The sequence below is a fragment of the Rhodospirillales bacterium genome (genome assembly GCA_016710335.1).
Classification (GTDB): domain Bacteria; phylum Pseudomonadota; class Alphaproteobacteria; order Rhodospirillales; family Defluviicoccaceae; genus JADJXQ01.
Genome location: JADJXQ010000002.1, coordinates 1 through 230,686, shown reverse-complemented (window position 1 = coordinate 230,686; position 230,686 = coordinate 1). Strand labels below are relative to the sequence as shown.

The window sequence follows — 230,686 nt, the reverse complement described above, 5'->3', positions numbered from 1 at the left end:
GCACCCACGGGTCGTTTTCGCTGTAGCGGAAGCGCAGGTTGCGGACCTCGATCGAAGCCGGCGGCTGATCCCGCACCAGCCTGATTGCCGGACCGCTCGGCTCGGGCGCGGTCAGCGCGATGTCGGCGAGCCGTTCGGCATGCACCCGCAGCATCTTGAGGTCCACGGCTCGGTTGATGAGTTCGCTCACCCGGCTGAGGAATTGATCCTTGTAGGAGATGAAGGCGATCAACATGCCGACCGTGAAGGTGTTCTCCAGCACCCGGTCGGCGCCGAGCCAGATCACCAGGATCGCCACGCCGCCGACCAGCAGCCGGTTGGCGATGCGGAACAGAAGCCGCAGCTTGCTGACCGTCAGCCCCCGGTTGGTCGTTTCGACGAGCAGGTTCAGCCAGTGGGCGCGGCGCCCCTCCTGTCCGTTGAACAGCTTGATGGTCTTGATGCCGCGCAGGGTTTCGAGAAAGTGGCTGTCCTGGCGCGCGCCCCAGACGATCGCCTCGGCCGACGCGAGGCGGAGCGGGCCGTAGAGCGTCCAGCGCAGCACGCCGTAGAGAGCGGCGCCGGCCAGCACGATCGCGGCCAGCGGCGGGGCGAACATGAACATCACGACGAGCGTGATGCTCGCCATCAAACCATCGAGGATCGCCTCCACCAGGTCCGTGGTGATGGCCGCCAGGATTTTCTGCTGTGATTCGAACCGAGACATCACGTCACCCATGTAGCGGGACTCGTAGTATGAGCCGGGCAGACGGACGAGGTGGGAGAACAGGTTGGTCTGCGCCTGCACGCCGAGGGTGGCGCTGATCATCATCAGCATCCAGCCGCGCATTCCCGCGACCGTGGTGCGCAGGATCAGCAGCATCGCAAAGCCCAGCATCAGGGTCTGCAGCAACGAGCGGTCGGCGGTCACCAGGGCCTGGTCGATCACGAACGCCATGAGCAAGGGGCTGGTGATCGCGAAGACTTCGATGGCGAGGGCGAGGCCGAACAACTGGGCAAGCGAGCGCTTGACGCCGCGCAGGTGGCCGAGCAGCGCCATCACGCGCACCCGCGGGGGCGGCTTGGATTCCTGGAACCCGCCGATCGGCGTCAGCTCGAGGGCCACCCCGGTGAACTGCTTGGAGACCTGCTCCATCGACAGCCGGCGGGCCCCGACGCCTGGATCGTGGATGACGATGCTGCTTCGCCCCGCCGATTTCAAGACCACGAAATGATTGAGATTCCAGTGCAGGATGCAGGGCGTCTTCAGATGCGTCAGTTCGTGGAGCTCGATGCGGAGCGGTCGCGACGCAAGGCCGATGCCGTCGCCGATGCGGATCAGGTCCTTGAGCGTCGCGCCTTTCAGAGACAGGCCGAAGCGGCGGCGCAACTCGGCGAGGTCGAGTGGCTTGCCGACGTAGCCGGCGATCATGGCGAGGCAGGCGAGACCGCATTCGGAGGCCTCGGTCTGCAGGATCATTGGCAGCCGCCGGCGGAGGCCGAGGTTCACCCCGTCGAGGACGCTCATCCGTGCAGCCTGCCGGTGAGCGTAAACAAGGGCTCAAGCACCCACTCGATCAGCCGGCGGCGCTCGATCAGCACGTCCGCTTCCACCTGCATGCCGGGTTGCAGATGGACATCTTCGCCGTACGCGGCGACAGTCTGGCGTTCGAGGCGGACGGCGATGCGGTAGACCGGCTCGGTGCCGCGGCCGAACAGGCTGGTGAGGCCGGAGAGTTGCTGCGGCAGTTCGCTCGGGCTGACGGCAGTGCGCGAAATGTGGGCGACCACCCCCTCGTGGTGGCCGAATTTCTGGTAGGGGAAGGCGTGATAGCGCAGCAGGACGCGCTGGCCCGGACGCACGAAGCCGATCGCCCGGCTGGGGCTGAACAACTGGGCCTCCAACTCGGAGCCGGCGGGTACGATGCTGAGCAACGGAATGCTGATGTTGGTGCGGCCGCCCGCTTCCGCCTGGATGGCGGTGACGGTGCCGGACCGCGGCGCCGGGATGACGATCTCGCGGCGCGCTTCCGCTTCGGCCAGGTCCTGGTCGAGCAGGGAGACGTCGCGGTCGATGGCCGCCAGCTTGGTGCGGTACTGGAGCGGCAGGTCGCGGGCTTCCCCCTTGAGCTGGACCCGCTCGCGGCGGACGGACGAGCGGTAGCGCTCCAGGCGCCGCAATTCGGACGCCTGATCGAGGCGCTCCTCCTCCGCCCGCTGGAGCCGCTCGATCGGAACGATACGTTCCTTATAGAGGGCGCGCTGACGCGCCAGAGCCGCTTCGGCCAGCTTGACCCGCTCGCTCTGGAGAGAAATTTCCGTCTCCAGATGGCTGTGCTCCTCCTCGAGCGCTGCGAGGCGATCGGCCAGATCCTCCTCATGCTGCGTGTAGAGACGATGTTGAAGCTCACGATCGGCAATCAGGCTGGCGCGCCGGCGGATGAGCCCTTCGACGATTTCTTGCCGGGTGGCTCCAAGCGCCTCGCTCTGCAATTCCGACGACAGCACCAGAAGGCGCGCGCCGGCGCGCACCTCGTCGCCCTCCCGCACGTAAAGCTCGGTAATGTTGCCCGCGAGCGGGGCGAACACGCGGACAAGGCCTTGCTGCGGCACCAGCAAGCCGCCGATCCTGGCCTTGCGGGTAAACTCACCGAAAATCAGCAGCAAGAGCACCGCGGCGGCGGCCACCAGCGCGAAAGCGGTGAAAAGGCGGTAGGAGATCTGCGGCGCCATCAGCACCGTCCCCAGCCACCGCGTCTGGCGCTGTTCCAGCACCTCGGGGCGAAACAGCGGCGCCGCTGCGGACGGCGCGGTGGGGCGTGCGACGTCCGTGTGGTGTCGCCCCGCGCCGGGCATGGCGGCTAACCCGCGATCTCGCAGTCACGCACGTCGAACGTCACCTCGATCAGTCTTGAAAGCTTGGGGACGGGCAGCACCTTGCGGATGCGCGGGTCGAAGAAGTCCTTCAACAGCGGCGGCCGCCTGCCCTTGAAATAGAAGGCCGGATCGTCGCGCACATCCTGGCAGGCCGTCAGGTCCAGCTCATCCTTGCGGGTAACGGTCTTGATGATGCAGGGCACGTGCCGGACCCCGGCAGCGTAAAGGGCGCAGGCGCGGTGGTAGCCGTTGTTGAGGAGAAAGCGGTTGTCGGCCTGAATGACGTTGAGGAAGTTGGAGCCGAAGCCGACCACCACACCGAACACGCCGGCGATCGGGCCGAATGAAGTGTAGTCGCGGAGTTGGTCGGGGCGGAGAAATACGGACTCGTGGTATCGGAGGTCAGAAGACGCGGAGATGAAATCGTATCGCCGCGAGCCGACGCGCTGGATCTTGAGCGGCACGGTCGGTGCATCAAGCGGCATGCAGAACCGGAAGAGGGCTTCCGGATCGGGATCCGAGCCGATCTTCGCCGTCAGGCCGTCGACGTATTGGCGGGTTACATGGAGCTGATAGACCACCAGCTTTTCCAACTCGACGACTCCGAAGCGCGTCGGCAGGGTGTCGAACGTGTGGACAAAGCGCGCATCGGCCATGACTTCGTCGGCCAACGGCTGCAGCGCAGGATCCAGATCCGCGCAGGCGGCCTGATCGGCGATACCCGCTTCACGACTCTCCAGCTCATAATAATAGTCGTTAGCCAACCGCCACTCGTCTGCCAGTTTCGCTCGGCTGAGAGCGGCGCCACCGATGACGATCTTGCGGACGTAATCCAAGTATCCGCTGAGCGACGGCTGCCCCAGCAGCCAAATTTCTTCCAAGCCCGTCTCGCCGAAGTTTGCAGACGGCAGTATGGGTTTTTGTTGTTGCACAAGATTTCCCATTTATTTGTTGATTATTAGATCGAACCGTCCAGATGCCTTAGCCTACGATCCCACTGTATTCCTTTTGGGCTTCGCCACCCGTCCTCGCATCGCTGACGTCAGATTCGTCCCGCAGATGAAGCGCCTCCGCGGTTTTCGCGGAGGCGCTCGTAAGCGAGGCCACGTGAGGCGGTCGGCCGCAACATTGCGTCAAGCGGCCTGAATGCTCACACGGCCGGTATTGTCAGAATATCAATGCATCAGGTGTCACCAGCAGCCGTAACCGCCGGATCCACTCTTGCTCTTCGACTTGCTCTTGGACTTGCTCTTGCTCCTGCTCTTGCTGCCGCCTTTGCTGCCGCTCTTGCTGCCGCCGCCGCAAGGACCGCAACCGCCGCGGCCACCATGCCTGCCCCGGTACCCGCCGCCGCCGTAGACGCTCTGCAGCTCGTCCATGATGAGGTCGCGCATGTCTTTCTCCCTTCGATAAGTTCTTTAAAATGTCAGCATTGCTGCACTGACAAGTCAATTTTGTTACACAAAACACTATCAATATCAAATAAAAACGTTGGATCTTGCAATTTCTGCGTCGATGAATGTTTACTCTATTTGCGTGTTTGTTGTGACCCATACCGGTTGTTAATGTTCATTCATGGGTGTCTGCCGGATCGGAAAAAGGTTCTGTATTAAAACCCGAGCGGGTCCGGAGCCTCTTGTTTTTGAGGTTGAGCGTATGTTTCTTCAATGGGAGGTAGGCCAACGTTTTTTTTACGACGTCGTGCACCGCCAACGGGGGCGGATGCTTGGAGAAGCCCGCTCAGCTGACCGGCGCAGGTAGTGCGTGGGTTAATCGTTTGCAGACTCGCAGGACGAATGCTGCGGACCGACCCCCAAGCGGGTCGGTCCGTGGACGGTATGATCGGGTAACGCCTTGTAGCTGAATGAAAAATGCGATGTCAGCGACACGCAGATGTAGATCTACGGCGGCCCTCGGCGCTATAGTGGGCAGCACGGCTGCTCCGGAACGGGGATGGAGAACGCGTGGCGGCACACGTCCGAGCGGAACATGGCGAGTCAAGCGCCGTCGACAGGCGCCGTCCGCTTCCGAGGCGATCGTCGTGAAGCCACCACAAAGGCGGCAGATTTTGAGTTGGATTGCGGAGTGCGTTCCGGGCAGGAGAGATGCGGTCATTACTGCTGATCTACACGTCCGTTCCATGGGGGCAGCGCGGCGATGAGGCGCGAGTCGGATTATTCCGGTCAGGCGGACGAGGGTGAATTCCGGTTCGTCTTCGCGACCTATCGCAAGGCTCTCGGGGTTGTCATCGGGGTCAGCGTCGTCATCAACCTTCTGATGCTGATCACGCCGCTCTATATGATCTATCTGTTTCGCCGCCTTGAGGCCGGCGGAGATCTCGACGGCGTCGCGCACCTCGCAATCATTGCCGTGATTGCGCTTCTGTTCCTTGCAGTGTTGGAGGCGGCGCGCAGCGTCATCCTGATGCAATTGGCCAACTGGCTCGACGCGCGCCTCAGCGAACGCGTGCTCGTGGCCGGCGTCGGGCCGGGCGAAGCGGCGGTCAGGAATGCTCTGGCGCAGGGGCTGGACGATCTGGCGACGATGCGAAGTTTCTTTACCGGCAACGCTATTTCGTCGGTGATGGACGCGCCGTGGGCGCTCTTGTTCGTCGTCGTCATCCTATTCATCCACCCGATGCTCGGCGTCATGGCAGCCATCGGCGCAGCGCTTGTTCTGGCCATCACCAGTCGTCATGAGGCCGGATCTCGGACACTGCGGGAGCTTTCGCGGCACGCCGCCGCGGATGCTCACCGACAGGCGCGGGCGACGCTCCGCAATGTCGATGCGGTCGGCGCCATGGGTATGGCGCCCAACGTGGTGCGGCGCTGGCGCGCCGCACAATCCGAGACGCAGGCGTTGCAAGAGGGCGTAGGTCGCCGCAGCGCTCTCTACGCTGCCGTCCTCAAGTTCGTCCGCTACGTTGTGCAGGTAGGCGCTATCGCCGTCGGCGTGTGGCTTGTGGCGTCCGGCAAGATGTCGATCGTAGCGGCGATCGCGGGCCTCTTCCTGATGAACCGCACCCTCATCACTGCGGAGGCGTTCGCCGAATCTCGACGGCCGCTGCGCGAAGCGCGCGAGGCCTACTCCCGCATCCAGTCCCAGTTGACGCGGCGTAAGGGGCGGTTCAGCCGCACCACGTTGCCAATGGCGCGGCGCGGCTTGCTCGTCACCCGCGTCGGCTACTACCACCCCGGAGGCAGCCAGCCGATCCTTCAGAACATCGGCTTAGAGCTTCAGCCCGGCGACGTGCTGGCCCTCGCGGGTACCATGGGCGCTGGCAAGACGACGCTCTGCCGGCTGCTGGTCGGCGTCCTCAAACCCAGCCGCGGCACCATCGTGTTCGAAGGCTTCAGGCTGGAGCACTGGCAGCCGGAAGCGCTCGGCCGCCTCATCGGCTATCTGCCGGATCATGTGCAGTTGTTCCACGGCAGCATTCACGACAACATCGCCCGGATGGGCGACGCGAAACGCGAGGAGGTGGTCGCGGCTGCAGAATTGGCCCGCGCCCACGAGATGATCGAGCTTCTGCCAGCCGGCTATGACACCGATGTCGGTGAGGACGGTCTGGCCTTGTCCAGCGGGCAGCGGCAGCAGATCGGGTTGGCGCGCGCCGTATTCGGCATGCCGGCGCTGGTCGTCCTCGATGAGCCGGACTCCAATCTCGACAAGGGCAGCCGCAGCGGATTGCGCGACATGATCAACGCGCTGCGTGCGCAAGGGATCATGACCGTCGTCATCAGCCACCGCGAGTCGATCCTGCGGCTCGGCAACAAGGTTGGCGTGCTACGCGACGGCGAGCTCACACTGTGGTCCATGTCAACCCACGCCGGCGGCGATAGCGAGGCCGATCCCGCCGAGACGGCGCGCGTCGTTTCGCCGCAACCGGCGGAGAGCTTCACGCGGTAGATCCATCCGCGCGACTTGCCCCTGTACCGCACGGGTGCGGGGAGCCGTCTGTGGACAGGCCGCGGGGGAGTCGATACAAGCAGACCACCGGCGTGCAATTGCCGGCGGGACCGAAGCGACTTAAATAGAAGCCATGCAGACCGTCAACGACATCCGCACCACCTTCCTTGATTATTTCGCGCGTCACGACCATCGCGTCGTCGCGTCGAGCCCGCTGGTGCCTCGCAACGACCCGACGTTGATGTTCGTCAACGCCGGCATGGTGCAGTTCAAGAACGTGTTCACCGGCGTCGAGAAGCGGGACTACCAGCGCGCCGTCACCTCGCAGAAGTGCGTCCGCGCCGGCGGCAAGCACAACGACCTGGAGAACGTCGGCTATACAGCGCGTCATCATACGTTCTTCGAAATGCTCGGCAATTTCTCGTTCGGCGACTACTTCAAGGACGTGGCCATCGAGCTGGCGTGGAACCTGGTTACGAAGGAGTTCGGGCTGTCCGCCGAGCGGCTGCTGGTCACCGTCTACGCCGACGACGACGAAGCGTTCGATCTATGGAAGCGGATTGCGGGGCTGCCGGAGCGGAAGATCCTCCGCATCGCCACCTCAGACAATTTCTGGGCGATGGGCGACACCGGCCCGTGCGGCCCGTGCTCCGAGATCTTCTACGACCACGGTGATCATATTCAGGGCGGCCCGCCGGGCAGTCCCGACGAAGACGGCGACCGTTTCATCGAGATCTGGAATCTGGTGTTCATGCAATACGAGCAGGTGACGCCGGACCAGCGCATTTCGCTCCCGCGTCCGTCGATCGACACCGGAGCGGGCCTGGAGCGCATCGCCGCGGTGATGCAGGGCACCCACGACAACTACCAGATCGACCTGATGCAGGCGCTCATTCACGCCTCGGCCGAGGCGACCGGGAGTGCCCCCGATGGCCCGCACCGCATGTCGCACCGGGTGATCGCCGATCATCTGCGCGCTACTAGCTTCCTGATCGCTGACGGTGTGATGCCGTCCAACGAAGGCCGTGGTTACGTGCTCCGCCGGATCATGCGCCGAGCGATGCGCCACGCCCACTTGATCGGCTGCGAGGAGCCGCTGATGTGGCGCCTCGTGCCGTCGCTGGTCGGCGCCATGGGCAGCGCGTACCCGGAACTATTGCGCGCCCGCGGGCTGATTACCGAGGTGCTGAAGCTGGAGGAGACGCGCTTCAAGCGCACCCTTGATCGCGGGCTGCGGCTGCTGGACGAGGCGACCCGGTCGTTGCCAACCGGAGGCGTGCTCGACGGCGAGACGGCCTTCAAGCTGTATGACACCTATGGCTTTCCGTTGGACCTCACCCAGGACGCGCTGAAGGCGGACGGACTGCAGGTCGACGCCGCCGGCTTCGAGGCGGCGATGGCTCGTCAGCGGGCTGCTGCCCGTCAGGCGTGGGCCGGGTCTGGCGAGGCGGCGACGGAAGCGGTGTGGTTCGCCATCCACGAGGATGTCGGCGCCACCGAGTTCCTTGGCTACGACACCGAGGCCGCGGAGGCCAGGGTCGTCGCTTTGATCGTCGATGGCCAGCGCGTCGAGATGGCGGAGCCGGGCCGCGACGTGGCGGTGATCTGCAACCAGACGCCGTTCTACGGCGAGTCGGGCGGCCAGGTCGGCGACACCGGCACCATCACTAACGCAGCCGGTGCCCGCGTCGAGGTCTCCGACACGCAGAAAAAGCTCGGTCTGCTTACCGTGCACATCGGTGCGTTGGAAGTGGCGCCGCTACGGGTGGGCGACCAGGTCACGATGGAGGTGGAGCACGAAAGACGCACCGAAATCCGCGGCAATCACTCCGCCACCCATCTATTGCACGCGGCGCTCCGCCGCCGTCTCGGCGATCACGTCACCCAGAAAGGCTCGCTGGTGGCCCGCGACCGGCTGCGCTTCGACATCTCGCACCCCAAGGCTTTGACGCCGGACGAGATCGCCGCGATCGAGGCGGACGTCAACGCCCACATCCGCGCCAATGGCGCCGTCATAACGCGGCTGATGGACCCCGAAAGCGCGGCGGCGGCGGGCGCCATGGCGCTGTTCGGGGAGAAGTACGGCGACGAGGTGCGGGTGGTCACCATGGGGGCGCCGGAGAATGGCGAAGGTGTCAACCACAGTAACGGCAACAACTTCTGCGTCGAGCTATGTGGTGGCACTCACGTGCAGCGGACCGGCGACATCGGGCTGTTCAAGATCGTCTCCGAGAGTGCACTGGCGGCCGGTGTGCGCCGCATCGAGGCGCTGACCGGCGCCGGCGCCCAGGCTTACATCGCCGAGGAAGAGGCGGCGCTGCGGGAGACCGCGGCGTTGCTCAAGTCTTCTCCGCAAGAGGTTCCTGCGCGGGTCGCGGCGCTGATCGAGGAGCGCCGGCGGCTGGAGCGGGAGCTGTCGGAAGCCCGCCGCGCCATGGCAACCGGCGGCGGCGAGGCGATTGCGGAGGTGAGGGATATCTCCGGCATCAAGTTCGCGCCGCGGCTCCTGGAGGGCGTCCCTGCCAAGGACTTGAAGAGCCTCGCTGACGATCTCAAGAAGCAGGTCGGCTCCGGCGTGGTCACCTTGGTGTCGACCAGAGATGGCAAAGCTTCCATCGTCGTCGGCGTGACCGACGATCTGACCGACCGCCTCAATGCCGTCGACCTGGTACGCGTCGGTTCGGCGGCGCTCGGCGGCAAAGGCGGCGGCGGCCGCCCGGACATGGCGCAGGCCGGCGGTCCGGAAGCGGCCAAGGGAGCGGCGGCATTGCAGGCCATCGAACACGCCTTGGCCGGCGCCGTTTGATGTTCGGGAGCGTCAGCTTGAAGTGCAGGCGTTACCCGAGGTAGGAGGGCAGGATCTCCTCTACGGCGGTCGGGATGATTCCGAGTTCCGTCAAGCCCGGTTCGTGGCCGACCGCGACGTTGTCGGTCTTGAGGAGTTCGACCTGGTCCCGCGTCAACGGCGGCGTCGGCAGTTGTCCCAACACCATTCCCTGCAGTTCGGCTACGAAGAACGGCACCGGCACCAGGACGCGGCGTGTGCCCATGGTGTCCAGCATCAATTGCAAGAGCGTGCGGAAACTGTACGTGCGCGGCCCGGCAAGCTCGTACGTCTTGCCCGCCGCGCTGTCGGCATCGAGCGCGACCACGAAGGCGTGCGCCACATCGCCGACGTAAACGGGCTGGAATCGCGTTCGGCCCCCACCGATCAGCGGCAGCGCCGGGGAAAAGCGGGCCATGCCGGCGAACTTATTGAAGAAGTCGTCATCCGGGCCGAACACGATGCTGGGCCGCATGATCGTGGCCTGCGGGAACGCTTCGCGCACCGCCCGTTCTCCGGCAGCCTTGCTCCTCGCATAAGCCGACGGCGATTGCGCACTGGCTCCAAGCGCCGACATCTGCACTAATCGGCCGACGCCGGCCGCGGCCGCAGCTTCGGCGACGTTGCGGGCGCCTTGCTCGTGAACGCGGGTGAAGGTCTGGCGGCCCTTCTCGAACAGGATGCCGACCAGATTGATCGCCGCATCCGCGCCCGCCACCGCCGACTGCACTGACTTAGCGTCGGTGACGTCGGCGGTGACGAAATCCAAACGCCCACTGCCGCCGGCACCGGCTTCGGGCGCCCGACGCCCTTCGCTTCGCCTCGCGACTGTGACGTCCATGCCGGCAACCCGGAGCGTCCGCACCAACTCTTCCGACGAACCCCGAGCCACCGAACACGACGACTCGGCGGCTTGACGGTGACTCGGTTGGTTCGGCAGACCCCGGCTGCTCGGAGTTCGTGTCGGTGATCACCTGTTTATCCTTCTGCGGGTGATTGGAGGCGTCAGCCGCCGACGAGGCGCACCGACGTCAGCCGGATCTCCGGACCGGCCAGTGCCTTGGACACCGGGCAACCGTGCTTCGCCGTCTCCGCCTGCTGCCGCAGGGTCGTCTCGTCGAGCCCGGACGCCGTCACTTCCGTCTCCAACTCGATCCAAGGGATTTCGAAGCCGCCTTCCACCTTTTCAAGGCGAACCTTCGCCGTCGTCGCGACACGCTGCGGCTCGACGCCGGCGGTAGTCAATCCATGAGCGAGCGCCATGGAAAAACAGCCGGCATGGGCAGCGGCGATCAACTCTTCCGGATTGGTCCCGGCACCCTGCTCGAACCGCGAGGTAAACGAGTACTTGCCTTCAAAGGCGCCGCTGCCGAGGGCGACGCTGCCTTCGCCCGCCTTCAGATCACCTTTCCATTCCGCTCTGGCGTTGCTGGTCTTCATAAGAACACTCCCTAACTTTCAGTTGCTATCGGTTGTTAACGCTGGAACCTTGGTCACCGCTCGATCGACTGGAGGCAGTCGCTAGCCACAGCAGCCACAGGAGCCCGGTTCCGAGCAAAATAATCATCAGCGGCGGCACGACGACGCCCACCATCCACATGTCGTCCCGGAACCAGGAAGCGAATGGAGCGAATACCGCGACGTAAACCGCCACCGCCACCGTCAGAACGATCCATAGCAGAAACAAGCGCCGACGCCATCGGCCGGTCGCCCGGTCTATCGAATGTTCGAGCATGTGAGCCTCTGGCGCTGAATTGCGACAACCGACGGCCTTCGCTACCTTCCCCGCATGCCGTAGAACGATTACTTCTTGCCGATCACGCCGCACGCCAACCGCGGCCCGGCGTCGCCGGCTGGATCGGTTTCATAGTCATCGCCGTTCTGGTGGATGACGACGGAAGCGCCGTCGTCGTCGAAAAGAGCGCCATCCAGCTTCAAATTCATAGCGAACATTTCGACCTGTAGATCGCCGGTCGAGGGAACGTGGATGTTGGGCAGGTCGCCCGCGTGCATGCCATGCTCGCTCATGATGCCATGCTTCTTGTTATCCGGGTTGAAATGGCCGCCGGCGCTCTTGAAATCAGGCGGGTCGCATTTGCCGATTTCGTGGATGTGAATGGCGTGCGTTCCCATCGGGAGGTTGACGAGGGCTGCCTCGACGACGACGCCCTGGCCCTGGACCGGTTCGTTCAAGGTGACAGCGCCGACGCTCGCCGTCGGCGTTCATCAGTTCGGTGACGGCGTAACGAGGCGACGGGTCGGCGCTCTTCTTTTGCGCATCCTGGGCCGCCGCCGGGCCGACCAGAATCGCGGAAACGGCGATCAGCGCCGCCGCACTAAGTAGATTGCGCTGCGCGAATGTTGGCATCAGTGGCCTCCCGATTTGACTGATCAATGGGTTGTATAGAAGCGGCATCTGCCGTCCGCCCTAACATAAGTTAGGCCGCAGGATAGGCTAAGCGAGGGAATGGCGCCGCATCGATTTCAGCGCGCCGCGTTGGAGACGAACTTGGTGACCAGATAGGGTTCAATCGCATCGGCGCCGCCCTCGCTGCCGTAGCCCGAATCCTTGACTCCGCCGAACGGCGCTTCCGGCGTCGCCAGGCCGAAGTGATTGATGCTGATCATCCCCGCCTCGACGCTCGCCGCCAACGCCTGCGCCGTCGCGTTGGAGCCGGTGAAGGCGTAGGCGGCGAGGCCGAGGGTCAGGCGGTTGCCCTCGGCGACGGCATCGTCCAGCGTTGCGAAACGATTGACGATGGCGACCGGACCAAACGGCTCCTCGATCATGATCCGGGCGGTCGTTGGGACCTCGGCGAGCACCGTCGGCTGGAAAAAGTAGCCCTTGTTGCCGATGCGTTGGCCGCCGGCGGCGAGGCGGCCGCCGCTTTCGACGGCATCCTTGATCAATGCTTCCAGCGCCGCGATGCGTCTATCGTTGGCGAGCGGCCCCATGCGGACGCCATCGTCGAGGCCGTTGCCGACCTTGATCTTGCCGGCCGCAGCGACAAAACCGTCAAGGAACCGATCGTACACCGAATCTTGGACCATTAGCCGGGTCGGCGCGATGCAGGCCTGACCTGCGTTGAGGTACTTGAGGGAAGCGAGCAGCTTGACGGCCTTGCCGACGTCGGCGTCGTCGCAGACGATCGCCGGGGCGTGACCGCCGAGTTCCATGGTCGAGCGTTTCATGTGCTGGCCGGCCAGCGACGCCAACTGTTTGCCGACCGCGGTCGAGCCGGTAAACGAGATCTTGCGGATCAGCGGGTGCGGAATCAGGTACTCCGAAATCTCCGCCGGCACGCCGTAGACCAGATTGACGACGCCCGGCGGAAGGCCGGCGTCGGCGAAGGCGCGGATGAGAGCTGCTGCGCTCGCCGGCGTCTCCTCCGCCGCCTTGACGATGATCGAGCAGCCAGCCGCCAGCGCCGCGCCCACTTTGCGCACAACCTGGTTGATCGGGAAGTTCCACGGGGTAAACGCCGCGACCGCGCCAACCGGCTGCTTGATGGCCATCTGCACCACTCCTGGCGCGCGGGCCGGGATAACCCAGCCGTAGGTGCGGCGCGATTCCTCCGCGCACCAGTCGATCATGTCAGCGGCTGACATAGTCTCGCCGACCGCCTCGGCGAGCGGCTTACCCTGCTCGCGCGTCAAGATCCAGCCGATGTCGCGGGCGCGCTCGCGCAGCAGGTCGGCAGCGCAGTGCATCACCTTGGATCGTTCGACGGCCGGCGTTGCGCTCCACACCTTGAACGCCTTGTCCGCCGCCGCCAGGGCGTCGTCCAAATCCGGCGTCTCTGCGTGAGCGACGGTGCCGATGGTGTCCTCGGTGGCAGGGTCGACGACGGGCAGGGTGCGTCCGTCGGCACCGTCCCGCCACTGGCCGTCGATCAAGAGTTGTGTGTCCGGATAGTCAGGCATGGTGGCCGCTCTCTCCCCTGGCGCGTTCTCTTCTCTGGTTTCCTGAACGTGGTGTCCGTGCGAGCCGTCGTAAAGCCTGGCAGGCGGCCGCGAGGCATGAATTACAGATCGGCTTAACCCAGTTTAGTTCCCGCGCCGGGTGAACTTGTTAACGTCGAGCTTCCAGGTGACTCTTGTCAGGAGAGAGGCCATGAGCGCGACCGTTGGCGACTTCATTCTCCAGCGCATCTCCGACTGGGGCATCAAGCGCATCTACGGCTATCCTGGCGACGGCATCAACGGCCTGATGGGCGCGATGGCGCGGATGAAGGACACGTTCGACTACATCCGGGTGCGCCACGAGGAAATGTCGGCGTTCATGGCTGGAGCGCACGCGAAATTCACCGGCGAAGTCGGCATGTGCATGGCGACCTCGGGACCCGGCGCCGTGCACCTGCTCAACGGCCTTTACGACGCCAAGATGGATCACATGCCGGTCGTAGCTTTGGTTGGGCAGCAGGCGTCCTCGTCGCTTGGCAGCGACTATCAGCAGGAAGTGGATCTCCAGAGCCTGTTCAAGGACGTCGCTTCCGCCTACGTCGAGACCATCGTCAATCCCGCCCAGGTGCGCCACGTGGTCGACCGGGCGATCCGCATAGCCGCCGCCGAGCGCACGATCACCTGCATCATCGTCCCCAACGACGTGCAGGAGATGGACGCAGTTCCGTCGCCGCCCCACGCCCACGGCAACGTCTACTCCGGCATCGGCCACGCCCGCCGTCATCTGTGTCCGAGCGACGATGATCTGCAGGCTGCCGCGCGAGTGCTGAACGAAGGCGAGAAGGTCGCAATCCTGGTCGGCGCCGGAGCATTGGGGGCGACCGACGAGGTCATCCAGGTGGCCAGTGCCCTTGGTGCAGGCGTCGCCAAGGCGCTCCTCGGCAAGGCGGCGCTGCCCGACGACCTGCCGTTCGTCACCGGCTCCATCGGCCTCCTCGGCACGCGCCCGAGCTACGAGTTGATGGACGGCTGCGACACGTTGCTGATGGTCGGCACCACCTTCCCGTACGTTGAGTTCCTCCCCAAGGAGGGGCAGGCGCGCGCAGTTCAGATCGATATCTCGCCACGCAACTTCGAGATCCGCTATCCCACCGAGGTCAACCTCGTCGGCGACAGCGCATCGACGCTGCGCCGGCTGCTCCCGCTCCTCAAACCGAAGGAGCACGGGAAGTGGCGCAAGTCGGTCGAGGATGGCGTCGCCGAGTGGTGGCGGGAGGTCGATGCCAAGGCGATGGAGCCGGCCAACCCGATCAATCCGCAACGGGTGTTCTCCGAGTTGTCGCGGCTGCTGCCGTCGAACGTCATTCTCTGCGGCGACTCCGGCTCGCACACCAACTGGTATGCCCGCAACATCAAGATCCAGCGCGGCATGATGGGCAGTCTTTCGGGCAAGCTCGCCACCATGGGGAGCGGCGTGCCCTACGCCATTGCCGCCAAGATGGCCTATCCAGACCGGCCGGTTCTGGCTATGGTCGGCGACGGCGCGATGCAGATGAACGGCAGCGCCGAGCTGGTCACCATCAAGCAGTACTGGCGGCGCTGGTCCAACCCCACCTTCATCGTGATGGTGCTGGTCAACCACGACCTCAACCAGGTGACCTGGGAGCAGCGGGCGCTTGCGGGCGATCCCAAGTTCGAGGCCGCCCAGGACGTCATCGATTTTCCGTACGCCGCGTACGGCGAACTGATGGGGTTCAGAGGCATCCGCGTGGAGACGCCGGAGCAGATCGAGGAGGGCTGGAAGCAGGCGTTGGCCGCCGACCGGCCGGTGGTCATCGAATTCCTGACCGACGCCAACGTGCCACCGCTGCCGCCACACATCACCTTCAGTCAGGCCAAGTCGTACCTGACGGCGCTGGTCAAGGGCGACCCGGACCAGAGCGGCATCATCAAGCAAAGCGTCACCCAGATGAGGCATCGGGTTCTGCCGACCAGCGGCCGCTCCGAGGACTCCTAGCGGTGCCGCAGGCGACGCCCGTCGAGCGCCTTGAGGTCAGCGTCTTCGTGGCGCCAACCGACGCGCCGGAAGCGGATCGGCAGCGACCCAGCTGTTGGATGCTCGACTCCGGCTGCTGCGGGATGGCCTGGTCGTTCGGCTTCGAAAAGGAGCACTATGACGTGTCGATGAAGGCCGGGGAGCGGGTGCTGCTGCCGGCGGTGCGGGCGGCGGCAGAGGATTGCCTGATCATTTACGATGGCTATAGCTGCCGCGAGCAGATCGCCCAGGCGAAGACCCGCCGCGCCATCGACCTTGCCGAAGTGCTCGATCTGACGGGACAAAAAGGAGAGCGGCGATGACGGAGCCGATAGGTCGGCGGCGGTGGGCGATCGCGGAGGGCTACATCCCGTCCGGCAGCACCGGTCCGGAAGGACCGATGACGAGCCACGAGACCGCCTGCATCCTCAACGCCAGCGACGCCACGGCCAACGTGGCGATCACCGTCTACTTCACTGACCGGGAGCCGGCGGGCCCGTACCGGCTGCGGGTGGCGGCGCGGCGCACCCTTCACGTCCGCTTCAACGACCTCGAGGACCCGGAACCGGTGCCGCGGGACACCGACTACGCTTCGGTGATCGAGAGCGATCAGCCCATCGTCGTCCAGCACACTCGCCTTGACTCGCGGCAGAGCGAGTTGGCGCTGCTCTCGACGATCGCATATGGCGGAGATTAGACCGCGGGACGGCATGATCTGTCGGATCCGTCTGCGCGGTCGTATCCTCCGTCGAATTATTCGCTGGATGTCGAAGGAGCACTCATGGATGCACCTTTAGCTCATCGGATCGCCATCGTTACCGGCGGAAGCTCAGGCATCGGCGCCGCGTGCGCTCTGGGTCTGGCGGAAGCCGGCGCTACGGTGGCGGTGATTTACCGCAGCGATGCCGGCGGGGGAGAGGAGACCGGCCGCAGGATCCGTGATTCCGGTGGGCGAGCCGCGGTCATCCGCGCCGACGTGAGCGACGAAGACCAAGTGCTCGCCCTGTTCGACGAGGTGCGCGAGCGCTTCGGCACTGTACACATCCTCGTTAACAACGCGGGCATCCAGATCGACGTGCCGTTCATCGACATGTCGCTCCAGGACTGGAGCAGGGTCATCGCCGTCAACCTCACCGGCCAGTTCCTCTGCGCCCGGGAAGCCGCGCGGGAATTCTGCCGGCGTGGAGTTGATGAGTCTGGATCGAGGGCGACCGGCAACATCATCTGCATGAGTTCGGTGCATCAGCAGATACCGTGGGCATGCCGCGCCAATTATGCGGCCTCCAAGGGAGGCGTGCGCATGCTGGTGGAGACCCTTGCCCAGGAGTTGGCGCCGCACCGCATCCGCGTCAATGCCGTCGCACCCGGCGCCATCCGGACCGACATCAACCGCGATGCTTGGGAGACCGAGGACGCGGAGCAACAACTTCTCAAGCTCATCCCCTACGGGCGCATCGGCGACGCCGAGGATGTCGCACGGGCGGTGGTGTGGCTCGCGTCGGACGCGAGCGACTACGTCACCGGCCATTCTCTGGTGGTCGACGGCGGCATGCTCCTCTATCCGGCGTTTCGCGAGGGCGGATGATCGCACGACTGGCGGCCGTCGCCTCCGCCCGCTGGAACTAATCGCTTGCGTCGGAGTTCTCTCGCCAATGGCGGCGATGATCCGCAGTTGAAATCGATACGCGCCCTGACGTGGCGATTTTTAGGAGGAGACTGGAGATGCGTGCACAAGCGACCTTGACGGCAATCGGCTTGGTAACCGGCCTGATGATGGCTTCGTATCCCGTTGGCGCCCAGACGGCGGATAGCCCATGCAAGATAGCGCCGGGCGAGACCCAGGGCGTGACGGCAGACGGCAAACCGTGCTGGGCTGACCGCACGGGAAGCAGCGATTCCAGCGGAGCCGGCCCTGGGACCGGAACGGGAGCCGGGGCAGGTAGCGCCGGCACCGGCGGCGGAACGGGCGCCGGCGGCGGTTCTGGAAGCGGCGGCACGGGCGCCGGCGGTACTGGCGGATCCGGCGGTGCCGCGGGTGATGCTGGCACCGGCGGCGCCGCGGGCAGCGGCGGCGCGGGTGGCGGTGGCAGCGCGGGTGGTGCCGGTTCGGGCGCCGGAGGATCGGGCAGCGGTGGCGCCGGAGCTGGCGGTGGTTCTGGAAGCGGTGGCGCCGGAGGAGCGGGTAGCGGTGGCGCCGGAGCTGGCGGCGGTTCTGGAAGCGGCGGCGCAGGGGCCGGTGGCGGAGCTGGCGGTGGTGCTGGCGGGGCCGGCGGTGGTGGTGCTGGCGGCGGCGGAGCCGGCGGCGGCGGCGGCGGCGGCCAGTAGAACAAGCTCTACAGGATGACTGGAGGTGCGTGCCGGCGGCTGATCGACGGCACGCGCTTTCTCTTGAGCGGAGCCAGTGGGAGGGAGAAGGCATGCCGACTACGATCGGAACCGAAAGTGATGTAGCTGCTTTGTTCAACGACCTTATCAAGCTCGACCACGACGCCATCCAGGCATACGAAGCCGCTATCAACAAACTGGATAATGCTGCATGGAAGCGGGAACTCACCGCGTTCCGCAGCGATCATGTCCGGCATACCGAGGAGTTGGCGGCGGTCGTACGCGATCTTGGGCAGGAGCCGCCTTCCGGCCCTGACATGAAGCAGATGTTGACCGTCGGTAAAGTCGCGCTGGCCGAGGTGTTCGGTGACAAAGCCATTTTGCGGGCCATGAAGACCAACGAGGACGACACCAATACTGCCTACGAGCGCGCTGCCGGACGAAGCGACCTGCCGGCCTCGGCGGTGCCGGTCGTGCGGGCGGCCCTTGCCGATGAACGCCGACACCGTGATTGGATCGAAAAAACAATCGCCGCGGCTTGATCCGTTTCGCCCACCGCCGTCGCACTTGCTAGCGGCGGCACCGGTCGGTCGGCTTGGCGTCGTACCTCATGGGCGGCTGGATCCTCGCCTACGGCTCTGGGCTGCTGTTCACCGCAACTGGTTGAGCGCCGTTCTCCCACTTGGAGGCTGATCATGGCGCGCTCGCCTCGGGTTGTCGTTATTACTGGAGCCTCGGCCGGCGCCGGGCGGGCGGCGGCGCTGACCTTCGCTGGGCAGGGCGACCGGTTGGGCCTGATTGGGCGCAGCAGCCGCGGCCTCGACAGCGCCAGGGAGGAGATAATCGCAGCCGGCGGCACTGCGGTCGCGCACGCCGCCGATGTCTCGGATCCCGAGGCGCTGGCCCGCGCCGCCGACGCCATCGAGGCCGAGTTGGGACCTATCGACGTGTGGGTCAATAACGCCATGGTCACGGTTCTGGGCCCGATCGCTGAGTTGAAGCCGGAGGAGGTACGCCGGGTCATGGAGGTGACATTCCTTGGCGCGGCGTACGGCACGATGATCGCGCTGCGGCGCATGCAGGCGCGGGGCCGCGGCACCATCGTTCAAGTCGGCTCGGCCCTGGCTTACCGGTCGATCCCCCTGCAGGCGCCCTACTGCGCCGCCAAGGCGGCGATCCGCGCCTTTACCGACTCGCTCCGCTCCGAGTTGCTCCATGAGAGAAGCCCCATCCAAATCACCATGGTGCACATGCCCGGGCTAAACACCCCGCAGTTCTCGTGGGCGCGGAACAAGTTCCGCAGGCGCCAGCAGCCGGTTCCGCCGATCTTCCAGCCGGAGGTCGCCGGCCGCGCCGTTGCCTTCGCCGCCGATCACCCGCGCCGCGAATACTGGGTCGGCTTGTCGTCGGTGCAGGCGATCATGGGACAACGTGTGTGGCCGGGGCTGCTCGACCGGATGATGAGCAGCAAGGCCTGGGACGGGCAGTTCCTCGACAAGGAAATCGCGCCGGACCGCCCCGACAACCTGTTCAACCCGGTCGAGGGCCTGCACGCCACCCATGGCCAGTTCGACGACCGCGCAAAGCCGCGGAGCCCGCAGTTCTGGCTGGAGCGGTATAGGCTGATGGAGGTCGGCGCCGCGCTCTTGCTATCGGTTCTGGTAGCCGGCATCGTCGGCCTCCTGCTTTGGCTGTGAGAAGGCGGCCTCAGCGCGTACCCGCGCGGTGACGGCGGACGATCGGCCCGTTTCGAAAGGAGAAGAGCCATGTTCTTTCAACGCATTAAGACCCCCGGCATCGCCCATGTGGCCTACATCATTGCGGACGGTGGGCGCGCGGTCGTCGTCGATCCGCGCCGCGACGTGGACGAGTATCTTGCCGTCCTCAAGGACAACGACCTCAGCCTCGAATACGTCATCGAAACCCACCGTCAGGAAGATTTCGAGATGGGCTCGGCGGCGCTGCGCTCCCTGACGGGCGCCCAAGTCGTGACCGGCGACCATGCCTGTTTCGGCCACAGCGACATCCGCCTCAAGGACGGCGACGAACTGACCATGGCAGGCCTCACCTTCAGGGCCCTCCACACCCCCGGGCACACGCCGGAGAGCGTGTGCTGGGCGGTGTACCACGATGCTTACAAGGACAAGGCGTGGGGCGTACTCACCGGCGACTCGCTGTTCATCGGAGATGCGGGCCGCACCGACTTGCCCGATCCGGACAAGACGGCGGAAAATGCGGGCCTGCTGTACGACGCTCTGCACGCCAAGATTTTGCCGCTGGGCGACCAGGCTTTGGTGCTGCCGGCGCATGGAGCCGGCACGGTCTGCGGTGGCAACGTCGCCAACCGCGATCACGCGACGCTCGGCCTGGAGAAGATCGCCAACTCCGCGTTCACTATGGACAGGGACGCGTTCGTGCGGCACCGCCTCGCCGACCGCATCCCGCGTCCGCCGTACTTTGATCTGATGGAGGAGGTGAATCTGGATGGAGGCCGTCCGGTCGCCCTGCGTGGCACGGACGTCCGGGTGTTGCAGCCGAAGGACTTTGCCGCCGCCTGCGAACGCGCGGCGGTGATCGACACGCGCCTGCCGGAAGCCTTCGCCGGCGGCCACATTCCTCGGTCCTATAGCATTTGGCTGAGCGGGCTCGCGATGTTCGGCGGCTGGGTGGTGAGCGACGACGACGGCATCCTGCTTGTCGTCGACGGGACCGAGGAGTTGGATGCGGCCGTTTCCTACCTGACCCGCCTCGGCCGCGACCGCATCAAAGGTGTCCTCGCCGGCGGCTTCGAGGCGTGGCGCGACGCAGGCCTGCCGGTGGAGCAGTCCGGGACCATCACTCCGAAGCAGCTTGCCGCCGACCGGGGCGATTACGTGGTGCTCGACGTGCGGGAGATCTCAGAGTTCGAGGCAGGCCACATCCCGGACGCGCGCCACATGTACGTCGGCTACCTGGAGAGCAGGCTGGGCGATCTCGGTCTCGACACATCGGACCGGATCGTCGTTACCTGCAGTGTCGGGCACCGCGCGGGCCTCGGCGTCAGCATCCTCAAGCGCCATGGCTACGAGCACGTCTACAACCTCCTCGGCGGCATGACCGCCTGGAAGACGCTCGGCCAAGAGGCCGCGGTTTTGGGCTGAACTTGAAACAGGCTCGCCGGCTTAACCGGCCATGAAGGTCTTTCTTCTTCACCAATCCCGCTGCCGGCTCCGGTAACGTATGGGACGTGCGCAATACCGGCTCGGCGGCAGTTGCCTTCGTCGCGGCGGGCCTTTTGCTCGGCGCGAAGCTCGACCGCCCGAACCTGTGGGACGTTGCCGGCGGCATCGTGCTCGTCCAGGCTACGGGCGGAAGGGTGCTTGAACGGCTACCGGATGGCTGGCGACCATTCGCGGCCTTTGCGCCCGGGGCTGCCTCGGAAGACGATCTCGGACGCGGCCGCTGATCCTGGGCGACCCCGCAGCCGCCGAAGCGGCTGCGGATGTCTTCTCCGGATGAAATTGTGCGGCGTTCGTACTTAACGTTTCGCCGCCACCGACGCCACATCGCGACTTACGTAGTCATGGGTCAACGTCGGGATCAGGGCCGCCAGCTTGCTGGCGAGGCTCTCCTCCTCGGCCTTGATCTCGCTGGCGATGCGGGACACCTCGGCGTCACCGGCGGCGTCGGCTGCGGCCGCAAGCGAGGTGTAGGCGGCCACCTCGAAGTGCTTGAAGCTGTAGTCGGTGATGGCGTTCTTCAGGACCTCGTCGGAGGCCGCCGTTCCCGTCAGCTCCTGGATCTTGCCCATCACCGTCATCGCGGCATCCTTCAGCGACGACGTCTTTTCGCCCCGCTGTTCAAGGCACGCGCCGACCCGCTCGCGCTGGCGCCGCGACGCCGCCACATGCTCCTCGACCCACGCCCGCATTTGCGGATAGTTCTCGAGCCGGCTGAGCTGGTTCTCTATCGACTCGATGGCCTGCTTCTCCATCGCATGCGCGTCGCGCAGCCACGTCATCAAATGCTCTTGACTGGTCGCCATGTTCGTTCCTCACACTGAATGTTCGAGTTCGGCGCAGATACCGGCGGCGCCACGCCACGCTTCGATTATCGGGGAATGCCCGTCCGGGCTAACCGCTGCCCAGGGAGTCACTCGACGCGAAGGTGTCCTTCCCCTCTGCACCAAGCCTGTCCCCCGGCGTTGCGGGATTCGCCGTTGCTTCCGGAGCCAGCCTCTCCGCTGCCGCCATCTCCTCTTGGTCGAAGTCGTCGTAAAAGTCCGGGTCCGGCTGGCTCAGCAACTCCAGCAATGCGTACCGCTCCTCTTCGATCTCCTGGACGGTGCGGAAGCCGAGGCCTCGCAGCACCGGCAGCGGCGGGCACCATCCCTGCACGGCATGCTGAAAAAGGAAAGCCGTCACCAGCGCCGGCAGCACCAGCCAGCGGCGATCGACGGTGGCGCCGAGCGCAACGCCGCTGAAAGCGAGCACCGAGGCGTTAGCCTCCAGGGCGCGCTCGACGTCCCACTCCCTGTCCAACTCATCGAGGCGCTCATCAATTTCATCCGGATGGTCGGCGTAATAAACGATTCGGTCGACCGTCTCGCCGGCGATGCGGCGGTTGATCTCGTCTGCCGTGTGGGCGGCGACCCGCTTCCTGCCGGACATGAACATGCTCATCCCTTCCTCCCATCCCTGATTTCCGCCGAACCGGCGCCGGCAGTGGGCGCGACGGCAGCCGGTGGCTCGTCCGCCGGTTCAGCGAACTACCGCTTCACGAACTTGAAAAACCGACTCGTGCCGCCGCCCTTGGTTTCGTTCTGGTACAGAAAGGCCAGTTTCTGCTCCTCGAACTTTTCGAACAACTCTTCCCATGTGATGATGTCGAGTTCTTCTTTGCCGTCATCGAAGGCAATGCGGATAATGCCGACGTCATCGTCATCATGGGTCGCCTGGACTGCGGCGGGGCGGCCGCCCCGCTCCTCTGCCCAGCGGCGGATGACGTCGTGATCGGTCGTTGTCTTGGACTCCTGAGACATCGGAATTCCTTCACGCTCTTGATGGAGCCTGCGAGTGCTTCTCCGACGCAGGGCAAACGCGCGCCCTTCCTCGTTGGTTCCACGATGATGACTTAATGACGGCCGGCAGCGGGGAACGCCCGAGCCACCGTGCTTTAACATCAACATCAGCCGGAACCTTTAACGGTTCAGGCTGTTACATTCGCGTGCGACACGGCGTGGGCCGCATTACTCTGGTGACGCCGTTGCGAGAGCGGTTCGTCCGAAGCGGGCGGCCGAAGTGAACATCAGCCGGGCTGGGATAGTGTGCCGGCGAAAGCGGGGCGGGAATCGACATGGCATCAAACTATCTGGTCACTGGCGGCGCCGGCTTCATCGGTCGCCACCTTTGCAGGACCCTGCTCGGGAGCGGCGCACAGGTGCGGGTCCTCGATTCTCTCGTCGACCAGGTGCACGGGGTCGATGCGGCTGTTCCTGACGATCTTCCGGAGGCTGTGGAATTCCGCCGCGGCGACATCCGCGACGCCGCTGCCGTACGCGCCGCGCTTGCCGGTGTTGACGGTGTTTTCCATCTGGCGGCTGAAGTCGGCGTCGGTCAAAGCATGTATGAGATCGACCGCTATACGGCGACGAACGACTTTGGGACGGCGGTTCTGTTTCAGCAACTGATCGCGCGCCCGGTCAAGCGGGTGGTGGTCGCATCCTCCATGAGCGTCTATGGCGAAGGGCTTTACGTCACGGCCGAGGGCGATCCTGTGGATGACGCAACGCGTCCGGGGCAGGGCGGCTGGGATCCGGTCGATTCGGACGGTCGGCCGCTTACGCCGGTCGCGACACCGGAAGGCAAGCAGCCCGATCTCGCCTCTGTCTACGCTCTCAACAAGTACGTCCAGGAGCGCATGACCCTGATCGTCGCCAGGGCCTACGGCATGGACGCCTGCGCGCTGCGGCTGTTCAATGTCTATGGTCCGGGCCAAGCGCTTTCAAATCCCTATACCGGAGTGCTGGCGATTTTTGCGTCGCGGCTGCAGAACGGACAGCAGCCGATGGTGTTCGAGGATGGTCGACAGCGCCGCGACTTCGTCCACGTGGAAGACGTGGCGCGCGCCTTCCGCGACGCGATGGAGCGGCCGGAAGCCAATGGCCGGGTCATCAATATCGGCAGCGGCCGGTCCGTGTCGATCCAGGAAACCGCAGAGCGGCTGGCAGCGGTGCTCGGCCGTCGCGACATCCGCCCGTTAATCACCGGCAAGGGCCGCAGCGGCGACATCCGGCACTGCTTCGCCGATATCTCGCGCGCCCGGCAGCTCTTGGACTTCGAGCCGCTCCGAACCTTTGACAATTCCCTGGAGGAGTTCGCAGGGTGGGTCGCCGAGCAGCAGACGGTGGATCGGACCGAGGCTGCCGCCGCGGAATTGAGCAGAAAAGGCCTGGTGGCATGACCCTCGTCAACGCCAGCGGCGAACCTCTGGGCGTGGTGGAGTGGTTTCGCCCCGGCGACGAGGCGCGGGTCGAGGCGGCGCTTGAGCGTATGGCGCGGCTGGGGTTCATCCGCCTGCGCACCCATCTGTCGTGGGCGGACTTTCATGTCGATGACGGCCGCTGGTACGACTGGCTGTTGCCGGCGCTGGGCGCGGCAGTGGAAGTGCTGCCGTGCGTCCACTTCACGCCGCCGAGCCTGTCGCTGACCGGGACCAGCGCCGGCCCGCCGCGTCGTCCGCGGGACTATGCGGACTTCATCGACGAGGTGATCAGCCGGTACGGCCGCTGGTTCGAGTGGGTCGAGCTGTGGAACGAGCCCAACAACCTGAGCGACTGGGATTGGCGGATCGATCCCGACTGGCAGATCTTCAGCGACATGATCGGCGCCGCCGGCCATTGGGCGCGGCGGCGCGGCCGCAAGACCGTTCTCGGCGGACCGTGCCCAACTGACCTCAACTGGCTGCGTCTGATGGCCGAACGTGGCGTTCTGGCGGAAATGGACGCGATCGGCCTGCACGGCTTTCCGGGAACCTGGGAATCCACCGCGACCTCTTGGCGGCCGTGGTCGGAACAGGTGGATTCGGTGCGCGACCTCTTCCGAAATTACGGCCTGCCGGCGGAACTGTGGATCACCGAGGTCGGCTATTCGTCATGGCGCCAGGATCCGGCTCCATGTCTCGACTGGTTCGTGGATGCGATCGGCGCTCCCGTCGACCGTCTCTACTGGTACATGCTGCAAGATATCGATCCGGCGGTGCCGATCCTGGATGGGCTGCAGTTTGACACCCGGCATTACCATTTCGGCCTCTATGACGCTCAGGGCCGTCCCAAGCTGGCCGCGCGCCTCATCGAGAAAGGGGGGGTAGCGGCGCTGAAGCATGTGGCGGCGCAGGGCGATCCGGGGCGCGTCCGGGCTCCGGTCGTTGCCCGGCGCGCTCGGCCTATCCTGATCACCGGTGGCGCCGGCTTCATCGGCTGCAACCTCGCCGACTCGCTTGCAGCCGATGGGCACGATGTGCTGATCTTCGACTCATTGCACCGGTTCGGCGTGGAAGACAACCTGGAGTGGCTGCGGCGGCGTCACCCGAAACGCGTCAGCGTCGCCATCGCCGACGTGCGCGACGGGCTGGCGGTCGACGAAGCCGTCGGGGATGCGGCAGCGGTGTTCCATTTCGCCGCCCAGGTCGCCGTGACCACCAGCATGAACGCGCCGGATGAAGACTTCGAGGTCAACGCTCGCGGCACCCTGAATGTGCTTGAGGCAGCGCGGCGACGCGACCATATGCCTCCGATCATTTTCGCCAGCACCAACAAGGTCTACGGCGATCTTTCCGCTCACGATTTCGAGATCGTCGGCGACCAGTGGTGTCCGGTTGATCCCGATTTGCGAGCGAAAGGCGTTTCGGAGCGTCAGCCGCTGCATCTTTGCACCCCCTACGGCTGCTCGAAGGGTACCGCCGATCAATACGTGCTCGACTACGCCAAGAGCTTCGGCGTTCCGACGGCGGTGCTCCGCATGAGTTGCATTTATGGGCCGCGGCAGTTCGGTACAGAGGATCAGGGTTGGGTCGCCCATTTCCTCATGCGTGCCCGCTCGGGCGAGGCGATCGCCGTTTTCGGCGACGGCCGCCAAGTGCGCGACATCCTCCATGTTTCCGATGCGGTCGCTGCCTACCGCCTCCTGCTCGACAACATCGCAATCCTGAAAGGCCGCGCCTTCAACCTCGGCGGTGGGCCGGCCAACGCCGTCAGCCTGCTCCAGGTCATCGCCGAGATCGAGCGCGTGCTGGGGCGGGATGTGCCATGCCACTTCGATGAGATGCGGCCGGGCGACCAGCGCTGGTATGTCAGCGACACCGCCGCGTTTGCCCAGGCAACCGGCTGGCGCTCGCGGATCGGCTGGCGGAACGGCTTGCGTGATCTGGATCGGGCGCTTGATGCGATGGAAGTGGCGGAGCCGGGAAGGCGGCGCGCGGGGAAGGCCGTGGCATGAGGGTGGCGTTGGTCAATCCGCCATGGTGCTTTGACGGCAGCATCTATTTTGGCTGCCGGGAGGCGCATCTGCCGCTGGAACTGGGCGCGGCCTCCGTGCTGTTAGAGCGCGCGGGACATTCGTCACGCATGTTCGACGGCGCACTGGACGCCATGGATCTTCGCGGCGTGGCGGACGCGGTTGCGGACTACGGTCCCGACCTGACCGTCGTTACGACCGCGCCGACCTACCTGTTCTGGCGCTGCGCTCAGCCGGAGCTTCGGGTTCCGGCTGCGTTCATCAAGGTGCTGGAGGGGCGGGGCGGCTTGACCGTGGCCGTGGGACCGCATGGCTCCGCGACGCCCGGCGCTGCGCTCCGCAAGCTTGGTTGCGACGCGCTGATCCGCGGCGAGTGCGAAGAAGCGATCGTCGATCTGGCGAACGGCGTGGGGCCCGAAGGCGTCTCCGGCTTGGTTTGCCAAGGCGGGAACAACGGGCGGACTGCCGAGTCGCCACGGGCGACGCGGTTTTCAGATCTACCGGCTTTGCGCTGGCCGGAGGCGTGGATCGATCGCCACCACCATCACCACCACCGCTTCGACAGGACGCCCGACGGCCCCGGCGCCGAAGTAGAGGCGTCCCGCGGCTGCCCCTACCATTGCAGCTTCTGCGCCAAGATCGACTTCCGCGACGGTTACCGGCGGCGCGATCTTGCAGCGCTGGCGGAAGAGATCGACGCCCTTGTCGAACAGGGGGTGCGCTACGTTTACTTCATCGACGAAATCTTCCTGCCGTGGCAGGAACTCCTGAGTCTGCTGACGGTGCGCCCGGTGCAGTTCGGCGTTCAAACGCGCCTCGACCTGTGGAAGCCTGAGATGATCGAGCGTCTCGGCGCCGCCGGATGTGTCTCGATCGAAGCCGGCGTCGAAAGCCTCAGCGTGGACGGGCGGGCCGTCCTCGACAAGAACTGCCGCCTCACCACCGAGGAGCTTAGCAGCCGGCTGTTGTTGGCGAAGCGGCACGTGCCATTCGTCCAGGCCAATCTGATCCACGTTGCCGGTGACGACCCCGACGAAATTCGGCGCTGGCGCGAGCGAATGCAGGCGGGCGGCGTGTGGGCCAACGATCCGGTGCCGCTTTATCCCTACCCGAGTTCGCCCGACTATCGGAAGCTGTGGGGCGCGCCCGACGAACAGGCTTGGGAGCGGGCGCACGCCCACTACCTCGGCCAGTTCGGAATCTTCAGCGACATCCAGGAGGCGCGTCCCCGGCCGCTGGAGGAGTTGGAGCGGGAGGCATTGGCGTGACGGCGCGCCTGTTCATGACCACCGACACCGTGGGCGGCGTCTGGCGGTACTCCACGACCTTGGCTGCGCTACTGGCGAGAGGCGGAACGTCGGTTCGTCTCGGGATCATCGGGAATCCGCCGTCTGCCGACCAGTGCGCCGAAGCAGCGGCGATCGTTGGCGTCGACTGGGCACACCTGGGCGTGCCGCTCGACTGGCAAGCCGGCGGCGCCGATGCGCTGGCGCCGGGCAGGCGCGCGATCGCCAAAGCTGCGGCGGCATGGCGCTCCGATGTGGTTCAACTCAACCAGCCGGCCTACGCCGGCGGCGGCTATGCCGCGCCGACCATCGCCGTCGCCCATTCCTGCGTCGAGACGTGGTGGCGGGCGACCCATGGCGTTTCCGCACCGCCGACGTGGGCGTGGCATCGTGACGCGGTCCGTGCCGGGCTCCGCTCCGCCGAAGCGGCGGTGGCGCCCAGCGCCGCGTTCGCGGCGGCGCTGCGGGAGGCGTATCGGCTGGAGACGCCGCTCGACGTTGTCCACAACGGCTCGCCGAAACGCGCAGACGGCGAAAAGGCTCGCTTCGTGTTCGCCGCCGGCCGCTTGTGGGACGACGGCAAGAACTTCGCGGTGCTGGATGAGGCGGCGCCGCTGATCCGCTGGCCGGTGCGCCTGGCGGGCGCGGCGGCGGCGCCGGGTGTGGCGGATCCGTACGGTATCCCCGCGTCGAATGTTGCGGGCACCTGGACGCAGGAAGAATGGCAGAGATGCTCGCCGCGGCTCCGATCTTCGTGTCGCCGTCGCTCTATGAACCGTACGGATTGACGGTGCTCGAGGCGGCGCAGGCAGGTGCGGCGCTTGTCCTTGCCGATATTCCGAGCTTCCGCGAACTGTGGTCAGATGCCGCGCTGTTCTTCAGCGCGCGCAACGCGGCGGCACTGGCGGCCGCGGCCAATCGTCTGATCGACGATCCCGCATTGCGGGCGAGGCTTGGGCTGGCGGCGCGCGAACGGGCCGCCGACTACACCATCGAGCGCACCGTGGAGGGGATGGAGCGCCTTTACCGGCAGGTGACGGAGAGGCGCGTCGGCGCGGTGGCGGTCGCCTGATGCGGCTCGCCTATTTCACCCAGTCGCTGGTGTCCGACTGGAACCACGGCAACGCCCATTTCGTCCGCGGCATCCTCTCCGAGTGGATCGGGCGCGGCTGGGAAGCGGTGGCGTGGGAGCCGGCGGACGGATGGAGCCGGATGCACCTTCGCGAGGAGGCGCCGCACGCGGAGGACGACTTCGCGCGGGACTTTCCGCATCTTCGCTCCCGCATCTACGCGTCGCCGGACGATGTGGACGAAGCGCTCGACGCCGCCGATCTGGTCATCGTCCATGAATGGACCGAACCGGGAGTTGTTCACGCCATCGGCCGGCGGCGGGCCCGCGGCGGCCGCTTCACGCTTTTGTTCCACGACACCCACCACCGCGCCGTGTCCGATCCCGCCGCGATGGCGGCCTATGATCTCTCCGCCTATGACGGCGTGCTGGTATTCGGCGAGGCGCTGCGTGAGGTGTATCTCCGCTACGGCTGGGGTAGGCGGGTGTGGACTTGGCACGAGGCCGCCGATACCCGAATCTTCCGTCCGCCGCCGCGGCGCGAGCCGGAACGCGACCTAGTCTGGATCGGCAACTGGGGCGACGACGAGCGCACGGCGGAGTTGGAAACGTTTCTTTTCGCGCCGGCGGAAGCAGCAGGCGTTTCCCTGGACGTCTATGGCGTACGGTATCCGGACCCAGCGAAAGCGCGCTTGGCGCAGGCTGGTGCGCGCTACCACGGCTGGATCGCCAATGCCCGAGTTCCCGAGGTGTTCGCCCGCCATCGCCTGACGGTGCATGTGCCGCGGCGCTTCTATGTCGCCGCGCTGCCCGGGGTGCCGACCATCCGGGTGTTCGAGGCGCTCGCCTGCGGGATTCCGCTCATCAGCGCGCCGTGGCCGGACCGGGAGGGCCTGTTCCGGGCGGGCGAGGACTTCCTCGTCGCGCGCAACGGCGCGGAAGCGGCGCGGCACATGAAACTCATAGCAAACGATCCCGAAACCGCGCAATCCATTGCTTCCAGGGGTTTACAGCGAATTTGCGCCCGCCACACGTGCGCCCACCGCATCGATGAACTGAAGGTGATCGTCGCGGATCTCGACGCCGCGCCGACCGCGACGAGAAGCTTCGCATGAGGATCGCTTTCTACGGCTCGAGCCTGCTGTCCGCCTATTGGAACGGCGCCGCGACGTACTATCGCGGTCTAATCCGGGCGTTGGCGATGCGCGGCCATGACATGACGTTTTTCGAGCCGCGGGCCTTCGATCGCCAAATTCATGCCGATATGGAGCCGCCGGACTGGTGCCGGGTGGTGGTCTACGAGCCGGACGCCAACGGGCTTGCCGCCGTGCTGAGGGAAGCATGCCGCTTCGACGTCGTCGCCAAGACCAGCGGCGTCGGCGTGCTCGACGACGAGCTGCTTCAGGGGTTGCATCGCTCCATGGCGCCGAACGCACTTTACGTCTTCTGGGATGTGGACGCGCCGGCGACGCAAGCCGAAATCGCCGACGGTCCCGACCACCCGCTGCGGCGGATGCTGCCGCAGCTTGATTTCGTCATGACCTATGGCGGCGGCCCGCCGGTGATGGAGCGCTACCGCCAACTCGGCGCGCGGCGCTGCCACGCCATCTACAACGCGCTCGACCCCGAGACCCACCACCCGGTGCCGCCCGATCCGCGGTTTGCTTCGGATCTGGCGTTCCTCGGCAATCGCTTGCCGGACCGGGAGGCGCGAGTCGATGACTTCTTTTTCGCGGCTGCCGCCGCTGCCGCTGATCGTGCCTTCCTGATCGGCGGCGCCGGCTGGGAAGACAAGGAGGCGCCGCCCAACGTGCGCAAGCTCGGACACATCTCGACCCGCGACCACAACGCCTTCAACGTCACGCCACGCGCGGTTCTCAACGTCTCGCGGGACAGCATGGCGACAACCGGCTATTCGCCCGCGACCCGGGTGTTCGAGGCGGCCGGCGCCGGCGCCTGCCTGATCAGCGACGCCTGGGAGGGAATCGCGCAGTTCCTTACGCCGGAGGAGGAGGTGCTGACCGCCCGCGACGGCCGCGACGTCGCCGACATCCTTCATGCCCTGACGCCCAACCGCGCTGCCCGCATCGGTGCCACCGCCCGCCGCCGGCTGCTGGCCGACCATACCTATGCGCAGCGGGCGGCGGAGGTGGAGGCGCTGCTGCTGCCGGCCCTGGCGACGCCGAAGGTTGCTTAGATGAGCGGCCTCAACCTCGTCGTCATCGGCCTCACCCTGTCGTCGTCGTGGGGGAATGGCCACGCGACGACGTGGCGGGCGCTGCTCCGCGCGCTTGCCCACCGCGGCGCCCGCATCGTCTTTCTGGAACGCGACGTGCCATGGTACCGGGCGCACCGCGACCTGCCCCACCCCGATTTCGCAAGGCTAGAGCTGTATCAGGACGTATCCGATTTGCGAACACGGTTCGCGCAAGCGGTCCGCGAGGCGGATGCAGTGCTGGTCGGCTCCTACGTGCCGGACGGAGTGGCGGTGATCGACTGGGCACGCGACCAGGTTCGTGGCATACTCGCTTTCTATGACATCGACACGCCGGTGACACTGGCCGGGTTGGCGAAGGGAGAGGTGCCCTATCTTGCAACCCGCCAGATCCCCGCGTTCGACGTCTACTTGTCGTTCACCGGCGGCCCGATCCTTGATCACCTGCGCGCCCGCTACGGCGCGCGGCAAGCTCGCGCGCTCTACTGTACCGTGGACGCGGAGCATTATCGGCCGCTTCCGGGGCGCCGACGGTTATGGCGGCTCGGCTACCTCGGCACCTACAGCGACGACCGCCAGGCGATGCTGGAGCGGCTGCTTTTCACCACGGCGCGGCGTATGCCGGAGGGCCAGTTTGTGGTTGCGGGGCCGCAATATCCGGCCGCGGTCGCTTGGCCGGCGAATGTGGAGCGCATCGAACACTGTCCGCCGGCCGATCATCCGGGCTTCTACGCCGGTCAGGACTTTACGCTCAACATCACCCGTGCCGACATGGTGGCCGCTGGCTGGTCGCCCAGCGTCCGCCTGTTCGAGGCTGCCGCGTGCGGTACGCCCATCATCTCCGACCGCTGGCCCGGACTCACCGAGCTGTTCCCCGCCGGCGACGCCATCCTGATCGCCGACACCGCCGAGGACGTGCTGGACTGTCTGGCGATCCCCGACGCCCGACGGCGCTCCATCGCGGACGCGGCGCGGGACATCGTACTGACCCGTCATCGCGCCGAGGTGCGCGCCGAGGAGCTGGAGCAGGCGCTGCGGGAGGCGGGGCGGCATGCCCGCGACAGCGCGGCATGACGCCGTCCGTCAAGCGCCTCGCGGTGATCACCGGCGATCATGCTCTCGCCGACCCCACCAAGCGCGACGGCCGCTATCACGACGAAGATGAGCGTACCCACGAAGCGATGAAGGACGCCTTTCGAAGCCTGTCGGGCTTTACGGCGCGCGTGTTGAGCGAGCACCGGAGCCTGCTCGACGATTTGCGCCGCGATCCACCGGATCTTGCCGTCAACTTCTGCGACACTGGATTCGGCAACATCCCGACCCAGGAACTCCACATCGCCGCTTACCTGGAACTGCTCGGTATCCCCTACACCGGCGCCCCGCCGGCGGCGATGGCGATCTGCTACGACAAGGCGATCGTGCGCGTGATCGCGCAGTCGCTGGGGGTGCCGGTGCCGCGCGAGGCGTATCTGCCTGCGGACGGAGCCTCGGTCGACTTGCCGGACCTGCTGCCGGCGTTGATCAAGCCGAACACCGGCGACGGCAGCGTCGGCATTACCAAGGACGCGGTGGTTCGCACGCGCGCGGAGGCGACAGCCTATCTGCACTGGCTTCGCAGCAGCCTGCCGGGTCGGGACGCGCTCATCCAGGAGTATCTTCCCGGCGCTGAGTACGGCGTCGGTCTGATCGGCAATCCAGAGACCGGGCTCATCATGCTGCCGCCGCTGGAGGTGGATTTCGGGGACTTGCCGGCGGGATTGACGCCGATCCTGTCGTTCGAGTCGAAAGCGGTGCCAGAGTCGCCGTACTGGACGGAGATCAAGTTCAAGCGGGCGGATCTGACGCCGATGCAAGCAGGGCGACTGGAAGGCTGGTGCAAGTGCTTGTTCCGGCGGTTCGCCCTCCGCGACTACGCCCGCTTCGACTTCCGCGTCGGTGTTGAAGGCGAGGCCAAGCTCATGGAGGTCAATCCGAACCCCGCCTGGGCCTACGACGGCAAGCTTGCCCTGATGGCCGGGTTCGCCGGCATTGAATACCGCGACATGCTGCGCCTGATACTGGAGGCCGCCATCGCACGTCTCGCCCGTGGCGCGTAGGGGTCACCTTACACCGGCGGCGTAGAGGTGGACCAAGGCTGCTTCGATAACCGCGGCCATGCCGTCGTCGGCGCCGATGGCTCCCAGGTTGAGGGCGCGGGCTTGCGGCGCGTCCGCGATGGCCTCTTCCACGTCGCGGGTCGCATGCTGACTGCCGCCGGAAAACAGCCCCACGACGGCGACCGGCGGCTTTGACTCCCGCAAGCTGTCCCCAATGACGGGGCGCTGCTCCAGGTACGCTGCCCGGACACTGCGAAAGCACCCCGTCGCGACCACCCTTGCCACCTGCAGATCGGCTGCTTCCGCCGAGGCAGGCTCGCGATCCGACCCATGCGCACACAGGATCAGCGCCAACTCAGACGGCGCGAGCGCCAGGCCGGGTGCGGCGGCCAATCCCTTGGCAACGATGAGGTCGGCGATGCCGGTGGACAAGCCCACCGGCTCGCACTCGTAGACCTTGCGCCCGGCGGCGGCGCTTGGGAAGCCGGCACCGCGAAGCGCCGCCGGCAGCGCGGTGCGGACGGTGTAGCCGTTGGCCATGAACATCGGCACGATGAAGACCGGATCGCCGAGGCCCACGAGGCTCTGCTCGAGCCCGCCGTCACCGAACAGGGCTGCTGCACGGACATCCTTGAAGCCGCGGCGCTGCTGGAGTGTCTGGGCGTGTCGCTCGAGAACCGCGAACGCCTCGCTCCTCCGCGTCGAACCGTGCCCGATCAGGAGGACAGAGCAGCACGCGCGCCAGCCCGCCCTAAAATCGAGCTTGGCAGCATTGTCGTTGTTGAGGTTCGTCATCCTGTGATGGTGATAGGGACGTGGCGCCTGTTTATCAAGTTCAAGAAAGCATGGAAATCGCCTCCCAGATCCGATATCCGGAAGGCATGATTCCTCTCGTTGAACCGCGCCCGCAGGGCCAGGCCGCGTTTCCGCTGATGGCTTCGGGGCACCGTCCGTTCTTTCTCGCCGCGGCCCTCTACGGCACGCTTGCGATCCCCCTGTGGCTGGCCGGCTACCTCGGTTACCTGCCGCTGACACCGGTGTGGCACGGGCATGAGATGGTGTTCGGCTTCGTCGTTGCGGCGGTTACCGGCTTTCTGCTGGCGGCCGTGCCGAAGTGGACCAACGGGCCGCCGATCCTCGGGGCAAGTCTCGTTTTCCTGATCGTGCTGTGGATCCTCGGTCGGATCGGCATGTGGCATCCGGTCACCGCGTATGTGGATCTCCTGTTTCTGCCCGTTTTTGCCGGGTTCATCCTGTGGGACGTCGTCCGCGCCCGTAACACCCGCAATTACCAAGTGCCGGCAATGCTGTTGCTGCTCGCCGCATTCAACGCGCTCTACCATTTCTACGACCCGTCGCTGGCGCTCCGGGTGTCCATCTACGTCATCGCCGCGATGATCGCCCTCATCGGCGGTCGTATCGTGCCGGCGTTCACCCAGAACGCGCTCAGGATGAAGGTGGCGCCGGAGATCACCTGCAGCACTCCGCCTGTGCTCGACCGCCTCGCCGTTCCGGCGGTGCTGCTGGTGGTGGCGGTGGAGTTGGTCTATCCGGCCAGTGCGGCAAGCGGGGCGATGTCGATCGTTGCCGCAGGAATCCTGTTCGCGCGCATGCTCGGCTGGCAGACCCTCAGAACGGCCCGGCTGCCGCTGGTCTGGATCCTCCACGTGGGTTACGCCTGGGTGCCGCTGGGCTTTCTGTTGCACGGCTTGGCGCTGATGGGGGCGCCGCTGGATGCATCCGCGGCGCTGCATGCGCTCAGCGCCGGAGCGGCCGGGGTGATGATCCTGGCGGTAGCGTCCCGCGCCGCGCTCGGTCACTCCGGACGGCCGCTGGAGCCGTCGCCGTGGACCGTCGTCAGCTACTATCTCGTCATCGCCGCCGCCGTTGTCCGGGTCTTCGTCCCCGTTCCCACCGGAATCCTGATCTCAGGGCTTCTGTGGTTCCTCGGCTACGGCTTGTTCGCCGCCGTCTACTGGCCGATCCTGACCCGCCCCCGCGTCGACGGCCTGCCGGGCTGATTGCCGGCGCGGCAACGCCCGCAGATCTTCCGGCGTGTCCACGTCCTGCAGGATGCCGGCGCCGTGCGGAAGGTCGTCCATCGCAACCTCGGCGACGTCTTCCGGGTGTTCTCCGATCAGCGACCGCGCCCCGACGTCGCCGGAGATGGCCCGGATCTCGGCGAAGAACCGGCTTGCGATAATTACCGGGTTGCCGCGCTTGCCGCTCCACGTGGGCACGCAGATGGCGCGGCCTTCATGCGGGTCGAAGGCGGCGATCAGGCGATGGAGAACGCCGGCTTCGACCTCGGGCATGTCGCCGAGGCATACCGCAACCCCGTCCACGTCCGCCGGCAGGGCGGCAAGGCCGCGGTGCAGGGACGTGCTCAACCCCTCCTCGTACTCTGGGTTGTAGACGATCCAAAAGTCGTCGCCGACGCCGCTACGCGCCAGCACCGTCGCGACGCGCTCCTGCTCATGTCCGGTGACGACCACCACCGGCCGCGCGCTCGCTTCCAGCACCTGTCGGAGGACGCCGACGACCATGGGCTCGCCGCCGACCTCGGCGAGCAGCTTGTTGGCGCCGCTCATGCGCACCGAGCGGCCGGCGGCGAGAACGATGGCGGCTATGCGCGGCGTTCGCGCCCGCGCCGCGGAGGGTGTTTCGGCCAGGTCTACGGCTTGCGGCCGGGACAGGGTGCGGCTGCCGGTGTCCTTGAGGAGGCCACCGATGCCCATGCGCATGATGTCCGAGCGGCCCACGGCCACGCCGGCGACGAGCCGCTGCAGCACCCAGTCGAAGCCGTTGAGCTTCGGCGAGCGGGCGCATCCCGGCAGGCCGACGACCGCGATCCTCCCGATGTGCCCGAGCAACAGCAGGTTGCCGGGGTCGACCGGCATTCCAAAATGATCCACCGTTCCCCCCGCCGCCTCGATGGCGGCCGGCACCACATCGCGGCGGTCGACGATCGCCGAGGCGCAGGAGATCAGGACAATGTCCGCGGCGCCCTCCGGCAGCGTCTCCAAGCATGCCGCCAGGTCGGAAGCGCGATGGCCGCACCGCGTCTCCCAAACAGGCGGGCAACCCAGGGCCGCCAGCCGCCCATTTACGGCGACGGCGGTCTTGTCGAGCACTGCCGGTCGGGTGCCTCCCAGATGGGTCTGGATCAACACGGTACGACGCGGCGCGAATGCAGCGACGCGCATCGGCGGCATCCCGCCGTGCGCCACGGCCAGCACCCGGTCCAGCACTTCTGACGATACTGAGAACGGAATGATCTTGATGGTCGCCACCATCTGCCGGGGCTCGACCACGGCGAACGGCGGCAAGGTTGCGACGGTTACCGCCTCGTCGACCAGGTTTAAGCGGTCTATACGCTCTGCGTCCGCTACCAGCATTCCCCGCGCGGCGGCGTGGAGGTTGCAGCGGCCGGTGAACGGGAGGCTCGCCGTCAGTCCGGATCCGGCCACCGCTGCGGCGACCGCGCCGGCCGCCGGGTCTTCATGGACGTCGCCCGGCTCGAGGCGCGCCGCCATCACGCTGGCGCGGCCTGCCGCAGCCAGAGCGGCGACGTCCGCCGCGCCCAGGCGGCGGCCCTTCTTGAAGACGACGCCACCTGCCTCTACGCCGTGGGCGAGGATCGCGCCCTCAGCTTCCGACACATCCGTTTCGCCGAAGATCATGCCCCTCGTCCACCCGTATGGCGATGGTCCCATGTAGTCATCATCGCGGTCAGCGCCTATCATCAATCGTCATCCGAAGCCGCGCGCCAAGTGTCGCGCCATTCGTCCTCAGGAATACCCTCGTGACCACGCGGAACCTCGAACACCTGTTGCGCCCCCGGTCGGTCGCCGTGTTCGGCGCCTCCAACCAGCCGGACTCCATCGGCCACACCGTAATCCGCAACCTCCTCGCCGCGGGCTTCTGCGGGACGATCATGCCGGTCAATCCCCGCTACAAGGCGGTCGCCGGAGTTCTGACCTACCCGGACGTGGCGGGCTTGCCGGAAACCCCGGACCTGGCCATCATCGCCACGCCGCCGGCGACGGTGCCGGGTCTGGTCGCGGACCTCGGCGAGCGTGGAACCCGTGCCGCGGTGGTGCTGACCGCCGGCCTCGAGCGCGAGCGGGACGGGGCCGGCCGGCGTCTCGATCACGCCATGCTCGCAGCGGCACGCCCCTACCTGCTTCGCATCCTGGGGCCGAACGCGACCGGCATCATGATCCCGGGCGTGGGCCTCAACGCCAGCTATGTCCACACGGCTCCCCTCGGCGGCAGCCTCGCCTTCGTTTCCGAAGCCGGGGGTCTGGTGACGGCGGTGCTCGATTATGCGGCGTCGAGCGGAATTGGGTTCTCTCATTTCATCTCGGTCGGCAGCGCCGCCGATGTGGATTTCGGCGACATCCTCGACGTGCTCGGTTCGGAGCCGAATACGTCGGCGATCCTCCTCTACATGGAGTCGCTGCGGAACGCCCGAAAGTTCATGTCGGCAGCGCGGGCGGCGGCGCGCATCAAGCCTGTCCTGGTCGTCAAGGCGAACCGGAGCACCGCCCACCATCCGGCGACGGCTTTCCACGCCACTCGTCTCGCCGAGCCCGATGCCGTGTTCCATGCCGCCATGCGCCGCGCCGGCATCCTCCGGGTCGATACCATCGCCGACTTGTTCGGCGCCGTCGAGACGTTGGGCAGGGCGCGGCCGCTCGTGGGCGAAGGACTGACCATCGTCACCAACGGCCGCAGCCCAGGTGTCGTTGCGACAGACGCTCTGGCCCATGGTGGCGGACGCCTCGCGAAGCTTGCCGACGCGACTAGGGGTCAACTTGCCGAGGTGCTGCCCGACACTTGGGATGGCGAGAACCCCATAGACATGGAGGAGAACGCCTCCCCCGATCGACACGTCGCGGTGCTGGAGATCGTGCTCGACGATCCGGCGACCGATGCGGTGCTGTTCATCCACGAGCCCGTCGCGGTGGTCGACAGCGAGGATGTGGCGAGGGCGCTGGTCGAGGTCGCAGCCCACGCCAGGCGCACCTTCTTGGCGTGCTGGCTGGGGCGGCAGTCGGTAGGGGAGGCGCGGCGCGTCTTCGCAGAGGCTGGGATCGCCACCTACGATTCCCCCGAGGCGGCGGTGCAGGCGTTCCTGCAGATGGTCGGCTACCGGCGCAGTCAGCATGCGTTGATGCAGACGCCCACTTCCGCACCGGATGCATCCGTCGCCGACGGCGCCCGCGCCCGCAGACTGATCGCCGCTGCGTTGGCAGAAGGCAGCCAGACGCAGACTGTGCAAGGGCAGCAGGCCGAAGAGATCCTCGCCTGCTACGGCCTCTGCTTCGGAGACGCCCCGGCGGTGAGTCGGCCGGAGCAGCTGTTTATGGGGGCAGCCACCGATTCCACGTTCGGCCCGGTCATCGTGTTCGGACAGGGTGGCGCGGCGATCGAGGCGATCAACGACTTCTCCGTGGCGCTTCCGCCCCTCAACATGGTTTTGGCGGAACGCCAGGTGTTGCGAACCCGGGTCTCGCGGCTCCTCGTCGAAAGCAGTACGCAATCTGCCGCCACCATGTCCGGCCTGTGCCTGGCTCTGGTGCAGATTGCACAAGCGGTGGCCGACCTGCCGGAAATGGTTGAGCTCGATCTCAATCCTGTGTGGGTCACCGAGTCTGGCGTGGTGGCAGCCGGGGCGCGAATGCGCCTCGCTCCCGCCGCGGTGACGGGGCCGGAGCGACTGGCGATCCGGCCTTATCCGGGCGATCTGGAGGAGCGCGTCACGGTGCTGGGGCGGCCTGTGGTGCTTCGCCCGATCCGGCCCGAGGATGCGCCACAGCACACGGAGCTGTTCAATCGCCTGTCGCCGGAGGACGTCCGCTATCGGTTTTTTACGTTGATGCGCCAGTTGGCGCAGTCGGAACTGGCCCGATTCACCCAGATCGACTACGACCGCGAGATGGCGTTCATTGCCTCCGCAGACGGCCCGGGTGGCCGGCCGGAGACGCTAGGAGTGGTGCGCGCCGTCACCGATCCGGACCGTGTGCGCGCAGAGTTCGCCGTCATCGTCCGTTCCGACCTGAAGGGGCGCGGTCTTGGCCGCATGCTCCTTGAGAAAATGATCCGCTACTGTCGGGCGGCCGGCGTCGGGAGACTGGTGTCCGAGGTGCTGCCGGACAACCGCGGTATGCGGGCGCTTGCGCGCTCACTAGGGTTCCTTGAGTGCGAGTCCGGCGACGAGGATACGATCCAACTGCGCCTCGAGTTGAGCGACCCAGACGCCGGAACGTCTTGACGACAATATTGGTATTGAGGTACTGTTTTGCCGCAATAAGGGCGGCGACGTTATCAGAATCGCCGTGCAGCGGGAGGGTTCGCATGGCGCACAATCTGGCGCAGGCGCTGTTGTCCGAGGACAGACTGGCGCGCTACGCCGACCACGCCGCCATCGTCTGCGACAACCGGGTGATCTCCTACTCTGAACTGGCGGTCATGAGCCGCGTGGCCGGCGACACGCTGCTTCGCCATGCGGGCCGGCCCGGCGTTCGGGTCATCGTCCGCGGGCGGGACACGGAGGTGCTGGTGGCCGTCATCCTCGGCGCCATGATGGCCGGGCTGGTGCCGGTGATCCTGTCGCCGCGAACCACCGAGGACGATCTCCGCTACGTCGCCGACGAAACCGCGGCGGCCCTCCTGGTCGAGGACGACGACCTCGGCATCAGCCCTATACCGCTTCCGCGCCTGTCGATGGCAGGCTTGGCGGCAGACCGGGCGACGGCCTCCGAGGACATCGGCGCCAGCAGTGATCCGGATTCCAAAGAGGCTTTCTGGCTCTACTCCTCCGGCACCACAGGCCGCATGAAGGGAGTGATCCACGCTCATCACGACCTTGCGCCGGTCCTCGTGTTTCACGAGAACTGCCTGAATCTCGGTCCCGAGGTTCGAACCTTCTGCACCTCGCGCATCTCATTCGCCTATGCTATGAGCAACGCGCTCCTGGCGCCGCTGGCGCTCGGCGCGACGGTGGTTCTACATCCCGAGTGGCCGACCGCCGGCAGCACCCTTGCGGCCATCGAAGCGGTGCGTCCGCAAGTGGTGTTTGCGGTGCCGAGCATGTACCGGGCTTGGCTCGATCTGCCGGCGGAGGCGCTCGCGCCGATGGCGTTGGTGCGGCGGTTCGTCTCGGCCGGGGAGCACCTTCCGGTGCCGGTTGCGGAACGCTGGCGGGCGATCACCAGGCAGGCCATCCTCGACTGCCACGGCACCTCGGAGACCTGCTTCCTGGTGTTCGCGTCGTCGCCCGACCGCCCCAAGGCGGGCAGCGTCGGCTTTCCGTGCCCCGGCGTTGAGACCGAGTTGCGGGACGAGGCCGACGGGCCGGCGCCGGCGGGGGCGGCCGGTCGCCTGTTCATCCGCCACCCGTTCCTTGCCCTCGGCTACGGCCCGTTCGCTCCGGCCGAGGTTCAGGCGCGGTTCCAGAATGGCTGGTTCGCCACCGGCGACGTGTTCCGTTGCGACGACGACGGGCACTGGCATCACTACGGCCGCGAAGACGACTGGCTGAAGATCGCCGGGCAGTGGGTCAGCCTGCACGGCGTCGAGGAGGCGGCCGCCGCGTGCGCCGGGGTCGAGCAGGCGGTTGGGGTCACCGCCAACGACGCCAATGGCTTCCTGCGTGTCGCCTTGTTCGTGGTGCCGGCAGCCGACGCCGATGATCGCGCCCTCCCCGAGCGACTGGAGACCTTCCTCAACGAGCGGCTGCCGGCGTTCAAGCGCCCGAAGTGGCTCCGCGTCGTCGACGATCTGCCGCGCACCAGTACCGGCAAGGTCAAGAAGGCCGACCTTCGCCGCATGATCGAGGTCGAGGTCGCGTGAGCCGGATGGCGGCGCGCACCCTGACGGTCGCCTGGGGTGACTGCGACCCGGCCGGCATCGTCTTCTATCCCAACTACTTCCGCTGGATAGACGCGGCCACGTGGGATTTGTTCGAGGCGGTCGGCGGCAGCTGGGACCGGCTGCAGGGTGCCTTCGGACCGTTCCAGATTCCATTGTTGGCCGCCGAGTGCGCCTTCAAGATGCCGTGCCGGCGCGGCGATGCGCTGGTCGTCGAGAGCCGGGTGGTGGCGTGGGAGCGAAAGGTATTTAAGGTGGCGCACGCCATCCGCAACGGCGGCGACACGGCGGTCGAAGGGTTCGAGACCCGCTGTTGGACGATCCCGGACGCTGCCGGGCGACTCCGCTCCGCGCCGATCCCGGCGGACGTGATCGCCCTGTTCACAGACAAATGACATGAAAATCAGGCACGCCGAGGCGCGCAGACCGGGAGGACGACGATGAACAGACGCACTCTGGTTCGAGTACTCGCTGCCATGGCGGCAATCCTTGCCGTCACCGCCGCCGTCATCGACAGGACCGCCGCGGCCGAGGAGGTGGTGCTCCGCGTCCATCACTTCCTGCCGCCGGCATCGACGGCCCAGACCCAGCTCATCGAGCCATGGGCAAAGCGCGTCACCGAGGAGTCGGACGGGCGGATCAAGGTTCAGATCTTCCCCTCCATGCAACTCGGCGGCAAACCGCCGCAACTGTTCGACCAGGTGCGGGACGGGGTGGTCGACGTGGTGTGGACGTTGGCCGGATATACGCCCGGCCGGTTCCCCAAGCTGGAGGTGCTCGAGTTGCCGTTCGTCCCCGGCGCGGCGCGGGCGACCAGCGCCGCGGCACATGCCTATGCCATGGAGTACGCCGAGGACGAACTGTCCGACGTGCATCCGATCCTGGTGCACGTGCATGCGCCCGGCACGTTGCATATGAAGAAAAGGCCCATCCGCAACACCGAGGACATCAAGGGCGCGGTCATCCGGGTGCCCAATCGGCCGGTCAACGCGGCCTTGACCGAGCTGGGCGCCAGCCCGATCGGCATGCCGGTGCCGCAGGTTCCGGAGGCGCTGTCGCGCGGCGTGATCGACGGCGCCGTCCTGCCTTTCGAAGTGACGCGCCCGCTTCGCATCCACGAGCTAACCGACAGCCACACCGAATTCGGCGGAGACCGCGGGCTTTACACGGCGGTCTTCCTATACCTCATGAACAAGGACACATACGAAAAGCTTCCCGACGACCTCAAGCAGGTGATCGACGACAACGCCGGGATCGAGCTGGCGCTGAAGGTCGGTGAAGCCTGGGACAAGGCCGAGGAGCCGGGGCGCAAGGCAGCCGCCGATCTGGGCCACGCGTTCTACGTCATCGATGGGGCAGAACTGGACCGCTGGAAGGCGGCGACCAAGCCGGCGATCGACGAGTGGGTGAAGGAGCGGGCCGCCGCCGGGGACGACGGACAGGCGCTGCTGGATGCGGCGGAGGCGCTCATCGATCAATACTCGCGCTGATCCTCGCGTGGTCGGCGTTGTACAGGAGGGGGAGGGGCCGGCAATGCCGCCGTCGGACGCGCCTACCGCCGATCTCGATCCCTTCGGCCGGTTCCTCCACCGCGCCGCAGTCGTTGTCGCCGGCGTCGGGGGACTTGCATTGCTGTTGATCACCGCGCTGACGATCGCGTCGGTGATCGGGCGGGAGGTGTTCGACGTCCCGATCCCGGGCGACTTCGAGCTGGTGGAGATCGGCTGCGCCATCGCCATTTTCGCCTTCTTTCCATACTGCCAGATGGTGCGCGGCAACGTCATCGTCGATCTGTTCACCACCTGGACCTCGGTCCGCACCCGCGCCGTCCTCGACCTGATCGCCAATCTGGCGTTCATGATGATCGCCGCCGCGCTGACGTGGCGGACGGCGCTCGGCGCCGCCGAACTCATGCGCTATGGCGAGGAAACCATGGTGCTCCGGGTGCCGCTGTGGTGGGGCTGTTCTGCGGGGGCGCTGAGCTTTGGCTTCCTGACGATCGTCTGTGCCTACACGGCGTGGCGGTCTCTCATCCCGGCTTGGCGCGCTCCGCGTCCGGTTGCGGGCGGACAGGGATGACTCCGTGAGCACGTTCGCGATCGGCGTCGTCAGTTTCCCGTTCATGTTGGTGCTGATGGCGCTCCGCATCCCCATCGGCGTCGCCATGATCCTGGTCGGCGGCGGCGGATATATTGTGATCAACGGCCTCGCGCCGCTGCTGCACTACCTCAAGACCAGCCCGTATTTTCTGTTCAACAGCTATTCGCTCTCCGTCATTCCGCTGTTCATCCTGATGGGGCAGTTTGCCTCGCACGCCGGGCTGTCGCGGGCGTTGTTTCAGGCAGCCAACGCCTGGATCGGCCACTTCCGCGGCGGGCTCGCCATGGCCGGCATCGGCGGATGCGCCGGGTTCGGAGCAATCTGCGGATCGTCGCTTGCGACGGCGGCGACAATGGCCAAGGTTGCGCTGCCGGAAATGCAGCGCTTCGGGTACTCGGGCGCACTCTCGACCGGTTCGCTGGCGGCCGGCGGCACCCTCGGTATCCTCATCCCGCCGTCGGTGATCCTGGTCATCTACGCCATCCTCACAGAGCAGAGCATCGCCAAGATGTTCATCGCCGCGCTCGTCCCGGCGGCGATCGCGGTCGCCGGCTTCATGATCGCCATCGCCGTCTACGTCGGCGCCAATCCCGAGGAGGGGCCCGCTGCCGACCGCTCGAGCATGGGAGTGCGGCTGCGCTCGCTGGTCGACATTTGGCCGGTGGCGCTGATCTTCGGCGTCGTCGTCGGCGGCATCTACGGCGGGTTCTTCACGCCGACCGAAGGGGCCGCGGTCGGCGCCTTCGCGACGGGGTTGCTCGCCGTCGCCCGCGGCGCGCTCGGCTGGCGGGATCTGATGACCTGCCTCCGCGCCACCGCCGAAACGACGGCGATGATCTTCCTGGTCCTGCTCGGCGCCGAAATCTATAACGCCTTCCTCGCTCATACGCGCATGCCGATGGATGCCGCGGCGATGATCGTCGAGATGTCGCTGTCGCCGTACTTCGTGATCTGGGTGATCGTGATGCTCTACCTGGTGCTCGGGTGCCTGATGGACAGCATGTCGATGATCCTGCTCACGGTGCCCATTTTCTTCCCAATCGTCACTTCCCTCGACCTCGGTCTTACCGGTGAGGAAAGCGCGATCTGGTTCGGGATCATCGCGCTTATGGTCGTAGAACTCGGCTTGATCACTCCGCCGGTCGGCCTCAACGTGTTTGTCATCAACCAGTTGGCGCCCGGCGTCACTCTCTTGGACTCATTCCGCGGGGTGGTGCCGTTCTTCATGGTCGGCCTGGTGCGCGTAATGCTGCACGTGTTCTTTCCCGGCCTCACCTTGTGGCTGGTGCGTCTCCTTTGGTAGGGCGCGCGAACCGGGGCGGCCCGGCGGTTCCGGCTGCACCGCAAGACCCGGCGCGGGCGCCGAGATCGTGATCGGCGCGCGATTTGCGGTGGGAGGAAGGGTTCCCGCCGTGCGAGGGTTCTATTGCCAAGGGCCAATATAAACCTTCCGCGAACGTCTTGGATAGTTGGTATCGAAACGCTGATCGCCGAGGCTCGGCGTGCGACTTCCGCGTTATTTAATCCCGCTTCATCCGGCCGAAGAAGTAATTTCTTGGAAATCTGATATCTTGTTGCCATATTGCGTGTTAGAACGGATCGCAGCGGGGGCAGGTCCTTATGACGGAGACTCAGGTTATGGATCATGCTTACGTGGCGCCACTTGGGGAGCGCATCCACAGACGCCGTATTGAGCTTGGCTGGAGCCAAGCCGAACTCGCCAAACGGGCTGGCGTCAGCCAGGGCACCATCGCCCAGCTGGAGACGGCCGCAATCACCAGGACGAAGCACCTCGTCGAAATCGCCCACGCCCTCGGCGTCTCATCGGAGTGGCTGGCGAGCGGTCGCGGTGAGATGGATCAGGGCCTGTCGATCGACCGCCAAGCCCTGCACCTCGCCATCGCCGGCGTCTTCGACGCTTGTCAGTCGCTGAGCGATCCCATTGACGGCAAGCGCTTCGCCGACGTGTGCGTTGCTGTCTATGAAGAGCTGCAGAACACTCAGGACGCGACGCTGGATCCGCGTGCGCTGGCCGGTGCGGTGTTTCGCATGACCAGGACGACATGAGGACGCTGCAGGTCGTGATCCGCGGGCGAACGTCTTAATCCCGCACGGCTCCGGGAGCTCCCACTTGCGGCACGACTTGGTCGTGCTGCAAGGGGGGCTCCCGCGACATCACCCCCCAGGATATGACCGTCTGCCTCAGCGCCTGATTGGACGCCTGGACAGCGCCGGATTCAGGGGTAGTCGTGCTGGACGATCGCTTCGGCGCGGCGGCAGAGTTCGCGGCCGTAGTCGGTCCAGGTTCCCTGGCCCCAGTAGCGGTAGCAACTGGTCTCCGCCGACAAAAGATGGAACAGAGCGTTGCGGTAACGGTGCTCGTCGGTGGGCCGTTTCGGCTTCAGGACCTTTTCGTAGAATGCCGAGCTGGCGCGGTCCATGGCGGTCAGCACGTCCTCGTAGCCGCGCACCCAGGAAAGGTCGTTGGTCCAGCTGCCGCCATCCATGTGGAACTGGCGGTCATCGCGCTTGCAGGCTTCAATGACCGCATCGAGCGTCTCGGAGCCGTCGCCGGGTTGCATCCGGTCCCAGATCTTCTTCTGGTGGAGCGGCTGTAGGGTTGGCAGGTCCGCGGGCTCAATGCCGGAGGCGAACAGATGTTCCAGGTATTCGCTGCCGTTCATGATCGGCGTCGCGGAGCCGGATGCTTGCCGCATCACCTCGAAGTACTTGCTCGGAAATTCGTTCATCATGACACCGCCATTCTCGCCATCGGCGATCTGGACCACCAGCTGCGGCGCTTCTGCCGGCAACCTCCCGTCGCGCGAGCGTCTTCGCCTCGTAGTACGGCTGCATCTGCCCGACCAGCTTGGTGTCGGAACCCTGGGTCTTGATCAGGGCGACGATCTCGGCGCTGTCGCCGGCCGAGTTGCGGCAGACCAGGCGGTGGGGCAGGTGCTTGGCCTCCGGGACCTCGCCGGTCTCGGGGCTCTCAACCGTGTGCTCCTGGACCAGAACCCACCGGTAGCCGCACTCCCTCAAGGTCTTTACGAACTCGTAGGCGACTTCCGGGTGGTTCGGCAGCGCCATCTCGGAGGGCGAGAACCCCCGCACCCGCTCCAGTGCCGCGATGCCGAACACGGCTGCGAAATGATGCTGCCAGGCGCGGACGTGCAGCCGGAAATCCTGCACCGGGGTGGACGGCGCCACCGCGTGGCCCCAGGGACAGCCCAACCACTCGACGGCGTGGCGGGTGTCGGGGTCACTGGTCACCGCTTTGAGCGTGTCGATGACCTCGTGTTGGCCCATGTGCCGGAGCCCGTGCAGCAGCGTCCCCGAGTACTCCAGCATGACGCGCGGCTGCGCACCCTCATGGAGGAGTTGCGGGATGAACTCGCCGATGCGCTGGTAGCACCGGGCGAACACCGGCGCGTTGTGGTTGTCGCCCATCCCCTGATGATCCCACATGTGCTTGAGATTGGAGATGATCTCGGCTGTCCCAAGGTCGCTGCCGCCGGCCGGGATCAGCGGCTGATGCATGTGGAGCGCGATGGCGAAGGCGGACTTGACGGCGCCGAAGTCGATGCCGCCCGCGGGTGCGTAAACCGGCGCTTCGGCCCCCCGCCGAACCGCCGCTTCGACAACATCCTCGGAGCCGGCGATATTGGGGAGGCCGTCAACGGTTTCCGGAAGCTCGACGACATCCAGTGGGCGTCGGTCGGCAGCGGTCATGGGGCGCGGTCCTCCTGCGTCAAGGATTGAGGAGCGAAGCGTCGCCGTGAAATAAGACGCTGCCGAACGGTATGTGGGGCGCAATGGCGGGAACGAAAGAGGCGGGCGGTATTGCCGGGTCTTGTACGTCCCGAACTTAGACTCCCAAGTCGACGAAGGCGCCGAACACGCGGGCGGCAGCATTGGTTCCAACCAACTGGTTGCTGCCCTGGTCGACCTTGTACATGCCCAGCATGTTGACGAACAGACCGCTCATCGCCTGGCTGTGGGCGATGGCGTCGGCGACCGCGTTCAACTGCTGCTGGCCTTCCGCCTGGGCGCGGGCGCTGGCTTTTTCCTGTTCGGCGACCAGCTTGATTGTTCTCTCCTGCACCTCCTTGATGACGCCGGAGGCGCGGCGCGCCTGGTGGTCGATGCCGGTCAAGACCCCCTGGTAGCGCTGGATCTGCGCCTTGATCGTGGCTTTGGCGGAGTCGAGGTCGACAAGGGCGCGCTCACGTCCTTCGGCGGTGGCCAGCCCGTCGTAGTACCAGGCGTCGAAGGCGCCGTTGCCTTCGACGGCGAGGGTGCCGCTGTACTGCTTGGCGCCGGCAGTGCCTGGCGCAATGGTGAAGCTGACGTCGCTGCCGTCGGCGCTGTCGAGGCGTATGCCCGTGGACAGGTTGCCGGAGATGTTGGTGGGAGTGTCCGGATAGCTGTCATAACGCCGAAGCAGTTCGCCTTTGTAGTCCGGGCGCCACAGATAGCCGTCATCGTCGACGATGCTGTAGCTGGTGCCCATGTAGCTCTGGCGGACCGGCATGATGGCGCCGTTGACCGAAAGCGGCACCGCCAATTCGCGGGCGCCCGTGTTTCCGAGCAGGTTGGGAGTATCATTGTTGGAATCGGATCGCGAGCGGATCGATCTGAGGTAGGAATCGAAAGTCGATCGATAGCCTTCATGAGTGCTTTCGATGTCGGGATCGAGGCGGGCCTTGTTGACGGTCTGAATGGTTTGGTCGAGCATCGACTGGATGCTTTTCAGGCGGCCAAGCGCACCTGCGACGATGATCCGCGTCTTATCCAGATCGTCGCGGAACGCCTCCCACCTCGGGATATCTCGCTGCACCGCGCCGATCTTGACGGCATAGTCCGAGTTGATCACCGCCGATCGTTCGGCGACACGCCGGTTGAACTGTTTCTGAATCCCGGCGAGCACGGTGGCGCGTTGGAAGTCGAAACCGGAGACGCTGCTCAGGGGTGAAGTCATGCTTGTGCCCGATCCGCCAGCGACCCTCGACTGAATGTCGGCTTAGCATTAGAAAGCAATGCCGGTTAACATAGCGTTGATCCAGTGATCCCCGCGACCCGCTTCGCTGAAGGTTCGATTTTGGCCGGCGCCTGCGCGCGGAGAACGCTGCCGGGGCGGTCGCCGCGGCTTCACGACCGGGATGACGACAGACGGCGAAAGGACCGTGATGAGCGAGATCTATCACGCGCTGGTGCTCAACCTGCACCAGCCGCCAAGCAACCTGGATCATTTGCTCGACAGCGGCGACCGGGCGGCTAATGAGATCCTGCTCGCTTACGATCGCATCCCGCGCGCGCTGTGGCCCTATGAAGATATCGCCCGCGTTCATCTGGCGATGTCCGGCACGCTTCTTGAGTCCTTGGCAAGTCCCGAGTTCCAGCGCCGCACGCGCGGGACCATCGACTGCGGGTCGCTGCTTTGGGCCTTGCAGAATGAGAAGCTGTTCGAGATGCTCGGCGCGCCCTACTACAACCCGGTGCTGCCGCTGGTCCCCGAAGCGGATTGGGATGACCACCTGGAGCGTTGGCGGCAACTCGCCAGCCACGCCTTCCGAAAAGACCATTTCGCGGGCTTCTGGCCGCCCGAAATGGGTTTCTGCATGGAGCTGATCCCGCATCTCAAGGCATTCGGTTATCGCTATGTCATGGTCGACAGCGAATATGTGGACCCGGTCAACCCGATGCCGTGGCAGGACCTGCGCTACCGGCCGCATATCGCGGAATACGATGGCCACCAGATCATCGTCGTGGTGCGCGACCGCGACCTGTCGAACGCTCAGCAGTCGGGCATGGACCATGGCTGGTTTCATCACGAACTGATCGAACGCACCAAGTTTTGCGACTATCCGCCGCTGGTCACTACCGCCACCAACGGCGACACCGGCGGCTGGTTCCTCAACGCCGATTTGGCCGGCAACTTTTGGCAATCGTTCTATCGGGAAGCGATGGAGGCGATCCGCCGCGGCGAGTCCCGCCTGCGGCCGACGTTCATCACTGAATATCTAGACCGTTTTGGCGTCCACGGGCGCGTGACCATCCGCCGCGGCGCCTGGAACACCGACGAGCACCACGGCTGGAACTTTCACCAGTGGCAGGGCTCGCGTCCGCAACGCAGCGCCTTGGCCCGCGTGCACGCCGTCAGCAAGGAGTTCCGGCAGTTGCTCGACCAGGCTTCGGTGAGCCGCGTCACCGATGAGGGGATTAGTCTGCATCTGGATCAGGCGCGCTGGCGGCTGCTGCGGGCCGAAACCAGCTGCTTCTTCTATTGGGGCGAAGCCTGGCTTCACCGCGCCCATGAAGACCTTGACGCCAGCGAACGGCACATGGCCGAAGTCCGCTGGTTGATGCCGTAGAAAGAGGCGTCATGCCGCTCTAATTGGCCTCGGCGGAGGTCCGCAGGCGGTCCGGCGCGAGCGTTGCAGCGGTCACGCCCTGGGCGGCGATGTCTGCGGGAACGGCCGCCCCGGTCGCCAGCGCTGCGGTCATCCTGCCGAGCGCGGCAGAGGTGATGATGCCTGCGCCGCCCTGGCCGGCATACCAGACGAAGTTCGGCTCGTCCGGATCGGGACCGGCAACGGGGACGCCGTCGCGGGCGAAGGTCCGAAGCCCGGCCCAGCGGTGGTGGATGCGCTGGATGTGCATGGTGGTGATGGTTTGAACGCGGTCGGCGGCCACTGCTACGTCCCATTCGTCGGGCTGGGCGTCACATGCCGGTGACGGCGTCTCGTCGCACGGGCTGGCGATGATGCGGCCGGCGTCCGGCTTGAAGTAGAGGTCTTCGTCGACGCCTATGGTGAACGGCCAGCGCCGGCTGTCGATTTCGGACGGCCCATCGAAGCTGATAATCGTGCGCCGCTTCGGCACCAGGCCGATGGCGGCGACTCCGGCCATCGTGGCCACGTCATCCGCCCAGGCGCCGGCGGCGTTGACCACCGTCGTCGCGGTGTAGCGCTCCGCCGTCGTGTCCACCCGCCAGCGCCCGCGGCGGCGTTCCAATCGGCGCACCGTCGCCCCGGTCACCATCAGCCCGCCGAGGCCGCGAAAGCGCCTCAGAAACCCTTGTAACAGGGCGTCCACATCTACGTCCGTCGCATCCGGCTCGTAGAGGGCGCACGCGACGGCCTCGGGTCGGAGGACCGGCACCAGCGCCCGGGCGGTCGCGCCGTCGATCAATGTCGGCGCCTGCGTCTCACCGCCGGCTGCTGCGCGGCGGCGCTCGATCTCGGTGCGCTGGTCCTCGCGCGCGATGTACAGGGCGCCCCGAGGGGTCAGCAGGGGATTGGCGCAGAATCCCGTCGGCGGCGCCTCGAAGAACCGACGGCTGGCGCGGGCGAGGGCGCGGATCACCGGCCCCTTATAGCCTTCCAGGAAGAGGGCGGCGGAACGGCCGGTGGCATGGTAACCGGCCGCCGCTTCCCGCTCGAGCAGAACGACGCGCGCCCGTGGCGCCGCGGCCACGAGCGCATCGGCGACAGAGGCGCCGCCCATGCCGCCGCCGATGATCAGAAAATCGCAGTCCACACGTTCCTCGCGGTAGGATCCGTCACCATCCGTCAACAGGCCGGTTTCGGCAAAACAGTGAGCGTCTCCAAGTCCACCTTGAGGGTGAAATCGTCGAACTGCTGAGTAATTTGATCAGCAATGCCGTCGGCCCGATGGCGGGCGCCCAATTCGAACTCCGGCGTCGGCTCGCGCGAGCGCTCCGGAAAGAAACCGAGGTCGATCATCCACATCGGCACGGGGGGGAGGTTGAGCGCCAAGGCCGCGGACCGCTGTTCTGCCTCGGGCACGGGCTGGATGACCGCGTTGACCAGGTAGGGATTGGCGGCACTGGCGCCGTCGAACAACAGGCGGGCGAAGGTCTGCTCACCCGCTTCGGCGGCGGCAATGAGCGCCCGCATGTGATGCGTCGGGAACAGCGTTCCAGGCGGCAGCGGGATCGCGACCTCCTCCGGATGGGTCAGCACCGCAGTGCCGCCGCTGCCGTCGCCGTTAAGCTTTGCGTGGCCCTCCAGACGTTCCACGAGAGCGCCGTCCTCGATCAACCGGGCATGGAAACGGAAGTCGCGGCCGTCGACGGATTCCCAGCTTGCGAACGTCCATTTGGTGTCGACGTCAGCCTCGTTCTGATAGCTGAGCCGCATATAGGTGGTGTTCTCGACGGTCCAGCCGTCGCAGTCACGGACGGCGCGGTAGAGCATGACGCCCTGCGCTCCCACCAGCGCCGAGGCCTGCGAGGCGGTGGCGAGAGACATCCGGTATGACGCTTGATGGGGAAGCAGTTCGCCGGCGACGGCGGCCCGTCCGCTGCACGTCAACAATGCCACGATCGCCGTCGTCAGGATCAGGCACGACGCGACCGCGGTCGATTTCAGGATCAGTAGGCGGATTGAAGGCAGCAATGGCACGGGAGATGATCCTCGGGCGGGGATTGCCATTATACCGCCATGGGGCCCCGCGCTGTCCACTGCCGCCGGCGGTTGGCGTGACGAATCGCTGGCGTACGTGTTCCCGAACCAATTCCGCCAACCCAGCAACTTGTGTGCAACCGGGAACAAGTTGCCGAGCCTGCTCGCGCATCTCGATCGCGCCGAGTGATCGCGGAAGCAGCGCACAGGTCGGACCGTCATGTATCGGGGCTCGTTGCGGCAGGGTGTGCAGGGTGCGGAGGTTGGCACAGGGGTTGCAAATCCGGAGGACAGATGTACTTTGGTTATATTACTGGTTGCAGAGTGACGGCGCAGAGGAAGGTGAGACAGGTGGGTGGTACTGAGCATGAGCCCCATGACGATCTGGAGATGGTGGCGGGTGGAAGCGACCTGATTTCGCTTTTGTCGGCGCTGGTCAATAGTGTGGAGAACGGCGCGGACGGGAGCGGGGTGGACGCCCTGCTCCGCCACGACGCCGCGGAGCGAGCGCTGGCGGCGGCGGCAGGGGTCGAGCGCAGGCTGGCGCTGCTGAGCGATCAGGTCAGGCGGTTGCAGAAGCTGGTGGTCACGGACGAGTTGACCGGATTGCTGAACCGCCGCGGCTTCGAATCTGAGCTGAACAGGACACTGGCGCTGGCGCGCCGCCACGACGAGACCGGCATGATATTGTATGTCGATCTCGACGGCTTCAAGGCGATCAATGACACGTTCGGCCATGCCGTGGGGGACGAGGTCTTGCGTCATGTGGCGTCGTTGCTGGTGCAGAACATTCGCTCGACCGATGTCATCGGGCGCCTCGGCGGCGACGAGTTCGCGATCATCCTGACCCGCGCGTCGGTGGTCGGCGGACACAGCCGGGCGCGAGTGCTGGAAGCGCTGCTCAACGAGGCGGTGCTGGTCGTTGACGGCCGCACCATCAGCATTGCCGCCAGTTTCGGCGCCTTGCCGTACCGTCCCGGAGATGAGGGCCCCGAGCTGCTCGCCCGCGCCGACGCCAAGATGTATGAGCAGAAGCGTCAACGGCAGCTGCACTCCGAGGGCCGGAAGATCGCCTGATGGGTCGCGGTTCGGCCGTGAGCGGGGACGGAGCGGACAACGTTGGCGTGAAGGGGCAGGAGCATCGCCCGCCACCCGGCGCGAGCGCCATGCCGCGGCGCGACCTTCGCCGCATTACGGCGTGGGAACTGGTGCGCCTCGGTCGGGAGCTCTACGTCGCCGGGCACCTGAACGATGAAGAACTCGCCCTGCTGACGCGTCAACCCGATCTGCACCCTGCCTTCGACCGCACCATTGGGGCGCTGATCGGCGAGCGGGCGGATCCCGACCGGCGGCGTGACGCCATTGCCGCGTGGGAGTCTCGCCTTAGGTTTCATCAGTCCTATCCGGACGACGCAGCGCCGACCAAGCACATCAGCCACGTTCTGACCATCCTGCATGCCGTCAGCGGCGAAGGCGGGACCGACCGTCGTTCGTGACCCGCGAAGCATCGACGACAGGGACATGCGCATCCGGTGCAGCGTCGCCGTCAACCGATTCTGCTTTGCAGACGTGGACAAACCGGTGTATGCGGGGCCTGTAAGCCGACAGCGGAAAGATCATGGAATTTGGCAGTCAGGGGAGCTCGATGGACGGGGCTTTGAATGTGGAGATCACAGTGTCGGGTGAAGCACAAGCGGCCGATACTCAATCCGTCGGGCTTCCTGACTATCTTGTAAAGACCTATGCTTGGGCATACTTGCGTCCTGCCAATATTGTTGTGCTCGACAACCCCTTTGTTGTCAATGCGATACTTTGGGGTAATTTTCGCAGGCTAGTTTGTCTTGCATGTGAGGAGTTCGCCTACGGCCAGCGCATCTTGCAGGCCGCCAGCGTCTATGGCGACCTGTCGGCGCGTTTGGCCGAAACCGTGGGATCAGCCGGCCACCTTGATGTGGTAGACATCGCGCCGGTTCAGGTCGAGCACTGCCGGCGCAAGCTTGCATCCTACCCGCAGGCACGGGTGCGCGTCGCGGATGCTGCGGCGCCGGGCGGAGGGCTGTACGACGGCGTCTGCTGCTTTTTCCTGCTGCACGAGGTTCCTGACGGTCACAAGCGGGCCGTCGTCGACGGCTTGCTGAACAGCGTCCGCCCGGGCGGCAAGATCGTTTTCGTGGACTACCACCAGCCGATCGCGCTTCATCCGATGCGGCCCGTCATGCAGGCGGTGTTCCGCTGGCTGGAACCCTTTGCGAATGGGTTGGTGCGACGCCAGATCGAAGAGTTCGCCAGTGCGCGGGATGAGTTCTCTTGGAGCAAGTCGACATACTTCGGCGGGCTGTACCAGAAGGTCGTCGCGGTTCGCCCGCTCGCGGACCCGGACGTGCGCGCCCCGGCCAGCGCATAGCGCCAAACCGCCGTCAAGTGCGCCGTACGAGCCGCGGGCAGCCGCGGTGACGGCGGTTTCAGTCGGACGGCAGGTCCTTCGGCCGAACGAACGCGGTCAGCTCGGCACATCCTGGCCGCACGTCGTGCCAGCGCGCGACGTCCGCGACCAGCACAGCGAGCGCCCCGGTCGGAAACTTGGCGCCCAACTGTCGTCCTGAGGCTTCATCGGGGCGGTCGACGAGAACTCGGGCCAGAGTCTCCACGCCCGGATTGTGACCGATCAGCATAACCGATTCCAGACTGTCGCTCAGCCTGGTGAGGCGGCGCAGCAGGACCGTCGCTTCGGCCAGATAGATCGCTTTCTCGTAGCGCACCGGCGCGGTGGCAGCGGAATACTTTTCCATGCGGTCAAGGGTCTCGCGGGTGCGTTGCGCCGGCGAGCACAGGATCTGTGCGGGCGCGATCTGCCGGTCGCGCAGATGGCGACCCATGGCCGTGGCGGCCCGTCGCCCGCGTTTGGCGAGAGGACGATCAAAGTCCGTCACCGACTCGTCTTGCCAGCTCGATTTGGCGTGACGCATTAGATAGATCGTTCTCACTATCGCCACCTGCGCCTGTCAGCCCGCCCTGGTGCACAGACCCATTCGAATGATTCAGTCGAATGGGTCATATTTTGCACGAGAATCAAGAGTCGCGTGCAGCAATGGTGCATTCTTTGGATGCACCGCTGCACTAGCGGTGATCATACAGGGACCCCTTCCTCACGTCGCGGTTCGCGGGCACCCAATCGTCGGCGCGCTGCGCAACACGGCATACAATAACCGTTACGCGAGAAATTTGAGACTGCATACAATTTAAAGATGTTTCTAGCAGGAGTGGTATCGCGGTCCCCGAATATTTCGGGTCCCCTAAAGAAAGCGATCCAGGGTCCCAAGGTTTCTGCAGGCTTTTTTTGCAGACGAACGCGAAGGAGCCGAAATATTGCCCTTGTGAACTTGGAGGTAGACATGGATAAATACGAAGCACCCCATGCAGAGTTTGCAAAAGCATACTACCCGTTTGCGGCATCTACAATTTTATGCGTATAATCGTTGCAAAATTCTATAAGAGGTGGCATAGTCCCGCCGTGTTCAATCAAAAAGATGCGATACATAAAGCGGGCCAACAACAAAATGCAAGCATCAACACAAAAACCTATCGGGGCGCATTTAATGATGCACCAGATCTGAATGTCTGGATAGTCTTGTAAAAATAGTTCCACTAAATATTCTATGTACGTCGGTGCTGCAGGGCGTCGTCGCGGTCAGTGGCTCTGCCTTTTCGCGCTTGACGCTTATCGTCCATGTGCAATCGATGCGGGCGGTGGGCCGGCGACACAGGCATGACAAGTCCCGGGTCGGGAGCCTCAGGCGGGCGCCGGGTCTGGGGTTATCGGGTACGCTGAAGACCGCGCGCGGCAGCGCGGCGCGGACGCAACGGAGCGGACAACGCGCTGGTACGCGCTACGCTGACGGACGAACTCAATGGATCCGGCAAACTGGGGCATGAACAACTCGGTATCAGGCGCATGAACAACTCGGTATCACAAGACGTCCTCGTTCCGCTGTTCGCGCCTCAAACCAGGTTGCGAACGCGATTCCACGCGTCGCTCCTGCCGGGCCTCGTCTTTGCGATGGACGTGCTCATCGTGATGGCGGTCGGCGCCGGTTCGTCGTGGGGATATTTGGGATGGGCGCCTGACTTCACGCAGAAACACCTGGTCGTGACGGCTATCGCCGCGGTAGCAGTCGGGGGGCTGTTGTACCAGGCTAAGCTCGGCGACCTTCAGGCCATCGGGGTTTGGCCCAATCGACTGCCGCGTCTGGTCCTGTTGAGCTCCGTGGTGTTCCTGCTGCTCATCGTGTTCGCGTTCGCACTGAAGATTTCGTCGGATTTCTCCCGGTTCTGGTTTTTCGCCACGTGGCTTCTGTCGGTCCCGCTCTGCGTGCTGATGCGGTCCGCCCTCAAGACCATGTGCATGGCCCTGGGCCGCAGCGGGCTCCTCGTCCGGCGCGTCGCCATCGTCGGCGCGGGAAGTCAGGCGGACGAGCTCATCCTGCGCATGCGCAGTCAGACCGATCCCTGGGTGCGCATTGTCGGGGTGTTTGATGACCGCAACACCCGGATCGGCGGTCGTGTTGCCGGCACTGTCATCCTCGGCGACGTCAATGCGATCGAGCGGTTCGTCCGCGGCGGCCAGGTGGACGAGGTCGTCGTCGCCCTCCCGTGGAGTGCGGAGCGGCGTCTTGTCGAGATCGTCGAGCGGCTACGCGACCTGCCGATCAGCATCTTTCTGGGCCCCGACCTGGTGGGCTACCGGTTCGGCAAGCGGCCGGTGGAGTACTGGGGCAAGGCTCATGTGCTGGAGGTCGCGTCGGCGCCGCTGACGAGCTGGAGCGCGGTCGTCAAGTCCATCGAAGACAAAATCCTGGCCGGGATGTCGGTGTTGCTGTTGGCGCCGCTGATGTTGGTGATCGCGCTCGCCATCAAGCTGGACAGTCCCGGCCCGATCCTGTTCCGTCAGAAGCGCTACGGTTTCAAAACGAAATCATAATCGTCAAGAAATTCCGCACCATGCACTGCCGGGCGAATCGTGAAGCACCCTTCACGCAGGCCACCCGTTTCGATCCGCGGGTCACCCGCGTCGGCCGATTTCTTCGGCGCACCAGCCTCGACGAACTCCCGCAGCTGTTCAACGTGGTGGAGGGCAACATGTCGATGGTCGGACCCCGCCCGCATCCCGTGGAGCTCAATGAGAAGTTCGCGCAGCTTATCGGCGGATATCACGGGCGGCATCGGGTAAAACCGGGCATTACCGGCTGGGCGCAGGTCAATGGACATCGCGGCGAGACCGAGACCCTCGACAAGATGCGCACCCGCGTCGAATTCGACGTGTACTACATCGAGAACTGGACGCTCGGTCTCGACATTTGGATTTTGTTCAAGACGGCCTTCGTCGGATGGGTTCACAGAAATGCCTATTGATCCGTCCGGCGATCAGGAGTGGGGGTTACACATCGGGAAGCCGCGAGGCTTCGGAGAGCCCATTTGCAAACGTTTTGGCAAAGGGGTGGTTCTATGGAACGGAAGCGGTTTTCTGCCACGAGTCGGAAAAGAATTCTGGTTACGGGCGGAGCGGGTTTTGTCGGCTCGCACTTGTGCGAGCGTCTCGTCAACGGCGGTGACGACGTTCTCTGCGTCGACAACTTTTACACGGGTACAAAGGACAACATCGCCCATCTCTTTGGTCGGTCCAATTTTGAAGTCCTTCGTCAGGACATTACGTTCCCATTATTCTTGGAGGTGGACCAGATCTACAACCTGGCCTGTCCCGCTTCGCCGATCCACTACCAGTACGATCCGGTGCAGACCACCAAGACCAGCGTCCACGGCGCCATCAACATGCTGGGGTTGGCCAAGCGCACGGGAGCGCGCATCCTGCAGGCCTCGACCAGCGAGGTCTATGGCGACCCCGATGTGCACCCGCAGCCGGAAGACTACCGCGGCAACGTCAACCAGCTCGGCCCGCGGGGCTGCTACGACGAAGGCAAACGCTGCGCCGAGACGCTGTTCCTGGATTATTACCGGCAGCACCGCGTCGACATTCGCATTGCGCGCATCTTCAATACTTACGGGCCGCGAATGCATCCCCAGGATGGCCGCGTCATCTCGAATTTCGCCATGCAGGCGCTGAGCCGGCAGCCGCTGACCGTGCACGGCGACGGCAGCCAGACCCGGTCTTTCTGCTACGTGGACGATCTCGTCGACGGGCTGATGCGGCTGATGAACCGGGATGGGATCCACGACCCCGTCAACCTGGGCAACCCGGTTGAGACGCCGATTCGCGAGCTTGGCGAACGGATCATCGCGCTGACCGGGTCCTCCTCGGCGATCGAAGAGAAACCGATGCCGGTCGACGACCCGGTTCGGCGCTGCCCGGACATCGCCCGCGCCCGCTCGCTGCTCGGGTGGGAGCCGCGGGTGCCGCTGGACGAGGGCTTGCGTCACACGATCGGTTACTTCCTGGTCAAGCTGCTGCCCGTCGAGCTTCTGACCGCAGGGGTCGCCGGCACCGCGCCCATGAGCGCCAATATCCTCCGGCGCTTCGCCGATACCGTCGCGCCGCAATGACGCCGCGGGTTCTCGTCACCGGCGGAGCCGGCTACATCGGCAGCCACGCGTGCAAGGCGCTGGCCTCTGCCGGCTTCCTGCCTGTCGCCTTCGACGACCTGTCGCGTGGCCATGCATCGGCGGTCAAGTGGGGCCCGCTGGTGCATGGCAGCCTCCTGGACGCGGAGGCGCTCGCCGATGTCGTTGCCGTGCATCGCCCGGTCGCCGTCCTGCATTTCGCGGGCCTGGCGTACGTAGGAGAGTCGGTTGAAGACCCGCTCGCCTACTACCGAACAAACGTCTGCGGCAGCATGGTGCTGGTCGACGCCGTGCGAGCGCACGGCGGGCCTCCCATCGTATTCTCCAGCAGCTGCGCGGTGTACGGGGTGTCGGCCGCAGGGGTCATCGACGAACAACACCCGCGCGCGCCCATAAACCCCTATGGACGCAGCAAGAACATGGTGGAATGCCTGCTTCGGGACTGCGAGCCAGCCTACGGCCTGCGCTCGGTGTGCCTCCGCTATTTCAACTGCGCCGGCGCTGACCCGGAAGGGGAACTGGGAGAGGATCACGATCCCGAGCCCCACATCATTCCCCGCATCCTGGCCGCAGCGGCGGGCGAAACCGGAGCCTTCGACATCTACGGCGGCGACTATCCAACGCCGGATGGCACGGCCGTGCGCGATTACGTCCACGTGAGCGATCTGGCGGCAGCACACGTCGCCGCCCTCCGCTATCTGCTCGACGGCGGCGACAGCCTCGCTCTCAACCTGGGGATCGGGCGGGGCTATTCGGTCCGGGAGGTGGTCGGGGCGGGAGAACGGGTCACCGGCCGACGCATCCGGACGCAGGTTCGTGATCGTCGTCCCGGTGACCCACCCATCCTGGTCGCTTCACCGGGCTTGGCGCGCGCCGTGCTCGGATGGCAGGCCCGCTACGACGATCTCGACGACATGATCGCCACCGCCTGGGCTTGGCGTTGCCGGCGATCGGCGGACGCTAGGCGGGCGCCGGCTGCCGACCGGACTTCGTCGAACGTTGCGTAGCCGAACGCCACTGCTCGCCCATCACCAAGCCATGGAACAAGAAACAATGCCGACCGATTCGAGGATGAGAAAGGCAGCCGATGCAATGACCGAAAGATGTGACGACATGATGAACGGCAGCAGCTTTTCCCTCCAAAAGATCGAAGGCCTCGGCGTTGCCGTTAATCCCGGCAACATCGCCGAGTACGTCAAGTACGTCGACTCCCTGGTGACATGGCAGCGCCGCGATCAGATCTTTTACGCGAACTTGCACTCTCTCTACCTCTGCCTGCGGGATCCGGCGGTCAACGAGCTGTTCCGCGGTGCGACGGTGATGATCGACGGCATGCCGATCGTCGCGATGCTGCGGACGATCGGCCTCCGGTTGAGTCGCCATGAGCGGGTAACCTGGGTCGACTTCATCTGGCCGCTGCTGCAGCGCGCCCATGTCCGCGGCTGGCGGGTGTTCTGGGTCGGCAATGAGTCGGCGGATCTGAAGGCCGGGCTTGCGGTCATTCGGTCGCGTCTGCCGGGTCTCGTCATCGACGGAGCGGACGGTTACTTCGACAGCAGCGCGGGCGCTTCGGAAAGCCGAGCGGTCGTGGACAGGATCAACGCCTTCGGGGCCGACGTGTGCATCGTCGGCATGGGAACGCCGCGCCAAGAACGGTGGATCATGGACAACCGCGACAACATCGACGCTCCAGCAGTGCTGGCGGCCGGGGCCTGTATGGAATATCTCGCGGGCGCAGTGGCAACGCCGCCGCGGTGGATGGGGCGTTGGGGGCTGGAGTGGGCGTACCGCCTGATGGAGAACCCCGCCCGGTTCGGGCGGCGCTACCTGATCGAGCCGTGGGCGCTGCTGGCTCTGATCACCTTACGGTGTCTCGGCGTCGGCAAGCACCGCCGTCGGATGGCTCCCCGCCGCCAGGAACCGGCGGCCAACTGAGACGCTTAGGCGACCGTTGCAATCATGATCGTGACCGAGACAGGCCGTCCTCGTCCGCGGCACAGCAGCGTGGACTTGAGCCGGACGGCAGTTCGCGCGTTCGCCGTTGGCGATGGCGCGGCCGGCGATAGCGCCGCAGATGGCGCATGGTACACATCTGCCGCAGTGCAGGCCGACATCGTTCTCTGCGTTTGTACGTGGCGGCGCCCAGCCGGCTTGCGCAGGCTGCTGGCGGCCGCAAGCGAACTTGAGTATGACGGCCGGCTGGCGGTGGTCGTGGTCGACAACGACGCGGCTGCGGAGGGGATTGCCGTATGTCGGGACACGGCAGCCGCCTTCCGTTGGCCGTTGGCCGCCGTGCAGGAAAGCCGGCCCGGGATTTCCTATGCCCGCAACAGCGCCGTCGAACGGGCACTCGAACTGCGGCCGCGGTTCATTGCCATGCTCGACGATGACGAATGGCCGTCCCGCGGTTGGCTTCGTGAGCTGGTCCGGGTTCTGGACACGACCGGCGCCGATGTGGTCGGCGGGCCCGTGATCCCTCGCTTCCCGCCGGCGGCCGGTATCTGGCCGGCACTGGCGGATGTTTACACGGTAAACCTGCGCCGACCGGACGGCGCGCCCTGCACGCTCTACGCAGCGGGAAACTTCATTGCTCGCGCCGATTGCTTCCGCGCGCTGGGACCGGCGCCGTTCGATCCGGGCTTCGCGAGGACGGGCGGCGAGGATCTGGTGTTTTTTTGCCGTCTCGCTCGCCTCGGGTTCCGGATGCATTGGTCGGCGGCGGCCGAAGTCTACGAGACGGTCACCGCGGACCGCATGAGCTTGACCTGGTTGACGCGGCGGCAGCGGCGGCGGGGGAGTCTGAACGTCGTGGTGCAGCGCATGTTCGCGCCCGGCCCGATCGCCGAGGCGATGCGGTTGACGAAAACCGCGGGTTTGTTGTCGCTGGCGTTGGGGTATCGGATCCTTGCGGCTCCGTTCCCGGTCCGGCGCCTCCGCGCCATCCTGCTGCTGCACAAGGCGCTCGGCAAGGTCGCCGGGCACCTGGGGCGGCGGATCACCCAGTACGGCGATTCCTCGCCGGGCGGAAGAAGTGAAGACACATACGGATCTTGAAGAGGGCAGCGAGACCATGAGCCAGCCTTTGTTCAGCGTTGTCATCCCGACCTACAACCGCGCCCACACGGTGGGCACCGCGATTGCATCGTGCCTCGCGCAAACCTGCCGCGATTTCGAGATCATCGTCGTCGACGACGACAAGTCGACGGACGATATAGCGGCCAGCCTTGCCCGCTTCGACGGCGTCCCGATTCGCCTGGTGGGGCGTCATCACGGTCGTGCGGCGGCGGCGCGCAATGCCGGCGTGCGTCTGGCTCACGGCCGCTTCGTCGCCTTCCTGGACGCCGATGACGCGTGGTTGCCCGACAAGCTGGAGCGCTGTCGTCGGCATCTGGCCGCTGCCCCCGGCGATCTGGTGTACAGTCAGACCTACGTGGACCGAGGGGTCGGACGCCTGTGGGTCAAGCCGGCGCGTGGTTTACGCGATGGCGAGGACATCTATGACTATCTGTTCGCCCACAAGGGATGGGTGCACCCCAGTACCGTCGTCGTCGACGCCGATCTGGCGCAGATGAGTCCATTTCGCGAGGATCTGTCATTCGGTGATGACACCCAGTTCGCTATCGACATGTGGCGGCGCGGCGTGCGGATCACGATGATCGAAGCGCCACTGGCCATTTATGAGGATCGTTTCGAGCCGGGTCGTCTGTCGCAAAGCCCGGTTTTCGAAGCCGCGGACACGCCCGAGCATGAGAGCTTCATCGCCTGGATAGAGTCCCAAAGGCCGTACATGTCGGACGGTGCTTATGCAGCCTGTCGCGCGTTCTTTCTGTCGAGGTTCGTGGCCCGCTCCAGCCCTCGCCGGGCGTTGCGGTATATCTTTGAGGGCTATTGCTCGGGCGTAGTCGGCGCCGGCAAGGGGCTGTCGCAGCTTGTGCAAACGTTTGCGCCGTCGCTCTACCGACGTTGCGCCGATGCGGTCGCCCGCCGCGCTGGCACCGTGCCGCCTGCCGCGGTCACCGAGCTCCATGACGCCGGCCGGTTGCTGGAAGCGGGACGCGGGTAAAGACGCCTTCTGTGGCGGCCGGAAAAACTCCAGAAGAAACTGTATGAAATTCGCGCAAAAGTGGTATCATGAAGTTCGTGCAAGCGACGCACGCGGCACCGTCGAACGAGGATCCCATGATCGCGCGGGACAATCAGGGTACCATTGCTGGTGAACTTGACCCGGATCGGGATCGGAACCGGCGGCAAAACCGGCAAAATGGCGGGCCCGGCAACAGTGTTCTGTTCGGCCCGGCTCAGATCATTGCGCTTGCCGAGTCGCTCAGCCGGCGCGCCTCACCCGTGCGGCCGGCGATCTCAAAGGACTTTGCCGCCGCTACCCTGACGGGAACCGCCGAGGCTGAACGCCAAGCGTCGCCTGCGGCGTCAGAGGACCAGGAGAACGGCGCGGCGACAAGTGCTCTTGCGGCCGGCGCCGCCAACGCGGCTTCCGGAGAGGTGGACACGGCGCACCCTGTCGGCCGGTCGGGGGGCATTCCGGAACAGCCGCAGGCCGAGGAGGCGGAACCCGACGTCCGTACCGGATCCAGCGACGACCTCGACGGTCCGCAAGCCGAGCAGGCGGCATGCCCGGACCCGCGCGAGTTCGTCTCGTCTCCGGATATGCGGCCTGCGGCGGAGGAGGAGGCGGAAGCCGCTCCTGCGTCCGGCCCCGACCCCGACGAAGCGTCGGCGATCGGAGATGATGCGGGACTGACATCAGTAACGAACGGCGACGCGCTCGATCTGACCGTTGCCGACGACCTCCCTGTTGATGCGGACGCGCTGGCGCGGCGATCGTTCGTGCTGGAGCCCGAGGAGGGTGCTGAACCCCGACACGAGGAGGCGGCGCCGTCGTCATCGGGCGCGGCGCCGCGCGTGTGGGGCTACGGCCGCCCGGTGCTGGAAGATAGCCGCGGCGCCGTCGGCAGCGGCCGACGCAGTCTGTTCGGCAACAGAAAGGGCAGCACCGGCAGCGGCAGCGCGCTCGACCGGCTCCGCGCCTATCAGAAACTGTTGCAGGCGCGCGCCAGTTCCCGGTCGGCGCCACCGGTGCCCGCCTCGCCCGATCCGGAGTTGCAGGTCACCCGGCAAGGGTCGCGTTCGGCCGACCACCTCGGTTTGCTTGCGGAACCCGCAGTCCCCCCCGAACCTGAAACTGAACTTGAACCGGCTCCGGATTCCGAAGCGCTGCGGGTCGCAGACATCCCGCCGGAGGCCGGCGACCCGGAGGATCAGGAAGAGGTTGCGGCACGCCGGGCCGGGGATGAGGACGGGAGCCGAGTTGCGCCCGATGATCCGATGCTGAACGAAGAACGCCATCCGTCGGCTGAATCGAACCACGAGATCACGAGCCCGAGTCCGAACCTTGTAGGGGGGCCGTCGCTGGACGGAGAACCGCTCGCCGCGCTCGATCACAAGGTCGCGCTCGAACCGGTCATCGTCGAGGACGATCTGGGTGGCAGGGCGGCGAACAGCGATGCTCAAACCGAGCCGGTGGGCCCGTCGACGCAGAGCGACCCAGCATCGGACCCGGTTTTAGTTGTGCCGGAGGTCTCGGCCACTCCGCAATCGCACGCGAGCACGGGCCCGGATGATGCCTCCGATGAAATTCGCGAAGCGTCGGATACTCTGGCCGATGCGGCGGGAGCGAGTCCCGACGGCGGCAGCGGCGCGGGCATGGATCAGGATAACGTCGCCGATGCTTCCGCTCCGAATGATCATGGCGGCACCACAGTCGGCCTCGAAAACCTGGTTGCTGGTGCAGATGCGGCCGCGCCGACGCTGAATGAGAGCGACCAATGCGGCCGTGTAGATCCGGACGTGCGCGAAGATCCGGTTGACGCGGAGATTCGTGCCGGCGCGAACCCGATCGCCCGGCGCGTCTCCGGCAGGCGTGAACCTCACGCCACGATGCGCGCGATCGCGCGTCTGCGATCCTGGCAAGGAGCATTCCAGCGTAGACGCGATGGCGCCGGCCCCGCGAACGCAGAAGCGACAACCGCCGGGGCGGAGCCGATAGACGCCATCGGGATGGACACGGTCCGGCAACAGGTAGAGCCCGTGGTTGAAGGCGCCGAGTCTTTAACCTTGACGGCTATCGGTGCGATCACGGAAGCCGAGAGCGCAGCGTCGCCGGTTTCGCGCCCAAAGCCGCCGCAGCGGCGTCCGCGCGCTACACCGGAGATCGAGAGGGCAGCGAAACCCCGGCCTGAACATGAACCCGCATCCGTTGCGGAGGCGGAGCTTGGACTTGGGGTGCGTAAGCGGGTGCCGGCGCGTGGGACCCGGTCGAACACGGTCACCGCGGCGGCGCGCGGCCACTCTGCGGAGGCAACGCCCCCTGGCGACGACAACAAGCTTGACTCCGTAGGAAAGCGGGGCCGGCGTCATTGGGAACCGGGGGGTCGGCGTTTTGAGGATCATCGCGATCGCCTTCGCGATCGAACCGACATGTCCTACGGCCGCCGTACGTCACGGAACGACGACATGGCGCCCCACCGGTTCGCCGGCGGCGGCGGAGGCGTGGAGGCGCCGTGGATGGATCTCGAAGGGATTTTGCGCTGCATGCGGCGTCGGCGGCTGTTCATCTCGACGATCGTCGGCGTGGTGACGTTGGCCGTGGTGATCGCGGTCCTGGCGGTGACGCCGCGATTTTCGGCGACGGCCAAGGTGAAGGTCGCCGACGCCCGCAGCGCGCAGACCCTCGACCGGCCGCTGGACCCCACCATTCTGTACACCGACGAGGAAGCCATAGAAAGCGAGGTCCAGGTCATCACCTCGCCGCAGATCGCCCATCGGGTCATCGACGAACTCGGGATCCTCGATGACCTGGCACCCAGCGCCGCAGCGGCGCGCGCCGAGCGCGAGGCTGGTCATCGGGTCACGCTCGAGCTTCCACGAGAGACGCTCGGCGCTTAGTCCTCCAATCCCGCATCCGCCACGCCGGAGCCAGCGGGAGCCGGTTCGGCCGCCCAGCGCGCGCAGGCGGTCAAGGCCTTGCTCGACCGGATCGAGGTCTCGCGCGAGGGCCGGTCGCGGGTCATCAGCGTGTCGGTCGAGCATCATGATCCGGTCATGGCGGCGCGCATCGCCAACGCCGTCGCCGACACTTACGTCGCGACCCGTATCGAAGCGCGGGTCGAGGCGGCCACCAAAGCGACCGTCTGGCTGCAGGATCGGCTTGCTGACCTGCGCAGTTCGGTAACGCAATCCGAGACCGCCGTTGAACGCTATCGGCAGAGATCAGGTCTCCTCGAAGGTAACGGCTCAACCATCATTTCGCAGCAGTTGAGCGATTTGAGCGCCCGGCTGGCCGCCGCTCGCGCCCGCCGCGTCGGCCTTGAATCCAAGCTGGAGCGGGTCGAAGCTGCGGGCGAAGGGGGCTGGGTGAACATGCCGGAGGCGCTCGCGCACCCGCTGATCTCCGACCTGCGGGCAGAGGAGTACGGCCTGAACCGCCGCCTGGCGGAGTTGGGCGCCGACATCGGTCCCAACTACTCGCAACGGCGCAAGCTGGAGGCGCAGCTGCAGCGAATCCGGGCCGACATCGCCACCGAGGCGCAACGGGTCGTCGTCGCACTGCGACGCGAAGTGGAAGTGGCGCGGGTCGAGGAAGCGACGGTTGCGGAGGCGCTGGAAGCCTTGACCAGTGCAGTCGGCGACCTCAACATCAACCAGGGTGCGTTGCGTGCGCTCGAGCGGGAGGCGACCGCCAACCAGGCGGTGCTCGAGACGTTTCTGCAGTGGCTCAAGAGAACCGCCGGCGTTCAGCAGCTCCAGGAGGCGGACGCGCAGGTGATCTCCTACGCCGAAACTCCACTTCACCCGTCGTTCCCGAAGAAAAAGCTGTTCGTTGCCCTGGCTTTCATCGGATCGCTGTCGGCCGCGGCCGCCCTGGCGTTGATCATGGAGAGCCTCGACCGCAGTTTCCGAAGCCCGCGGCAGATCGAACGGTTGACCGGCTATCGCGGCTTGCCGGTCATTCCCGCCATCCGGGGCGGGTGGTTCCGCCGAGAGGACCCCCTGAAGTACGTGTTGCGCTACCCCAGGTCATCCTACACGGAAGCGCTCCGCTCCCTGCACGCCGGTCTTGCCGTCGGCGGCGGGCGCGCTCGGCCGCATTCGATCCTGATTGCCTCGGCATATCCCTGCGAAGGCAAGACCACGGTGGCTGCATGTTATGCTCGGGTGCTCGCCAACCAGGGCTTCTCGGTTACCCTCGTTGACGCGGATCTGCGCCACGGCAGGGCCGCTGAACGCTTCGGCCTGAGCTCGTCCGTCGGGCTTGCAGAGGTCTTGGCCGGCGATGCGGAACTCGAGACCGCCATGCAGCGCGATCCGGAGACGTCACTCCGGGTCGTGGTCGCGGGTCAGTGCAGGCAGTCGCCCCAGGAGCTTTTGCACAACGGCATGTTTGCCGCATGCATGGGTCAGCTCAGGACCATGAACGACTTTGTGATCGTCGACTCACCGCCCGTGCTGGCAGTCAGCGACGCGAGCCTGATTGCGCGAAACCTCGATGCGACCGTCTACGTCACTCGCTGGGGAGTTACTTCGAGAGAAGAGGCCAGAACCGGACTGCGGCTTCTTCAGGACGCCGGGGCCAACATCGCCGGCGTCGTTCTCAACGCCACCGACCTCGGCAAGTATGCGGAGTTCGCCTACGGCCGCCCGCACATCTACAAGAAGGCTATGGCGCACTATTACGGAGGGTGAAACTATGGGGGGTCGATTTTACCGAAACGACGGTCGGACCGGCTGCGCCGCGCCCGAGAGCCACCCCAGCCGCTGAGCGGACCGGAGCAGGGCGATGGACAGCGCGACAGCCATGATCCAGTGGAAGCTGCGGTCGATGAACAGGCGTGCTTCCGACATGTTACTGACGGCGAAAGCGACCTGCAGACCGATCACGAACAGCACCAGCGGCGACGGGCGACGGAAATAGAGCCGGATCGGCTCGATCAGCAGCCGCAGCACGACTGCGACGGCCGCGGCGGCGGCGGGCAGGCCCAGTTCCGAAGCGACCTGCAGGAAACCGTTGTGGGCATGTGCAGCCGACCAGGTGGTGCCGAGCAGCGCGGCCTGTGCGTCCACCATCTCCGGGCGCGGGAACCACACGGCGCCATAGCCGAAACCGAGCCAGGGGCGGCGCTCGGTAAGCGCCCATGCGGCGTCCCAGATCTCCGAGCGGCCGGTGAAATCGAGGGATCGACCAAGGACGTCGAACACCGCGCCGGCGTCCACCAAAGTTACCAGCGCATAGGCGAACACTGCGCCGACGATCAGCACACAGAGTGCGACGACACCATGCAGCCGCACCAGGGTGGAGGCGCCGAACATCAATATGACGATCGCCCCTACGGCGCAGGCGACGATGGAAGTCGCCGAGTCGCTCATGATCAATGCTGCGGTAGCGAGCAGGCCGAGACAAAGGCTCCATGCCCGCTGGCGCACGTCCTCAGCAAGCACCCGAACAATAAAAAACAGGGCGGCCGACGCGGCGGTAAAGCCGAAGCCATTCTTGTCGTTCTGCAATCCTTTCCACGCATGTCCGCCGTCGGTGATTTGCAGGCCGACTTCGGGCGCCGCCACGGAAGCGACGATGCCGCCAAGCAGGAGGATGGCGAATGTCCAGGTCAGCACGGTCACCAGCGCCCGTGTCGACAGATGGATGCCGACGGCAATCGCCAACAGCGACGTGCCGACCAGATGCACCGAGCGTTGCAGGGTCAAGGACGGATCGATCGACCACAGGTAGGATGCCGCGGCCCCGGCCGTGACCGCCACCAGCAACGGCCGGTAGCGCAGCAGCCACGCCATCCACTGGATGCCCTGGTGCCGGATCAGTGTGGCTGCTGACCAAGCGTAGATCGCCAGCCACAGCGGCGTTCCGAGGGCGCTGCCGAGTGCCACGATGTCGAGCGCGGCGGTGACGGCTCCGGCGGCGTGCAGCAATGCCGCGATCACCACGATGTTCGTCCCTATGACCGGCGCCGCACGCGGGGCGGTGTCGGGCTCGGCCGCATGTGGCGGCAGGGTGTCGGGCAGCGTCCACACTGCATCCGACCACGTGGCAGGCGAAGCGCGCGCGCTGCCGCGCCTTTGCGCGTCGTCCGGTATCGGCGCCACCGAAGCCGTCATGGCGCGACGCCCCCATCCACGGCGAAGCCGAGAGCCTGTAACTCCGCCGCCGGCGGTAGCATCGAAGTGCCCGTCTCGTTCCTCAGCGTCTCCGATTGCTCGAGCCTGCCCGGCACGATCCCGGCTTCGCAGGCGGCGGGGGCCGCCTCTGCACGGCGGTAGACGCGCACCCGGTCGATGCGAAAGTGGGCAGGAAATTCAGTGCTTTTATCCGGCGCCCCTGCCCACCCGCCGACGGCGAGATTGAGAAGCACGTACATGGGCGTGTGCATGTCCGGCGGGGTCGGCACCACGCTCAGCGGCTTACGGTCGAGGTAGAAGGTGATCGCCGATGGCGACCAATCGACCCCGAAGTCGTGAAACCCGGCGCTGAGGTCGCCGACGCTGTGGGTGCGCTGGTTGGCGGTGGTTGCGCCGGCGTTGCTGTGCACGGTGGTGTGATATGTCGCCGGGTCCTGCCCGAGAGCCTCGAGAACGTCGATCTCCGGCAGCACATCCACCCCTTCCGGCCATGTCTCCACCGACGGCAGCATCCAGAATGCCGGCCACAGCCCCTGGCCGGCCGGGATCTGGGCGCGCACCTCGAAGTAGCCGTACAGCTGAGCGAACGCCTGTTCCGTAGTGATCAGGCCGGATGTGTACTCTTGGCCGCCGATCGCGGACTGCAGGGCTTTGGGCGCCGGCGCCGCCTCGATGCTCAGCACACTATCGGCAACGCGGAACGGCATGACGCCGTGGACCCTCGGGTCGACATAATACTGCAACTCCTCGTTGATAACGATGTCGTTGCCCCACACGTAACTGGTCTTCCAGATCCCACCCGCCTCACTCCACAGGTCGAGATGGTCGAAATCGTCGTGAAAGCTCAAGGTCCAGCAGTCAGCGCTCGACGGCGCAGCGGCAGGAGGTGGCGGCGTGGCTTGGGGCATGGCGTCTCGATGCGCGGGCGGTTCCAGGAACTCGGTCCGGGCCATCCCTAGCAGGAAAAGGTCCGTGTTTCCCTCAATGGCCGGTTGCGGCGGTCTTGGATGCCCTTCAGTCACACATGATTGCGAGGATCGGCACTCGCCGGAGACGACCGATCGGCCGAGCAGGGGCACGGTCTCCTCCGGCGCTCGTTAATGGCCTGGGTTTGCCGCGAAGACCTCGGGACCGGCCGGCGCCCCTCGCTCGGAGCCGGCAGCAATCCGAAATACTCATCGGCGTAGATGCGGGCGGAGCGGTCCATGGACAGGGTGTCGATGACGAAGCGCCTGGGGTCGTATGCCGCCTGACTGGCGAGGAAGCGATCGAGCGCCGGCTCGAAATCGCCGACGCCCGAAAATCGCTCGCCACACTCGGGCGAGAAGTAGGGTACGGACGAGGCGGGCACGTCGGCCGGACCATAATTGAGGCGGACCGGGTCCAGCCACCAGCCAGCATCCCAGGCCAGCACCGGCAGGCCGCAGGACATGGCTTCCTGCACCGCGATGCCCTGGGTTTCGTGTTCGCAGAGGAAGATCAGGGCGCGCGCGCGGTTCAAAAGGTCCCTGTACTGCTCATGGTTGTGCGATCCGTAGTGCAGCACCTGCCACGTCATGCCGCGTCTCTCCAGCGCGTCCACAACTGGCGCCAGCATCGTCCTCCGCATGGCGGGCGGATCCCACAGGAACTTCGCGTAGATCAGGACATCAATGGATTTCGGGTGATCGCGGGTGTCGGGCCACGCCTCGGTATCGACGCCGGCAAACCATTGGAACAGGGTGTCGCCATAGTACGGACGGAACAGGTCGAACGTCCACGGAGAGTTCACCATGTACCGGCTATACCGAGGATCCTCCATCAGCTTCGGTGCTTGACCAGGGTGGTCGAACAACCCCGGTCCTAGAATCGCCGGGTTGGGCAGGTCCCAGCAATGCAGTACGTGAGGCCAGCCGCAGAGGCCGATCGGGTGGCGGGGATGATCGAGGGCGCTGCGGCGATCGTTGATCTGCACGTGATAGCCGGCCCTCTCCAGCGCGGCCACCAACTGCAAAAACGCGCGCTGAACCCCGAGCACTCGTCGCCGGCCGGTCAGGCGCCGATAGCGGTCCTTGATCACGCGACGGATCAAGCGATCTCCGCGGATCCACTTGTCGACTTCCGTCAACTCGAAGAACAGCAGAACCGTGCGATCGGCGTCCGCTACCGCCGCCGCCTTCCGCCGCGCCGCATACCGCTTGTTCAACATCTCTCTGTCTCGCCCCGCGCATCTCCTTGAGAGCGCGCACCCTCGCCAAGTTCCAGCGAACTCATTCAAGTCCTTGACGTCATGTGTCGCGCGGAAGCACAACAAAAGCAACAAAAATGGAAGATTGACAGAAGATCAGGCTTGTTCTCTGTGGATACACCGACCAAGCACGCACAGACTAATCCCCCGGTTGGGTCGTCGGTCTACTGTAGATGTAGGTATAACTGTACCACAACAGGATTACGTTGTGCGCCGATTTGCAGTTCGCCTTGCAGACCTGCCTGCGCAGGTCCGGCTTCCGGGAGCCACGGCAGCGCGTGGCGACTGGTGCAGACTTGGAAGGTCGTCCGTCGAGCGGGTTCAGGCTCTGCGTCGGGCGTAGCGGCGGGCGAAGCGGCCGGCCCTGGTCACGGTGTAGCAGACGGCGTTGGCGCCGAGGCCGGCGATGCCGGTCAAGGAAGCGGGATAAAGCCGAACGGACGCGAACTCGTGGGTGCGCTCGGTCCAGCGCTGTTTCCACGGCATGTCCTCGCCCATGAATTCGTAACCGGTCAAGCCGCGCGCAAAGGTGTCGCGAAGGGTTTCATGGGTGAGGAGGAAACCCGGCGACGCGTCCTCGTAGTGCTCGTCATGACCGATCTTCAGCGCCCAGTAGCGACGAGCGACTTCGGCGCCCAGCTGGACGGCGACAGCGACGCTCCCGATCCGCAACGTCGAGACCCGCAACGCACCGTCGGCAGCCAGCGCCAAACAATAGGAGCGCCAAAATCGTTCGCTGTGCGGGTTCAAACATGCGGCCGTCCCAGCGCGCCCCTTCCATCCGGATCCCTCGATGCGCAGGAAGTCGCGGATGTGCGCTTCGGCTGTTTCCGGCGTCGGCGCCACGATCTCGCAGGCGACCGGCCCGTGGTCCTGTGCGGCGCGAAGCGCCCGCTTGACGCTGCGCCGGCGGCTCTTGGGCCAGGCTGCGACGAATTGATCCCAGCTGCCGGCGACCGGAAGGAACGGCGCGCGCGTGACCTTAGGCGGCGTCGCGAGATAACCGCGGCATCGCGTCAGCAACGATACGGTCGGGGAGTTGATCGGGAGTCTGTCGAGCCGAAGCGGGAGTCCGATGGCGGCCACCGCTGTCATCAGGGCGATGAACGCGTCGTCATCGGCATAGAGGAAGTCGCACGGCTCGTTGACGTGGCAGACGGGTTCGCCGACGAACTCCAGCGTCGGAATGCCGTTCCGCCGGCCGATCGCCAACGGCGCAACGCCGCGCACCGTGGCGCCGTCGCGCACCACCACGATCGCGAGCCGCGCCGCCTCTTCGCTGGCCGACGCACAGGCTTGGATCCAGTCGTATGTGACCATCGGCGCTGCGAGCGGCCCCGCCAGCGCGTTCCAATCAACGCGCAAAGGCGCGAGAGCGCGAGCGTCTTCAATGATCTCGACGGTCATGCGTTGCCTCCCGGCACTGACTCCTGATCGTCACGACGACGCGCGCCGCGCCTGGCGCGCCGCTATCTTGACGGTATTTGGTTGTGTATTATCCCGTATAACGAGTATCTTGGTCAAGGCGGCTGGAGCGAGGATGTTGGGTTGCTGAATCCAGATCAACGATGTGCAAGGTCGCGACATCGGCGCGGAGGCCGCCCCTGATGTTGCTTCGCAATACGATCCTGTTCGTGCTGGGCCAAGGCTTGCCGGCGCTGATCGCGTTCGCGAGCCTCAGCCTCTATACCCGGTTGGTCGATCCCGCCGTTTACGGCGCCTACGCGGTGGCGTTCTCTGCCGCCATGATGGGCGCCGCCGCCCTGTTCGGTTGGATGCGGGCCGGCATTCTGCGCTTCACGTCGGGGGTGGGGCGCTCGCGTCAACTCATGTTCGCAACGGCTCTCTATGGCTACGCCGGACTGGCGGCGGCGGTTCTTGTGCTGGGTGTTGCTTACGACATCTGCATCGGGCGGCCCTTGTACGGGTTCCCGGCAACGCTGCTGGCCCTGTGTCTGGCTGCTCTCGGCGGATCCGAGATCGCGCTGACGTTCGTGCGGACCAGCCTCCGCGGGGGACGCAATCTGTGGATCAACCTGGTGCGGGCCATCGTTCAGGTGGCAGTGTCCCTGACTCTGCTGCTCTACGCCGGATGGCAGGGGATCGCGCTGTTGACCGGGGTGATCGTCGCCCAGGCTCTGTGCATGGCGTTGGTGCTCACGTGTCACTGGCGGGAAATCTGCTTGGGCCGCTGGTCGCCCGTCGGGGCTGCGCGCCTCTGGCGGTTCGGCTGGCCGACCTGCATCAAGTCCATCGCCGGCTTCATCGAGACCATGCTCGACCGCTTTCTGCTCATCGCGATGGTCGATGCGGCTGCCGCCGGCGTCTACGCGGTCGGCTACGACCTGATGTCGCGAAGCCTTTTTCTGCTGTCCGGCGCCGTCAGCATGGCGGGCCTGCCGCTGGTGGTGCGCGCGATCGAACGGGGCGGACTGCATGCCGGCCGCGCCTCGATGTCGCGCTATTGCACCCTACTGCTCGGCTTGATGTTGCCCGCGGTGTGCGGGCTATGGCTTCTGCGCCAGAACATCGGCGCCGTCCTGGTCGGTGAACAGTATCGCACCGGCCTCATCGAAATTTTGGGCCTGATCGTGCTCGCCGCGTTGCTCGGCGAAATGCGCAGCTATTACACGGATTTCGCGTTCGAGGCGGCACGACAGCCGAAAAAGCAGCTTCCCGTGCCGTTGATCGGCGTGGTCGCCACCGTCGGCTTCAACCTGCTCCTCATTCCGCTGTTGGGCATCATGGGCGCGGCCATCGCCGCGGTGCTGTCCCGCACGCTGTCGCTGGTCGCGTCGGTGGTGTTGGTGCGGCGCATCTTTCCGCTGCCGTTTCCAGCAGTCAGTGCCGCGAAAGTCGCGGCCTCCTGCGTCGTCATGTGCCTGACACTGTGGCCGACGCTTCCGTACCTCGGCTGGCACTTCCTGATCGCTCAAGTGTTGCTCGGCGCGGGCGCCTACGGGGCGTGCGTCTACGCCCTCAACATCGACGGCGCTCGGCGACGTCTGCATGCCGTGGCGGCGCGCCATCTGGCGCGACTGCCGCGCCTGCGCCGGATGGGCAGCATCGGTTGAAAAAGCAACGCACATCCGCCGATCATCGCGGCGCCAAGGCGAGCACTGCGAAACGATCCGCATCATGTTTTCCTTGCGATGCAACCCGTATGGGGTACAATTGCGTGGAAATGCGGCACAGTCGGTGACAGCTACGCCGCGTCGCGGCAATAGGTTTTTCTCATGATGATCCAGTCTGCGCCTTCGAGGCCCGTGCCCTCAGCCACGCCAAACCTCGCTGCTGTCCTCGCCATGGCCTTGTCGGCGGCACTGCTGGCGATTCTGTTGTCTGCGACCTTGGATCTGCCGACGCGATTTTCGGGCGAGACTGATGTCGAGACGCCGACGATGCAGGGCGTGCCGGTTACGGCTCGACCGCTCTCCCACACCGGCGCTGGCAAGTACAGGATCGGCAGGCCGCAATGCCGCAACGGCACCGTGACCGGCGCCGACGCCGCAGAACGGTTGATCTGCCTGTAATCCAATCAACTCCGCGACGCGCAGTGCAGGTTCCACGCTGACAAGGCTCGGCCAAGCTGATGCCCCGTTGAAGTGTGTGCGGTACGTTCTCGCGACGGCATCGCGTGGCGCTTGCTGAGGCGGCCGCGCTCGGCTAGGTGTCTCCTCGAGAACGATGTTCCGAGCCAACGGAGAGGTCTTGAGCATGGTCACCACCCGCGTGTTTTTCGTTCGCCACGGGGCCACCGTGCTGTCGGCCGAAGACCGGTTTGCAGGGTCCAGCGATGTCGCGTTATCCGACGAAGGGCGCCGGCAGGCGGGTGGCCTCGCCGCGCGTCTCGCTGGTGAGAGCCTGAACGCTGTGTACACCAGCCCCATGCAGCGCACGGTCGAAACTGCATCCATCGTCGCCGCGCCGCACGACTTGCCGCCGCAAGCCGAAGATGGGCTTCGCGAGATCGACCATGGGCACTGGGAGGGGATGCACCGCTCCGAAGTGGAAGCCCGGTTCCCGGAAGAGTACGCCGCGTGGGAACAGGACCCCTTCACCTTCGCACCGCGCGGCGGCGAGTCGGGACTGCACGTGTTGGCCCGGTCGCTGCCCGTGATCAGGGAGATCGTCGTGCGGCACGCGGGGGAGACGGTGCTGGTGATCTCCCACAAGGCGACCATCCGTCTGCTCATTTCGACCCTGCTCGGCTTCGATGCCCGCGGCTACCGCGACCGCCTCGACCAGCACCCCTGCTGTCTCAACATCATTGATTTCAAGGACCCGGTGCGCGCCAGGCTGATGCTGTTCAACGACGTTTCGCACTACGAGGATGTGCCCGAGCGCATCCTCGGTCACCACCTGTCGAAATGGTGGGACCCGCCCGCCGAGGGCTGAAGGCGGCGGCCCGCTCTAATGGCTGGTGCCGCGCTCATAGGTGATCTTGTTCCAGACGTTGTATTTCCCGACCGGCTTCCGCATCGGGATGCGCTTTACGACTTCGAACGTCGCGGCATCGTAGACGACGATGGCGCCGTCGTCCTCCCAGATGCTGACCAGCGCGTACCGGCCGTCGCGGGTGAACTCCACGTGCGCCGCGGTCTTGCCGGGCGCCGGACGCAGGGTCTTGACGATCTCAAGAGTGCGCTTGTCGATCACGTGGATCGCGTCCCGGTGCGGGCCGAAGAACACGTCGACCCAGGCGTACGGCGAGTTGTCGTGGCTCCGCATGAAAAACCCGGGGCCGAGCGTCTCTATCTCCTTGAGCTTGGTCCAGGTGGACATGTCGATGACACTGACCGCGGCCTGATCGAGGTGCGGCGTGGCGAGCACCGGTGCGCCCCGGTAGTCGAAGGTGATGCCGGAGCCGAGGTGGGGCATGCCGTCGAGCGGGATGACGGCGATCTTGCGGCCGACGATCAGGTTCACCACTTGGCCGTTGTTGGCGTTGCGGGCGGCGCCGATGAGATTGCGGTACTCGGGGTCGAAAAAGAAGTCGTCCAAGGTATCCTTGAGCACGATGCGTCGCACCGGAAACGGACCGGTGTCGAACGTGCCTTCCGTCATCCCCGCCTCGTAGCTGTGGACGAAACCCTGCGGCACAGGTTCCGGATCGTCACGGTAGGGGATTTCCCAGATTTCCGGGATGTCCTTGAGCGCCGCGATGAAGCTCTGCCGCGGCGGTGCGGTGTAGACGGCGCTGACCCGCGACGTCTGCCTCTTGTCGCCCACGACCGGGATGACCTTGACCGGCGCCAGGCCCACGGCGTCCAGGATCACCAGGGTGTGGGGGAGGGTGTTGCCGGCCATGATCCAGCGGCCGTCGGCGGAGACGGCGATGTTGCGGGTGTTCACGCCGACGCGGATCTCGGCGACCGGCACCAGACCCCAGAGGTCATGCTGACTGACCCATCCGTCCCGCGAGGCGAGGTAAACGAAGCGGCCGTCGGGAGAATACTTGGCGCCGCCGTGCAGCGCGAAGCGGGTCGGGAACCGCCAGAGCGGCTCGAAGCGGTCGCCGTCGAGGATGGTGGCGTGGTGGTCGCCGGCCTCGACCACGGTGAACAGGTTCAGCGGGTCAGCATCATGGACCGGTGCGTCGGGCAGTGCGGCGAGAGGGGTGTGGAGAACATGGCTCGCCCGCATGTCCGCCAGGGTCCACTCGGGCGGGACGGGGAGGGGGGTGTAGACCAGGCTCACCAACGCTCCGATCTCGTCCGGGCTCAGGGTCTCGCCGAACGCCGGCATCTGCGTCGCCGGCCGCCCGTTGGTGACCACATTGACCGCTGCGTCCTTCCGCAGCCGGTCGAGATTCTCCGGCAGCAGCGCCGGGCCGGTGCCGCCGAGCCGGTCGCCGCCATGGCATTCGGCGCACTGTTCGGCGTAGATCGCCGCCGCGTCGAGACGATCTCCAGCGCCTGCGGTTGCTGCCGACAGGACAACCAAGAGCAGCGCCAGAAGAAGGGCGAGTGCCGCTCCGTCGCCCGTGAGCCGCTGGTTAACGAGCGAGGACGGCATGACTGCCCTTGCGGTACGGCGTTACCGCCACCCGCGGACTGCCGTCGCTGATGCCGATCTCGGCGTCGGTGAGGTAGCAGCCGGGATCTTCCTGCCAGGCATCGCCGGTGAGTTGCAGGGCGCGCACCCGGGTATTGCCGCCGCAGATGCCGAAATGGGCGCACGCGCCGCAGCGGCCCTTGACCACGCGCGGCGCTCGCTTGAGGCCGGCCATGATCGGATCGGTGGTGTCCTGCCAGATCTCGGAGAACGGCCGGTCGCGGACGTTGCCGAGACTGTAGTGCCACCAGAAGGTGTCGGGGTGGACGTCGCCGACGTTGTCGATGTTGGCCACGTTGACGCCGGACGCGTTGCCGCCCCACTGCGCCAGCTTGGCGCGGAGGTGCTCTACCCGATCCGGGAACCGCGCCTGCGCCCAGTGCAGCAGGTAGACGGCGTCGGCGTCGTTGTTGCCGGTGACGAATTCCTTGTCGCGGCCCGCTTCAATCGAGCGGAGGCACGTTTCGAACAAGAGGTCCATGGCGCACCGCGTGGTCTCGAAGTGAGCGTCGTCGCCGCGGTTCTTGTTGCCGCGGCCGGCGTAGTTGAGGTGCGACAGGTAGAACTTGTCGATCCCGCCGGCCTCGACAAGGGCCAGCAGCGACGGCAGCTGATGGGCGTTGTCCATGGTCAGCGTGAAGCGCACCCCGACCTTGAGGTCGTGGTTGCGGCACAGGCGCACGGCCCGCATCGACGCTTCGAAGGCGCCGTCGGCGCCGCGAAAGGCGTCGTGCGTGGCGCCGATGCCGTCGAGGCTGACGCCGACATAGTCGTACCCGACGGCAGCGATGGCGGCGATGTTGGCTTCGTCGATGAGGGTGCCGTTGGAGGACAGGCCGACATAGAACCCCATGGCCTTGGCCCGGCGCGAAATGTCGAAGATGTCCGGGCGCAGCAGCGGTTCGCCGCCCGACAGGATCAGCACCGGCACCCGGAACGCCTTGAGGTCGTCCATGACGCGGTAGATCTCGCCGGTGCTGAGTTCGCCGGGGAAGTCGATGTCGGCGGAGATGGAGTAGCAGTGCTTGCAGCGAAGGTTGCAGCGCCGGATCAAGTTCCAGATGACCACCGGCCCCGGCGGGTTGCGCCTTGGCCCGAGCGGGGTCGGGGTGAGCAGCTCCTTCATGTATTGGGTCAGACGAAACATCGCAACAGAGCCCTTCAATCCGCGAGCCGGAGGCCCGTCTTCTTGAGGATGCGGGTCGAGTATAGCACGGCGTGGGCGCGGGACCGATCGTCGAGCAGTTCGGCGATCTCCGCCACCCGGCGTTCCACTTCGTCGCGACTCCGGCCATGGACCATGGCGAACAGGTTGTAAGGCCAGAGCGGCAGATGCCGCGGCCGTTGGTAGCAGTGGGAGACGAACGCGAGGGCGCCGACGGCGCTGCCGGCGGCGGCGACCGCATCGTCGGCGACGTCCCACACCGTCATGCCGTTGGCGGTGTAGCCGAGCCGGTAGTGGTTGGGCACGGCGCCGATGCGGCGGATGATGCCGTCTGCCAACATCCGCCGGAGCCGCGCCATGGTCTCTTCCGGCGCGAGCCCGAGGGTTTCGGCCAGGGCGTGGTAGGGGCGGGGGACGAGCGGCAGCCCGCCCTGCATCGCCTTGATCAACCGGCGATCCTCAGCGTCGACGGGCGGTGGCGGCGCGGTCCGGTTCATACCGCGAGCCTCAAGCCGATGTAGAACTCCTCCAGCTTCGGCATGTCGTGAACGCTGAGCCCGGTCTCCTGTGCGATGGCGTCGAGCACCGGGCGGACGCGCTCCGGGTCCGCGGCGGCGACCACGAACCACATGTTGAGGGGGTGGTCGCGGGCGTAGTTGTGGGCGACTTCCGGATGGGCATTGACCAGATCGGCGACCACCTCGAAGCGGTCCTCCGGCACGCTCATCGCCGCAAGCGTGACCGCACCCCCGAGGCGTTCGGCGTCGAACAGTGGCCCGAAGCGGCTGAGCAGGCCGTCCGCGCACATCCGCCGCAGGCGGGCGATCAGGTCCGCCTCCTCCAGGCCCAGAGCCCGCGCGGCCTCCGCGTAGGGGCGTTCGCTGACCGGGAAGGCGTCCGGGTCCTGCAGGGCGTTGACGATGCGGCGGTCGATGTCGTCCATCACGCCGTCTCCTTCGCCTCGCGAACCGAATAGCGGGCGCCGCGCTGCTTGAAGGCGCGGCGGCTGAACAGCACTGCGTGCGGACAATGGGCGAGTTCCGGTTCGGAATTGATCTGGGCGATCTGATCGCACACGACGCGTCTGTCGGTGCCATGGATCATGCAGAACAGATTGTATGGCCAGACGGGCGGCTGGCGCCGGCGGCGATAGCAGAGCGTCACGAACGGAAACTCGGCGAGACGCCGGCCGGCGGCGCCCACGCGATCATCGGGCACGTCCCACACCGCCATGGCGTTTGCGGTGTATCCGAGATCGCGGTGGCGGACGACCATGCCGAACCGCTTGATGACGCCGCCCGCGATCAGACCCTGCAGTCGCGCGATCACCTCCGCTTCGGAGAGGCCGAGGCGCCGGCCGAGTTCGGCGTAGGGTTCCGGCACCAGCGGCAGGCCATCCTCGATGGCGGTCAACAGGCGCCGGTCGGTTACGCTCACGGGCATGGCAGCGGGAAGCCGAGGTCGATGTGAAACGCCTCGATCAGCGGCAGGTCGATGACGGCGAGCCCGGTCCGCGCCTCTATGTCCCGGAGCACCGCGGCAACGGCTTCGGCGCTTGCGGCGGCGACCACGAACCAGAGGTTGAGGTCGTGCTCGCGCTCGTAGTTGTGGTTCACCTCCCCATAGCCGCTGACGATGGCGGCGACCGCATCCAGGCGCTGCGCCGGCACCGCCATGGCGGCAAGGGTGCTGGCGCCGATCGTGTTGGGCGCGACCACGGCGCCGACGCGCGCCAGCGCCCCCTGATCCCGAAGATCCTGTACCAACGACAGGACCTCGTTTTCGCGGAGTCCGAGGGACTCGCCGATGTCCCGAAACGGCCGCGGCGTCAGCGGGAAGTCCCGCTGGTAGCCGTTGATCAGCCGCGTGACGAGATCCGCCGCGGCCATGATCAGAGGCCGATGCGATGGGCGCGGGCAGCGAAAAAGATGCCGCTCGGGGTCTCTGCGGCGATCGAGCTGAGCCGCTCCATGGTCCGTGTATCGTAGACGTCGACCCGGTTCTCGTCCCGCACCGAGATCCACGCCTGCTCGCCACGGGGCGTGAACTCGATATGCATCACCGCCTTGCCGGGGGTGAGAGCGTGGGAGACCTCAATGGCGGCGACGTCGATGACCTGGACGGTGTCGTTCAGCGGATGGGCGAAGGTGACCCAGACCTGACGGCCGTCCGGCCGGGCGACCGCGAACACCGGCTGGCCGTGAACGGGGATGCGCTCCACCTCCTGCCACGTTCGCGGATCGACGACCAACACTTCGTGGCGGCCGACGGCGGGCAGGAACAGCAGGTCGCCGGCCTTGGCCCAGCCTTCCAAGTGCGGCATCTTGTAGACCGGCAGCGGCGCCTCGCCGCGGCCGTAGCCGTCGAGGATGCGGCGCACGCCTGCGTCCAGGCGCCACATGTCGAGCAGCGCCAGCCCGTCCTCGCCGAACAGGCCGGCGATGTAGTAATGGCCGTCGCCGGTGATCAGCGCGTCGTAGGGGAGTGCGCCGACGCCTTCGAAACGCGTGATGCGCGGGTTGTCGGGCTCGCTCATGTCGGCGATCCAGATCTCGCCGGCATCGTAGAGGCTGAACACGAATCTTTGGCCGGGCGCATCGACCAGCCCGACCACCTTGGAGCGGCCCGCGGCGTCGTCGCCGGCCGGAATGTCGGCGACCGGCTCCAGGGTCCCGGAGTCGAAGACCCGCACGCCACCCGGCTCGTAGTTGGCGACGGCGACCAGGGCGCCGTCCTGGGAGATGGCGCCGCCGATGCTGTTGCCGCCTTGGACGATGCGCTTGGCCAGCCGCCCTTCGAGCAGGTCGATCTTGCTCAAGCCGCCGTCGCGCCCGAAGACGAAGGCGAAGCGTCCGTCGCGGGAGAACACCGCGGACGCGTGGGACAGGTCGCCGAGCCCGTCGACGGCAGCCAGCTTGCTTTGCGTCGTCGTCTCCACGATCTGCACCCGCCCGGCGGCGCGCTCCACGATCAGCCCCAGATCGCCGGTGCCGCGCAGCGCGACCTCGGCGAAGGCGAGCGCCGAAGTCGCCGACAGGATCAGCACCATCGCGAGAGTGCGCAACAGGATCACGGCGCCATGCCTTCTGTCGGGAGTCCCTGCTTCAATTGGCGCACGAGCCAGTCGGCCTCTCCCGCGCGAAGCTGCGACCGCCACGGGGGCATCGGCGTGCCGGGAACACCCTCGAGGATGATCTCGGCCAGATCGGCATCGGCGCGCCCGGCCAGAGTATCGGGAAGAAGCGGCGGACCAAGCCCGCCTTTCATGGTCAGACCGTGACAGGACCCGCAGTCGTGCTTGAGGAGATGGAGGAGATCCGATTGGCGCTCCGGCGGCACTGAACCATCGGCCGACGCGGTGGAGGCCACTGGCGCCACGACCAGAACGACACCCGCGACCAGAGCTTCAGCCAACGCCGGCATCGCCGCCAGAACGGGCTTCCGCGGTGTGGTCTCGACCGGAGGCGAGCGTGCCGGCAAGCTCGACCACGCGCCCGACGACGAACAGCACAGGGCTGTCCAGCCGCGCCGCAGCGGCGACGTCTGCGATGTCGCCCAACGTGGCGAACACCGTCCGCTGGCTGCGGCGGCTGCCGTTGCTGATCGCTGCGGCGGGCGTGGTTTCCGGGAGGCCATGGGAGATGAGGCGTACAGCGATGTGCGGCATCTTGGCCATGCCCATGTAGATGACGAGGGTGGTGTCGGGATCGGCGAGACCACGCCAGTCCAGGTCCAGGTCGCTGTCGCCCCGGCAATGGCCGGTCATGAAGCGGACGCCGGTGGCAAGGCCGCGGTGGGTGAGCGGAAAGCCGGCCGCCGTGGCGCAGGCCGACGCCGATGTCACGCCGGGCACCACGTCGTAAGCGACACCGTTGTCGAGGAGGTGCTGCGCCTCTTCGCTTCCACGGCCGAACAGGAACGGATCGCCACCCTTGAGTCGCACGACCTTGCGGCCGGAGCGCGCCAGGCGCACCAGCAGTGCGTTGATTTCCTCCTGGGGCACGGGGTGGGCGTTGGGCTGCTTGCCGACGCTGATGCGGGCGGTGCCTTTGGGGATCAGCGCCATGATGTCGTCGGAGACGAGGCGGTCGTAGACCACCACGTCCGCTTCGTCGAGGAGACGCCGAGCCTTGAGGGTGAGGAGCTCGGGGTCGCCGGGGCCGGCGCCGACCAGGTGGACGATCGGTTTGTCGAGCATGGCGGCCCGTCCTTAGAAGAGGTCCACGATAGCTGGCGGCGGGCAGGGCAGCCGTGACCCGGCTGCCTCCGCTCCGCCCCATGATCAGTATACGTCGTGCTGCGTGTTATATACGTTGAATTTTCCGGTCGGCGTGATCAGGCGCGGGTCCTTGATCACGTGCTTCAGCTCCAGCGTCTTGTCGTCGACGATGACGATCGCCGATGCTTGGTCCTTGGCGTTCCACACCGAGAACCAGACCTCGGTGCCGGCCTTGTTGAACTCCGGCTGCACGACCCGGCGCGTGCCCTCGGTGATCCCCGACCACTCCCCGATGGGCAGAACCTTGTAGGGTTCCTCCAGGTTGTCGAGGTTGAACACGGCCACCGAAGCGGCGATCTCCGCTTCCGGGTTGAGGGGCGTATCGACGTAGAGGTTCCTGGAGTTGGGGTGGGTCTTGATGAACAGCGAGCCGCCGCCTTGGCCTTCAAGCGTCTCGACGACCTTCCATGCCTGGTCCGGATGCCCTTCCGGGTCGGTGCCGATCATGGTGATGGTCTCGTCGCCGAGGTGGCTGGTGGCCCACACCGGCCCATATTCGGGATGCACGAAGTTGGCCCCGCGCCCGGGATGCGGGGTCTTGCCCTCGCTCTTGATGAGGCCGACCAGCTTGCTCTCCTTGGTGTCCACCACTGCGATGGTGTCGCGGGCGTTGGCGGCGACCAGGAAAAAGCGCCCGGAGGAGTCGAAGCCGCCGTCGTGCAGGAAGCGCTCGGCGCCGATGGTGGTGACGTTGAGATTGTTGATGTCGCCGAAATTCACCATCAGGATCTGGCCGGTCTCCTTCACGTTGACCACGAACTCCGGCCTGTAGTGCGAGGCCACGATCGAGGCGACGCGCGGCTCCGGGTGATACTCCTGGGTGTCGACCGTGTAGCCGCGGGTCGAGACGATCTTGAACGGCTCCAGGGTCAGCCCGTCCATGATGACGTACTGGGGCGGCCAATAGGCGCCGGCGATGGCGTACTTGTCCTCCCAGCCCTTCATCTTGGAGCTCTCGACGGAGCGGGCCTCAATGCCGAGCTTGATCTCGGCAACCACGCCCGGCTTCTCCATCCACAGGTCGATCAGCGACACTTTGGCGTCGCGACCGATCACGTAGATATAGCGACCGGAGGCCGAGGTGCGGGAGATGTGGACGGCGTAGCCGGTCTCCAGCACCGCCTCGATCTCGTAGCTGTCGCCGTTGATCAGGGCGACCTCGCCGGCATCGCGGAGCGTCACGGAGAACAGGTTGTCCAGCGGGAGATCGTTCATCTGCTCCTTGGGCCGGTCCTCCGGCTTGACGATGACCTTCCAGCTCTCCTGCATTTCCGGCATGCCCCACTCCGGCGGATCGGCCGGACGGTGGAGGAGATAGCGGGCCATCAGGGTGATCTCGTCCTCGTTAAGGTCGCCGGAGGTGCCCCAGTTCGGCATGCCGGCCGGGGAGCCGTAGGTGATGAACGCCTTGAGGTACTCCTCGCCGCTCTCGCGGGTGATGTCGGTGGTGAGCGGCTTGCCGGTCGCCCCCTTGCGCAGCACGCCGTGGCAGCCGGCACACCGTTCGAAGTAGATCTTGTTGGCGTAGTTGTACTGCTCCTCCGTCATGTTCGGAACGCCTTCCTGATCTCCCGGATAGGCGACCGGCTCGTCCGACAGGATGTTGAGGGAAGGCACGTAGCGATCGCCCGGTTGCGTCTCGTGCTTCTTGAGTTCAGCCGGATCAGGCTGGGCGGCGGCGGCGGAAAAGGCGGTGACGAACATGGCGGTGGTAAGCAGCGTGGACAGGCCGGATCGGATCATAATCCCCTCCCAGGTGACGGATCGTCGTCAACGTATCCGGGGATTTTGCGGTGCACCTTAACCTTCGTCAATCACCGCCACAAATTTTGGGGGTATTAACCGGCGTCAAGGACGGGGGGAGTCGCTTGAGGGAGAATAGAGCATGTTCGACGTCCAACGCACCCCTGAGCGTGCCCTCGGAACGTGAGCATGTGCCTGCCACCGCCCCGCGCCGTTAGGGCCTTGAGAGCGCCATGGCGGCATCGCGCCGGTCTCGGCGTGTTGCGGCTGGGGCTGGCGGTCGGCCTCGCCCTCGCCCTCGCCATCGCCGCGGGGCTCGCGACAACCGCGTCGGCGGCGGAACCCGTGAGCGCGGAACAGCTCATGGCCGTCGCTCCGGAGGCCGACCGGATCGGCGCGTTCGACGGAACGCCGCCGTCGGCGCCGGTGTTCCAGGGGGATCGGCGCATCGGCTACGTGTTCTCGACGCAGGATACGGTCGGCACGGTCGGCTATTCGGGCAAGCCTCTCGATATCCTCGTCGGCATCGATCTCGACGCCGTCATCACCGGGACGCTGTTGACACACCACAATGAGCCGATCCTGGTGATCGGCATCCCGGAGGAACGGCTGCGCGCATACGTGCGCGGGTTCGCCGGCACCGACCTCAAGGTTGCGTTGCGCGGCCCAGGTCCGGGTCAGGACGAGGGCGGCCAGGCCGAAGGGGGCGAGCGGCAGCAGCGGATGCCCGACGCCATCGGTGGCGCCACCGTCTCCAGCGCCGTCATACGCGACGGCATCCTGCGCGCCGGGCGCGCCGTTGCCCGCTCCCGCGGATTGCTCGGCGGCACCGGCGGCGTGCGCCTCGATCGCGAAAGCGTCTCGGCGGCGTCGTGGTCGGAGCTGATTGCCGAAGGCTCGGTGGTGCGGCGGACGGTCACCGCGGGTGAGGTGGCGGAGCGGCTGGACGGTCCGGCAGCGCCGGCGGGCCAGGCCCCGGAGGCCGCGTTCATCGACATCTACGCAGCGCTCGCCTCGCCGCCGCGCATCGGCCAGAACCTCCTCGGCAAGGCGCTGTTCAACCGCCTGACGGCCTCGATGGCGCTGGAAGACCAGCTTCTGTTCATCGCGGCGAACGGCGCCTACTCGTTCAAGGGCACGGAGTACGTGCGCTCCGGAACGTTCGAGCGCATCCAGATCGTCCAGGGCGACACCACCATCCGCCTTCAGAAAGACGGCTACCACAACGTCCAGGAAGTTCAGGCGGCAGGCGCACCGGAGCTTCGCGAAGCGGGAGCCTTCGTGGTGCCGGCGGCGAGCGGCTTCGATCCGCTGAGACCATGGCGGCTCGACCTTGCCGTCAAGCGCGGCCCGCCGGGGGATCGGCAGGTCGGCGCCGTGTTCAGCCTCGACTTCGCGCTCCCGGATCGCTACCGGATCGGCGCCCCCAACACATCAGACGACGCGGCGGCGGGTGCGACCGGCGCCGGGGACGAGCGGCCGCTGTGGCAGAGCTACTGGTTGGAGCGCTGGGGCGACATCGTCGTCGTCACCGCGATCCTTGTCGTGCTGACGGCGATCCTGGTGGGGCAGGACGCGCTGGTCGATCGCTACCGACTGTACCGGACCGTGCGCCTCGCCTTCCTGGCGGTGACGCTGCTATGGATCGGCTGGTACGCCAACGCCCAACTCAGCGTCGTCAACGTCATCACCTTCAGCCAGTCGCTGATCTCCGACTTTCGGTGGGAGTTCTTTCTGCTCGATCCCCTCATCTTTATCCTGTGGAGCTACGTTGCGGTCGCGCTGCTGTTCTGGGGGCGCGGCGTCTTCTGCGGCTGGCTGTGTCCCTTCGGAGCGCTGCAGGAGTTGCTAAGCGAAGCGGCGCGGGCGCTCCGCGTCCCGCAGGTCCGACTGCCGTTCATCCCTCACGAGCGATTGTGGCCGATCAAGTACATAATATTTTTGGGATTGTTTGCGGTGTCGTTGCACTCCATGGAGCTTGCTTTCAAAGGCGCGGAGGTGGAGCCGTTCAAGACCGCGATCCTCATGAAGTTCATGCGGGAATGGCCGTTCGTGCTGTACGCCGTGGCGCTGCTGGTCGCGGGCCTGTTCATCGAGCGGTTCTTCTGCCGCTACCTGTGCCCGCTCGGCGCGGCGCTGGCGATCCCGGCGCGGCTCCGCATGTTCGAGTGGCTCAAGCGTCATCCGCAGTGCGGCCGGGAGTGCAGCATCTGCGAGCAGCGCTGCCCGGTGCAGGCCATCCATCCGTCAGGCGCCATCAATCCCAACGAGTGCATCTACTGCCTCAACTGCCAACAGTTGTACTACGACGAATGGATCTGCCCGCCGCTGGTCGCCCGCCGCAAACGCCGGGAGCGGCGCCAGGCGCTCGCCGGCGGCGCGAGCCAGCCGGCAGCGGAGTGACGTCATGACGGTGCGCAAGCCGACAACCCTCTCGCGCCGCCGCGCCCTGACGGTCATCGCCGGGGGGGCCGCCGCGCTGTGGGCGAGCAACGGCGCGGCCGCCTTGCCGGGGCTGTCGCGCCGGTTCGTATGGCGCGGCACGGCGCTCGGGGCCGAGGCCGAGATCATCCTCTATCACCGCGAACGGGCGGCGGCGGAAGCGGCGGTGCGCGCCGCACAGGCGGAAATCGATCGCCTGGAAGCGGAGTTCAGCCTGTTCCGCGGCGATTCCGCGGTTTGCCGCCTCAACCGCGACGGCCGCCTGGACGCGCCATCCATGGACATGCTGCGCCTCCTCGACGAAAGCCGGCGGTGGAGCGCGCGGAGCGGCGGGGCGTTCGACATCAGCGTCCAGCCGCTGTGGCGACTCTACGCCGAGCACTTCCTCCGTCGCACCGGGGCCGAAGATCCGCCGCCCGCTGCCGTCGCGCGGGCACTCGCCCTCGTCGACTACCGCAAGATTGCCGTCGCGCCCGATCGCGTCACGCTGGCGCCCGGCATGGCTGTGACGTTCAACGGCATCGCCCAGGGCTACATCACCGACCGGGTCGCAGACCTGCTGCGCGACCACGGCTGGACGCACGTGCTGGTCGGGCTGGGCGAGTGGCGAGCGCTGGGGCCGCGTGGCGATAGCGCGCCGTGGACAGTGGGCATTCCGGCGGCGGCGGCTTCAGGCGGTCCAGGAACGATCCCGCTCATCGACGGCGCGCTCGCCACTTCCGCCGGCTCCCGACTGGCTTTCGACGCAACGGGCCGTCGCCAACACCTGCTGTCGCCGGCCACCGGCGCCAGCCCTGCCGTCTACGCGAGCATCACCGTGCAGGCGTCCCGCGCCACCACCGCCGATGCCCTGTCGACGGCGCTCTATGTCGCGCCCCCCGAAGCAGCGACGGCGCTGCTTTCCCGGGTTCCCGGCGCACGAGCATGGCTGACCCTCGCCGACGGCCGCACCATGCAGGCTGGATGATTTTGTTCCGATTGTGCCCGGATTGGTCGCACCTCTGATCAGGCGTCCGGTCGCGAACATATTGATATAAAAGCGTTTGTGTCCGAATCGGCGATGAGAAAGTATGCCGATGTATGCAAATGTACTCCACGATGGGCGTAAACCACTGATTTTGCTTATGTCATCCTCTGGTTGTAGCGTTGAGGAAAAGGCTTGATCACCGTACGGTGTGACCGTACTGTAGAGCCATGAAGATTCGAAGCGTCGCCACCGCGCCCTGAAACGGCTGATCGAGAGCGACGACGACCGGGAAATCCGGCGCGCTGCCGTGCGCAGGGTCCGCAACACGCGCTGATCACGGCGCAGGATATGAGCGGCGTGCAGGGCCCGCCCGGTTGGCGCATCCACCAACTTTCCGACGACCGGGCCGGAACGTGGACCATCTCGGTCTCGGGCAACTGGCGGATCACCTTCGCCCTCGATGACGACGCAATCTACAATCTGGATTTGGAGGATTATCACTGATGAACGAAGCAGTCACAAAAATCGGGATGAGGCCCCCGCATCCGGGCAGCTTCATCCGTGAGGAAATTCTGGACGAACTACGCCTGTCTGTGGCGAAGGCCGCCGAGGTTCTGGGTGTGCGCAGGGCAACGCTTTCGGATCTGGTCAACGAAAAGTCGGCTTTGTCGCCAGAGATGGCCTTGCGGCTAGAAAAGGCCTTTGGCCTCTCCATGGACACTCTGCTGCGCATGCAGGCATGGCACGACAGCCACGCCATGCGCGAGCGGGCAGGCGAAATCGACGTGAAGCGCTACGAGCCCGCCTGACCATCTAATGGGTCGTTTGCCAATGAATATTTGGAAACGGCTCGCGCTCGTAGCCCGCTGTAGTGCTGTGCGGTGCGGCTATTTGGGTATTGGAGCACCTTATAGATTCCGATCTTGCGCTTGCATCTCTTGGTTTTGCCGTGGCCATTGCGACGGCTTCTTTCCAGATCGCGCTGCCAAGGATCGCGAAACAGAGGCGCGGTTGTTTTCTGAAAAGCAGCAGGTCGGTACCGAACTTACAGAAACTATCATGGGCCTTTTTAAGGGCCACGCATCGGAACCAAAACTCCTTCAGGTTTTTCGGCGTGTCCGTCATTGCCTGCACGTGTTCAAATGGAAATCCCGTTTCAACGACCCGCCGCTGCGACTTCCCGCAGGCCCCTTGTCGGGCGGCGCTCGTACCGGCAGAGCAGCAAGGCCCGGTCCCGTGCCCATCACCCCGAAATACCCCGCAAGGATGAAACCTGAGCGCTTCGGGGACTACGCTGGGAGCGCCTTCCCAGACCGCGCATTGCGGTTCCGCCGCGAGCTGAAGCTCGCAAGAGGATCCGACGCTCGTTCGCATGGGGCACATAGGCCCGATCATGGGGATGGTCAACCGCCGGCCACGCCCGCGGCGTTTCCGCTTCTACCGCCTCGTTCGGCGGTGTCTCCTCGCGCACGAGTGGAGACGGCTCGGGCAACCCGGCACGCCGCGCCTCGACACCTAAAACAGCGTCGAGCAAGCGGGCAGAGCGCTTGAGCGTCTGTCACGCGCCAAGCGCCGATGCGGATACCGGACCGTTCTTTGACAACAATGGGCGGAGCGGCTTATGTTATTACAGATGTTATAACAAGAGCCTGAAATCATGTTCGAACTGAAAATCCGCAAGATCGGCAATTCCCTGGGCGCGGTGATCCCGCGCGAGGCGCTCGACCGGCTAGGGCTTAAGGAAGGGGAGCGCGCCTTTCTGACCGAAACCCCGTACGGCTACCGCATCACCCCCTATGACCCCGAGTTCGAGCGCCAGATGCAGCTCGGGGAAAAGGGCATGGCCGCCTACCGTAACACCCTGCGCGCCCTTGCGAAGTAACGGCCCGCATGAGCGGAGACATCGTGTGGATAGACCGCGCCGTCATCATCGCCCTGCACGACCGGCTGCTGGCGGCGCACGGCGGGCTCGCGGGCATCCGCGACGAGGCCTTGCTGGGCTCCGCCTTGGCCCGTCCGCGCCACCTTGCCGCTTACGGCGAGCCGGACCTCTGCGGGCTCGCCGCCGCCTATGCCTATGGCATCGCCCGCAATCATCCGTTCGTGGACGGCAACAAGCGCACCGCCTTCCTGGCCGCGTACGTGTTCTTCGCGCGCAATGGCCGCCGCCTCACCGCGCCGGAGGATGCGGCGACCTGGACGGTGACGGCGCTGGCCGCAGGTGAGCTTGGCGAGGACGCCCTGACGAAATGGATGCGCCAGAACACGCGAGCAGACTGATGACCGGAGGCATGCGCCTCCACGACGTGCGAGGGCGCAGGGCGCGGCGCGCGCTCGTGGGAATTCTCCAGGACGAGCGCCTTGCGCCATGTCGTCGCCGTGCTGGAGAGGCGGGGGTCAGGGGACCGCAGGCGTCGCCGAAGGGATTGCGCCACGGCTTCGGGGTCCGGACCGTCAGCTCAGGCGTGTCGCTCAGCATGATGCAGAAACGGCCGGGCCATGCCCAGTTCTCGACAACGGCCATCCATGCCGACGGCGTGGGGGCCGAGGAGCAGGGGATCATGCCGAGGATGGGGAGTTCTCGGGAGTTTGTGTATCGCGCGCAAGCAGGAGCGGGTAAGGCGCGTCAGATCCCCAATTTGTGGTGGAGGCGGGCGTCGCGGGTTTTGGAGTGGATCAGAAACCAATCGACCAGGCGTTGGGCGAGGTCCTGTTTGCGGTTGGCGTAGGTGCCGTCTTCGACCGCGTCCATGATGTCGCGGATGTCGTCGAGCAGATGCTCGTGGTCGCCCTTGTGGTCGGCATAGTGGTCGTAGCCGTGGGCGCGCATCACCGTTTCTTCCAGGGCGAAGTGGGCGGAGATGCCGGTGTTGACATCGGCGATGATGTCGAGGATCTCGTCCCGGTCGCCGCCGGACTCGAGCTTGGCGATGATGGCGTTGAGCCGGTCGATCAACTCCCGGTGCTCGTAGTCGATCGACGCCACTCCGACCGAGAACTCGTCTCGCCATTCCAATCTCGGAAGCGTGCTGCCGGTGTTGTCGTCCGTCACTGCCTGAAACCTCATTCTATCCTGAATCCGCCGTGGCCGCCGTCGAAGTCGATCGCCAGGCTCTGGCCGGCAGTCAAGGTCACCTCTTTCTCGGTGATGTAGTCGTAGCCCTCCTGCCGGTCGGTGTCCCGCAGCTTGGCGACGATCATATGCCGGCCTGGCGGCAGGACGAAGCGCTCGTAGGCACGGGACGGGCCGTCGTTGGAGAGGCCTGTGGGCTCCACGGTGTCGATGTAGATCGTCTCGCCGTCGGCTTCCAACTCGACCGTCACCGGCAGCCGCTCGCGGCCGCAGACCGTGGCCTTGCGCATGTTGGGCGGCAGCTTCTCCAACTCCTCCGGCGTCAGCCGCCGGCACTCGTCCTTTTTCTGGGCGGCGTGCGCCACGCTGAGCTTGACCAGCGCAAGATCAGGCGGAACGCGCGTGTAGGCGGGCCAGTTCGCGAAGACGCCGATGAAGGCGGCGATCAGCGCGTAGACGACCGCTTGGCCGAGGATCCTCGGGATCATGCTCATTCCGCCGCGGGCTCCCTCACCTCAGGCCGGGTCGGGGCGGCGCGTTCGTTCGCCGGCGGTTCGTGGCTCTCCATATCCTGCAACCGTGCCTGGAAATCCTCGATGGTGCGCTGAAGACGCGGCCAGTCGGTTGGGGCTGCCCAGACGCGGGCCATGCGTTCGCGCGGAACCCGCTCGCGGAGCCGTGGGTCGCGCTTGCCGTCGATGCGCTCATCGGTCCACTGGGTGCCGAGGCGATAATTGCACTCGCCTTCGCGGCAACCGGTAATGACGATGCCGTCGGCAAGGTGGCGGCTGAGGACATAGTCGATGAAGGACGGCGGCAGCATGCCGGTGCAGGGCAGGCTGACGGCCCCGACCGAAGCACTCTTCAGCTTGTCGATGTGAAAGCCGTGGTCGCAGCCGATCACCATCACCCGTGCGGGGCCCGACAGCTTCGACGCGGCCGCGTGAACGCGCTCCCGCACTTCCGCCAGAGGCTGCCAGCCGAGATCGATGCCGGGGATCAACGCGCTCGCCCGGCGGAACGGCGTCGAGGTCGGGCACGATCCGGTGCAGATGCCGCACGAGACGCAAAGTGTGGGGAGGACCACTGCTTCCTGCTCAAACGGCTTGCCGTCCGTGCGCGGCCCCATGGTGATGGCGTTGAACGGGCAGTCGACCGCGCAGCGGGTGCAGCCGTTGCAGTAGTCCAGATTGACGTGTGCGATGGCCCGCTCACGGCGTGGCGGCAGCCACGGCATGGCGAACAGCACGAAAGTGCCGGCCACCGACAGCAGCCACACCGGACCGGCCCCGAGCACATCGATCAGGGGATAGATGGGGAGATAGAACCAGTCGAGATTGACCGGGGACGGAACCTCGGAAAGATTGGCCGGTCCCTGGCTGGTCGCCGGCAAGACGAGCGAGAGGACCGTCAGCGAGGCCAAGGTGCCGATGCCGAGGCCGAGGGGCGGGTTCATGCGCGGCTTCGACACCCGTTGCATGTGAAACCACATGACGAACAGCATCATCAGCGGCACCGCGATATGCATGAACAGCATGAGCGTAAAGAACCGGTCGTCCAGGTGGGTCGGCGCCAGGAAGTTGCGGGCGATCGGCTCGCCGAAGATCGGCAGGTAGTCGAGCCACTCGGTTGTCGCCTCGGCCACGTACTGGGCGAGCTTGTCCCACACCAGCCAATAGCCGGAGATGCCGGCGATGAACGTCATCGAAATGATCGGCACGCCGATGAGCCACGAGAACCAGCGGGCGCCCCGGTAGCGGTCGAAGGCGAACTCGCGGACCATGTGGATGAGAATGATCAGAATCAGTCCGTCTGACGCGTAGCGGTGCAGGCTGCGCATGACGCCCGCCAGGTACCACTGGTCGCGGGTCATGTACTCCACCGACAGGAACGCCTCGGTCAGGCCGGTGTCGAAGAAAATGTAGATGTAGAGGCCGCTGACCGCGACAATCCAGAAGAAATAGAAGCCGAGGGCTCCCAACGAATAGAACGGGTTCCACTCGGTCCCGAAGACACGGTCGAGCAGCCCCTCGATCCACATGAAGGCGTAGCGCAGCGGGGTCCGGATGGCGTTCAAGGCGGCTGATCTCGAAATCGATGTTCAGGCTAGGCGCAATCACGCGCGGTGAAGTTGTCGGCTGCGGATCCAGCCACGCACCGCGCCGCGCACCAGGATGACGGCGATCGCGCCGAGGCTCAAGACGCCACCGCCGATCATCGCGAAGATGGAATAGTCGAAGCGGTATTTGCCGCTGGTGGGATCGTAGATGGTGCAGACGAGACGCACCTGGTTGACGAGGCCGGACCATGAGGTGAGGGTGCTCTGCCGCCCGAAAACGAGCGCCTTCAGAGGCTCCACAAGCTGTTGCGGCTCGAAGCCGGCGCCGTAGACGTGACGGAACACGCGACCTTCGGCATCGAGGATGGTGGTCTGCGACATGTGATCGAAGCCTTGCGGCGCCGCGTAGAACAGGAAACCCAGGTCCTCGGCGAGCCGGTCGATGGCATCGCCGTCGCCGCTCAGGAATTGCCAGGTGTCGCTGTCGAGGCCGTTGCGGCGGGCGAACGCCAGCATGCGGTCGGGGGTGTCGTGACGGGCGTCAAAGCCGACGGTGACGACGCGGAAGCTGTCGGCGCCCAACGCATCCTCGGCAATCACCACCGCGTCCGCCAACGCGCTTGAGGTGACGGGGCAGACATCGGCGCAACTCGTGTAGACCAGGCTGACGATGAGCGGCCGGCCGCGGTAGTCGCTGAGGCGCACCCGCTGGTTCAGGGCGGTGACGAACTCCTGGTCGCGCACGGTGCGGCCGATCGCCGCCTGACTGAACGCGGAGCGCATCGGCGTCGTCGATCGCCGGCGCGGCGCGGGCCACGCCGACGATCATGCCCAGCAGCATCAGGCTGACAACCAGTGTCCGTGCGGCGGCCTTCAACACCAGTCGCTCCTTATGAAGACGGCGCCGACCACGCCGTCTCTCCACGCCGTCCCTCCCGATCGCCACGTCGGCTCCGCTCTCCCCGCGATGACGAAGGGCGGAGCTGCATCGTGACGTCCTCAACCCATCGGCCACACTTCCGAGAGGAACTTCCAGTTGATGTAGTAATACAGGACGAAGGCGGTGAAGAAGATCGCCACCAGCACCAATGTGCCGGGCACCTGGAGTGTGTGCGCGCTGCCGTAGCTCGACACCGCGGCGACCTGGCGTCCCTGGAAGACGACCGGGTTTGTCCGCATCTCGACCTCGCCGCGCTTCTTGCCGAACAGGATCGAGCCCACGACGACGACGATGTACATGATGCCGCCAGCGGACGCGATCACGGCGAAGATGCCGTTGAGCGCCAGCATGGCGAACGCCGCGGGCGGGTAGTCGAAAGCAACGGGAGCATCCGAGAACGTTATGTCCCAGTGCCGCCGGGACACACCGAGGGTGCCGGCGCCCATCATGAACAGCGAGATGCCCATGGCGCCGAGGCCGAACATGTAGGGCTGCCACTTCGCCCATGTGGGCAGGACCAACTCCCGCCGCCAGACCAGCGGGATCAGCAGATAGGTCAACGCCATGAACGCGAGCGTGGTGCCGGTGACCACCGTGGCGTGGAAATGGCCGGTGACGTAAAGGGTGTTGTGCATCAGTAGGTTGAGCTGCTCGGTGCCAAGGACGACGCCCGAGATGCCGCCGAGGAAGCCGAACATGACGATCGACATGACCATGCCGGAGAACGCCGGATTGCCCCACGGCGCGCGGCGCAGCCAGCCAAAGATGCCCTCGGTGACGCCATTGTGCCGTTGCGCCGCCTCGATGGCGCCGGGGACGCTGAGGCCGTGGATCATGCTGCCGAGCACCGCCAGATAGATCGCGTAGCTGGTGTTGAACACCTTGAACTCGGAGCTGAGACCCGGCTCCACCAGCAAATGGTGGGCGGCGGCGAGTTGCAGGAAGAAAATGTAAAGGAGAAACGCGCCGCGGCTCACCTTCTCGGACAGCGGCTTGGCGCCGAGCACGATCGCGGCGATGGCATACCATACGGCGACATGGGCGGCGACGTTGACCTGCTGCGACGAGTGCCCGAGGCCCCACCACACCGTCTTGTACATCAGGGTGTCGATGTGGCTGATGTAGCCGATCGACCACAGCCACGTCGGCACCAGAATGATGGCGCCGGATGCGATGGTGTAGACGGCGATGATCGCGGCCGTCAGGGCGCCGAAGGTGACGAGCGGGATGGAGCCCTGGTAGGTGCGCTCCTGGCGGGCAATGACGAGGGTTCCGAAGAACACGAAGACGGCGACAAGCGCACCGACGGCAAAGATGATCAGCCCCAGGTAGAAGTGGGGCGCCGCCATCATCGGCACGTAGGAGGTGAACATCACGCTCGACCCGCCCTGCAGGACCGCCACGTTGGCCATCAGCGCCCCGACCAGCATCAGGACGAAGGCCGCCCAGGCGATCCTAGGGGTCGCCAGCCGGCAGTTCAGCAGCACGGCCGACGCGAAGTAAAGGAGCGCGACCTCGAAGAACAGAATCCAGAACAGGAGAACGTCGGCGCCGTGCGCAGTGAGCGCCAGGTAGAAAGTCTCGGGGCCCAGCAGATGCACGGCCTGCCAGCGGGTCAGCGCGACCAGAAGGCCGAACAGGCCGCCGATGGCGAGGAACACGACGGCCACGACGGCGTTCGCCTTGATCAGCGTCTCCGCCGGCCCGTGCACCTTGAGGCCCGTCTCGGGGCAGGTACGAAACGACTCGGTCGATGCCATTGCCATGGCTGCTTTCCCTATTCCTCAACCACGTAGATCTTGCCCACCATCTGGTGGTGACCGATGCCGCAGTACTCGTTGCAGACGACCCCGAATTCGCCGGCTTCGTCGGGCGTGATGGTGATGACCATCTCGTACTCGGGGTGGACCTGGATATTGATGTTGGTCGGCTGCAGCGAGAAGCCGTGCAGCCAATCCAGCGACGACAGATGCAGGCGGTAGGACTGGCCCTTCTGCAACTCGAGGATCGGGTACCACTCCCAGAGGCGCCCCAGCATGTAGGCGTCGCCGCCGGCCGCCGGGCGCACCACCGGAATGCCTGTGTCGCCTTCTTCGCGCACCGTGTTCTCCGCCACGAAGGCATCGACACGCTCGGCGTATTGGTCGGGGATGACGCGGTAGGCCTCGTTGGAGAGGTTCTGCGTGCCGTAGATGTGCCAGTACACCATGGTGGCGAACATGATCAGGCCCCACAGGAACGCGATGCTGATCCAGATCAGCTCGATCTTGTGAAGCGGCTCCTTCCACCACAGGCGGACTTCCGGTGAAGTTATCGCCATCCCGGATACTCCCCTGTCAGCGCGCGATCGGGATCTGGACGATGTCCATGATCCCCCAGATCAGGTACACGACCGCCGGCACCGCGACCCCGATGAACAGCAGGAGAAAGTGGTTGTCGAGCAGGCTCTGCATGGCGGGGGTTCGTTCCGAATCCTCATCATGCTTGCCGGCATGGGTCGCTTCACGCTTGTCGTCGGCCATCGCTTCAGTTCCCTCGCTGTCGTGCTTGCTGCTGCCCATGAGGCCGCCGCATCGGCGCGCGACCGGATGCGGCGGCTGCGGCGAAATTCGTTCTTATTGTGAAAAACTTTGGCGGGAGCAGAGCGGCGGGTCATTGACCTTGGTCAAGCAGCGCTCAGCTGCCGGCGACGCGACGCAGGATCGGGAAGGTTACCAGCGCCAGAACGAGGAGAATGGCGAAGAAAACCAGCGTCCGCTGCTCGAAGCGCGCGCCGCGGTAGCGCTCGATCAGGTCGAGCAGCCGGTCCGCGATCAGATACAGAACGACGCCGGCTGCGATGAAGTAGAGGGTCGCCATGCCTTGCCTTGGGGCAGGCTCTAGCGGCTCGCACCCGCAGCGGCCGTGGCGGCGCGGTAGGCGTCGCCGTATTCCGGGCGGTCGGTGCGGGCGAGGATGCCGGTCTTCATGGCGTTGGGACGGAACGGCTGGTCGACGACGTTGCCGTAGAACTCCGGGCGCATCGCGCTCTTCTGGCGCAAGATCATCTCCGGCGACGAACCGAGGTCGTTCTTGCGCCCGAAGATCTCGGTGCAGTCGGAGATCACCTCCACGAACGAGAATCCGCGGTGGGCGATGGCGTCCCTGATCAGGTTCTTGAGCGCCGGCGTCTGCAGGGTCATGCCGCGCCCCACAAGGCCGGCGCCGGCGGCGGCGGCCAGGGCGCAGGCGTCGAACACCGGCTCGGTGTTGCCGGACGGGGTGGTGGTGGTCAGCCGATCGGCGCCGGTGGTCGGCGACACCTGGCCGCCGGTCATGCCGTAGATCTCGTTGTTCAGCATCAGGCAGGTCATGTCGAGGTTGCGGCGGCAGGCGTGGATCAGGTGATTGCCGCCGATCGCGAGACAGTCGCCGTCGCCGGTGATGACGACGACTTCCAGGTCCGGGCGGGCGAGGGCGAGCCCGGTGGCGAACGCCAGCGGCCGGCCGTGGGTGGTGTGGAAGGTGTTGGCGTCGATGTAGGCGCCGGTCCGCCCGGAACAGCCGATGCCGGTGACGACGGCGAGGCGGTCCTTGGCGATGCCGAGTTCGTGCACCGCCCACAGCAGCGCCCGGAGCGCGATGCCGTGGCCGCAGCCGGGGCACATGAAGTGCGGCAGCAGCTCGGTGCGCAGGTAGTCGCGGATGTCGAAGTCCGAGGGCGCTGTCGTTGCAGCGGCGCCGGCGCAGGGCTCCAAGGCGGTGTCGATGGCGTCATCCATGACGGGCCAACTCCTCGATGGCGGACAGGATTGCGTCGGGGTCTATGGGCTCGCCGTCGATGCGATTGATGCGGCCAATGCGGGTGCGGCGGCCGGACAGGCGTTCGACCTCAAGGCAAAGCTGGCCGGCGTTCATCTCGGGCACGAGGATCGCCCGCACACGATCATCGAGCTGGCGGAATTGCGCTTCCGGGAATGGCCACAGAGTGATCGGGCGAAACAGCCCGGCCCTGATACCCCGTTCCTGCGCCTGATCGACCGCGCGGCGGGCGGCGCGTGCGACGATGCCGACCGCGACCACCAGCACCTCTGCGTCTTCGCAGCCCGTGGTCTCGACCGAGTCGACGATGTCGCGATGGCGGTCGATCTTGCCGAGCAGGCGGGTCATGGCGGCGGTGACCTCGGCCGGCTTCTGGGTTGGAAAGCCGCTCGGGCCGTGGGTGAGGCCGGTGGTGTGACTGCGGTAGCCGTCACCGGGACGGGGCATCGCCGGCACGCCGTCCGCGCTCGCGGCGTAGGGCCGGAACGTCTCGGGCGGCTCGCTCGCCCAGGTGCGGTCGACGCGCTGCATGGGGTCGGCGCGGGCGATATCGACGGTCTCGACCAGGTGGGCGATGACTTCGTCCAAGAGCACGATCACCGGGGTGCGGAGCCGCTCCGACAGGTTGAAGGCGCGGATCGTCTGCCGATACGCCTCGGCGACAGAGGCCGGCGTCAGCACCACGATCGGGTGGTCGCCGTGGGTGCCCCAGCGGGCCTGCATGAGGTCGCCCTGGGAGGGCCGGGTCGGCATGCCGGTCGACGGACCGCCGCGCATCACGTTGATCACCACGCAGGGCGCCTCGACCATGGCGGCGTACCCCAGGTTCTCCTGCTTGAGCGAGAAGCCGGGACCGCTGGTCGCTGTCATCGCCTTGACGCCGCCCATGGAGGCCCCGATCACCGCGCCCATGGAGGCGATCTCGTCCTCCATCTGGATGAAGGCGCCGCCGACCTTGGGCAGTTCGACCGCCATGCGTTCGGCGACCTCGGACGACGGCGTGATCGGATAGCCGGCATAGAAGCGGCAGCCCGCCGCTATTGCCGCGACGGCGCAGGCGTGGTTGCCCTGCAGGTTCTGGCGCAGACCATTGGTTTGGGTACTTGCCGGCATCTACGTTACCGCGGCTGGTTCTTGTTCGCGGACGACGCGGATGGCGAAGTCCGGGCATAGCCATTCGCAGAGGCGGCAGGCGGTGCAGGCGGCGGGGACGGCGAGAACCGCGATCTGGGCGTCGTTCAAGGCGAGGCAGCGCTCCGGGCACATCTTTACGCAGATGTCGCAGCTCTTGCACCACGCCTCGGTGATCTCCAGGCGGTATGTGTCTTGCGACTCCGGCGCGACGACGGCGTGCACGACCGCTGCCTCCGCTGTGGGCCGGCGGTCGGCGGTCTCGACCCACTCTCGGCCGGCGAGGAAGGCGCTGCGGTTGGTCTCCACGGTCCTGGCGGGCACCGACTGCGAAAGCACCTCCAGCCAACCGTCGACGGAGAAGGGGAGGGCGGTCGACAGCGCGCCCAGCAGCACGGCGTTGGCGGCGCGGGCGTTGCCGAGGCCGGCCGCCATGTCGGTCGCGTCAAGCGCGAAGCCGTTGCCGACCTGGTCGACGATCTCCGCCGGCGTCTCGGGGCGATAGGCGGAGCGGGCGCCGCGCGAGCGGTTGCGGAACGAGATCGGCGGCACGATCTGTTGCGTGTCGGCGACGAAGGTGCCGCCGTCGCGCCGGAGGTGGTTGAGCCAGCGCAGCCCTTCCGCCCATTCCAGCGCGACCAGGATGTCGACCTCGCCCTTGGGGATCACCGGGGACCACACCTGCGGCCCAAAACGGACGTGGCTGAACACCCCGCCGCCCCGCTTGGCCATGCCGTGCACTTCGCTCTGCTTTACCTGCAGGCCGTGGCGTTGGCAGAGCTGCGCCAGCACCTTGGACACCATGATCACGCCCTGACCGCCGACGCCGACGATCAGCACGTTGGTGGGCGGGGTCGTGTCGGCGCGTGCGTCCATGGATGGCTTTCCGCGTCGGGCCGTTATTGGACTGTCGGCTGGATGCAGTCGGACGGGCAGATCTGGGCGCACAAGGTGCAGCCGATGCACGTGTCCTTGTTGATCCTGACCTTGTGGTGGCCGTCATACATTTCGTCGGTCCACAGCAGCGACGGGCAGCCGAGATTCATGCACATCTGGCAGGCGGTGCAGCCGTCGGCGCGCACCGCCAAGGCCGGTCCCTTGATCTTGACGGGATCGAGCACGCATGGCCGGTCGGCGATGACCACGGCGGGACCACGATAGGCGGCGGCCTCGCGCAGCGCCTGGTAGGCGCCGGCGACATCGTAGGCGTCGACCTTCTTCACCCACTTGACGCCGCAGGCCCGCGCCATCTGCTCGAAGTCGACGCGGTGCGCCACATCGCCCCGCAACGTCCGCCCGGTACCGGGGTGCTGCTGCCCGCCGGTCATCGCGGTGATGTGGTTGTCGAGGATGACGACGGTAATGTTGGCGTCGTTGTATACCGCGTCGATCAACGGCGGAATCCCGGCGTGGAGGAATGTGGAATCGCCGATGGTGGCGAGGATCGGGCGCGTCTCGCCGCCGGCCTTGGCCATGCCGCCCGCCTTTGCCATACCCACAGCGTTGGCGATGGACGAGCCCATGGAGACGCAGGTGTCGACGGAGCGGAGCGGCTCGATCGCCGCGAGCGTGTAGCAGCCGATGTCGCCGGCGACCCGCCCGTTCATCGCCCGGAGGGCCATGTAGCTGGTGGTGTGCGGACAGCCGGAGCACAGCACCGGCGGCCGCGCCGGCGGCGTCACCGCCCATGGCTCGGCCTCCGGTCGCGGCTGCAATATACCCGCCTTTTCGAACCCGGCCCGCACCAGTTCCGGCGACAGCTCGCCGGTCCGCGCGAACAGCGACTTGCCCTCGACCGTGAAGCCGGCCGCCTTGATCTCGGTCTCGATCACCGGCTCCAGCTCCTCGATCACGAACACTCGCTCGTGGGCGCTGCAGAAGTCGCCGATCACGTCCATCGGCAACGGATATGAGACGGAGAGTTTGAGGACGCTCGCCTGCGGCAGCACCTCCTTGACGTAGCTGTAGGGGGTGCCAGCGGTTATGATGCCGATCGAAGCACCGCCGTCGTCGCGGCGGACGAACGGCTCCGCGGCGAAGTGCGCGGCAAGGTCGGCTTCGCGCTGGATCATCTGCGGATGGCGGACGCGGGCGTTGGTGGGGATCATCACGTTCTTGTTGGGGTTCTCGACGAAGCCTCGCGACTCGATCGCGCGGCGAGCACCGGTGGCGACCAGGCTGCGGGTGTGCGACAGCCGCGTCGTGGAGCGGACGATCACCGAGGTGTCGAACTGCTCCGAGATGTCGAAGGCGAGGCGGGTCAGCTCCAGCGCTTCCTGGGCGTCGGCCGGCTCCAGGCACGGCACCTTGGCGAGGCGCGCGAACAGCCGGGTGTCCTGTTCGTTCTGCGATGAGTGGATGCCGGGATCGTCGCAAACGACGATGACAAGGCCGCCGTTGACGCCGATGTAGCTCTGGGACATCAGCGCGTCCGAGGCGACGTTGAGGCCGACGTGCTTCATGGCGGCCAGCGCGCGCACGCCGGCGAAAGAGGCGCCGATGGCGACGTCGAGGGCGACCTTCTCATTGGTCGACCACTGGGCGTGGAGGTCCTGGGCGGGGTAGGTGCTCAGCGTCTCCAGGATCTCGGTCGACGGCGTGCCCGGATAGGCGGCGGCGACGCGCACCCCGGCCTCCCAGGCGCCCTGAGCGATGGCCTCGTTGCCGGTCAACGGCCGCACCGACGGCGTGTTCCAAGCCGCGTCATCAATGGTGTTCAGATGCGTTTCCAAGGCGTTTCCATCCCTCAATGCCGGCGCAGCGTTGTCGCCATCGTTCGGCTCGTTGATGCTTCGGGCGCGCATCCTAGCAGAACAATCGGCATCCGTTCATCGAAAACCGGATCCGCGGCTCTGCGCCGCGAATTTGCGCCCTTGGCGATCCCGCATTCGGCCTTTGCAAAATACCCCATTTGTAGTACGTTCTTCGCATCAGGGCGGCAGGGAGGCGTGACATGCTTCGCGACCGAGGCCAAGTGGTCCGCCAGGCGGCCCACCCCGTCGAGCCCGCGGCGTTCGACCGCACCAGGAGCAGGCACACCATCCGCAGCGATTTGGCCCTGATCGCCGATGAGCATGCCGTCCTGTCGTGGCAATGCCGGATCCTGCTCGAGGCCGTGGAAAACGGCCGACCGCTAGGGACGCTCAGGCGCTATATCCAGGGCCTGCTGGACGCCGCCCGCAATCACTTCCGCAGCGAAGAGCGGGTGATGCGCGCGACCCGATTTGCCGATGCGGATGACCATGGCGCCGACCACGAGCGCTTGCTGCGCGATGCCGCCGGAGTACTGCGCCGGGTCGATGTAGATCCCCTGGCTGTCGACTGGACGCGTGTCTGCGACGACCTCGGCCGGCAGTTGTCGGAGCACCAATCGCGGCAGGATCGCGAACTCGAGGGCCATATCAGACGGCTTCGCGCGTAGGTCGATCGCCACCGGACGAGCCGTGCTGTGACTGTGCGCACAGACACGGCGTCGTGATTGCGCCATAATGATGGGCATGAAAACGGTGCTCAGGTTCGCGTTACATGTTGGCGTGTTGGCCGTGTGGCTGATGCTTACGGTGGTTCCGGCGCGGGCGGAACCGCCGTCCGAGTACGACATTCTGCGAGATCTCGGCCTCACCCTTGGCGACCGCAGTGCGATCCGCGAAGGGGAGGTGCGCACTGTCGATTTGCCGCGGCTTCGCGACGACGAACTGGCGGTCGCCGTCGTCGCCTTCCTGCCGGCGCGGCTGTCGACCATGGCTGAAGCGGTCGTCGAATTGGACGATCCAGGGAGGCGGACGAACGGCACGCTGGTGTCGGTAAATGTGCCGATCGACAGCACGGACTGGCAGGGGGTTGCGCTTACGCCGCCCGAGGCCGAGGAAGCCGCGCGGCTGTTGCAGTCTGCACCCGACTCCGCGTTCAATCTGTCGGTGGACGAGATCGCGCGCTTGAGCGCGGCTGCCGGCTACGGTGAGACCGCCCAAGGCCGAGAGCGCGGCCGAGAGAGCGTGTCCGAAGCTTGGCGCGCCATTCTGATGGATCGGCTCCGCGCGTACGCGAACGAGGGCCTCTCCGGCGTCGCGCCGTACGCGGGCGGCAGCGGCGTCAGGTCGCCGGCGACGGCGCTGCGCGACGCATTCGATCAGATCAAGCCGGTTCTTGCGGGGTACTTCCCGGCCTTCGTGAAAGCGGTGGAGGGTTTCCCCGAAGCGGTTCCCGGCATCGATCATCGTTTTTTCTGGAAGAAGGAAATGGTGGACGGGCGCTCGGCGTTTAGTCTTCGGCACGACGTGGTCGACTGCGGACCGGCCTCGTGCCTCATCGGGCGACGCGTGTTCTTTGTGAGCCACACCTATGACGGCATGCAGGACATCGTCCTGCTGCTGCCGGTTCGGGAGGGCACGATGATGTTTCGCTTCATGCGCACCTATACCCAACGCGTCGCCGGTCCCTTCAACGGTTTCGAAAGACGGGTGGGCCAGACGATGATGAGCAAGTCGTTGATCGAGGATGTCGAGGACTTGCGGGCACGGCGGGTTCAGCCGGTCGCGGCCGCCCGTTGACCCGCCGGCGGCGCCGGCGCTGGGTATGGGGCCAGGGTACATGAGCGTCCGCGCCATCCTGCCGACGGCCGATCCCGCGTCCGGCTTCTGGGCGGCCAGCCGCGACAACGGTCTTGATGCGCACCTTGCATGGGCGGCGGCTAGTTGGGCGTTGGCCAGGGTATTCCGGCTCAAGCCCGCAGAGGTTCGCTTCTACCTCGACAGCGACGCTGGCCGGCTGCTGGCCGAGGACCTGATGTTCATCGACGGCGACCCTACGTCGGCGGACGCCATCGAGGCGCTGATCTGGGCGCGGCTGGATCATCTCGGGTGGCGACGCTGGTATGCGGCGGCCATCGCCCAGGTTCGCGGCGGCACCGGCGGCGCCGCCGCCGGGGCGTGACAGCGGGCGGGGCTGGCCGCCGGGAGGAATCGAGCTTGCTCTACGAGGTGAGGGCGCCGACGTCCGCCGTGCCCAGCGCCACGTCGATGACGTGGGTCGCCCCGTCGTCGAAGAGGGCTACTCCGTCGGCCCCGTGCTCCAGAGGGCGCCCGTCGATGCGGATGGAGGCGACGCCGCAACTCATCCCGTGCGGGTTGTCGACCGTGATCTCGTAGCGGGCCGAATGGTAGCGGAAGGTCATCTTGAAGCCCGGCCAAGCGGCGGGGATGCAGGGGTCGATCTTCAGGGTCGTTCCCTGGAGCCGAAAGCCCAGAATGGCCTCGATGCCGGCGCGGTACATCCATGCTGCCGAGCCGGTGTACCAGCTCCAGCCGCCGCGGCCGACGTGGGGCAACTCGCCATAGACGTCGCCCGCCAATGCGTAGGGCTCCGCCTTGTAGCGCTGGACGCCGAGGCGAGTCTTGGCGTGGTTGATGGGGTTGATGAGATTGAACAATTCGACGGCGCGGTCGCCGTGGCCGAGCGCCGCGTGGGCCATCAGCGCCCACACGGCGGCATGGGTGTATTGGCCGCCGTTCTCCCGGATGCCCGGAAGGTAGCCCTTGATGTAGCCGGGATCCTCCGTCATCCGGTCGAACGGCGGGGTCAGCAACAGGATGAGGCCGTCGACCTCCCTGACCAGGTATTCATCGACCGCCTCCATGGCACGGGCGGCGCGCGCCGGGTCAGCGGCGCCGGAGAGAACGCCCCAGCTTTGGGAGAGGGAATCGATCCGGCACTCCTGGGCATTCGCGGTGCCGAGCGGCGTGCCATCGTCGAAGAAGGCGCGCCGGTACCAGTCCCCGTCCCAACCTTCGCGCTCCACGGCCTCACGCAGGTCGACCGCATGGCTCCGCCAGCGCAGGGCCCGCGCTGTCTCACCCCGCGCCTCGGCGATCGGGGCGAAGCGATTGAGGGCGGCGTACAGGAACCATCCCATCCACACGCTCTCGCCCTTGCCTCGATGACCGACGCGGTTCATGCCGTCGTTCCAGTCGCCCGTTCCCATCAGCGGCAGGCCGTGCCGACCGACGCCCAAGCGGGCATCGAGGGCGCGAGCGCAATGCTCGTATAGTGACGCCGATTGCGCCGATGTCCGCGGCTCGAAATACGCGTCGTGCTGTTCCAGTGGCAGGGGCGGGCCTTCGATGAACGGCACGTCGACGTCGAGCACCGCATCGTCGCCGCTGACCGTGACGTAATGGGCCGCGGCGACCGCCAGCCAGATCAGGTCGTCGGAGATGTGGGTGCGCACGCCGCGGCCCGTCGGCGGATGCCACCAATGCTGGACATCGCCCTCGACGAACTGCCGCGACGCCGCCAGCAGCAGTTGTTCGCGCGCCACATCGGGCTTGGCCACCGCCAACGCCATGGTGTCCTGGAGCTGGTCGCGGAACCCATAGGCGCCGCCGGCTTGGTAAAACGCCGCCCGCGCCCATACCCGGCAGCTCAGGGTCTGGTACAAGAGCCAGCTGTTCAGCAGCAGATCCATCGATCGCTCGGGGGTCTTGACCCGGAGCGTCCCGACCACGTCGTCCCATTGGCGCCGAACGTCGCTAAGCAGGTCGTCGGGATCCTCGGCGCGATAGCGCTGAACCAGCGCTCGAGCCTCCTCGACGCTCCGCCCTTGCCCCAGCATGATGACCAGGTCCACGCTTTCATCCGGCGCCAGATCGAAGGTGGCCTGCATGGCAGCGCACGGGTCGATGCCGGCGCCGAGGCGCTTTGACAACTCGGCGCTGCGCGCCAGAGCCGCCGGCCGCTCCAGGCTGCCGTTGCGGCCGATGAACTCGGTGCGATCGCCGGTCCAGGCGTCCTGACGCCCGCCCATGTCGAAGAACGCCACGTTGCTGGCGAACTCGTCGTTCCACGGATTGCGGGCAAAGACGGCGCGGGTGGCCGCATCAAGCGACGTGATGATGAACGGAGCGCCTGCCGCCCGCGCCGGCCCCAGCACCCATTCGACGTACGCGGTCACGGCGAGGGTCCGCGGTCGGCGTGAGCGGTTTGTGAGGATCAGGCGCGATATCTTGACCGGGTCGCGTCGCGGGACGAACTGTACCAGGGTCGAGGCGATGTCGTGGCTGGTATGCTCGAAGCGGCTGTACCCTTGCCCGTGGCGGCACACATAGGGGGCATCTTCACGGATCGGCAAGGGGGTCGGGCACCACAGCTCGCCGGTTTCTTCGTCCCGGATGTAGACTGCCTCGCCGGCCGGATCGGAAACCGGGTCGTTGGACCACGGGGAGAGCTGGTTCTCCCGGCTGTTGCCGCACCACGTGTAGCCGCAGCCGTTTTCGGAAACGACGAAGCCGAAGGTGGGGTTGGCGATGACGTTGATCCACGGCGCCGGCGTGTGCTGGCGTGCGCCCATGACGGTGACGTATTCCTGGCCGGCTTCCGTGAAGCCGCCGAGCCCGTTGAAGAACTCCAGCGCCGGGCGGGGCGTCGGGGTCTCCTCCGCCGGCGGCAGCGGCGGCAAGACGTGGGCCGCGACCGGGACCGGGTCCCGGATCAGCAGGCGCACCACCTGCTCCGCGAGGGTGCCGGCGCCCGATTGCAGGACAACCCGCGCCGTCGACAGCAGCAGGCGCAGATCGTCTTCGTCGAGTTGCGAATTCTTGAGGAGAAAGACGCCGCGCGCCTCGGGGTTCGAACCGCCGCCGGCCGCCTGACTGGCGCGACCCAGAGCCTCGATGGTGTCCTGGGTGTGTTGCTGATAGGAGTGCGCCTGCTCATTGAGGAACACCAGGTCGACGATAAGGTCCTTCATCCGCCAGTAGCGCTGGGCGCGCAGAAGCTGGCGGGCGATGTCGTAGGATTCGCCTTCGTCGAGGCGGAGGAGAACGATGGGCCGGTCGCCGGAGATGCCGTGCGCCCATAGCGACCGCTTCCCGCGCCGGTTGCCCTGCAGCACCTCCCGCGGGGCGCGCAGCAGTGGGTCGATGTAGATGAGGCGCGTGGCCAGGCGCTGGAACAAATGCGCCTCGTTGCGGGTGATGCCGAGATGGTGCAACTGCACCTGTGCGCGGGTCCACGCCTGCGCCGACGTGCGCTCGAACAGAGCCTCGTCGCGATAGCGGTCGGCGACCGACAGAAGCTCGTCGCGGCTGCGGGCCATGATGGTCACGAAGCAGATGCGGGCGCTGGCGCCGGGCGCCAGCTGGAAGCGCCTGCGCAGGCTGAAGATGGGATCGAGCACCGGGCCCAAGCTGTTGGAGAGGCTCTGGGCGTCGTAGATGGCGCTGGGCTTGCGGATGTCGCGGCCGCGGCCGAGGAACTGGGCCCGATCCGTCTCGTACTGCACTCCGCTCCTGACGTTGCTGGCGATGGCCAAATGGGCCGCCCACACCTCGGGATCGTCGGCGGCGCGCGAACGGCGGGTGGCTACCAACGCCTCCATGCCGGGCACGAACTCCGTCTGCACGAACAGGTTGGAGAACGCCGGATGGGCGGCGTCGGCAGCCTGGGTCGCCAGCACGATCTCGGCGTAGGAGGTGACTTCCAGCTCGCGGTTTCGCGCGCCGGAGTTGCTGATGGTGAGCTGCCGGACCTCGACGCCATCCTCGGCGGCGACCACCACTTCCAGCGTGCTGACGATTGAGCCGTCCCGCCGGCGGATCTCGGCGCGCTCTTCGGAATAGTTGACCTCGTAGGCGTCCGGCTCGGCGCAACTCGGCTGGTAACCCGCCGACCACACCGCGCCGCTTTGGGTATCCTTGATATAGATGTAGCTGCCCCAGCAATCGCGGGTGGAGTCTTCCCGCCAGCGCGTCACCGCAAGACCCTGCCAGCGGCTGTAGCCCGAACCGGCCACCGTCAGCATGACGGAGTACGCGCCGTTGGACAGCAGATGGGCGCGCGGCGTCGGCGTGTGCGGGGTCTCGAAGTGGCGAAGCGCCTCCGGCACGCTGCTCTGCACCTTGAGTCGGACGCCGGCCTGTGCCCCGCGGAGGGCGGCGACGGTAAACGCCCGCGGCATCCGCTCCTGCAACAGCAGTTCGGCGGCGCGGATGATCGGCTCGGCATGGAAGCGGGCGCGCATCCGCCAACCGCCAAGAACGTTGGCGAGCGCCACCACTGTCATTCCCTGGTGATGCGCCATGTAGGCGCGGATGACGACGTGGTCGCTGCCCTTTGGCAGCCGGCTGGGGGTGAAGTCGACGGCTTCGTAGAACCCGAAGGCGCCGCGGGCGCCAAGGCTGGCCAGCGTCGCGTAATTGCGTGCAGCGGCCGCAGGATCGACCATTGCCGCCAGTCCGGTGGCATACGGTGCGATCACCAGATCTTCGGACAGCCCGCGTTTCAGGCCAAGACCCGGCACGCCGAAGTTCGAGTACTGGTAGGTGAAGTGCAGGTCTCGAACGTTGTAGGCCGATTCCGAGATTCCCCAGGGAATGCCTTTCTCCCGTCCGTAATTCATCTGGTGTTGAACTACGTATTGCGCCGTCTGCGAGAGAATGCTGCCATCCGGAACCGCCATCACCAGTTCCGGCATCAGGTACTCGAACATCGAAGCCGACCAAGAGACAAGCGCCGCGCCGCTGTCGACCGGCGTCATCGGCCGTCCCAGCCGGAACCAGTGGGAGGGCGGGACCTCGTCGCGGGCGACCGCCACCAGGCTGGCCAGGCGGGCCTCGGAGGCCAGAAGATCGTAGGTGCTGACGTCGAGGACGTTGTCTGCGGGCCGGTAGCCGATGGCGAACAGCTTCTGCGTTCTGTTGTAAAGAAAATCGAAACGCAAAGCCTTGCCGAAGGCGTCGGCCCAGTCGGCCATGGCCAGAAGCCGGGCCGCCAACCGCTCCTCTCGCGCTTCGTCGTCACGCCGGTGACTTGCGATCACCCCGCACATCGCCTCCGCCCATGCCACAATTTCGCTGTGATCGATGGCGACCCGCTCGGCATCGAGGGCGCGGACGGTATCCAAGAGCGCCTCGGCAAGACGCGCCAGCTCTTGCCAACCCGCTGTGGCGTCCGCAGGCTCCGCTGCCGTACGGCCGGACGCGATCGGGGTGCCGCTCAAGCGCTCGTCGAGGTCCTCGATCTGCTTGCTCAGTTCGTGGACCGGTACGATCCCGCCGCGGCGGTCGCCGTCCTGTTCGCCGACGATCTCGCGGAGCACGTGGAGCGTATCCCGCACACCGTCCCGCGCCACCGCTCCGTTCGCCGGCGCATCGACCAGTTCCAGACACGCCTGTCGCACCACGATCAAATGCCCGGCAAGGTTGCCGCTATCCACCGTGGAGACATAACGCGGCTCCAGTGCTTCCAAGGTCCGGGTCTCGTACCAGTTGTACAGGTGACCCCGGTACTTCTGCAGCTTGTCCATGCTCGCGGTCGTGGCCTCCAGCCGCTCGACCAGATCGACGGCGCCGATCCACCCGAAATCGCGGGCGGCGACGGCCGACAGCAGGTAGAGGCCGACGTTGGTGGGCGAGGTGCGGTGCGCGATCTCCGGGCGCGGGTCCTCCTGGAAGTTGTCGGGCGGCAGGAAGTTGTCTTCGGCGGTAACGAAGCGCTCGAAAAAGCGCCAGGTGCGGCGGGCAGTGGAGCGAAGCATCCACGCGTCCTCGGCCGTCATCGCCGCGCGCGGGTCGGCCCGGCGCGGCAGGCTGATCCAGCGCGCCACCGCCGGCGATGCCAGCCACACCAGCGCGACGGGCACCGCCACCACCAGACCAGACGGCGCAACGGCGCCGACTATCGCCGCGGCGGCAACGGCAATGACGGGAGCGCTCGCCATGCGCCGGTAGAAGCTTGCGAGCTTCAGGTCGAAGGCGGATTGCGCCTGGGCTGCGGTCGTCCACTCGAGCAGGTTTCGGCGGCTCGTCAGGCGCCAGAGGGTGCGGATGATGGCATCGCTCATCAGCCACGCTTGGTGAGCAAGGAACACGAATGCCAGCCCGGCCTGCGCGAGGCCGAGCTTCAGGTCCTGCCGGAACCCGCTCAATGAGATGCGTTGCGCCACCTTCGGTCCCCGCGAGCTGAGATGACCGACCAGCGGCACCAGGCACGGCACCAGGATGACGAACAGGACGAAGGCCGTCGCCAACGACGGCAACGGCGCCGGCAGGCACCAGGACGTCACCAGAAGCACCAACGCCGCCGGCGCAACCAGGCTGCGGCGGAGATTGTCGATCATCTTCCAGCGGCCGATCAGCGGGATCGGCTTGCGGCCGCGCCGGTAGCCGGCCGGCCCGCGCCCGAAGATCCACGGCAGCAGCTGCCAGTCGCCGCGCACCCACCGGTGTCGGCGGGCGGCGTGAACTTCGTAGTGCTCGGGGAACGCCTCGAGCAGTTCGATGTCGGAAACCAGGGCGACCCGTGCCGCGATGCCTTCGAACAGGTCGTGCGACAGCAGCGCGTTCTCCGGGACCCGCCCGGCCAGGGCCTCCTCGAAGGTGTCCGCCTCGTAAAGCCCCTTGCCGGTAAAGATGCCTTCGTCGAAAAAGTCCTGGTAGACGTCCGACACCGCAAATTCGTAGGCGTCGATGCCGCGCGGACCCGAATAGATCTGCTGATGAAGGCTTCCGGCGCCGGAGTCCTCCAACGTCGGCACCACGCGCGGCTGAAGGATGGCGTAGCCGTCGCGGACCCGGCCGAGTTCCGCATCGTAGACCGGCTGGTTGAGGGGATGGGCGATCGTGCCGATCAGGCGGCGCGCCGTGCCCCGCGGCAGCCGGGTGTCGGCGTCCAGCGTGATGACGTAGCGCACCCCGGCGGGCGCGGTCGCCGGCTCGCCGTCAATGTCCATGAAGGTGGTGTCGATGGCGCCGCGCAGCAGGCGGTTCAACTCGTGCAGCTTGCCGCGCTTGCGCTCCCAACCCATCCAGCAGCGCTGGTTGTCGTTCCAAACCCGGTGGCGATGGAACAGAAAGAACCGCGGGCCGCCGTTGGGCGCGGGCGGGTGCCGCCGGTTGAGATCGGCGAGCGCCTGGCGGGCCGCGGCCAGAAGTTGAAGGTCTTCGGGCGTCTGCTCGACCTCCGCGTCGCGCCAGTCGGACAGCAGCGCGAAATACACCTCGCCGTCGTCGTTGGCGAGGTAATGGGTTTCCAGCTGCTCCATATGCTCGGCGACGGCGTCCTCACCGGTCAGTAGAACCGGCACGACGACCATGCATCGCTGGTGCTCGGCGATGCCTTCCTTCAGCTCCAGCCGTGGCAGGCGCCGTGGCTTGAGGATTGCGGCGACAAGGCGATTGACGAGCGCCACGGCAGGTTCGGTCGCCGGAAGCAACGCCAACAGGCACAGCAACACGAGGACGGGAACCGGGACAATGCCGGCCGGAACGGACAGCATGAAGGCGGCCAGGAAGAGGATCGTCAGGACGGCAATGCTGCCGAGGAACACCGGCGCGGCGGCCGCACGGAAACGACGCCGCAGTCGTGGGCCGATCGGAAGGCTCGCCCCCAACTCCCGCTCGAAGACGACACGCCCTGCACCGATCAGATGATAACCGGGAACGCCGGCCGGCGTCCCCGGTTCGGCCGCCGCCGAGCGCCGCACGACCTCTTGCGCAACCTCAAGCTCGCTGCGGTCGGAGGCGAGCGCCAGTTCCTCCACGCTGTGGCGATAGGCGTCGCGTGTCGGAAAATCCATCGCCGCAACGTTGGTGCCGTTGCGTAGAGCCGCCTCGACAAGGCTTATCCCTTCGATCAGTTCGGCCCAGTCTACCGACGACATCAGCCGCATGCTGGTGATCACGTTGCGGATGATGAGCTGGCCGGCGACCTGCTGCTGGTGCTCGAACTGGACGATCTCGTCGATGGAGCGGCCCTGATCGGCAAGACGTTCGCTCACCCGGGCCAGCAGCGGCGTCTCCTCGGGATCACGATCGCGCAAACGCTGCGACGCCTGGGCGATGAAGGTGCTCCACAGCGGCGAACGGTTCCACTGGTCCAACAACTCCATCGGGTCGACCGGTGGGTCCTCATCGGCGATCAGGGCGTCGGCAAGGGTGTCCGCCGCCGCCCGCGCCACCCTCCGCTGCACCACCCGATCGGCCAGGCGACGAAGGTTCTCGACCAGGACCAGCCGGAGCGAGATTGCGATCGCCCACAGCTCGCCCAGGGTCAGAGGCTGGATTTCCTGATAGGCGTTGACGAAGCGCGACAGGGTGCTGGGCTCGAACAGGCTGTCGGTGTGCTCCACATATCCCCAAGCCATGGCGAAGACGCGGGGGTGATCAGCGAACGGACCCACCGCCAGTTTCGGCAACTTGCGATAGAAGCCAGCGGGGAGATCCTCCCTGATCTCTCGGAGTTGATCCTCGATGATGTGGAAATTGTCGATCAGCCATTCGGCGGCGGGCGATATAGGCTCGCCTGCCGCGGCCGCCGACGAAAGGGTGTCATAGGCGCGCCGCAACGCTTCACCGTTCCGATGTAGGCGCTTAAGAACCGGTGCGCCCCGCCGCGGCTTCGGCGACACGACGTGGGACGCGGCCAGTGGGTGGGCGTATTGCGCCAGTCGCTCGGCGCTGAATAGAATTCCGCGAATCGGCGGAGGCAGGTCTTCGGTGTCGGGAAGCGGCTGAGGCGAGTATTTATCCATGAGACTCAGGGGTCCGCGGGCGCTGCCGGTGAGAAAGAGAGCGGCCTATGCCGAAGCAAGCGGCCCACCGGCGATCGACGCCGCCGGGCCGCTATAAGTAAACGTCGGCCTCGCCGCGATCAATCCGCGATCAATCAACCTGTCTCACGGTTTCGCCGGTACCTCAGGCGTCTCAGGCATTCGCCGCCTGCACCGCCCGCACCGGCCCCCGCGCCCCGGCGTTGCCCCGCGGCGCCACGTCAGCCGGATACTCGCTCTTGAGTTGATGGAACAGGGCCAGCGACTGCACCACTACCTCGTCAATGGTGCAGTAGCGATAGGATGGCAGGCGGCCGGTGAAGTATACATCCACTGCGGTTTCGGCGAGATCCCGATAGCGCTGGAACAGGGCACGACTGTCGTCCCCTGCTACGGGATAGCCCGCCTTGTCCTCGGGCCGCTCCGGAACCACCTCGGCGGCATCGAATTGGCGCGCCGGCGCGCGATGCGGCGCCGTACCATTCTTTTCGGCCGGCCAATATGGCAGCCTGCCATAACAGTAATCGAAGTAGTCGTCGAGCGAGCCCGTGTAGATCAGCCGGCGGAACGGCACCAGGTCCCGCACCTCCTTGTAGTCGACCTTCAGCATGATCTTGACGTTGGGCGACGCCAGCATGGTCTCGAACATCCGCGTGTAGCCCTCCGACGGCACCAGCATCGAGCCCCCCTCGCCGGCACCCTCCGCGGCTTCGCCGCCATCGGGTCCATCTGAGCAGTACCGCTCCCACTCGGCGAAGCGCGAAAGGTAGTTGATGACCCGCCTGTCGCCGGTCTGCAGCACATGCCGGCCGTAGGGCGCGATCACGTTGCCCGCCTTGTCGAAACGATCATAGGCGTTACCGCCGATGTGGGGCCGCCGGTCGATCAGCAGGATACGATTATCCCCCTCGTTGGCCAGCCGCTCCGCAAGCACGCTTCCCGCAAAACCTGCACCGACTATAAGAGCATCGAACATGGCATCATTCCTTCACCCGCAACAGTCGCGTCAAACCGCGCCTGAAGCTTCGCTTCCATGGGACGAAATGCGCAACAGCGCTTCAACCTAGGCGTTGTGCAACTGCACTTTCATGTCATCAGGCACATCATGACACCGAGCATATGAAGCTGCATCAAGCAAATAACACGCCATGGTGCCGGTGGTTCCGCCCAGCCGGTGGCGCATCGGGCCGCGGACCCCCATATCGCCGGGATCAAGGGCAACGGGACAGGCTCATGTCACTCGTAAACGTGGTGCTGAACGTGTTGTGGGTGGTGACCGGAGGCGTCTGGATGGCGGCCGGCTGGCTGATCGCGGCCGTGGTCATGGCGCTCACCATCATCGGCATTCCGTGGACCCGCGCCGCCATCGACATTGCCCGCTACACCCTGCTGCCGTTCGGCTTCCGCGCGGTGCCGCGGGACAAGGTGGCGGGCCGCGAGGACCTCGGTACCGGCGCCCTTGGCTGGGTCGGCAACCTGATCTGGTTGTTGCTCGCCGGGTGGTGGCTGGCGATCGGCCACCTGGTCACCGCGGTGGTCCTTGCGCTGACCATCATCGGCTTGCCGTTCGCCTGGGCGCACCTGAAGCTCGCATGGCTTTCGCTGTGGCCGATCGGCAAGGCCATTGTGCCCGTCGAGGACCTCGACGCCCTGGAGACACTGCGGCGGTGACGGCGGACGCGTGTACAGAGCCGCATTGAGCAGATGTTGCGCCGGGGTTATATCTCGGTCCATGAACAGCTTCATCTCCCTGGCGTTGGCGTTTTTCCTCGCTGCCTGTGGCGCGACGGAGCCGTACGTCTACAGGCCCGATGAGTTCAACCGCAATCGGCCGACCTTCAACGTTGCGCCGGTCGATCTGGCCGAGGTCGGCGTCTGCTACAACAGCATGACGACGACCCCGGACAGGGTTCAGGCGCTGGCCGAGGAGCAGTGTCAAGCCTTCGGAAAGCGCGCCCACATCGCGGACGACATCCTGGCCTCGTGTCCACTGCTGACGCCCGCGGGCGCCATGTTCCGTTGCGTGAAGTAGCATCGACCACGGTGCGGGCGGAAGTTCGATGATCTGGACCATCGTTGTCGTCACGGTCGGCGCCTATGCTGCGGTGGTCGGGGGCATGTTCGCCCTTCAGCGCAATCTGCTTTACGTGCCGGACACGGCCAACACGACGCCGGCGGCCAGCGGCGCGCCGGAGTTGTCGGTCGTGACGATGGAGACCACGGATGGTTTGGCGCTCAACTCCTGGTTCCGGCCGGCGACGGCGGCGGGGCGGCCGACCATTGTGTATTTCCAGGGTAACGCAGGCCATCTCGGGTACCGCGGGATGCGCATGCGTCCGTACTTGGACGCCGGCTTCGGGGTGTTCATGGTCGGGTATCGTGGCTACGGCGGCAATCCCGGGCGACCGACCGAGCTTGGGCTGTACACGGATGCCCGGGCCGCCCTCGCGTTTCTCGACGCCCGAGGAGTGCCGGCGGCGGATGTCGCGCTCTACGGCGAATCGCTCGGTTCGGCTGTCGCGGTGCACCTGGCGCGGGAAAGAGCCGATGCGGGCGAACCCGTGGCCGCGGTGGTGCTGGAGGCGCCGCTGTCCTCGGCCATGGACGTTGGTGCGCATCACTATCCGATCTTGCCGGTGCGCCTCCTCCTCAAGGATCGCTTCGACTCCGCAACCAAAATCGCCGGCATTCAAACGCCGCTGTTGATCGTCCACGGGACGCGCGATCGGGTCGTGCCTCGGCGCTTCGGCGAAATTCTGTTCGACGCCGCCGCCGAGCCCAAGGAGGCGGTATGGATCGCCGATGCCGGCCACGACGATCTCGACCGGTTCGGCATCCAGCACGTGGTGATCCGCTTTCTCGGCGACCGGGTTCGTCAAGCTTTGTAACGGCTTCAGTGTGATGGCTTTAAGTGGGGCCAGATGTGAAGCGGCGCACGGTCCCTTGACTTACCCGTAATACGTGTGGCATTTTAGCGAAACCTGACTGAACGCCTAACCGGGTTCGGCGACACTGGAGGTTTTCGCATGATGGGCAGCGTGTCGAGACCTGCGATGGGATCAACGGCGCGGCGCTATCGCCCTCGTCGGCGCCGCCCGGCTGATCGGGCGGGATGGAGAGGCACACTTCCCGCTGTGGATCACCTCTCGGGCGTCAAGCGCGGTGAGCGTTGGCGCCGCGGCGGCGGCATACGAACTGGCGACGGCGGCTGCGGCAGTCGGCTATCACCCGCCACGGTTCCAGATCCTGCTGTAACGCTGATCCTGCTGCACGATAAGGCGGACCCGGCGGCTTCGCCGCCGAAGCCTCAGGTGAAGGCCTTGAAAGCAATGGTGGTGAAGGTGTCCTTCACGCCCGCGAGGGTCTGCAGCTTCTCGTTGACGAAGTGGCCGATGTCTGCGCCATCCTCCAGGTAACACTTCAGCATCAGATCGTACTGACCGGATATGGAATAGACTTCGGAGACTCCTTCCGCCAACTCCACCGCCTCCTCGGCAACCTCGTAGCTCTTGCCGAGCTCGCACTTCACCTGGACGAAGATGGTCTGCATCGTCGATCCCGCGCCCGGCCTCAATCGCGAAGCTTGGGGACGCGCCGGAGAAATGCCGGGACGTGGCTTCCCATGCCGACGACCGCTTCACCGTCCGATCCGCCCGCATCCGATTTCTGGCGCTTCGAGCGACCGTTGCGCTCTCGGTCGGGGGCGGCTGGCACTTTGTTACCTTGCCGCTGCGGGGAAGGTGACGCCGCGCGCGCCGTTTCCGTCCGCGGCTGTTCCGTCTTGGCGGGGCGCCCGTGTGCTGGTCGTGGGGGTGCCGGCCGCGCCGCGCGCGGCTTCAGGGCCTTCGGCGCCGCGCGTTCGCGTCGGCCACGGCGGCGTCGGCCGTCGCGCTCCTCTTCCGCAAGGTCTCCGACCTCGATACCTTCGAGAGTCAAGCGGTCGATCGGTTTGCCGATCAGCGTTTCGATGCCGGCCACGTACTTGCCGTCTTCGGGGGTCGCGACGGTGAAGGCCCGGCCTGGGCGCCCGGCCCTGCCGGTGCGTCCGATGCGGTGAATGTAGTCTTCCGGGTTGCGGGGCACGTCGAAGTTGATAACCGCGTCCACGCCGGCGATGTCGAGGCCGCGCGCGGCCACGTCGCTGCACACCAGGAGCGGCAGGCCGCCGCCCTTGAAGCGGGCGAGGACCTCGGTACGCGCCGATTGCGCCATGTCCCCGTGCAGCATCTGGGCGTCGTAGCCGTGGCGCTGCAACGATCGTTGCAATATGCCGATATCGCGCTTGCGGTTACAGAAGATGAGCGCGTTGCCGATGTCCTTGGAATCGATCAGCCGGCGCAGCGCCGCCCGCTTGTTCTTGGGCACCAGCCCTTCCTTGCCGGCGATCACCACCAAGCCATGCGCCACCGTCTCCGCCGGCGTCGATGACGGCGACGTCATGATCTCCTTCGGATTGATCAGAAATGCGCTGGCAAGCCGGCGGATTTCTGCCGGCATGGTGGCGGAGAAGAGCAAGGTCTGGCGTTTGCGGGACACCAGCGACAGAATGCGTTCGACATCGGGGATGAACCCCATGTCCAGCATGCGATCGGCCTCGTCGATCACCAGGATCTTGACGTCGTTCATCAACAGATAGCCGCGGTCGAACATGTCGAGCAGGCGCCCGGGCGTCGCGATGAGAACGTCGACCCCCCGTTCGAGGACCCGGACCTGATCCCCCATCGACTCGCCGCCTATGATCAACGCCTTGTTCAGCTTGTGATATTTGCCGTAGGTGTCGAAGTTGTCGGCAACCTGCGCCGCCAACTCGCGGGTCGGCTCCAGGATCAGCGATCGCGGCATGCGCGCCTTGGCGCGGCCGGCCGCCAGAATGTCGATCATCGGCAGGGTGAACGAAGCGGTCTTGCCCGTTCCGGTCTGAGCGCTGCCGAAGATGTCGCGTCCAGCGAACACCGTCGGGATCGCCTGCTCTTGAATAGGCGTAGGCTGCGCGTAGCCGGCGTCAGCAACGGCGCGAAGAACGTCCTGGCTGAGACCGAGTTCGGAGAAACCCGTCGCGTGCGATGTGTGGATGCCGGCCTCGGCTACGATACCAAGCGAAAGTGCTTGAGCACTTTATGCGATGCCGCTTGTTCAAAGTCAACGGCGGTGGCGGTCGCCGACGAAAAATGCGCGCGGCGACCTTGGACCTCGGCAGTGTTTCGTCTACGCTCGCAAGGCGTCGCCGCTGACAAAAAGAAGGCGTCGCCGGTCAAACAGAAAGGCGTCGTCGCCGGTCAAGAAGAACGGCAGCGCTGCCGGTCAAGGAGTGCGTCCATGTTGATCAATTCCGACGAGTCGTGCCTGTTGATCGTCGACATTCAGTCCCGCCTGCTGCCGGTCATGGCCGATCCGGACGCGGTCGTCGGAAATACGCGGCTCTTAATGCGCGCCGCCGGCCGGTTGGGCGTCCCGGTCCTGGCCTCCGAGCAGTACCCGCGCGGCATCGGGCACACCGTGTCGCCGGTGGCGGAACTGCTGCCGGACAACAGCGTGGTGGAGAAGATGCATTTCTCCTGCCTCCGGGAGGATTTCTTCGCAGACAGGCTGGAGGCGCTCGGACGTCGGCAGGCGGTGGTTGCGGGCATCGAGGCGCACGTGTGCGTGCTGCAGACGGCGGATGATCTGGTCTCCGCGGGCTACGACGTTTTTGTGGTCGCCGATGCCACGTCGTCGCGGACCCACGCCAACCATCAAGCGGCGCTCGCCCGCCTCGAAGCCGCCGGCGCGCATCTCGTCACCACCGAGATGGTGGTGTTCGAATGGATGGCGAAAGCGGGGACTCCGGAGTTCCGGGAACTGGTGGCGCTCATCAAGTAGACGCTGCGGCAACGTTGTCAACAACAAGGGGAGAGAGCACATGCCGGGTCTGATCCTGCCCTACCGGCAGATCCTGCCGCAGATTGCCGACACTGCGTTCATCGCTCCGACTGCGGCGGTGGTCGGCGACGTCGTCATCGGCGCCGAAACCAACGTGTGGTTCGGCTGCGTCATCCGCGGCGACGTCAACGAAATCCGCATTGGCGAGCGCACCAACATCCAGGACGGCACCATAATTCATGTCACGCGCCAGAAGTACGGGACGTACATCGGCTGCGACGTGACCATCGGCCACATGGCGCTGCTCCACGCCTGCACCCTGGAAGACACCTGTTTCATCGGCATGCAGGCAACCGTGATGGATGCATGCGTCGTGGAAGGCGGAGCAATGGTGGCGGCCGGGGCGCTGGTCACCCCCGGCAAGCGCATTCGCAGGGGGCAGTTGTGGGCGGGGCGGCCGGCCAAGCATCTTCGCGATCTGAGCGCCGAGGAATGGGAGGGCATGGCGTCGACCGCTCCCCATTACGTCCGCCTCGGACAGGAATATCTGGCGGCGGAGGGTGTTGGCCGGCGGCGCGCCGATGCCTGATGCGGTCACGGCCCAGGCGGACCGGGATGCGCCGCTGGACGATGCCTTGCTGGCCGAATTGCTGGAAGGGCGCCGCCGCGCCGTCTCGCGGGCCATGTCGGTGGCGGAATCGACGCAGCCGGCTGCGCGGCGATTCGTAGCCGAGGTGCACCGCCGCGCCGGTCGCGCCCACATCGTGGGCATCACCGGCGTGCCGGGCGCCGGCAAGTCGACACTGGTGCGGTCCCTTGCTCAGCACGTGCGAACCACCGGCCGAACCGTCGGAATCGTCGCCATTGATCCGTCCAGCCCGTTTTCGGGCGGCGCCATCCTCGGCGACCGCATCCGCATGAGCGAGTTGGCCGGCGACCGTGGCGTTTTCATCCGGTCGCTGGCGACGCGCGGTTCGCTTGGCGGATTGTCCCGCGCCGCCCTCGATGTGGCGGACGTGTTCGACGCCGCCGGTTTCGATCTGGTGCTGGTGGAGACGGTCGGCGTCGGTCAGGATGAGGTCGACGTGGTTCAGGCCGCTCATACCGTTGTGGTCGTCTCGGCGCCCGGGCTCGGCGACGAGGTGCAGGCCATCAAGGCAGGTGTCCTGGAGATCGCCGACATCCACGTCGTCAGCAAGGCCGACCGGCCCGACGCCGACAAGGCGGTGACAGAACTCAAGACCATGCTGCACCTCGGCGGCGTCGGCCGCCTCGACTCCGGCTGGAAGATTCCGGTGCTGCCGACCAGCGCCCAGAACCGCGACGGCATCGAGCGGCTGGTCGAGGTGATAGACGCCCACCGCCGCCACCTTTATGACAGCGGCGAAATGGAAGCGCGCCGGCGGCAGATGTTGGAGATGCGCATCCTCAAGGCCGCCGAGGACATCGTGCGCGAGGAACTTGTCGTCAAGCGGCGGAACATGCTCGACGCGCTGGTGGCCCGCTCTCTGGCGGGCGAAATGGACCCCTACGCCGCCGCCGGCCAATTGCTGGCTCGCCTCGGCAGCTGACGCGACGAGGCGCCGACGCCGGCAGCGCGGGGTGATGGCGGATTGACGGCTTGCGCGTCGCTGATCCGTCCTGCGGGGCGCGTCGGTCAGCCGATCTCCGGAATCGACGAGTCGCTGTACGGCGTTGCCAGCACCACCAGTTCCGACAGGCCGACGTTGCCGGTGGAGCCGGACACGGCGTCGATCTCGACGCGGAGGCTTGTGGTGGCGATTGGTTCGAAACTTACCGGCGTCGGCGCGCCATCGTTGGCGAGTTCGCCGGTGGCGATCCGGGTGCCGTCTTCGAAAACCAGGGACGCCGCCAGCACCTGATCGTCGGCATTGGGACGATCGTGCAGGATAGCCTTCTCCACGACCATGGTTTCGTCCCACGCCAAGTCGATCCACGAACCGGCGCCGCCGCCGACCGTCGCCCACTCGTGGGTGTAGTTGCCCGGCCATCCGTCGGCCATGCCGTCGACCGCCTTGGACGCCAGTTGATATGTCGACGCATTCTCCGACGACGCGCTGACGGTGGCCTCGCCGGCAACGTTGGCGGCGGCAACCGTCAGCAGAAGGGGCGCCGCTTCCCCGCGGACGATGATTTCGGCGAGGCCGGCGCTGGAGGTGTAGGGCGACACCGAGTCGATCGTGACCTTCAGGCTCGACGCTCGGATCGGCGCGAAGTCGGCGACTTCGGTCGCCGTGCCATCGTTGTCGAAGCCGGAGACCGGGATGGTGGTCCCGTCGCTGAAGTGGAGCGTCGCCGACGTGATGTAATCGTCCAAGTTCGGCCGGTCGAACAGGGTGACGTCCTCGATCAGCATGTCCTGGTCCCAGGTGAGCTGGAGCCACTCGCCGGCGCCGCCGTTGAACGATGCCCACTCGTTCGTGTAGTCCCCGGGCCACCCGTCGACCACACCGTCGATTGCTTTGGAGGCCAGTTGCTGGGTGGCCGGCGTCTCCGAAGAGGCCGTCGCCGTCGCCAGTCCCGCAATGTTGGGCGTTACAACGGGCGCCTCCTTGCCGCTCACCACGAACTCCGACAGACCCACGTTGCCGGTCGAGGCGGACACGCCGTCGATGGTCAGGCGCAGGCTGTCCGTGGTGATCGGGCTGAAACCGAAGATGGTGGCGGCGCCGTCGTTGACGAGTGCGCCGATTTCGATGTCGGTGCCGTCGCCGAAAGTCAAGGTCGCGGACGTGATCTGGTCGTCGGGGTTGGGACGGTCGAACAGCGTGACCCCTTCGATGACCATGGGACTATCCCACGACAGCTCGATCCAGGCGCCCACGCCGCCGCCGGCGGTCGCCCACTCTTTGGTGTAGTCACCGGGCCATCCGTCGGCGATGCCGTCGATCGTCTTCACCGCCAACTGGTGGGTCGACGGCGACTCCGATGACGCCGTGACCTCCGCAAGGCTGGCGATGTTGGTGCCGCCGCCGCTCGGAAGCGTCGTCACCAAGAGCGAGTCCGCTGCGCTCACGTACTGGCCGTCGCTGACCCGAAGCTCGAACCGGAGAACTTCCTCTGCACCGACCTCCGGCGCAACGAACGTCGGCCTCGCCGATCCGGCGTTGTTGAGGGTGACGGCCGGGCCGGACGCCTGGACCCAGGCATACTGCAGGCCGGCGCCTTCCGGATCGAACGATCGGCCGGCATCCAGGGTCACCGTTGCGCCCGGAACGACGGTGAGGTCCTGGCCGGCTTCGACGTGGGGCGGGGTGTTGGAGCCGCGGGTCTCCTCCACCCAGAAGAACTCGTCCTTGTGGACGAAGGACTGCAGGTAGCCATTGGGGTCCTCGCCGCCCTGGGAGGCATGCGAGACGATCGCCTTGGCCTTGAGGTTCTGCAGGAAGGCCGCGTCTTGCAGATGTTCGTCGACGTTGATGCTGGCCCGATCGGCCCAGTGCAACGCCTGCAACAGGTGCATGTTGGGCGGCTCCGGCGTGAGCGCCTCGGGATCGGGCTCGGCCCATCCGGAATCGGTCTCTCCCTCCACGTGCACCAGCGTCTTGTGCATCGCCGGGTAGTAGCCCGGAGCTTCGGGTTCGAGCGCGTCGAGCGCCTCGTTCAGGAAGACATAGGTCAGCTTGTGATCGGGATGGGTGTCTTCGAAAGCCGTCGTGAAGATCTGGTCCGGCCGGTACGTGTCGAGTACGTGCTTCAGATCCGCCACGATGTTGGGCGCGTTGTAATTCGCCGGCGTCCCGAAGACGTGGCTGTGGTAGTCGGTCCCGCCCAGACCCCGGGCGCCGTAGGTGGTGGAGTAACCGTTGAAGTAGGTGTAGACGGAATTGGGATCCTGATAATTGTCGTGGATCTCGCGCAGCGCCGCGTCCGGGTAGCCGAGAAAGATCAGCTTCTGTTCCGCAACACCGAGACGGGCCTGTCCGCTGACCGCCTCGTCCTGACGCTCGAGACCGTGCGCCTTGCCGGCGATGTCGCCGTTGGTCATGTACACCACGACCACGTCGTCGCCGCGCAGGACGGCGCCGTGAATGATCCCCGCAGAGGTGATGAGATCGTCGTCGGGGTGGGGTGCAACGACGAGAATCGTCTGTTTAGCCGAGATGCCCGTAGACATGGCGATTGTTCCTCCGCGCCGAATCCGTTCGCCGGACCATTGTGTTTTTCCGGGCGGAGCTACTACCAGCGTTCAAGAGGAAAATCAATCACCTTAAAATGATAGATGCTTACCGCAAATGGAGCATTAGTTCTACCCGAAGTTTCCAGGCTTCTTCCGGCGGCTGGGCAGGGCACCGGGCTTCCTTGGGTGCGTGCGGCGCGGGGTGATGACGGGTTACGCTTCGCTGACCCGTCCTGCGGGGCAGGCGGGTGGCGGAGGGGGAGTCAGGCCGTTGCGCGGAGGTATGTGCCTGGCGCGTCATCCAGGATGTCGAGGCCGCCGGCGCCAGGCTGGCGGGCCGGCACCCGCGGGTGCTTGCCAAGGCGCTTGATCCACGCGTCCCAGTGAGGCCACCACGATCCGGGACGTTGCGCGGCGCCGGCCAGCCAGTGCTCCGGTTGGGAGGGCAGGTGGCGGGCCGAAGTCCAGTGGCAATATCTATTGGCGGCCGGAGGATTGACGATCCCGGTGACATGGCCGGATGCGGCCAGCGTGAAGCGGGCAGGAGTCGGCCACTGCCGCGCACCCTTGAAGACCGATTGCCACGGCGCGATATGGTCCTCCCGCGCCGCGACGAAGTAGGCGGGGACGGTGATGCACCGGAGATCGACAGGCTCGCCGCGAATGGTGATTCCGCCGGGCTCGATGAGTTGGTTTTTGCGGAACAGGGTATCGAGATAGAAGCAATGCAGCGCCGGCGGCATGCGGGTGGTATCGGCGTTCCAGCGCAACAGGTCGGCCGGGAACGTGTCGTGGCCGAGGAGGTAGTTATTGACGACGAACGACCAGATCAGGTCATTCTCCTTCAGCAGGCTGACCATGGTGGAGAGGCTCGTGGCGTCGGCATGGCCAATCCCGTTGCGCATGTCGGCCAGCCAGTCGATGGCAGCTTGATCGATGTAACCGCCGAGCGGTCCGGGCTCCGCATAATCGAGCATCGTTGCGAGGAAGGTGGCGCTGCCGACCCGCGTATCGCCGCGCGCCGCAAGGTATGCGATGGCGGCCGCCAGCAAGGTGCCGCCCAGACAGTAACCGACGGTGTTGATGCCGGTCTCGCCGGTGGCCTTGTGGATGGCGTCGAGCGCGGCCACCGGCCCGTGCAGCACGTAGTCCTCGAATCCCACGTCTTCGAGGTGTTCGTCGGGGTTGGCCCAGGAGATGGCGAACACGGTGTGCCCGCGCCCGGTCGCCCAGCGCACCCAGGACAGGTCGTCGCCGAGATCGACAAGGTAATACTTGTTGCTCCACGGCGGGACGAACAGCAACGGCGCGCGCGTGACGGTTGCGGTGCGCGGCGCGTACTGAATGACCTCCATCACGGCATTGCGATAGATGACCTTGCCGGGGGTGGCGGCAACCGTTTCGCCAGGAAGGAACGCCCGCGTCGTGGTAACCACCGCGTTGAACCCGACCGAGGTCAGATCGGTAAGCAGATGCCGCAGACCGTTCAGCAGATTTTCGCCGCCGGTGGCGATGGTCGCCCGAATCACTTCCGGATTGGTGGCTGCGAAATTGCTGGGCGACAGCGCGTTGATGAACTGCCGGGTATAGAAGTCCACCGTCTCCCGGGTGTGCGCATCGAGGCCGTCCAGGTCATGGAAAGTGCGCAAAAGCCAGCGGGAGGTCAGGAGATAGGATTGCAGAATGTAGCTGAAGACGTGGCTGTCCTCCCACGCCAGGTCTCGGAAGCGGAAGTCTCTCTCGTTCGGCCGCACCATCGGCCCCACCGACCCGCCCATCATCCTGAGCGCGGTGTTCTGCCAGAGCGCCATGAAATCCTGCCACAGGGATTGCTGCGCCCGGACCATCCGCGTCGGATGGGATGACATTGAGGCGGCCAGTTCCAGGAAAGAACTTGCGACGCCGAGCGGGTCCATCAGACTCGCTTGACGGGCATCGCCGCCGTTGACGGACAACCACTCCATCAACAAGCGGCGTGTCTGCTCACCGACTTCTGCGAGGGAGCGCGACAATCCGGGAACATCGGTCGCGCCGGACGTGGTGCCTTGTTGATCGGGCATCATGCAATCCATTATGATCGGACGCAGCAAACCAGGGTTGTCGCCCTTGGCGACAATACACGCTGCACCGCCTGCCAGCACGACGAACAAGGCGGGGTTCGACCCGCTCAAGCGTTTGTCTCTATGATAAGGGGGCCGATTGCAGCGGGCAATCCGGAACTGGCGAGGCGGGCGCGCCAGGGGAACGATACGGCACTCCGAACGGCGGAGTCGGGGGAAGAATCGTAATGAGGCGACGATGACGGGCACAAGCGACGAAAGGCCAGGGCGGCGATGGATCGGGCGCGGCGTCGTCAGCGGCCTTTAGCGGGTGTTGTCGCGTCGGGGGCGCTGGTCGGCTGCTCTTCGACGCCCGATTCGACCGCGGATCAAGGGCCGATTCGCCCGTCTTCGGCCGAGGGCGCAGCGCCTGGCCGCGGACAGGGACAGGCGCAGGCAACCTACGCCCCGCCGGGCGAAGTGCCGGGCGCCGGCAAGCCGTTCCCCAATCTGGCCGACGTTCCGGAGCGGCCGGCGGTGAGCACGGCGGAGCAACGTGCGAAGTTGGAGCAGGCGCTGGTTGCGGATCGGGCGCGCCGCCGGTACTCGGGAGACGTCATCGTCCTGCAGGGACCGGTTCTAGAGACGCCCGCGCCGACCGCCATGCCGCCTCCGCCGCCGTCGCTTGCCGATGCGGGGTCGGCAGCGGCGCCGGCGGGAAGCACGGGCATGACGCTGCCGTCCACATCGGCCTCCGCGCCGTCTATGGATGACACGGCGATAGCGGCTGTACCGGCGACGCCGTCGCTGGCTCCGGCCGAGGCGCCGCCGCCCGCTCCCACGTTGCCTGCGGTTGAAGCGCCGACGAGCGGTGCTCAGCGATCGGCCGAGTCGGCGCTTCCATCGCCGGCTGAACAGTTCCTCAGGGCAGCCCGGGAAACGTCGGAGGAGGCTACGGCATCCATTGAGGTGGCAGAGCCGATGGCATCGGTTTCATTTGTCGACGGCGGCTCCCGGCTCGCGGAAGGCGAGGAGGACACCTTGCGCGACATAGCGGCCCGCTACGGCCGTACCGGCGGATCCGTGCGGGTGATCGGGCGCGGCGGCCCGGGAGGCCAAACGGGAGCGCGTGTCCGCGCCGATGCGGTTGCCGGGGCGTTGGCTCGTCTCGGAGTGCCGGAAGCCAGCATTGCGATCAGCGCCGAGGATGTCGCCGCGTCGGCCGCAGGCGGCGAGGGCGCAGGCGGCCGCGCAGACATCTATCTCGCACCGTAGATTGTGCGGATTTTAGAGAGGAAAACCAATGCCCAGTGAGTTCCATGCCATTCGGCGGCTGCCCCCGTACGTGTTCGCGGAAGTGAACGCCATGAAGGCGCGGGCGCGCGCGGCCGGCGATGACATCATCGATTTCCGGCATGGGCAATCCGGATTTCGCGACGCCGGCGCACATCGTCGACAAGCTTTCGGAAACCGTGCGGGATCCGCGAACCCACCGCTACTCCGAATCCCGTGGGATCAAGGGTCTACGCCGGGCGATCGCCGCGTATTACGCCCGCCGCTTCGACGTCGCCATCGATCCGGACACGGAGGCAGTGGTCACCATCGGCTCCAAGGAAGGGCTCGCCAATCTCGCCGGCGCCATCACCGCGCCGGGCGACGTGATCCTGACCCCGAACCCGAGTTATCCGATCCACCAGTTCGGGTTCATCATCGCCGGCGCCGCGGTGCGCAGCATCCCCGTCGCTCCGGACGACGAATTCCTCAGGGCGCTCGACCGGGCGGTCAAGCACAGCGTGCCGCGGCCGACGGCAGTGGTGCTCAACTATCCCAACAATCCGACGACCCAGTGCGCGAGCCTGGAGTTCTACAAGGACGTCGTAGCCTTCTGCCGCGAGCACGGCATCTGGTTGCTGTCGGATTTGGCCTACGCCGAGATCTACTTCGACGGCGGTCCGCCGCCGTCGATGCTGCAGATTCCCGGAGCCAAGGACATCGCGGTCGAGTTCACCTCGATGAGCAAGACGTACTCGATGCCGGGCTGGCGCATCGGCTTCGCCTGCGGCAACGCCAAGCTGATCGCGGCGCTGGCCCGCGTCAAATCCTACGTCGACTACGGCGCGTTCACGCCGATCCAAGTGGCCGCCACCGCCGCTCTCAATGGCCCGCAGGAGTGTGTGGCGGAGATGCGCGAGCACTACCGGAGCCGCCGCGATATTCTGATCGCCGGGTTGCACAACGCCGGTTGGGACGTGCCGTCACCGTCCGCCACCATGTTCGCATGGGCGCCGCTGCCGCCGGCATTCCGGCATCTCGGCTCCCTGGAGTTCTCCAAGCTCTTGATGCAGGAGGCCAAGGTGGCGGTGTCGCCGGGCCTCGGCTTCGGCGAGCACGGAGATGGCCACGTGCGCTTCGCTTTCGTCGAGAATGCCCATCGTATCCGCCAAGCGGTTCGCAACATCAAGGCTTTCCTCAACCGTCACCACAACGTGGCCGCACCGGAAACGGGCGTCCTCACGCCGACCGGGTGACTGGAAGTAGCAGGACCATCGTGACGCATGCACCTTTGAAAGTCGGGATAGCCGGTCTCGGCACCGTCGGCACCGGCACCGTCAAGCTGTTGCAGGCCAACGCGGAGTTGCTCGCCGTTCGCTGCGGCCGCGACATCGTGGTCGCCGCCGTCGCCGACCCGGATCGCCGCGAGCGTGGCTTCGCCACGGTCCCGCAAGCCTGGTACGACGACGCCCTGCAGATGGTGAGCGATGCCGACCTCGACCTCGTGGTCGAACTGATCGGCGGCGCCGACGGGATCGGCCGCGCCGTCGTCGAGCAGGCCATCGCGGCCGGGCGCCACGTGGTCACCGCCAACAAGGCTTTGATCGCCCATCACGGCACGACGCTCGCCACGGCAGCGGAAGCGGCGGGCGTCGTGCTCGCCTGCGAAGCCGCAGTGGCCGGCGGCATCCCCATCGTCAAGACGCTCCGCGAGGGGCTGGTCGGCAATCGCCGCACCCGCGTCTACGGCATCCTCAATGGCACCTGCAACTACATCCTGACGGCGATGCGCGACACGGGCCGCGAGTTCGAGACGGTCCTGGCGGAGGCCCAGGCGCTCGGCTACGCCGAGGCCGACCCCTCGTTCGACGTCGACGGCGTGGACGCCGCCCACAAGCTCGCGATTTTGGCCGGGCTGGCGTTCGGCTGCGCCGTCGATTTCGAGGCGGTGCATGTGGAAGGCATCCGTCATATCACGGCGATGGACATCGCCTTCGCCGACGAACTCGGCTACCGCATCAAGCTTCTCGGCATCGCGGGGCTCTCCGAGCGCGGCGTCGAACGGCGTGTGCATCCGTGCATGGTGGCCGCCAGTGCGCCGATCGCCACCGTGGAAGGGGTGTTCAACGCCGTGGTTGCCGACGGCGACTTCGTCGACACCATCATGCAGGAGGGACGGGGGGCCGGCGAGCGGCCGACCGCGTCCGCCGTCGTCGCCGACATCGCCGACATCGCCCGCGGCCACAGGATCCCCACCTTCGGCGTCCCGGCGTCCCGGCTGGCGGCCTTGCCGGCGGTTCCAATGGGCCGGCATCGCGGCCCCTACTACGTGCGGCTCATGGTGGTGGATCAGCCGGGCGTGTTCGCCGATGTTGCCGCTATACTCCGCGACCACGAGGTCTCGATGGAGTCCGTCCTGCAGCGGTCGCGCTCGCCGGGCGAAGCGGTGCCGGTGGTCATGACCACTCATGACACGGAGGAGGCGGCGATGGTGGCCTGCCTGCAGGCGATCGGCCGGCTGGAGGCGAGCGTCGAGCCGCCGCGCATGATTCGCATCGAGCCGCTGTAAGCGGCGCTCGCCCCGAAGGCTGAATGCGGAAGGAAATGCGCTTCAATGCCCGCAGGCTACAGGGCGTTCGGGTTGCCGGCTTTACACGGCCGCCGCTTCATAGCGTAACTTTGGCGGCCGGTACGTTTTCCCATCGTGACGGCCGCAACATTTGATACCTCCCGGCCGAAAGACGAACATGCAGCATACCGCGATCGCCGCGAAGGAGGATGTCGGAACGGAGACCCGGGCCTTCCTCGGCGTCGAGCGGTCGGTGACCGGGAAACGCTGGCGGGTGCGGGCGACCGATGAACGCCTGGCCGTAGGTCTCGCGCAGCGGCTCGATGTTCCAGAGGCGGTCGGTCGCATTCTGGCGGCGCGCGGCATCGGTTTCGGCGAGGCGGAGGCGTTCTTGCGCCCGACCCTGCGCGACCTTTTGCCCGACCCCAGCCGCCTTGCCGGCATGGATGCCGCTGCCCGGCGCATCGCCGACGCCGTCGCAGGCGGTGAGTCGGTCGCGGTGTTTGCGGACTACGACGTCGATGGCGCCACGTCCGCGGCCCTGTTGCACCGCTTCTTCGCCTCTGTCGGTCGGGATCTCACGATCTACGTTCCGGATCGTCTCAATGAAGGCTACGGCCCCACTGCCGAGGCGCTTCTGGCGCTGCACCGGGGGGGCGCGTCGCTCGTGGTGACCGTCGATTGCGGCATCACCGCCTTCGAGGCGCTGGACGCCGCTGCTGCCGCCGGCCTGGACGTCATCGTCGCCGATCATCACGCCGCCGAGGGCCACCTGCCGCCGGCGGTGGCGGTCGTCAATCCCAACCGGCTCGACGATACCAGCGGCTTGCGGTACCTGGCGGCGATCGGCGTCACCTTCCTGCTCGTCGTCGCCGTCAACCGGGTGCTGCGCGAGCGCGGCTACTATGTCGACCGTCCTGAGCCCGATCTCCGCCAGTGGCTGGATCTGGTCGCCCTCGGTAGCGTCTGCGACTGCGTGCCGCTGGTTGGGATCAATCGCGCTTTCGTCGCCCAGGGCCTGAAGGTGATGGCCCAGTGGAACAACGCGGGGCTCTACGCCCTGGCGCAGCTTGTCAATCTGGATACGCCGCCGGGAGCGCACCACGCCGGCTTCATCTTCGGTCCGCGGATCAATGCCGGCGGCCGGGTGGGCAAGCCGGCCTGGGGGCGCGGCTGCTGGCGTGTGACGACGGGGCGCTCGCCACCGCCATGGCGCAGCGCCTGGACCAGGCCAATCGGGCGCGACAGGAGATCGAGGCTGCGGTTCTGCAAGACGCCATGGCCCGCATCGTCGCCGCGGGCCAAGATCGCGACGGGTCACCCGTCGTCGTGGTCGCAGGGGAGGGATGGCATCCCGGAGTTATCGGCATCGTAGCCAGCCGGCTGGTGGAGCGGCTGGCGCGCCCTGTCTGCGTCGTCGCCCTTGGCAAGGGAGTCGGCACCGGTTCTGGGCGCTCGGTTCCAGGCGCCGACCTGGGCGCCGCCGTTATCGCCGCACGCCAAGCGGGTCTGCTCGTGCGCGGCGGCGGTCATCCGATGGCCGCCGGCTTTTCGGTGCCGGTCGATCAGATCGAAGCGCTGCGAGCGTTCCTCTCCGATCGACTGGCGACGGCGGTCGATGCGGCAAACCGCGCGCCGGCGCTCGGGGTCGATGGCGCCATCAGCGTCGGCGGCGCCTCGCCATCCCTGGTATCGATCCTCGCCCGCGTCGGTCCGTTCGGCATCGGCAACCCGGAGCCGCGCTTCGTCATTCCCGGCGCCCGTCTCGCCCATGTCTCCGTCGTCGGCGCCGATCACGTCCGTTGTGTGCTGACCGACCCCGGCGGCGCACGCCTTGACGCGATCGCGTTCCGCGTTGCTGGTGAGCCGCTGGGCCGGGCGCTGTCCCAGGGCGACGGAGGCTTGATGCATGTCGCCGGCCGGCTGCGCTTGAACACCTGGAACGGGTGCGCAAAGTCCCAGTTGCTGATCGACGATGTGGCACCGGTGGCGTCGTAGGAACTTTCCTGATAGCCATCAAGCACCTCATGCTGAGCCTGTCGAAGCTGAGCCCTGTCTCAGCATGAGAGCCGGCCGGCAGCTCGCCTTTGACGCCTCGATCGGAAGGAATACGGGTGGATCAGACGCCCGCGCTCATCGATCGCAGGCCCTCGTAAAGGCGGTCCACGTCCGCCTTGCGGCACAGCTCCGTCCCCAGGGTCATGACCGCCGCGGCGCCCGCCGCCACCGCCAGGGTGAAGGCGTCCTCGGGCGTCCGCCCTTCCGAGAGGCCGTGGGTCAGGGCGCCGACGAAGGTGTCGCCGGCGCCGACGGCGCTCTTCACTTCCACCTTCGGGCTCGGCAGGCGCAGCTTGCCTTCTTTCCGCACCAGCAGCGCGCCATCCTCGCCGAGGGTGAGCGCGACGATCTGCGCCTTGCCGTCGTTGACCAACTGCATCGCCAGTTCTTCCTGCTGCTCTTCGGTAAACGCCCTTCGACCCAAGAGGTTCTCCAGCTCGCGCTGGCTCGGCTTGACCACGTACACGCCTTCCTCGAGCGCTTCGTAAAGGGCGCGGCCCGATGTATCGAGGATCAGCTTGGCGCCCCGCTTGTTGGCGGCGGCGGCGACCCGAGCATAAAAATCATTGGGGACGCCGCGCGCGAGACTCCCGGTTGCCACCACGAACTCGGCGTCGGTCTCCGTCACCATGTCCAGGAACGCCTTCCATTCGTCCTCCTTGACCTCCGGCCCCGGCGGCGTCACCCGGTACTCGAGGCCGCTTGCCCGCTCGTAGACGGTCGCGCTGAGGCGGGTATGGCCGGCGATCTTGATGGTTCTGCGGCTAAGGCCGATTTCATCCAGCAATTCGGTCAACAGGGTGCCGGTCAGGCCGCCGCGAGTGATCACGGCCCAGCTCTCGCCGCCGAGCAGTGAAATGGCCCGTGACACGTTGATGCCGCCGCCGCCGGCGTAAAGCTTGCCGGCGCTCGCCCGCAGCTTCTTGTGGGGCACCATCTCCTCAACTTCCCAGACGATGTCGACGGAGGGATTGATCGTCAGCGTTACGACTCGCCGCATGGTGGCTCTCCCTGAAAGGCGAATTAGTGGCGCTGCCGGCTTGTCTGAATCTCAGCGTACAGCCGGTCGACGTCCGGTTTCCGGCAAAGCTCCGCGCCCGGCGTCAGCAGCGCCGCTGCGCCGCAGGCAACAGCCAGGGCGAAGGCATCCTCCAGCGGCCGCCCCTCGGCCAGCCCTAACGTTAGTCCGGCGACGAAACTGCTTCCCGCACCGACCGCACTCCGCCTTTCTACCTCGGGGCTCGCCAGGCGAAGAACGCCGTCCTTCCAGACCAGAAGCGCACCCTCCGCACCCAGAGTCAGGGCGACCATATCGGCGCGACCCTCCTCAATGATCTGCTGCACTACGTTGACCTGCTTCTCGGGCGTCGGCGCCTTGCGCCCGACCAGGTGCTCCAGTTCCCGCAGGTTCGGCTTGACCAGGTATACGCCGGCCTTGAGTCCCTCAACGAGGGCGCGCCCGGAGGTGTCGAGGATCATTTTGACGCCCCGATCCCGGGCGATCGTCGCGATGCGCGCGTAGAAATCATCCGGAGCGCCCCGCGGCAGACTGCCGGCGCACACCAGGTACTCGCAGCGGATATCGGCGATGCAGTCGAGCACCGCCTGCCACTCGCTTTCGCTCACGTCCGGACCCGGCGGGATGATGCGGTATTCTTCCTGGGTGGAGCGTTCGGACATGGTGGCGGCGAGGCGGGTGTGTCCGCGGATTGTGATGACCTGGCGGTCGATGGCGTAATCGTCGAGCAGTTCGGTCAGTAGCGAGCCCGTGATCCCGCCCCTCGGGAAAATGGCGGTGCTGTCGCCGCCCAGCGTGGCGATGACGCGCGAGATATTAATGCCGCCGCCGCCCGGATGGACCGAGCCGCCGCCGGAGCGCAATTTTCGCGTCGGCACGATGTCCTCGACGTCCCACGTGATGTCGACCGTCGGGTTGAGCGTCAGGGTCACGATCTGCGGCATGCTATGCTCCCTGAAAGGAAACCGGGGCGGGCAGGGGAGCAGGCTGATGACCGGTAATCATGGGCCCCCTGCGCGCCGTCGGCTCGGCGCTAGTGCAGCGGTGCATTCAAAGAATGCACCGCTGCATGCAACGTCTTGACTCTCGCGCACACTACAACCCATTCGACCGAATCCCTCGAATGGGTATGTGCACTACTCCGTCAGCAATTTTCTGACCTTGTTTAGGCGCAAGCGCGACACCTCCGGCATGCCCGACCCGAGCAACGGACGCAGATAAAACAGGAAGTGCTCGGTGACGTTGTTGCCCTCGGCGTTGATGAAGTTCTCGGGCATGACCTTGGTCTTGCCGGCAATTTCCTCCAGGGCACGAAGGTGATACTCGACGGAGTAAAAACCGGTGCGATGGATGGTGACCGAGCCGGTGTGGTGCCCGGTCGAGTCGCCGTAGCGGGCGTACTGCGCGGCTTTCTCTCCCACTTCCCTGGCTTCCCGCCGGTCCACGTCGGAGACCACGCCGAGGAACGAACGCTGCAGATAGCCGAAGGTGTCGGCCCGCACCCGGCTGATGTTGGTGTTGGCCTTGATGTGGTCGGAGAGCAGGTCGCCCAACGCGCCGGAGCCGGAAAGCTGGACGTTGCCGTGGGCGTCCCGCTCCACCTTCTTGGCAAGCTGGGAGATGATCGGCTGGTCGCTGGCGTCATGGACGCCTTCCGAGATGGCGACCATGCAGCGCCCGTGCTTATTGTAGACGTTCTGTACGTCGCGGACGAACTGATCGAGACTGAACACCCGCTCCGGCACGTAGATGAGGTGCGGGCCGTCGTCCGTATACTTGCGCCCGAGTGCGGCCGCGGCGGTCAGGAAGCCGGCGTGACGCCCCATCACCACGGCGATGTAGACGCCCGGCAACGCCTTGTTGTCGAGGTTGGCGCCCGCGAAGGCGAGGGCGACGAACCGCGCCGCCGACGGGTAACCCGGCGTGTGGTCGTTGACCATCAGGTCGTTATCGATGGTCTTCGGGATGTGGATGCAGTTGAGGTCGTACTTGGCGGCTACCGCCTCATCGCGGACGATGCGGAGCGTGTCGGAGGAGTCATTGCCGCCAATGTAGAAGAACGTGCGGATGTCGTGGGCCTGGCAGACCTTGAAGATCTCGCGGCAATAGGACGGATCAGGCTTGTCGCGGGTCGAGCCAAGAGCCGCCGCCGGGGTGTCGCCGACCATCTCCAGGTTGTGGGTGGTCTCCCGCGTCAAATCGATGAAGTCTTCATTGATGATGCCGCGCACCCCGTGATAGGCGCCATAGACGCGCTCGATGTCCGGGCACTTGCGGGACTCGATGACGGCGCCGACCAGGGATTCGTTGATCACCGCCGTGGGACCGCCCCCTTGGGCGATCAGGACTTTGCCTGAGAACATGGTGCGAGATATCTCCTCTTGTTTCCCCTGGGATCCGACTCGGGACTTTCGTCATGGCGGTGGCGGCATCGCCCCCGGCCGTCGGGCGGAGACCGGCGCGCGGGCGGACCGTGCGCAAGCCGGCCGGAAGCTAGCACGGCGCCAAAGCTCGCGGAAGTCGAAACCGGCGCAGCGGCGGATGCGCGGCAGGCCCGTCGCCGCGGTCCGCCGCTAACAGCCGCGCCCGTGTCGGCGGCGGCATTTCTGCTCCGCCGTCGCCAAGCTTGATTTTGCCGCCGCGTATGGCTACGTGGAGGCGGCCGCGACCCCATCGTCTAGAGGCCTAGGACACCACCCTTTCAAGGTGGCGACACGGGTTCGAATCCCGTTGGGGTCGCCAGGCGCCTTGTGTCCACCGGTTGGCCTTCGCCCAGTCATGCAACGCCAATCTGGCGTGGTTCGCGCTGCGCGACCGCGCCTCACCTCCGCTCTCCAGGATCTGCGGTAGGCCTAACCGTGACGGCAGTCGTCCACGGTTCGGGCGATGCCGTTCCAGATCATCGACTCCGGGACCAGGAACGGCTTGTGTTCAATGCTGTAACTGAGACGCCGGGTCTCGGGTTCGAACGTGTAGGCGATGACGATGGTGCCGACCGGCGTGGCCGTCGTGCCGGTTCCGGTCGCTGCGTCCGGCGGGTCGAACACCGTTCCGTGCTCGTCGCGGCCGACGGCCTTGATGCGCTCCCACGTCTCCGGGCTGACATCGTCGAAGGTGCGGGTTTCCGGCATGATCCGTCGCCATCAATGACAGTTCTGTGTACAAGCATCCGCCGCCGTCGGCCGCCGGTCAAGCCTCGCCCTCGCCCTGAAGACCCGGCGCTTCCGGTCAACTCACAACGCCATCTCTCCGGCGACAGGGGCGCGCTTCAGTCCGATCGGTTTTCAGTTTTCAACGCGGATCGGCAATCAGGACTGCAGCCATTTCTCGAGGGCGCCTTCTTGCGGCAAGCCGCCGGCATGGACGACTTTGCCGTCGATGACGATTCCGGGCGTCGAGGCGACGCCGAATCGCGCGATTTCGGCATAGTCGGTCACCTTCTCGACCGTGACGTCGATGCCGAGCCTCGATGCGGCATCCCTGACCATCGCTTCGGCGGCCTCGCAGCGCTTGCAGCCGGGGCCGAGCACTTTAACGTCCTTCACTGCGTGTGTTCCTTTGCCTGGTCTCAGTGGAAAAGCATGTTGAAGAGGAAACCGACGGCGAGGATGCCCGTGCCGACGACGCCGACGAACACGGCGATCAGGCGGAGGGTCAGAACCTTGCGCAGGATGATCATTTCCGGCAGCGACAGGGCGATCACGGACATCATGAATGCGAGCGTCGTGCCGAGGGCGGCTCCCTTGCCGAGCAGCGCCTCGACGATCGGGATGACTCCGGCCGCGTTGGTGTACATGGGAATGCCGAGGGCGACCGCCGACGGCACCGACCACCAGGCATCCGCCCCAAGGATCCGGGCCATCAGCTCGGCCGGAACGTAGCCGTGGATCACTGCGCCGACGGCGATACCGGCGATGACCCAGATCCAGACCCTGCCGACGATGTCCTTGACCGCCTCGATGCCAAGCCTGATCCGGTCGTCGACGGCCAGTCGTTCGTCTGGAACGAACGTCCCACCGCCGGCATGGATCTGCTTGACCCAGTCCTGCAGCCAGCCTTCGAGCTTGAGTCGGCCGATGACCCAGCCGGCGACGATGGCGAGGCCGAGCCCGAAGCCCAGATAGGTGAGGGCGACCTTCCAACCGACCAGGCCGAACAGGAGCCCGAGCGCAACCTCGTTCACCATCGGCGCGGCGATGATAAACGAAAAGGTCACCCCGAGAGGGACGCCGGCCGAAACGAAACCGATGAACAGCGGAACCGCGGAGCACGAGCAGAACGGCGTCAGGATGCCGAGACCGGCTGCCATCACGTTGGCGACGCCCTCGCGCTTGCCGGCGAGGAGGGCCCGCGTTTTTTCGGGCGAGAAGTAGCTGCGCACGACGCCCATGGCGAAGACAATGAGCGTCAGCAACATCAGCACCTTGGGCGTATCGTAGAAAAAGAAGGCGAGCGCCTCGCCAAGATGGCTCGTGCGATCCACGGGCATCAGCGAAACCAGCCACTCCGACACCCGAACGAGCTGGCTGTAGGCAAGCCCCCACGCGACGAGAGCGAGAGCAAGGCCCGCGAACCATTTCCATAGAGGAGGGCGGTTCTGCTCGTAAGGGCGGGCGGCAATCGCCTCGATGCTCATGCTGCTACCTTGTCGTTTGTCTCCGCCGCTGCCATGACGGCATCGATGATGCGCTCCACGCTCGGAGGCAGATCGGGATTGCGACGATAGCGGACCCATTGGGCATCCCGCCGATCGACGATCAGTCCGGCGGCCTTGAGCGCACCCATGTGCCGGGACATCCGAGACTGGGTTGCGTTCAGGCGGCTCATCAACTCGCACGCGCAATGCTCGCCGCCGTCCCAGATGATCTGCATGGCGCCGAGCCGCGTCGGCTCGGACAGCGCCGACAGTATCCGTGGGAGGTCCATGACCGGTCGCCTGTAATCGTTGCGCATATGCGGAAGGACGCATAAGCGGTATACCGAAAGGCCGATCATGTCAACCCGATGAGTACGGCGAGAGGGGATGTTCAGCCGCCCGTCGGCGGGTTTGGCGATCCGGGCCCATGTGCCTCACCCGGACACGAAGATCCATCTCGCCGGCATCTGTTTCGGTGCAGATGGGGACGGCGTGCGTTCGGGCGCTTCCCGGCCACGGCGCCGGGCAATGGCCGCAACTGGGACCGGGCTTCGGGCAGCCGCGCGGCGCCGGCCGCGAGCGGTGGCCGTTCGTGGAAAGAATGGTATGATGAACAGGCCGCAGGAAGCCGGTTGGCGGGACGCGCGAGATCGGAGGAGACGGCGATGCCGTCAGCACGAGAGACCGACGCGCCCCGGGAGGCGTTGGGATCCCGACGTCGCGGCCGCCGTGGCCGGCGCGTTGGACAATCGATGGGTTCGGGAGGACTGTACGAATGAAGGGTTTCGTCGACGATATCGAGAAGCTCACCGAGGAAAATGATGATTTCCGCCGGGTTCTCTACACCGGGCACAATCTCCAGCTCGTTCTGATGGCGATCCAGCCCGGCGACGAGATCGGCGAGGAGGTCCATGACGACCGCGACCAGTTCTTCCGTATCGAGGCGGGCGAGGGAGAGATCTGGATCGACGGGGCCCGCCACAAGGTGAAGGCCGACGACGGCGTCATCGTGCCGCAGGGCGCACGGCACAACGTCGTGAGCACCGGCACGGAGCCGCTCCGGCTCTACACGATCTACGGCCCGCCCGAACATGTCGACGGCACGATCCACAGCACCTGCAAAGAGGCCAACGCGGCGCACGAGCACTTCGACGGAAAAACGACGGAGTAACCACCCGCTCCCAAGACGCCCCTGGTGCGCCCGATCCGCCCGGCACGAGAGGCGCGGCCCCTCCGCGCCAGCGGCGAGCGCGGAGACCAGCCCGGCGGTGGCGACCACCCGCTGTCGGACACGGCCGTCCACCCGCCACCTCAGCCCTTATCGGCATCATTCGTTCGAGTATGAAGAGTAAGCAAGGATCAGGCCTTCCGCCTGCCGCTCGATGCCGTGGCGACCATGCTGAGCGGGATGTTCGACCGCGCGGCGCTGGCGGGGGCGGCCGGGCGCCCGGCGCGCGACCATGTGGCCGTCATCGAGGCCGTGCTTCATGGCCTGTCGATCACAGACTGAGTCGTCCTCGTCAGGTACCTGGTCGCAAATCCTGGAGCCGCTCCAAAACCGGAGAGACCATCCGGTACCTACGCCGGACTTGCGTCGTGATCGTGATAATCATGTAGAAATGGTTGTGGTATCGCCCTGGATGCGGCGCCGTTCCGGGCATTCTCGGATGAAAGGCCTCGTGTCATTTTCCCGCCATATCCACTATCCTGCGCCTGTCCGCCCAGGGGCGAGAGCGGAGCCGGAGTGGAAATGCAGAACAACCGGTTGTTGATCTGCGACGATGAGGCGGCTTTCGGGCGCTTCGTCAACAACGTCGCTGAAGAGCTCGGCTACAAGGTCTGCGTGACGACCGATGGGCGCGCGTTCATCGAGGCGTATGATAGCTTCGATCCTACAATAATCATCCTCGACATGATCATGCCGGGCATGGACGGCAACGAACTGGTGCTCTGGCTTGCGGAGCAGAGCTGCGCGGCGCGTCTGATCATCATCACTGGCTACACTCCGGACTACGCGGCCCACGCCAAGGTGCTGGCGGAGTACAAGGGCCTCAGACCAGTGACAACGTTGCACAAGCCGATCGAAATCGGCGAGCTCCGAGCCGCACTGGCGCCAGGATCCGTCTAGACCCAGCTCGCCAAAGAATCAGGCGCGGTCCTGCGCACGAGAGGGTAGCATGGGCGAATTCAGACGCTTCGCTTTGCTCGTCTTCGTCATCATCGGTCCGTTGCTGATTGCCGGTGCTTCTGGCGGGCGCGCGGCGCAGGCCGAAACCGAAGAAGTGGTCGCCGCCGTCGCCCGTGACTTCTACCCCGAGTACGCCACTGAAGCGGACGGCCGTCCGGGCGGCTTCGCCATCGACATGATGAATGCCGTGGCGAAACGAGCCGGCCTGAGCATCACCTTTCGCGTATTCGAAACCTGGGCCGATCTCATCGCGGCGTTGGAGCGTGGTGACGCCGATGTCGTTCCCGCGGTGTCGGTCACCCCGGCGCGCGAAGAGCGCATGCTGTTCACGCGCCCGGTGGTGACGTCGACCTCCTCCCTGTTTGTCCGACAGGATACCGGCGACATTCGCGGCCTGGACGATCTCGCGGGCCGCAGGGTGGGCGTGATCAGAGGCGGGGTGTCGGCGGAAATCCTGAGCGAGCGGGAGACGAGAGCGCGTATCGTGCCGTATGCCCGTCTGCAGGACATGCTGTTCGCCCTGATGTCGGGCGAAATCGACGCCCTCGTCTCGTTCGAGAGCTCGATGTGGAAGGTGAGCGAGAGGGCGCGCCTCGCCGACTGGATCAAGGTCGTGGGTGGTCCCATGACCGGGGTGAAACGCGCCATCGCCGTGCGGCAGGACCTGCCCGCTCTGCGCGACCGGCTGGATGCGGCCGTTGCCGATTTTCTCGGCTCGGCGGCGTACAGGGAGCTCTCCTCCCGGTGGTATGCCGCACCGCCCCCCTTCTGGAACCCCGTGCGCACGACTTGGCTCGCCGGAGCGTCGGTGGCCTTGCTGCTGCTGGGGATGCTCGTTTGGCAGACACGTTCCATGGCCGCTCAGGATCGCGCTTTCGACGAGAGCGTCGGCGGCCAGGGCATGCTTGGGCGTCCGCTCGCTGTCGACGCCAGGATCGGGGCAGTCATCGCGCGGGGATGCGGGCTCGCGGCACTCGCGCTCGGCCTCGCTGTCCTGCTCGGCTGGGCCTTCGATGTCGGAGCGCTGAAGAACGTGCTGCGCGGACTGGTCGCCATGCAGCCGTGGACCGCCACGGCCATCGCCCTCGCCGGCGGAGCATTGCTGGCGGCCACCGCTTCGGGCCGGACCGCGGTTGCGGTCTCCCTGGCTCTGGCCGGCATGGTCTTGATCATCGGCCTGCAGACGCTTCTGCAATACGCGACAGGACTAGACCTCAGCGCCGACCGGTGGCTCTTCTCGAGCGCCGTCACCAACCAGACCGGCATTCCGCACCCGGGACGGCTCGCCGAGGCCACGTCGGTTGCCTTTACGTTGCTCGGTACGATGCTTCTGCTCGCTCGCGTCAGGAGAGCCTGGGCGCGAAGGGTTGTCTCCATCATCGGCGCAGTCGGGCTGCTCTTCATGGCCGCGCCACTTCTAGGCTACCTCATCGGCGCCGGCAGCCTGCAGTCCGTCGCCCTCTTCACGCCCGTCGCCGTGCACGCGGCGCTCGGTCTTGTCGTGCTTTTCCTGGGCGCCTTGGCCATGCGTCCGGGCGCGGGCTGGATCGCGGCGCTCTTCGGCAACACTCCGGGCGCGACCACAGCGCGCATGCTGCTGCCGATTGTCGTCATCGGCCCGGTGCTGCTCACGATCCTGTTCGAGGCCGGCAGGAAAGCCGGTGCGTATGGGCCGGAATTCCGGCTGGCGCTCACCACGCTGGCGACCATTGCGCTTCTTGCGGCCGGCGTATTGTGGAGCGCCGTGCGCGTGGATCGCCTGCATCGCGCCCGACTGGCCGCGGTGGAGGCGCTCAGGGATAGGGAAGCCCGCTATCGCACCGCCGGCGAGGCCATCCGCTATGGCGTTTGGGTGTGCAATCCTGCAGGTGGCGTGGAATTCGTCAGCCAGACATTTCTCAACCTCATCGGCAAGACGCTGGACGAGGTGAAACCGCGAGGATGGTTGGACCGGCTGCCACCCGAAGACATCAAACCTGCCCTGCACGCCTGGCATCAATGCGTCCGCGCCGGTTCCGAGTGGACTTGGGAGCACCGCGTCAAAGGCCGGGACGGTGTCTGGCGCACCATCCTCAGCCTGGGGCGGCCGGTTCGTGATGACCGGGACCGGATTACCTCTTGGGTCGGTTTCAACCTCGACATTTCCGAACGCAAGCAGGCGGAGGATGCTCTGCGCGAGAGCGAGGCGCGCTTTCGCGGCACGTTCGAGAACGCCGCCGTCGGGATCGCCAATGTCGGAACGGACGGCGCCTGGCTGCGGGTCAATCAGCGCCTCTGTGACATCCTCGGGTACAGCCGCGGAGAGCTTCTGCAAAAGACCCTTCAGGAGTTGACGCACCCCAAGGACCTTCCGATCACTCTTGACCGGTTCACCGCCCTGATACGCGGAGAGATCGATACATACCACCTGGAGAAGCGATATCTTCACAAGGATGGTCACGCCGTTTGGGTCGACCTGACGTCCGCGGTCCAACGCGACCATGACGGCAATCCGGCATACTGCATCGCCATCATCGAGGACATCGGCGCCCGCAAGCGCGCGGAGGAAGCAGTGCGCGAGAGCGAAATTCGCATGCGCGCGCTGTTGGACGCGAGCCAGGACGAGATCCTGCTCGTCTCGACGCAGGGCGAGGTTCTCGCCATCAACCGGACTGCGGAGCGCAGGTTGGCCAAGAGGACGGGCGGGTCCAATCCGGTCGGCGCTCACCTCGATGGGCTCCTCCCGCAGGATCAGGTGGAGCAGAGGATGGCCCTTGTCCGGCAGGTCGCCGCGACCGCCACGCTCGTCCATTGGGAGGCGCAGATCCGCTCACGCTGGTTCGAGTTCTGGTTCTATCCCGCCCTTCGGCCCGACGAGCCCGTCTCGGAGGTGGCCATCTATGCGCGGGAGATCACTGAGCAGAAAAGATCGCAGGCGGACCTGAGCAAGCTGTTTCAAGCGATTCAGCAAAGCCCGATGTCGGTCGTCATCACTGATCGGAACGGCACTGTCGAATATGTTAACCCGGAGTTTACCAAGGTCACCGGCTACACGCTGGCGGAAACCGTCGGTCAGAATTCGCGCATTCTCAAGTCCGGACACACGCCGCCTGAGCAATATGCGGAACTATGGAACACGATTTGCGCCGGCGACGTGTGGCGCGGCGAGTTGCTCAACAGAAAGAAGAGCGGCGAGCTGTTTTGGGAGCTCGCATCGATCGCGCCGGTCAAGGATGGAGACAGGATCACCAACTTCGTCGCCGTGAAGGAAGACATTACCGAGCGCCGGGAGGTGGAGGAGCAGCTCCGCCAGTCGCAGAAGATGCAGGCCGTGGGCCAGCTCACCGGCGGCATCGCGCACGATTTCAACAATCTGCTCGCCATCGTCATCGGCAACCTGCAGCTCTTGGAAGAGCGCGTGGGCGACGATGCCAAGACGAGGGAATATCTCCATGATGCGCTTTGGTCGGCAAAGCGCGGCGGCGAGCTGACCCACCGCTTGCTGGCCTTTGCGAGGAAGCAGCCGCTCAAGCCGGTGGTCATCGACCTTAACGAGGTCGTCAGGGGCACGACTGACCTGTTGCGCCGGACGCTGGGTGGGAACGTCTGCATCAAGGAATCCTTGGCTGCCGATCTGTGGAAGACTTTCGCCGACCGCGGAGAACTGGAAAACGCGCTGGTCAATCTCGCGGTGAATTCACGGGACGCGATGCGGAGCGCGGGCACGCTCACGCTGGAGACGCGCAATGCCGTCCTCGACGCGGACTATGCCAGGCAGTACGAGGAGGTGACGCCCGGCGAGTACGTGCTGCTCGCCGTTGCCGACACCGGCGCCGGCATGTCGTCCGAAATTGTGCAGCGGGTGTTCGAGCCGTTCTTCACGACCAAGGAGGTGGGGCAGGGTAGCGGCCTCGGGCTGAGCATGGTCTACGGCTTCGTCAAACAGACCGGCGGACACGTCAGCATCTACAGCCGGGTCGGGCAAGGGACCTGCGTGAAGCTCTACCTGCCGCGGGCGGCATCCTCGCCGGCGGGGCGGGAAGAAACATCCCCGGACGTGTTTCTGGCGGACCTGGGGACCAAGATCGTTCTGGTCGTGGAGGACGAGGCAAGGCTACGCAGGGTGGCGGTGAAGATGCTCGACCGATTGGGGCTGCAGAGTCTGCAGGCGGCATCCGCGAAGGACGCCCTGGAGCTTCTCGCCAGCACCCATGCCGATGTCCTGTTCACCGACATCGAGCTCCCGGGAGGCATCAATGGAATAGAACTGGCGGACGCCGCGCATCGCTTGTACCCGAAGCTCAAGGTGCTGTTCACCACCGGCTATGCCAGGGAGACGACCCTGCATGGGCGGGGCTCCCATGAAAGTGCGCCCTGGCTTCTGAAGCCGTATTCGCACCAGGATCTTGCTCGCGGATTGAAGGCTGTGCTCGCACCCGCCGTGCATTGAGCGACGACGTCGACCAGCGCATGCATTGCTCAGCCGATGCAATGCTCAGCCGACGATGCCGTCGATCGCGCGCGGACACGCGTTGTTGAAGGCCGGCTGGGACTTTGCGCCGATGGCCGAGCTCCTCGAACTTCCCGGGGCGACCGATAGGGCGCCGTTACCTCATTGCTTCTTGCTATTCTTGCAGAGTGTCCGCTACAAACGGGTTTAATCAATAACGCGGGAAAATACTGATGCTGGTGGGACGCACAAGGGCGCTAAGTTTTTGTTTGGTGTATTTGTGCTTGGCGGCGGCGACGGTCGCTGTCGGCGCGGGCCGCGCCTCGGGTGCCGAGCCAGCGACGACAGCGCTCGACTTTCCTCGACCGCTGTCGCCCGACCTGCCGCACGACGTCGATGTCGACGCTCTTCACAAGCTGGATCGCGACGGTCAGGTCCCGGAAGCGCAGCGATTGTTCGATATCTTTGCCTGGCAGGCATTTATCGCGCTGAACTGGCCGGCGAACAGCGACGGCGCCCCCGATCGCGAAAAGACCATCGCCGACGCCGAGGCGCCGCGGGTGTGGATGGGCTGGCGAACCAACGACAGCATCTATCTGCCCGATGGCGGCAAACCGGCGCCCTGGGATGCCGCCAAGGAGCATGCCGAGCGGGAATTGGTGCTGTGGCGCTACTCGAAAATGATCGACGAGAGCGATTCGCCGACCAACGAACTGCATGAGAGCATGCAGGCCTTCACCGGACCGCTCGTCGACCAGAACGGCGTGTTCGTTCGCTATCAATCCTTGGTCAACAAGCCGCAGTTCGACTACATCGTCACCAACGAACTCTACAACCAGGAGGGCCAGATCGCCTTCGTGGCGGAAAAGGGCCAGGAGATCGAGTTCCCGGCCAACAAGACGGGTTATGATCCGAAACCCGGTAGCATGGGCGTCAAACTGGCCTGGAAGCAGCTGGGGCCCGACGACATGCCGGAGCGATTCTTCACGCAAGAGGCCTTCGTCGTCAGCACGTCCTTCGACAAGGACGGCAATCCGGTCCGGACGCGCTCGAAGCAGCTGATGGGCTTGGTCGGCATGCACGTGACGGCGCTGACCCAGTCGGCCCCGAACTGGATCTGGGCGACCTTCGAGCATGTCGACAACGTCATCGCCGACGACCTCGAATTCGGAACCACGTTGGCCGGCAATCGCGAGCGGGTGCGGCCCATCTTCAACAATCCGGATCAGCCGACCAAGCTCGTCAACGTTCTGCCGCCGAAGAACGCCCTACCGGACGCGAGTGGCCAGTTCACCGAGTGGGACGAAAAAAAGACGACCAACCCGGTTCAGCTCACCCGGGTCGTCCCGGTTGCGCCGGCGACAGCGGCGCTCAATCGCTCCGTTCAGAACCAGCTCGAAGCGGCGGGCTCGGTGTTCCGGTATTACGAGCTCATCGGAACCCAGTGGCCGATCCAGCCGGGTTTCCCGGCCTTTGGCGGCGGCGCCGGAAGTGCCCCCGAGAGCATTCACTACAAGGTTCCGGGTCGGGTTGTGCCGGTCTACAACATCAACACGACGATGGAGTCGTACTTCCAGAAGGGCGAGCAGGACGCCGGCCCGCTGGAGGAAGACGACCGACTGCCGTTCGGGTTCTGGGCCGATCAACCGACCGAACAGGTGACGCCCGACCGGACGCGGGTGTTCGGCACCGAGAGCTGCGTCGGTTGCCATTTCTCCGCCGGGGCGGCGATGGCGTTCAAGCGCGACGAGAACGGCAAGCCGATCCGTGACGCCAACGGTCTCCTCGAGCCGATCTACGGTAAGAACGGCAGCTTCGGTCAGACCGGCAACGCCCACTATGTTTGGCAACTTCAGCTCAAGGCGCGATCCAAGCAGGGTTCGAGCAGACCCTGACCGGCGGGTCGGCCGCAGAGCCGACTCTGGACTACGGCAGCGGGCAACGGTCTAGACATCAGGGGAGGCGGTCGGCGATGGACATTCCATTCGTAACGGTTCGCGATTTCACACCCAACCACGGCCACTGGACGCCGATCGGCGGCATCTCCTCGGTCGCGCGTAGCGGCAACGTTTTCAACCTGGCGCTCGAAGGCGGAGGACGAAGCCTTCAGGTCTCTTTTCTGTCGGCGACCTGCTTTCGCGTCCGCTTCAGCCCGGAGGCGAAACCCGACTACACGATCGAGGGGTCGCCCGCCGTGGTCACCCGCGACCTGGGCCCGGTCAAGCTCAAGGTCGTCGAGAATTCCAGTGCGCGGCTGGTGGTCGACACCGGGGCGATGCGGGTCGACATCGACCTGCAGCCCTATCGAATTCGCGTCTATCGCGACGGTCAGCTGATCTCGGCGGACGAACCCAGCTACAACCTCGTTTACATTCCTGATGCGAAGGTCGTCGCCAACTTCAAGACCCGGCCGGTCAGCGCAAAATACTGTGGCTTCGGAGAAAAGGCAGGTGCGCAGGTTCTCAAAAACCTGTTCACGATGACCCAGTTCAACTACGACAACTTCTCCTACATTAATGCGCCGCTGCCGCCAGGCAATGACCCGGGCCCGCTCAATCCCAGCGAGGCGCTGTACGCATCGATTCCATTCATGTTGGAGATCAATCCTGCCCCGACGGGGGATTTTGCCGGTGCGCCATACTGTTACGGTCTGTTCTTTGACAATGGCGCGCAGTCTTTCTTCAACGTCGGTTCGAATGATTATTCAAACATGGACGGAAAGCTCTACTTCGGAGCCCTGTTCAACGACCTCGACTACTATTTCATGCTCGGCGGCGCGGTGGTCGACGTCCTCGACCAGTACACCACCCTGACAGGGCGAGGACCGATGCCACCCAAGTATGTGTTCGGGTTTCACCAGGGCGGCTACGGCTACTACGACCGGGCCCACCTGGAGGCGGTGGCCGACGCCTACCGATCGAACCGGATTCCGTGCGACGGCCTTCATATCGACGTCGACTTCCAGAACAACTACCGCACCTTCACCCACAGCGAGATGAAGTTCCCGAACGCGGCCGAGATGATGGATGGTCTCCACCAGAAAGGCTTCAAGTGCTCGACCAACATCACCCCGTTGGTCACTAAAAACGAACTCGATGAAAACGGCCGCCTCGCGCCGTATGCCCAGCGCCAGGCGCTGATGCAGGCGGGGGCGCTGATCTTCAATACGTATGCGGGTCAGGGCCCCAACCGGAACCTGTTCGTCGGCCGCGTCAATTACGGCGAGAACAACGGCTCCAATCCCTACCAGTATCCCCCGTTAAAGCCCAATGCCCAGGGCATGACGCCGCTCGGCGCCAGCGGCAACTATCCCGACCTGGGTCGTGCCGACGTCCGCGATGTCTGGGGCCAGCAGTATGCGCATCTGATCAACGACCTCGGCATGGACATGATCTGGCAGGACATGATGTGCCCGGCGTTGGACGGCAACGTGTTCCGCTACGGGACGTTTCCGCTCGACCTGATGATCAACAACGACGTCACCTACGTCCCGAACGGTGTCGACCACAACCTCTACGGCCTGTTTCTGCTGATGGCCACATGGAACGGCCTGAACAAGCTTCGCGCGGACCGCCGCAATTTTATCATCGCCCGCGGCGGATACGCCGGGATGCATCGTTACGCGGCGCTGTGGACCGGGGATTCCGCTTCGAGTTGGGATTTCCTGGCGATCAACGTGCCGGAAGTGCTCAACATCGGCCTGTCGGGCGTGCCGATCTCCGGCTGCGACATCGGCGGGTTCGCCAACGGCAGCGGAAGTACCAGCGGCTTCTACGTCGAGAACGGCCAAGTCAAGGGCGGCATAACCAATTACGAACTGCTGACCCGCTGGATGCAGGTCGGCTCCTTCCTGCCATGGTATCGGAACCACTACAACGGCTACACCAAGGAGTTTCAGGAGCCTTACCGTTACGGCGAGCCGGTGCCGACCAATTGCCGAAAGTACGTGGAGTTGCGCTACCGGATGCTGCAGATCTATTACGACGCCATGTACGAGTGGACGCAAACCGGCATGCCGATCGCGCGCGCCCTGTTCCTGAACGACCCGGGCGATCCGGCGGTCTACGACCACCTCGCCGATCAGTTCTTCGTCGGCAAGAATTTCCTGGTGGCGCCGATTCTGTTCCAGGCGATCACCGCCTCGCCGCCGAGGGCGGCCGCTCGCGACATCTATCTACCGGCCGGCAGCGAATGGTACGGGTTCGCCGACAACCAGGCCCCGCTTTCGGCGGCGGTCGCGGGCGGCACCACGGTCATCGACTACCACGCAGACCTCGATCTGGTGCCGATCTATGTCCGCGCCGGCGCCATCTTGCCGATGCGCTCGGTGGTCGAGCAGTACGTCGGTGAGTTGAAAGAGAACCCGCTCGACATCACCGTCTATCCCGGGCCGGATGACGACTACCTGCTCTACCAGGACGACGGGCTCACGACAGAGGCCGAGACGGCGGGGGCTTATCGCACCACCCGGATCGGCCATCGCACCGTCTCCGGCGGGAGAAGCGTGCGGCTGGAACGCTTGGTCGACGCCTATACTCCCCCGGAGTCCTACTACACGATCCGATTTCTGGCGACGGCGCGGCCGAACTCGGTCACCCTCGGCTCGAACGCCTTGCCCGACGCCCACTCTGCGTCCGGGTTGGCGGCGGCGACAAGCGATGTCTACTTCTGGGATGCGGGTCTCGAGACCACCGTGGTCAAGGTCTTCGACACCCTAAAGGACGTGACGGTCACGGTACGAACCTGACACCCGACGAGGGCGGCGGACCATGCTCCGCCGCGGACAGCGAGGCTTCGTCAAGGGAGAGACGAGATGAGCGAAAGAGCGTTTTCACACGTCGCGCCGCGGATCACTTTCACCAACGACTTCCACGAACTGCTCTACGGCGACCTGCGACCGGGAGCAGAGTTGGTTGTCCGATACGATCCGAAGCGGATCGTTCCCGACGGGGAGCCCTACCGCTTCGGCGACCCCAACTCCCCGATCGTCGCCCACGCCGCTTTTTGCGCTGGCGAGGCGCCGACCTCGAAAACCCTCGTCTCGCCGAACGGTGTGCAAGACCACCCGTACGTCGAGTCCACCGGCAGGGGGTCGATGCTGCAGGCGAGTTTCCTCATTCCCGAGAGTGCCGGAGAGGTCGTTCTCTGGTTCTCCTACGCCAGTCCACGCAGCGGCATGCATTACGATTCGGACGAAGGACGCAACTTCCGCTTCGGCTTTGTCGCTGAGCAAATCAAGCTGCTCTCCACCGACGTGGTCAGCGATCCGCAGACGCCCTACAGCGGCTTCTCCGTGCGCGTCGCCGCAGTGTCGGCGGTCGAACGCGTGAGCGTCCGCTTCCGGGTGGTCGGCGACCCGCAGTTCGGCAAGCAGGACCTCGATCTTGGCAAGACCGGCGACACCGAACCGCTGGGGTGGCCGATCTGGCAGCTGTCCAGCGTCGCGGTGCCGTACCGGGCCGTCATTCATTTCAAGCTGTTCTATTGGATCGCCGGCACGCGCTACAAGGACGACAACCACAACCAGTACTACCTGGCGCCTCAACCTGCCGCCGAAAAGACTCCGCCGCCGCCCCAGGAGTTGGCGGATGCTGCGAATGCGTGGACGATGTAGTTGACTAAGAGGCCCAAGATCCCAACGCAAACCCCTTGACGGCGGTTGCGCCGGCCCCCATGATCTTGTTACGTTCTTTTCCATCGTCAGGCTGACCGGAGGGCGATAACGGCAGCGCCGCTGAGATCGCAATGCCACTAGGGGTTGATTCATTTAGTTTCAATGGGTTACACCCGGTTCTGCATACATCCGCATACATCGGAATACATTCCGACGTGTGGTTTTGACACAAAATCATTGGTATCAAGGGGATAGGCGCGAAACCGGCGTACAAATGCGTACTCAAGCGGGGTATTTCGGGCCAGAATCACGCAGGGTGCGCCACAGGCTCAACACGGAGAGATTGCAACCTGTGGCGCCCGTCCGCGTCGGCGCTGCTACCGGTGCGGCGCCCGTCGATGCCCGGATCGGACCGGGCCCCCCGCCGGCGCCGGAGACGCCGGCATGGCTGACCAAAACCTACACCACCAGCAGCGCCATGGCGGTGGCTATGGTGCCGATGAGGGCGAGGCCGTAGAGGACCAGGGACACCGGGCCCTCGGCGCGCAGCCCGAAGTCGTGGGCGCAGACCTTGAGGCGGTGGGCGGCGTGCCACAGCATCAGGACAATGATTCCGAACAGCGCGAGGCGGACCAGCCAGTTGCTGACGAAGCCATGCATGTTCTCGTAGAGGAACGCGTCGTCGAACAGCCCCAGCGGGCCCAGGCCGGTGACCAGGACCATGACGGGCATGATGAACGCCACCACCGTGCCGCCGGCGGCGAACAGGAACCAGAAGACGGCCTTGTTGGATCTGCCCTTCGCGTGCGCCATCTCAGGCTACTCCCGCCAAAATCAACACGAATAGCGAGACCACCGCCAGCACCGCATAGTGCCCGCCGACCAGCACCTTGTCCTCGACGAAATGGTCGCCGCGCTGGATGCGCATCGCCTGCGGCACCGCCTTGAACCACGCCATGGTGTGGATCACCGAGAACACGAAGATGACCACGTGCAGGATGATCCCGAGCGGGCTCGCGAGGAAGTCGACGAAGCCGTCCCACGCCTCCCAGCCCTCGCCGAGGCGGAACAGGCCAATGATCAGGATCAGTGCGTAGATCGCCACGAACAGCGAGCTGATCTCGTGCAGCATGTAGGTCTTGAAGCGCTGGTGGGTCATGAACCAGGAGGTCTTGGACATCTCCCGGCGATAAGGCTTGCGGCTCATTTCTTGTCTCCCCCGCTCTTGTCTCCCCGGGTCTTGTCCCCGCGCGACACCATGCCCGTGAGGTAATCGATGGCGCTGGTGAACTTGGTCTGCTGGATGGCGCCGGCCGGCTCCACGTCCTTGGGGCACACCACCGAGCACGCGCCGACGAAGCTGCAGGTCCAGATGCCGTCGTGTGACGCGACCACGTCCTCCCGGGCCTTGCGGCCGACATCGCGGGAATCGGCGTTGTAGCGGTGGGCGAGGGCGAGGGCGGCGGGGCCGATGAACGTGTCGTCAAGCCCGTACTGCGGGCACGCCGAATAGCAGCACAAGCAGTTGATGCACATGGTGTACTGCTTGTAGGTCTTGAGTTGGGCCGGCGTCTGCAGGTACTCGCCCTGATCGATCGTGCGGGCTTCCTTCGGGATCAGGTACGGCTTGACGCTCTCCAGCTTCTCGATGAAGTCGTCCTGAACGATGACCAGATCGCGCTCGATCGGGAAGTTGGCAAGCGGCTCGACCCGGATCTTGTCTCCGAAGTCGCGGACGAACTTCTTGCAGGACAGCATCGGCTCGCCGTTGATGACCATGCCGCAACTGCCGCACACGAACATGTGGCACGACCAGCGGTAGCTGAGGGTGCGGTCCAACTCGTCCTTGATGTAGTTGAGGGCGTCGAGCACTACCCAGTGCTCCTCGCACGGCACCACGTAGCTCTGGAAGAACGGCTCGGAGTCCTGCTCCGGCCGGTAGCGCAGGACTTCCACCGTGATGTTTCGGGTTTCCATCAGACCACCTGCCCTTCTGCCCCGGCGCCGTAGATGCGTTCGGCCGGTTGCGATCTCGTGATCACCACGTCCAAATAGTCGATGCGCGGATCGCCGTCGGGATTGTAATGCGCCATCGAATGCTTGAGGTAGTTGACGTCGTCGCGCTTGTCGTAGTCGAGGCGCTGGTGGGCGCCGCGCGACTCCTTTCGCTCCAGCGCCGAGACGGCGACCGCCTGCGACACTTCCAGCATGCACCCGAGCTCCAACGTCTGCAAAAGGTCGGTGTTGAACACGCTCGACGTGTCCTCCAGCTTGACGTCCTTGTAGCGGCCGCGGAGCTCGGTAACCTTGTCGCAAGTGGCCTTGAGTTCGGCCTCGGTGCGGTAGATGCCGCAGCCTTCCTCCATGGTGATGTTGAGCTCCTTTCGAAGCTGCGGGACGCTGTCCTTGCCTTTCCGCTGGAACAGTGAGCGGACCCGGCTCTCCGCGTCGTTGGCTTGCGCCTCGATCGCCTTGCCGTTGCCGCCCTTGCCCTCGGACTTGACGAACTCGACGGCGTGGCGGGCAGCGCGGGCGCCGAACACCAGCAACTCGCCGAGCGAGTTGGAGCCGAGGCGATTGGCGCCGTTGATGCTCACGCAGGCGCATTCGCCGGCGGCGTACAGCCCGGCCATCGGCGCCGCGCCGTCGATGTTGGTGTGGATGCCGCCCATCATGTAGTGCACCACGGGGCGCACCGGCACCAGTTCGTACACAGGATCGGCGCCGGCGTAGAGGCGCGATAGCTCGCGAATAAGGGGCAGGCGCTCGTTGATTTTTTTCTCCCCCAGGTGGCGCATGTCCAGGTGCATCACGTCGCCCCACGGGCTCGGAATCGTGCGGCCCTTCTTCTGCTCGTGCCAGAACGCCTGGCTCAGCCGATCACGCGGTCCCAGTTCCATCGCCTTGAGGCGCGGCCACGGGTCCGGCGGGCCAAGCCCGTAGTCCTGGAGGAACCGGTAGCCGTCCTTGTTGACCAGGATGCCGCCTTCGCCGCGGCAGCCCTCGGTCAACAGAATGCCGGTGGCCGGCAGCCCGGTCGGGTGGTACTGGACGAACTCCATGTCCTTCAGCGGCACTCCGGCGCGGTACGCCATGGCCATGCCGTCGCCGGTCTTGATGGCGCCGTTGGTGGTGAACTTGAAGATCTTGCCGGCGCCGCCGGAGCAGACGATCACCGCCTTGGCGCGAATCAGGCTGATCTCGCCGGAGCGGATTTCCATCGCCAACACGCCCGAGACGCGGCCGTCGTCCACCATCAGGTCGGTGACGTAGTACTCGTCGAGGCGCTTGATGCCGGGGTACTTGAGCGAGGTCTGGAACAGGGTGTGAAGCATGTGGAAGCCGGTCTTGTCGGCGGCGAACCACGTGCGCATGATCTTCATGCCGCCGAACGGCCGCACCGCCACCTTGCCGCTGTCTTCGCGACTCCACGGGCAGCCCCAGTGCTCGAGCAACGTCAGTTCCTTGGGAATCTCGTTGACGAACAGGTCGACCGCGTCCTGATCGGTCAGCCAGTCGCCGCCGCCGACGGTGTCGTTGAAGTGGTATTCTAGGCTGTCGTTGTCCTTGATCACCCCGGCCGCGCCGCCTTCGGCCGCGCAGGTATGGCTCCGCATCGGATAGACCTTGGAGACCAGCAGCACCTTCACCTTGGGGTCCATCTCGGCCACCTCGATGGCCGCCCGCAGGCCGGCCCCGCCGGCCCCGACGATGGCGATATCCGTTTCGATCACGTTCATTGGGTTCTCCCGTTACGCCCCCTTGCGGATCGCAAGCCCTGCCGTGAGGCGGGCGGCGCCCCAAAATTTGCGCCCCGTTATACGACATTTGGAGGCTGGGCAAACAAGATTGAAGGGGAGAGGCGAGCGCGTTTCCCGCTACCCGCCTGCCCAGGTGCGTGCGCCGGACCTTCAACGAGCGAAGTACGCCGTCATCCGATCACGATCGCCGGTGCGCCGGCACAACCGGCGCGGCAGGCAACTCGCCCCGCAGCCATCCGGATCAACGTTCTGGCGACGATCTCCGGCGGCGTCTACCTTCGCTCGATGACCCTGCGTCCGCGCCGTCCGAACGCCCTCCTGGCTCGCCTGGCAAGCCACGTCATGGACCTCCTGCGCCTCTCCGCGCCGGTTGTGGTGGCGCGATCGGGCGTCATGGTGATGGCGCTGGTCGACACCATCATGGTCGGCCGCTACGCGGCGGAGGAGTTGGCGTACCTTGGCATCGGTCTTGCGCCGATCATGCCGCTGCTGCTGTCGACGCTGGGGCTGGTGATGGGCACGCTGGTGGTGACCGCTGCGGCGTTCGGGCGGGACCGTCCGGAGGAGTGCGGGATGGTGTGGCGGCGGTCGCTGCCCTATGCCCTCTGCCTCGGCGGCGGCGTCGCCGTGATCTGCGCCTTCGGGGAGACGCTGTTGAGCCTCCTCGGCCAGAGCCCCGAACTTGCCCGGGCCGGCGGACGTGTGGTGCAGGTGCTGGGCCTCGGCATCGCGCCGCAGCTTCTGTTCGTGACCACCACGTTCTTTCTGGAGGGCATCCGCCGGCCGCTGCCGGGCATGGTGGCGATGCTCGCCGCAAACGTGCTCAACGTCGCCCTCAACTGGGTGCTCGTCTACGGCCATTTCGGCGTCCCGCCGATGGGCGCACTCGGTTCGGCGTGGGCGACGACGGGGGTGCGCCTGGCGCTCGGTGTCGGCCTCGTCGCCTACGTCTGGATGATGGCGGACCACGACCGCTTCGGCGTGCGCCGACAGCCCATCGGCGGCTGGCGAAGCTGGGCGCGGCAGCGGCGCATCGGCTACGCCAGTGGCGTCAGCATCGGCGTCGAGGCGCTGTCGTTCTCAGCCATGAACGTGTTCGCCGGCTGGCTCGGACCCTACCCGCTCGCCGCCTTCGCGATCGCCATGAACTTGCTGGCGATGCTGTACATGGCCGCCGTCGGCATCGGCTCCGCCACCGCGGTGCGGGTCGGCGCGGCGCACGGGCGCGGCGATGCGGCCGGCGTCGCCTGGGCGGGATGGACCGGGCTCGGCCTCGGCACCGTCGCGATGACGTTGTTCGCGCTCGGCATCGCCATGGTCCCCGAGAGCATCGCCGCCCTCTACACCAACGACCGGACGCTGATCGGCGTCGCCACGCCGGTGGTGACGCTGGTGGCTTGGGTGCTGATCGTCGACGGCGGCCAGGGGGTCATGGCCAACGCCTTGCGCGGCCGCGGCGAGACGTGGGTGGCGACCGCCCTCTATGTCGTCAGCTACCTTGTCGTGATGATCCCGCTGGCGTGGCTGCTGGCGTTCCCGCTGGCCCGCGGCGTGATCGGCCTGTTCGAAGGCGTCTTCATCGCCAGCGTACTGTCGCTCGCCCTGCAGGCCGGGCGTTTCTACGGGTTGAGCCGGCGCGACCACACGTTTTTGTTGAGCGGCGCCGACCGGTGAACTACTGTGTCGGGCAGGCTTCGGCGGACGATGGCCATGGCAGGAGGCAAGAGCGAAAGCGAATGGGCGACCTTCGTCGCCTGGTGCAAGCAGCGGCGGCTAAAGGCGCTGCCGGCGCATCCATGGACGGTCGCCGCCTATGCCCGCTGGTGCGAGGCCCGGCATGGCTTCCCGGTTGTCGCCAGGCGCATCCGCGCCATCGCCCGCGCCCACGTCCTGTCGTGCGCGCCGCCGCCGGATCGCGATCCGCTGGTGGCGCGAACCCTCATGCTGATCGAGCGCCGCGACCAAACCCGCCCGCAGCGCGCGTCGCTGTTCAGCGACTCAGGCGACGCTTCGCCTTCTGAAGCCTCCCACGAAGAGGCCGACGACCATGTGCGACCTTCCGCCATCAGGCGGTGGCGCGCTATGCGGGCCATCCCCCGTCTGGTGCGCCGTCGCCCGACCGGGTCGTGACTGAACACGCCCGCAGCCTTCAACGCACTCCTCTTGCTCGTTCGAGGCCAGCCGTTTAGGATCGGGTCACCTATTGTGCGCTGCAGCATCAAGCGCCGCTCTACAACACGCTGAGGAAGAGGAAAACGCCATGAGCATACGGGACGACCTGCAGGGCTATTATTTCGAGGACCTCAAGGAGGGGATGTCGGCAACGTTCGGGAAGACGGTGACCGACGCCATCATCGAGTCCTTCGCCGGCGTCTCCGGGGACACCAACCCGGTGCACTTGAACGACGATTTTGCCAAGGAAACCATGTTCAAGCAGCGCATCGCCCACGGCATGTTCGGCGCCGGCCTGATCTCCGCCGTGTTCGGAACCAAGCTGCCGGGCCCCGGCTGCATCTACGTCAGCCAGACCCTCAAGTTCAAGGCGCCGGTCAAGGTCGGCGACACGGTCAACGCCACCGTGACCATCAAGAAACTGCTGCCGCAAAAGAAGTTCGTCGAGTTCGACACGGTCTGCACTGTGGCCGGCAAGCCGGTGATCGAGGGCGAAGCGCTGATCATGGTGCCGTCCCGCGGCTGACGCCGGGACAGGTCATGCGCCTGTTCCGCCACTACGAGAATCTGCCGGACGGGGTGCGCGGCGCCGCGGTCGCGATCGGCAACTTCGATGGCGTCCACCGTGGCCACCACGCGGTGATCGGCGAGGCCGGCCGCACCGCGCGCTCGCTTGGCGTGCCGTGGGCGGTGCTCACCTTCGAGCCCCATCCGCGGAGCGTGTTCCAGCCGGATGCGACGCCGTTCCGGCTGACGCCGTTTCACCTGAAGGCGCGGCTGATTGAGGCGCTGGGGGTCGACGAATTGATCGTCGTGCACTTCGATGCGGCGTTCGCGGCCCTGACGCCGCGCGAGTTCGTCCACACCGTGCTGATCGACGGACTGGCGGCGCGCTCGGTGGTATGCGGGCACAACTTCGCCTTCGGCCGCGGCCGCGCCGGCACACCGGACCTGCTGCTCCATCTCGGCGGCGAGTTCGGGTTCGATTTCACCTGCGTCCAGGAGATCCGGGACGACGGCGGCCGGACATTGTCGTCGACCCGGGTGCGGGACAGCCTCAAGCGAGGCGACCTCGCCGACGCCACCCGGGTGCTCGGCCGGGCGTTTACGATCGAGGGGCGGGTGACCGAGGGCGACCGACGCGGCCGCACCATTGGCTTCCCGACCGCCAATCTGGCTTTGGGCGAGGTGCTGCGGCCGGCGCTCGGGGTCTACGCGGTGCGCGCCGGCATCGAAGATGAAGGCGGGGTGGTGTGGCGCGACGCCGTCGCCAACCTCGGCTACCGCCCGACGTTCGGGGGAACCGATGTTCTCCTGGAGGCGCATCTGTTCGACTTCGACGGCGATCTCTATGGCCGCCATCTGCGCGTCGCTTTGATCGAGAGGCTTCGCGCGGAACAAACCTTTGACGGCATCGACGCTTTGAAGGCACAAATCAGCGCCGACTGTGTCCACGCCCGCCGCGTGTTGTCGACCGCCCATCCGGCGGCGATCCAGTCGACAACCGGACGGTAGGACTGGCGTTGTCGGGTAGCAGGAGGGAGGGGGCATCCGCCGCCTCGAACTTTAGCTTAGATGCTCGTGTAAGCGGAGAAAGACGCGTGGATTACAAGACGACGGTGTTCCTGCCGCGCACCGGCTTTCCCATGAAGGCCGGGCTGCCGAAGCGCGAGCCGGAGATCCTCAGTCGCTGGGAAGCGATGGATCTCTACCGCCGTCTGCGGGATGCGTCCCGCGGCCGCGAAAAGTTCATCCTCCACGACGGCCCGCCCTACGCCAACGGCCACCTCCACATCGGCCACGCCCTCAACAAGATCCTCAAGGATGTGATCAACCGCTCGCAACAGATGCTGGGCCTGGACGCCAACTACGTGCCCGGATGGGACTGCCACGGCCTGCCCATCGAGTGGAAGATCGAGGAAAGGTACCGCGCCGCCGGCAAGGACAAGGACGAGGTGCCGATCATCCAGTTCCGCCAGGAATGCCGGGAATTTGCCGCCGGGTGGATCGACGTGCAGCGCGACGAGTTCAAGCGCCTGGGCGTGATCGGCGACTGGGCGCGGCCTTATTCGACCATGGCCCACGAGGCCGAGGCTCAGATCGTCCGCGAACTCGGCAAGTTCCTGATGAACGGCGGCCTCTACAAGGGTTCCAAGCCCGTCCTCTGGTCCGTGGTCGAGCGCACCGCCCTCGCCGATGCCGAGGTCGAATACCACGACCACCGCTCGACCACGATCTTCGTCCGCTTCCCGGTGATGCGCGGAAGCCTGCCGTCCTTGCAGGGCGCTTCGATCGTGATCTGGACCACGACACCGTGGACCATTCCCGGCAACCGCGCCGTTGCCTATGGGGAGGGCGTCGACTACGTGGTGATCGAGGTCACCGAGGCGGGCGAGGGGAGTGCGGCGGCGGCCGGCGATCGCATCGTGCTGGCGGAATCGCTGGTGCCGGACGTGGCGGCCGCGGCCCGGATCGGCGCCCATCGCGTGGTCGGCCGGCTGAAGGGCAGCGAACTGGCCGGAACCATCCTCCGCCATCCGCTGCACGGGTCCGGCTACGGCTTCGACGTTCCGATGCTGGCGGCGGATTTCGTCGACGTGGACACCGGCTCCGGCTTCGTCCACTGCGCCCCGGGTCACGGCGCGGAGGACTGGGAGCTTTGCATCCGCAACGGCATCGCGGTTCCGGATACGGTCGGCGCCGACGGCGCCTTCCTCGGCCACGTGCCCCTGTTCGCCGGCCGCCACGTCATGACCGGCGACGGCAAGGATGGCGACGCCAATGGCGCGGTGGTGGCGGCGCTCCGCGACGCCGGCGCATTGCTGGCAACCAGCCCGCTCGTTCACAGCTATCCCCATTCCTGGCGCTCCAAGGCGCCGCTGATCTTCCGCAACACCCCCCAGTGGTTCATCAGCATGGAGACCAACGGGCTCCGCGACGTGGCGCTGAAGGCCATCGACGCGACGCGCTTCGTGCCGCCCTCGGGCCAGAAGCGGCTCCGCGGCATGATCGAGAGCCGCCCCGACTGGTGCGTCTCCCGCCAGCGTGCCTGGGGTGTGCCGATCACCGTGTTCGTCAACCGCGCCACCGGAGAGCCGCTCCGCGACGAGCGAGTGTTCCAGCGGGTGGTCGCGGCGGTGGAGGCGGAAGGCGCAGACGCATGGCTGACGTCGCCGCAGGAGCGCTTCCTCGCCCCCGAGCACGACCCGGCCGACTACGAGCAGGTGACTGACATCCTGGAGGTCTGGTTCGATTCCGGCTCCACCCACGCCTACGTGCTGGAGGCCCGCGACGAGCTTCGTTGGCCGGCGTCGCTCTATCTCGAGGGCTCTGACCAGCACCGCGGCTGGTTCCATTCGTCACTCCTGGAATCCTGCGGCACCCGCGGCAGGGCGCCCTACGATGCGGTGCTCACACATGGCTTCGTGATGGCCGAGGACGGGCAGAAGATGTCCAAGTCGCTCGGCAACATCGTCGCGCCGCAGGAGGTGATGAACCAGCACGGCGCCGACATCCTCAGGCTCTGGGTGGTTGGCTCCGACTATTCCGAGGATCTTCGCATCGGCGCAGACATCCTCAAGCAGCACGCCGACATCTACCGGCGGCTGCGCAACACGCTTCGATTCCTGCTCGGCAACCTCAACGGCTTCGACGCCCGCGAACGCGTCGAACGGCGCGACATGCCGGAGTTGGAGCGCTGGGTCCTGCACCGCCTTTGGGAGCTGGACCGGCAGGTGCGTCACGCCTGCGACGCTTTCGAATTCCACGCTCTGTTCGCCGAGCTCCACACCTTCTGCGCGGTGGACCTGTCGGCGTTCTATTTCGACGTCCGCAAGGACAGCCTTTATTGCGATGCGTTGATGACATCGCGGCGGCGCGCCGTGCGCACCGTCCTCGACGCCCTGTTCGACCACCTGACCGCCTGGCTGGCGCCGTTCATCTGCTTCACCGCCGAGGAGGCGTGGCTGACCCGCCACCCGGGGGCCGACGAGAGCGTCCACCTTCGCCTGTTCCCGGACGTGCCGGCGGATTGGCGCGACGATGCCCTGGCCGACAAGTGGGCGCGGCTCCGCGAAGTGCGGCGGGTGGTGACCGGGGCCCTCGAGCGGAAGCGCGCCGACAAGACCATCGGCTCCAGCCTGCAGGCGGCGCCGACCGTTTTCGCCGACGACCGCTGGTCGAGCCCGCTCGCGGCAATCAGCCGGGACGATCTCGCCGACGTCTGCATCACGTCCGGCATCGACGTCCGCCCCATCGCTGAGGCGCCGGCCGAGGCGAACCTGTTCGCCCTCGCCGAGGTGCCCGGCATCGCGGTCGCGTTCGCGCCGGCAGCGGGCGACAAGTGCGAGCGCTGCTGGAAGGTTTTGGAGGAGGTGGGCCGCCGGTCCGCCCATCCCGGCCAGTCAGCGTATCCCAATGTGTGCCTTCGCTGTGCCGATGCGGTCGAGCAGCACCTCGCCGCCGCTGAATAGCGACGGCCAAGACGCCGCTATGCCTTCGTCGCGCCGGTTGTGGGCGGGGCTGGCGATTGCGCTCACCGTGGCGGTGCTGGATCAGGCCAGCAAGTGGTGGATTCTCGAACGGGTCATGCAGCCGCCGCGCCGCATCGAGGTGACGCCGTTCTTCAATCTGGTGATGGGCTGGAACCGGGGCATCAGCTTCGGCCTGTTCAACACCGACTCGCCCTGGAATGCCTGGGTGCTGAGCGCCGTCGCCATCGTCATCGTCGCGGTGCTGCTCGTCTGGCTCTACCGCGGTCCGCGTCTGTTCGTCGCCGCGGCCATCGGATTGATCGTCGGCGGAGCGGTCGGCAACGTCATCGACCGCCTGCGATTCCAGGCCGTCGCCGACTTCCTCCAGCTCCATCTGGAATCCTGGGGATGCCCGCTGGGCTGGTCCTGGTGCTACTGGCCGGCGTTCAACATCGCCGACTCGGCGATCACCGTCGGCGCCGTCATAATCGTCGCCGACGCCCTGTTCACGCGCACGCAGAACGATTAGACTGACCGTCATTGGTGTGCATGAGGCATTCGCGATGCAATCAAGCGTTCTTGTCCAGTGCGAGGTGGTAAGCGCATGAAGATTCGGTTCGCGACGCTCGTTTTCGCCGGCGCCGTGGCGGCAACGGCCGGCGCCTGCAGCAACTCCCAGGAGATGCTCGGGCTCGGCAAACGCTCGCCCGACGAGTTCGCGGTGTACTCCCGGGCCCCGCTCAGCATGCCGCCGGGCTACGGGCTGCGTCCGCCGGAGCCGGGCAGCGATCGTCCGTCGCCCGGTTCGCCCGGCGATCAGGCCCGGCAGGCGATGCTGAGCGGCCGCAGCGCTTCTTCCGGATACGGCGGCGCCTATGCCGGCGGCTCGGCCCCGACGCCGTTGCCCGGCGCGTCCACCGGGACGGAAACGATGCTGGCCAGGACCGGCGCCCTCGACGCCGACCCCGGCATCCGCGCCGTCGTCAATGCCGAGACCAGCATCCTCGCGGAGGAGGACCAGAGCTTCACCGAACGCCTGATGTTCTGGAGCAAGCCGACCGCCTACGGCAGCGTTGTCGATCCTCTGGAGGAAAAGCAGCGCATCAGCGAAAACCAGGCCCTCGGCAAATCCGTCACCGCCGGCACCACCCCGGTCATAGAGCGCAAGCGCCGCGCGCTCTTGGAAGGGATCTTCGATTAAAGGTACGGGGTCGTGTAAAGGTACGGGGTCGTGCCGTTGCTCGGGGGCCGAGTCGGGCGCCGACTGAGAACGTCTTCTCAAAGAGGCGGAGCCGGCGAAGCGATCCAGGCCGGCGCCTGTTCCTCGATCGCCACGCATGTGCAGAGCAGATGCTCCCGATGACCGCCGTTCCGCTCGGTGCGCCGGTCGGGTTGCGCCGATCCCGGGCGCGACACATGTAACGGGAGCGGCCACCACGGCATCAGGTGACATGCGATGAATGTTGCAGAGCGATCCCGCAGCCGTGCACGGCGGCTGATCATGGTTCTGTTATCCGGCTGGCTCGTTGCCGCCGCATGGCCGGGTCCGGCCGCCGCCAAGGTCTTCAACCCGGAGACGTTCACGCTCGCGAACGGTATGCAGGTGGTGGTGGTCCCCAACCATCGCGCCCCCGTCGTTACGCACATGGTCTGGTATCGGGTTGGCTCTGCCGACGAACCGCCGCGCGAATCAGGTATCGCCCACTTCCTCGAGCACCTGATGTTCAAGGGTACCGAGAAATCCCCTGCAGGCGAGTTCTCACAGTTCGTCGCCCGCAACGGCGGCCGGGAGAACGCGTTCACCTCGATGGATTACACTGCCTACTACCAGACGATCGCCCGCGACCGCCTGGAAGACGTCATGGCGCTGGAGGCCGATCGCATGCAGGGCCTCGCTATTACCGAGGAACAGGTGGCGACGGAGCGCCAAGTGATCCTGGAGGAACGGCGTCAGCGCGTGGATAACGAACCGGCGGCGCTGCTCGACGAGCAGGCCGACGCGGTCCTGTTCATCAACCATCCGTACCGGCGCCCGGTCATCGGGTGGGCGCACGAGGTGGAGGGTATCGATTACGACAGCGTGCTGGCGTTCTACCGGCGCTGGTACCGGCCTGAGAACGCGATCCTGGTGGTGGGCGGCGACATTACCGCAGAGGCGCTGCGGCCGCTGGCGGAGCGGACCTACGGCGCCATTCCGCGATCGGAGACGGAGAGAACGCACGCCATGGACGTCGAGCCGCCGCACCACGCGGCAGCGCGGCTGACGATGCGGGATGAGCGGGTAGGGCAGCCGGTATGGCGGCGGATGTACTTGGCGCCGAGCTATCTCACGGGCGCCAGCGAACATGCCTACCCGCTGCAGGTTCTGTCCTACATTCTTGGCGAGAACGCCACCAGCCGGCTTTACAGGCAACTCGTCGTCGACGCGCAGGTCGCGGTGGCGGCCGGCACCCGATACGACGCCACCGCCCGCGGGCCGTCCCAGTTCGCCCTCTACGCGTCGCCGCGCCCCGGTGTGTCCATGGAGGACCTGGAAGCGCAAATCGACGCAGTGCTGGCCGGTGTGGTGGACGAAGGGGTTACCGACCAGGAGGTTGCGGCCGCCCGCGAGCGTTTGGTCGCAGACGCCACTTACGTGCGGGATTCGCTCACCGCCGGCGCCCGTATTATTGGCGAGGCGCTCGCCGTTGGTCTGCAGGTGGAAGACGTGGAGCGCTGGCCGGAGCGGATCGCCGCCGTAACGCCGGAGCAGGTGCACGCGGCGGCCCGTTACGTTCTCGACATTCGCCGTTCCGTCACCGCGCTGCTGCTGCCGGAAGCGGAGCCACAGGCGCAGGCGGAACCACAGGCGCAGGCTTTATGACCGCAAAGCTCTTTCGAGGGCAGGCGCGGCGCGGCGCGTTCGTCCTGTTGCTGATCGCGCTGCTGACCACAGGGGCGTCGCCGGCCGGCGCTGTCGAGGTGCAGCGGGTCGTCGCCGGTGGCGTCGAGGCCTGGCTGGTGGAGGATGACTCGATCCCGATCATCAGCGTGGACATCGCCTTCCGCGGCGGCGCGGCGCTCGACCCTGAAGGCAAGGCCGGTCTCGCCCGGTTCACGATGGCGCTGCTGGACGAAGGTGCCGGAGACCTTGATTCGCAAGCGTTCCAGGCGCGCCTCGAGGCTCTGGCGGTCGAGCTGAGCTTCTACGCGGGACGCGACACGGTCGGCGCGGAGATGCGCACGCTGACCGAGAACCGGTACGCCGCTTTCGACCTGTTGCGCTTGGCGTTGACCGAGCCGCGCTTTGATGCAGAGCCGGTGGCGCGGGTGCGGAACCAGATCGAGGCGCATCTACGGCAATCGGCCGAGGATCCGGGTGACCTTGCCGGCCGGCGACTGTTTGCGGCGCTATACCCGGAACACCCCTACGGCCGGCCGGCCGATGGGACGCTGGAGACGATCGCCGCGATCACCGCCGACGACCTGCGCGGCTTTGCCGCCCGGCGCCTCGCCCGCAGCAATCTGGTGATCGGGGTGGTGGGCGATATCAGCGCCGGAGACTTGGCCGCCGTGCTGGAAACCACTTTTGCCGGCCTGCCGGAACAGGCCGCCCCGGACACGGTGTCCGAGGTGGCGCCGAAACCAGGCGGCAACGTCATCGTCATCGACCAGGCGGTGCCCCAGAGTGTGATCCTGTTCGGGCAGCAGGGGGTGCAGCGCAACGACCCGGAGTTCTACGCCGCCACCGTCCTCAACCACATTCTCGGCGGCGGCAGCTTTACGTCTCGGCTATACGAGGAGGTTCGGGAATCGCGAGGGCTGGCGTACTCCGTCTCCACGCAGCTTTACCCGCTCGACCACAGCGGGCTCCTCAGCGGCTCTGCCGCCACCGCCAACGCCCGCGTTGCCGAAACCGTTTCCATCGTGCGCGAAGAATGGCGGCGCATGGCCCAGAATGGCGTCACCGAGGCCGAGCTGAACGACGCCAAGACCTACCTCACCGGCTCGTTCCCGCTCCGTTTCACAAACTCGGCGAGCATCGCCGGGATGCTGGTGGGCATGCAGTTGTACGACCTTGGCATCGACTACATCGACCACCGCAACGACCTGATCGAGGCCGTCACTCTCGACGACGTCAACCGCCTCGCCGGAACCCTCCTTGCCCCCGACCGGCTCCTGTTCGTGATCGCCGGCCAACCCGCCGGCCTCCCAGCCACCAACGGGGGGGGGGGGGGGGGGGGGGGGCCCCCCCCGGGCCGGGGGGCCGGGGGGGGGGGGGCCCGGGGCCGGGCGGGGGGCCCCCCCCCCCCGGCGCGGCCGGCCGGGCCGGGGCCCCCCGCGCCCCGGGCCGCGGGGGGCCCGGGGGCCGGCCCGGGCCCCCGCCGGGGGCCGCCCCCGGGCGCCCGCCCGCCCCCGCCCCCCCCCCCCCGCGGCGCCGCCCCCCCCCGCCCCCCCCCCCCGGGGCCGGGCGGGGCGCGCCCCCGGGCCCCCCCCCCGGGGGCCCCCCCCCCCCCCCCCCCCGGGGGGGGCCGCCGCCCCCCCCCCGCCCGCGCCCGCCGCCCCCCCCCGCCCCGGCCCCCCCCCCCCCCCCCCCCCCCCGGCCCCGCCCCCCCGCCGCGCCCCCGCGCCCCGGGGCCGCGCCCCGGCGCCCCCCCCCCCCCCGGGCGCCCCCCCCCCCCCCCCCCGGCCCCCCGGCCGCCCCCCCCCCCCCCCCGCCCCCCCCCCCCCCCCCCCCCCCCGGGGGGGCGCCGCCCCCCCCCCCGCCCCCCCCCCGGCGCGCCCCCCCCCCCCCCCCGCCCCCCGCCCCACCCCCCGGCGCCCCCCCGGGGCCGCCCCCCGGGGGGCCCCCCCCCGCCCCCCCCCCCCCCCCCCCCCCCGCCCGGGGCCCCCCGCCCCCCCGGGCGCGGGGTAGTGCCTCCTTGCGCGTCGTCCGCGCTCGCGCTCTACAAGTGGCTCTTTTGCTCCGTCTTGGGTTCCGCCAGGCGTTCGATCAGGTTGGCGAAGCGCTGAACGAACGCCGCGATGAAGCCGCGGACGCGATCGTCGGTCACGTTGCCGCCTTCGTCGATCAGATCCGGAGATTTGAAGGTAATATACACTTCCCCCGGCATGACGATTCCGTTGAGGATCGACAGGATTTGCCGCAGGTGTTGCTGAGCCAGCGCCGTTCCGATATTGCCGGGCGACGTGCCGGCCATTGCGATGGTCTTGTCGCGCCAGACGTTCTGGTCCGCCGGCTTCGATCCCCAGTCTATGGCGTTCTTCAGAACCGCCGGGATTGATCGGTTGTATTCCGGCGTCACAAAGCATACGGCGTCCGCTGCATTGATTTCAGAAACGAACCGTTGCACCGACGCCGGCCGTTCCTTCTCCAAGTCCGCGTTGTAGAAAGGCAAGTCATCCATCTTAACCCAGTCGAAGCGCAACGACGCGGGCGCATTGTTTTCGATGGCGCGCGCCAGGCGCACATTCAGCGAGTGCTTTCGGTTACTCCCGACCAACATCGCAACATCATATTGAGCCAACGCTCTCTCCCCTCAAAATCCCGTAATCATGGTCACGCGTGGCGCATGATACATCTACTGCCGCACGCCCTCTATGGACAGGGTCAGGTCGACGGTCCGGGATGCCGGGCCGAGGTCGTAGTCGATATCGAAGTCGGCGAGGGTGATCGTCGTGGTGCCGAGGAAACCGGCCCGGTAGCCGCCCCACGGGTCCTTGCCCTGTCCGATCTCCTCCGTCTGGATCTCGACCGGCTTGGTAACGCCGTTGAGGGTCAGGTCGCCCTTGATCACCGCCGTCTTGTCTCCGGTCGGTTCGATCGAGGTGCTGACGAAGGTGGCCTTCGGGTGCTCCTCTACGTTTAGGAAATCTTTGCTTCGCAGGTGCTTGTCCCGCTCAGCGTTGTTGGTGTCGATGCTCGCCGTGTCGATCTCGACCCGGACGCTGGAGTTGGCCGGCTGCTCGGGATCGAGCGAGAACTGCCCCTCGAAGTCGTTGAAGCGGCCGTACATCCAGCTATAGCCCAGGTGCTTGATGCGGAACTCGACGAACGCGTGCTGCTTCATGGTGTCGATGATGTAGGTGTCGGCGGCGCGCGCGGCGGGAACCGACGCCCATGCGGTCGCAGCGACGACCAGGGCAGTGGCAAGCAAGCGAAGCTTCATGACGATCTCCTCTTCTCGGATCTGTAAGATGTCACGCTGGATGGCGACGTACGCTCTGTTCGGCCCGCCCGCAGCATCCTAATAAGTGTTTCATCGCGATCAAGGACGTGATGCTTTAAGGCCGCCATGGTGTGCAGCCCGGCCAGAGCGATCAGCGCAATGGCGACCCAGTAGTGCACCGCGCCCGCCGTGTCGGCTTGGCGCGGCAGGTCGTGGATGACGGCCGGGATCGCGACAACGCCGAACACGTCCACGGGGTCGCCCTTGGCGGTGACGATGAGATAGCCGCTGATCGCTGTGACGAACACGCCGAGATACATCAGCCCATGGGCCACCGAGGCGCCCGCCGCCTCCCAGCGCCGCACCCCGGCCGCCGGTTCGGGCACCCCGTCCCACCACCGCCAGAGGAGTCGCACCGCCATCGCCACCGCCGTCAGCACGCCGAACGCCTTGTGCAGATCCGGCGCGCGATTGTACCAGGGGTGGTAGTAGGTCAGGTCCACCATCCACAGGCCGGACACGAACAGCGCCACGATGGCCACCGCCAGCACCCAATGGGTGACGATGCCGATCAGACCATACGCGTTTCTGCTGTTGCGCCACTTCATCCGCGGCAGCGGATCAAAAGTTCGTGATCTCGGCTCATCACGTCAACTGGCGCGGGTGTCCGCGGGTGGAGTCGCCGTCCGCGGCGCGCCTGCTGAACTCGTCCCAGCGCACATCGAACGCCCGCGACAACCCGTAGCCGATGCCGAGCCCGATCAGCACCGCAGGCACGCCGACCAGGATCGCCTTGCCGACGATGGCCGCAGCGCCGGCCTTCGCCAGCGGCGCAGCGCGGGATGCCGCCGCCGGAATGTGGTAGCCCTGAAATGCCGCTCCCATCTTGTTCTCCTGTCTGCTGCCCCACCGATCCTGGTGCTCATCAAGACGTAGGCCGCAGGCGCCACGTTTCAATGGCTTTGGCCGACGGCTCCCCGGCGCTCACGGCGGCCGTCGAGCCGCCGGCGGATGATCCCATGACGCCGCGCGGTGATCGGGTGGCGCCAGACCACCGCCACCGCCGCAAGCTTGAGCATCGTCGGCAGCAGGGCGTAGATCAACGCCAGCGCCAGCAAGGCGCTCTCGGGATTGTCGACGCCGGCGCGGAAGCCGAGCGCCTGCAATGCCGGAAACGCCAGACCCACGGCGGCGCCCAGCGCAAGCTTGGTGGCCATGCTCCAGATGGCGAAGAACAGCCCGGCGCGCTCTCGCCCGGTGCGCAACGTGTCGAGATCCACCACGTCCGCCTGCATGGCCGGCGGCAGCGCCAGGTCCGCGCCGAGCGCCATGCCGGTGACGATGCAGACCACGGAGAACGCGGCAATGTCGCCGGCCGCCAGGAACGGCACCCAGACGAACGCCGCGCACGCCATGACCATTGCGCCGCACCAGGTGCGGTGCTTGCCGAAGCGCCGACTGAGGCCGAGCCACATCGGGATGGCGGCGATGCCGGCGACGAAGTACGCGAGGATCAGCAGGTTCCGCGCCAGCGGCGAAGCCTGCAGGACGTGATCCAGGTATAATGGAAACAACACGGCCGGCAGCCCGTTGGCTAGTCCGTTGATGAACCAGGCCGACACCAGGCGGACGAACGGCTTGTTGTGGTACATCGACGCCAATGCCCGGAGCCGCGGCGTGGCGGCAACCGGCGCCGCTTCCCTGGGCGGCTCCGGAACGCGCCACAGCAGCAGCGCCAGAGCCGGCCCGCCGATGGCGATGGCGAGCCAGGCGACCGCGGCGAGTTCTTCCCCTTCTGCCGCCCCGAGAGCGAGCGCCGCCGCGGGCACGCCGGCGGCAACGACGATGCCCAGGATCATCGCCGCCTCGCGGGCGCCGGCGATGCGGGCGCGGCCGTGGTAGTCGCCGGTCAACTGGGCGCCCCACGCCGTATAGGGGATGGCGACCAGCGTCCAGCCGAGATACAGCGCCGCCGCCCACACGGCGAGATAGCCGACCGTCACTGTCTCCGGCGGCTCGAACATCTGCACCAGGGCCACCGCGGCCAGCACCGCGCCGATCACGATCCACGGCTTGCGCCGGCCGCCGGGCAGCCGCAGCCGGTCGCTGGCGATGCCGATCAGCGGGTCTGTAACGACGTCGAGGATGCGGGCCGCCAGCAGCACCAGCCCGGTCGCAGCCAGCCCCAGGCCGAGCGTCTCGGCGTAGAAGGTCGGCAGGTACACGTAGACGGGGATGGTCGGCATCGCCAGCGCCACCGCCGGCAGCGCGTAAAACAGCAGCATCGATCGATCGACGTGCCGCTCGGAGCCGCCGCCGGCAGCCGCCATCAGCCGGCGCGGATCTGCAGTTGCGCAACGTCGATGGTGCCGGACCGGAACCCCACCTCGCAATAGGCCAGATAGAACGTCCACATGCGCCGGAAGCGCTCGTTGAAGCCGAGCGCCGCGATGCAGAGCCACTCCCTGTCGAACGCCCGGCGCCAGTGCGCCAGGGTCTCCGCGTACGACGGCCCGAACGTGAAGTGGTCGGTGACCGCTAGACCGGCGCGCTCGATCTGGCGCTTCAGGACGCTTGGCGACGGCAGCATCCCTCCCGGGAAAATGTAGGTCTGGATGAAGTCGGCGGCGCGCCGGTAGTCCTCGAAGCGATCCTCGGCGATGGTGATGATCTGCATCCCGGCGATGCCGCCGGGCGCCAGCCGGTCGCGAAGCGTGATGAAAAACTGCGGCCAGTGCTGTTCGCCGACCGCCTCGAACATCTCGATCGACGCGATGCGGTCGAACCGCCCATGGACATCGCGATAATCCTGGAGTCGCACCTCGATCAGGTCAGCAAGGCCGGCCTCGCGCACCCTGTTCTGTGCATGAGCCTGCTGCTCGCGGGACAGGGTGATGGCGGTGACCCGGCAACCGTAGTTCCGCGCCGCGAACACCGCGAAGCCCCCCCAGCCGCAGCCGATTTCCAGCACATGGTGATCCGCCTGAAGGTCGAGCGCCTCCGCCAGCCGGCGATACTTGCGGGCTTGCGCCTGCTCCAGGCTCAAGCCGCTCTCGTCGAACAGGGCGGCGGAATACGTCATGCCCGGATCCAGCCACACCTCGAAGAAGTCGTTGCCGAGGTCGTAATGGTAGGCGATGTTGCGCCGACTTCCGCGCCGAGAATTGCCGCGCAACAGGTGACGAAAGCGACGCGCCCAGTGCGCCCCGGCGAAGCCCATCGCCGCGCTCTGCAGGGCCTGTTCATTGGCCTGGGCGAGGGCGAGCAGGGCGTTCAGGTCCGGCGTGTCGCAATCGCCGTCCATGTAGGCTTCGGCGAATGCCACTTCGCCGCCCGTCAAAAGCTTGCGGATGGCGCGTGCATGACGCACGGTCAGCGCCGCCCGCGGCCCGTCGCTCGCTCCGCTGATAGTGTAGCGGGCGCCGTTGGGCAGCCGAAGGTGCAGGTGCCCGATCTCCAGGCGTCGCGCGACGCGCACCAGCAGCGCCGACCACAGGCTTTCAGCCGTCCACGCCGCGGCCCAGGCGCGGCGGTCCGAGCCGTGATGTTCCCTCACGTCGACCATTGGCGTTCCTTCCCTACTGTCCCGAGGGCCCTACTGTCCCAAGGGCTTGACGACAGTGACGGTCTCCACGGGCGGCTCCGGGCGGCGGACCATGCGCATGCCCTTGAGCCACAACCTCAAGGCTTCCCAATGGATTCCGGCAATGACCTTCAACGTCATCAGCGGATAGCGGACGAACGCGGCGGCGAGGGCGCGATCGCTGAAAGGCATGCGGCGGCCGCTGAGCCACGCGTTCAACAGCGGCCCGTCCTCGTCGTCCTGGTTGATGACCACCGCGAGGGTGTCGTCCGGCGGCTTCAGGCTGAACCGGTAGCGACCAGCCACCCGGTTGAACGGCGAGACGTAGAATTCCTTCGCGCAAGCCTGGTGGACCGAGCGCGTCCCACGCGGCTCGACCGGGATCAAGTAGCAATGATGCTGTCCGAAGGTGTTGCGTACCTCGTAGATCACCGCCTCCAGCACCCCGTCGCGGGCGTAGCAGAAATAGATGCTGAGCGGATTGAACACGTAGCCGAGCACCCGCGGAAAGCAGAGCAGGCGAATGGCGCCGCCTTCGAGGCTGATCCCGGCCCGCGCCAACTGCGCCTCGGCCCAGTCGCGGAGCCCGGTGTTGTTCCCAGCGCCGTGGTCGGACTCGAAAAAGCTGAACAGGTTGAAGCGATTGCAGGAGAAAAGCCGGTTCCGCCGGTCGAGTTCCGGCAGCTCGTCAAGATCCACGAAGATGGAGAACACGCGATAGCGCAGGCGATGGCGACGCGGCCTCAGTCGCTGATGCAGAACGTCGCCGAAATAGAGCGCCGAGGCGATGGTCATCAGGCAGCCACCCGCGCGTCCGCGGATCCCAGAAAATGAATCCGGTCCGACTCTCCCGGTACGAGCCACGGCCGCGGCACGCCGCTGATTCGTTCCGCAACCGCAAGTCCGGCCTGCAAGCCGTCCTCGTGGAACCCGTAACCGCAATAGCTACCGCAAAACCACGTCCGGCGCACGCCCTGGATGTCGCCGAGTTGCCGCTGCGCTTGAAGGGCGCGATGATCGAACGCCGGATGCTCATACGTGAACGATTTGATCGTCTTGTCCGAGTCCGGCTGTCGATAGGGGTTCAGGGTCACGAAAAGCGGGTTTTCCGGATCCAGCGACTGCAGCCGGTTCATCCAATAGGTCACCGACACCTTCGCCGTGCCGTCGGCGCCCCGCCCGCTCATGTAGTTCCAACTCGACCATGCGCCGCGGCGGCGCGGCATCAAGGTCGCGTCCCGGTGCAGTACGGCCACGTTGGTGGTGTAGGGGAAGGACCCCAGCACGGCGCGCTCGCGGCCGTCAGCGTCGCCCAGCATGGCCAGCGCCTGATCGGCGTGGGCTGCGATCACCACATGGTCGTAACGCTCGTAGCCATCCCCGCTAGTGGCTACGGTCACCCCTCGGCCGTCGCGGCGGATGTCGCGAACGCGAGCGCCAAGCCGGATGCGATCGACGAAGGGCGCGGTCAGGCGCCGGACATATTCGCGGCTGCCGCCGGTGACCGTCCGCCACTCCGGCCGCCCGCGCAGTTCCAGCAGCCGGTGGTTCTTGCAAAAGTTCAGGAACGCGGCCGCCGGGTAGTTGCGCATGTCGGCGGCCGGCGTCGACCAGATCGCGGCGCCCATCGGCAACAGGTGGTCATGAACGAAATTGTGCGAATAGGCCCGATCGTCGATGTATTGCCCGAGCGTCAACGCGTCGGCCCCGCACGACCGCAAGAACGCCGGCGCTTCCCGATAGAAGCGGACAATATCGCGAAGCATTCGCCAGAACCGCGGCCGCAGCACGTTGCGTTTCTGCGCGAACAGGGCGGCGCTGCCGTATTCCAGCGCCCCGTCGTCGATGGAGGCGCCAAACGACATGTCGCTCGGCTTGGTAGGGACGCCGAGGTGGGCGAACAGGGCCACCAGGTTGGGATAGTTCGACGGGTTGTAAACGATGAACCCGGTATCGACCGCCACCGGACCTGCCGGTCCCGGAGCATCGACCGTGTTGCTGTGCCCGCCGATGCGATCATCGGCCTCGTAGACGGTGACGTCGCAACTCTGATGGAGCAACCAGGCGGCTGACAGACCGGATATTCCGGTCCCAATTACCGCGACACGGGCCGGCGCCGTCGCATATGGGTCTATAATATTCATTCTTGATCTCCTCTTTGCACCGGTTACGGCGGCGCCGCGGCCATGGATCAACCGGGCACGCCGCCACGGCCTGATCCGACGCCGGCGAAAGCGCGTAAGTCTCTTCAGTGAACCGGCAAACAGACTAACGGGGGACGGTCCCATGGGCTCCAGGATCTTGACGATGGTCGCGGCCATGGCGCTCGGCGCAACCGGGTCAGCCTCGGCATCGGCAACCGACTCGCTACATTTTGCCTCTCTCAGCGATCCGGCCGCCGAGTCCCAAGCGCTCGACCCCCGCGACCTTTATGGCAGCGAGTTGCTGTTCGGCGTGTATCGGGACGGCACGCGGGTCGGGGAGCACCGCGTGTCATTCGGAGAAGACGGAAACGCGATCGTCGTGGACGTGCGTTTCAACGTGAACGTGCGGTTCCTCGGCTTCAGCGCCTATCGCTACGTCTACACGGCGACCGAGCGGTGGCAGGACGGGCGTCTTGTCGCACTCGCAGCGGAGACCGACGACAACGGCGACATCAGTCGCGTGAGCGCGGTCGAGGTCGGCGATCGCTTGCACATCCGCGGTCCGGCCGGCGGCGTCGAGGCGGCGGCGGGAACGTTCGCGACGAACCATTGGAATCCCGGCGTGCTGACCGAGGACACGGTCATCAACACCATAACCGGCCGACTGAGCCAAGTCCGCATCGTCGAGCGCGGCACCGAGGAGGTTCGCGTCAACGGCGCCGTCGTCGCTGCCCGGCGCTTCGTCTACACCGGCGATCTCGACAACGAGGTCTGGTACGACCGCGACGGCCGCTGGGTGAAAATGCGCTTCCGCGCCGAGGACGGCTCGACCATCGAGTACGTCTGCGAGCACCGTGGTCAGAAAAGGAACCAGTCATGAGCCAGATCGCCTGGTGCACGGGCGCCGGCAAGGGCATCGGCCGCGCCACCAGTCGCCTTCTCGCCGAGCGTGGCTGGACCGTCGTTGCGAGCGCACGGACCCGGTCGGATCTGGACTCGCTGGCGTCCGAAACGGCCTCCTTGTCCGGAAACGTCGTGCCTTATCCGCTCGACGTCACCGATCCCGAGGCCGTGGCTGCGGCCGCGGCGGAGATCGAGGAGAGCGTTGGGAAGATCGACCGCGCCCTGTTCATCGCCGGGAACCATGTCCCAATAGCGGCCAAGGATTTTGCGGTCGATCCGTTCCGCATGCTGGTCGAAGTCAATCTGATGGGGGTCGTCCATGGCCTTGCCGCGGTCCTGCCGCGGTTCATCGAACGCCGCCACGGACACGTCGCCGTAGTCGCCTCCGTCTCCGGATATTGTGGACTGCCCGGCGCGGCAGCCTACGGGGCCACCAAGGCGGCGCTGATCAACATGTGCGAAGCGCTGAAGCCAGAGCTGGATCAGTTCGCGGTGCGCCTCACCCTGATCAATCCCGGCTTCGTCAAAACCCCGCTCACCGACCAGAACGACTTCAAGATGCCGTTTCTGATGGAGGTGGACGACGCCGCCCGGCGCATCGTCGACGGCCTCGACGCCCGCGGCTTCGAAGTGACGTTCCCGCGGCGCTTCACCTATGCCCTCAAGCTGCTCCGCATGCTGCCGTACCCCCTCCAGTTCGCCGCCACCCGCCGCCTGGTCCGGTCCTAGTGCGCAGACCCATCCGGATGGTACATCTGACTGGGTCGGATCGTGCACTGGAATCAGTTAGTTGCGCGCAGCGACTGTGCATTCTTTGAATGCACCGCTGCACTAGTGCTTTTCAACCTCGCGCTTGCGCCGGTGCGCCCGGGCGCGCCCAAACCCTTTAGGAGCACCAGATGACAGCACCCATCCTCGTCTTCGGCGCGACCGGTGGCATCGGCGAGGCGCTGACGCGTCGACTCATCGCCGCGAATCAGCCGGTGTTCCTCAGCGCCCGCGACCAACAGCGGCTGGCCGCGCTGGCCGGCGAGGTCGGAGCGCCGCACGCGGCCGCCGACATCTTGGACGAAGCAGCGCTGGGTTCCGTGGTCCAGCGGGCAGCGGAGGAGGGCGCCCTCGGCGGCCTCGCCTTTTGCGTCGGGTCGATCGTCGTGAAGCCGTTGCATAACGCGTCCGCGGCGGACTTCCTGGAGGCTTTCCGCTTGAACGTGCTCGGTCCGGCGCTTGCTGTGAAGGCCGCCGGCGCGTCCCTGAAGCAAGGGCGCGGGTCCGTGGTCCTATTTTCGTCGGTGGCGGTCGGCCAGGGCTTCACCCATCACTCGGTCATCTCCGCCGCCAAGGGCGGCGTTGAGGGCCTGGTGCGTGCGCTCGCGGCGGAGTTGGCGCCGGAGGTCCGGGTAAATGCGGTCGCGCCAAGCCTGACCCGGACGCCGCTCGCCGCCCCGTTCACCCGCAGCGACGCCATGGCCCGTGGCATCGCCCAACTGCACGCACTGGCGCGTCTCGGCGAGGCGGACGACATCGCCGCCGCCGCAGCGTTCCTGCTGAGCCCCGACAGCGGCTGGGTCACCGGTCAGGTCATCGGCGTCGACGGCGGCCGCAGCCGGGTCCGCACCAAAGGCTAGCCGTCCACGGGTAGCCGATGGCTGTTGATCGGGCGCCGAACGACCCTATCTGCTTCAAGGCCACGCGCCAGTGTCCGGCGCTCCACCGGCATACATCCGCATACATCCCGATCCGCCGAAACGGACACAAATCCTTTTGAAACAATGGTTTACGGGCGAAAGCCTGGGCGAAACCGGCGCCAATTCCGATAGAAACGGGCAGAAACAGACAGTTACCGCCAGGAACTGCCTCAGCGCTGCAACTCGACGGCGTACGTCTCCAGGGGCGGGACGTCGTCGATCAGCCCGCTGTCCTTGAGGAACGCTGCGAAGCGCTGGTAGCGGCCGTGGTCGAGGGCAGCCGGACGCAGGGCGAAGCGGGGCAGAGTGTCGCGCCAGGCGCGCCGGTTGAGGTCGTCGTCGAGGTCGGGATGGGCGGCGATGAACGCCTGCCAACTGTCGTTCGGATGGTTGATCACCGCCTGCACGGCGCGCTCGAGGGCGGCGACGAAGCGGGCGATGCGGGGGTCGAGGAGGCGGTCCCGGTGGACCTCCACGATCAGTTCGTCATAGGCCGGAACGCCGTGCTCTTCCGGAAAGAACGCCCGGCCGGGACGGCCGACGATGTCCATCTGGTTGAGCTCGAAGTTGCGGTAGGCGCCGATGACCGCGTCGACCTGTCCGGCGATCAGCGCCGGCGACAGCGAGAAGTTGACGTTGACTAGGCCCACGGCGTCGAGATCGAGGCCGTGGTGGCGCAGCATGGCGCCGAGGATCGCATCCTCGAAGCCGCCCACGGAGAACCCGACCTTGCGACCCTTGAGATCAGGGATCGCCTGCACCGGTCCGTCCGCCAGAACCACCAGGGCGCTGAGCGGGGTGGCGACGAGGGTGGCGACGCGCACCAGCGGCAAGCCCGCGGCGGCCTGGAAATGGAGCTGCGGCTGATAGGAGACGCAGAGGTCGGCGCGACCGGCGGCGACAAGCTTCGGCGGATCGTTGGGATCGGCCGGCGCAAGCACCTCCACATCCAGGCCGACGTCGCGGAAGTACCCCCGCTCGCGGGCGACCACGATGGGCGCATGATCGGGGTTTACGAACCAGTCTAGCAGCAACGTCAGCTTGTCCGCCGCACGGGCATGGTATGGCTGCAACATCAAGATAGTGACGGCGAGCACTGCAGCGATACACGAAGACGGAGTCATGGGCGGGCCTCAGGTTCGGGTGGGATCGGTGTCCGCTTGCCAGGGCAGTGCCCGGCGCAGCAGGGCGTCCATGGTGAAGTACAATGCCACCGCCATCGCCGCGAGGGTGAGGAGTGCGGCAAACATCACGTCCACCTGCATGCGGGCGTTGGCGTGCAGCATCAGGTAGCCGAGGCCGGCGCTTGATCCGACCCATTCGCCAACCACCGCGCCGATCGGGGCGACAGCGGTAGCGACACGCAGCCCGGAGGCCAGCGCCGGCAGCGCCGCCGGCAACCGCACGTGGCGGAGTGTCGCCCAGCGGTCGGCACCCATGGCGGCGGCGAGATCGAGCCAGCCGGGATCGGTCCGCCTGAGCCCGTCATGGAAGGCGCTGGTCACCGGAAAGTAGATGATCAGCGTCGCCATCGCCACCTTGGAGGCGATGCCGTAGCCGAACCACAGTACCAGCAGCGGCGCCAGCGCGAACACCGGCACCGCCTGGCTCACCACCAGCACCGGCAGCAACCAGCGCCGCGCAGGCCGGAAATAGGCCATGACGATGGCGCTCGCGCACCCGAGCGTCGCGCCGACGACGAGGCCGAGCAAGATTTCGGCGAACGTCAACAGCGCATGGCCCGCGATGACGGCACGGTGGTCGATCCACGCCGCCGCGACGCTGACGGGTCCGGGCAGGATGTAGGGCGGAAGATCCATGACCACGACCACCGCCTGCCAGATCAGGCACAGCCCGACCGCCAGCACCAGCCACCTCGCGACGGCGCTCACCGCAACGCCCCCCGTCATCGACGCCGTCCGGTCATCGGTGCGCAGCGGCCAGGCGGGCCAGCAACTCGCCCTGAAGCCCCAGCACCACCGGATCGTCGACCGCCCGCGGCGGCGCCACCTCCGGCTCCGGCTCGATGGGCGCGCCGAGGCGGGCGGGGAGGCCGGCCAGTACGTGGATGACATGGCCAAGGCGCAGCGCTTCCAGCGGATCGTGGGTCACCAGCAACACCGTGCGCCCGCCGAGCAGGCGCGCCGCCAGGTCCTGCAGGCGGATGCGGGTGATGGCGTCGACGGCGGAGAACGGCTCGTCCATCAGCACCACCGGGCGGTCCTCCATCAGGGTGCGTGCCAGCGCCGCCCGCTGGCGCATGCCGCCGGACAGGGTGTCGGGCCGGGCGCCGGCGCTGGTTCCGAGACCGACCGCGTCGAGCAGCGCCGACGCCCGGTCGCGGCCGTCGGACCTGTCCTGGCCGGTTCGCGCGTCGCCGCGGAGGCGTTCGCCGAGGCGCACGTTCTCCAGCACCGTCAGCCACGGCAGCAGCAGATCCCGCTGCGCCATGTAGGCCGCCCGTCCGGCAAGATCGCCGCCGTCGGAGCAGGTGACCCGGCCGGCGCCCCCGTTGCCGCGCTCGAGGCCCAGCATGAGCCGCAACAGCGAGGTCTTGCCGATGCCGCTGGGGCCGAGCAGGCAAGTCCAGCGCCCGGCCGGGAGGCTCAGCGCCAGGTCCTCGAACAGCACCATGCCGCCGTACGCAAGGCAGCCGCCACTCATGGTCACGGCGAAAGGCGGCTTGGAGCGACGTTCGAGCATGACGACACGCGTCCCTACGCCGGTACGAACCGGATCAGGTTCCTGGGGTCGTCTCCCGCCATGACATCCAGCCATGGATCCCGGGCGCGTTGGTCCGGAACGGAGACCTCTCAGCCGGTGCGCCGGCTCCCCCCGGTGTTGGAGGTTCGCGGTTTATGAACGAGCCTGAAGGCGGGCGCAAGGCGGACGCGCCATGCTGATCTTCGGCTTGCGGTGCCGGTGGCTGCGCGCCCATGTTCAGGAGCGGTTGCTGCATCGCAGCGAAGGACGGGAGGAAGGGCAGTGGACAGAGACAGACGACGCTTGGCCGGGGCCTTGCTCATCGCTTGCGGAACCGCCGCCGCCGGCGGTTGGTGGCCGGTGTGGCGAGCGGCGCGGGCGGAGCAGGCGACCGCGGAGGCGCTGCCCATTGCGCGCGTCATCGTGCAGGGGGCCGACGGGGAGGCCGGCTTCAATGTCGAAATCGCGTCCACACCGGAGACGCGAACGCGGGGCCTGCAGCACCGCCGGTCCCTTGCCGCCGGCGCCGGGATGTTGTTCCTGTTCGGTAAAACCCAGCCGGTCGCCATGTGGATGAAGGATACCTATATTCCGCTCGACATGCTGTTCATTGCCGCTGATGGCCGCATCGTCGCCATCGCCGAGAACACGCAGCCGCAGTCGCTGGCATTGATTCGGGCGCCGGAGGCGGTAGCAGCGGTGCTGGAACTGAATGCCGGGACGGCGCGTCAGCAGGACATCGCTGTCGGCGACCACGTGGTCTTCGCTGCGACGCGCCGGTTCTCGCAGTAGCATCCCCCAGTCCACACGATTGGTCGCAGTGCTGCAAGCCTCGGTAGTAGACACAAAACTTTCTCGTTGCACCGGCGGTGGGAGAAGCTTACATATGGGCTGATGCTGCACTGCGAAATAAACCGGATCGGATCACGCGGTGCCGATCGAGCCGCGGTTCATGCGGAGGCTGAAAAGCGAGCCGAATGTGCGCCGACGGCAAAAAAGGCGGAGACCGGGTAACGGTCGTGACGTGGGGTGGGACGTCTTCTGCAACGAGCAGGGCTCAGGAGACTTCCATGTCGACGGTCAAATTCACTGATGAAGAAATGGCGCAGTTCGTCGCCTGCTTCGAGCGTTGCCCGACGTGGGCCCGCTGGGGGCGGAGCGAGGGTGCGCAGGGAGACGTTCTGGAGATCACCGTCGCCGGCCGCCGCCCGGCAACGCTGCGCCTGACCAAATCCCACACCCGCGGCTATCTCGCCATCGGCTTCGACGGCTGGGGCCTCACCGTCTGCGACGACTTCTCGGAGATGCTCGGCATCCTCTCCGGCTTTGGCTTCGACGCCGCGACCTTGAACCTGGATGCCGTCGCCGCGTAGGCTACTGCACAGGCCCATCCGAGCGGTACAGTCGAATGGTCGAATGGCACTGGTTTTAGATAGCTGCGCGCAGCGACGGCGTATTCCTTGAACGCGCCGCTGCACTGCCGTCGACGGCGGTCAGTCCGCGTAGATCTGTGCTGCGAATGCTGTGCGGCGGCGAGGGTGGATGTAGAATGAATTCAGATCGCCGAGCCGCCCACGAACAAGCCGGTTACTGACGAAGGCATACCGCTCATAGCCCAGGTCAAACAGCAACTTTGCATCCACCTCTGGGCGGTTGTTCTCCATCAACACGATCGGCTTATCTCGTTCTATTGTCTCGTAGCCACCGGCGATGACCTTGGCTTCCGAACCTTGAACATCGATCTTGAGGAATCCCGTTCGCAGCCGGAAGTCGTCCAACCTTCTGACGTTGCAATGGAGGGTGCGCACTTCGAAGTGCCTCGGGTCAAAGCCCCACAGGTTCTCGCAGTTCAGCGACGACTCTACTTCGGCGTAGTGTAAGGAGGCGAGACCATCAAACGGTGCAGTCTTATAGTGCGGAACAAATAATTCGAAAGTACCCGGTTGGTCGGAAAGACCATAGGGCTCTACGACAATAGCGCGATCTCCGGCGAACATCTTCTGAAGCGCTGGAACCAGAATGGGATTTGGCTCGAATGCCACAATCGGCATGTTCGGCTGGAACAGGCGCGCCGCCCGGACAGTGTTACCGCGATTGGCGCCAATATCGACATAGGCGGCATCGTCGGCGCTCAAATAGTAACGAAGTGCATTGAAGTCACGTTCAGTGGGCCGCTGGAGCACCCGGTTGATCGCACGCTTCACGTCCGGCTTGAACCCGCAATGGCCCTGAACCTCTGCAAAAGCTCTTGCGATATACGCATCAACGTGCACCCATGCCTCCCCAGCGGTTTCGAAACCCGTAAAAATACTTGCGGACTTGAGAGATAAAGTCAATGTTGCGGAGGCAGCCAGGTTCGGGGAGTGGCGCAGTCTGGTAGCGCATCTGCTTTGGGAGCAGAGGGTCGCTGGTTCGAATCCAGTCTCCCCGACCATCAAAGGCGTGTTTCCGAAGAGACTTAAGAGGAATTACTCAGGCCTCGCGGTCAGCGCCGGCAAGGGCGACGAGCCAGGTCGCGATCGTCACCGCCTGCTCCGGCGGCACGCCGGCCGCCAGCACGTCCGGGTGCAGCGACACGATGGCGCCGGTGCGGAGCGAGATGGCCGCGAGCTCGTCGGCGGCGCTGCCGATCGCCTTGACCGGCTCCGCGATCGCGCCGCCGGCGGTTTTGCCGACCCAATCCCAGAAGCTCATGTTGGCGTTTCCTCCGTTTTCCTTGCACAAAACTATAGCAATTTGCTATATTCCATTCATGGACATCACCTACCGCAAGCCGGCCGCCAAGATCCTGCGCAGGATGCAGCCGAAGCGGGCGCAGATGATCCGTGACGACCTGGCCCTGTTCGCCGCCGATCCGAAGCGGACCGACGTGGATGTTGTCGATCTGACCAACCGCCCCGGCTTCCGGCTGCGCAGCGGCGACTGGCGGGTCATCTTCGAGCTGACCGAAGATCGCCTGGTCGTGTTGCGGATTTCGCCCCGCGGCCAAGTGTACAAGGACTGAAAGATGAACACCCGGACCAAGCCGCAGATCATCTACCATGACGGCGAGCCCGCCTTCGCCGTGATCCCGTGGGAGGAATACCGCCGCCTGGCGCCCGAAGCGCCCGTCGACGAGGGCGATATGAGCGACGAGGAGCTCTTCGATCGCGCCAAGGCCGCCGACGAAGAGGAGTTTCCGGCCGCGGTGGTCGACCGGCTTCTCGCCGGCGTCCATCCGCTGAAGGTGTTCCGCAAGCACCGCGGGTTGACCCAGCAGCAGCTCGCCGCCCGCGCCGGCGTCGGCACGCTCTACATATCGCAGATCGAGACCCGCCACCGCACCGGCTCCGTCGAGACGCTGCGCCGCCTGGCCGGCGCCCTCGGCCTCGATATCGACGACCTGGTCGAGGATCGGCCCGCCGAACCGGACGACGATAGCCGATAGCGCCGCGTCTCCTCCTGGCTCGGCTCGTGGTCGCTGCTGAGGAGCGCGTCGGCGGCGGTGCTGATGGCCTTGACCGGCTCCGCGGTCGCGGATTCGGCGGTCTTGCCGGCCCGATGCCGGAAACTCATCGTGCGCACTCCTCGCTCCTGGTCACTTCGTCCAGGCACTGGCGGAGCAGCCGCGCCGAGCGGGCGCAGATCTCGACGCCGCTTGCTGGCGGGGCACGTCCGAGCGCATCCGGGCCGTGCTCCTCGACGACGCGCGTCAGCCAGTTCCATGCCGCTTGGCCTCCGCCAGCAGCTCCTCGGCCTGCTCGCGGGACATGCGACGCTCCTGCACGAAACCGTCCAGGCACTGCTCCAGACGCATCACGGGGCTCCTACGGCGGCCGAGAGGCGGATCATGGCGCGGCTCATGGCTTGATGCACATGGCGAACAGGTCCGCCGTCTCCACCTCGTCGTCGGCGGCGCGCAGCAAATCGGCGGCGGAGGCGTAGGCGGTCCCGCCGCCCTCCTCGACGCGGCCCGGCGCCGGCACGTCCCAGTCGCCGCCGGCGCGCAGCATGGCGTCCGCCTCGGCGATCACCGCCGCCATTTCGGCGTCCTCGGGGCTCGCGGCCTGGGCGGCGCGGGCGTCGTCGGGCGTGGCGGGCCGCGGCGGCGGCGCCTCGGCCGGCGCCAGGCGGTCGACTATCGCGTCGGCGGCCTGGCCCGTCCGGGGCTTGGCAGGCGGCTGCGGCGGACCTACATTTTCCGGGGTGGCGGGTTGAGCCGGTACTCGCTCCGGGCGTTGGCCGACAGGCGAACCCTCTCGCGGGGTTCCAGCATCAGGCGTATCGGTGCCGCCACCCCCCCTTCTTCTACGCACCCACATCGTCCGGAAGCCGAGCACCTTCTTGCCGCCGCGGATTTCTTCGACGTAGAAGACCTCATCGCCGAGCCGTTTGGTGTACTGGATCGCCGGGAGCCCCTGGCGGGTCTGCGTACGGGTGACCGTGTCCGGCGCATCGACAATTTCCGGAATGCGGGCGACGTCTTCCGACGTGATCGCTCGTTGTCCACGAGGCGCCTCGGTCCCGGGCCTGCCATGCTCCTTGAAGGCGTGGCGGAGCAAGTCCTGGTCGATCACCCGCTGATGCCCGGCAATGTCGATCCCGAGATCGGCGACGCGTGCCGCATTGGCGTCGCTCACCCGCCCCATCCACAGGTGCATGTCGTTGCCGCGCCCCGACAAGGCGGCGCGCACGAAACGCACGATGGAACCGACAACGTCGTTGCGGTCGACCGCGACATCTTGCTGATTGCGCGGCGGCGGTAGCTCGACACCGTCTGCCGCGGAGCGCCCCGCAGTCGAGGCTACTTCTTCCGCTGGTCCTCCGCCGCCAGGGGTTCCGCCGCGGCCTCCTCTTCGGCCTCCAGCTCCGCGAAGCGGCGGTGCGCCTCCTGCTTCTGCTGCCGCAGCGAGTCGATTTCGGATTGCGTCAAACGACGGGTAGGCAGCCAGTCCTCTGGCTTCGGCATCGGTCAGGCCCTCCAGTTCGTACCCGAAACGCTCCCGCCACCAAGCCGGCAGCTCCGGGAATTTGCCGCGCAGGCGCGCCAGCATCGCCGGCGACGGCGCCAGGCGGGCGGAGTCGCGGCTGGCCGACAGGGTCGTCGCCAGGATCACCCGGCCGCCGTGCGCCTCGATGTGGCCGCGCAGGTCGGCGAGGGTGCCGCCCATGGTCACATGGTCGTCGACGAGCAGATAGTCTCGGCCCGGCTCGACGCGCCCGTTGAACTGGGTCCGCGCGACCAGCCGCTGATCGCGGCCGAGCCCGGTGCGCCCGGACACCACCTGCACCATGTCGGTGTCGACGTCGAGCCCCAGGCGCCGCCCGAGGACCTGGGCGTACGCGTCCGGGATGATGTTGCCGGCGCCGCCGCCCCGCGCTTCCGCCTTGATCGGCGCGACGATGATCGGGCGCCGGCCGGCGAGCCGGACGCGGATCGCCTCGATCACGTCGTCCCGGACCATGTCGCGCACCAGGCGGAAAGCCGCGTCGGCGTCGCCCGCCTTGGCGGCCTTCCAGTCGGGGTGGCGCTTGATCGGCGCGCCGCGCCGGCCCTTGCCGCCGGCCTCCGCGTGGTGCACGGCGATCTCGGCGAGGTCGTCGGACCACTCGGCCGGCCGCGGCGGCGGCGGCGCCTCTGCCGGCGCCGCCGCTTCCGGGTCCGCGGGGAATAATGCGGGCTCCTCCGGCGCTACCGCTTCGGCGGCCGCTCCGGCTTCGCCGTCGGCAGCGGCTGCCGGCCGTCCTTCACCGCCGCGTCCAACTCCGCCAGCATCAGCCCCGAGGTCCAGGCCTTCTTGAATTCCTCTGCGGACAGACTCAAGAAAGCCTCCGACAACGCTGTCCACCGGCTCTCCGGCATGGACCGCGCGGGCGGCGGCGTTGAGGGCGTCGCTGATGGGGCCCCTGCGGTGGGCGAGGGCGGTGATGATGGCCTGGATCTTTTCATCGTCGGTGAGCCTTGCCAGGTTGGTTTCCGGCGACAGGATATTCCCGGCGCTCTCGATGGTCGCCCCCCGTTCGGTGAGGGTGCGGAACGTCGCCTTGTCGCGCCGGATCGCCTTGAGCGCGCGGTCCAGCACCTGCGCCCGCTCGGCGTAGAGCGCCTCGGCGAACATCTCGTCGCCGAAAAGGGTCGCCTCGGTCGTCGTCTCGAAGCCGGCGTCACTCTGGTGGCCGAAGCCCGAGTAGAGCATCTCACATGCGGCCGGCCATCCGACTGTTGTGATTGAGATCCCGGCGATTTTGGGAGCAGAGGGTCGCTCGTTCGAATCCAGTCTCCCCGACCACCGTCCGCGGCGAAGCGCCGGAGGGGTAGTGTGGCTCGTCCATCGGCTCTTGGCGACGCGTCGCTTGACCCGGTGGCGGAACTGGCCAATATCGTTATCATGACCGACGCTCCCGCTGCTCCCGCTCTTCGCCATCCCGAAAAGGCCCACCGCCCGGATCAGCCGAGCCCGCGCAAGCCGACTTGGATCCGTGTCAAGGCGCCGACCTCCCCCGGCTACGGCGACGTCCGCCGGCTGATGCGCGAGCACGGCCTCAACACTGTTTGCGAAGAGGCGGCGTGCCCCAACATCGGCGAGTGCTGGTCGCGGAAGCACGCCACCGTGATGATCCTCGGCGACATCTGCACCCGCGCCTGCGCCTTCTGCAACGTCGCCACCGGCAAACCGCGCACCGTGGATCCCCTGGAGCCGGAGAACCTGGCCCTGACGGTGACGACCATGGGGCTTCGCCACGTCGTCATCACCTCCGTCGATCGCGACGATCTGCCGGACGGTGGCGCGTTCCAGTTCGTCCGCTGCATCGAGCGGATCCGCGCCACCTCGCCGGCGACCACCATCGAGGTGCTGACCCCCGACTTTCGGCATAAGGCCGGCGCCGCCGAGGCGGTGGTGGCGGCGGCGCCCGACGTCTTCAACCACAACCTTGAGACCGTGCCGCGCCTCTACCCGAGCATTCGCCCGGGCGCCCGGTACGCCCACTCGCTGAAGGTGCTCGGCGACGTGAAGCGCCTGAGTCCGGCGCTGTTCACCAAGTCGGGGATCATGGTCGGGCTCGGCGAAACGCGGCACGAGGTGCTGCAGGTCATGGACGATTTGCGGGCCGCCGACGTGGATTTTCTGACCATCGGCCAATATCTGCAGCCGACGCCGAAGCATGCCGCGATCGATCGATTCGTGACCCCCGCCGAGTTCGAGGAGTACAAGGAAATCGGTGCCGCCAAGGGCTTCCTGTTGGTGGCGTCATCGCCGCTGACGCGCTCCTCCCACCACGCCGACCGGGATTTCGAGACGTTGCGGCAGGCGCGCAGCGCCGCCCGCGCCGGCTCGAGCGACGACTGACCCGATCGTCCCGCGGACATGCCGACCCACGCGGAGCGCAAGCCTGTCCCCTACACGCCGGAACAGATCTTCGATCTTGTCGTCGATGTGGAGCGGTACCCCGAGTTCCTGCCGTGGTGCGCAGCGGCACGCGTCCGCCAGTGCAACGGGTCCGGTGAATTCGTTGCCGACCTGGTGATCGGCTACAAGATGTTTCGCGAGCGCTTCACATCGCACGTCTCCGCCGAACGCCCTTACCGCATCGACGTCTCCTACTCGGAGGGTCCATTCCGTTACCTCAACAATCACTGGGTCCTCGAGCCGCGGGACGGCGGCGGCTGCATCATCGACTTTTACGTCGACTTCGAGTTCCGATCCCGCGCCCTGCAGGGCATCATCCGCCGCCTGTTCAATGAGGCGGTACGGCGCATGGTCAACGCCTTCGAGAAGCGCGCCCAGGCTCTTTATGGGCCCGGCGGCCACAAGCCGACTTCGTAACCGGCTCCCCCCGAAGCCTCTCAGTCCAGAAGTCGCACCAGCAGCCGGAGCGACGCCTCCAAAGCAGCCGCGCGGACCGTGTCGCGATCGCCCGCGAACTGGTGGCACTCGTGCATCGTCAGCTGGCCGGAGCGCGCCGCGGCAATGTGGACGAGCCCCACCGGCTTGGCATCGCTGCCGCCGCCGGGGCCTGCGATGCCGGTGACGGCGATGGCCGCCTGAACCGGCGCCCGCCGCAGCGTTCCCTCCGCCATTTCTCGCGCGACCTCTTCGCTGACCGCGCCCATTTTCTCCAACACCGGCGCCGGCACACCGAGCATCTCGATCTTGGCCTGGTTGGTGTAGGTGACGAAGCCGCGTTCTACGACCGCTGACGATCCCGTCATGGCAGTGAGGCAGGCGGCAATCAAGCCTCCGGTGCAGGACTCGGCGGTGGCCAGCATGATCCCGTGGATGCGGCAACGTACCAGGACCGCGTCGGCCAACTGCAGTTGCGAGGGAGTGAACACGGCGCACTACTCCATAAAGCGCTGCGGGATGATGCCGGGATACGCCGCGCGTCACCGCCTGATCCCTCGGACTGTCAACCGGGCGAGCGGCAACGCTGCCGACAACCCGCTGGTTTCCGGCGGATCGGGAACAGGACGATGCTGCCGCACGTTAATATCACAATGGCGAGATAAGACACGGAGATCTCGGCGAACGCTTCGGGTTTGTGATTCATGCCGGGCCTTGCTATTACTGCGCCGCAACATGAGCGGCGCCGCGCCACGCTGGGGATGATCAGGTCGCCTTCGTCGCGACAGCCGGCAACGCAAGCCGAAAATCGCTTCGGGATATGGGAAGGGCGAATGATCGAGACTGCGCATCCCCGAGCCCGCCCGCGTCGGCGGCCGGCGGTTACAGTCGTGCACGCAGTGGCGACCGCTGTCGTTATCACCGGCTGTGTGGTCCTGTTGCGCGGCGACATGGCCGACTTGCCGCCTTGGTCGATGGACCCGCACCTGCGGCATGCCGTCGCCAGCGGCGATGCATCCGAACTCGCGGCCGCTCTGGACGCCGCGTTGCGCCAACTGGACGCGGCGCGGGATTCTGGCGACCGGGCGCGTCACGAGCGCGATCGCCTGCGGCATGAGCTCGTAACCATCGAGCAGCGGTTGCGCCGTCTGCGCAACGCGACGGGGAGCACCTCAGGATCGGGGCGCGTTGTCGAAGCCGAGATTGAAGTCGACGAACGTGGCGACATGCCCATTGCCGACGCCGGTGCCCGTGGCCAGGACCGCATCGGTCGTATCGCCAGCATCCTGGCTGACCTTGAAGCCCGCTTCTTCGCCTTGGAGCTATCGCGGCAGCGGATCGTGCAGCGGATCCAGAGTGGCGCCCTGATCCAGGTTGGTGCCCTGGAGGAGGCGATCGCCCAGACCGGCCTCGACGTTGAAGCTCTTTTGTCCGCCGCTGCGGACGGGATGGCAGGGTTGGGGGCCTCTGCTGAAGAGAGGGGCAGGGGAGGCCCGTTTATCGCCGATCGTGGCCGGTTAATGGGTGACGGGGCGGACTCGGACACGGCGTACGCGCGGCTCGATGCGAAGTTGCGGCATTGGGAAGCGCTCCGGTCGCTGATCCGGCAACTGCCGCTGGCGGCGCCCCTAGACTCGTACGCCATCAACAGCGAGTTCGGGCGGCGGCGTGATCCGGTCAACGGACGTAGAGCCATCCATCAAGGCGTCGACTTGACTGCCCCACGCAAGTCGCCGGTCCTTGCACCGGCTCCGGGTACAGTGGTGTTCGCCGGATGGAACGGCGGCTATGGGCGATTCGTCGAGATCGACCACGGCTTCGGGTTGACCACGGCCTATGCCCATCTTGACCGCATCGCTGTCGAAACCGGACGGAAGGTGGCGCTCGGGGAAAAGGTCGGCTCGCTCGGCAACAGCGGCCGCAGCACCGGAGCTCACCTGCACTACGAAGTGCGCCACCGAGGCGAACCGATGGACCCGATGGCGTTCATCCGTGCCGGCCGCACCGTGCTCCAGGAACAGGCGGCGGCGGCCATGGATGGTCGCTTCGGACTGCCGATCAGGCGCCCAGCATCACCGCAGTAACTCATGGCGCCCCTGCTGCGCGTCTTTTTCCTGCCGGGGGCCGGCCGTCGTTACAGTGCCAGAGCTTCCTCTTCCCAAGATCCACGGACGAAGCTCTCCACGGTGAAGGACCCGTCATCCGCCCACTGCACGCTCAGCACCTTGGCCCCGCGCCATACCTCGAGCCCGTACGGGAGATCTGGCTTGCTGCGTTGCCGCTCCAGGGCGTGCCGGTAACCTGGCGAGGATGCCTGCTCAGGGGACAACTCGTTGAACGGCGTCCAGTGGTTGAACAGCCACGGGCCCAGTTGCAGGGAAGTGAGCCGCATGGTGTCGCGTTGCACTTCCAGCCGGCCACGATCGTGAATCAGTGGCAGCAGGTGATCTCGGATCGCAAGCGCCCTGTCGTCACCGGAGGATACAAGTCTCACGCTCATGCGCGCTTGTATCACAAGTGCCCGCCTCGAAGTATCCAACCACGGAACGGCCGTTGAAGATTCCGAGATTGTGAGGATCGCCGAGGGACCTCCCAGCTCTATGGACTGACCTCCCAGGAGAAGACGGTGACCGCCGCCGTCTCGATCGCGGGCCGGTTGCCGCCCCGCGTCGTCGGCAGCATGTCCTGCAGCGTGGCGATCGCCTGGCCGCGGACCGGCAATTGCTTCTGCGCCAGATTGGTCAGGTCGGACGGCGGCGCCTGCGGCTCCGCCGCAACCGCAATGAAGACGAAGTGCTCGAGCCCGATCGTCGACAACGTGACACCGAGTTCGAGTTCGACGTGCTCGCCGTGACGAAGGCGGTTGGATCGCCCGTCGAACGGAAACCATGGCTCGATCCCGTAGCGGCTGTCGACGAACAGGACGGTCAGGTCCACGACCTGCTGACCCTTGTTCGCGATGCGGGTCACGAGGACGTCGCCGTCGTTCAGGCGCGGCGGCACGTGATTGAGACGGAACGGCTCCCGGGAGCCGTCGCTGCGGCGCACTTCCGGCGAAATCTCCAGGTTTCCGGCGAGCTCGTTACCGCCGAGCGCGCGGGCGAGATTGAACAACGTGGTGACTCGAGCGACGGTCTCCAGGCTTTCCCTGAGCTCCTTGCGGAAAACCGCGATCTCCTCCGGGTCCGGCTGCGCGGCTTCGGGAATGGCGATGGACGGCGTTTGCCCTCGAACGACGGGGCCGGTGGCGTCGCCGCCGCTCGTCGGCGTTCGGTCGATGGCGCCCGACGGCGGCAGGAACCACAGTCGCCCGTCCGCGACGAGCAGGCGGAGGTTGGGCGAGCCCTGCCAATCGACCTGCATGAGATCTAGGCCATCATCTTCGTTTTCCAGCCGCTCAAGCTCTTGCCGTGCGGTTTCGCGGGCCGCCGTCGCCTCTTCCGGGGCTAGGGCGTAGCTCAGCTCGTTCCGCACCTGGACGTCGACGACCCGGGCCTGCGCCTGCTCGGGAACCTCATAGACGGCTTCAAGCCCCTCATAGGCGATCGGCACCAGTGTGCTGCGGGTGGGGCCCGCGTCCGCGACCCGCGCGTATCCCAGCAAGGTTTCCCGACCGGTTTCGGCGGCCACCGGCAGGACAGCAACGATCATGCCCGGGAAGATCTGGTGCAGGCGGCCTGCGCTCAACCGCAAGCGGCCGGGCCGCTCCTGCTCGACCGGCCATTGCCGCACCGCTTCCCCCCCACCACCCCCCAGCGCGACGCGATCGAGATCGTCGGGACGTCCTTCCAGCAGCGGTGTCGGCGCGTGGCGGTTCATCGCCCGGTAATTGCTGAAGATCTGCTGAGCGACCTGGCGATAGGTCGCGTTGGGATGGGCCGCGATGATGCTGGCGAGGTTGTAGGAAAACAGCCCGTACCACGGTCGCTCGCCGTCGGCGCCGCTTGCGCCGAAACGCATTTCCGGCGTGGTCTCGGTCGTTTGCGCCGCATAGAAGGCGACGAAGCCGCCGCGCTCCGCTTCACCAGCGACCCCGGCGAGTGGATCGGCCTCAGCCTGAGCGCCTCGCGACGCCGAACCGTCCGCTTGCGCTCGCATCAGCACGTCGTGGGGGATGCCGAGCGCTTCCGGCGTGATCAGGCGCTCCCTCTCATCGACCGGCGCACCCCGGACCATGGTTCCCGAAAAGCAACTGTCGGCGACGAACCAGACGAAGGCGCCACGGTTCTGGATCGATTTGAGCCGCGGGCCGAGCTCGTCATCGACGATGGCGTTCTCGACGCCCCCCCTCTGCCCGTTCCATCCCTCGACATCAGTGGGCAGAAACAGTTCGTCCAGGCCGTCCGTCTCGTCGTCGTCCTGATTATCCGGCTGCTGCGAGCCGTGACCCGCCAGGTGGATCATGACGAAGTCACCGTCTTTCACAGTGCGGCCGAGGCGATCCAGCTCCTCCAGGATCGCCGCCCGGGTCGGGCGGGAGTCGGCGCCGGCGCTGTCGGAGAGCACGCGGATGTTTGCGGCCGGCATGCCGCGATCGATCAACACAGTCTGCATCAGGATCACGTCATTGGCCGGACCGGCCAGCTTCCAACGCTCCTCCAAATGCTCGTAGCGGCTCGCCCCGACGAGGAGCGCGTAACTATTCGTTGTGTCGGTTGCATGGACCAGGCGAGTCAGGATCAAGACAGCGGATACCCCATACAGCGCCGCCATCAAGATGCGAGCTGCTGAGGAGGAACTTCTAGTGCCCATCTTCCGATGCCCCTCCCGCTACAACCCGCCGCCCGTTGCCAAGGATATTTCGAATCTTGACCCGAAGAATAACATGCGGCATAGTTTTATTCAAAATGAGAATGAATATCAGCGTAATCGGCTCGGCTGAAGCGCTGGGGGGAGTGGTGTGATGGATAACGTCCGGAACGAGAGACGATGCGATTCGCGCCGCGTCACGAAGGGCGCTGCTGCACGCATTATGTATGCCGCGGTCCTGGTCGGCGCGGCACTCGCGGTGGTCACCCTCGGACAAAAAGCCGAAGCCGCGAACCTCTGGAGGGATATCCTCGATTTCGCGGTCGGGGCAGAACCGAATGAAGTCGGCGTCGCAGCCGAGACGCCGAACGTCGAGCCGCAGGGACCCGAGGCGATCGCGGCCGATCCCGCGGGCGACGGTCTCTACCTGCTCGACACCGTCAATCGCCGGATCTATCAGTTGAGCGCGGACGGTCAGGTTCGAAGTGTCATCGACATCGACGCCGTGACGCAGGCGGTCGACCTGGCGATTGTCGACGACGTGTTCTATGTTCTTGACGCGGCCGTGAAACGGGTGAACGCCTACCGGCCATCCGGCGAAATCGTGGAAACCTACGAGGTTCCTGAGGGGATCGCCCTGGGCGGCTCTGTCAGGCTTTCGATCGGTGGCCTCGGTGACATCAGGCTTTCGGTGGGCGGCGTCGAGGCGCGGCTGCGGCCGGGTGAACGGGAACGTGGCGCCCCGTCCGAGGCACTGACAACCCGCACCGGCGACAACCTCTTGGAAAGCACATTCCTGCGAGAGAGTGATCGTGGCGCTCGCCTCATGCTGGAGGCGGGCGGCGACGAACGCCTTCGAGGCGGCGCCAACAGCATCGACATTGAAACCGATGGATATCTTGCTGCTGCGGAGTTGCTGGGGGTCGACGCTCAAGGCCACTATTATCTGCTCGTTGAAGATCTGGCGGAAGGGGCGGGCGCCTTCGACGTCCGCACCGTGGTTCGCAAGTATTCACCCAGCGGCGAGCTTGTTGGGACGGCGCGGGTTCCGCTCGAAACGACGGACGTTCTTCCCAATCGCTTCGTGACTGTCACCGCGGACGGCAATTTGTACTTCCTCCAACCGCAGGCGTCATCCGTCAAGCTGCTACGGCTGGAGTTCGCCGACGCGGCGGGCGAAAGGGCTCGCGGCGACGCCGGCAGCGTTCCGACGGAGCGGGAAGACTTGGCGGTCGTGCCGGAGGGCTTCGAGGAGACCGTGCGCGGCGCCTATCCCGATCAGGAACGGCCGCGAGGCCAGATCACCCGCGACGAGATCATCAGAAACGCAGAAAGCTACCTCAATGCGGCGTGGGTGCTCGATCGTCCGAATTACGAAGCGCCTGGCGTCGCCAACAGATGCGCACCCTCTGACGGACAAAAGTGGCAGCGGCCCGACCGGCAGAACGGACGCGCGGCAGATCGGATGACCTCCGTTCCGTACAAGTGGGGCGGATACGACTCCTTGAATGGGTTCCTCGGCAAGCTGGAACAAGGCTACCTCGCCGGCGACGTCTGCACCTGCCGCAATGCGGACCTGGGGTACTGCATCACCGGCGAGTCGGCCGGCGTTGATTGCTCGGGCTTCGTGTCGCGTTCGCTCGGCGAGTCTTATTACACGACTTCCAGCATGAGCAAAATTACCAAGCAACTTGCCGATTGGCGCGATCTTCGTCCCGGCGACATTCTTAACCGGGCCGGACGTCATGTCCGACTGGTGACCGGCATCTCGACCGAGGGCCCGTTGATCATCGAGACAATCGAGGCATCGAAAGCGAACGGCTCTGTTCATCGCGCCAGCTATCGAACGTCGGCTCTTCGCAATTACAAGCCGTTGCGCTACATCGGCGTGGTAGATTGAGGCGCTGAGCCGACATGATTATGCGAGACTTTATCACCCGCTTATGCTAGCCTTGACCCTCGATTGAGGCTTCTTATGCAGTGCTGGAAAGCACGCAGCGGTAGAGCGGGCTAGCAGAAAGCTAGAGACAGAAGCGCCCATTATATCGTTCACGGTAAAGCGCCAGCCAATCGCGGGACGGAAGCAGGGGTAATGGGGCATGATCGAAGAAGCCGATCAGCGCCTGCAGCAGTGGCTTCAGGAGGTCGCGCCGGCGACGCCTGTCTCTCTGGCGCGGCCCGCGCCGGCGACTGACGCTGCCGTCATCCACCTTCATCTCCTGACGATCGCGCCGGGCAGTCAGGTTTCGACCTCGCGGCGCGTGCTGCTCACCGTCATGTTGCGGTATCTGGTGACCGTCTCGGGAGCCGACGTCGGCGAGGCGCACCGCCTTCTCGGGGTCCTGCTTGCGGCGGCGGCGCAAAAGCCGGACTGCGAAATCGACTTGACGCCCTTTCCGTGGACTTTCTGGACCGCTCTCGGTCTGGCGCCGCAACCCTCGTTCGTCTTGTGCGAGCCGCTGGAATTCCGACGCGAGCCTGCGCCGATGCCTCTGGTGAAGCATTTCCAGCCGTCGTTCTCCGAGCTTCAGCCTTTGAGTGGGATCGTCGTCGGCCCCGGCGACGTGCCGGTGCCGGGGGCGGTGATCCGCGTTCCCGGAACAAGGACCGCAGCCACCACGGATTATCGGGGTCGCTTCCGGTTGGCGGGGGTCCCTGTCCGTCCGGCTGTCGCGAAGCTGCAGGTCAGGGCGAAGAACCAGGACTTCGTGGTTCAACTCCGCAAGGACGAGCCGTACCCGGAATGTCTCGTCATCCACTATCAGCCAGGTGAGGTCTGACCATGCCCTTTTATTCGGCGCCAGGAGTCTACGTCGAGGAGGTCCCGGGCGGGGCCAGGCCCATTCAGCCGATCGGCATGGGCACCGCCGGCTTCGTCGGGCTCAGCCCAAAGCACGATGCTTTCCTGAATGAAGTCAGAGCGATCAACAACTGGTCCGAGTTTCTCCGCGCCTATGTCGCCGATGACAGCGAAAGCACGCCCCTTGCCCAGGCCGTATTCGGCTTTTTCGAGAATCGCGGTCAGCGCTGCTTCGTTTGCAACATCGGGACCAACAAATCCATCGCCGGCGACGCGCGTACGCGATCGGGGCTGTCCGGGTTCGAAGCGAACGATGAAATCCGCATCGTCGCCGCTCCCGGATTTTGCGACCCGGTATCGCACGACGCCCTCCTGTCCCATTGCGAGAAGATGCAAGATCGTTTTGGCATCCTCGATTGCCCGCAGGATGTCGATGATATCTCCAGACTTACCAAAGTCGCGGAGGTGTCATCGCCACGCCGGGAGGAGGGCGAGCCGAAGCCGCGTGCTGCCGGTCCCGCCGGCGGACTGGCGCCGCGGCAGTCGGATCTTGGCTACGGAGCCTTTTACTTTCCCTGGATCGAAACGCGCGATCCGCTGTCCGGCAAGATCGTCAGCGTGCCGCCGTCGGGTCACATTGCCGGCGTCTATGCCCGCTCGGACGCGATGCGCGGCGTTCACAAAGCCCCGGCCAATGAGACCATCAGCGGCGCCGTCGGGCTGCGGTATCAACTGACACAGGAAGAGAACGGCCTGCTGAATTCGAGCCGCGTCAACTGTATCCGCAGCTTCAGCAGCCAGGGCATTCGGATCTGGGGAGCACGAACGGTCGCCGATCCGGCCAGCAATTCACGTTACGTCAACGTTCGCCGCACCCTGATACGGATACGCGAGTCAATCCAGAGGGGTACGAACTGGATCACGTTCGAGCCAAACGAACCGACCCTGTGGATGGCGATCTGCCGGGACATTCGCAATTTCTTGATGCTGCTGTGGAATGAGGGCGCCCTTGTCGGCGCCACGCCGGAGCAAGCTTTCTTCGTCAAATGCGACGAAGAGACGAACCCCAGGAATCGATCGAGGCCGGATACGTGGTGACGCTGATCGGCGTTGCCATCGCCAGACCGGCGGAGTTCGTGGTCTTCAGGATCAGTCAGTGGGCCGGCGGCGCGAAGTCCGACGAACAGTCGACTGAAAAGAAGAGCGAAGGAGCCGAATGATGCCGGAAACCAAACCGCTCGTCGATTTTCGATTCAAGGTGCAGTTGGGCGATGGCGATGCCGCTTTCTTCAACCGGATCTCGGCGATGAGCGTCAGCATCGAGTCGATACTCTATCGCGAAGGCGGCGGGGAGCCTCACGTTCGGAAGCTGCCGGGTCGCACGGCCTATGGCGACGTGGAGTTCGAGTACGGCGTCGGTATCTCCGAGAACATGTGGGATTGGCTGATGCAGACAGCCGGCGGGCAGTGCGAACGTCGAAATCTGACCGTGATCATGCTGAAGCCCGACGGCAGCCCCGGCTATTCGCTGAACTTGAACAACTCCTGGGTCCGTGAGTGTCGATTTGCGGCGCTCGATGCCTTGAGCAACCGGGTCCTCATCCAGACCATGGTCGTCGCGGTCGAAAGCTTGACGAAGGGCTGATCCTTTGCGTTCGTTGCTGAAGTCCGCGTTGCAAACCCTCGCGCGGGCGCTGCCCCGCTGGCTGGTGTTGTTGTCGGTTGACGGAGGAGTCCGTCCTCGCGGGGGCAAGGCAACAGGAGCATCCCGAACGCCGCACGCCTTCGACGGCCATGAAGAGGACCCGCAGTCCGGCAGTGCGGCGGGACCTCCCGAGGCGTGGCTCGCGCTGGCGCGGCAGTTCGCGCCGCAGTTGCTGGAACCGCGGGATCAGACGTCGGCGGAGGTCGTCCATTTTGCCTACCAGTCCGCGGATGATGGCGAAGATCCGCACTCGGGCAGTGCGGAAACGGCCCAGCCGATGGCGTCGCGGCAGGGCGATGCGGAGAGGATGGGAGCCGACGTTTCCCCCGAACCCTCGCAGGTTCGCACCGGGCGCAGAGACACCAGGCAAGGTACGCGGCGTGTAGTCAACCCGACTGCACCGAGCCGGCTTTCGCATTCGACGTCGGATCAGGCGCCGCAACGCTCGGCCCGTTCTCCGCGCGTCGATATCGGCATTGAGGAGAGCACCGGGCACTGCCGGCCTTCGCCATCGGAACTAGCGGCGCCGGCTGCGAACGCAAGCGCGCCGTCGCACCGCGGCATTCGCCCGCTGGCCGCGTTGCGAGCGCGTGAGGAACCGCAGCCTGACGTTCGGACGCCACGTTCGCAAGGCGCCGTGCCCGCAGCTTCGACCGCTGCCGGCGGCGCGGACACCGCCGATGTGAAAAACAGTGCGTCCGCCGACGCCCATCGCCGCTCGCGCCTCGACGGGGACCTCCACGACTCTGGAGAGGCGGCCGCCGCGACAGTGCGGCAGCGGACCGTCCATGAAGGGGATGATCGGCCGCTGTGGCGTCGCCGCTCAGTCCTTCATGGTTCTGAAGCGACGGCTGCGGGCGCCACCGAGGGCGATCTCGCGTCGCCGTCAACGGGTGTGGTCGGTCTGAAGCCTGCGAGCGCGCCGGAGCCGGTCGCATGGTACGCATTCGCGCCGGATCGGCTGCAGAGGGCCGCGGTACCACCGAGCGCGAGGGAGTTCTCCTCACCTCATGCGACTGCGACCGCGAATGCAGCGGCGGAAACGACTGGCGCTTGGCCCAGCCTGCACGACGAGCAGCCGCCTTCTCCTTCGGCGGCGGAAGCGAAATGGCCGGAGTTGTTGCCGGATGCCTGGGACGCGGGCGCACGGCATTGGATGGCGGCGCCGGCTCGCCGTAACGATGTGGACGGGCGCTGGCGGGAACACCTGGCACGCGAACATGAGGGGATCCGATGGAACGCGTAGCGTTCATTGTGGAAGAGACCGGCGAACGGATCCCGTGCATGCTGAATCCGGAGAGCGTCGTGCTTCGCCGCCGTGCGGGCTTGAGCCCCCGACGGATCTCGGAAGGCCCGGTGGTCACCGCGGACAGACCGAACGACCCGCTGGTGTTCACCGGCGGTGGCTGCACCGAGCTTACGCTCAATCTCTTGTTCGATACCACGCTGCCATCGCCGACACCGCTCCCCGAGGACGTACGAGCGCTGACGGCGCCGCTGTGGCGGGCGGCGCAAGGCGCTTCCGGCGGCGCCGGCGGTGGCCGTGCGCCGGCGCTGCGATTCTTCTGGGGCAAATGGAACATGCTGGGGGCGATTAGCGCCCTCGCCGAGCGCCTCGAGTACTTCACGGCATCGGGCCAAGCACGTCGGTCGTGGTTGCGTTTGCGGCTCCTCGAACTGGCCGAGGACACGGCGGGCGCCGGGCACCAGCTTGCTTCCGGTCTCGAGCCGGGAGTGCCGGCGGAGTCGGCTGCCCCTCTCCGGTCGCCAACGGGTTGGGCGCCTTCCGTCCTTACCGAGACCGGCGGCGAAGGGCGGCGGGGCGTCGCCGATGAACTCGCGGGCGCGCGTTCGGCCCCCTCCGACTACCTTGCGGAACTGCTGCAAGCGGATGTCCCGCTCGACGCGTTGGGCCGGCCGCCATGGATATAGTCACCCTCTTTCCCGAGATGCGCATCGAGGTGGCTGGGGTGCCGTTGCCGCAGGCCAGGATGGCGGCGCTTGTCGATCTCGTCGTTCGGCAGCAGGTCTCGGCGCCAAGCCAGTGCATCCTTTCCTTCCTGGATACGGACGGGAGCCTCGGCGCGCAAGCGGCGATCAAGCCAGGCGACTCCCTGGACGTGTTCATAAGCGACCGCCTGCTGTTCACCGGCGAAGCGACAGGGATCGCCTGCATATACAGCGCCGCCGGCGAACCGAAGGTGGAGGTTCGCGGCTACGACCGGCTGCACCGATTGCGGAAGTCCCAACCGGTGCGGGCGCACGTCCAGGTCACGACCGCGGAATTGGCGCGGGAGCTCGTGTCGGAGGCCGGATTCTCGCTGCGCGCTTCGCACGACGGGCCTCTTCTCAGTACGTTCCAGCATCGTCAGTCCGATTTCGAGCTGCTGCTGGATGTGGCCCGGCGCGCCGGCCTCTATTTCTTTGCCCGCCAAGACGAGGTGGCGCTGTTCAGCGGCGCCGGAAACGGCGAGGCCGCCGTGCCTCTGCGCCTCGGGAACTCGCTTTTGGAAACGCGCGTCGATCTCAATGGCGATCCGGCCTGTAGCAGCGTCAGCGTCGCTGGCTGGAGCCCGCTTCGGGCGGTCGTTCACAGCGCCACCGTCTCCGGCGCCCGCGTTCCCCATCGCGGTTTTGGGCAGCTGGACGTCGGCGCCGTCGGCGGCGAACACGAGGCGCACATCGCGGACCAGGTGCTCGACAGCGACACCGCCGCCGAAGCTTTGGCGCAATCGGTCATGGATCGCCGTGGTGCAGCGATCGCAACCTTATGGGGCGTCGCGGAGGGCCGGCCCGAGTTGATGCCGGGCGCGCTGATCGAAGTGCAGGGTCTGCCGCCGCACCTTGCCGACCGATATGTTCTGACGTCGGCGGTCCACAGCGTCACTCGCCAATCCGGCTACACCGTCGAAGTGGACACGTCGCCGCCTCTGCCGCAACCGCAACGTCACGAGGCAACCGCGACGCTCGGCCACGTATCGCGGGTGGACGACCCCGACCACTTCGGGCGTGTCCGGGTGACCTTGCCAAGCCTGGGCGACCTGGAGACCGACTGGCTTCAGGTCGTGGTTCCCGCCGCCGGTCCCGACAAGGGCCTGATCTCATTGCCCGACGTCGAAGACAAGGTGCTTGTCCTTTTCCTCGGCGGCGAACCGACGCAGGGCTTGGTGCTGGGCGGCCTGTACGGCCAGGAAAAGCCTTACGACGCCGGCGTCGACAGCGGTCGCACATCTCGCTTCTCGTTCCGCACCGGGAAAGGACAATACATCCGCCTGGATCAGGGCGAAGACGCGATCACGGTCGAAAATGCCGAAGGCGCGCGGCTGGAGATTCGCAAGTCCGAGATTCAGTTGCGCGCCACCGAGAAGATGATCATCGAAGCGCCGAACGGATCGATCGTCATCAAGGCGCAGAAAATTGACTTCGAGCGAGGCTAGCATGATCTGGCTGACCGAGGACGCCGTGCTGTGCTGCGATCACGAGGCGGGCCTTGTGCGCATCGTCGGGACGCAGGATCTCGTCACCGTGGCAGGCCGCGCCGTGCTGGTGCAATCCAACCCCGAGAGCCGGCCGATCGTTGGCTGCCCGAATGTCGGTCCGACCATCAAGCCATGCCTGCAGACCCTCAAGGTCGAAAAGGGCTACTCTGCATTCGTTCGCATAGACGGCAAGGCGGTTTGCCTCGACACCGTCTCCGGCCTCACGGACGGCACGCCGCCGGGCACTATCAAGTACTCGGTGCGGTCGCCCGGTCAGGCTCTGGTCGGGGCAGACGGGTGAGGCGCGAAACCGAACGCGGTTGGCGCTTCCTTGTTCCGGATATCGAAGCGCCGACCACCGCTGCCGGGCTGGCGGTCTCGGCAAGGGGCGGCGTCGACATGATCGAGGGAGAGGCCGGCGTCCGCCAAGCGCTTCTGCTTCTGTTGATGACCGTGCCGGGTGAGCGACTCATGAGGCCGGACTACGGCTGCAATCTGCGGCATCTGTGTTTCTGGCAGAACGACGCGACGACGGCGGGACTGGTGATTCATTACGTCCGGCAAGCTTTGGCGAGGTGGGAGCCGCGGATCGAAATCGTGCGGCTCGACGCGGTCCGCAACGAGGCTGAGCCTTCGCGGCTGGACATTCTGCTGGATTACCGCCTGCGCGAGACCCAGCGCATGGAGACGTTCGCGCTATCGCTCGATCTGATGTCGCCGGAGGGACCATGATCGGGTCGCCGCCCAAACTGGACGATCGCACGTTCCGTCAGCTTGTCGACGTCGCCGTTGCCCGGATTCGGCAGGAATGCCCCGAATGGACGGATTTTCGCGCCGGTGATCCGGGAATAGTCATCCTTGAGGCGTTCGCCTACCTCACCGGCGTCATGCTGAACCGGCTGAACCGGCTTCCTGAAAAGGCGTACATCGAGTTTCTCAGGCTGATGGGGGTTCGGCTGCAGCCGCCGTTCGCCGCCTCGGTCACCCTGCACTTCAGTCTCGCCGTCCCCGTCGCGCGCCCCGTCAACATCCCGCGGGGAACCCGGGTTACGACCGGCCGCTCGCAGGGATCCGCCGAGCCGCCGACTTTCTCAACGATGCGCGACGTGACCATCAAGCCCGGCGAAACCAGCGTCGACGTGGTCGGGTACCATGGGCAGCTCGTAAGCTGGGAGGCGGCAGGCCAGGGAACTGGCTTGCCGAGACACTATGTTCGGGTCGCGCGGCCTCCGATCGTCGCGCCGACCGGGGACGAACTCGACTTGGTGGTCGGGGTCGAAGCGCTCGAGAACGAAGTGGATCCGGCGGATCGAGCGGTTCAGGTTGGCTCAAAGACGTTTCGAATCTGGCGGGAAGTCGAGAACTTCGCCAACAGGGCGCCGCACGAGGCGGTCTATGTTGCGGATCGCCTCTCCGGGCTCATCATGTTTGCGCCGGACCTGCAGCTGCACGGCGGCGGTGACGATGCAGCAGACGTCATCGCCCTCGGCGCGGTGCCGGGCGCCGGAAGGCAAATCGTCGTCAGCTACCTGACCGGCGGCGGCGTCGACGGGAATGTCGCCGCCGGGAGCTTGACTGTCCTGCGCGATCCCTTCAACGGACTTCAGGTGACCAACCTGGAACCCGCGACCGGCGGGCGCGCCGGCGAAACGCTAGAAAACGCGATGATCCGCGGCCCGAAGGAGCTTCATTCCCTTCAGCGCGCCGTCACCGCCCAGGACTATGAGCTGGTGGCGCAACGGGTCTCCGGCGCCATCGATCGGGCCAATGCGTTTACAGAGGCGATGCTGTGGAAGCATGCGCGGCCGGGCTCGGTCCTGGTTCTACTGGTGCCTCACGTCCCGCTGGCCGCTCGCGACAACGGCCGCGTCGGCGCCGATCAGCTGGTTGCGCATCAGAAGGAAGACGACCGCGCCCGCGTTCTTTCTGCCCTGGATGAGCGGTGCACCCTGGGGACGCTGTGCCGGGTCAACTGGACCCGCTACAAGAGCGTACAGATCGAAACCCGCATCGTCGTTGCCCGGGAGGAGAACAAGGCGGCGGTTCGCGATCGGGTCTTGGCGCGCTTGTACCAGCGGATCAATCCGTGTCCGTCGCCGCCGGGTTGGAGCGGCTGGCGATACGGAGAGGCGCTCCGGGACTGGCACGTCTACGAACTCATTCGGTCGGAACCGGGCGTCCAGTACGTGGACTCGATCCGGCTCTCTGTGGAGTCGGCGCCGGAGAAGCATGTCTACGCCCTCGCCTCCGACGCCTTCCAACCGCGCACCTTCTACGCCGCGACGGAGCACCTGTTGTTCCGCACGAGCAACGGCGGCGACGGATGGGAGTTGATCAACGAGTTCCCGGGTGAGACCGTCACCGTTCTGCGCTGCTCGACGCGGGAGAGCGGCAGCGGCCCGCATCGCGCGGGTCTGGTCGTCGTCGCGACGAAGATGGCGCCACCGGAAGAGCGTTCGCGCGTGCACGTCACCACAGACTGCGGCGAAACCTGGCGCATGCTGGGACAGATGGATTTCGCGATCGAAGACGTCGCGCTGCTGTTTCGCGATGGCGAGCCGATCCTTCTTCTCGCCACCGACGCCGGGCTGTTCGAGATCACTCTTCGGGACGATGCCGTGCCGTTGCAGATCCTGGTAGATCCTGCCAATCAGGGACTTGGATTTCGCGTCATCGCCATCTCGACAGACGTCTCCGGGATCACCCGCGTCGCGGTGGCGACCTGCGGCGACAAGGGCGTCTGGCTGTCCCACCAGGGCGGCCGCCGCGAGACGTTTCACAAGATCGGTCTGGAGGGCGAAATGGTTCGCCGGCTTGCGGTACAGCATGACGGGCCGCATGCCTACTTGTGGGCCGGAATCTACGAAGCGGGCGAGGGCGCCGGCAAAGGCTGCTTCCGCTATCGTCTGACGGCGTCGTCCGACCTGGTCCTGGGCTGGGAGCCGTTCGGCACGCGATGGCAGGGCGGCAGCTGTCGATCGTTGACGTTTCACGGACGGACGGTGGTCGCGGGGACACGGCTTGCCGGCGTCGTCTGGCTGGATCCCACGACCGCAGACCCGGCCTGGAACGTGCCGGAGATCGGCTGCGGCCTGCCGTTGCGCACTGCCAGCGGTTTGCACCCGATCGACGCCGTTGCCGGAACCGCTGATGGCTCACTGGTGCTGGCTTCCGGCATCGAGGGAATCTACCGTGCCGCACGCCCCGACGGCCGGTACGAAAAATGCTCCCGCAAGACTTACGAAGACCGCGTGACGATTCCGGCCACATGGCTGTTCTGTTCCGGCTGTCACGATGTCCAGGTGTTGAGCGAAGATGAGACGAACTGAGATCGAAGACCTCTTGCCGGAGGTGTTTCGAAGGACAAGCCGCGATGGCAATCCTCTGCGGGCGCTGCTGAGCGTGATGGAAGAGATGCACGCGCCGTCGGAAGTCGCCTTCGAGAACATCGACAGCGTGCTCAACCCCTATCGCTGCCCCGACGAATTCGTCGTGTACCTCGCCCACTGGGTGGACTTGGCCCGCATTCTCGTCGGCGACGACGGCGCCGGCGGGGGGGGCAGGAAAGGGATCTCGAGCGGAGCCGGCAATCTTCGCGAACTGATCATGATCGCCTCCTACCTGTCGCAGTGGCGCGGCACCCGGCGCGGGCTGGTGCGGTTTCTCGAGACGGCGACCGGCATCACCGGTTTTCGCATCGAGGAAGACATACCCGACCTCGAGGGGCGATCGCGAACCTTCCATATCCGGGTGACGGTGCCGCCTGCAGCGGCGATCCACGAGACCCTGATCAGACGCATCGTGGACGCCGACAAACCGGCCTACGTCAGTTTCGACTTGGTTTTCGAAGAAGCGGCACAGGATCAGGGAGAACCGCGCGGGAGCGGAGTATAGAGAAGTATGCCGTCAACCGAAATCGGCCGATGGCATTTACTTACTCTATTGTATAATGATTTAAAGCACGACCACGCGGTAAAATCGCCCGCACCGTGCTCAAGTGCAACTTTGACCGAGGAGGATCGCCATGGTACTGCCGATCATAGGCTTGATATTCGGTGCACTGCTCATTCTGGACGGGATCTTCGGATGGGGCCTGGTTCGCGTGGTACCGGGCGCGCCCGGCTCCAAGAACAGGACGTACGTCCGTATCTCGGAAGCAATAGTCGGCGTCATCTTCATCGTCTTGGCGGTGATCGAGCTGTCCGCTTGAGGTGACGGCTTCGCGAGGGTACGGACTTGGGACAAGAGTCTGACGACGCAAACGAAGCGTGCCGGTGCCCGGCGGAATACGGACACCGGCGCTGCAACGATGAACACGACGGAGGGCTTGGATGGCGGCAATAGCGACGATCACGGCGTCACAGACGGCGCTGAAGCTGGATAGCGCGGGGCGCGGCGAACATCACTTCACGGTGACGAACGTGACCGACCGGCGCATCCAATTCGGGTTCCGGGTCATCGCCGATTCCGGACCGCCGGGTGCTGTTTTCGGGGAAGGCGACGACCTCAAGGATCGGACGCTCGGGCCGAACGAGACCACCAAGCTGGTGGTGCATATCGCGGTTCCGAACAATACGCCGAGGGGCCAGTATCCGCTCCGCCTGCGTGCGTACGACACGACCCGGCCCGGGGACCTCTACACCGACGGTCCGACGGAGATGCTGGAAGTGTCCGGCGGCAAGGTCGAGGAGCCGGACCGGAAGATCCCGTGGATGGTGATCGCCGTCGTCGCCGCCGTGATCGTCATCGGCGGGGCGGTTGGGGCGTATTTCTTCCTTCGCGACGGGGGAGACGCGATGATCGCCGTTCCTGACGTCACGACTAAACCGTTCGATCAGGCGAACGCGGCGATGACGGAAAAGGGTTTCGCCGTGTCCCGGGAGAACGTGGAGAGCAAGCAAGCTGCAGGGACCGTCGTCGGAACTCGTCCTCCCGCTGGCCAGGAGTTGGAGAATGGGGGCACCGTCACGCTTTTGGTGTCCACCGGAAGCCAGACGTTCAACCGTCCGATGTACAAGGGACACCGGCTGGACTGGTGTTTGAAATGGGGGCAGCATTGCGGCGCGCCGGCGTCAACGGCGTGGTGCCGGACCGAGGGTTTCCAGGGCGCGAGCGCCAACGTGAAAGCCGACGACATCGGAAGTCCCAACGCACCGACGTTCGTCATGGGCGACGACAAACTGTGCACCGACCGCGTCTGCGACGGCTTCGAATCGATTACCTGCAGCAATAGCGTGCAGCCGGACGCCGTGCGTGTGAACTTCTTGGCAGAAATTCTCCGGGACAACAGCGCCCTCAGGAGCAGGATACTGATTCCCAGGCCGCAATGACCTCGACAAGGTGCTCCAAGTGAAGAGCCCAAAGCGCTTTTTTGTTCTGCTTGCGGTGCTGGCGGCGCTATGCATCGCCGGCGTCGGCGGCAGCCTGTTTGGTGGCAGCGATGCCGGCGATCGCGATGTCGGCAGCCTTGCAAAGAGCTTGGAAGCGTCGATCGGAAGCTGGTTCGTCAGTCCGGTAGACACGCGCGACCTGAGCGCCGGAAGCAACTGCAATCTACAGAACGACAACCTCACGATCGCCGCCGGGGGTGCGTGCGCCGTGAGCATCGGACGCTCCGAGACCGTCCGGCGGCGCCTTGATGTGGCACTGCAGACGCCGGGACTCGTCCAGGCCCGGCTCCAGCCGGCGACGCCACCGGCCGACGACAAGCCGCGGCCGGTGGCGGGCGAGATCATTTTGCGCAACCCGTCCTCGACGAGCGCCAGGACGAACCAACAGGAAGCGTCGTTCCCGGTCTACGGCGAAGGCGGGGTGCTCCACTTCAGCAACTGCCAAGCCGGGCGTTCGACGATGCCGGTTTGCGTATTGCGTCTCCGCTGATTCGCGTCATGCGCTCCCACGATCGACCCGGAGCGCCTTCACGACGGACGTGATCGAACCGAACAAGAAGAAGATCGCCCAGATCACCGCCAGGATGGCGGCGATCAGCGCCCCCACCGCGTCGGTAATGCTGACCAGAATGATCGGCACGAAGCCGTGCAGGAAGCTGACGACGACAGTCGCGAGCAGCGATGTCAGGATGATGAGGACGAGACCCTTGCTTTCCAGAAATCGTTGCTGTGCGAGGACCAGACACACGGCGAATGCAAGTTTCAGGAACAGAGTGAAGGCGAGCAAGACTGCGGCGCCGCCCCGGTCGAAGAAGCCCCAGATCGCCATGTAGGCGATGGTGCCGAAGGGCGCCGCCACGAACAGCCCGACCATGGTCAGCAGCATCTGGATCGCGATGAAGATCAGGACGATGGCGGCGATGGCCATCAGCAGCGCGAAGATGAACGTGGCAAGGCCCTGGACTCTCCCATGTACCCGCGCCGGTACGAACAGCGACACGCCCATCAAGCCCACCGTGAACAGGATCAGGCCGTCGATCAGAGCGAGATAAGGGATCCCCAGCCCCGGCGGAGCGTCTCCACGGCTTCCGCTGTTGAGGTCCGCCATCGTCTTATTGACGTCGACGGCGGGATCGATCGCGGCAATCGACTTTCGCATTTGGGCGGGGTTTGGTTCAACCGCGCCGATGCCGAAAGACGCGCCGATTTCGACGAGAACCGCCACAAATATGAGCGCGACCGCAAGTAAGAACAGCGGTTTTCGAAGTTCATCCATCTCTTTACCTCTCACAGGCCGTTACCGATGAGTATGAACGGCGCCCAATAGTACGGATGCTTGAGACGGTCGACGATATGATGATCCGTTTCTTGTTCCGACAGGCGCATCGCGCCGCGGTCTAGATCCGCCAGTACCTGCGGGTCGCTTTCGATGAGTTCGATCTGGGCCCGCTGCAACGCTTCTGCCTTGCCGATGTCGCGGTCTTGCAGGTGGCGATAGAAGGCGTTCATCAACGCCTGGGTGCCGCCGTCATCGACCTTCCAGAGCGATGCGACCGAGGCGGCCGCGCCGCTTTTCTGCATCAGCCAGCCGAAGCCGAGGATCTCGACGCCGCTTCCGCCACCGACGGCCGTTTCGCACGAGCTGAGCACCATCATCTCGACATCGGTCAGGGACCAGCCCTTGAGTTCCTCCAGCCTGAGGACGCCGCCATCGCCGAACACGATGAACGAGTTCATCGGCGAGCCCGGCAGGAACTCCGCGTGTGTGGCGAGGTGCACGACGGAGTGCTGATTGGCGTACCGCCTTACCGCTCCGGCGGAGAACGCCACATCGGCGAGCCTCGTCATTTCGGGAACGAGACCGGCAAGGTTTTCGATCTCGGCGTTCGCCCCGGGAAGGCCGGTGAAGGGCCAGCTCTTGTCACCGACGACAACCACCCGATCCGTGGCGCCGAACGCGCCCGCGAGGACGCGCATCGGGCCGGATGGTGGCGCCTGCGCGAAGTTGGTAAGACCCAGGGCAGAGACGTAGTTTATTGCGAAGCGCTCCGCCAGCCACCGCCCCTGCCGGTCCTGCAACGCACCCAATGGCACATATCGAAGCTGCCCGTCGGGGATATAGACGATGTGCGTCGTTTCCAACTCGGCGAAGACGGGCTCGAAGCGCTCGATCAGCCATCCGTACAGCGTTTGAGCGTGCTTCGACGCGTCGCCGGATCGGCCGGCAAGAGCCGAACGCAGGTTCAGGATCTCGCGATCGAGAACATCGCGCGACACATCGACCGAGTGGCGAAACGGTCCGCCGAACTTCGTCGTCAGCAACACCTCCATCCGGTCCTCGAGGACGATCGGGTAGAGAGCAACGGCGTGCGGCGGCAGCCTCTTGCGGATCGTCTGCAGTTGTGCAGGGTCGACCGTCTCGCCGGAGGCCTCGGTGCTTCTTTCCGACATCAGATCCCGGACCTCGGGGCTTTCGATGAACTGGTGGAAATCGTCCATGAGCGCGTCGGACTTCTCGATCAGTTCGTCGTAGCGCGCGTCATCCGCCCCCGAACGCAACAGGTCATGCAGGACGAGAAGATCGACGATGAGTTGCTCCAGCCGCTGCTCCTCGTCCGTCAGATCGACACCATCCGAGGCCGCCTCGCTGGACCGGACGATGTGCAGGAAGTCGTCCAGTTCCTGAATCTTCAAGAGGTCCAGCACCGCCTGCGCTTCGGGGAGCCGCTCCTGACGGAGGAGGAGGTCGGCCAGGCGCCGGTAGGTGTCCGAGATCTCGCGGGCGTACGACGCTTGCTGTTCGCGCTGCAGTCGGCGCAGCCCGGTCCGGATCTTCTCCGTCACGTTGACGGACTGCTTGTAAAAGACGATCGCGACTTCTGGGCGCTGTTCCGCCTCCATGACGGACCCGATGTTGCTCAAGATCTCGAGCTCAGCGGCGGAAAGACCGACGGCCCTCGCCTTCGCCAGCGCGAGAAAGTAGAATTGTAGCGCGTCCTGATACTGACCGAGTACTTCGTGTGCCTTGCCGATACTGTCCAGCGTGTTGGCGAGCCCAACTGTGTTTCCGAGGGATTCGAATGTGGTGGCGGCTTCGCGCAGAAGCGGAAGCCCCTCGGCCGGCTTTCCCGTCGCGGCGTAAAGGTATCCCAGATTGTTGAGTGTCTCGGCTTCGCCCAATCTGTCTCCCACTTGGTGCCGGATTGCCAGCGCCTCCCTGTAGAGTTCCTGTGCCTGCCGATTTTCGCCTTGCCGCTGATGCAGGAAGGCGATGTTGTGCAGCGTCGTGGCAAAGCCGTCCCGGTCGCGATCGCGCCGCAGTTCGAGCGCCGACCGATAATGCTCGCGCGCTTGATCGGCTTGGCCCAACGCGGCATAGACCAAGCCCAACTTGTTCTCGACGGAAGCTATCTCCAAAGGCTCCGGCTCGGACAAGGACGCCAGGATAGATTTTGACTGCTGATAGTGGTCGATGGCGTCGGCGTACAACGCCTGTTCGTAGCGTAGCATCGCGATATTGGAGAGCGTCCGCGCCTCGCCCTGCGGGCTGCCAGTTTGGCGGCGAAGGGCGAGGGACTGGCGGTAGAGACGATCCGCCGCCTCGAAGTCGCCCAACCCGAAATGGAGCGTACCCATGCTGTTCAGGATCGCGCCACGATCCGAGGCGTCCGCTTCTTCGTCGAACAGATCCAGGGCCTGACGATATGCGGCGATGGCGCCCTTCTTGTCGCCGTCCGCTTCCAGCTTCAGAGCTTTCTGTAGCGCTTGCCGTTTCGCCAGAACCGCTGCGGCCCGCTCGCGGAGTTGCGATGCTTCGTCTGGCGGACTCTCAAGCTCCGGCGAACCGCTCGGCTTCGACGAGCCCATCGGCATTTGGGCCGGCTGCAGAGCCAGGCTTGGCGACGGAGGAGGGGGCCCGCTGAGGGTCAGCAGAAAGGCCAAGCCGCAAGCCGACCTCGCCAGCCCCAGGCGCCGCAACAGAATCAGCAGGCCACCAACACCCGTCATTGACTTTGCTTGCGATTACGCTGAGTCATTTCGCTGCTTCACCGAGTGGTCGGCAGTGCAGGCCTATTGCAGCCGGAGATCGATCAGAGCCGCCTCACGCTGCAGCCGTTCCGCCTCCTGCTCGAGTTGTGCCGCCTGGGTCTCCAGTGCCTGCTGCTCCCGCTCCAGTTGCTCCAGGCGCGCCTGCAGATCGTCCTCGGCCGGATCCTGGCTGCCGACGACGCGGAAAACAGTTCGCGGCGGCTCTTCCGTGTCCGGCTGCGTGATGACGGGCGCCGGCGAGAGGACCCGCGGGTGCGGCGACGGGCGCGGCTCGTAACGCCGCTGCCCGGCGGCGGTCCGCATCGTCTCCGGTCGGACCATGGCGGCGCGGAGTTGGGCACGTTCGGGCACTGCTCCGGTGTCCGTCGAAAAAGTTCTGGATTGGGACGGCGCAGATAGCATTCGTGCTTGTGTCTGCGCGCTGGGCTGATTGGCGAGTTGTTGGCGCTCCCTCTCGATCTCTTCGGCCCTGGCGTAGAGTTGCTGCGCCTGTCTGGATGCCGCGGCCGCGCGCTGCTCCAACTGCGCCTTTCTCTGCATCAGGGATCCCGTCGAGCCGTAGCTCGTCGGCGCGTCGGGGGAAGTTGTTGGTGGCTGCTGCGGAACGCACGAGACCGCCAGGAACGTTCCGAAAATGAAGACCGGGTAATGGTGTCTCACGTTCGCCTCCTCTGCTGAGGTCCGGCGTCCCGCCACGCTGTCTTTTTCTTGTCGGGGCTCCGATTCTACGCCGGATCAATGTCAATGCAGGGTCTGCTCCGTTGCGCAAGTCAGGATGCCGGCCCTCGACCTCTTAATCTATGAACCATGTCACAGAGCGCCGGCAGTCGCTCGGCACCGCGTCTCGGCGAGCAGGCGCCTGCATCGTTCGCTCTCCCATCAAGCTCCAGGCGCTAGCGTCCGAACCAAGGCTGAAACAGCGTGTCTGACGGCGCCTCGCCGCCTCGTGGCAGTTCCCGCTCGGCGGCCGGCGCAGGCGGCATGGCGCCGACCGCTGCCGCGCCGGCGGCATTCAGTCCCGCCGCGACGCTGAACACGGTCAGCGAGTTCAGCAGATAGAAAACTGCCCTGATCGCAAGGATCTTGATTGTGGTGTCGAACAACAGGACGACGCCGAACAGCAAGCTGAGGGCCAACCCCGTCCAGGCGCCGGGAAAACCGAGTTCGCGAACGAGCGTTCCCGTGATCATCGTCACTGACGCGCCCGCGACGAGTGGCGTCAGCATCGGCTTCGATCGCAGAAAATCTTCCATCGGCTCACCCCTGCTCGGATTGTCTGTTCTCTCGCTGCCCGTTTTCCCGCTGATCCTAACCCGCAGTTTAGGATCATCCGGGTGCCTACTCAACTGGGTCTGAAGGTGTGCTATGCAAATCAAGGCGATTACATACAAACAACATCCTCGCAAGTGCAGGGGCCTCCGGCGAACCCGCGTGGTTCATGAAGGCCCGCGGCGCCTGATGGCCGCATCATAAGGCCGGACACACGACCGCACCGCGACACATGTCCCAAACCAACAGAGATCGCGCTGGTCCTCCCGCCATGCCTCTTCTGCGCTACCTGCACTGACGACGGCGTAGCTCCCGCCAGTCCGAGCGGGCGGCTGACGCAGAAACGTCATCAACCAATCATGTCGACATCATCGGCTGGTCATCGTCCCGACCTAAGGGTGGGCCGCAATCCGTCCCGCTCCAGGCTCGTTACGCAGGCCTTCGGGGGCCCGATTGCACTTGGCGAGGGACTCCGCAGGGAAAGCGGGCACGCCGTAGCACCCAGTAGACAGATTACCCGATAGACAGATCAAGAGCAGGGCAACAACCGCGATGGACGAGGGAGCAGATAAATGGCAATCGAATTGACGCGTATCGGCGCGTACCGTTCCGGCGTGTTCGATCAGGGTGCGGCCGAGATTTCGGCGTTCGATCCGGTAACCCAGCGGCTGTTCGTGGTCAACGGCGCCGAAGAGGATGCTGCGGGCAACTCCAGGCTGCCCGGCGTCGACGTGCTCGACCTGTCCGACCCGGCCGCGCCCGAACTGTTGTTCTCGCTCGACTTCTCTGGCCGGGCGGCCACCAGCGTGGCGGTCGCCAACGGCATGCTCGCGGTCGCGCTCCCTCAGGATCCGGTGACCGATGCCGGCGAGGTCGCCTTCTTCCCGACCTCGGTCGGCGTCCAAGGCTTCAGCCTCGGGCGTGTGACGGTGGGCGCCCTGCCCGACATGCTGACTTTTGCGCCCGATGGCCAGCGGATCCTGGTCGCAAACGAAGGCGAACCCGACGAAGGCGTCGATCCCGAAGGCTCGATCTCGATCATCGATCTTAGCAGCGGCGTGATCGGTGCGACCGCCCGTTCGGTCGATTTCTCGGCCTTTACCGGCCTCGAAGAGACACTGCGCGCCAAGGACGTGCGCATCTTTCCCGGCAAGACCGCAGCCGAGGACTTCGAGCCCGAGTATATCGCGATCAGCCCCGACGGCAGCACCGCCTTCGTCACGTTGCAGGAGAACAACGCGTTTGCGGTCGTCGACATCGCCGCCGGCGCGGTGCTGGACATCGTGCCCCTCGGCCACAAGAATCACGGCAGCGCCCAGCCGACGGTCACCACATTCGATCTGACCGACCAGTTGCCGCTGCTCGGTATCACGCCGCACGGCCAGGAGATCGACCTCGGCGGGCTGTCGGGGTTGTTCTACGACGGGATGACCACAAGCGGTCTCTACCGCTTCTATACACTGCCCGACCGAGGGCCGAATGCCGCCACTTCGGACCTGAATGGGGACGGCAGCGCCGACCGGCCGTTCGTCCTGCCGGAATATCAGGCGCGGATCGTCGAGGTCCTGGTCGATCCAGCCTCGGGTGAGGCGCGGATCGGCGACCAGTTGCCGCTCAGCCGGGAAAACCCGTTGCAGAACGGCAGCTTCTTGCCGATCACCGGCATCTCCAACAACAGTGAAGACGAGCCGCCGGTGAACCTGCACGGCCAGCCGCTGCCGTTTGATCCGTTCGGCGGAGACTTCGAGGGCATCGCCGTCGAAACGGCCGATCACAGCTACTGGATGGTCGATGAGTACCGCCCCGCAATCTATCACTTCAGTGCCGGCGGCGTCTTGATCGACCGCTTCGTGCCAGAGGGCACGGCGGCCGCGGTCGGCGCCGCGGAAGGCACCTATGGCAGCGAGACCCTGCCCGAGGAGTACGCGAACCGCCGGCCCAACCGCGGCTTCGAGGCGGTCGCGATCGACGAGGACGAAGGCATCGTCTTCGCCTGGATCCAGACGCCGCTCGCCAATCCGGATCGGGCCACCTCCGATGCCTCGGACGTGATCCGCATCCTGGGCATCGACATCGAGACCGGCGCGCCGGTCAAGGAGTTCGTCCAGCTTCTTGAGGCGCCGGGGTTCCGCGATGGCAATGTCGACAAGATCGGTGATGCGGTCTTTGCCGGCAATGGCCGGTTCTTCGTCAACGAGCGCGACGACAGCCTCGAGGCCTTCGGCAAGAAGTTCGTGTTCGAGATCGACACCAGCTTTGCCACCAACGTCCTCGGCATGACCTTCGATGGCGACAGGACCCTTGAGCAGTTGACGGCCGAAGATTTCGCAACGCTCGGCATCACGCCGGTCGCCAAGACCAAGGTGCTCAACCTGCCGTCGATCGGCTACGACGGGGTGGACAAGTCGGAAGGCCTCGCCCTGCTGCCCGACGGCCGGCTGGCGGTGCTCAACGACAACGACTTCGGCCTGCTCGATCAGCCGGCGCCCGGCGACGGAACGGTGGCGCTCAGTCCCGACCGGACGAAGTCGGTTCTCGGCCTCATCGCCTTCGACGGCCAGAGCAACGGTCTCGACGCGAGCGACAGCGACGACGCGATCGCCATTCAGAACTGGCCGGTTTTCGGGATGTACATGCCGGATGCGGTCACCAGCTTCGCAGCCAAGGGCCAGACCTTCTATGTCACCGCCAATGAGGGCGATGCCCGCGACGAAGTCGAACGGATTGGCGATCTCGCGCTCGATCCGGAAGCGTTCCCGGACGCCGCGGCGTTGCAGGAAGACGAAAATCTGGGCCGGCTCGAAGTCTCGACGATCGACGGCGATCCGGATGGCGATGGCGACTTCGATCAGCTGTTCAGCTACGGCGCCCGCTCATTCTCCATCTGGGATGCCTTCGGCAATCTCGTGTTCGATTCCGGCGATCAGATCGAACAGATCACCGCCGAGCGCTTTCCGGAGTTCTTCAACGCCTCCAACGACGGCAATGAGTTCGATAGCCGCAGCGATAACAAGGGACCGGAGCCGGAGGGCGTGACGGTGGCCCAACTTGGCGATCAGACCTACGCCTTTATCGGCCTGGAGCGGATCGGCGGGGTGATGGTCTACGACGTCTCCGATCCGCATGCCCCGACCTTCGTCGACTACGTCAACGACAGGGATTTCGCCGGCGATCCGGAGAACGATGCCGCGGGCGACCTCGGCCCGGAGGGTTTGACAGTGATCACAGCCGACGAGTCGCCGAACGGCGCCCCCCTTCTGGTGGTCACCAACGAGGTGAGCGGCTCGACGAGCATCTATCAGATCGACCTCCTCGCCTAGCCGAGACCGATCGTCCAGCCACCGCCCGGGGTACCGTTACCGCAGTACGATACCCCGGGCACCCGCCGCAGACCTCACGCCTCCTGTATGGTTGACATGCCAGATCGAGTTACGGTGTCTTCATCTGCGAACCGCCCTGACATGCGAGTACATAAACCCGGCCACGGCGACGCATGTAAAAAACATATCATGTAAATTCCATACACGGGTCATCCTAAACCCTCTATAGTTTCTTGTAGACCGAAGCGTCAAAGCCGCCTTGTATTGAATTTTTGTACGGTGCGCTGAGGACAAGGCTGCTGGATACTTCTGGCCATCGTGCACGGCGGTCTGGGCTGCGCGACGTAGTTTGCCGCAGCGAGGCGAGATGTGCGTCAACATCAGGAGGGAGTGGTGGCGTTGAAACTGCAGCTTCTGCACGCTTCGGACCTCGAGGGTAGCGTCGACGCCATCGGCCTCGCCCCGAACTTCGCGGCAATCGTCGATTTCCTGGAAGACGACGGCAGCGTCGACGCCTCGTTGACGATCTCCGCCGGCGACAACTGGATATCCGGGCCCTTCTACAGCGCGGCCGGCGACAGTTCGCTGCGGGCGCCCCTCAACGACGCCTACAACCGGCTGTTCAGCACGACTGCTCCGGAGACCTTCGCGGATCTGCGCGAAGCGGCCGGCAGGGTCGACATCACCTTGATGAACATCATCGGCTTCGATGCGTCGGCACTTGGCAACCATGAGTTCGACCTCGGCACGCGCGAGATCAGCGATATCATCGCCGCCGACTTCCGCGGCGCCGGGCTTGCCGACGACCGCTGGGCCGGCGCCCAGTTCCCGTACCTCGGCGCAAACCTCGACTTCGCCGCCGACCCCAACCTGGGACGCCTATTCACCGATGCGGTGCTGCCGAACACCGCGTTCGCCTCCGGGCCGGAGCAATCGCTCGTGGGCGCCGCGGCGCCGAAGATCGCGCCCTCGACGACCATCGCGCTCGACGGCGAGTTGATCGGCGTAGTCGGCGCGACCACGCCGCTCCTCGGCCAGATCTCCTCGCCCGGCGCGACGACGGTGAAGGACCCGGGAGCCGGCACAAACGACATGGCGGCACTGGCGAGCATTCTGCAGCAGGCGATCGACGCGCTGAAGGCCGAGGGTATCAACAAGATCATCCTGACCACCCACCTTCAGCAACTGGCGCTTGAGAAGACGCTGGTCCCGCTCCTGAGCGGCGTCGACATCTCGATCGCGGTCGGTTCCGACAGCATCCTTGCCAACCCGGACGATTCGCTCAACCCGGGTGACGTGGCGGTGGACGGCTATCCGCTCGTGACTACCGACAAGGACGGCGATCCGGCGGTCATCGTCTCCACCGGCGGCGAATACTCGTACGTCGGCCGCCTGGTCGTCACCTTCAACGACGACGGCCTGCTTGTCGATGCGGCGGGCGCCCCGATCGACGCAGTCACCGATCTCGATCTTGCCGTGAACGGGCCGATTGCCACCACCGAAGAGAACGTTGCCGCACTGTGGGGAAGCCTCGATGGGGGCTTTGCCGAGGGCAGCAAGGGGGCCGAGGTGAAAACGCTGGTCGATGCCGTCGCCATCGTCGTCAACGATCAGGACGGCAACGTTTTCGGCCATTCTGACGTGTTCCTTGAAGGCCGGCGCACCGCCGTCCGCACCGAGGAAACCAACCTGGGTAATCTTTCGGCGGACGCGAACAAGGCTACGGCGCAAGCAGCCGACGCCACCGTCCTCGTCTCGATCAAGAACGGCGGCGGCATTCGCAACGCGATCGGCACGATCGTCGAGGAGCCGGAAGGCTCCGGCAACTACGTGACCGCGCCGACCGCGGCCAACCCCGAAGCCGGCAAGCAGGCGGGGCAGATCTCCCAACTCGACATCGCCGATTCGCTGCGCTTCAACAACGCGCTGACCCTGCAGACACTCACCGCCGAGCAGTTGCTCGCGGTCCTCGAGCATGGCGTAGCCGCCACAGCACCGGGAGCTACGCCAGGACAGTTCCCGCAGGTGAGCGGCGTCGAGTTCAGCTTCGATCCCGACCTGCCGGCAGGAGATCGTATCAAGTCCGCAGACATCGTCGACGACGCGGGGACAACTCTTGATGTCCTCGCGCGGGGCGGCGAGCTGGTCGGCGATGCGGCGCGGCCGATCCGGGTGGTGACGCTGAACTTCCTCGCCGATGGCGGAGATGGCTATCCGTTCAAGACCTTAGCCGACGCCGACCCGGCCTTTGCCGACCGGGTCGACCTAAAGCCGATCGATCCGGCGGCCGTGCGCACCGGTGCGGCGACCTTCTCCGAAGACGGCACCGAACAGGACGCCTTGGCCGAGTTCCTTGTGGCCCGCTTTCCGGCCGATGACGACCCGGCGACACCGGCATTCGCCGCCGCAGAAACCCCTGCTACGGAAGACACGCGCATCCAGGACCTGAACATTCGCTCCGACTCGATAGCAAAGGAGATAGTCGTGGGATTCATCACCGAAGAAGCGTCGATGGTCAACGGCCTCAACGGCTACACCGTTCAGCCGCTGTTCACCGTCGGCGAGACACTGGAGAGCAAGGGCGTATTCAACGGCCTTGCCGGCCCGTACACCCCGATCGGCATCCTCGACGGCATTGGCGGCTACAAGCTGGACGACGATACCGTCCGCGTCTTCGTCAACCATGAGGTTCGCCCCGAACAGGGCGCGATCTACACGGTCAACAACGGCCTCAGCAACGCCGACCCGCTCGAGTTGACCGGCGCCCGGATCAGCTACTTCGACCTGAGCACGACCGACTTCTCGATCGAGGACGCGGGCCTCGCCTACAACCGCATTTTCGGCATCGACGGCAGTCTGGTCCGCGATGCAGCCGAACTCGATACCGATCCGTCCGACAGCGATGGCGCTGCCGGCCTCAACCGCTTTTGCTCGGCGACTCTGTTTGAAGCCGAGTCGTTCGGTCCCGGCATGGGTCTTGTCGATAACGTCTACTTCGGTCCGCAGGAAGACGATAACGGCGTCTTCTGGGCGCTCGATGTGGAGAACGGCGACCTCTGGGCGGCGCCGGCGCTGGGCCGCGGCGCCTGGGAAAACCTCACTCAGATCGACACCGGCACCACGGACACGGTCGCCTTCCTGCTCGGCGACGACGACTATCCCGCCAACCTGCTCTATCTCTACGTTGGCGAGAAGGGCGGCTTCGGCGATGACAGCTTCCTTGACCGAAACGGCCTCAAGAAGGGCAAACTATTCGCCTGGGTGCCCGACGCCAATCTGGACGGCAATGCCACCAACGACATCAACACCGCCCAGTTCAACCAGCCCGGCCAGGAAGTCGCCGGCACGTTCGTGGCGCTGCAAAACTTCGATCTGAGCCGAGCCGGCGAGGAAGGCTATGACGCCTTCGGCTGGGCCTTGCAGCAGACGCTGCGCGCAGAAGCGGAAACCCACGGCGCGATGTTCTTCTCCCGGATCGAAGACCTGGCCACCAACCCCGCCGATGCCACCGAGGCGACGTTCGCCGCGACCGGCACCGATTTCTCAGGCATCACCCGCGGTGGCGTGCCGGAGACCTCGGGCACCTTCACGGAGATCGCCGACTTCACAGGGACGGTCTACACCACGCAGATCGATCTGAGCGATCCAAGCGCACCCACCGGCAGCCTGGCGATCCTTTATCGCGGTGATGCCGATGCCGCCAATCCGGCCAACGCCATTCTACGCAGCCCGGACAACCTGGAATGGGCCAACAACGGCTTCATCTACGTCCAGGAAGACCAAGCCGCGGTCGACTTCGGCGACTCCGCCGACCCGCAGGAAGCCTCGATCATCAAGCTCGATCCGTCGCTGGAACAGGGCGAGGACGGATATGCGATCCGTGTTGGGCAGATTGACCGCTCGGCAGTGGTCCCAGCCGGCACCACCGACTCTGACCCGGACACGGTCGGCCGTTGGGAAACCTCCGGTATCGTCGATGTCTCGACGCTGTTCGACAAGGAAGCCTTCCTGTTCGACGTGGAGGCCCATTCGCTCAGCGGTGGCGTGATCGCCGAGCAAGGCTTGGTCGAAGGCGGTCAGCTTTCCCTGCTGATGCCGGTGGTCGGGATGCTGATCGCCTAGCACGGCCCGCGCATCGGACCACACCGGATGACCGATACCGTCGTAGGCCGGGATCAGCTTTTTGATGCCAAGTGGTCGCGGGGGATGGGTCGCACCGTCGAGAGCATCGACAGGTCATCGGCCAAAATTTGCGCTGCGATGGAGCAGCAGACTGCAGCGACGCAGGAAATCAGCCACAGCGTCTGCGAAAGCAGCGCAGCGGCACGCGAGGTTGCGGAGTTGATTACCGAAGTGTCGCAGGATGCTCCCAGAACCGCCGCCAAGCCATCGACATTCAGCAGAAGTCGGGGCAGGTGGCGGGCAGCGTCGGCGGCCTGGCGATGGACATCTTGCGGGTCGAGCCGCTCCACCCCCACCGACGTCGTGCAGGCGGCGAGCAGCGAGAGCGCAAGTGCCACGACCAACGAGACGGCGAGCGCTCCGCCTTGATCATTCCGAGGCTGTGATCACCGAACAACGGAGACGGTTGTTTGCCGCTACCCGCGACGGAAGAGCGTTGTACGGACATGCGAACCGCGTCACCTGGACTGCCCGACCGCACTTTAGCCTCAACTTTTCGGCTTGAGCTCGACGCCAACTGCTTCGATGAAGTCAATTTCGACCAAATCGCCCACCTCCAGCGTTTGGAGCTTGCGCTGGTTCTCCGGGTTCTTCACATCAAGAGTCACAACCGAGCCATCGGCTCCCTTCAGCGTGACCCGATTATTGGCAAGATCAATGGCGGTGACCTCTGAGACCACCCGCGTCGCCTCGGCGAAAACGCGGCCGGGCGTCTCTCCGGGTTGCGAGCGGGCCGCTGCTATCTCCCGTGTTACACCGAGCGGCGCAGAACCGGACGGCATCGCCCGGACGCTGACCCTTTGATAGGCGCCAAGGATGACGACGTCTCCCTTCTTCAGGCGAGCAAGATCGACGCCTGCCGGTGCTTTCACGGTCTGGGTCCCGCCGTCAGCCCCACGCAGGGTCACACTGCGTGTCTTGGTGTCAATAGACTCAATCGTTGCTTCGGCCTCGGCGTAGGCTTCACCAACGACCGTCTCCGGTTGCGCACTCGCAGGCACCGCCGCCGGCCCGGATGCGGTGTTCCCGCTGTCACTGCCGCAACCGGTCAATCCTATGACCAGCGTCCCAAGTAGCAGTGGCGCCACGGCAAAACTGAAAAAACGATTCATTCTATTTTCCCTTTCTTTGTCGGAACGACGAACAACATGCACAAAAAATTGTGAGGAAGCCGCGTCGGATCTCATTTGATACTGCATTCGGCATGGGCGTTGTAAAAGGACGCTCTTCGAACATCAACGATCTGCGGGAGCCCGGGACGGCGCGTGTCGAGGAATTTCTGCCACCTGCTGGACGAACTGAAGACCGAGATTCTGGCTGAACTCGGCGCGCGGCGAAGATCCCGGACGGATCTCGGATCACAGTCTAGACTGACCGCTGTTATAGGTTCTAACGTCAACGACGCTCGCCCGCCGCGGGATGAACGCGGGCGTTCTGCACGCGGTGGACCGCGAACGCAGTCTGTCGCAGGGTGAACACAGAGGAACACAGAGAATGGGCTGGCGACTGATTCCTGACCCGGAAATCCCTGGCAGCGCTGGCGATAATTCCTTCGGTTCAAGGCGTTGGGACCGGCAGTTGCGCTGCTGGTTTTTCATGCTGATCTTTGCGGCCTTCCTCGGCCCTCTTCAGGCTTGTTCAACGCCCATACGTCTTCCGGCGGTCCCGAAAGAGCAGCAGGCCGCAGCGGTCGTCGACGGCATGACCGGGATTCGATATTGGCAGAAAGAAGATCTGGCGCGAATGCAGCAGGATGCCCGCGAGGCTTACGTGCGTGAGGCGGAGATGTTCGCCGCTGCCGGCAACAACGGGCCGCTGCCACCGGCCAATTTCCTCGCCATCTCCGGCGGCGGCGAGGATGGCGCCTTCGGCGCCGGGTTGCTGGTGGGGTGGACCGCCGCCGGCACTCGGCCGGAGTTCAAGCTCGTCACCGGCATCAGCACGGGGGCGCTGACTGCCCCGTTCGCCTTCCTGGGACCCGCATACGACAATCAGTTGAAGGCAGTCTACACGACCATCGCTGCAGAGGACGTTCTTGAAGAACGGAGCCGGTTGGCGGCTCTCTTCAATGATGCGCTGGCCGACAACGCGCCGCTCCGCCGCCTGGTCGCGAAATATGTCACTCAGGACATGCTGAAGGCGATCGCCGCCGAACATGCCAAAGGCCGGCTCCTCTTCATCGGCACGACGAACCTCGATGCCCGGCGGCCCGTGATCTGGAACATCGGCAAGATCGCGGCTAGCGGCAGCCCCGAGGCGATGGAGCTGATCCACGATATTCTCGTCGCGTCGACCGCCATACCAGGGGCGTTTCCGCCGACGATGATCGACGTCAAGGTCGATGATGCTCCCTATCAGGAAATGCATGTCGATGGCGGAGCCAGCGCCCAGGTCTTTGTCTACCCGCCCGCCCTGCAGGTCGCGCAGATCGCAAAGCTGGCCGGAGTCACCCGGGAACGACGGGCGTTTATCATCCGCAACAGCCGCCTTGACCCGGATTGGGCCGATACGGAGCGCCGCACCCTAAGCATCGCGCAACGGGCGGTCTCGTCGCTGATCCAGAATCAGGGGGTCGGTGACCTCTACCGTATCTATGCGACGACGGAGCGGGACGGCGTCGACTTCAACCTCGCCTTCATTCCCATGTCCTTCGACGTGCCGCTCACCGAACCGTTCGAGCAGCACTACATGAACGAACTCTTCAACGTCGGCTACGAGCTTGCTCGGGAAGGGTATCCTTGGGCCAAGGCGCCGCCCGGATACTGACGAACTGAATGAAACGGACTGAATTCATGTTGTGAATTGCATCCGTTGTTGTCGTCCATTGTGGTCGTCGGGACGGCGTTGATGTTCCCCGGGGTTGCCTTTGCCGTTGATCCCGGTTTCGGCGTCGGCGGAGTAGGGGCCGGCGTTACGCCCGGACGGGGTGTCGGGGCACCCGGGGTCGCGCCGGGTGTCGGCACGAGCGCCAAGGGGACGATAAGATGAGCCATCAGGAATCGCCCCTTGCGCGCGATTTTGTTCTATCATGCCGAACCGCTGCATGGCGGTGAAAAGGGCAGGAGGAACCATGATCAAGCTCAAGGCGGATGAGGCGGACCGCATCCTCATCATCGAGATGTCGGGGATGATCAGCGAAGCCGATATCGACGGCGCAATCGAGTCCTTGCATGTACAGTTTCCCGCGGTCGGTGTGCATCTGCGCGGCGGCGCGGGCCGCGGCTTCAGCATGCTGGTGGACTGGCGGGATCTCGAAGCCTGGGAGAAGGGGGCCAAGACGCTCGGATTGCTGACCGCCAAGACGATCGGCGATTCGGTTCGCAAGGTTGCGGTCGTCTCCGGGCCGCAATTTGCCGATGAGCAGCCGCGCCTTGCCGACATTGCCCCGGGCGCGAAATTGCGCTTCTTTCCGCCCGAGCGCCGCGACGACGCGCTGGCATGGTTGCGGGGACAGTGATCGTACCCATTTCCTGGCCCCGGCTTGCTACGTTCTTCCTAATGCAGCAATGGTGCATTCAAAGAACGCGCCATTGTTGCACGTAGTCTCTTGATTATCGTGAAAACTACAAGTCGTTCGATTGAATCATCCCAATGGTCTGTGCACTAGTGTACTGTTTCTAAAGTGTCGACTAATATCCTTGCGCGATGCACGATGCGGGGAGGATCAGTCGAATGGCGCGTCCGATCAAGCGGATCACGGCGGAGCCGGAGGTGGTTGGGGAGCTCGAACGCAGATCGCGGGCGACAAGCATTGAGGCACGGGCGAAGGAGCGCGCGTCGATCGTTCTCCTCAGGCTCGAAGGCCTTGGCGTTGTGGAGGTCGCCGCGCGGCTGGGCACGACGCCCACGCGCGTATCGACATGGACGAAGCGTTTCGAGACCAAGGGGCTTTCGGGCCTCGAGGACGAGCCGGGGCGCGGTCGCAAGCCGTCGATCCCGCCCGAGAAGATCAAGCGCGTCCTGACCGAGGCCACCCGGCCGCCTGCGCCGCGCAAGCGCTGGAGCGTGCGCTCCATGAGCCGCCACGCGGGCGTCTCGCCCTCCACGGTTCAGCGGGTCTGGTCGAAGAACGCCTTGAAGCCTCACGTGACCAGGACCTTCAAGCTCTCCAACGACCCGAGCTTCGAGGAGAAGTTCTGGGACGTGATCGGGCTCTACCTCAACCCGCCGGAGAAGGCGCTCGTGCTGTGCTGCGACGAGAAGAGCCAGTGCCAAGCCCTGGAGCGCACGCAACTCGGGCTGCCGCTCGCGCCCAAGCGTCCGGCCACCATGACCCACGACTACAGGCGCCATGGCGTGATCACGCTGTTCGCCGCGCTCGACGCGCTGGTCGGAAAGCTCATCGCGCGCACCGAGGCGCGCCATACCCACGTCGAGTGGCTCAGGTTCCTCAAGCAGATCGACCGCGAGACGCCCAAGGACCTCGATCTCCATCTGATCGTCGACAACTACGCCACCCACAAGCACGCAAAGGTGAAGGCCTGGCTGGCCAGGTACCCGCGCTTTCACGTGCACTTCACGCCCACGTCCTCGTCGTGGCTCAATCTGGTCGAGCGCTTCTTCGCCGACCTTACCGGAGACGTCATCCGTGCCGGGAGCTTCACCTCGGTGAAAGAGTTGGTCGCCGACATCAAGGCCTATCTCGCCCAACGCAACGCCGATCCACGCCCCTACACGTGGAAAGCCGAGGGAGCCGCCATCCTCGAAAAGATCCAGCGCGCCCGCGCCGCCTTGAACCGCGCCGAGCCTGCACTGTAGGATTATTGGTCGCCATTTCAGAGTCGGGTCACTAGCTGACGACGTGGTAGCCGCCGTCGATATAGATCGTATCGCCGGTAATGAGCTTGGCATAGTCGCTGGCGAGGAAGGCTGTGGCCATGCCGACGTCCTCGATGGTGACAAGCAGCCGGCTGGGGGCCCGTGAGGCCGCTCTTTCCATAAGTTCGTCGAAACGGTTGATACCCGAAGCGGCGCGCGTCTGGATCGGGCCCGGCGATATCGAATGGACCCGGATTTTTTTCGGCCCGAGCTCGGCGGAAATGTAACGTGCGGACGCCTCCAGGGCCGCCTTGACCGGTCCCATGACGTTGTAGTTCTCGACCACCTTCTCGGCGCCATAGTAGCTCATCGTGAACAGAGTGCCGCCGTCCTTCATCTGGGGCTCGGCCAGCCTCGCCATGCGAATGAACGAGTGGCACGAGATGTCCATCGCCATCAGGAAGCCTTCGCGAGAGCAGTCTGTGACGCGGCCATGGAGATCCTCGCGCGGAGCGAAAGCGATCGAGTGAAGGGCGATGTCGAGCTTGCCCCACTTCTGCGCGATCGCCTCGAACACCGCCTCCAGCTGTCCTTCGATTCGCACGTCGCAGGGCAGGTAGAGCGCCGCCTCGAGGTGCTCGGCGAGCGCCTGAGTGTACGACTTCGACTTCTCGTTGAGGTAGGTGATCGCCACCTCTGCGCCAAGCGCGCGGAACGCCAGTGCACAGCCATAGGCGATCGACTGGTTGTTGGCTATGCCGATGACCAGCGCCTTCTTGCCGACAAGCGGACCTTCCGAGCCTTCGACGTGTTTCCTCAGATCAGCAAAAAAGGCCTCTGTTGCCGTCAGGTCACCCATCTCATCATCTCCATTCTGCGGGCCCTCAACCAGCGCGTCATACGTTCTTCAGCTCCCGGCATTAAGCAGACGCGCCGTGTGAATGGCGATCATTCGCTCCTCGTCGGTGGGGATCACCCATGCCGATACCGGGCTTTCAGGGTTGGTGATGCACGCGCCGCCGGCGTTGTTCGCAGCCGGATCGAGATGAATCCCGAGCCACTCCGCGCGGCGGCAGACACGTTCTCGAATTTCGGCTGCGTGCTCACCGATGCCGGCGGTGAACACCAGGGCGTCGATCCCCTCGAGCACCGCCGCGAGCGCCCCAAGGTTCTTGGCGATGTGGTAAACGAAGAGGTCGACGGCCTCCGCCGCCTTCGGGTCGTCGCTCGCCAATAAGTCGCGCATGTCGTTGCTGATGCCGGATACGCCGAGAAGCCCCGACTCGGTGTAAAGGAGCTTTTCAATCGCCCTGGCATCCATGCCAAGAGCTTCCAGCAGATAGAGCATGACGCCGGGGTCGAGGGCGCCCGGCCGCGTTCCCATCGGCAGGCCGTCGAGGCCGCTGAAGCCGAGCGTGCTTTCGATGCTCTTGCCGTCGCGCAGCGCACACATACTGGCGCCGCTTCCCAAATGCGCAACGACAACCCGCGACACATTGGGAGCGTAGTCCGGCAGTACCCGCGCAATGTACTCGTAAGAGAGCCCGTGGAAGCCGTAGCGGCGGACCCCTTGCTCGAAGAGGCCCCGTGGAAGCGCAAACAGCTGAGCCACCTTCGGCTGCGTGTTATGGAAGCTGTTATCGAAGCAGGCGACCTGCGGCAGTGCCGGGTGAAATTCGGCGAGCGCCTTGATTGCGGCCAGGTTGTGGGGAAGATGCAACGGGAAGAACGCGACGAGCTTCTCGATCTCGGCAATGGCTCGTTCGTCCAGCCGGGTCGGGCCGGCGTAAGCAGCCCCGCCGAACACGACCCTGTGTCCGGCTGCCGCCACCTGGACGTTCGTAGCGTGCTCTTCTATCCAGCCGATGATGTAGTCGATCGCCTCACTGTGAGTGATTGCGCTGGGCCACCGATGCTCCCCCATAACCTCGCCAACTGCATTCTTGCAAGCGAAGCGTGGTTCGGTGCGGAGGCCTTCGACTTGGCCTTTGCCGAGAAACGAAAGCTCTGCGTTGCCGTCGTCTACATAACCAGCAAACTTGATGCTGGAGGAGCCGGCGTTGATGACGAGAAGGCCCGGTTCCATCATGGTTACTCCGCCACCTTGCCCATGACGAGGCTTCGGCGCTGGTCCTCGGCCATCAGCACCGAGAGGGCGCACGATGCCAGTCGGGTGCGGGCGCTGTCAGCGCGGCTCGTGAGCACGACGGGAACGCGCGCGCCGACGATAATGCCGGCCGCCTCGGCATCGGCCATGAACGTGAGCTGCTTGGCCAGCATGTTGCCCGCCTCAAGGTCAGGGACAACGAGGATATCGGCCCGACCGGCGACCGGCGAGACGATTCCCTTGGTCCGGGCCGCTTCCTCATCGATGGCGTTGTCGAAGGCCAGCGGCCCATCGAGAACACCTCCCTTGATCTGACCGCGCTCGGCCATCTTGCACAGCGCCGCGGCATCGAGCGTCGCCGGCATGTCGGGATTGACGGTCTCGACCGCGGCAAGGATCGCCACCTTCGGCTCGTCGAGCCCGAGGGCGCGAGCAAGGTCAATGGCGTTTTGGCAGATATCGCGTTTTGTTCTCAGGTCAGGGTTGATGTTGATGGCGGCGTCGGTGAGGATGATCGCTCGTTCATAGGTCGCGACCGCGAGGCAAAAACAGTGGCTGAGCCGCCGCTCGGTGCGCAATCCTGCTTCACGGTCGAGAACCGCGCGCAGAAGCTCGTCGGTGTGCAGGCTGCCCTTCATCAGATTGGCGACCTCGCCGCTGCGCACCAGTTGCACGGCCAGCACGGCGGCGTGATGGCTGTGTTCGGCGGGAACGATGCGAAAGGGCGTGATGTCGACATTTGCCGCCACCGCCGTGGCGCGAATCTTGGCTTCCGGGCCGACCAAGACCGGCTCGATGAGATCGCGCTCCGCCGCTTCGATCGCGCCCACCAAAGCGTCTTCGCTGCATGGATGAACGACGGCGGTGCGCATCGGCTCCAGCCCCTCGCAACGGGCGATCAGCTCGAGGTAGCGGTCCTCCCGCCTCAGCTGAACGATGGGCAGCTCGCGCAAGGGTGTGCGGATCTTTTCGGTGGGGGCCACCACCTCCGCCGTGGCGCGGAGGATATCCCCACCGTCGGCGCTGCAGTGGCAATCAAGCACGACTGTGCCGGTATCGGCGTGCTTCTCCCTGACGGTGACGACGGCGGTGGCGCGGATCCCTGTTGTCGCCGGTGCCAGGAACTCAAGCTTGACCGCGCGGATCGTCGAGCCAAGCCCCGGCAGGCGGGTGCCGAACACTGTGGAGACGAGCGCCGCCGCCCACATGCTCCCGGCGCCGGTACTCTCAAGAGCGCCTGCGATCGCTTTCCCCTCGGGAGCCATCAGGTTCTGGTTGCCGGTGATGGCTGCCCAGGTTTCGATATCTTCATGTTGCAGCGCCTGGGTCAGGCTCGCGGTGTCGCCGACCTGGATCTCGTCGAACGTCCTGTTCTCCAGCATGTCGTTCATCGAATGCACCTTCCCCGTGCCCGCGCCGACGCATCGTCGCGCGTGTGTCAAGTGCTGGAGCGGCTCGCGCTCGCCTCGTGGCCGCCAGGCGCGCCCGTGCGCGGCCTGACCGTGGGGTCCAAAGCGTTAAGCCGGTCCCGCAGCGGATTTTGACATGTCCAATTGAAACTTTACGGGCCCCCGGGCGCTCTTGCCCATGGCATCGGTAAAGACGCCGTTGACCGGTGCGCTCTTGCTATAGGGGCTGGTCAGGATTGCTACGTGCCCGCCCGGCAACGCCACCGTCTCGATCACATCGGTAGCATCAAGAAATCTGTTGCCGGCGGTGGCGCATGGCGGAGTGACCAGATCGTCCTTCGTTGCGTAGTTCTGGTACCACTTGACCCCGAGCCCGGCGAGGTCGCGGATGTTGAGCGGTTTGCCGAACAACTTGACCGGCAGGGTGCCGTCCTCGGTGATCGGTTGCTGGAAGCTGATAGAACTCATGTCGGCGGTCGCCGGCGGCAGATGGACCCGTTCCTTGCGCAGCCAGCGGTATAGTGCGGCCGGTGTCTTGCCGGGATTGCCCTTGGTCGCGCTCTGCAGTTTCGCCAGATTGAGCACGGTGATCAGCGGGGTCTCCCGGTCGATGGCGACGAAGCGCATCCCGAGCGACAACAGGTAGCCGTTGGCGACCATGTTGCCGTTGGGCATCGGCGACAGGACGAAGTTGCTGTGCAGTTGCGGCATCCCGCTGATCGCCTTGGAATGGGTCCCGTCGACCGGGGTCACGTTGGAGATCAGGGTGTCGCAAACGCCTGTCAGGGTCCCGGAAAGAAGATTCTTCAAGCAGATGTAGCCGCCCTGGCAGGTGCCGTTCAGGGTTGTCTTCTGGCCATGCCGCTCGACCAGCTTGCGGCAGAGATCCGCCGTCTGCGAGCAGTCGTCTTCTGGGGTCATCGTCTGCACCGCTTCGGTTTCCCAGATGTCTTTGACCACCCGCACGTAGGTCGGGATGCCGTCGTTGGCGAAAGCATGGGCGTAGCTTTTGTTCTCGAGCGGCAGAAACGCCAGGATGTTGACGCCCAACATATAGGGCGGAACGAGAAGCATCGGCTTCAGGTCACTGCGCACCGTGACCCCCTGTTTGTTGGGGAGCACTTGGTACATCAGGAACGACGGCGTCTCGGCGATGAGTTCGTAGCCCGGCGTGTTGAAATGGAAGCCGAACTCGTCTTTGATCTTTTCGATCTGCACGTTGAAGTCGGCGACCGCCGACATCACGTCGCCCTGTCGCCGAATGTATTGTTCGAGGGTCTCGCCCTCGCTGTCGAGAAAGGTGTTGTTGGTTGCCTTCAAGATGTCCTCGACCTGATCCCATAGGAACTTCGACAACTGTTCCTGGTCGGCCATAATGCCCCGGCTGAACAGTGACTGGCTGTGCTGAGCCACCTGGAACAGTTCGCTCCAGCTGAGTGGATTCTTCGCCGCCGCGTTGAAGGCAATGTCGGCGGCGATCATGAAGCTGTCCTCGACCTCCGCCCGTTCACGTTCGAGTGCCCGGTTCAACGAAATCACATAATGCCACCAGCTGCTTGCCAGTTCCTGCGCGCTCACGGCCAGCGTGCCCATGGTCTGGTTCTCCTCGTCTGGCAAACATGGATCGCCCTCGGGCTCACCGCATCTACCGATCTTAGTCCGCATTCCGCACAGGGTACAGCCAGTCGGGGGACGACCGGCCGCAGGCACCGAGGCAGTTACGGAGGGTGACGAGGCGCCCCTATTCGTTAGCCCGAACCGGCTCGCTCGTGGGGACAGATCCGATTAGCCGCAGTTAAGTCTGGTGGGGCGCAGTCGGCCGATCCGGTATTTCGCTGACGGACTCGTGCATAGCGCCCCCCAGCTTCGGTGGTGCTGGACACAGGACTATCCGAACCGAAATCACGCCCGGTCGTTCGAGCAGAGCGATCAGTGGCACGGCTGTCAGTTCTTGGGAGAAGTCTATGGGCCGGGAGCGAGACCTAATGAAAGGGAGGGCCAAGATCGCCGCCACTTTTTGAACCGATGTCTCAACCCGCGATCAGACGCTGGCCACGGCATCCCCTCTCCCGCTATTTGCGCTCGGTTGCCGGCCCGAGCGTTGGCTCCTTCTCTGCCGTTGCTTCAGTCTGAGGGTCGCGGGCGGAGGAGCGCTCGCATCCGGTTTCGGCGAGGTCCTGTTCGGATGCATTGAAGTCGGGTGAGCCGGGCGGCGAGTGTTTCGCAGTCTAGTTTTCTTCAACGCGGCGGCGGCGAATCTGATCATGCAACCCACCCTCGTCGCGGCGGGGCGGATCCATCTCTTGCCCGCCGGAGTTCGCCTCCGCGAGGATACGCACGAATGCATCTGCGTCCACGTTGCCGCCGGAGCAGATCACCGCAACCGTCCGGCCGCGGACCTCGACAGCGCCAAACAGGGCTGCGGCGAGCGCCACTGCGCCGCTCGGCTCCACCACCAGCTTGAAATGGTGGAACGCCGCCGCCACGGCGGCGGCCGTTTGCAGATCATCGACCGCCAGACCGCGGCCGATCAGGCGCCGGTTGATGGCGAAGGTCAGCGCCCCCGGCTCCGCCGCCTGGAGCGCGTCGCACAGCGTCCGGCCGCCGGGGAGAATGCCTACGCGGTGACCTGCGGCCAGCGAGCGCGCCGTATCGTTGAACCCCGCGGGCTCGACCGGCATCACCGAGGTTGTCGGCGACTTCACTGCGAAGGCAATGGCGATTCCGGCGGTGAGGCCGCCGCCGCTGCACGGCGCCAGCACCACATCCAACTCCGCCCCGAGGCGCGCGGCCTGAGCCGCGACCTCGATCCCGACCGTGCCCTGGCCCGCGATCACATCCGGATCGTCATAAGGCCGCACCAGCACCGCGCCCCGCTCAGCGGCCAGACGTTCGGCGATCGCCTCGCGGCTTTGGGTCTCGCGGTCGTAAAGCACCACCTCGGCGCCCCGGTTACGCGTGCCGGCGATCTTCGCCGCCGGCGCATCGGCGGGCATGACGATCAGCGCCGGCACGCCCACCAGCGCCGCCGCTGCGGCGACGCCCTGAGCGTGATTGCCGGAGGAGTAGCCGACGACGCCGCGGCGTCTTTCTGCGTGCGTGAGCCGGCAGATGCGGTTGAAGGCGCCTCGCAGCTTGAACGATCCGGTACGCTGCAATGACTCGGCCTTGACCAGGAGGCGCCCGCCGAGCCGGTCGTTGAGCGTATCCGATTCGAGGAGTGGCGTCTCGACGACCACTCCCACGAGCCGCCGTGCTGCGTCTTCGATGTCGGCGATGTCCGGGAGCCGACGATCTGACTCCATATGCGGCGGTTGCGCTTGCCCGCCCGTCGTCATCGGCCGAGCAGCGCCGGAAGGTCGGCGAGCGACCCGATCTCCGCCTCGGGTGCGCCCGGGAGCTGTTCCGGGGGGGCGCCCAGCCGGTTGATCCAGACGACACGGAAGCCGAAGTTGGCGGCACCGGTGGCGTCCCAGGCGTTGGAGGAGAGAAAGCAGATGCGCTCCGCCGGCGTCCGCATGCGGTCGACGGCAAGCTGATAGACGCTCGGATGGGGCTTGTAGATCTTGACCTCGTCGGCCGACATGATCGGCCCGAGCAGGCTTTCAAAGCTGCTCCGCCGCACCGCCGCGACCAGCATGCTAGGCGAGCCGTTTGAGAGGATGCCGGTCTTCACGCCGGCAGCCTTCAGGATGCGCAGTACATCGGCTGCCTCCGGGTAAGCGTCGAGCACGAAATACAGCTCCATCAGCCGTGTGCGTAGCGCATTGTCGACGATGTTGAGGGCAAGCAGGGCGTAGTCCAAGGCTTGGCCGGTCACATGCCAGAAATCCACATAGTCTCCGCGCAGGCTTCGGAGCCACGTGTACTCGATCTGCTTGGTGCGCCAGATCGTCGCCAGCCGGTCAACCCGTTCGCCCAGTACGTCACGGCAACGCTCCGCCGCCGCCGACAGATCGAACAACGTGCCATACGCGTCGAAGACGCAGACCTCGACATCCGTCAGTGTCTTCGCTGCAACGTCAGCTGGCATGGTAACCCTCCCGGGCGGCCTCTGCATGGACCGCTTCTGCTGTGCTTGGAGATTCTGCTTCCATTCAGCGCTGCAGGTCGCCTTCTAGCGAGATCGGCGTGTCGGGGCCGTTCAGCAGTCTGCGGTAAACCTGCAGGTGTTCAAGGGTGCGCTGGACGTAGTTGCGGGTCTCGCCGAACGGGATCAGCTCGACCCAGTCCACGGCCCGGTCGACGCTGACGCGCGGATCGCCGTAATCCTGCACCCACTGATTCGAACGGGTGGGTCCGGCATTGTAGGCGGCCAGCGACAAAACGTAAGAGCCGTCGAAGCGGTCCAGCATGCGGCTCATGTAGGCCTGACCCAGGATCAGATTGTACTGCGGGTCGAGGCTCAAACGGGTTTCCGAAAATGGCAGATCCAGCTTCTGGGCGACCACCTTGGCGGTCGCCGGCATCAATTGCATGAGGCCGCGGGCGCCGGCGTGACTGATCGCGTCCGACCTGTAGGCGCTTTCCTGGCGGATGATGGCGAGCACCAGCGGCGGCTCGACGTCGTGAGGGACGCCGCTGAGCACCCGCGGCACCGGCACGGCAGGATAGCCCTGTTCGATCAGCATGTTCTCGAGGCGTACCGCCCGCTTCGCGATAGCGATGGCCACGTCCGGCCGCCCGCTCTCGGTGGCGAGTCCGGCCGCCATCGCCGTCCAACCGCCGGAGTCGTTCAGATCGGCAAGGTGGTCGAGGAACGGCCACAGCCGCGACTGCTCGCCGATGGCCGCGAGAATGCGCACCGCTCGTGTCACCTCATGCTGCGCGAACGCCTCGGCCTCTTCCGCGCTCGGCTCGGGGCTGCGCGGCAGTTGCAGCGCGGCGCCGGGCTTCAGTCGCTGCGCCGCAAGCTGCCCATAGAACGTGGTTGGATGCCGGGCGGCTTTGGCCAGCCATTCCTTGGCCGCTTGGTTGTTGTTGCGGGCCTCGGCGGCGCGAGCCGTCCAGTAGGCGGCGCGGGCGCTGCTGATCGGATAGTTGACGCCGTCGTACATGGTCGCGAAGTGGGTGTACGCCCGCTTGGCATCTTGCAGGTAGCGAAGCGCGATCCATCCCGCCAGCCACTCGCCCTCGGCGAAAGCCATGCCGCTGGTCGCTCCGTGCTGGGAGGCGATGGTGTAGGCCTGTTGCTCGAGGCCCTCGGCCAGGGCACGCCGCGCCAGGATGTTGCGTTCGATCCAGAAGCGGTCCGGGTCGGCGCCTGTGATCGGGCCGTAGTCACGAAGCAGGGCACGGGCGTCGACGTCACGCTCCTTCTTGCGCCGCCAGCGCAGGCGTTCGTAAACCAGTCCGGGATCATTGCGGAGATGCGCTGGCACCGCGTTGACAGCGCCGTCAACGCCGTTGTCCATCTCGCGCAGCCGCAACCGCGCCACCGCCAGCGCCCGCTGGCCCGGATCGACCTTGGGAAGCAGCCGCAGGGCCTCCGGCTCGCGCCCGCGCCACAACAGAAAGTCGAGGCGAGCGCGATAGTCTTCCGGCGACAACAAGTGGCCCAAAAAGGTCAGGAACTCTTCCTCTTCCTTGGCGCCGAACGAGGCGTTCAGCCAGCCTTTGCGGGCGACCTCATTGGCTTCAACGTCATCGCCGATCGCGAGCAGGGCAAGCGCCAAGCGAATGCTGCCGTTGGCGGTGTCGGGCGTATGCTCGCCGAACCACGCGCGCACGGACTCGTACGGCTCCGCGGGCGAAATTGATTCTTCGGCGCGCCGGCGCAAGACGCGCTGGGGCCATTCCGGATGCTCCGCGAGGAAACGGGAGATGTCCGCAAAGCTCGCCTCGGTGTCGTGGCGAGCGTAATCGAACCAGGTGATCAATGTTCTGAGGACCGGATCGCGGGCGCGTTGGGAGAGACGACGGGCTTCCTCCCAGTCGCCGCGATCGACGGCCTGGAAGGCGGCCCGCGCGGTGGCGATCTCCGGCGTCCCCGGACCTCCTAGCCGACCGTCGGCCGCCTGGGCTGAAGAGTCCGAAGCCAACGTGATCACCACCAGGCAGAACAGAACGCGGAGGACCGAGATCAACGACACCGATGCCACCATTTGTTGAGCGTGCCACATCCAGACTAGTCGCGGTTTCGGCGCAACACCTGCGCAAGCCGATCCGCCTGGGCGGTTGATCCGGCATTCTAGGAAGTTGCCCGATCTCGGGCAACTTCCTGCACGGGGTCAACTGCAAGGGCCTGCACGGCGTGCGCTGCAACCCTTCGCACAGGGCCCTCGCACGGGGGTCTCGCACGTGGCCCTCGCACGGTGAATTGCAAAGCCGGTGCGAGCGGGCTATCGTCCGGCTGTGCCGCCCGCCTTGCCGCCTCTCATGGGTGGGCGAATGTGTCGAACGGCCAGAAGGAGAAACATCATGTTCCAGGGATCGTTCGTCGCCCTGATCACGCCGTTCGAGAACGGCGCCGTCGACGAGAGCGCCTACCGCGATCTGATCGAATGGCACGTGGAGCAGGGCACCGACGGCATCGTGCCCTGCGGAACCACGGGCGAGTCGCCGTCCCTGTCCCACGAAGAGCACAAGCGGGTCGTCGAGTTGTGTATCGAGACGGTCGCCGGCCGCCTGCCGGTCATCGCCGGCACCGGCTCCAACTCGACCACGGAGGCCATCGACCTCACCCGTCACGCCAAGGAAGCCGGCGCCGACGCGGCGCTGGTGGTGACGCCCTACTACAACAAGCCAACCCAGGAAGGCTTGTTCCAGCACTACAAGGCGATCCAAGACGCCGTCGCCATTCCGATCATCATCTACAACATTCCGGGCCGCTGCGTGATCGATATGAGCGTTGCGACGATGGCGCGCCTTGCCGAGCTTCCCAACATCGTCGGCGTCAAGGACGCCACCCAGGATCTCGCCCGCCCGATCCGCACCCGGCTGGCAATTGGCTCGGAGTTCTGTCAGCTGTCCGGCGAGGACGGCACGACGTTGCCGTTCCTGGCGGGCGGCGGCCACGGCTGCATCTCGGTCACCGCCAATGTCGCGCCGGCGCTGTGCGCCGAGATGCACCGCGCCTGGCGAGCCGGCGACCTGGGGGAGGCGGCGACGCTGAGCGACCGCCTGATGCCGCTGCACGATGCGTTGTTCTGCGAAACCAGCCCGTCGCCGGTCAAGTACGCCGTCAGTCTGCTCGGCAAGTGCGCCGCCGACGTGCGGCTGCCGCTTGTCGGTATCGGCGAGGCCAGCAAGCAGAAGGTTCAGGGAGCGATGCGGTCGGCCGGCGTCCTCAACTGATGCCGCGCCCGTTCACTCGGAACCGCACTTCTGTAAGCACTCGATGACGCAAAAAAAGAAGGGGCTCACCGCCGGCAACATCGTCGCCCAGAACCGCCGGGCGCGCCACGAGTACGCCATCGAGGACACCGTCGAAGCCGGCATCATACTCGCCGGCACCGAGGTCAAGTCGCTGCGGCACGGCCGCGCCTCGATCGTCGAGGCCTATGCGGAACCGCGCGGGCGGGAACTCTACCTCGTCAATGCCCACATCCCGGAGTACGACGCCGCCCGGCACTTTGGGCACCAGCCGAAGCGCCCCCGCAAGCTGCTGCTGCACCGTCGCGAGATCGAGCGTCTGCTCGGCGCCGTGCGCCGCAAGGGCATGACCCTGGTGCCGCTCGCCATACATTTCAACGATCGCGGCCTCGCCAAAGTGCAATTGGCAGTCGCCCAGGGCAAGCGCAAGTACGACAAGCGCGCCACCGAAAAAGACCGCGAATGGGGACGCCAGAAACAGCGGCTGCTGCGGGGGCGGTGAGGGGGGCGCTTCCTCAGCGGCGCTTCTTCAGCAGTCGGGCTGCCGGATGCAGGCGTGCAGGGCGGCGCGGGTGGCGGGACCGTAAGCGCCGTCCAGTGGGCCGGCGTAGCGGCCCCGTGACCTGAGGTAAGCCTGGACGCGGCGCACCTCGGCAGGATCGCTCAGTTCCAGCGCCCGCTCCGTGTCCGCGATCGCCCGCGCGCTCTCTCCCTGGCGGCGATAGGCCATGGCGCGCCGGTTGAACGCGGCGGCGTCCCGTGGCCTCAGAATGATCGCCTTGCTGAAGTCGTCGGTGGCACGGCCGTAGGCGCCCTCCTGCAGGTAGATGCCGCCGCGCAAATTAAGGGTCGCTGCCAAGTCGTCGCCGGCGAGGCGGCCGGAGGCGACGGCGCGGGTGCAGTGAAAGAGGGCCAGGGTCAGATTGCCTTGACTCCGCAGTTCGGAACACCGTGCGGCGTCTGCAGCGGCGCTCGCCGCGCCCGCACCTTCGTCTGCAGCAGCGGCCGGCGCCGCCCGCCCGTCAGCCAGCAGCACCGGCAGCAAAACGACGACGAGGCAGGTGACGCGGGTGCGGATGTTCGTTCACCGTTTCGCAAATTGGCCATTGCCGAACAGGATCGAGCGCGTGGCCTCGTCCATATCGCGGTTGAGCTCGGGGCCCGGCTCAGGAACCGCGAGGCCGCGCTGCACCGCCGGCCGGGCGTCGATAGCCTCGAACCAGCGCTTCAGGTTGGGATGATCCTCCAGGTTCTGCCTCTGCCGGCGCCACGGGCGGATCCATGGGTAGCATGCGATATCAGCGATCGAA

At 66.0% G+C, this 230,686-nt stretch carries 198 protein-coding genes, 2 tRNA genes, 7 pseudogenes and 1 riboswitch (1 of these 208 cut by a window edge); of the genes and pseudogenes, 111 read left to right on the top strand and 96 right to left on the bottom strand.

The features are described from left to right. The 4 genes from IPM60_04305 to IPM60_04290 form a co-directional block, all read right to left on the bottom strand. Window positions 1-1,507, bottom strand: the 5' portion of a protein-coding gene (locus IPM60_04305) for a peptidase domain-containing ABC transporter (protein MBK8907136.1). The gene continues 662 nt to the left of window position 1, outside the view; 1,507 of the gene's 2,169 nt are visible here — the first part of the coding sequence; the start codon lies at window positions 1,505-1,507; its stop codon lies off the left edge, out of view. Further along, complete coding sequence (locus IPM60_04300) at window positions 1,504-2,835, bottom strand: HlyD family efflux transporter periplasmic adaptor subunit (protein MBK8907135.1); 1,332 nt, start codon at window positions 2,833-2,835, stop codon at window positions 1,504-1,506. The genes IPM60_04305 and IPM60_04300 overlap by 4 nt, the downstream gene beginning before the upstream one ends. A gap of 5 nt (window positions 2,836-2,840) precedes the next feature. Continuing rightward, a complete protein-coding gene (locus IPM60_04295) occupies window positions 2,841-3,770 on the bottom strand; it encodes a hypothetical protein (protein MBK8907134.1) in 930 nt (309 codons plus the stop codon). 276 nt (window positions 3,771-4,046) lie between these two features. Next, window positions 4,047-4,250, bottom strand: coding sequence for a hypothetical protein (locus IPM60_04290; protein ID MBK8907133.1), 204 nt, complete (start codon window positions 4,248-4,250; stop codon window positions 4,047-4,049). Window positions 4,251-5,013: 763 nt separating this feature from the next. Between IPM60_04290 and IPM60_04285 the strand changes: the two genes are divergently transcribed. Together IPM60_04285 and alaS are read left to right on the top strand one after the other, a co-directional pair. Continuing rightward, window positions 5,014-6,765, top strand: coding sequence for an ATP-binding cassette domain-containing protein (locus IPM60_04285; GenBank protein ID MBK8907132.1), 1,752 nt, complete (start codon window positions 5,014-5,016; stop codon window positions 6,763-6,765). A 133-nt stretch (window positions 6,766-6,898) separates the two neighbouring features. Then, the gene (alaS, locus tag IPM60_04280) at window positions 6,899-9,571 is read left to right on the top strand and encodes an alanine--tRNA ligase (GenBank protein MBK8907131.1); all 2,673 of its coding nucleotides are present in this window, start codon (window positions 6,899-6,901) and stop codon (window positions 9,569-9,571) included. Window positions 9,572-9,602: 31 nt separating this feature from the next. On the opposite strand, the gene IPM60_04275 is transcribed toward alaS, so the two are convergent. The 5 genes from IPM60_04275 to IPM60_04255 form a co-directional block, all read right to left on the bottom strand. Continuing rightward, a complete protein-coding gene (locus tag IPM60_04275; GenBank protein ID MBK8907130.1) occupies window positions 9,603-10,430 on the bottom strand; it encodes a complex I NDUFA9 subunit family protein in 828 nt (275 codons plus the stop codon). A 164-nt stretch (window positions 10,431-10,594) separates the two neighbouring features. Continuing rightward, complete coding sequence (locus IPM60_04270; GenBank protein MBK8907129.1) at window positions 10,595-11,029, bottom strand: OsmC family peroxiredoxin; 435 nt, start codon at window positions 11,027-11,029, stop codon at window positions 10,595-10,597. Between the two features lie 25 nt (window positions 11,030-11,054). Next, entirely contained in the window at window positions 11,055-11,324 is a 270-nt protein-coding gene (locus IPM60_04265) for a hypothetical protein (GenBank protein ID MBK8907128.1), read from the bottom strand. Between the two features lie 68 nt (window positions 11,325-11,392). Further along, window positions 11,393-11,782: a superoxide dismutase family protein gene (locus tag IPM60_04260; protein ID MBK8907127.1), complete on the bottom strand. Its 390-nt coding sequence runs from the start codon at window positions 11,780-11,782 to the stop codon at window positions 11,393-11,395. Between the two features lie 291 nt (window positions 11,783-12,073). Further along, window positions 12,074-13,513: an NAD-dependent succinate-semialdehyde dehydrogenase gene (locus IPM60_04255; GenBank protein ID MBK8907126.1), complete on the bottom strand. Its 1,440-nt coding sequence runs from the start codon at window positions 13,511-13,513 to the stop codon at window positions 12,074-12,076. Between the two features lie 190 nt (window positions 13,514-13,703). Between IPM60_04255 and IPM60_04250 the strand changes: the two genes are divergently transcribed. From IPM60_04250 to IPM60_04210, 9 genes are all read left to right on the top strand, one after another. Next, window positions 13,704-15,509: a thiamine pyrophosphate-requiring protein gene (locus IPM60_04250; GenBank protein MBK8907125.1), complete on the top strand. Its 1,806-nt coding sequence runs from the start codon at window positions 13,704-13,706 to the stop codon at window positions 15,507-15,509. A 2-nt stretch (window positions 15,510-15,511) separates the two neighbouring features. Continuing rightward, on the top strand, window positions 15,512-15,850 hold the full coding sequence (locus IPM60_04245; protein MBK8907124.1) for a hypothetical protein: 339 nt from the start codon (window positions 15,512-15,514) through the stop codon (window positions 15,848-15,850). Continuing rightward, window positions 15,847-16,224 carry a sensory rhodopsin transducer gene (locus IPM60_04240; GenBank protein MBK8907123.1) on the top strand — a complete coding sequence of 126 codons (378 nt, stop codon included), beginning with the start codon at window positions 15,847-15,849 and terminating at the stop codon, window positions 16,222-16,224. The genes IPM60_04245 and IPM60_04240 overlap by 4 nt, the downstream gene beginning before the upstream one ends. 84 nt (window positions 16,225-16,308) lie before the next feature. Next, on the top strand, window positions 16,309-17,112 hold the full coding sequence (locus IPM60_04235; protein MBK8907122.1) for a glucose 1-dehydrogenase: 804 nt from the start codon (window positions 16,309-16,311) through the stop codon (window positions 17,110-17,112). A 450-nt stretch (window positions 17,113-17,562) separates the two neighbouring features. Further along, a complete protein-coding gene (locus IPM60_04230; protein MBK8907121.1) occupies window positions 17,563-17,871 on the top strand; it encodes a hypothetical protein in 309 nt (102 codons plus the stop codon). A 73-nt stretch (window positions 17,872-17,944) separates the two neighbouring features. Continuing rightward, a complete protein-coding gene (locus IPM60_04225) occupies window positions 17,945-18,394 on the top strand; it encodes a ferritin-like domain-containing protein (protein MBK8907120.1) in 450 nt (149 codons plus the stop codon). 153 nt (window positions 18,395-18,547) lie between these two features. Beyond that, a complete protein-coding gene (locus IPM60_04220; GenBank protein MBK8907119.1) occupies window positions 18,548-19,549 on the top strand; it encodes an SDR family oxidoreductase in 1,002 nt (333 codons plus the stop codon). A gap of 69 nt (window positions 19,550-19,618) precedes the next feature. Further along, the gene (locus tag IPM60_04215) at window positions 19,619-20,992 is read left to right on the top strand and encodes an MBL fold metallo-hydrolase (protein MBK8907118.1); all 1,374 of its coding nucleotides are present in this window, start codon (window positions 19,619-19,621) and stop codon (window positions 20,990-20,992) included. Window positions 20,993-21,078: 86 nt separating this feature from the next. Further along, window positions 21,079-21,297: a hypothetical protein gene (locus IPM60_04210; protein MBK8907117.1), complete on the top strand. Its 219-nt coding sequence runs from the start codon at window positions 21,079-21,081 to the stop codon at window positions 21,295-21,297. Between the two features lie 72 nt (window positions 21,298-21,369). Here the strand turns inward: IPM60_04210 and IPM60_04205 are convergent, their stop codons facing one another. From IPM60_04205 to IPM60_04195, 3 genes are all read right to left on the bottom strand, one after another. Beyond that, the gene (locus tag IPM60_04205) at window positions 21,370-21,876 is read right to left on the bottom strand and encodes a DUF892 family protein (GenBank protein MBK8907116.1); all 507 of its coding nucleotides are present in this window, start codon (window positions 21,874-21,876) and stop codon (window positions 21,370-21,372) included. 88 nt (window positions 21,877-21,964) lie between these two features. Continuing rightward, window positions 21,965-22,513, bottom strand: coding sequence for a hypothetical protein (locus IPM60_04200; protein ID MBK8907115.1), 549 nt, complete (start codon window positions 22,511-22,513; stop codon window positions 21,965-21,967). An 86-nt stretch (window positions 22,514-22,599) separates the two neighbouring features. After that, window positions 22,600-22,872, bottom strand: a complete 273-nt coding sequence (locus IPM60_04195) for a hypothetical protein (protein MBK8907114.1) — start codon at window positions 22,870-22,872, stop codon at window positions 22,600-22,602. 314 nt (window positions 22,873-23,186) lie between these two features. Here IPM60_04195 and IPM60_04190 point away from each other — a divergent pair, with 314 nt between their 5' ends. The 9 genes from IPM60_04190 (at window position 23,187) to IPM60_04150 (ending at window position 33,010) form a co-directional block, all read left to right on the top strand. Next, window positions 23,187-24,293: an SDR family NAD(P)-dependent oxidoreductase gene (locus tag IPM60_04190; GenBank protein ID MBK8907113.1), complete on the top strand. Its 1,107-nt coding sequence runs from the start codon at window positions 23,187-23,189 to the stop codon at window positions 24,291-24,293. Window positions 24,294-25,063: 770 nt separating this feature from the next. Continuing rightward, complete coding sequence (locus tag IPM60_04185; protein MBK8907112.1) at window positions 25,064-26,326, top strand: NAD-dependent epimerase/dehydratase family protein; 1,263 nt, start codon at window positions 25,064-25,066, stop codon at window positions 26,324-26,326. Beyond that, window positions 26,323-27,612: a TIGR04295 family B12-binding domain-containing radical SAM protein gene (locus IPM60_04180; protein MBK8907111.1), complete on the top strand. Its 1,290-nt coding sequence runs from the start codon at window positions 26,323-26,325 to the stop codon at window positions 27,610-27,612. The genes IPM60_04185 and IPM60_04180 overlap by 4 nt, the downstream gene beginning before the upstream one ends. After that, the gene (locus IPM60_04175) at window positions 27,609-28,418 is read left to right on the top strand and encodes a glycosyltransferase (protein MBK8907110.1); all 810 of its coding nucleotides are present in this window, start codon (window positions 27,609-27,611) and stop codon (window positions 28,416-28,418) included. Before IPM60_04180 ends, IPM60_04175 begins: the two co-directional genes overlap by 4 nt. Next, window positions 28,361-28,702, top strand: a complete 342-nt coding sequence (locus IPM60_04170; protein MBK8907109.1) for a glycosyltransferase — start codon at window positions 28,361-28,363, stop codon at window positions 28,700-28,702. The genes IPM60_04175 and IPM60_04170 overlap by 58 nt, the downstream gene beginning before the upstream one ends. Continuing rightward, entirely contained in the window at window positions 28,702-29,814 is a 1,113-nt protein-coding gene (locus IPM60_04165) for a glycosyltransferase (GenBank protein ID MBK8907108.1), read from the top strand. The genes IPM60_04170 and IPM60_04165 overlap by 1 nt, the downstream gene beginning before the upstream one ends. Beyond that, the gene (locus IPM60_04160) at window positions 29,811-30,896 is read left to right on the top strand and encodes a glycosyltransferase (protein ID MBK8907107.1); all 1,086 of its coding nucleotides are present in this window, start codon (window positions 29,811-29,813) and stop codon (window positions 30,894-30,896) included. The genes IPM60_04165 and IPM60_04160 overlap by 4 nt, the downstream gene beginning before the upstream one ends. Then, the gene (locus IPM60_04155; GenBank protein MBK8907106.1) at window positions 30,897-31,988 is read left to right on the top strand and encodes a glycosyltransferase; all 1,092 of its coding nucleotides are present in this window, start codon (window positions 30,897-30,899) and stop codon (window positions 31,986-31,988) included. Further along, window positions 31,985-33,010, top strand: a complete 1,026-nt coding sequence (locus IPM60_04150) for a D-alanine--D-alanine ligase (protein MBK8907105.1) — start codon at window positions 31,985-31,987, stop codon at window positions 33,008-33,010. Before IPM60_04155 ends, IPM60_04150 begins: the two co-directional genes overlap by 4 nt. A 3-nt stretch (window positions 33,011-33,013) precedes the next feature. Here IPM60_04150 and IPM60_04145 read toward each other — a convergent pair whose 3' ends face one another. Further along, the gene (locus IPM60_04145; protein MBK8907104.1) at window positions 33,014-33,805 is read right to left on the bottom strand and encodes a hypothetical protein; all 792 of its coding nucleotides are present in this window, start codon (window positions 33,803-33,805) and stop codon (window positions 33,014-33,016) included. Between the two features lie 50 nt (window positions 33,806-33,855). On the opposite strand from IPM60_04145, the gene IPM60_04140 reads away from it, so the two are divergent. Next, window positions 33,856-35,031 carry an NnrS family protein gene (locus tag IPM60_04140; GenBank protein MBK8907103.1) on the top strand — a complete coding sequence of 392 codons (1,176 nt, stop codon included), beginning with the start codon at window positions 33,856-33,858 and terminating at the stop codon, window positions 35,029-35,031. On the opposite strand, the gene IPM60_04135 is transcribed toward IPM60_04140, so the two are convergent. Further along, window positions 34,939-36,693 carry a molybdopterin-binding/glycosyltransferase family 2 protein gene (locus tag IPM60_04135; protein MBK8907102.1) on the bottom strand — a complete coding sequence of 585 codons (1,755 nt, stop codon included), beginning with the start codon at window positions 36,691-36,693 and terminating at the stop codon, window positions 34,939-34,941. The genes IPM60_04140 and IPM60_04135 overlap by 93 nt on opposite strands. Before the next feature lie 122 nt (window positions 36,694-36,815). Here IPM60_04135 and IPM60_04130 point away from each other — a divergent pair, with 122 nt between their 5' ends. From IPM60_04130 to IPM60_04100, 7 genes are all read left to right on the top strand, one after another. Further along, window positions 36,816-39,290, top strand: a complete 2,475-nt coding sequence (locus IPM60_04130) for a GNAT family N-acetyltransferase (GenBank protein ID MBK8907101.1) — start codon at window positions 36,816-36,818, stop codon at window positions 39,288-39,290. Between the two features lie 83 nt (window positions 39,291-39,373). Further along, window positions 39,374-40,870: an AMP-binding protein gene (locus IPM60_04125; protein MBK8907100.1), complete on the top strand. Its 1,497-nt coding sequence runs from the start codon at window positions 39,374-39,376 to the stop codon at window positions 40,868-40,870. Between the two features lie 5 nt (window positions 40,871-40,875). After that, window positions 40,876-41,283 carry an acyl-CoA thioesterase gene (locus tag IPM60_04120; GenBank protein MBK8907099.1) on the top strand — a complete coding sequence of 136 codons (408 nt, stop codon included), beginning with the start codon at window positions 40,876-40,878 and terminating at the stop codon, window positions 41,281-41,283. A gap of 45 nt (window positions 41,284-41,328) precedes the next feature. Continuing rightward, complete coding sequence (locus tag IPM60_04115) at window positions 41,329-42,378, top strand: TRAP transporter substrate-binding protein (GenBank protein ID MBK8907098.1); 1,050 nt, start codon at window positions 41,329-41,331, stop codon at window positions 42,376-42,378. A gap of 43 nt (window positions 42,379-42,421) precedes the next feature. After that, a complete protein-coding gene (locus tag IPM60_04110) occupies window positions 42,422-42,967 on the top strand; it encodes a TRAP transporter small permease (GenBank protein MBK8907097.1) in 546 nt (181 codons plus the stop codon). 4 nt (window positions 42,968-42,971) lie between these two features. Beyond that, a complete protein-coding gene (locus tag IPM60_04105; protein ID MBK8907096.1) occupies window positions 42,972-44,291 on the top strand; it encodes a TRAP transporter large permease in 1,320 nt (439 codons plus the stop codon). Window positions 44,292-44,608: 317 nt separating this feature from the next. Then, window positions 44,609-45,055, top strand: coding sequence for a helix-turn-helix transcriptional regulator (locus tag IPM60_04100; GenBank protein ID MBK8907095.1), 447 nt, complete (start codon window positions 44,609-44,611; stop codon window positions 45,053-45,055). A gap of 170 nt (window positions 45,056-45,225) precedes the next feature. On the opposite strand, the pseudogene IPM60_04095 reads toward IPM60_04100, so the two are convergent. Further along, window positions 45,226-46,720 (bottom strand): annotated as a pseudogene (locus tag IPM60_04095) (glycosyl hydrolase family 57). Window positions 46,721-46,856: 136 nt separating this feature from the next. Next, on the bottom strand, window positions 46,857-47,969 hold the full coding sequence (locus IPM60_04090; protein MBK8907094.1) for a hypothetical protein: 1,113 nt from the start codon (window positions 47,967-47,969) through the stop codon (window positions 46,857-46,859). Window positions 47,970-48,177: 208 nt separating this feature from the next. Between IPM60_04090 and IPM60_04085 the strand changes: the two genes are divergently transcribed. After that, window positions 48,178-49,362 carry a glycoside hydrolase family 57 gene (locus IPM60_04085; GenBank protein MBK8907093.1) on the top strand — a complete coding sequence of 395 codons (1,185 nt, stop codon included), beginning with the start codon at window positions 48,178-48,180 and terminating at the stop codon, window positions 49,360-49,362. Window positions 49,363-49,381: 19 nt separating this feature from the next. Here the strand turns inward: IPM60_04085 and IPM60_04080 are convergent, their stop codons facing one another. Next, window positions 49,382-50,497, bottom strand: coding sequence for an FAD-binding oxidoreductase (locus IPM60_04080; protein ID MBK8907092.1), 1,116 nt, complete (start codon window positions 50,495-50,497; stop codon window positions 49,382-49,384). A 65-nt stretch (window positions 50,498-50,562) separates the two neighbouring features. After that, entirely contained in the window at window positions 50,563-51,417 is an 855-nt protein-coding gene (locus tag IPM60_04075; protein MBK8907091.1) for a DUF1849 family protein, read from the bottom strand. 351 nt (window positions 51,418-51,768) lie between these two features. On the opposite strand from IPM60_04075, the gene IPM60_04070 reads away from it, so the two are divergent. The 3 genes from IPM60_04070 to IPM60_04060 all read left to right on the top strand — a co-directional run bounded on the left by IPM60_04070 (window position 51,769) and on the right by IPM60_04060 (window position 53,821). Continuing rightward, complete coding sequence (locus IPM60_04070; protein ID MBK8907090.1) at window positions 51,769-52,494, top strand: GGDEF domain-containing protein; 726 nt, start codon at window positions 51,769-51,771, stop codon at window positions 52,492-52,494. Then, window positions 52,494-52,913: a hypothetical protein gene (locus IPM60_04065; protein MBK8907089.1), complete on the top strand. Its 420-nt coding sequence runs from the start codon at window positions 52,494-52,496 to the stop codon at window positions 52,911-52,913. The genes IPM60_04070 and IPM60_04065 overlap by 1 nt, the downstream gene beginning before the upstream one ends. Before the next feature lie 149 nt (window positions 52,914-53,062). Next, window positions 53,063-53,821, top strand: coding sequence for a class I SAM-dependent methyltransferase (locus IPM60_04060; protein ID MBK8907088.1), 759 nt, complete (start codon window positions 53,063-53,065; stop codon window positions 53,819-53,821). A 58-nt stretch (window positions 53,822-53,879) separates the two neighbouring features. On the opposite strand, the gene IPM60_04055 is transcribed toward IPM60_04060, so the two are convergent. Then, entirely contained in the window at window positions 53,880-54,401 is a 522-nt protein-coding gene (locus IPM60_04055; GenBank protein MBK8907087.1) for a histidine phosphatase family protein, read from the bottom strand. A 968-nt stretch (window positions 54,402-55,369) separates the two neighbouring features. Between IPM60_04055 and IPM60_04050 the strand changes: the two are divergent. From IPM60_04050 to IPM60_04010, 9 genes and pseudogenes are all read left to right on the top strand, one after another. Next, a pseudogene (locus tag IPM60_04050) lies at window positions 55,370-56,137 on the top strand (hypothetical protein). A gap of 141 nt (window positions 56,138-56,278) precedes the next feature. Continuing rightward, window positions 56,279-56,826, top strand: a pseudogene (locus IPM60_04045) (exopolysaccharide biosynthesis polyprenyl glycosylphosphotransferase). 93 nt (window positions 56,827-56,919) lie between these two features. Then, window positions 56,920-57,972: an SDR family oxidoreductase gene (locus IPM60_04040; GenBank protein ID MBK8907086.1), complete on the top strand. Its 1,053-nt coding sequence runs from the start codon at window positions 56,920-56,922 to the stop codon at window positions 57,970-57,972. Continuing rightward, a complete protein-coding gene (gene galE, locus IPM60_04035; GenBank protein MBK8907085.1) occupies window positions 57,969-58,997 on the top strand; it encodes a UDP-glucose 4-epimerase GalE in 1,029 nt (342 codons plus the stop codon). Before IPM60_04040 ends, galE begins: the two co-directional genes overlap by 4 nt. An 85-nt stretch (window positions 58,998-59,082) precedes the next feature. Further along, window positions 59,083-59,925, top strand: a complete 843-nt coding sequence (locus IPM60_04030) for a WecB/TagA/CpsF family glycosyltransferase (GenBank protein ID MBK8907084.1) — start codon at window positions 59,083-59,085, stop codon at window positions 59,923-59,925. A 75-nt stretch (window positions 59,926-60,000) separates the two neighbouring features. Further along, window positions 60,001-61,044, top strand: a complete 1,044-nt coding sequence (locus IPM60_04025; protein ID MBK8907083.1) for a glycosyltransferase — start codon at window positions 60,001-60,003, stop codon at window positions 61,042-61,044. Continuing rightward, window positions 61,022-62,053, top strand: a complete 1,032-nt coding sequence (locus IPM60_04020) for a glycosyltransferase family 2 protein (protein MBK8907082.1) — start codon at window positions 61,022-61,024, stop codon at window positions 62,051-62,053. Before IPM60_04025 ends, IPM60_04020 begins: the two co-directional genes overlap by 23 nt. Window positions 62,054-62,121: 68 nt before the next feature. Continuing rightward, window positions 62,122-64,953 (top strand): hypothetical protein, encoded by a 2,832-nt coding sequence (locus tag IPM60_04015; protein ID MBK8907081.1) that lies wholly within the window; start codon window positions 62,122-62,124, stop codon window positions 64,951-64,953. Window positions 64,954-65,031: 78 nt separating this feature from the next. Further along, a complete protein-coding gene (locus IPM60_04010) occupies window positions 65,032-66,750 on the top strand; it encodes a polysaccharide biosynthesis tyrosine autokinase (GenBank protein ID MBK8907080.1) in 1,719 nt (572 codons plus the stop codon). Window positions 66,751-66,768: 18 nt separating this feature from the next. Here the strand turns inward: IPM60_04010 and IPM60_04005 are convergent, their stop codons facing one another. The 4 genes from IPM60_04005 to IPM60_03990 form a co-directional block, all read right to left on the bottom strand. Continuing rightward, the gene (locus IPM60_04005) at window positions 66,769-68,175 is read right to left on the bottom strand and encodes an O-antigen ligase family protein (GenBank protein MBK8907079.1); all 1,407 of its coding nucleotides are present in this window, start codon (window positions 68,173-68,175) and stop codon (window positions 66,769-66,771) included. Further along, complete coding sequence (locus IPM60_04000; GenBank protein ID MBK8907078.1) at window positions 68,172-69,104, bottom strand: glycoside hydrolase family 16 protein; 933 nt, start codon at window positions 69,102-69,104, stop codon at window positions 68,172-68,174. The genes IPM60_04005 and IPM60_04000 overlap by 4 nt, the downstream gene beginning before the upstream one ends. A 110-nt stretch (window positions 69,105-69,214) precedes the next feature. After that, window positions 69,215-70,384 (bottom strand): glycosyltransferase, encoded by a 1,170-nt coding sequence (locus tag IPM60_03995; GenBank protein MBK8907077.1) that lies wholly within the window; start codon window positions 70,382-70,384, stop codon window positions 69,215-69,217. A gap of 360 nt (window positions 70,385-70,744) precedes the next feature. Beyond that, window positions 70,745-71,830 carry a GNAT family N-acetyltransferase gene (locus tag IPM60_03990; protein MBK8907076.1) on the bottom strand — a complete coding sequence of 362 codons (1,086 nt, stop codon included), beginning with the start codon at window positions 71,828-71,830 and terminating at the stop codon, window positions 70,745-70,747. Window positions 71,831-72,030: 200 nt separating this feature from the next. Here IPM60_03990 and IPM60_03985 point away from each other — a divergent pair, with 200 nt between their 5' ends. The 3 genes from IPM60_03985 to IPM60_03975 all read left to right on the top strand — a co-directional run bounded on the left by IPM60_03985 (window position 72,031) and on the right by IPM60_03975 (window position 74,821). Beyond that, window positions 72,031-73,497, top strand: coding sequence for a lipopolysaccharide biosynthesis protein (locus IPM60_03985; GenBank protein ID MBK8907075.1), 1,467 nt, complete (start codon window positions 72,031-72,033; stop codon window positions 73,495-73,497). A 231-nt stretch (window positions 73,498-73,728) separates the two neighbouring features. Continuing rightward, a complete protein-coding gene (locus tag IPM60_03980) occupies window positions 73,729-73,956 on the top strand; it encodes a hypothetical protein (GenBank protein MBK8907074.1) in 228 nt (75 codons plus the stop codon). A gap of 184 nt (window positions 73,957-74,140) precedes the next feature. After that, the gene (locus tag IPM60_03975; protein ID MBK8907073.1) at window positions 74,141-74,821 is read left to right on the top strand and encodes a histidine phosphatase family protein; all 681 of its coding nucleotides are present in this window, start codon (window positions 74,141-74,143) and stop codon (window positions 74,819-74,821) included. 15 nt (window positions 74,822-74,836) lie between these two features. Here the strand turns inward: IPM60_03975 and IPM60_03970 are convergent, their stop codons facing one another. From IPM60_03970 to IPM60_03925, 10 genes are all read right to left on the bottom strand, one after another. Then, window positions 74,837-76,441 (bottom strand): c-type cytochrome, encoded by a 1,605-nt coding sequence (locus IPM60_03970; protein ID MBK8907072.1) that lies wholly within the window; start codon window positions 76,439-76,441, stop codon window positions 74,837-74,839. After that, window positions 76,422-77,627, bottom strand: coding sequence for a heme d1 biosynthesis radical SAM protein NirJ (nirJ, locus tag IPM60_03965; protein MBK8907071.1), 1,206 nt, complete (start codon window positions 77,625-77,627; stop codon window positions 76,422-76,424). The genes IPM60_03970 and nirJ overlap by 20 nt, the downstream gene beginning before the upstream one ends. 14 nt (window positions 77,628-77,641) lie before the next feature. Further along, entirely contained in the window at window positions 77,642-78,142 is a 501-nt protein-coding gene (locus IPM60_03960) for an AsnC family transcriptional regulator (GenBank protein MBK8907070.1), read from the bottom strand. Continuing rightward, the gene (locus IPM60_03955) at window positions 78,139-78,588 is read right to left on the bottom strand and encodes an AsnC family transcriptional regulator (GenBank protein MBK8907069.1); all 450 of its coding nucleotides are present in this window, start codon (window positions 78,586-78,588) and stop codon (window positions 78,139-78,141) included. The genes IPM60_03960 and IPM60_03955 overlap by 4 nt, the downstream gene beginning before the upstream one ends. Continuing rightward, window positions 78,588-79,088 carry an AsnC family transcriptional regulator gene (locus IPM60_03950; GenBank protein ID MBK8907068.1) on the bottom strand — a complete coding sequence of 167 codons (501 nt, stop codon included), beginning with the start codon at window positions 79,086-79,088 and terminating at the stop codon, window positions 78,588-78,590. Before IPM60_03950 ends, IPM60_03955 begins: the two co-directional genes overlap by 1 nt. Next, the gene (locus IPM60_03945) at window positions 79,079-79,534 is read right to left on the bottom strand and encodes an Lrp/AsnC family transcriptional regulator (GenBank protein MBK8907067.1); all 456 of its coding nucleotides are present in this window, start codon (window positions 79,532-79,534) and stop codon (window positions 79,079-79,081) included. Before IPM60_03945 ends, IPM60_03950 begins: the two co-directional genes overlap by 10 nt. Before the next feature lie 2 nt (window positions 79,535-79,536). Further along, a complete protein-coding gene (locus tag IPM60_03940) occupies window positions 79,537-80,694 on the bottom strand; it encodes a protein nirF (GenBank protein MBK8907066.1) in 1,158 nt (385 codons plus the stop codon). 20 nt (window positions 80,695-80,714) lie between these two features. Further along, window positions 80,715-81,068, bottom strand: coding sequence for a cytochrome c (locus tag IPM60_03935; protein ID MBK8907065.1), 354 nt, complete (start codon window positions 81,066-81,068; stop codon window positions 80,715-80,717). Next, the gene (cobA, locus tag IPM60_03930; protein MBK8907064.1) at window positions 81,052-81,843 is read right to left on the bottom strand and encodes a uroporphyrinogen-III C-methyltransferase; all 792 of its coding nucleotides are present in this window, start codon (window positions 81,841-81,843) and stop codon (window positions 81,052-81,054) included. Before cobA ends, IPM60_03935 begins: the two co-directional genes overlap by 17 nt. 84 nt (window positions 81,844-81,927) lie before the next feature. Then, complete coding sequence (locus IPM60_03925) at window positions 81,928-83,667, bottom strand: c-type cytochrome (GenBank protein ID MBK8907063.1); 1,740 nt, start codon at window positions 83,665-83,667, stop codon at window positions 81,928-81,930. A gap of 222 nt (window positions 83,668-83,889) precedes the next feature. Between IPM60_03925 and IPM60_03920 the strand changes: the two genes are divergently transcribed. The 4 genes from IPM60_03920 to IPM60_03905 all read left to right on the top strand — a co-directional run bounded on the left by IPM60_03920 (window position 83,890) and on the right by IPM60_03905 (window position 87,885). After that, the gene (locus tag IPM60_03920; GenBank protein MBK8907062.1) at window positions 83,890-86,070 is read left to right on the top strand and encodes a regulatory protein NosR; all 2,181 of its coding nucleotides are present in this window, start codon (window positions 83,890-83,892) and stop codon (window positions 86,068-86,070) included. Between the two features lie 4 nt (window positions 86,071-86,074). Then, on the top strand, window positions 86,075-87,076 hold the full coding sequence (locus tag IPM60_03915) for an FAD:protein FMN transferase (protein MBK8907061.1): 1,002 nt from the start codon (window positions 86,075-86,077) through the stop codon (window positions 87,074-87,076). A 348-nt stretch (window positions 87,077-87,424) separates the two neighbouring features. Continuing rightward, window positions 87,425-87,580: a type II toxin-antitoxin system RelE/ParE family toxin gene (locus tag IPM60_03910; GenBank protein ID MBK8907060.1), complete on the top strand. Its 156-nt coding sequence runs from the start codon at window positions 87,425-87,427 to the stop codon at window positions 87,578-87,580. Further along, window positions 87,580-87,885: a HigA family addiction module antidote protein gene (locus IPM60_03905; protein ID MBK8907059.1), complete on the top strand. Its 306-nt coding sequence runs from the start codon at window positions 87,580-87,582 to the stop codon at window positions 87,883-87,885. Before IPM60_03910 ends, IPM60_03905 begins: the two co-directional genes overlap by 1 nt. Window positions 87,886-87,889: 4 nt before the next feature. Here IPM60_03905 and IPM60_03900 read toward each other — a convergent pair whose 3' ends face one another. After that, window positions 87,890-88,201, bottom strand: coding sequence for a hypothetical protein (locus IPM60_03900; protein ID MBK8907058.1), 312 nt, complete (start codon window positions 88,199-88,201; stop codon window positions 87,890-87,892). 532 nt (window positions 88,202-88,733) lie between these two features. Here IPM60_03900 and IPM60_03895 point away from each other — a divergent pair. Together IPM60_03895 and IPM60_03890 are read left to right on the top strand one after the other, a co-directional pair. Next, a complete protein-coding gene (locus IPM60_03895; protein ID MBK8907057.1) occupies window positions 88,734-88,958 on the top strand; it encodes an AbrB/MazE/SpoVT family DNA-binding domain-containing protein in 225 nt (74 codons plus the stop codon). Between the two features lie 8 nt (window positions 88,959-88,966). Further along, window positions 88,967-89,356 carry a type II toxin-antitoxin system death-on-curing family toxin gene (locus IPM60_03890; GenBank protein MBK8907056.1) on the top strand — a complete coding sequence of 130 codons (390 nt, stop codon included), beginning with the start codon at window positions 88,967-88,969 and terminating at the stop codon, window positions 89,354-89,356. 346 nt (window positions 89,357-89,702) lie between these two features. On the opposite strand, the gene IPM60_03885 is transcribed toward IPM60_03890, so the two are convergent. The 12 genes from IPM60_03885 to iorA all read right to left on the bottom strand — a co-directional run bounded on the left by IPM60_03885 (window position 89,703) and on the right by iorA (window position 100,884). Then, window positions 89,703-90,143, bottom strand: a complete 441-nt coding sequence (locus tag IPM60_03885; protein MBK8907055.1) for a hemerythrin family protein — start codon at window positions 90,141-90,143, stop codon at window positions 89,703-89,705. Beyond that, window positions 90,140-90,643: a hypothetical protein gene (locus IPM60_03880; protein MBK8907054.1), complete on the bottom strand. Its 504-nt coding sequence runs from the start codon at window positions 90,641-90,643 to the stop codon at window positions 90,140-90,142. Before IPM60_03880 ends, IPM60_03885 begins: the two co-directional genes overlap by 4 nt. Further along, entirely contained in the window at window positions 90,640-92,226 is a 1,587-nt protein-coding gene (locus IPM60_03875; protein ID MBK8907053.1) for a cytochrome b N-terminal domain-containing protein, read from the bottom strand. The genes IPM60_03880 and IPM60_03875 overlap by 4 nt, the downstream gene beginning before the upstream one ends. A 39-nt stretch (window positions 92,227-92,265) precedes the next feature. Continuing rightward, window positions 92,266-92,991: an SCO family protein gene (locus tag IPM60_03870; GenBank protein MBK8907052.1), complete on the bottom strand. Its 726-nt coding sequence runs from the start codon at window positions 92,989-92,991 to the stop codon at window positions 92,266-92,268. 216 nt (window positions 92,992-93,207) lie between these two features. After that, window positions 93,208-94,908, bottom strand: a complete 1,701-nt coding sequence (locus IPM60_03865) for a cbb3-type cytochrome c oxidase subunit I (GenBank protein ID MBK8907051.1) — start codon at window positions 94,906-94,908, stop codon at window positions 93,208-93,210. 17 nt (window positions 94,909-94,925) lie between these two features. Then, entirely contained in the window at window positions 94,926-95,468 is a 543-nt protein-coding gene (locus tag IPM60_03860) for a cytochrome C oxidase subunit II (protein MBK8907050.1), read from the bottom strand. A 16-nt stretch (window positions 95,469-95,484) separates the two neighbouring features. Then, window positions 95,485-95,670, bottom strand: coding sequence for a hypothetical protein (locus IPM60_03855; protein MBK8907049.1), 186 nt, complete (start codon window positions 95,668-95,670; stop codon window positions 95,485-95,487). A gap of 154 nt (window positions 95,671-95,824) precedes the next feature. Further along, window positions 95,825-96,007, bottom strand: a complete 183-nt coding sequence (locus tag IPM60_03850; GenBank protein ID MBK8907048.1) for a hypothetical protein — start codon at window positions 96,005-96,007, stop codon at window positions 95,825-95,827. 20 nt (window positions 96,008-96,027) lie between these two features. Further along, window positions 96,028-96,909, bottom strand: a complete 882-nt coding sequence (locus tag IPM60_03845; protein ID MBK8907047.1) for a 2-oxoacid:ferredoxin oxidoreductase subunit beta — start codon at window positions 96,907-96,909, stop codon at window positions 96,028-96,030. Further along, complete coding sequence (locus IPM60_03840) at window positions 96,902-98,062, bottom strand: 2-oxoacid:acceptor oxidoreductase subunit alpha (GenBank protein MBK8907046.1); 1,161 nt, start codon at window positions 98,060-98,062, stop codon at window positions 96,902-96,904. The genes IPM60_03845 and IPM60_03840 overlap by 8 nt, the downstream gene beginning before the upstream one ends. After that, a complete protein-coding gene (locus tag IPM60_03835; protein ID MBK8907045.1) occupies window positions 98,063-98,956 on the bottom strand; it encodes a 2-oxoacid:acceptor oxidoreductase family protein in 894 nt (297 codons plus the stop codon). It lies immediately after the preceding gene. A 23-nt stretch (window positions 98,957-98,979) separates the two neighbouring features. Continuing rightward, window positions 98,980-100,884: an indolepyruvate ferredoxin oxidoreductase subunit alpha gene (iorA, locus tag IPM60_03830; protein MBK8907044.1), complete on the bottom strand. Its 1,905-nt coding sequence runs from the start codon at window positions 100,882-100,884 to the stop codon at window positions 98,980-98,982. Between the two features lie 149 nt (window positions 100,885-101,033). On the opposite strand from iorA, the gene IPM60_03825 reads away from it, so the two are divergent. From IPM60_03825 to IPM60_03815, 3 genes are all read left to right on the top strand, one after another. Next, complete coding sequence (locus tag IPM60_03825; protein MBK8907043.1) at window positions 101,034-101,501, top strand: hemerythrin family protein; 468 nt, start codon at window positions 101,034-101,036, stop codon at window positions 101,499-101,501. 67 nt (window positions 101,502-101,568) lie between these two features. Continuing rightward, window positions 101,569-102,630, top strand: a complete 1,062-nt coding sequence (locus IPM60_03820; protein MBK8907042.1) for a hypothetical protein — start codon at window positions 101,569-101,571, stop codon at window positions 102,628-102,630. A gap of 40 nt (window positions 102,631-102,670) precedes the next feature. After that, window positions 102,671-103,012 carry a hypothetical protein gene (locus IPM60_03815; GenBank protein MBK8907041.1) on the top strand — a complete coding sequence of 114 codons (342 nt, stop codon included), beginning with the start codon at window positions 102,671-102,673 and terminating at the stop codon, window positions 103,010-103,012. 40 nt (window positions 103,013-103,052) lie between these two features. Here IPM60_03815 and IPM60_03810 read toward each other — a convergent pair whose 3' ends face one another. Further along, on the bottom strand, window positions 103,053-111,605 hold the full coding sequence (locus tag IPM60_03810) for a hypothetical protein (protein ID MBK8907040.1): 8,553 nt from the start codon (window positions 111,603-111,605) through the stop codon (window positions 103,053-103,055). A 172-nt stretch (window positions 111,606-111,777) separates the two neighbouring features. Further along, window positions 111,778-112,599, bottom strand: a complete 822-nt coding sequence (locus IPM60_03805) for an NAD(P)-binding protein (GenBank protein MBK8907039.1) — start codon at window positions 112,597-112,599, stop codon at window positions 111,778-111,780. Between the two features lie 257 nt (window positions 112,600-112,856). On the opposite strand from IPM60_03805, the gene IPM60_03800 reads away from it, so the two are divergent. The 3 genes from IPM60_03800 (at window position 112,857) to IPM60_03790 (ending at window position 114,511) form a co-directional block, all read left to right on the top strand. Further along, a complete protein-coding gene (locus tag IPM60_03800) occupies window positions 112,857-113,294 on the top strand; it encodes a YccF domain-containing protein (protein MBK8907038.1) in 438 nt (145 codons plus the stop codon). Between the two features lie 61 nt (window positions 113,295-113,355). Then, window positions 113,356-113,655, top strand: a complete 300-nt coding sequence (locus tag IPM60_03795; GenBank protein ID MBK8907037.1) for a hypothetical protein — start codon at window positions 113,356-113,358, stop codon at window positions 113,653-113,655. Window positions 113,656-113,683: 28 nt separating this feature from the next. Then, window positions 113,684-114,511: an alpha/beta hydrolase gene (locus tag IPM60_03790; protein ID MBK8907036.1), complete on the top strand. Its 828-nt coding sequence runs from the start codon at window positions 113,684-113,686 to the stop codon at window positions 114,509-114,511. 419 nt (window positions 114,512-114,930) lie between these two features. Here IPM60_03790 and IPM60_03785 read toward each other — a convergent pair whose 3' ends face one another. Together IPM60_03785 and IPM60_03780 are read right to left on the bottom strand one after the other, a co-directional pair. Beyond that, window positions 114,931-115,173, bottom strand: a complete 243-nt coding sequence (locus IPM60_03785; GenBank protein ID MBK8907035.1) for an Lrp/AsnC ligand binding domain-containing protein — start codon at window positions 115,171-115,173, stop codon at window positions 114,931-114,933. A 20-nt stretch (window positions 115,174-115,193) separates the two neighbouring features. Next, a complete protein-coding gene (locus IPM60_03780) occupies window positions 115,194-116,696 on the bottom strand; it encodes a DEAD/DEAH box helicase (protein MBK8907034.1) in 1,503 nt (500 codons plus the stop codon). A 243-nt stretch (window positions 116,697-116,939) separates the two neighbouring features. Here IPM60_03780 and IPM60_03775 point away from each other — a divergent pair, with 243 nt between their 5' ends. The 3 genes from IPM60_03775 to meaB are packed head-to-tail and all read left to right on the top strand — an operon-like array spanning window position 116,940 to window position 119,053. Then, a complete protein-coding gene (locus IPM60_03775) occupies window positions 116,940-117,482 on the top strand; it encodes a hydrolase (GenBank protein MBK8907033.1) in 543 nt (180 codons plus the stop codon). 40 nt (window positions 117,483-117,522) lie between these two features. Continuing rightward, a complete protein-coding gene (locus IPM60_03770; protein ID MBK8907032.1) occupies window positions 117,523-118,071 on the top strand; it encodes a gamma carbonic anhydrase family protein in 549 nt (182 codons plus the stop codon). Beyond that, window positions 118,064-119,053, top strand: a complete 990-nt coding sequence (gene meaB / locus IPM60_03765) for a methylmalonyl Co-A mutase-associated GTPase MeaB (GenBank protein MBK8907031.1) — start codon at window positions 118,064-118,066, stop codon at window positions 119,051-119,053. Before IPM60_03770 ends, meaB begins: the two co-directional genes overlap by 8 nt. Window positions 119,054-119,139: 86 nt before the next feature. Here the strand turns inward: meaB and IPM60_03760 are convergent, their stop codons facing one another. Beyond that, window positions 119,140-121,620, bottom strand: coding sequence for a PIG-L family deacetylase (locus tag IPM60_03760; protein ID MBK8907030.1), 2,481 nt, complete (start codon window positions 121,618-121,620; stop codon window positions 119,140-119,142). Between the two features lie 266 nt (window positions 121,621-121,886). Further along, window positions 121,887-123,683 (bottom strand): class I poly(R)-hydroxyalkanoic acid synthase, encoded by a 1,797-nt coding sequence (gene phaC / locus IPM60_03755; protein ID MBK8907029.1) that lies wholly within the window; start codon window positions 123,681-123,683, stop codon window positions 121,887-121,889. A gap of 273 nt (window positions 123,684-123,956) precedes the next feature. Between phaC and IPM60_03750 the strand changes: the two genes are divergently transcribed. The 4 genes and pseudogenes from IPM60_03750 to recJ all read left to right on the top strand — a co-directional run bounded on the left by IPM60_03750 (window position 123,957) and on the right by recJ (window position 129,501). Further along, a complete protein-coding gene (locus IPM60_03750) occupies window positions 123,957-124,937 on the top strand; it encodes a hypothetical protein (GenBank protein MBK8907028.1) in 981 nt (326 codons plus the stop codon). 28 nt (window positions 124,938-124,965) lie between these two features. Next, window positions 124,966-126,190 (top strand): annotated as a pseudogene (locus tag IPM60_03745) (LL-diaminopimelate aminotransferase). A 20-nt stretch (window positions 126,191-126,210) separates the two neighbouring features. Next, entirely contained in the window at window positions 126,211-127,503 is a 1,293-nt protein-coding gene (locus IPM60_03740) for a homoserine dehydrogenase (GenBank protein MBK8907027.1), read from the top strand. Window positions 127,504-127,681: 178 nt separating this feature from the next. Next, window positions 127,682-129,501: pseudogene (gene recJ / locus IPM60_03735) on the top strand (single-stranded-DNA-specific exonuclease RecJ). Window positions 129,502-129,622: 121 nt separating this feature from the next. Here the strand turns inward: recJ and IPM60_03730 are convergent. From IPM60_03730 to IPM60_03720, 3 genes are all read right to left on the bottom strand, one after another. Then, the gene (locus tag IPM60_03730; GenBank protein MBK8907026.1) at window positions 129,623-130,561 is read right to left on the bottom strand and encodes a 1-phosphofructokinase family hexose kinase; all 939 of its coding nucleotides are present in this window, start codon (window positions 130,559-130,561) and stop codon (window positions 129,623-129,625) included. 23 nt (window positions 130,562-130,584) lie between these two features. Beyond that, window positions 130,585-131,523, bottom strand: a complete 939-nt coding sequence (locus IPM60_03725; GenBank protein MBK8907025.1) for a 1-phosphofructokinase family hexose kinase — start codon at window positions 131,521-131,523, stop codon at window positions 130,585-130,587. 192 nt (window positions 131,524-131,715) lie between these two features. Next, window positions 131,716-132,942: a 6-phosphofructokinase gene (locus IPM60_03720; GenBank protein MBK8907024.1), complete on the bottom strand. Its 1,227-nt coding sequence runs from the start codon at window positions 132,940-132,942 to the stop codon at window positions 131,716-131,718. 303 nt (window positions 132,943-133,245) lie between these two features. Here IPM60_03720 and IPM60_03715 point away from each other — a divergent pair. Beyond that, window positions 133,246-133,321: transfer RNA gene (locus IPM60_03715), tRNA-Glu, on the top strand. A 110-nt stretch (window positions 133,322-133,431) separates the two neighbouring features. On the opposite strand, the gene IPM60_03710 is transcribed toward IPM60_03715, so the two are convergent. The 4 genes from IPM60_03710 to IPM60_03695 form a co-directional block, all read right to left on the bottom strand. Next, a complete protein-coding gene (locus tag IPM60_03710) occupies window positions 133,432-133,710 on the bottom strand; it encodes a hypothetical protein (protein MBK8907023.1) in 279 nt (92 codons plus the stop codon). A gap of 177 nt (window positions 133,711-133,887) precedes the next feature. Then, complete coding sequence (locus tag IPM60_03705) at window positions 133,888-134,124, bottom strand: thioredoxin family protein (GenBank protein MBK8907022.1); 237 nt, start codon at window positions 134,122-134,124, stop codon at window positions 133,888-133,890. Window positions 134,125-134,147: 23 nt separating this feature from the next. Next, window positions 134,148-135,215 (bottom strand): permease, encoded by a 1,068-nt coding sequence (locus tag IPM60_03700; GenBank protein ID MBK8907021.1) that lies wholly within the window; start codon window positions 135,213-135,215, stop codon window positions 134,148-134,150. Further along, complete coding sequence (locus IPM60_03695) at window positions 135,212-135,505, bottom strand: metalloregulator ArsR/SmtB family transcription factor (GenBank protein MBK8907020.1); 294 nt, start codon at window positions 135,503-135,505, stop codon at window positions 135,212-135,214. Before IPM60_03695 ends, IPM60_03700 begins: the two co-directional genes overlap by 4 nt. Before the next feature lie 485 nt (window positions 135,506-135,990). Between IPM60_03695 and IPM60_03690 the strand changes: the two genes are divergently transcribed. Continuing rightward, complete coding sequence (locus IPM60_03690) at window positions 135,991-136,386, top strand: cupin domain-containing protein (GenBank protein MBK8907019.1); 396 nt, start codon at window positions 135,991-135,993, stop codon at window positions 136,384-136,386. A gap of 156 nt (window positions 136,387-136,542) precedes the next feature. On the opposite strand, the gene IPM60_03685 is transcribed toward IPM60_03690, so the two are convergent. Beyond that, entirely contained in the window at window positions 136,543-136,704 is a 162-nt protein-coding gene (locus IPM60_03685; protein MBK8907018.1) for a hypothetical protein, read from the bottom strand. 255 nt (window positions 136,705-136,959) lie between these two features. Between IPM60_03685 and IPM60_03680 the strand changes: the two genes are divergently transcribed. The 5 genes from IPM60_03680 to IPM60_03660 all read left to right on the top strand — a co-directional run bounded on the left by IPM60_03680 (window position 136,960) and on the right by IPM60_03660 (window position 147,446). Further along, the gene (locus IPM60_03680) at window positions 136,960-137,343 is read left to right on the top strand and encodes a response regulator (GenBank protein ID MBK8907017.1); all 384 of its coding nucleotides are present in this window, start codon (window positions 136,960-136,962) and stop codon (window positions 137,341-137,343) included. A 49-nt stretch (window positions 137,344-137,392) separates the two neighbouring features. Next, window positions 137,393-141,832: a PAS domain S-box protein gene (locus IPM60_03675; protein MBK8907016.1), complete on the top strand. Its 4,440-nt coding sequence runs from the start codon at window positions 137,393-137,395 to the stop codon at window positions 141,830-141,832. A 269-nt stretch (window positions 141,833-142,101) separates the two neighbouring features. Beyond that, window positions 142,102-143,727 (top strand): hypothetical protein, encoded by a 1,626-nt coding sequence (locus tag IPM60_03670; GenBank protein ID MBK8907015.1) that lies wholly within the window; start codon window positions 142,102-142,104, stop codon window positions 143,725-143,727. 77 nt (window positions 143,728-143,804) lie between these two features. Beyond that, on the top strand, window positions 143,805-146,579 hold the full coding sequence (locus IPM60_03665) for a DUF4968 domain-containing protein (protein MBK8907014.1): 2,775 nt from the start codon (window positions 143,805-143,807) through the stop codon (window positions 146,577-146,579). Between the two features lie 66 nt (window positions 146,580-146,645). Then, on the top strand, window positions 146,646-147,446 hold the full coding sequence (locus IPM60_03660; GenBank protein ID MBK8907013.1) for a hypothetical protein: 801 nt from the start codon (window positions 146,646-146,648) through the stop codon (window positions 147,444-147,446). Between the two features lie 459 nt (window positions 147,447-147,905). On the opposite strand, the gene IPM60_03655 is transcribed toward IPM60_03660, so the two are convergent. From IPM60_03655 to frdA, 4 genes are read right to left on the bottom strand one after another with little or no spacing between them, the layout of a single operon-like run. After that, window positions 147,906-148,259 carry a fumarate reductase subunit D gene (locus IPM60_03655; protein MBK8907012.1) on the bottom strand — a complete coding sequence of 118 codons (354 nt, stop codon included), beginning with the start codon at window positions 148,257-148,259 and terminating at the stop codon, window positions 147,906-147,908. Between the two features lies 1 nt (window position 148,260). Then, window positions 148,261-148,653 carry a fumarate reductase subunit C gene (locus tag IPM60_03650; GenBank protein MBK8907011.1) on the bottom strand — a complete coding sequence of 131 codons (393 nt, stop codon included), beginning with the start codon at window positions 148,651-148,653 and terminating at the stop codon, window positions 148,261-148,263. Then, window positions 148,650-149,426: a succinate dehydrogenase/fumarate reductase iron-sulfur subunit gene (locus IPM60_03645; protein MBK8907010.1), complete on the bottom strand. Its 777-nt coding sequence runs from the start codon at window positions 149,424-149,426 to the stop codon at window positions 148,650-148,652. Before IPM60_03645 ends, IPM60_03650 begins: the two co-directional genes overlap by 4 nt. Further along, on the bottom strand, window positions 149,423-151,186 hold the full coding sequence (gene frdA, locus IPM60_03640) for a fumarate reductase (quinol) flavoprotein subunit (GenBank protein ID MBK8907009.1): 1,764 nt from the start codon (window positions 151,184-151,186) through the stop codon (window positions 149,423-149,425). Before frdA ends, IPM60_03645 begins: the two co-directional genes overlap by 4 nt. Before the next feature lie 306 nt (window positions 151,187-151,492). Here frdA and IPM60_03635 point away from each other — a divergent pair, with 306 nt between their 5' ends. From IPM60_03635 to IPM60_03595, 9 genes and pseudogenes are all read left to right on the top strand, one after another. Further along, window positions 151,493-152,881 (top strand): MATE family efflux transporter, encoded by a 1,389-nt coding sequence (locus IPM60_03635; GenBank protein MBK8907008.1) that lies wholly within the window; start codon window positions 151,493-151,495, stop codon window positions 152,879-152,881. A gap of 30 nt (window positions 152,882-152,911) precedes the next feature. Further along, complete coding sequence (locus IPM60_03630) at window positions 152,912-153,337, top strand: hypothetical protein (protein ID MBK8907007.1); 426 nt, start codon at window positions 152,912-152,914, stop codon at window positions 153,335-153,337. Window positions 153,338-153,467: 130 nt separating this feature from the next. Then, window positions 153,468-153,905, top strand: a complete 438-nt coding sequence (locus IPM60_03625) for a MaoC family dehydratase (protein MBK8907006.1) — start codon at window positions 153,468-153,470, stop codon at window positions 153,903-153,905. Between the two features lie 14 nt (window positions 153,906-153,919). Beyond that, window positions 153,920-154,894: a bifunctional riboflavin kinase/FAD synthetase gene (locus tag IPM60_03620; GenBank protein MBK8907005.1), complete on the top strand. Its 975-nt coding sequence runs from the start codon at window positions 153,920-153,922 to the stop codon at window positions 154,892-154,894. Window positions 154,895-154,980: 86 nt separating this feature from the next. After that, the gene (locus IPM60_03615) at window positions 154,981-157,851 is read left to right on the top strand and encodes an isoleucine--tRNA ligase (protein MBK8907004.1); all 2,871 of its coding nucleotides are present in this window, start codon (window positions 154,981-154,983) and stop codon (window positions 157,849-157,851) included. Between the two features lie 19 nt (window positions 157,852-157,870). Beyond that, on the top strand, window positions 157,871-158,380 hold the full coding sequence (gene lspA / locus IPM60_03610; GenBank protein ID MBK8907003.1) for a signal peptidase II: 510 nt from the start codon (window positions 157,871-157,873) through the stop codon (window positions 158,378-158,380). 75 nt (window positions 158,381-158,455) lie between these two features. Continuing rightward, window positions 158,456-159,052, top strand: a complete 597-nt coding sequence (locus IPM60_03605; GenBank protein ID MBK8907002.1) for a DUF3035 domain-containing protein — start codon at window positions 158,456-158,458, stop codon at window positions 159,050-159,052. A gap of 255 nt (window positions 159,053-159,307) precedes the next feature. After that, the gene (locus IPM60_03600; protein MBK8907001.1) at window positions 159,308-160,714 is read left to right on the top strand and encodes an insulinase family protein; all 1,407 of its coding nucleotides are present in this window, start codon (window positions 159,308-159,310) and stop codon (window positions 160,712-160,714) included. Then, window positions 160,711-162,042: pseudogene (locus IPM60_03595) on the top strand (insulinase family protein). Before IPM60_03600 ends, IPM60_03595 begins: the two are co-directional and overlap by 4 nt. 734 nt (window positions 162,043-162,776) lie before the next feature. On the opposite strand, the gene IPM60_03590 reads toward IPM60_03595, so the two are convergent. From IPM60_03590 to IPM60_03555, 8 genes are all read right to left on the bottom strand, one after another. Continuing rightward, window positions 162,777-163,358 carry an NAD(P)H-dependent oxidoreductase gene (locus IPM60_03590; protein MBK8907000.1) on the bottom strand — a complete coding sequence of 194 codons (582 nt, stop codon included), beginning with the start codon at window positions 163,356-163,358 and terminating at the stop codon, window positions 162,777-162,779. A gap of 54 nt (window positions 163,359-163,412) precedes the next feature. Further along, entirely contained in the window at window positions 163,413-164,000 is a 588-nt protein-coding gene (locus tag IPM60_03585; protein ID MBK8906999.1) for a YceI family protein, read from the bottom strand. After that, window positions 163,997-164,608 carry a cytochrome b gene (locus tag IPM60_03580; GenBank protein MBK8906998.1) on the bottom strand — a complete coding sequence of 204 codons (612 nt, stop codon included), beginning with the start codon at window positions 164,606-164,608 and terminating at the stop codon, window positions 163,997-163,999. The genes IPM60_03585 and IPM60_03580 overlap by 4 nt, the downstream gene beginning before the upstream one ends. A gap of 37 nt (window positions 164,609-164,645) precedes the next feature. Next, window positions 164,646-164,885 carry a hypothetical protein gene (locus tag IPM60_03575; GenBank protein ID MBK8906997.1) on the bottom strand — a complete coding sequence of 80 codons (240 nt, stop codon included), beginning with the start codon at window positions 164,883-164,885 and terminating at the stop codon, window positions 164,646-164,648. 68 nt (window positions 164,886-164,953) lie between these two features. Continuing rightward, window positions 164,954-166,330, bottom strand: coding sequence for an MFS transporter (locus IPM60_03570; protein MBK8906996.1), 1,377 nt, complete (start codon window positions 166,328-166,330; stop codon window positions 164,954-164,956). Continuing rightward, a complete protein-coding gene (locus IPM60_03565) occupies window positions 166,330-167,565 on the bottom strand; it encodes a class I SAM-dependent methyltransferase (GenBank protein MBK8906995.1) in 1,236 nt (411 codons plus the stop codon). The genes IPM60_03570 and IPM60_03565 overlap by 1 nt, the downstream gene beginning before the upstream one ends. Before the next feature lie 30 nt (window positions 167,566-167,595). Next, complete coding sequence (locus IPM60_03560; protein ID MBK8906994.1) at window positions 167,596-168,378, bottom strand: DUF1365 domain-containing protein; 783 nt, start codon at window positions 168,376-168,378, stop codon at window positions 167,596-167,598. Next, window positions 168,378-169,727 (bottom strand): FAD-dependent oxidoreductase, encoded by a 1,350-nt coding sequence (locus IPM60_03555; GenBank protein MBK8906993.1) that lies wholly within the window; start codon window positions 169,725-169,727, stop codon window positions 168,378-168,380. The genes IPM60_03560 and IPM60_03555 overlap by 1 nt, the downstream gene beginning before the upstream one ends. Window positions 169,728-169,869: 142 nt before the next feature. Between IPM60_03555 and IPM60_03550 the strand changes: the two genes are divergently transcribed. From IPM60_03550 to IPM60_03540, 3 genes are all read left to right on the top strand, one after another. Further along, a complete protein-coding gene (locus IPM60_03550; protein MBK8906992.1) occupies window positions 169,870-170,607 on the top strand; it encodes a hypothetical protein in 738 nt (245 codons plus the stop codon). Continuing rightward, window positions 170,604-171,359, top strand: a complete 756-nt coding sequence (locus tag IPM60_03545) for an SDR family NAD(P)-dependent oxidoreductase (protein MBK8906991.1) — start codon at window positions 170,604-170,606, stop codon at window positions 171,357-171,359. Before IPM60_03550 ends, IPM60_03545 begins: the two co-directional genes overlap by 4 nt. Before the next feature lie 170 nt (window positions 171,360-171,529). After that, window positions 171,530-172,258, top strand: coding sequence for an SDR family oxidoreductase (locus IPM60_03540; GenBank protein MBK8906990.1), 729 nt, complete (start codon window positions 171,530-171,532; stop codon window positions 172,256-172,258). A gap of 230 nt (window positions 172,259-172,488) precedes the next feature. Here the strand turns inward: IPM60_03540 and IPM60_03535 are convergent, their stop codons facing one another. The 3 genes from IPM60_03535 to IPM60_03525 all read right to left on the bottom strand — a co-directional run bounded on the left by IPM60_03535 (window position 172,489) and on the right by IPM60_03525 (window position 175,021). Continuing rightward, entirely contained in the window at window positions 172,489-173,442 is a 954-nt protein-coding gene (locus IPM60_03535; protein MBK8906989.1) for an ABC transporter substrate-binding protein, read from the bottom strand. A gap of 9 nt (window positions 173,443-173,451) precedes the next feature. After that, window positions 173,452-174,228 (bottom strand): ABC transporter permease, encoded by a 777-nt coding sequence (locus IPM60_03530; protein ID MBK8906988.1) that lies wholly within the window; start codon window positions 174,226-174,228, stop codon window positions 173,452-173,454. Between the two features lie 13 nt (window positions 174,229-174,241). Beyond that, on the bottom strand, window positions 174,242-175,021 hold the full coding sequence (locus IPM60_03525) for an ABC transporter ATP-binding protein (GenBank protein ID MBK8906987.1): 780 nt from the start codon (window positions 175,019-175,021) through the stop codon (window positions 174,242-174,244). Then, a riboswitch (TPP riboswitch) is annotated at window positions 175,015-175,164 on the bottom strand. It overlaps the preceding gene by 7 nt. Before the next feature lie 160 nt (window positions 175,165-175,324). Here IPM60_03525 and IPM60_03520 point away from each other — a divergent pair. Beyond that, window positions 175,325-175,813 (top strand): DUF192 domain-containing protein, encoded by a 489-nt coding sequence (locus IPM60_03520; protein ID MBK8906986.1) that lies wholly within the window; start codon window positions 175,325-175,327, stop codon window positions 175,811-175,813. A gap of 278 nt (window positions 175,814-176,091) precedes the next feature. After that, on the top strand, window positions 176,092-176,394 hold the full coding sequence (locus tag IPM60_03515; protein MBK8906985.1) for a hypothetical protein: 303 nt from the start codon (window positions 176,092-176,094) through the stop codon (window positions 176,392-176,394). Window positions 176,395-176,514: 120 nt separating this feature from the next. Here the strand turns inward: IPM60_03515 and IPM60_03510 are convergent, their stop codons facing one another. Beyond that, window positions 176,515-177,294, bottom strand: a complete 780-nt coding sequence (locus IPM60_03510; GenBank protein ID MBK8906984.1) for an FkbM family methyltransferase — start codon at window positions 177,292-177,294, stop codon at window positions 176,515-176,517. Window positions 177,295-177,378: 84 nt separating this feature from the next. Between IPM60_03510 and IPM60_03505 the strand changes: the two genes are divergently transcribed. Next, a tRNA-Pro gene (locus IPM60_03505) sits at window positions 177,379-177,455 on the top strand. Window positions 177,456-177,493: 38 nt separating this feature from the next. Here IPM60_03505 and IPM60_03500 read toward each other — a convergent pair. Beyond that, window positions 177,494-177,715: a hypothetical protein gene (locus IPM60_03500; GenBank protein MBK8906983.1), complete on the bottom strand. Its 222-nt coding sequence runs from the start codon at window positions 177,713-177,715 to the stop codon at window positions 177,494-177,496. Between the two features lie 58 nt (window positions 177,716-177,773). Between IPM60_03500 and IPM60_03495 the strand changes: the two genes are divergently transcribed. Together IPM60_03495 and IPM60_03490 are read left to right on the top strand one after the other, a co-directional pair. Next, entirely contained in the window at window positions 177,774-178,025 is a 252-nt protein-coding gene (locus tag IPM60_03495; GenBank protein ID MBK8906982.1) for a type II toxin-antitoxin system RelE/ParE family toxin, read from the top strand. 3 nt (window positions 178,026-178,028) lie between these two features. Then, window positions 178,029-178,448 (top strand): helix-turn-helix transcriptional regulator, encoded by a 420-nt coding sequence (locus tag IPM60_03490; protein ID MBK8906981.1) that lies wholly within the window; start codon window positions 178,029-178,031, stop codon window positions 178,446-178,448. A gap of 412 nt (window positions 178,449-178,860) precedes the next feature. On the opposite strand, the gene IPM60_03485 is transcribed toward IPM60_03490, so the two are convergent. Further along, window positions 178,861-181,197, bottom strand: coding sequence for a hypothetical protein (locus IPM60_03485; protein MBK8906980.1), 2,337 nt, complete (start codon window positions 181,195-181,197; stop codon window positions 178,861-178,863). A gap of 192 nt (window positions 181,198-181,389) precedes the next feature. On the opposite strand from IPM60_03485, the gene lipA reads away from it, so the two are divergent. Beyond that, window positions 181,390-182,349, top strand: coding sequence for a lipoyl synthase (lipA, locus tag IPM60_03480; GenBank protein MBK8906979.1), 960 nt, complete (start codon window positions 181,390-181,392; stop codon window positions 182,347-182,349). Between the two features lie 18 nt (window positions 182,350-182,367). Next, window positions 182,368-182,826, top strand: a complete 459-nt coding sequence (locus tag IPM60_03475; protein ID MBK8906978.1) for a type II toxin-antitoxin system RatA family toxin — start codon at window positions 182,368-182,370, stop codon at window positions 182,824-182,826. A 20-nt stretch (window positions 182,827-182,846) separates the two neighbouring features. On the opposite strand, the gene IPM60_03470 is transcribed toward IPM60_03475, so the two are convergent. Further along, entirely contained in the window at window positions 182,847-183,335 is a 489-nt protein-coding gene (locus IPM60_03470) for a CinA family protein (GenBank protein MBK8906977.1), read from the bottom strand. A gap of 342 nt (window positions 183,336-183,677) precedes the next feature. On the opposite strand from IPM60_03470, the gene IPM60_03465 reads away from it, so the two are divergent. Next, on the top strand, window positions 183,678-184,928 hold the full coding sequence (locus IPM60_03465; GenBank protein ID MBK8906976.1) for a M23 family metallopeptidase: 1,251 nt from the start codon (window positions 183,678-183,680) through the stop codon (window positions 184,926-184,928). Between the two features lie 50 nt (window positions 184,929-184,978). Here the strand turns inward: IPM60_03465 and IPM60_03460 are convergent, their stop codons facing one another. Both IPM60_03460 and IPM60_03455 read right to left on the bottom strand, forming a co-directional pair. Further along, a complete protein-coding gene (locus IPM60_03460; protein ID MBK8906975.1) occupies window positions 184,979-185,344 on the bottom strand; it encodes a hypothetical protein in 366 nt (121 codons plus the stop codon). A gap of 98 nt (window positions 185,345-185,442) precedes the next feature. Next, window positions 185,443-187,527, bottom strand: a complete 2,085-nt coding sequence (locus IPM60_03455; GenBank protein ID MBK8906974.1) for a caspase family protein — start codon at window positions 187,525-187,527, stop codon at window positions 185,443-185,445. Window positions 187,528-187,747: 220 nt separating this feature from the next. On the opposite strand from IPM60_03455, the gene IPM60_03450 reads away from it, so the two are divergent. The 14 genes and pseudogenes from IPM60_03450 to IPM60_03385 all read left to right on the top strand — a co-directional run bounded on the left by IPM60_03450 (window position 187,748) and on the right by IPM60_03385 (window position 201,457). Continuing rightward, the gene (locus IPM60_03450; GenBank protein ID MBK8906973.1) at window positions 187,748-189,493 is read left to right on the top strand and encodes a hypothetical protein; all 1,746 of its coding nucleotides are present in this window, start codon (window positions 187,748-187,750) and stop codon (window positions 189,491-189,493) included. A gap of 199 nt (window positions 189,494-189,692) precedes the next feature. After that, window positions 189,693-190,373, top strand: coding sequence for a carboxypeptidase regulatory-like domain-containing protein (locus IPM60_03445; protein ID MBK8906972.1), 681 nt, complete (start codon window positions 189,693-189,695; stop codon window positions 190,371-190,373). Between the two features lie 2 nt (window positions 190,374-190,375). After that, a pseudogene (locus IPM60_03440) lies at window positions 190,376-191,613 on the top strand (phage tail sheath family protein). After that, window positions 191,613-192,038 (top strand): phage tail protein, encoded by a 426-nt coding sequence (locus IPM60_03435; protein ID MBK8906971.1) that lies wholly within the window; start codon window positions 191,613-191,615, stop codon window positions 192,036-192,038. The pseudogene IPM60_03440 and the gene IPM60_03435 overlap by 1 nt, the downstream one beginning before the upstream one ends. A gap of 28 nt (window positions 192,039-192,066) precedes the next feature. After that, window positions 192,067-193,344: a hypothetical protein gene (locus IPM60_03430; protein ID MBK8906970.1), complete on the top strand. Its 1,278-nt coding sequence runs from the start codon at window positions 192,067-192,069 to the stop codon at window positions 193,342-193,344. Continuing rightward, window positions 193,332-194,030, top strand: coding sequence for a hypothetical protein (locus IPM60_03425; GenBank protein MBK8906969.1), 699 nt, complete (start codon window positions 193,332-193,334; stop codon window positions 194,028-194,030). The genes IPM60_03430 and IPM60_03425 overlap by 13 nt, the downstream gene beginning before the upstream one ends. After that, complete coding sequence (locus IPM60_03420) at window positions 194,021-195,535, top strand: phage baseplate assembly protein V (protein ID MBK8906968.1); 1,515 nt, start codon at window positions 194,021-194,023, stop codon at window positions 195,533-195,535. The genes IPM60_03425 and IPM60_03420 overlap by 10 nt, the downstream gene beginning before the upstream one ends. Before the next feature lies 1 nt (window position 195,536). After that, window positions 195,537-195,878, top strand: coding sequence for a hypothetical protein (locus IPM60_03415; protein ID MBK8906967.1), 342 nt, complete (start codon window positions 195,537-195,539; stop codon window positions 195,876-195,878). Window positions 195,879-195,976: 98 nt separating this feature from the next. Next, a complete protein-coding gene (locus IPM60_03410; protein ID MBK8906966.1) occupies window positions 195,977-196,309 on the top strand; it encodes a GPW/gp25 family protein in 333 nt (110 codons plus the stop codon). After that, window positions 196,306-198,906, top strand: a complete 2,601-nt coding sequence (locus IPM60_03405; protein MBK8906965.1) for a baseplate J/gp47 family protein — start codon at window positions 196,306-196,308, stop codon at window positions 198,904-198,906. The genes IPM60_03410 and IPM60_03405 overlap by 4 nt, the downstream gene beginning before the upstream one ends. After that, window positions 198,893-199,471: a hypothetical protein gene (locus IPM60_03400; GenBank protein MBK8906964.1), complete on the top strand. Its 579-nt coding sequence runs from the start codon at window positions 198,893-198,895 to the stop codon at window positions 199,469-199,471. The genes IPM60_03405 and IPM60_03400 overlap by 14 nt, the downstream gene beginning before the upstream one ends. Window positions 199,472-199,601: 130 nt before the next feature. Next, entirely contained in the window at window positions 199,602-199,787 is a 186-nt protein-coding gene (locus IPM60_03395; protein ID MBK8906963.1) for a hypothetical protein, read from the top strand. 121 nt (window positions 199,788-199,908) lie between these two features. After that, entirely contained in the window at window positions 199,909-200,907 is a 999-nt protein-coding gene (locus IPM60_03390; GenBank protein MBK8906962.1) for a PASTA domain-containing protein, read from the top strand. A 19-nt stretch (window positions 200,908-200,926) separates the two neighbouring features. Next, entirely contained in the window at window positions 200,927-201,457 is a 531-nt protein-coding gene (locus IPM60_03385) for a hypothetical protein (GenBank protein MBK8906961.1), read from the top strand. Between the two features lie 6 nt (window positions 201,458-201,463). Here IPM60_03385 and IPM60_03380 read toward each other — a convergent pair whose 3' ends face one another. The 4 genes from IPM60_03380 to IPM60_03365 form a co-directional block, all read right to left on the bottom strand. Further along, a complete protein-coding gene (locus IPM60_03380; protein ID MBK8906960.1) occupies window positions 201,464-202,243 on the bottom strand; it encodes a hypothetical protein in 780 nt (259 codons plus the stop codon). A gap of 11 nt (window positions 202,244-202,254) precedes the next feature. Further along, a complete protein-coding gene (locus IPM60_03375; protein ID MBK8906959.1) occupies window positions 202,255-204,975 on the bottom strand; it encodes a CHAT domain-containing protein in 2,721 nt (906 codons plus the stop codon). A gap of 63 nt (window positions 204,976-205,038) precedes the next feature. Continuing rightward, window positions 205,039-205,677 (bottom strand): hypothetical protein, encoded by a 639-nt coding sequence (locus IPM60_03370; GenBank protein MBK8906958.1) that lies wholly within the window; start codon window positions 205,675-205,677, stop codon window positions 205,039-205,041. A gap of 233 nt (window positions 205,678-205,910) precedes the next feature. Then, on the bottom strand, window positions 205,911-206,270 hold the full coding sequence (locus tag IPM60_03365) for a hypothetical protein (protein MBK8906957.1): 360 nt from the start codon (window positions 206,268-206,270) through the stop codon (window positions 205,911-205,913). Between the two features lie 588 nt (window positions 206,271-206,858). Here IPM60_03365 and IPM60_03360 point away from each other — a divergent pair. Together IPM60_03360 and IPM60_03355 are read left to right on the top strand one after the other, a co-directional pair. Continuing rightward, on the top strand, window positions 206,859-209,606 hold the full coding sequence (locus IPM60_03360) for a choice-of-anchor I family protein (protein MBK8906956.1): 2,748 nt from the start codon (window positions 206,859-206,861) through the stop codon (window positions 209,604-209,606). Between the two features lie 369 nt (window positions 209,607-209,975). Further along, a complete protein-coding gene (locus tag IPM60_03355; protein MBK8906955.1) occupies window positions 209,976-213,728 on the top strand; it encodes a 5'-nucleotidase C-terminal domain-containing protein in 3,753 nt (1,250 codons plus the stop codon). 53 nt (window positions 213,729-213,781) lie between these two features. On the opposite strand, the gene IPM60_03350 is transcribed toward IPM60_03355, so the two are convergent. Together IPM60_03350 and IPM60_03345 are read right to left on the bottom strand one after the other, a co-directional pair. Then, window positions 213,782-214,132: a hypothetical protein gene (locus IPM60_03350; GenBank protein ID MBK8906954.1), complete on the bottom strand. Its 351-nt coding sequence runs from the start codon at window positions 214,130-214,132 to the stop codon at window positions 213,782-213,784. A gap of 144 nt (window positions 214,133-214,276) precedes the next feature. After that, window positions 214,277-214,975: a hypothetical protein gene (locus IPM60_03345; protein MBK8906953.1), complete on the bottom strand. Its 699-nt coding sequence runs from the start codon at window positions 214,973-214,975 to the stop codon at window positions 214,277-214,279. A gap of 514 nt (window positions 214,976-215,489) precedes the next feature. On the opposite strand from IPM60_03345, the gene IPM60_03340 reads away from it, so the two are divergent. From IPM60_03340 to IPM60_03330, 3 genes are all read left to right on the top strand, one after another. Beyond that, on the top strand, window positions 215,490-216,554 hold the full coding sequence (locus IPM60_03340) for a patatin-like phospholipase family protein (protein ID MBK8906952.1): 1,065 nt from the start codon (window positions 215,490-215,492) through the stop codon (window positions 216,552-216,554). A 304-nt stretch (window positions 216,555-216,858) separates the two neighbouring features. Further along, on the top strand, window positions 216,859-217,245 hold the full coding sequence (locus IPM60_03335; GenBank protein MBK8906951.1) for an STAS/SEC14 domain-containing protein: 387 nt from the start codon (window positions 216,859-216,861) through the stop codon (window positions 217,243-217,245). Between the two features lie 215 nt (window positions 217,246-217,460). Next, a complete protein-coding gene (locus IPM60_03330; GenBank protein MBK8906950.1) occupies window positions 217,461-218,546 on the top strand; it encodes an IS630 family transposase in 1,086 nt (361 codons plus the stop codon). Between the two features lie 31 nt (window positions 218,547-218,577). On the opposite strand, the gene fabI is transcribed toward IPM60_03330, so the two are convergent. The 7 genes from fabI to IPM60_03295 all read right to left on the bottom strand — a co-directional run bounded on the left by fabI (window position 218,578) and on the right by IPM60_03295 (window position 228,154). Beyond that, window positions 218,578-219,405, bottom strand: coding sequence for an enoyl-ACP reductase FabI (gene fabI, locus IPM60_03325; protein MBK8906949.1), 828 nt, complete (start codon window positions 219,403-219,405; stop codon window positions 218,578-218,580). Window positions 219,406-219,453: 48 nt separating this feature from the next. Continuing rightward, window positions 219,454-220,632 (bottom strand): acetate/propionate family kinase, encoded by a 1,179-nt coding sequence (locus IPM60_03320; protein MBK8906948.1) that lies wholly within the window; start codon window positions 220,630-220,632, stop codon window positions 219,454-219,456. A gap of 5 nt (window positions 220,633-220,637) precedes the next feature. Beyond that, the gene (locus tag IPM60_03315; protein MBK8906947.1) at window positions 220,638-222,044 is read right to left on the bottom strand and encodes a bifunctional enoyl-CoA hydratase/phosphate acetyltransferase; all 1,407 of its coding nucleotides are present in this window, start codon (window positions 222,042-222,044) and stop codon (window positions 220,638-220,640) included. Between the two features lie 126 nt (window positions 222,045-222,170). Further along, window positions 222,171-223,655 (bottom strand): metal transporter, encoded by a 1,485-nt coding sequence (locus tag IPM60_03310; protein MBK8906946.1) that lies wholly within the window; start codon window positions 223,653-223,655, stop codon window positions 222,171-222,173. Window positions 223,656-224,290: 635 nt separating this feature from the next. Next, the gene (locus IPM60_03305; GenBank protein MBK8906945.1) at window positions 224,291-225,367 is read right to left on the bottom strand and encodes a threonine/serine dehydratase; all 1,077 of its coding nucleotides are present in this window, start codon (window positions 225,365-225,367) and stop codon (window positions 224,291-224,293) included. A 29-nt stretch (window positions 225,368-225,396) separates the two neighbouring features. Beyond that, window positions 225,397-226,095: a haloacid dehalogenase type II gene (locus IPM60_03300; GenBank protein MBK8906944.1), complete on the bottom strand. Its 699-nt coding sequence runs from the start codon at window positions 226,093-226,095 to the stop codon at window positions 225,397-225,399. Between the two features lie 64 nt (window positions 226,096-226,159). Beyond that, window positions 226,160-228,154: a lytic transglycosylase domain-containing protein gene (locus IPM60_03295; GenBank protein ID MBK8906943.1), complete on the bottom strand. Its 1,995-nt coding sequence runs from the start codon at window positions 228,152-228,154 to the stop codon at window positions 226,160-226,162. A 328-nt stretch (window positions 228,155-228,482) separates the two neighbouring features. On the opposite strand from IPM60_03295, the gene IPM60_03290 reads away from it, so the two are divergent. Both IPM60_03290 and smpB read left to right on the top strand, forming a co-directional pair. After that, the gene (locus tag IPM60_03290; protein MBK8906942.1) at window positions 228,483-229,358 is read left to right on the top strand and encodes a 4-hydroxy-tetrahydrodipicolinate synthase; all 876 of its coding nucleotides are present in this window, start codon (window positions 228,483-228,485) and stop codon (window positions 229,356-229,358) included. A 43-nt stretch (window positions 229,359-229,401) separates the two neighbouring features. Beyond that, complete coding sequence (gene smpB / locus IPM60_03285) at window positions 229,402-229,878, top strand: SsrA-binding protein SmpB (protein MBK8906941.1); 477 nt, start codon at window positions 229,402-229,404, stop codon at window positions 229,876-229,878. Between the two features lie 27 nt (window positions 229,879-229,905). Here smpB and IPM60_03280 read toward each other — a convergent pair whose 3' ends face one another. Together IPM60_03280 and IPM60_03275 are read right to left on the bottom strand one after the other, a co-directional pair. Further along, window positions 229,906-230,412, bottom strand: coding sequence for a tetratricopeptide repeat protein (locus tag IPM60_03280; GenBank protein ID MBK8906940.1), 507 nt, complete (start codon window positions 230,410-230,412; stop codon window positions 229,906-229,908). Window positions 230,413-230,460: 48 nt separating this feature from the next. Continuing rightward, window positions 230,461-230,686, bottom strand: a 226-nt coding sequence (locus IPM60_03275) for a hypothetical protein (protein MBK8906939.1), incomplete at its 5' end; no start/stop codon positions are given.

Coding starts and splice junctions, on each gene's coding strand:
- IPM60_04300 (MBK8907135.1), bottom strand. CDS start 2,835: ATGCCCGGCGCGGGGCGACACCACACGGACGTCGCACGCCCCACCGCG.
- IPM60_04290 (MBK8907133.1), bottom strand. CDS start 4,250: ATGCGCGACCTCATCATGGACGAGCTGCAGAGCGTCTACGGCGGCGGC.
- IPM60_04285 (MBK8907132.1), top strand. CDS start 5,014: ATGAGGCGCGAGTCGGATTATTCCGGTCAGGCGGACGAGGGTGAATTC.
- alaS (MBK8907131.1), top strand. CDS start 6,899: ATGCAGACCGTCAACGACATCCGCACCACCTTCCTTGATTATTTCGCG.
- IPM60_04275 (MBK8907130.1), bottom strand. CDS start 10,430: ATGGACGTCACAGTCGCGAGGCGAAGCGAAGGGCGTCGGGCGCCCGAA.
- IPM60_04270 (MBK8907129.1), bottom strand. CDS start 11,029: ATGAAGACCAGCAACGCCAGAGCGGAATGGAAAGGTGATCTGAAGGCG.
- IPM60_04265 (MBK8907128.1), bottom strand. CDS start 11,324: ATGCTCGAACATTCGATAGACCGGGCGACCGGCCGATGGCGTCGGCGC.
- IPM60_04255 (MBK8907126.1), bottom strand. CDS start 13,513: ATGCCTGACTATCCGGACACACAACTCTTGATCGACGGCCAGTGGCGG.
- IPM60_04250 (MBK8907125.1), top strand. CDS start 13,704: ATGAGCGCGACCGTTGGCGACTTCATTCTCCAGCGCATCTCCGACTGG.
- IPM60_04240 (MBK8907123.1), top strand. CDS start 15,847: ATGACGGAGCCGATAGGTCGGCGGCGGTGGGCGATCGCGGAGGGCTAC.
- IPM60_04235 (MBK8907122.1), top strand. CDS start 16,309: ATGGATGCACCTTTAGCTCATCGGATCGCCATCGTTACCGGCGGAAGC.
- IPM60_04225 (MBK8907120.1), top strand. CDS start 17,945: ATGCCGACTACGATCGGAACCGAAAGTGATGTAGCTGCTTTGTTCAAC.
- IPM60_04220 (MBK8907119.1), top strand. CDS start 18,548: ATGGCGCGCTCGCCTCGGGTTGTCGTTATTACTGGAGCCTCGGCCGGC.
- IPM60_04215 (MBK8907118.1), top strand. CDS start 19,619: ATGTTCTTTCAACGCATTAAGACCCCCGGCATCGCCCATGTGGCCTAC.
- IPM60_04205 (MBK8907116.1), bottom strand. CDS start 21,876: ATGGCGACCAGTCAAGAGCATTTGATGACGTGGCTGCGCGACGCGCAT.
- IPM60_04200 (MBK8907115.1), bottom strand. CDS start 22,513: ATGAGCATGTTCATGTCCGGCAGGAAGCGGGTCGCCGCCCACACGGCA.
- IPM60_04195 (MBK8907114.1), bottom strand. CDS start 22,872: ATGTCTCAGGAGTCCAAGACAACGACCGATCACGACGTCATCCGCCGC.
- IPM60_04190 (MBK8907113.1), top strand. CDS start 23,187: ATGGCATCAAACTATCTGGTCACTGGCGGCGCCGGCTTCATCGGTCGC.
- IPM60_04185 (MBK8907112.1), top strand. CDS start 25,064: ATGCTGCAAGATATCGATCCGGCGGTGCCGATCCTGGATGGGCTGCAG.
- IPM60_04180 (MBK8907111.1), top strand. CDS start 26,323: ATGAGGGTGGCGTTGGTCAATCCGCCATGGTGCTTTGACGGCAGCATC.
- IPM60_04170 (MBK8907109.1), top strand. CDS start 28,361: ATGCTCGCCGCGGCTCCGATCTTCGTGTCGCCGTCGCTCTATGAACCG.
- IPM60_04165 (MBK8907108.1), top strand. CDS start 28,702: ATGCGGCTCGCCTATTTCACCCAGTCGCTGGTGTCCGACTGGAACCAC.
- IPM60_04160 (MBK8907107.1), top strand. CDS start 29,811: ATGAGGATCGCTTTCTACGGCTCGAGCCTGCTGTCCGCCTATTGGAAC.
- IPM60_04155 (MBK8907106.1), top strand. CDS start 30,897: ATGAGCGGCCTCAACCTCGTCGTCATCGGCCTCACCCTGTCGTCGTCG.
- IPM60_04150 (MBK8907105.1), top strand. CDS start 31,985: ATGACGCCGTCCGTCAAGCGCCTCGCGGTGATCACCGGCGATCATGCT.
- IPM60_04145 (MBK8907104.1), bottom strand. CDS start 33,805: ATGACGAACCTCAACAACGACAATGCTGCCAAGCTCGATTTTAGGGCG.
- IPM60_04140 (MBK8907103.1), top strand. CDS start 33,856: ATGGAAATCGCCTCCCAGATCCGATATCCGGAAGGCATGATTCCTCTC.
- IPM60_04135 (MBK8907102.1), bottom strand. CDS start 36,693: ATGATCTTCGGCGAAACGGATGTGTCGGAAGCTGAGGGCGCGATCCTC.
- IPM60_04125 (MBK8907100.1), top strand. CDS start 39,374: ATGGCGCACAATCTGGCGCAGGCGCTGTTGTCCGAGGACAGACTGGCG.
- IPM60_04120 (MBK8907099.1), top strand. CDS start 40,876: ATGGCGGCGCGCACCCTGACGGTCGCCTGGGGTGACTGCGACCCGGCC.
- IPM60_04115 (MBK8907098.1), top strand. CDS start 41,329: ATGAACAGACGCACTCTGGTTCGAGTACTCGCTGCCATGGCGGCAATC.
- IPM60_04110 (MBK8907097.1), top strand. CDS start 42,422: ATGCCGCCGTCGGACGCGCCTACCGCCGATCTCGATCCCTTCGGCCGG.
- IPM60_04100 (MBK8907095.1), top strand. CDS start 44,609: ATGACGGAGACTCAGGTTATGGATCATGCTTACGTGGCGCCACTTGGG.
- IPM60_04090 (MBK8907094.1), bottom strand. CDS start 47,969: ATGACTTCACCCCTGAGCAGCGTCTCCGGTTTCGACTTCCAACGCGCC.
- IPM60_04085 (MBK8907093.1), top strand. CDS start 48,178: ATGAGCGAGATCTATCACGCGCTGGTGCTCAACCTGCACCAGCCGCCA.
- IPM60_04080 (MBK8907092.1), bottom strand. CDS start 50,497: ATGGGCGGCGCCTCTGTCGCCGATGCGCTCGTGGCCGCGGCGCCACGG.
- IPM60_04065 (MBK8907089.1), top strand. CDS start 52,494: ATGGGTCGCGGTTCGGCCGTGAGCGGGGACGGAGCGGACAACGTTGGC.
- IPM60_04060 (MBK8907088.1), top strand. CDS start 53,063: ATGGACGGGGCTTTGAATGTGGAGATCACAGTGTCGGGTGAAGCACAA.
- IPM60_04040 (MBK8907086.1), top strand. CDS start 56,920: ATGGAACGGAAGCGGTTTTCTGCCACGAGTCGGAAAAGAATTCTGGTT.
- galE (MBK8907085.1), top strand. CDS start 57,969: ATGACGCCGCGGGTTCTCGTCACCGGCGGAGCCGGCTACATCGGCAGC.
- IPM60_04030 (MBK8907084.1), top strand. CDS start 59,083: ATGACCGAAAGATGTGACGACATGATGAACGGCAGCAGCTTTTCCCTC.
- IPM60_04015 (MBK8907081.1), top strand. CDS start 62,122: ATGAAGTTCGTGCAAGCGACGCACGCGGCACCGTCGAACGAGGATCCC.
- IPM60_04005 (MBK8907079.1), bottom strand. CDS start 68,175: ATGACGGCTTCGGTGGCGCCGATACCGGACGACGCGCAAAGGCGCGGC.
- IPM60_04000 (MBK8907078.1), bottom strand. CDS start 69,104: ATGCCCCAAGCCACGCCGCCACCTCCTGCCGCTGCGCCGTCGAGCGCT.
- IPM60_03995 (MBK8907077.1), bottom strand. CDS start 70,384: ATGTTGAACAAGCGGTATGCGGCGCGGCGGAAGGCGGCGGCGGTAGCG.
- IPM60_03990 (MBK8907076.1), bottom strand. CDS start 71,830: ATGACCGTCGAGATCATTGAAGACGCTCGCGCTCTCGCGCCTTTGCGC.
- IPM60_03985 (MBK8907075.1), top strand. CDS start 72,031: ATGTTGCTTCGCAATACGATCCTGTTCGTGCTGGGCCAAGGCTTGCCG.
- IPM60_03980 (MBK8907074.1), top strand. CDS start 73,729: ATGGCCTTGTCGGCGGCACTGCTGGCGATTCTGTTGTCTGCGACCTTG.
- IPM60_03975 (MBK8907073.1), top strand. CDS start 74,141: ATGGTCACCACCCGCGTGTTTTTCGTTCGCCACGGGGCCACCGTGCTG.
- IPM60_03970 (MBK8907072.1), bottom strand. CDS start 76,441: ATGCCGTCCTCGCTCGTTAACCAGCGGCTCACGGGCGACGGAGCGGCA.
- nirJ (MBK8907071.1), bottom strand. CDS start 77,627: ATGTTTCGTCTGACCCAATACATGAAGGAGCTGCTCACCCCGACCCCG.
- IPM60_03960 (MBK8907070.1), bottom strand. CDS start 78,142: ATGAACCGGACCGCGCCGCCACCGCCCGTCGACGCTGAGGATCGCCGG.
- IPM60_03955 (MBK8907069.1), bottom strand. CDS start 78,588: ATGGACGACATCGACCGCCGCATCGTCAACGCCCTGCAGGACCCGGAC.
- IPM60_03950 (MBK8907068.1), bottom strand. CDS start 79,088: ATGCCCGTGAGCGTAACCGACCGGCGCCTGTTGACCGCCATCGAGGAT.
- IPM60_03945 (MBK8907067.1), bottom strand. CDS start 79,534: ATGGCCGCGGCGGATCTCGTCACGCGGCTGATCAACGGCTACCAGCGG.
- IPM60_03940 (MBK8907066.1), bottom strand. CDS start 80,694: ATGGTGCTGATCCTGTCGGCGACTTCGGCGCTCGCCTTCGCCGAGGTC.
- IPM60_03935 (MBK8907065.1), bottom strand. CDS start 81,068: ATGCCGGCGTTGGCTGAAGCTCTGGTCGCGGGTGTCGTTCTGGTCGTG.
- cobA (MBK8907064.1), bottom strand. CDS start 81,843: ATGCTCGACAAACCGATCGTCCACCTGGTCGGCGCCGGCCCCGGCGAC.
- IPM60_03925 (MBK8907063.1), bottom strand. CDS start 83,667: ATGATCCGATCCGGCCTGTCCACGCTGCTTACCACCGCCATGTTCGTC.
- IPM60_03915 (MBK8907061.1), top strand. CDS start 86,075: ATGACGGTGCGCAAGCCGACAACCCTCTCGCGCCGCCGCGCCCTGACG.
- IPM60_03910 (MBK8907060.1), top strand. CDS start 87,425: ATGAGCGGCGTGCAGGGCCCGCCCGGTTGGCGCATCCACCAACTTTCC.
- IPM60_03905 (MBK8907059.1), top strand. CDS start 87,580: ATGAACGAAGCAGTCACAAAAATCGGGATGAGGCCCCCGCATCCGGGC.
- IPM60_03900 (MBK8907058.1), bottom strand. CDS start 88,201: ATGACGGACACGCCGAAAAACCTGAAGGAGTTTTGGTTCCGATGCGTG.
- IPM60_03895 (MBK8907057.1), top strand. CDS start 88,734: ATGTTCGAACTGAAAATCCGCAAGATCGGCAATTCCCTGGGCGCGGTG.
- IPM60_03890 (MBK8907056.1), top strand. CDS start 88,967: ATGAGCGGAGACATCGTGTGGATAGACCGCGCCGTCATCATCGCCCTG.
- IPM60_03885 (MBK8907055.1), bottom strand. CDS start 90,143: ATGAGGTTTCAGGCAGTGACGGACGACAACACCGGCAGCACGCTTCCG.
- IPM60_03880 (MBK8907054.1), bottom strand. CDS start 90,643: ATGAGCATGATCCCGAGGATCCTCGGCCAAGCGGTCGTCTACGCGCTG.
- IPM60_03870 (MBK8907052.1), bottom strand. CDS start 92,991: ATGCGCTCCGCGTTCAGTCAGGCGGCGATCGGCCGCACCGTGCGCGAC.
- IPM60_03865 (MBK8907051.1), bottom strand. CDS start 94,908: ATGGCATCGACCGAGTCGTTTCGTACCTGCCCCGAGACGGGCCTCAAG.
- IPM60_03860 (MBK8907050.1), bottom strand. CDS start 95,468: ATGGCGATAACTTCACCGGAAGTCCGCCTGTGGTGGAAGGAGCCGCTT.
- IPM60_03855 (MBK8907049.1), bottom strand. CDS start 95,670: ATGGCCGACGACAAGCGTGAAGCGACCCATGCCGGCAAGCATGATGAG.
- IPM60_03850 (MBK8907048.1), bottom strand. CDS start 96,007: ATGGCGACCCTCTACTTCATCGCAGCCGGCGTCGTTCTGTATCTGATC.
- IPM60_03845 (MBK8907047.1), bottom strand. CDS start 96,909: ATGGATGACGCCATCGACACCGCCTTGGAGCCCTGCGCCGGCGCCGCT.
- IPM60_03840 (MBK8907046.1), bottom strand. CDS start 98,062: ATGCCGGCAAGTACCCAAACCAATGGTCTGCGCCAGAACCTGCAGGGC.
- IPM60_03835 (MBK8907045.1), bottom strand. CDS start 98,956: ATGGACGCACGCGCCGACACGACCCCGCCCACCAACGTGCTGATCGTC.
- iorA (MBK8907044.1), bottom strand. CDS start 100,884: ATGCGCGCCCGAAGCATCAACGAGCCGAACGATGGCGACAACGCTGCG.
- IPM60_03825 (MBK8907043.1), top strand. CDS start 101,034: ATGCTTCGCGACCGAGGCCAAGTGGTCCGCCAGGCGGCCCACCCCGTC.
- IPM60_03820 (MBK8907042.1), top strand. CDS start 101,569: ATGATGGGCATGAAAACGGTGCTCAGGTTCGCGTTACATGTTGGCGTG.
- IPM60_03815 (MBK8907041.1), top strand. CDS start 102,671: ATGAGCGTCCGCGCCATCCTGCCGACGGCCGATCCCGCGTCCGGCTTC.
- IPM60_03810 (MBK8907040.1), bottom strand. CDS start 111,605: ATGGATAAATACTCGCCTCAGCCGCTTCCCGACACCGAAGACCTGCCT.
- IPM60_03805 (MBK8907039.1), bottom strand. CDS start 112,599: ATGTTCGATGCTCTTATAGTCGGTGCAGGTTTTGCGGGAAGCGTGCTT.
- IPM60_03800 (MBK8907038.1), top strand. CDS start 112,857: ATGTCACTCGTAAACGTGGTGCTGAACGTGTTGTGGGTGGTGACCGGA.
- IPM60_03795 (MBK8907037.1), top strand. CDS start 113,356: ATGAACAGCTTCATCTCCCTGGCGTTGGCGTTTTTCCTCGCTGCCTGT.
- IPM60_03790 (MBK8907036.1), top strand. CDS start 113,684: ATGATCTGGACCATCGTTGTCGTCACGGTCGGCGCCTATGCTGCGGTG.
- IPM60_03785 (MBK8907035.1), bottom strand. CDS start 115,173: ATGCAGACCATCTTCGTCCAGGTGAAGTGCGAGCTCGGCAAGAGCTAC.
- IPM60_03775 (MBK8907033.1), top strand. CDS start 116,940: ATGTTGATCAATTCCGACGAGTCGTGCCTGTTGATCGTCGACATTCAG.
- IPM60_03770 (MBK8907032.1), top strand. CDS start 117,523: ATGCCGGGTCTGATCCTGCCCTACCGGCAGATCCTGCCGCAGATTGCC.
- meaB (MBK8907031.1), top strand. CDS start 118,064: ATGCCTGATGCGGTCACGGCCCAGGCGGACCGGGATGCGCCGCTGGAC.
- IPM60_03760 (MBK8907030.1), bottom strand. CDS start 121,620: ATGTCTACGGGCATCTCGGCTAAACAGACGATTCTCGTCGTTGCACCC.
- phaC (MBK8907029.1), bottom strand. CDS start 123,683: ATGCCCGATCAACAAGGCACCACGTCCGGCGCGACCGATGTTCCCGGA.
- IPM60_03750 (MBK8907028.1), top strand. CDS start 123,957: ATGGATCGGGCGCGGCGTCGTCAGCGGCCTTTAGCGGGTGTTGTCGCG.
- IPM60_03730 (MBK8907026.1), bottom strand. CDS start 130,561: ATGCGGCGAGTCGTAACGCTGACGATCAATCCCTCCGTCGACATCGTC.
- IPM60_03725 (MBK8907025.1), bottom strand. CDS start 131,523: ATGCCGCAGATCGTGACCCTGACGCTCAACCCGACGGTCGACATCACG.
- IPM60_03720 (MBK8907024.1), bottom strand. CDS start 132,942: ATGTTCTCAGGCAAAGTCCTGATCGCCCAAGGGGGCGGTCCCACGGCG.
- IPM60_03710 (MBK8907023.1), bottom strand. CDS start 133,710: ATGCCGGAAACCCGCACCTTCGACGATGTCAGCCCGGAGACGTGGGAG.
- IPM60_03700 (MBK8907021.1), bottom strand. CDS start 135,215: ATGAGCATCGAGGCGATTGCCGCCCGCCCTTACGAGCAGAACCGCCCT.
- IPM60_03695 (MBK8907020.1), bottom strand. CDS start 135,505: ATGGACCTCCCACGGATACTGTCGGCGCTGTCCGAGCCGACGCGGCTC.
- IPM60_03690 (MBK8907019.1), top strand. CDS start 135,991: ATGAAGGGTTTCGTCGACGATATCGAGAAGCTCACCGAGGAAAATGAT.
- IPM60_03685 (MBK8907018.1), bottom strand. CDS start 136,704: ATGAAGCACGGCCTCGATGACGGCCACATGGTCGCGCGCCGGGCGCCC.
- IPM60_03675 (MBK8907016.1), top strand. CDS start 137,393: ATGGGCGAATTCAGACGCTTCGCTTTGCTCGTCTTCGTCATCATCGGT.
- IPM60_03665 (MBK8907014.1), top strand. CDS start 143,805: ATGGACATTCCATTCGTAACGGTTCGCGATTTCACACCCAACCACGGC.
- IPM60_03660 (MBK8907013.1), top strand. CDS start 146,646: ATGAGCGAAAGAGCGTTTTCACACGTCGCGCCGCGGATCACTTTCACC.
- IPM60_03655 (MBK8907012.1), bottom strand. CDS start 148,259: ATGGCGCACGCGAAGGGCAGATCCAACAAGGCCGTCTTCTGGTTCCTG.
- IPM60_03650 (MBK8907011.1), bottom strand. CDS start 148,653: ATGAGCCGCAAGCCTTATCGCCGGGAGATGTCCAAGACCTCCTGGTTC.
- frdA (MBK8907009.1), bottom strand. CDS start 151,186: ATGAACGTGATCGAAACGGATATCGCCATCGTCGGGGCCGGCGGGGCC.
- IPM60_03635 (MBK8907008.1), top strand. CDS start 151,493: ATGACCCTGCGTCCGCGCCGTCCGAACGCCCTCCTGGCTCGCCTGGCA.
- IPM60_03630 (MBK8907007.1), top strand. CDS start 152,912: ATGGCCATGGCAGGAGGCAAGAGCGAAAGCGAATGGGCGACCTTCGTC.
- IPM60_03625 (MBK8907006.1), top strand. CDS start 153,468: ATGAGCATACGGGACGACCTGCAGGGCTATTATTTCGAGGACCTCAAG.
- IPM60_03620 (MBK8907005.1), top strand. CDS start 153,920: ATGCGCCTGTTCCGCCACTACGAGAATCTGCCGGACGGGGTGCGCGGC.
- lspA (MBK8907003.1), top strand. CDS start 157,871: ATGCCTTCGTCGCGCCGGTTGTGGGCGGGGCTGGCGATTGCGCTCACC.
- IPM60_03605 (MBK8907002.1), top strand. CDS start 158,456: ATGAAGATTCGGTTCGCGACGCTCGTTTTCGCCGGCGCCGTGGCGGCA.
- IPM60_03600 (MBK8907001.1), top strand. CDS start 159,308: ATGAATGTTGCAGAGCGATCCCGCAGCCGTGCACGGCGGCTGATCATG.
- IPM60_03585 (MBK8906999.1), bottom strand. CDS start 164,000: ATGAAGCTTCGCTTGCTTGCCACTGCCCTGGTCGTCGCTGCGACCGCA.
- IPM60_03580 (MBK8906998.1), bottom strand. CDS start 164,608: ATGAAGTGGCGCAACAGCAGAAACGCGTATGGTCTGATCGGCATCGTC.
- IPM60_03575 (MBK8906997.1), bottom strand. CDS start 164,885: ATGGGAGCGGCATTTCAGGGCTACCACATTCCGGCGGCGGCATCCCGC.
- IPM60_03570 (MBK8906996.1), bottom strand. CDS start 166,330: ATGGCGGCTGCCGGCGGCGGCTCCGAGCGGCACGTCGATCGATCGATG.
- IPM60_03565 (MBK8906995.1), bottom strand. CDS start 167,565: ATGGTCGACGTGAGGGAACATCACGGCTCGGACCGCCGCGCCTGGGCC.
- IPM60_03560 (MBK8906994.1), bottom strand. CDS start 168,378: ATGACCATCGCCTCGGCGCTCTATTTCGGCGACGTTCTGCATCAGCGA.
- IPM60_03555 (MBK8906993.1), bottom strand. CDS start 169,727: ATGAATATTATAGACCCATATGCGACGGCGCCGGCCCGTGTCGCGGTA.
- IPM60_03550 (MBK8906992.1), top strand. CDS start 169,870: ATGGGCTCCAGGATCTTGACGATGGTCGCGGCCATGGCGCTCGGCGCA.
- IPM60_03545 (MBK8906991.1), top strand. CDS start 170,604: ATGAGCCAGATCGCCTGGTGCACGGGCGCCGGCAAGGGCATCGGCCGC.
- IPM60_03540 (MBK8906990.1), top strand. CDS start 171,530: ATGACAGCACCCATCCTCGTCTTCGGCGCGACCGGTGGCATCGGCGAG.
- IPM60_03535 (MBK8906989.1), bottom strand. CDS start 173,442: ATGACTCCGTCTTCGTGTATCGCTGCAGTGCTCGCCGTCACTATCTTG.
- IPM60_03530 (MBK8906988.1), bottom strand. CDS start 174,228: ATGACGGGGGGCGTTGCGGTGAGCGCCGTCGCGAGGTGGCTGGTGCTG.
- IPM60_03525 (MBK8906987.1), bottom strand. CDS start 175,021: ATGCTCGAACGTCGCTCCAAGCCGCCTTTCGCCGTGACCATGAGTGGC.
- IPM60_03515 (MBK8906985.1), top strand. CDS start 176,092: ATGTCGACGGTCAAATTCACTGATGAAGAAATGGCGCAGTTCGTCGCC.
- IPM60_03500 (MBK8906983.1), bottom strand. CDS start 177,715: ATGAGCTTCTGGGATTGGGTCGGCAAAACCGCCGGCGGCGCGATCGCG.
- IPM60_03495 (MBK8906982.1), top strand. CDS start 177,774: ATGGACATCACCTACCGCAAGCCGGCCGCCAAGATCCTGCGCAGGATG.
- IPM60_03490 (MBK8906981.1), top strand. CDS start 178,029: ATGAACACCCGGACCAAGCCGCAGATCATCTACCATGACGGCGAGCCC.
- IPM60_03485 (MBK8906980.1), bottom strand. CDS start 181,197: ATGCTCTACTCGGGCTTCGGCCACCAGAGTGACGCCGGCTTCGAGACG.
- lipA (MBK8906979.1), top strand. CDS start 181,390: ATGACCGACGCTCCCGCTGCTCCCGCTCTTCGCCATCCCGAAAAGGCC.
- IPM60_03475 (MBK8906978.1), top strand. CDS start 182,368: ATGCCGACCCACGCGGAGCGCAAGCCTGTCCCCTACACGCCGGAACAG.
- IPM60_03465 (MBK8906976.1), top strand. CDS start 183,678: ATGATCGAGACTGCGCATCCCCGAGCCCGCCCGCGTCGGCGGCCGGCG.
- IPM60_03460 (MBK8906975.1), bottom strand. CDS start 185,344: ATGAGCGTGAGACTTGTATCCTCCGGTGACGACAGGGCGCTTGCGATC.
- IPM60_03450 (MBK8906973.1), top strand. CDS start 187,748: ATGGATAACGTCCGGAACGAGAGACGATGCGATTCGCGCCGCGTCACG.
- IPM60_03445 (MBK8906972.1), top strand. CDS start 189,693: ATGATCGAAGAAGCCGATCAGCGCCTGCAGCAGTGGCTTCAGGAGGTC.
- IPM60_03435 (MBK8906971.1), top strand. CDS start 191,613: ATGCCGGAAACCAAACCGCTCGTCGATTTTCGATTCAAGGTGCAGTTG.
- IPM60_03425 (MBK8906969.1), top strand. CDS start 193,332: ATGGAACGCGTAGCGTTCATTGTGGAAGAGACCGGCGAACGGATCCCG.
- IPM60_03420 (MBK8906968.1), top strand. CDS start 194,021: ATGGATATAGTCACCCTCTTTCCCGAGATGCGCATCGAGGTGGCTGGG.
- IPM60_03415 (MBK8906967.1), top strand. CDS start 195,537: ATGATCTGGCTGACCGAGGACGCCGTGCTGTGCTGCGATCACGAGGCG.
- IPM60_03410 (MBK8906966.1), top strand. CDS start 195,977: ATGATCGAGGGAGAGGCCGGCGTCCGCCAAGCGCTTCTGCTTCTGTTG.
- IPM60_03405 (MBK8906965.1), top strand. CDS start 196,306: ATGATCGGGTCGCCGCCCAAACTGGACGATCGCACGTTCCGTCAGCTT.
- IPM60_03400 (MBK8906964.1), top strand. CDS start 198,893: ATGAGACGAACTGAGATCGAAGACCTCTTGCCGGAGGTGTTTCGAAGG.
- IPM60_03395 (MBK8906963.1), top strand. CDS start 199,602: ATGGTACTGCCGATCATAGGCTTGATATTCGGTGCACTGCTCATTCTG.
- IPM60_03390 (MBK8906962.1), top strand. CDS start 199,909: ATGGCGGCAATAGCGACGATCACGGCGTCACAGACGGCGCTGAAGCTG.
- IPM60_03380 (MBK8906960.1), bottom strand. CDS start 202,243: ATGGATGAACTTCGAAAACCGCTGTTCTTACTTGCGGTCGCGCTCATA.
- IPM60_03375 (MBK8906959.1), bottom strand. CDS start 204,975: ATGACGGGTGTTGGTGGCCTGCTGATTCTGTTGCGGCGCCTGGGGCTG.
- IPM60_03365 (MBK8906957.1), bottom strand. CDS start 206,270: ATGGAAGATTTTCTGCGATCGAAGCCGATGCTGACGCCACTCGTCGCG.
- IPM60_03360 (MBK8906956.1), top strand. CDS start 206,859: ATGGCAATCGAATTGACGCGTATCGGCGCGTACCGTTCCGGCGTGTTC.
- IPM60_03345 (MBK8906953.1), bottom strand. CDS start 214,975: ATGAGATCCGACGCGGCTTCCTCACAATTTTTTGTGCATGTTGTTCGT.
- IPM60_03340 (MBK8906952.1), top strand. CDS start 215,490: ATGACCGGGATTCGATATTGGCAGAAAGAAGATCTGGCGCGAATGCAG.
- IPM60_03335 (MBK8906951.1), top strand. CDS start 216,859: ATGATCAAGCTCAAGGCGGATGAGGCGGACCGCATCCTCATCATCGAG.
- IPM60_03330 (MBK8906950.1), top strand. CDS start 217,461: ATGGCGCGTCCGATCAAGCGGATCACGGCGGAGCCGGAGGTGGTTGGG.
- fabI (MBK8906949.1), bottom strand. CDS start 219,405: ATGGGTGACCTGACGGCAACAGAGGCCTTTTTTGCTGATCTGAGGAAA.
- IPM60_03320 (MBK8906948.1), bottom strand. CDS start 220,632: ATGGAACCGGGCCTTCTCGTCATCAACGCCGGCTCCTCCAGCATCAAG.
- IPM60_03315 (MBK8906947.1), bottom strand. CDS start 222,044: ATGAACGACATGCTGGAGAACAGGACGTTCGACGAGATCCAGGTCGGC.
- IPM60_03310 (MBK8906946.1), bottom strand. CDS start 223,655: ATGGGCACGCTGGCCGTGAGCGCGCAGGAACTGGCAAGCAGCTGGTGG.
- IPM60_03305 (MBK8906945.1), bottom strand. CDS start 225,367: ATGGAGTCAGATCGTCGGCTCCCGGACATCGCCGACATCGAAGACGCA.
- IPM60_03300 (MBK8906944.1), bottom strand. CDS start 226,095: ATGCCAGCTGACGTTGCAGCGAAGACACTGACGGATGTCGAGGTCTGC.
- IPM60_03290 (MBK8906942.1), top strand. CDS start 228,483: ATGTTCCAGGGATCGTTCGTCGCCCTGATCACGCCGTTCGAGAACGGC.
- smpB (MBK8906941.1), top strand. CDS start 229,402: ATGACGCAAAAAAAGAAGGGGCTCACCGCCGGCAACATCGTCGCCCAG.